At 46.1% G+C, this 230,686-nt stretch carries 217 protein-coding genes, 18 tRNA genes, 1 rRNA gene, 4 riboswitches and 1 other annotated feature (2 of these 241 running past the window's edge); of the genes, 173 read left to right on the top strand and 63 right to left on the bottom strand.

Features of this window, described 5'->3' with window-relative positions:
* Both BN1080_RS13010 and BN1080_RS13005 read left to right on the top strand, forming a co-directional pair.
* Positions 1 to 599, top strand: partial view of an ABC transporter ATP-binding protein gene (locus tag BN1080_RS13010; RefSeq protein WP_052652605.1) — the 3' portion only. The gene continues 130 nt to the left of window position 1, outside the view; only the last 599 of its 729 coding nucleotides appear in the window; the start codon falls outside the window, past its left edge; it ends in the stop codon at positions 597 to 599.
* Positions 596 to 1,327, top strand: a complete 732-nt coding sequence (locus tag BN1080_RS13005; protein ID WP_052652603.1) for an ABC transporter permease — start codon at positions 596 to 598, stop codon at positions 1,325 to 1,327. The genes BN1080_RS13010 and BN1080_RS13005 overlap by 4 nt, the downstream gene beginning before the upstream one ends.
* 45 nt (positions 1,328 to 1,372) lie before the next feature.
* Here the strand turns inward: BN1080_RS13005 and BN1080_RS13000 are convergent, their stop codons facing one another.
* The gene (locus BN1080_RS13000; RefSeq protein ID WP_052652601.1) at positions 1,373 to 2,761 is read right to left on the bottom strand and encodes a bifunctional metallophosphatase/5'-nucleotidase; all 1,389 of its coding nucleotides are present in this window, start codon (positions 2,759 to 2,761) and stop codon (positions 1,373 to 1,375) included.
* A 142-nt stretch (positions 2,762 to 2,903) separates the two neighbouring features.
* Between BN1080_RS13000 and BN1080_RS12995 the strand changes: the two genes are divergently transcribed.
* Complete coding sequence (locus BN1080_RS12995; protein WP_199876622.1) at positions 2,904 to 4,091, top strand: aminotransferase-like domain-containing protein; 1,188 nt, start codon at positions 2,904 to 2,906, stop codon at positions 4,089 to 4,091.
* A 51-nt stretch (positions 4,092 to 4,142) separates the two neighbouring features.
* Here the strand turns inward: BN1080_RS12995 and BN1080_RS12990 are convergent, their stop codons facing one another.
* Positions 4,143 to 5,033, bottom strand: a complete 891-nt coding sequence (locus tag BN1080_RS12990) for a fructose bisphosphate aldolase (RefSeq protein ID WP_052652597.1) — start codon at positions 5,031 to 5,033, stop codon at positions 4,143 to 4,145.
* A gap of 316 nt (positions 5,034 to 5,349) precedes the next feature.
* Between BN1080_RS12990 and xylE the strand changes: the two genes are divergently transcribed.
* Both xylE and BN1080_RS12980 read left to right on the top strand, forming a co-directional pair.
* Positions 5,350 to 6,786, top strand: a complete 1,437-nt coding sequence (gene xylE, locus BN1080_RS12985) for a D-xylose transporter XylE (RefSeq protein WP_052652595.1) — start codon at positions 5,350 to 5,352, stop codon at positions 6,784 to 6,786.
* A gap of 172 nt (positions 6,787 to 6,958) precedes the next feature.
* On the top strand, positions 6,959 to 7,462 hold the full coding sequence (locus BN1080_RS12980; protein WP_052652593.1) for a VOC family protein: 504 nt from the start codon (positions 6,959 to 6,961) through the stop codon (positions 7,460 to 7,462).
* Between the two features lie 249 nt (positions 7,463 to 7,711).
* Here BN1080_RS12980 and BN1080_RS12975 read toward each other — a convergent pair whose 3' ends face one another.
* Both BN1080_RS12975 and BN1080_RS12970 read right to left on the bottom strand, forming a co-directional pair.
* Positions 7,712 to 8,875 (bottom strand): hypothetical protein, encoded by a 1,164-nt coding sequence (locus BN1080_RS12975; RefSeq protein WP_052652591.1) that lies wholly within the window; start codon positions 8,873 to 8,875, stop codon positions 7,712 to 7,714.
* 146 nt (positions 8,876 to 9,021) lie between these two features.
* Complete coding sequence (locus BN1080_RS12970) at positions 9,022 to 9,927, bottom strand: oxidoreductase (RefSeq protein WP_052652589.1); 906 nt, start codon at positions 9,925 to 9,927, stop codon at positions 9,022 to 9,024.
* Positions 9,928 to 10,126: 199 nt separating this feature from the next.
* Between BN1080_RS12970 and BN1080_RS12965 the strand changes: the two genes are divergently transcribed.
* The 8 genes from BN1080_RS12965 to BN1080_RS12930 all read left to right on the top strand — a co-directional run bounded on the left by BN1080_RS12965 (position 10,127) and on the right by BN1080_RS12930 (position 18,109).
* Positions 10,127 to 11,026: a 3-hydroxyacyl-CoA dehydrogenase gene (locus BN1080_RS12965; protein ID WP_052652587.1), complete on the top strand. Its 900-nt coding sequence runs from the start codon at positions 10,127 to 10,129 to the stop codon at positions 11,024 to 11,026.
* 148 nt (positions 11,027 to 11,174) lie between these two features.
* A complete protein-coding gene (locus BN1080_RS12960) occupies positions 11,175 to 11,945 on the top strand; it encodes an alpha/beta fold hydrolase (RefSeq protein ID WP_052652585.1) in 771 nt (256 codons plus the stop codon).
* An 18-nt stretch (positions 11,946 to 11,963) separates the two neighbouring features.
* Entirely contained in the window at positions 11,964 to 12,599 is a 636-nt protein-coding gene (locus tag BN1080_RS12955; protein WP_052652583.1) for a CPBP family intramembrane glutamic endopeptidase, read from the top strand.
* A gap of 159 nt (positions 12,600 to 12,758) precedes the next feature.
* On the top strand, positions 12,759 to 13,319 hold the full coding sequence (locus tag BN1080_RS12950; RefSeq protein WP_052652581.1) for an MEDS domain-containing protein: 561 nt from the start codon (positions 12,759 to 12,761) through the stop codon (positions 13,317 to 13,319).
* A 109-nt stretch (positions 13,320 to 13,428) separates the two neighbouring features.
* The gene (locus tag BN1080_RS12945; protein WP_052652580.1) at positions 13,429 to 14,118 is read left to right on the top strand and encodes a response regulator transcription factor; all 690 of its coding nucleotides are present in this window, start codon (positions 13,429 to 13,431) and stop codon (positions 14,116 to 14,118) included.
* Positions 14,111 to 15,127 (top strand): sensor histidine kinase, encoded by a 1,017-nt coding sequence (locus BN1080_RS12940; protein WP_052652578.1) that lies wholly within the window; start codon positions 14,111 to 14,113, stop codon positions 15,125 to 15,127. The genes BN1080_RS12945 and BN1080_RS12940 overlap by 8 nt, the downstream gene beginning before the upstream one ends.
* Positions 15,128 to 15,372: 245 nt before the next feature.
* Positions 15,373 to 16,140: an ABC transporter ATP-binding protein gene (locus BN1080_RS12935; RefSeq protein ID WP_052652576.1), complete on the top strand. Its 768-nt coding sequence runs from the start codon at positions 15,373 to 15,375 to the stop codon at positions 16,138 to 16,140.
* Positions 16,133 to 18,109, top strand: a complete 1,977-nt coding sequence (locus BN1080_RS12930; protein WP_052652574.1) for an FtsX-like permease family protein — start codon at positions 16,133 to 16,135, stop codon at positions 18,107 to 18,109. Before BN1080_RS12935 ends, BN1080_RS12930 begins: the two co-directional genes overlap by 8 nt.
* Positions 18,110 to 18,161: 52 nt before the next feature.
* On the opposite strand, the gene msrB is transcribed toward BN1080_RS12930, so the two are convergent.
* Positions 18,162 to 19,280 (bottom strand): peptide-methionine (R)-S-oxide reductase MsrB, encoded by a 1,119-nt coding sequence (gene msrB / locus BN1080_RS12925; RefSeq protein WP_052652572.1) that lies wholly within the window; start codon positions 19,278 to 19,280, stop codon positions 18,162 to 18,164.
* A gap of 17 nt (positions 19,281 to 19,297) precedes the next feature.
* On the bottom strand, positions 19,298 to 19,822 hold the full coding sequence (locus tag BN1080_RS12920; RefSeq protein ID WP_052652570.1) for a TlpA family protein disulfide reductase: 525 nt from the start codon (positions 19,820 to 19,822) through the stop codon (positions 19,298 to 19,300).
* Between the two features lie 379 nt (positions 19,823 to 20,201).
* Between BN1080_RS12920 and BN1080_RS12915 the strand changes: the two genes are divergently transcribed.
* Positions 20,202 to 21,323 carry an NADH-dependent flavin oxidoreductase gene (locus BN1080_RS12915; protein ID WP_052652568.1) on the top strand — a complete coding sequence of 374 codons (1,122 nt, stop codon included), beginning with the start codon at positions 20,202 to 20,204 and terminating at the stop codon, positions 21,321 to 21,323.
* A 78-nt stretch (positions 21,324 to 21,401) separates the two neighbouring features.
* Here BN1080_RS12915 and BN1080_RS12910 read toward each other — a convergent pair whose 3' ends face one another.
* The 5 genes from BN1080_RS12910 to BN1080_RS12890 all read right to left on the bottom strand — a co-directional run bounded on the left by BN1080_RS12910 (position 21,402) and on the right by BN1080_RS12890 (position 25,625).
* Positions 21,402 to 21,647, bottom strand: a complete 246-nt coding sequence (locus tag BN1080_RS12910) for a hypothetical protein (RefSeq protein ID WP_052652566.1) — start codon at positions 21,645 to 21,647, stop codon at positions 21,402 to 21,404.
* The gene (locus tag BN1080_RS12905; protein ID WP_052654622.1) at positions 21,625 to 22,143 is read right to left on the bottom strand and encodes an RNA polymerase sigma factor; all 519 of its coding nucleotides are present in this window, start codon (positions 22,141 to 22,143) and stop codon (positions 21,625 to 21,627) included. The genes BN1080_RS12910 and BN1080_RS12905 overlap by 23 nt, the downstream gene beginning before the upstream one ends.
* Positions 22,144 to 22,153: 10 nt before the next feature.
* The gene (locus BN1080_RS12900; protein WP_052652564.1) at positions 22,154 to 22,531 is read right to left on the bottom strand and encodes a hypothetical protein; all 378 of its coding nucleotides are present in this window, start codon (positions 22,529 to 22,531) and stop codon (positions 22,154 to 22,156) included.
* A 231-nt stretch (positions 22,532 to 22,762) separates the two neighbouring features.
* Positions 22,763 to 23,683: a DMT family transporter gene (locus BN1080_RS12895; RefSeq protein ID WP_052652562.1), complete on the bottom strand. Its 921-nt coding sequence runs from the start codon at positions 23,681 to 23,683 to the stop codon at positions 22,763 to 22,765.
* A 211-nt stretch (positions 23,684 to 23,894) separates the two neighbouring features.
* On the bottom strand, positions 23,895 to 25,625 hold the full coding sequence (locus tag BN1080_RS12890) for an LTA synthase family protein (protein ID WP_234398966.1): 1,731 nt from the start codon (positions 25,623 to 25,625) through the stop codon (positions 23,895 to 23,897).
* A 343-nt stretch (positions 25,626 to 25,968) separates the two neighbouring features.
* On the opposite strand from BN1080_RS12890, the gene BN1080_RS12885 reads away from it, so the two are divergent.
* The 8 genes from BN1080_RS12885 to xylF all read left to right on the top strand — a co-directional run bounded on the left by BN1080_RS12885 (position 25,969) and on the right by xylF (position 36,045).
* Complete coding sequence (locus BN1080_RS12885) at positions 25,969 to 26,415, top strand: putative immunity protein (RefSeq protein WP_052652560.1); 447 nt, start codon at positions 25,969 to 25,971, stop codon at positions 26,413 to 26,415.
* A gap of 474 nt (positions 26,416 to 26,889) precedes the next feature.
* Positions 26,890 to 28,026 carry a sugar ABC transporter substrate-binding protein gene (locus BN1080_RS12880; protein WP_052652558.1) on the top strand — a complete coding sequence of 379 codons (1,137 nt, stop codon included), beginning with the start codon at positions 26,890 to 26,892 and terminating at the stop codon, positions 28,024 to 28,026.
* An 88-nt stretch (positions 28,027 to 28,114) separates the two neighbouring features.
* The gene (locus BN1080_RS12875) at positions 28,115 to 29,635 is read left to right on the top strand and encodes an ATP-binding cassette domain-containing protein (protein WP_052652556.1); all 1,521 of its coding nucleotides are present in this window, start codon (positions 28,115 to 28,117) and stop codon (positions 29,633 to 29,635) included.
* A 69-nt stretch (positions 29,636 to 29,704) separates the two neighbouring features.
* Entirely contained in the window at positions 29,705 to 30,823 is a 1,119-nt protein-coding gene (locus BN1080_RS12870; protein ID WP_407674806.1) for a sugar ABC transporter permease, read from the top strand.
* Positions 30,824 to 30,960: 137 nt separating this feature from the next.
* On the top strand, positions 30,961 to 31,938 hold the full coding sequence (locus tag BN1080_RS12865) for a sugar ABC transporter substrate-binding protein (protein WP_052652552.1): 978 nt from the start codon (positions 30,961 to 30,963) through the stop codon (positions 31,936 to 31,938).
* Positions 31,935 to 33,383 (top strand): sensor histidine kinase, encoded by a 1,449-nt coding sequence (locus BN1080_RS12860; RefSeq protein WP_052652550.1) that lies wholly within the window; start codon positions 31,935 to 31,937, stop codon positions 33,381 to 33,383. The genes BN1080_RS12865 and BN1080_RS12860 overlap by 4 nt, the downstream gene beginning before the upstream one ends.
* Positions 33,376 to 34,935 (top strand): response regulator, encoded by a 1,560-nt coding sequence (locus BN1080_RS12855; protein ID WP_052652548.1) that lies wholly within the window; start codon positions 33,376 to 33,378, stop codon positions 34,933 to 34,935. Before BN1080_RS12860 ends, BN1080_RS12855 begins: the two co-directional genes overlap by 8 nt.
* A gap of 18 nt (positions 34,936 to 34,953) precedes the next feature.
* Positions 34,954 to 36,045, top strand: a complete 1,092-nt coding sequence (gene xylF / locus BN1080_RS12850; RefSeq protein WP_052652546.1) for a D-xylose ABC transporter substrate-binding protein — start codon at positions 34,954 to 34,956, stop codon at positions 36,043 to 36,045.
* A 55-nt stretch (positions 36,046 to 36,100) separates the two neighbouring features.
* Here xylF and ald read toward each other — a convergent pair whose 3' ends face one another.
* Together ald and BN1080_RS12840 are read right to left on the bottom strand one after the other, a co-directional pair.
* A complete protein-coding gene (gene ald, locus BN1080_RS12845) occupies positions 36,101 to 37,231 on the bottom strand; it encodes an alanine dehydrogenase (protein WP_052652544.1) in 1,131 nt (376 codons plus the stop codon).
* 111 nt (positions 37,232 to 37,342) lie between these two features.
* Complete coding sequence (locus tag BN1080_RS12840) at positions 37,343 to 38,593, bottom strand: PucR family transcriptional regulator (RefSeq protein WP_052652542.1); 1,251 nt, start codon at positions 38,591 to 38,593, stop codon at positions 37,343 to 37,345.
* A 181-nt stretch (positions 38,594 to 38,774) separates the two neighbouring features.
* Here BN1080_RS12840 and BN1080_RS12835 point away from each other — a divergent pair, with 181 nt between their 5' ends.
* Positions 38,775 to 39,641 carry a PPK2 family polyphosphate kinase gene (locus tag BN1080_RS12835; protein ID WP_052652540.1) on the top strand — a complete coding sequence of 289 codons (867 nt, stop codon included), beginning with the start codon at positions 38,775 to 38,777 and terminating at the stop codon, positions 39,639 to 39,641.
* Between the two features lie 277 nt (positions 39,642 to 39,918).
* Positions 39,919 to 40,719, top strand: coding sequence for an SDR family NAD(P)-dependent oxidoreductase (locus tag BN1080_RS12830; RefSeq protein WP_052652538.1), 801 nt, complete (start codon positions 39,919 to 39,921; stop codon positions 40,717 to 40,719).
* 77 nt (positions 40,720 to 40,796) lie between these two features.
* Here the strand turns inward: BN1080_RS12830 and BN1080_RS12825 are convergent, their stop codons facing one another.
* The 4 genes from BN1080_RS12825 to BN1080_RS12810 all read right to left on the bottom strand — a co-directional run bounded on the left by BN1080_RS12825 (position 40,797) and on the right by BN1080_RS12810 (position 44,552).
* On the bottom strand, positions 40,797 to 41,765 hold the full coding sequence (locus BN1080_RS12825; protein WP_052652536.1) for a sugar phosphate isomerase/epimerase family protein: 969 nt from the start codon (positions 41,763 to 41,765) through the stop codon (positions 40,797 to 40,799).
* A gap of 356 nt (positions 41,766 to 42,121) precedes the next feature.
* Complete coding sequence (locus tag BN1080_RS12820; RefSeq protein WP_052652534.1) at positions 42,122 to 42,994, bottom strand: GNAT family N-acetyltransferase; 873 nt, start codon at positions 42,992 to 42,994, stop codon at positions 42,122 to 42,124.
* 91 nt (positions 42,995 to 43,085) lie between these two features.
* Positions 43,086 to 43,430 carry a hypothetical protein gene (locus tag BN1080_RS12815; RefSeq protein WP_052652532.1) on the bottom strand — a complete coding sequence of 115 codons (345 nt, stop codon included), beginning with the start codon at positions 43,428 to 43,430 and terminating at the stop codon, positions 43,086 to 43,088.
* Positions 43,431 to 43,727: 297 nt separating this feature from the next.
* Positions 43,728 to 44,552, bottom strand: a complete 825-nt coding sequence (locus tag BN1080_RS12810) for an STAS domain-containing protein (RefSeq protein WP_052652531.1) — start codon at positions 44,550 to 44,552, stop codon at positions 43,728 to 43,730.
* Between the two features lie 419 nt (positions 44,553 to 44,971).
* Here BN1080_RS12810 and BN1080_RS12805 point away from each other — a divergent pair, with 419 nt between their 5' ends.
* From BN1080_RS12805 to BN1080_RS12740, 14 genes are all read left to right on the top strand, one after another.
* The gene (locus BN1080_RS12805) at positions 44,972 to 45,151 is read left to right on the top strand and encodes a glycine zipper domain-containing protein (RefSeq protein WP_052652529.1); all 180 of its coding nucleotides are present in this window, start codon (positions 44,972 to 44,974) and stop codon (positions 45,149 to 45,151) included.
* 255 nt (positions 45,152 to 45,406) lie between these two features.
* Positions 45,407 to 47,785 (top strand): glycoside hydrolase family 65 protein, encoded by a 2,379-nt coding sequence (locus BN1080_RS12800; protein ID WP_052652527.1) that lies wholly within the window; start codon positions 45,407 to 45,409, stop codon positions 47,783 to 47,785.
* 64 nt (positions 47,786 to 47,849) lie between these two features.
* Positions 47,850 to 49,103 (top strand): sugar ABC transporter substrate-binding protein, encoded by a 1,254-nt coding sequence (locus BN1080_RS12795; RefSeq protein ID WP_234398965.1) that lies wholly within the window; start codon positions 47,850 to 47,852, stop codon positions 49,101 to 49,103.
* Positions 49,104 to 49,212: 109 nt separating this feature from the next.
* Positions 49,213 to 50,088: a carbohydrate ABC transporter permease gene (locus BN1080_RS12790; protein WP_052652525.1), complete on the top strand. Its 876-nt coding sequence runs from the start codon at positions 49,213 to 49,215 to the stop codon at positions 50,086 to 50,088.
* A complete protein-coding gene (locus tag BN1080_RS12785; protein ID WP_052652524.1) occupies positions 50,088 to 50,924 on the top strand; it encodes a carbohydrate ABC transporter permease in 837 nt (278 codons plus the stop codon). Before BN1080_RS12790 ends, BN1080_RS12785 begins: the two co-directional genes overlap by 1 nt.
* Positions 50,925 to 50,947: 23 nt before the next feature.
* Positions 50,948 to 51,664, top strand: coding sequence for a YesL family protein (locus BN1080_RS12780; RefSeq protein WP_052652522.1), 717 nt, complete (start codon positions 50,948 to 50,950; stop codon positions 51,662 to 51,664).
* Positions 51,665 to 51,718: 54 nt separating this feature from the next.
* Positions 51,719 to 52,735: a LacI family DNA-binding transcriptional regulator gene (locus BN1080_RS12775; RefSeq protein WP_052652520.1), complete on the top strand. Its 1,017-nt coding sequence runs from the start codon at positions 51,719 to 51,721 to the stop codon at positions 52,733 to 52,735.
* Between the two features lie 43 nt (positions 52,736 to 52,778).
* Entirely contained in the window at positions 52,779 to 53,462 is a 684-nt protein-coding gene (gene pgmB / locus BN1080_RS12770) for a beta-phosphoglucomutase (RefSeq protein ID WP_052652518.1), read from the top strand.
* Between the two features lie 60 nt (positions 53,463 to 53,522).
* Positions 53,523 to 55,799, top strand: a complete 2,277-nt coding sequence (locus BN1080_RS12765; protein WP_052652516.1) for a glycoside hydrolase family 65 protein — start codon at positions 53,523 to 53,525, stop codon at positions 55,797 to 55,799.
* Between the two features lie 379 nt (positions 55,800 to 56,178).
* Positions 56,179 to 56,886, top strand: a complete 708-nt coding sequence (locus BN1080_RS17060; protein WP_110925639.1) for a helix-turn-helix domain-containing protein — start codon at positions 56,179 to 56,181, stop codon at positions 56,884 to 56,886.
* Between the two features lie 99 nt (positions 56,887 to 56,985).
* The gene (locus BN1080_RS12755) at positions 56,986 to 57,321 is read left to right on the top strand and encodes a hypothetical protein (RefSeq protein WP_052652514.1); all 336 of its coding nucleotides are present in this window, start codon (positions 56,986 to 56,988) and stop codon (positions 57,319 to 57,321) included.
* Between the two features lie 115 nt (positions 57,322 to 57,436).
* Positions 57,437 to 58,369, top strand: coding sequence for an ROK family protein (locus BN1080_RS12750; protein ID WP_052652512.1), 933 nt, complete (start codon positions 57,437 to 57,439; stop codon positions 58,367 to 58,369).
* An 86-nt stretch (positions 58,370 to 58,455) separates the two neighbouring features.
* Positions 58,456 to 59,118: a reverse transcriptase-like protein gene (locus tag BN1080_RS12745; protein ID WP_052652511.1), complete on the top strand. Its 663-nt coding sequence runs from the start codon at positions 58,456 to 58,458 to the stop codon at positions 59,116 to 59,118.
* Between the two features lie 24 nt (positions 59,119 to 59,142).
* Positions 59,143 to 60,075 (top strand): aldo/keto reductase, encoded by a 933-nt coding sequence (locus BN1080_RS12740; RefSeq protein WP_052652509.1) that lies wholly within the window; start codon positions 59,143 to 59,145, stop codon positions 60,073 to 60,075.
* A gap of 47 nt (positions 60,076 to 60,122) precedes the next feature.
* On the opposite strand, the gene BN1080_RS12735 is transcribed toward BN1080_RS12740, so the two are convergent.
* Together BN1080_RS12735 and BN1080_RS12730 are read right to left on the bottom strand one after the other, a co-directional pair.
* Positions 60,123 to 60,386 (bottom strand): spore coat protein, encoded by a 264-nt coding sequence (locus BN1080_RS12735; RefSeq protein WP_407674805.1) that lies wholly within the window; start codon positions 60,384 to 60,386, stop codon positions 60,123 to 60,125.
* Positions 60,387 to 60,575: 189 nt separating this feature from the next.
* On the bottom strand, positions 60,576 to 60,776 hold the full coding sequence (locus BN1080_RS12730; protein WP_052652507.1) for a hypothetical protein: 201 nt from the start codon (positions 60,774 to 60,776) through the stop codon (positions 60,576 to 60,578).
* 212 nt (positions 60,777 to 60,988) lie between these two features.
* On the opposite strand from BN1080_RS12730, the gene BN1080_RS12725 reads away from it, so the two are divergent.
* The 3 genes from BN1080_RS12725 to BN1080_RS12715 all read left to right on the top strand — a co-directional run bounded on the left by BN1080_RS12725 (position 60,989) and on the right by BN1080_RS12715 (position 63,138).
* Positions 60,989 to 62,221 carry a cysteine desulfurase-like protein gene (locus BN1080_RS12725; RefSeq protein ID WP_052652505.1) on the top strand — a complete coding sequence of 411 codons (1,233 nt, stop codon included), beginning with the start codon at positions 60,989 to 60,991 and terminating at the stop codon, positions 62,219 to 62,221.
* Between the two features lie 107 nt (positions 62,222 to 62,328).
* Entirely contained in the window at positions 62,329 to 62,562 is a 234-nt protein-coding gene (locus BN1080_RS12720; protein WP_199876621.1) for a hypothetical protein, read from the top strand.
* Between the two features lie 120 nt (positions 62,563 to 62,682).
* Positions 62,683 to 63,138 carry a HEAT repeat domain-containing protein gene (locus BN1080_RS12715; RefSeq protein WP_052652502.1) on the top strand — a complete coding sequence of 152 codons (456 nt, stop codon included), beginning with the start codon at positions 62,683 to 62,685 and terminating at the stop codon, positions 63,136 to 63,138.
* Between the two features lie 42 nt (positions 63,139 to 63,180).
* Here the strand turns inward: BN1080_RS12715 and BN1080_RS12710 are convergent, their stop codons facing one another.
* The gene (locus tag BN1080_RS12710; protein WP_052652500.1) at positions 63,181 to 64,110 is read right to left on the bottom strand and encodes a PhzF family phenazine biosynthesis protein; all 930 of its coding nucleotides are present in this window, start codon (positions 64,108 to 64,110) and stop codon (positions 63,181 to 63,183) included.
* A 179-nt stretch (positions 64,111 to 64,289) separates the two neighbouring features.
* Here BN1080_RS12710 and BN1080_RS12705 point away from each other — a divergent pair, with 179 nt between their 5' ends.
* The 41 genes from BN1080_RS12705 to BN1080_RS12500 all read left to right on the top strand — a co-directional run bounded on the left by BN1080_RS12705 (position 64,290) and on the right by BN1080_RS12500 (position 116,686).
* Entirely contained in the window at positions 64,290 to 65,252 is a 963-nt protein-coding gene (locus BN1080_RS12705) for an aldo/keto reductase (RefSeq protein WP_052652498.1), read from the top strand.
* Between the two features lie 28 nt (positions 65,253 to 65,280).
* Entirely contained in the window at positions 65,281 to 66,909 is a 1,629-nt protein-coding gene (locus tag BN1080_RS12700) for an alpha-glucosidase (RefSeq protein WP_052652496.1), read from the top strand.
* A gap of 250 nt (positions 66,910 to 67,159) precedes the next feature.
* Positions 67,160 to 68,422, top strand: coding sequence for a S8 family peptidase (locus BN1080_RS12695; RefSeq protein WP_052652494.1), 1,263 nt, complete (start codon positions 67,160 to 67,162; stop codon positions 68,420 to 68,422).
* A 91-nt stretch (positions 68,423 to 68,513) separates the two neighbouring features.
* Positions 68,514 to 69,749: a helix-turn-helix domain-containing protein gene (locus BN1080_RS12690; RefSeq protein ID WP_052652492.1), complete on the top strand. Its 1,236-nt coding sequence runs from the start codon at positions 68,514 to 68,516 to the stop codon at positions 69,747 to 69,749.
* Positions 69,749 to 69,907: a hypothetical protein gene (locus tag BN1080_RS17255; RefSeq protein WP_199876620.1), complete on the top strand. Its 159-nt coding sequence runs from the start codon at positions 69,749 to 69,751 to the stop codon at positions 69,905 to 69,907. Before BN1080_RS12690 ends, BN1080_RS17255 begins: the two co-directional genes overlap by 1 nt.
* Positions 69,908 to 70,065: 158 nt before the next feature.
* A complete protein-coding gene (locus BN1080_RS12685; protein WP_052652490.1) occupies positions 70,066 to 73,212 on the top strand; it encodes an EAL domain-containing protein in 3,147 nt (1,048 codons plus the stop codon).
* Between the two features lie 162 nt (positions 73,213 to 73,374).
* Complete coding sequence (gene ilvD / locus BN1080_RS12680) at positions 73,375 to 75,102, top strand: dihydroxy-acid dehydratase (RefSeq protein WP_052652488.1); 1,728 nt, start codon at positions 73,375 to 73,377, stop codon at positions 75,100 to 75,102.
* A 441-nt stretch (positions 75,103 to 75,543) separates the two neighbouring features.
* On the top strand, positions 75,544 to 77,013 hold the full coding sequence (locus BN1080_RS12675) for a nicotinate phosphoribosyltransferase (protein WP_052652486.1): 1,470 nt from the start codon (positions 75,544 to 75,546) through the stop codon (positions 77,011 to 77,013).
* 12 nt (positions 77,014 to 77,025) lie between these two features.
* Positions 77,026 to 77,853 carry an ammonia-dependent NAD(+) synthetase gene (gene nadE / locus BN1080_RS12670; protein ID WP_052652485.1) on the top strand — a complete coding sequence of 276 codons (828 nt, stop codon included), beginning with the start codon at positions 77,026 to 77,028 and terminating at the stop codon, positions 77,851 to 77,853.
* A gap of 159 nt (positions 77,854 to 78,012) precedes the next feature.
* The gene (locus BN1080_RS12665; protein WP_052652484.1) at positions 78,013 to 78,963 is read left to right on the top strand and encodes an AAA family ATPase; all 951 of its coding nucleotides are present in this window, start codon (positions 78,013 to 78,015) and stop codon (positions 78,961 to 78,963) included.
* Positions 78,960 to 80,174, top strand: a complete 1,215-nt coding sequence (locus tag BN1080_RS12660; RefSeq protein WP_052652483.1) for a DUF58 domain-containing protein — start codon at positions 78,960 to 78,962, stop codon at positions 80,172 to 80,174. The genes BN1080_RS12665 and BN1080_RS12660 overlap by 4 nt, the downstream gene beginning before the upstream one ends.
* A complete protein-coding gene (locus BN1080_RS12655) occupies positions 80,171 to 82,363 on the top strand; it encodes a DUF4129 domain-containing transglutaminase family protein (RefSeq protein ID WP_052652482.1) in 2,193 nt (730 codons plus the stop codon). Before BN1080_RS12660 ends, BN1080_RS12655 begins: the two co-directional genes overlap by 4 nt.
* A 32-nt stretch (positions 82,364 to 82,395) precedes the next feature.
* A riboswitch (purine riboswitch) is annotated at positions 82,396 to 82,497 on the top strand.
* A gap of 126 nt (positions 82,498 to 82,623) precedes the next feature.
* Positions 82,624 to 84,162 carry a glutamine-hydrolyzing GMP synthase gene (gene guaA / locus BN1080_RS12650; RefSeq protein WP_052654614.1) on the top strand — a complete coding sequence of 513 codons (1,539 nt, stop codon included), beginning with the start codon at positions 82,624 to 82,626 and terminating at the stop codon, positions 84,160 to 84,162.
* Between the two features lie 124 nt (positions 84,163 to 84,286).
* A riboswitch (purine riboswitch) is annotated at positions 84,287 to 84,388 on the top strand.
* Positions 84,389 to 84,497: 109 nt separating this feature from the next.
* The gene (locus BN1080_RS12645; protein ID WP_110925638.1) at positions 84,498 to 85,832 is read left to right on the top strand and encodes an NCS2 family permease; all 1,335 of its coding nucleotides are present in this window, start codon (positions 84,498 to 84,500) and stop codon (positions 85,830 to 85,832) included.
* Between the two features lie 715 nt (positions 85,833 to 86,547).
* Positions 86,548 to 86,858, top strand: a sequence feature (most likely nonfunctional fraction of RNA operon).
* A 310-nt stretch (positions 86,859 to 87,168) separates the two neighbouring features.
* The gene (locus BN1080_RS12630; protein ID WP_407674804.1) at positions 87,169 to 87,690 is read left to right on the top strand and encodes a DUF2179 domain-containing protein; all 522 of its coding nucleotides are present in this window, start codon (positions 87,169 to 87,171) and stop codon (positions 87,688 to 87,690) included.
* A complete protein-coding gene (locus tag BN1080_RS12625; protein WP_052652478.1) occupies positions 87,687 to 87,875 on the top strand; it encodes an NETI motif-containing protein in 189 nt (62 codons plus the stop codon). Before BN1080_RS12630 ends, BN1080_RS12625 begins: the two co-directional genes overlap by 4 nt.
* 85 nt (positions 87,876 to 87,960) lie before the next feature.
* Positions 87,961 to 88,060, top strand: a riboswitch (purine riboswitch).
* A 136-nt stretch (positions 88,061 to 88,196) separates the two neighbouring features.
* Positions 88,197 to 88,685, top strand: coding sequence for a 5-(carboxyamino)imidazole ribonucleotide mutase (gene purE, locus BN1080_RS12620; RefSeq protein WP_052652477.1), 489 nt, complete (start codon positions 88,197 to 88,199; stop codon positions 88,683 to 88,685).
* The gene (gene purK, locus BN1080_RS12615) at positions 88,682 to 89,806 is read left to right on the top strand and encodes a 5-(carboxyamino)imidazole ribonucleotide synthase (RefSeq protein ID WP_052652476.1); all 1,125 of its coding nucleotides are present in this window, start codon (positions 88,682 to 88,684) and stop codon (positions 89,804 to 89,806) included. Before purE ends, purK begins: the two co-directional genes overlap by 4 nt.
* Before the next feature lie 17 nt (positions 89,807 to 89,823).
* Positions 89,824 to 91,119 (top strand): adenylosuccinate lyase, encoded by a 1,296-nt coding sequence (gene purB, locus BN1080_RS12610; protein ID WP_052652475.1) that lies wholly within the window; start codon positions 89,824 to 89,826, stop codon positions 91,117 to 91,119.
* Between the two features lie 15 nt (positions 91,120 to 91,134).
* The gene (gene purC / locus BN1080_RS12605) at positions 91,135 to 91,851 is read left to right on the top strand and encodes a phosphoribosylaminoimidazolesuccinocarboxamide synthase (RefSeq protein WP_052652474.1); all 717 of its coding nucleotides are present in this window, start codon (positions 91,135 to 91,137) and stop codon (positions 91,849 to 91,851) included.
* Complete coding sequence (gene purS, locus BN1080_RS12600; RefSeq protein WP_052652473.1) at positions 91,848 to 92,102, top strand: phosphoribosylformylglycinamidine synthase subunit PurS; 255 nt, start codon at positions 91,848 to 91,850, stop codon at positions 92,100 to 92,102. The genes purC and purS overlap by 4 nt, the downstream gene beginning before the upstream one ends.
* Complete coding sequence (gene purQ, locus BN1080_RS12595) at positions 92,099 to 92,782, top strand: phosphoribosylformylglycinamidine synthase subunit PurQ (protein WP_052652472.1); 684 nt, start codon at positions 92,099 to 92,101, stop codon at positions 92,780 to 92,782. The genes purS and purQ overlap by 4 nt, the downstream gene beginning before the upstream one ends.
* Positions 92,766 to 94,994 carry a phosphoribosylformylglycinamidine synthase subunit PurL gene (purL, locus tag BN1080_RS12590; protein WP_052652471.1) on the top strand — a complete coding sequence of 743 codons (2,229 nt, stop codon included), beginning with the start codon at positions 92,766 to 92,768 and terminating at the stop codon, positions 94,992 to 94,994. Before purQ ends, purL begins: the two co-directional genes overlap by 17 nt.
* Positions 94,970 to 96,391 (top strand): amidophosphoribosyltransferase, encoded by a 1,422-nt coding sequence (gene purF / locus BN1080_RS12585; protein WP_052652470.1) that lies wholly within the window; start codon positions 94,970 to 94,972, stop codon positions 96,389 to 96,391. The genes purL and purF overlap by 25 nt, the downstream gene beginning before the upstream one ends.
* A gap of 12 nt (positions 96,392 to 96,403) precedes the next feature.
* A complete protein-coding gene (gene purM, locus BN1080_RS12580; RefSeq protein WP_052652469.1) occupies positions 96,404 to 97,465 on the top strand; it encodes a phosphoribosylformylglycinamidine cyclo-ligase in 1,062 nt (353 codons plus the stop codon).
* The gene (purN, locus tag BN1080_RS12575; RefSeq protein ID WP_052652468.1) at positions 97,455 to 98,027 is read left to right on the top strand and encodes a phosphoribosylglycinamide formyltransferase; all 573 of its coding nucleotides are present in this window, start codon (positions 97,455 to 97,457) and stop codon (positions 98,025 to 98,027) included. Before purM ends, purN begins: the two co-directional genes overlap by 11 nt.
* 30 nt (positions 98,028 to 98,057) lie before the next feature.
* Positions 98,058 to 99,593, top strand: coding sequence for a bifunctional phosphoribosylaminoimidazolecarboxamide formyltransferase/IMP cyclohydrolase (gene purH, locus BN1080_RS12570; RefSeq protein WP_052652467.1), 1,536 nt, complete (start codon positions 98,058 to 98,060; stop codon positions 99,591 to 99,593).
* 17 nt (positions 99,594 to 99,610) lie between these two features.
* Positions 99,611 to 100,867 (top strand): phosphoribosylamine--glycine ligase, encoded by a 1,257-nt coding sequence (gene purD / locus BN1080_RS12565; protein ID WP_052652466.1) that lies wholly within the window; start codon positions 99,611 to 99,613, stop codon positions 100,865 to 100,867.
* Positions 100,868 to 101,071: 204 nt separating this feature from the next.
* Complete coding sequence (locus tag BN1080_RS12560; RefSeq protein WP_052652465.1) at positions 101,072 to 101,662, top strand: N-acetyltransferase; 591 nt, start codon at positions 101,072 to 101,074, stop codon at positions 101,660 to 101,662.
* A gap of 140 nt (positions 101,663 to 101,802) precedes the next feature.
* Complete coding sequence (locus BN1080_RS12555; RefSeq protein WP_052652464.1) at positions 101,803 to 103,533, top strand: adenine deaminase C-terminal domain-containing protein; 1,731 nt, start codon at positions 101,803 to 101,805, stop codon at positions 103,531 to 103,533.
* Positions 103,534 to 103,539: 6 nt separating this feature from the next.
* Positions 103,540 to 104,592: a DUF3048 domain-containing protein gene (locus BN1080_RS12550; protein ID WP_052654612.1), complete on the top strand. Its 1,053-nt coding sequence runs from the start codon at positions 103,540 to 103,542 to the stop codon at positions 104,590 to 104,592.
* Positions 104,593 to 104,622: 30 nt separating this feature from the next.
* Complete coding sequence (locus BN1080_RS12545; protein ID WP_052652463.1) at positions 104,623 to 104,943, top strand: YerC/YecD family TrpR-related protein; 321 nt, start codon at positions 104,623 to 104,625, stop codon at positions 104,941 to 104,943.
* A 165-nt stretch (positions 104,944 to 105,108) separates the two neighbouring features.
* Positions 105,109 to 105,810, top strand: coding sequence for a heptaprenylglyceryl phosphate synthase (gene pcrB / locus BN1080_RS12540; protein ID WP_052652462.1), 702 nt, complete (start codon positions 105,109 to 105,111; stop codon positions 105,808 to 105,810).
* Between the two features lie 31 nt (positions 105,811 to 105,841).
* Positions 105,842 to 108,055: a DNA helicase PcrA gene (pcrA, locus tag BN1080_RS12535; protein ID WP_052652461.1), complete on the top strand. Its 2,214-nt coding sequence runs from the start codon at positions 105,842 to 105,844 to the stop codon at positions 108,053 to 108,055.
* A gap of 15 nt (positions 108,056 to 108,070) precedes the next feature.
* Positions 108,071 to 110,077 carry an NAD-dependent DNA ligase LigA gene (ligA, locus tag BN1080_RS12530; RefSeq protein ID WP_052652460.1) on the top strand — a complete coding sequence of 669 codons (2,007 nt, stop codon included), beginning with the start codon at positions 108,071 to 108,073 and terminating at the stop codon, positions 110,075 to 110,077.
* An 11-nt stretch (positions 110,078 to 110,088) separates the two neighbouring features.
* Positions 110,089 to 111,216: a CamS family sex pheromone protein gene (locus BN1080_RS12525; protein WP_052652459.1), complete on the top strand. Its 1,128-nt coding sequence runs from the start codon at positions 110,089 to 110,091 to the stop codon at positions 111,214 to 111,216.
* Positions 111,217 to 111,659: 443 nt separating this feature from the next.
* Positions 111,660 to 111,950 (top strand): Asp-tRNA(Asn)/Glu-tRNA(Gln) amidotransferase subunit GatC, encoded by a 291-nt coding sequence (gatC, locus tag BN1080_RS12520; protein ID WP_052652458.1) that lies wholly within the window; start codon positions 111,660 to 111,662, stop codon positions 111,948 to 111,950.
* A gap of 18 nt (positions 111,951 to 111,968) precedes the next feature.
* Positions 111,969 to 113,438 (top strand): Asp-tRNA(Asn)/Glu-tRNA(Gln) amidotransferase subunit GatA, encoded by a 1,470-nt coding sequence (gene gatA / locus BN1080_RS12515; protein WP_052652457.1) that lies wholly within the window; start codon positions 111,969 to 111,971, stop codon positions 113,436 to 113,438.
* Positions 113,435 to 114,865 (top strand): Asp-tRNA(Asn)/Glu-tRNA(Gln) amidotransferase subunit GatB, encoded by a 1,431-nt coding sequence (gene gatB / locus BN1080_RS12510; RefSeq protein ID WP_052652456.1) that lies wholly within the window; start codon positions 113,435 to 113,437, stop codon positions 114,863 to 114,865. Before gatA ends, gatB begins: the two co-directional genes overlap by 4 nt.
* A gap of 212 nt (positions 114,866 to 115,077) precedes the next feature.
* Complete coding sequence (locus BN1080_RS12505) at positions 115,078 to 115,638, top strand: thioredoxin family protein (protein ID WP_052652454.1); 561 nt, start codon at positions 115,078 to 115,080, stop codon at positions 115,636 to 115,638.
* A 136-nt stretch (positions 115,639 to 115,774) separates the two neighbouring features.
* Complete coding sequence (locus tag BN1080_RS12500) at positions 115,775 to 116,686, top strand: diacylglycerol kinase (RefSeq protein WP_052652452.1); 912 nt, start codon at positions 115,775 to 115,777, stop codon at positions 116,684 to 116,686.
* Positions 116,687 to 116,909: 223 nt separating this feature from the next.
* Here BN1080_RS12500 and BN1080_RS12495 read toward each other — a convergent pair whose 3' ends face one another.
* Complete coding sequence (locus BN1080_RS12495) at positions 116,910 to 117,338, bottom strand: NUDIX hydrolase (RefSeq protein WP_052652450.1); 429 nt, start codon at positions 117,336 to 117,338, stop codon at positions 116,910 to 116,912.
* Positions 117,339 to 117,554: 216 nt separating this feature from the next.
* Here BN1080_RS12495 and BN1080_RS12490 point away from each other — a divergent pair, with 216 nt between their 5' ends.
* The 7 genes from BN1080_RS12490 (at position 117,555) to BN1080_RS12470 (ending at position 124,490) form a co-directional block, all read left to right on the top strand.
* Positions 117,555 to 118,901, top strand: a complete 1,347-nt coding sequence (locus tag BN1080_RS12490) for a cytochrome ubiquinol oxidase subunit I (protein ID WP_052652448.1) — start codon at positions 117,555 to 117,557, stop codon at positions 118,899 to 118,901.
* On the top strand, positions 118,898 to 119,932 hold the full coding sequence (locus tag BN1080_RS12485) for a cytochrome d ubiquinol oxidase subunit II (RefSeq protein WP_052652446.1): 1,035 nt from the start codon (positions 118,898 to 118,900) through the stop codon (positions 119,930 to 119,932). The genes BN1080_RS12490 and BN1080_RS12485 overlap by 4 nt, the downstream gene beginning before the upstream one ends.
* Positions 119,933 to 119,946: 14 nt before the next feature.
* Positions 119,947 to 120,060 carry a cytochrome bd oxidase small subunit CydS family protein gene (gene cydS / locus BN1080_RS17575; protein ID WP_407674784.1) on the top strand — a complete coding sequence of 38 codons (114 nt, stop codon included), beginning with the start codon at positions 119,947 to 119,949 and terminating at the stop codon, positions 120,058 to 120,060.
* A gap of 119 nt (positions 120,061 to 120,179) precedes the next feature.
* The gene (rlmD, locus tag BN1080_RS12480) at positions 120,180 to 121,544 is read left to right on the top strand and encodes a 23S rRNA (uracil(1939)-C(5))-methyltransferase RlmD (protein ID WP_052652444.1); all 1,365 of its coding nucleotides are present in this window, start codon (positions 120,180 to 120,182) and stop codon (positions 121,542 to 121,544) included.
* Between the two features lie 102 nt (positions 121,545 to 121,646).
* Positions 121,647 to 122,615 carry a tRNA dihydrouridine synthase gene (locus tag BN1080_RS12475; protein WP_052654610.1) on the top strand — a complete coding sequence of 323 codons (969 nt, stop codon included), beginning with the start codon at positions 121,647 to 121,649 and terminating at the stop codon, positions 122,613 to 122,615.
* 203 nt (positions 122,616 to 122,818) lie between these two features.
* A complete protein-coding gene (locus BN1080_RS17055) occupies positions 122,819 to 122,977 on the top strand; it encodes a Fur-regulated basic protein FbpA (protein WP_234398963.1) in 159 nt (52 codons plus the stop codon).
* Positions 122,978 to 123,038: 61 nt separating this feature from the next.
* A complete protein-coding gene (locus tag BN1080_RS12470; RefSeq protein ID WP_052652442.1) occupies positions 123,039 to 124,490 on the top strand; it encodes an amidase family protein in 1,452 nt (483 codons plus the stop codon).
* Between the two features lie 15 nt (positions 124,491 to 124,505).
* Here BN1080_RS12470 and BN1080_RS12465 read toward each other — a convergent pair whose 3' ends face one another.
* A complete protein-coding gene (locus BN1080_RS12465; RefSeq protein ID WP_052652440.1) occupies positions 124,506 to 125,378 on the bottom strand; it encodes a TetR/AcrR family transcriptional regulator in 873 nt (290 codons plus the stop codon).
* Positions 125,379 to 125,553: 175 nt separating this feature from the next.
* Between BN1080_RS12465 and BN1080_RS12460 the strand changes: the two genes are divergently transcribed.
* The 4 genes from BN1080_RS12460 (at position 125,554) to BN1080_RS12445 (ending at position 130,466) form a co-directional block, all read left to right on the top strand.
* Positions 125,554 to 127,023: an MDR family MFS transporter gene (locus tag BN1080_RS12460; protein WP_052652438.1), complete on the top strand. Its 1,470-nt coding sequence runs from the start codon at positions 125,554 to 125,556 to the stop codon at positions 127,021 to 127,023.
* 129 nt (positions 127,024 to 127,152) lie between these two features.
* Positions 127,153 to 128,310 carry a DEAD/DEAH box helicase gene (locus tag BN1080_RS12455; RefSeq protein WP_052652436.1) on the top strand — a complete coding sequence of 386 codons (1,158 nt, stop codon included), beginning with the start codon at positions 127,153 to 127,155 and terminating at the stop codon, positions 128,308 to 128,310.
* Positions 128,310 to 129,539 (top strand): aminopeptidase, encoded by a 1,230-nt coding sequence (locus BN1080_RS12450; protein ID WP_052652434.1) that lies wholly within the window; start codon positions 128,310 to 128,312, stop codon positions 129,537 to 129,539. Before BN1080_RS12455 ends, BN1080_RS12450 begins: the two co-directional genes overlap by 1 nt.
* Positions 129,540 to 129,551: 12 nt before the next feature.
* Entirely contained in the window at positions 129,552 to 130,466 is a 915-nt protein-coding gene (locus tag BN1080_RS12445; RefSeq protein WP_052652432.1) for an SGNH/GDSL hydrolase family protein, read from the top strand.
* Positions 130,467 to 130,509: 43 nt separating this feature from the next.
* Here the strand turns inward: BN1080_RS12445 and BN1080_RS17465 are convergent, their stop codons facing one another.
* Both BN1080_RS17465 and BN1080_RS12440 read right to left on the bottom strand, forming a co-directional pair.
* Positions 130,510 to 130,641 (bottom strand): hypothetical protein, encoded by a 132-nt coding sequence (locus BN1080_RS17465; RefSeq protein ID WP_267882916.1) that lies wholly within the window; start codon positions 130,639 to 130,641, stop codon positions 130,510 to 130,512.
* Between the two features lie 67 nt (positions 130,642 to 130,708).
* On the bottom strand, positions 130,709 to 131,782 hold the full coding sequence (locus BN1080_RS12440; RefSeq protein ID WP_052654608.1) for a M20 family metallopeptidase: 1,074 nt from the start codon (positions 131,780 to 131,782) through the stop codon (positions 130,709 to 130,711).
* Between the two features lie 146 nt (positions 131,783 to 131,928).
* Positions 131,929 to 132,028: riboswitch (TPP riboswitch) on the top strand.
* Positions 132,029 to 132,121: 93 nt separating this feature from the next.
* On the opposite strand from BN1080_RS12440, the gene thiT reads away from it, so the two are divergent.
* Together thiT and map are read left to right on the top strand one after the other, a co-directional pair.
* Complete coding sequence (gene thiT / locus BN1080_RS12435; protein ID WP_052652430.1) at positions 132,122 to 132,700, top strand: energy-coupled thiamine transporter ThiT; 579 nt, start codon at positions 132,122 to 132,124, stop codon at positions 132,698 to 132,700.
* A gap of 138 nt (positions 132,701 to 132,838) precedes the next feature.
* A complete protein-coding gene (gene map, locus BN1080_RS12430; protein ID WP_052652428.1) occupies positions 132,839 to 133,588 on the top strand; it encodes a type I methionyl aminopeptidase in 750 nt (249 codons plus the stop codon).
* Between the two features lie 21 nt (positions 133,589 to 133,609).
* On the opposite strand, the gene BN1080_RS12425 is transcribed toward map, so the two are convergent.
* On the bottom strand, positions 133,610 to 134,329 hold the full coding sequence (locus BN1080_RS12425) for a tryptophan-rich sensory protein (RefSeq protein WP_052652426.1): 720 nt from the start codon (positions 134,327 to 134,329) through the stop codon (positions 133,610 to 133,612).
* Positions 134,330 to 134,540: 211 nt separating this feature from the next.
* On the opposite strand from BN1080_RS12425, the gene BN1080_RS12420 reads away from it, so the two are divergent.
* From BN1080_RS12420 to BN1080_RS12410, 3 genes are all read left to right on the top strand, one after another.
* On the top strand, positions 134,541 to 136,340 hold the full coding sequence (locus BN1080_RS12420; RefSeq protein ID WP_052652424.1) for a M3 family oligoendopeptidase: 1,800 nt from the start codon (positions 134,541 to 134,543) through the stop codon (positions 136,338 to 136,340).
* A gap of 1 nt (position 136,341) precedes the next feature.
* Positions 136,342 to 136,890, top strand: a complete 549-nt coding sequence (locus BN1080_RS12415; RefSeq protein ID WP_052652422.1) for a GNAT family N-acetyltransferase — start codon at positions 136,342 to 136,344, stop codon at positions 136,888 to 136,890.
* An 86-nt stretch (positions 136,891 to 136,976) separates the two neighbouring features.
* A complete protein-coding gene (locus BN1080_RS12410) occupies positions 136,977 to 137,465 on the top strand; it encodes a DinB family protein (protein ID WP_052652420.1) in 489 nt (162 codons plus the stop codon).
* A 7-nt stretch (positions 137,466 to 137,472) separates the two neighbouring features.
* Here BN1080_RS12410 and BN1080_RS12405 read toward each other — a convergent pair whose 3' ends face one another.
* The 4 genes from BN1080_RS12405 to BN1080_RS12395 form a co-directional block, all read right to left on the bottom strand.
* Positions 137,473 to 138,042 (bottom strand): beta-class carbonic anhydrase, encoded by a 570-nt coding sequence (locus BN1080_RS12405; protein WP_052652418.1) that lies wholly within the window; start codon positions 138,040 to 138,042, stop codon positions 137,473 to 137,475.
* 124 nt (positions 138,043 to 138,166) lie between these two features.
* Complete coding sequence (gene mreBH / locus BN1080_RS12400) at positions 138,167 to 139,174, bottom strand: rod-share determining protein MreBH (RefSeq protein ID WP_052652416.1); 1,008 nt, start codon at positions 139,172 to 139,174, stop codon at positions 138,167 to 138,169.
* 241 nt (positions 139,175 to 139,415) lie between these two features.
* Positions 139,416 to 139,556 (bottom strand): hypothetical protein, encoded by a 141-nt coding sequence (locus BN1080_RS17250; RefSeq protein WP_199876619.1) that lies wholly within the window; start codon positions 139,554 to 139,556, stop codon positions 139,416 to 139,418.
* 86 nt (positions 139,557 to 139,642) lie between these two features.
* Positions 139,643 to 140,875 carry an aminopeptidase gene (locus BN1080_RS12395; RefSeq protein ID WP_052652414.1) on the bottom strand — a complete coding sequence of 411 codons (1,233 nt, stop codon included), beginning with the start codon at positions 140,873 to 140,875 and terminating at the stop codon, positions 139,643 to 139,645.
* Positions 140,876 to 141,017: 142 nt separating this feature from the next.
* Between BN1080_RS12395 and BN1080_RS12390 the strand changes: the two genes are divergently transcribed.
* The 4 genes from BN1080_RS12390 (at position 141,018) to BN1080_RS12375 (ending at position 145,428) form a co-directional block, all read left to right on the top strand.
* Complete coding sequence (locus BN1080_RS12390) at positions 141,018 to 142,112, top strand: carbohydrate kinase (RefSeq protein WP_052652412.1); 1,095 nt, start codon at positions 141,018 to 141,020, stop codon at positions 142,110 to 142,112.
* Positions 142,109 to 143,020, top strand: a complete 912-nt coding sequence (locus BN1080_RS12385) for a pseudouridine-5'-phosphate glycosidase (RefSeq protein WP_052652410.1) — start codon at positions 142,109 to 142,111, stop codon at positions 143,018 to 143,020. The genes BN1080_RS12390 and BN1080_RS12385 overlap by 4 nt, the downstream gene beginning before the upstream one ends.
* Before the next feature lie 117 nt (positions 143,021 to 143,137).
* Positions 143,138 to 144,445 (top strand): FAD-dependent oxidoreductase, encoded by a 1,308-nt coding sequence (locus tag BN1080_RS12380; protein WP_052652409.1) that lies wholly within the window; start codon positions 143,138 to 143,140, stop codon positions 144,443 to 144,445.
* Positions 144,442 to 145,428: a class I SAM-dependent methyltransferase gene (locus BN1080_RS12375; protein ID WP_052652408.1), complete on the top strand. Its 987-nt coding sequence runs from the start codon at positions 144,442 to 144,444 to the stop codon at positions 145,426 to 145,428. Before BN1080_RS12380 ends, BN1080_RS12375 begins: the two co-directional genes overlap by 4 nt.
* Positions 145,429 to 145,499: 71 nt before the next feature.
* Here the strand turns inward: BN1080_RS12375 and BN1080_RS12370 are convergent, their stop codons facing one another.
* Together BN1080_RS12370 and BN1080_RS12365 are read right to left on the bottom strand one after the other, a co-directional pair.
* Positions 145,500 to 145,721 carry a DUF1128 domain-containing protein gene (locus BN1080_RS12370; protein ID WP_052652407.1) on the bottom strand — a complete coding sequence of 74 codons (222 nt, stop codon included), beginning with the start codon at positions 145,719 to 145,721 and terminating at the stop codon, positions 145,500 to 145,502.
* Positions 145,722 to 145,778: 57 nt separating this feature from the next.
* Entirely contained in the window at positions 145,779 to 147,140 is a 1,362-nt protein-coding gene (locus BN1080_RS12365; RefSeq protein WP_052654606.1) for an alanine/glycine:cation symporter family protein, read from the bottom strand.
* Positions 147,141 to 147,337: 197 nt separating this feature from the next.
* On the opposite strand from BN1080_RS12365, the gene BN1080_RS12360 reads away from it, so the two are divergent.
* Positions 147,338 to 147,787 (top strand): YtxH domain-containing protein, encoded by a 450-nt coding sequence (locus BN1080_RS12360; RefSeq protein WP_052652406.1) that lies wholly within the window; start codon positions 147,338 to 147,340, stop codon positions 147,785 to 147,787.
* 17 nt (positions 147,788 to 147,804) lie between these two features.
* The gene (locus BN1080_RS12355; protein ID WP_234398962.1) at positions 147,805 to 148,707 is read left to right on the top strand and encodes a YihY/virulence factor BrkB family protein; all 903 of its coding nucleotides are present in this window, start codon (positions 147,805 to 147,807) and stop codon (positions 148,705 to 148,707) included.
* A gap of 71 nt (positions 148,708 to 148,778) precedes the next feature.
* On the opposite strand, the gene BN1080_RS12350 is transcribed toward BN1080_RS12355, so the two are convergent.
* A complete protein-coding gene (locus BN1080_RS12350) occupies positions 148,779 to 148,973 on the bottom strand; it encodes an SE1561 family protein (RefSeq protein ID WP_052652402.1) in 195 nt (64 codons plus the stop codon).
* Positions 148,974 to 149,319: 346 nt separating this feature from the next.
* Positions 149,320 to 149,703: an OsmC family protein gene (locus BN1080_RS12345; protein ID WP_052652400.1), complete on the bottom strand. Its 384-nt coding sequence runs from the start codon at positions 149,701 to 149,703 to the stop codon at positions 149,320 to 149,322.
* 81 nt (positions 149,704 to 149,784) lie between these two features.
* Here BN1080_RS12345 and BN1080_RS12340 point away from each other — a divergent pair, with 81 nt between their 5' ends.
* Positions 149,785 to 150,972, top strand: coding sequence for an MFS transporter (locus tag BN1080_RS12340; RefSeq protein WP_052652398.1), 1,188 nt, complete (start codon positions 149,785 to 149,787; stop codon positions 150,970 to 150,972).
* A 435-nt stretch (positions 150,973 to 151,407) separates the two neighbouring features.
* On the opposite strand, the gene rlmD (BN1080_RS12335) is transcribed toward BN1080_RS12340, so the two are convergent.
* Complete coding sequence (gene rlmD, locus BN1080_RS12335; protein WP_052652396.1) at positions 151,408 to 152,772, bottom strand: 23S rRNA (uracil(1939)-C(5))-methyltransferase RlmD; 1,365 nt, start codon at positions 152,770 to 152,772, stop codon at positions 151,408 to 151,410.
* 40 nt (positions 152,773 to 152,812) lie between these two features.
* Positions 152,813 to 153,712, bottom strand: coding sequence for a TIGR01777 family oxidoreductase (locus BN1080_RS12330; protein WP_052652394.1), 900 nt, complete (start codon positions 153,710 to 153,712; stop codon positions 152,813 to 152,815).
* Positions 153,713 to 153,804: 92 nt separating this feature from the next.
* Between BN1080_RS12330 and recX the strand changes: the two genes are divergently transcribed.
* Genes recX through BN1080_RS12315 form a run of 3 tightly spaced genes read left to right on the top strand, consistent with a single transcriptional unit; the run spans position 153,805 to position 155,192 of the window.
* Positions 153,805 to 154,614 carry a recombination regulator RecX gene (gene recX, locus BN1080_RS12325; protein WP_052652392.1) on the top strand — a complete coding sequence of 270 codons (810 nt, stop codon included), beginning with the start codon at positions 153,805 to 153,807 and terminating at the stop codon, positions 154,612 to 154,614.
* Entirely contained in the window at positions 154,604 to 154,936 is a 333-nt protein-coding gene (locus BN1080_RS12320) for a YfhH family protein (protein ID WP_052652390.1), read from the top strand. The genes recX and BN1080_RS12320 overlap by 11 nt, the downstream gene beginning before the upstream one ends.
* Before the next feature lie 4 nt (positions 154,937 to 154,940).
* Complete coding sequence (locus BN1080_RS12315) at positions 154,941 to 155,192, top strand: YfhJ family protein (RefSeq protein WP_052652388.1); 252 nt, start codon at positions 154,941 to 154,943, stop codon at positions 155,190 to 155,192.
* A 41-nt stretch (positions 155,193 to 155,233) separates the two neighbouring features.
* Here the strand turns inward: BN1080_RS12315 and BN1080_RS12310 are convergent, their stop codons facing one another.
* Positions 155,234 to 156,214, bottom strand: coding sequence for a metal-dependent hydrolase (locus BN1080_RS12310; RefSeq protein WP_052652384.1), 981 nt, complete (start codon positions 156,212 to 156,214; stop codon positions 155,234 to 155,236).
* A 102-nt stretch (positions 156,215 to 156,316) separates the two neighbouring features.
* Here BN1080_RS12310 and mutY point away from each other — a divergent pair, with 102 nt between their 5' ends.
* The 9 genes from mutY to nikC all read left to right on the top strand — a co-directional run bounded on the left by mutY (position 156,317) and on the right by nikC (position 166,398).
* The gene (gene mutY / locus BN1080_RS12305) at positions 156,317 to 157,396 is read left to right on the top strand and encodes an A/G-specific adenine glycosylase (protein ID WP_110925636.1); all 1,080 of its coding nucleotides are present in this window, start codon (positions 156,317 to 156,319) and stop codon (positions 157,394 to 157,396) included.
* A 2-nt stretch (positions 157,397 to 157,398) separates the two neighbouring features.
* The gene (gene fabL, locus BN1080_RS12300) at positions 157,399 to 158,145 is read left to right on the top strand and encodes an enoyl-[acyl-carrier-protein] reductase FabL (protein ID WP_052654602.1); all 747 of its coding nucleotides are present in this window, start codon (positions 157,399 to 157,401) and stop codon (positions 158,143 to 158,145) included.
* Between the two features lie 106 nt (positions 158,146 to 158,251).
* On the top strand, positions 158,252 to 158,797 hold the full coding sequence (gene ntdP, locus BN1080_RS12295) for a nucleoside tri-diphosphate phosphatase (protein ID WP_052652382.1): 546 nt from the start codon (positions 158,252 to 158,254) through the stop codon (positions 158,795 to 158,797).
* Positions 158,798 to 158,856: 59 nt separating this feature from the next.
* The gene (locus tag BN1080_RS12290) at positions 158,857 to 160,602 is read left to right on the top strand and encodes an ABC transporter ATP-binding protein (RefSeq protein ID WP_052652380.1); all 1,746 of its coding nucleotides are present in this window, start codon (positions 158,857 to 158,859) and stop codon (positions 160,600 to 160,602) included.
* A 162-nt stretch (positions 160,603 to 160,764) separates the two neighbouring features.
* On the top strand, positions 160,765 to 161,784 hold the full coding sequence (locus BN1080_RS12285; RefSeq protein WP_052652378.1) for an ABC transporter ATP-binding protein: 1,020 nt from the start codon (positions 160,765 to 160,767) through the stop codon (positions 161,782 to 161,784).
* Positions 161,759 to 162,742: an ABC transporter ATP-binding protein gene (locus tag BN1080_RS12280; protein WP_052652376.1), complete on the top strand. Its 984-nt coding sequence runs from the start codon at positions 161,759 to 161,761 to the stop codon at positions 162,740 to 162,742. The genes BN1080_RS12285 and BN1080_RS12280 overlap by 26 nt, the downstream gene beginning before the upstream one ends.
* Before the next feature lie 29 nt (positions 162,743 to 162,771).
* Positions 162,772 to 164,403 (top strand): ABC transporter substrate-binding protein, encoded by a 1,632-nt coding sequence (locus tag BN1080_RS12275; protein ID WP_052652375.1) that lies wholly within the window; start codon positions 162,772 to 162,774, stop codon positions 164,401 to 164,403.
* A gap of 85 nt (positions 164,404 to 164,488) precedes the next feature.
* On the top strand, positions 164,489 to 165,493 hold the full coding sequence (locus BN1080_RS12270; protein ID WP_052654600.1) for an ABC transporter permease: 1,005 nt from the start codon (positions 164,489 to 164,491) through the stop codon (positions 165,491 to 165,493).
* A gap of 17 nt (positions 165,494 to 165,510) precedes the next feature.
* Positions 165,511 to 166,398, top strand: a complete 888-nt coding sequence (gene nikC / locus BN1080_RS12265; protein ID WP_052652374.1) for a nickel transporter permease — start codon at positions 165,511 to 165,513, stop codon at positions 166,396 to 166,398.
* A 52-nt stretch (positions 166,399 to 166,450) separates the two neighbouring features.
* Here nikC and BN1080_RS12260 read toward each other — a convergent pair whose 3' ends face one another.
* Together BN1080_RS12260 and BN1080_RS12255 are read right to left on the bottom strand one after the other, a co-directional pair.
* The gene (locus BN1080_RS12260; RefSeq protein ID WP_052652373.1) at positions 166,451 to 167,536 is read right to left on the bottom strand and encodes an FUSC family protein; all 1,086 of its coding nucleotides are present in this window, start codon (positions 167,534 to 167,536) and stop codon (positions 166,451 to 166,453) included.
* Positions 167,537 to 167,575: 39 nt separating this feature from the next.
* Complete coding sequence (locus BN1080_RS12255) at positions 167,576 to 168,862, bottom strand: glutamate-1-semialdehyde 2,1-aminomutase (protein ID WP_052652372.1); 1,287 nt, start codon at positions 168,860 to 168,862, stop codon at positions 167,576 to 167,578.
* Between the two features lie 120 nt (positions 168,863 to 168,982).
* Between BN1080_RS12255 and bcp the strand changes: the two genes are divergently transcribed.
* The 4 genes from bcp to perR all read left to right on the top strand — a co-directional run bounded on the left by bcp (position 168,983) and on the right by perR (position 171,534).
* Positions 168,983 to 169,459: a thioredoxin-dependent thiol peroxidase gene (bcp, locus tag BN1080_RS12250; RefSeq protein ID WP_052652370.1), complete on the top strand. Its 477-nt coding sequence runs from the start codon at positions 168,983 to 168,985 to the stop codon at positions 169,457 to 169,459.
* Between the two features lie 13 nt (positions 169,460 to 169,472).
* On the top strand, positions 169,473 to 170,414 hold the full coding sequence (locus tag BN1080_RS12245; RefSeq protein ID WP_052652368.1) for a D-2-hydroxyacid dehydrogenase: 942 nt from the start codon (positions 169,473 to 169,475) through the stop codon (positions 170,412 to 170,414).
* Positions 170,415 to 170,416: 2 nt separating this feature from the next.
* Positions 170,417 to 170,968: a cob(I)yrinic acid a,c-diamide adenosyltransferase gene (locus BN1080_RS12240; protein ID WP_052652366.1), complete on the top strand. Its 552-nt coding sequence runs from the start codon at positions 170,417 to 170,419 to the stop codon at positions 170,966 to 170,968.
* A gap of 122 nt (positions 170,969 to 171,090) precedes the next feature.
* Positions 171,091 to 171,534, top strand: coding sequence for a peroxide-responsive transcriptional repressor PerR (perR, locus tag BN1080_RS12235; RefSeq protein ID WP_052652364.1), 444 nt, complete (start codon positions 171,091 to 171,093; stop codon positions 171,532 to 171,534).
* Positions 171,535 to 171,626: 92 nt separating this feature from the next.
* On the opposite strand, the gene BN1080_RS12230 is transcribed toward perR, so the two are convergent.
* Positions 171,627 to 171,980 carry a YgzB family protein gene (locus tag BN1080_RS12230; RefSeq protein WP_052652362.1) on the bottom strand — a complete coding sequence of 118 codons (354 nt, stop codon included), beginning with the start codon at positions 171,978 to 171,980 and terminating at the stop codon, positions 171,627 to 171,629.
* 182 nt (positions 171,981 to 172,162) lie between these two features.
* On the opposite strand from BN1080_RS12230, the gene BN1080_RS12225 reads away from it, so the two are divergent.
* The 23 genes from BN1080_RS12225 (at position 172,163) to BN1080_RS12115 (ending at position 179,251) form a co-directional block, all read left to right on the top strand.
* The gene (locus BN1080_RS12225; RefSeq protein WP_052652360.1) at positions 172,163 to 173,029 is read left to right on the top strand and encodes a nucleotidyltransferase-like protein; all 867 of its coding nucleotides are present in this window, start codon (positions 172,163 to 172,165) and stop codon (positions 173,027 to 173,029) included.
* Between the two features lie 805 nt (positions 173,030 to 173,834).
* Positions 173,835 to 173,950: ribosomal RNA gene (gene rrf, locus BN1080_RS12220) — 5S ribosomal RNA — on the top strand.
* A 13-nt stretch (positions 173,951 to 173,963) separates the two neighbouring features.
* A tRNA-Asn gene (locus tag BN1080_RS12215) sits at positions 173,964 to 174,038 on the top strand.
* A gap of 7 nt (positions 174,039 to 174,045) precedes the next feature.
* A tRNA-Ser gene (locus tag BN1080_RS12210) sits at positions 174,046 to 174,135 on the top strand.
* 33 nt (positions 174,136 to 174,168) lie between these two features.
* A tRNA-Glu gene (locus tag BN1080_RS12205) sits at positions 174,169 to 174,243 on the top strand.
* A 10-nt stretch (positions 174,244 to 174,253) separates the two neighbouring features.
* Positions 174,254 to 174,329, top strand: a tRNA-Val gene (locus BN1080_RS12200).
* Between the two features lie 74 nt (positions 174,330 to 174,403).
* A tRNA-Met gene (locus tag BN1080_RS12195) sits at positions 174,404 to 174,480 on the top strand.
* A 40-nt stretch (positions 174,481 to 174,520) separates the two neighbouring features.
* Positions 174,521 to 174,597: transfer RNA gene (locus BN1080_RS12190), tRNA-Met, on the top strand.
* 3 nt (positions 174,598 to 174,600) lie between these two features.
* Positions 174,601 to 174,676 (top strand) — tRNA-Asp (locus BN1080_RS12185).
* Between the two features lie 18 nt (positions 174,677 to 174,694).
* Positions 174,695 to 174,770: transfer RNA gene (locus tag BN1080_RS12180), tRNA-Phe, on the top strand.
* 22 nt (positions 174,771 to 174,792) lie between these two features.
* Positions 174,793 to 174,868: transfer RNA gene (locus BN1080_RS12175), tRNA-Thr, on the top strand.
* 4 nt (positions 174,869 to 174,872) lie between these two features.
* Positions 174,873 to 174,956, top strand: a tRNA-Tyr gene (locus BN1080_RS12170).
* Between the two features lie 6 nt (positions 174,957 to 174,962).
* Positions 174,963 to 175,036 (top strand) — tRNA-Trp (locus BN1080_RS12165).
* 20 nt (positions 175,037 to 175,056) lie between these two features.
* Positions 175,057 to 175,132, top strand: a tRNA-His gene (locus BN1080_RS12160).
* A 43-nt stretch (positions 175,133 to 175,175) separates the two neighbouring features.
* Positions 175,176 to 175,251 (top strand) — tRNA-His (locus tag BN1080_RS12155).
* A gap of 9 nt (positions 175,252 to 175,260) precedes the next feature.
* Positions 175,261 to 175,332, top strand: a tRNA-Gln gene (locus BN1080_RS12150).
* Between the two features lie 5 nt (positions 175,333 to 175,337).
* Positions 175,338 to 175,412, top strand: a tRNA-Gly gene (locus BN1080_RS12145).
* Between the two features lie 8 nt (positions 175,413 to 175,420).
* Positions 175,421 to 175,494: transfer RNA gene (locus BN1080_RS12140), tRNA-Cys, on the top strand.
* A gap of 9 nt (positions 175,495 to 175,503) precedes the next feature.
* A tRNA-Leu gene (locus tag BN1080_RS12135) sits at positions 175,504 to 175,587 on the top strand.
* A gap of 450 nt (positions 175,588 to 176,037) precedes the next feature.
* Complete coding sequence (locus BN1080_RS12130) at positions 176,038 to 176,655, top strand: DUF47 domain-containing protein (protein WP_052652358.1); 618 nt, start codon at positions 176,038 to 176,040, stop codon at positions 176,653 to 176,655.
* Positions 176,656 to 176,670: 15 nt separating this feature from the next.
* Positions 176,671 to 177,669, top strand: coding sequence for an inorganic phosphate transporter (locus BN1080_RS12125; protein WP_052652356.1), 999 nt, complete (start codon positions 176,671 to 176,673; stop codon positions 177,667 to 177,669).
* A gap of 128 nt (positions 177,670 to 177,797) precedes the next feature.
* A tRNA-Leu gene (locus BN1080_RS12120) sits at positions 177,798 to 177,881 on the top strand.
* 317 nt (positions 177,882 to 178,198) lie between these two features.
* Positions 178,199 to 179,251, top strand: coding sequence for a C45 family autoproteolytic acyltransferase/hydrolase (locus BN1080_RS12115; protein ID WP_052652354.1), 1,053 nt, complete (start codon positions 178,199 to 178,201; stop codon positions 179,249 to 179,251).
* 31 nt (positions 179,252 to 179,282) lie between these two features.
* Here BN1080_RS12115 and BN1080_RS12110 read toward each other — a convergent pair whose 3' ends face one another.
* Together BN1080_RS12110 and BN1080_RS12105 are read right to left on the bottom strand one after the other, a co-directional pair.
* Entirely contained in the window at positions 179,283 to 180,329 is a 1,047-nt protein-coding gene (locus BN1080_RS12110) for a C45 family autoproteolytic acyltransferase/hydrolase (RefSeq protein WP_052652352.1), read from the bottom strand.
* A 147-nt stretch (positions 180,330 to 180,476) separates the two neighbouring features.
* Positions 180,477 to 181,139: a B3/B4 domain-containing protein gene (locus BN1080_RS12105; protein ID WP_052652351.1), complete on the bottom strand. Its 663-nt coding sequence runs from the start codon at positions 181,137 to 181,139 to the stop codon at positions 180,477 to 180,479.
* A gap of 70 nt (positions 181,140 to 181,209) precedes the next feature.
* Between BN1080_RS12105 and queG the strand changes: the two genes are divergently transcribed.
* From queG to BN1080_RS12090, 3 genes are all read left to right on the top strand, one after another.
* Positions 181,210 to 182,355, top strand: a complete 1,146-nt coding sequence (queG, locus tag BN1080_RS12100; protein ID WP_052652349.1) for a tRNA epoxyqueuosine(34) reductase QueG — start codon at positions 181,210 to 181,212, stop codon at positions 182,353 to 182,355.
* Between the two features lie 10 nt (positions 182,356 to 182,365).
* Positions 182,366 to 182,839 carry a tRNA (uridine(34)/cytosine(34)/5-carboxymethylaminomethyluridine(34)-2'-O)-methyltransferase TrmL gene (trmL, locus tag BN1080_RS12095; protein ID WP_052652346.1) on the top strand — a complete coding sequence of 158 codons (474 nt, stop codon included), beginning with the start codon at positions 182,366 to 182,368 and terminating at the stop codon, positions 182,837 to 182,839.
* Positions 182,840 to 183,170: 331 nt separating this feature from the next.
* Positions 183,171 to 183,479, top strand: coding sequence for a hypothetical protein (locus BN1080_RS12090; RefSeq protein WP_110925634.1), 309 nt, complete (start codon positions 183,171 to 183,173; stop codon positions 183,477 to 183,479).
* Positions 183,480 to 183,780: 301 nt separating this feature from the next.
* Here the strand turns inward: BN1080_RS12090 and BN1080_RS12085 are convergent, their stop codons facing one another.
* Positions 183,781 to 185,082 (bottom strand): NCS2 family permease, encoded by a 1,302-nt coding sequence (locus BN1080_RS12085; RefSeq protein WP_052652344.1) that lies wholly within the window; start codon positions 185,080 to 185,082, stop codon positions 183,781 to 183,783.
* 149 nt (positions 185,083 to 185,231) lie between these two features.
* Here BN1080_RS12085 and BN1080_RS12080 point away from each other — a divergent pair, with 149 nt between their 5' ends.
* Positions 185,232 to 186,062 carry an aldo/keto reductase gene (locus tag BN1080_RS12080; RefSeq protein ID WP_052654590.1) on the top strand — a complete coding sequence of 277 codons (831 nt, stop codon included), beginning with the start codon at positions 185,232 to 185,234 and terminating at the stop codon, positions 186,060 to 186,062.
* A 25-nt stretch (positions 186,063 to 186,087) separates the two neighbouring features.
* Here BN1080_RS12080 and BN1080_RS12075 read toward each other — a convergent pair whose 3' ends face one another.
* The 3 genes from BN1080_RS12075 to BN1080_RS12065 are packed head-to-tail and all read right to left on the bottom strand — an operon-like array spanning position 186,088 to position 187,913.
* Positions 186,088 to 186,933: an RluA family pseudouridine synthase gene (locus BN1080_RS12075; RefSeq protein WP_052652342.1), complete on the bottom strand. Its 846-nt coding sequence runs from the start codon at positions 186,931 to 186,933 to the stop codon at positions 186,088 to 186,090.
* Positions 186,934 to 186,988: 55 nt separating this feature from the next.
* The gene (locus BN1080_RS12070) at positions 186,989 to 187,486 is read right to left on the bottom strand and encodes a thioredoxin family protein (RefSeq protein WP_052652340.1); all 498 of its coding nucleotides are present in this window, start codon (positions 187,484 to 187,486) and stop codon (positions 186,989 to 186,991) included.
* 1 nt (position 187,487) lies between these two features.
* Positions 187,488 to 187,913 (bottom strand): disulfide formation protein C, encoded by a 426-nt coding sequence (locus BN1080_RS12065; protein ID WP_052652338.1) that lies wholly within the window; start codon positions 187,911 to 187,913, stop codon positions 187,488 to 187,490.
* 130 nt (positions 187,914 to 188,043) lie between these two features.
* On the opposite strand from BN1080_RS12065, the gene BN1080_RS12060 reads away from it, so the two are divergent.
* The 4 genes from BN1080_RS12060 (at position 188,044) to BN1080_RS12045 (ending at position 193,256) form a co-directional block, all read left to right on the top strand.
* Entirely contained in the window at positions 188,044 to 189,588 is a 1,545-nt protein-coding gene (locus BN1080_RS12060) for a carbon-nitrogen hydrolase family protein (protein WP_052652336.1), read from the top strand.
* Between the two features lie 89 nt (positions 189,589 to 189,677).
* Positions 189,678 to 191,378 carry a phospho-sugar mutase gene (locus tag BN1080_RS12055; protein WP_052652334.1) on the top strand — a complete coding sequence of 567 codons (1,701 nt, stop codon included), beginning with the start codon at positions 189,678 to 189,680 and terminating at the stop codon, positions 191,376 to 191,378.
* A gap of 103 nt (positions 191,379 to 191,481) precedes the next feature.
* Entirely contained in the window at positions 191,482 to 192,597 is a 1,116-nt protein-coding gene (locus tag BN1080_RS12050) for a GAF domain-containing sensor histidine kinase (RefSeq protein ID WP_052652332.1), read from the top strand.
* A gap of 23 nt (positions 192,598 to 192,620) precedes the next feature.
* Positions 192,621 to 193,256 (top strand): response regulator, encoded by a 636-nt coding sequence (locus tag BN1080_RS12045; protein WP_052652330.1) that lies wholly within the window; start codon positions 192,621 to 192,623, stop codon positions 193,254 to 193,256.
* Positions 193,257 to 193,306: 50 nt separating this feature from the next.
* Here BN1080_RS12045 and rsgA read toward each other — a convergent pair whose 3' ends face one another.
* Positions 193,307 to 194,362, bottom strand: coding sequence for a ribosome small subunit-dependent GTPase A (rsgA, locus tag BN1080_RS12040; protein ID WP_052652328.1), 1,056 nt, complete (start codon positions 194,360 to 194,362; stop codon positions 193,307 to 193,309).
* 328 nt (positions 194,363 to 194,690) lie between these two features.
* Here rsgA and BN1080_RS12035 point away from each other — a divergent pair, with 328 nt between their 5' ends.
* From BN1080_RS12035 to BN1080_RS12020, 4 genes are all read left to right on the top strand, one after another.
* The gene (locus BN1080_RS12035) at positions 194,691 to 194,912 is read left to right on the top strand and encodes a hypothetical protein (RefSeq protein WP_052652326.1); all 222 of its coding nucleotides are present in this window, start codon (positions 194,691 to 194,693) and stop codon (positions 194,910 to 194,912) included.
* 110 nt (positions 194,913 to 195,022) lie between these two features.
* Positions 195,023 to 196,219 carry a cytochrome P450 family protein gene (locus BN1080_RS12030; protein ID WP_052652325.1) on the top strand — a complete coding sequence of 399 codons (1,197 nt, stop codon included), beginning with the start codon at positions 195,023 to 195,025 and terminating at the stop codon, positions 196,217 to 196,219.
* A 91-nt stretch (positions 196,220 to 196,310) separates the two neighbouring features.
* Positions 196,311 to 197,597, top strand: a complete 1,287-nt coding sequence (locus BN1080_RS12025; RefSeq protein ID WP_052652323.1) for a DUF2254 domain-containing protein — start codon at positions 196,311 to 196,313, stop codon at positions 197,595 to 197,597.
* 87 nt (positions 197,598 to 197,684) lie between these two features.
* The gene (locus tag BN1080_RS12020; RefSeq protein ID WP_052652321.1) at positions 197,685 to 198,089 is read left to right on the top strand and encodes a YndM family protein; all 405 of its coding nucleotides are present in this window, start codon (positions 197,685 to 197,687) and stop codon (positions 198,087 to 198,089) included.
* Between the two features lie 39 nt (positions 198,090 to 198,128).
* Here BN1080_RS12020 and BN1080_RS12015 read toward each other — a convergent pair whose 3' ends face one another.
* The 3 genes from BN1080_RS12015 to BN1080_RS12005 form a co-directional block, all read right to left on the bottom strand.
* Complete coding sequence (locus tag BN1080_RS12015) at positions 198,129 to 198,698, bottom strand: hypothetical protein (protein WP_052652320.1); 570 nt, start codon at positions 198,696 to 198,698, stop codon at positions 198,129 to 198,131.
* 13 nt (positions 198,699 to 198,711) lie between these two features.
* On the bottom strand, positions 198,712 to 199,599 hold the full coding sequence (locus BN1080_RS12010; RefSeq protein ID WP_052652319.1) for a cation diffusion facilitator family transporter: 888 nt from the start codon (positions 199,597 to 199,599) through the stop codon (positions 198,712 to 198,714).
* A gap of 76 nt (positions 199,600 to 199,675) precedes the next feature.
* Positions 199,676 to 200,980, bottom strand: coding sequence for a hemolysin family protein (locus BN1080_RS12005; RefSeq protein WP_234398961.1), 1,305 nt, complete (start codon positions 200,978 to 200,980; stop codon positions 199,676 to 199,678).
* 195 nt (positions 200,981 to 201,175) lie between these two features.
* Between BN1080_RS12005 and chrA the strand changes: the two genes are divergently transcribed.
* From chrA to BN1080_RS11990, 3 genes are read left to right on the top strand one after another with little or no spacing between them, the layout of a single operon-like run.
* Entirely contained in the window at positions 201,176 to 202,345 is a 1,170-nt protein-coding gene (gene chrA / locus BN1080_RS12000) for a chromate efflux transporter (protein ID WP_052652316.1), read from the top strand.
* A 15-nt stretch (positions 202,346 to 202,360) separates the two neighbouring features.
* Positions 202,361 to 203,608: a kynureninase gene (gene kynU, locus BN1080_RS11995; protein WP_052652313.1), complete on the top strand. Its 1,248-nt coding sequence runs from the start codon at positions 202,361 to 202,363 to the stop codon at positions 203,606 to 203,608.
* Positions 203,609 to 204,232, top strand: coding sequence for a cyclase family protein (locus BN1080_RS11990; RefSeq protein WP_324607159.1), 624 nt, complete (start codon positions 203,609 to 203,611; stop codon positions 204,230 to 204,232).
* A 54-nt stretch (positions 204,233 to 204,286) separates the two neighbouring features.
* Here BN1080_RS11990 and BN1080_RS11985 read toward each other — a convergent pair whose 3' ends face one another.
* Both BN1080_RS11985 and BN1080_RS11980 read right to left on the bottom strand, forming a co-directional pair.
* On the bottom strand, positions 204,287 to 204,721 hold the full coding sequence (locus BN1080_RS11985) for a low molecular weight phosphatase family protein (protein WP_052652311.1): 435 nt from the start codon (positions 204,719 to 204,721) through the stop codon (positions 204,287 to 204,289).
* Positions 204,722 to 204,891: 170 nt separating this feature from the next.
* Positions 204,892 to 205,410, bottom strand: coding sequence for a universal stress protein (locus BN1080_RS11980; RefSeq protein WP_052652309.1), 519 nt, complete (start codon positions 205,408 to 205,410; stop codon positions 204,892 to 204,894).
* Between the two features lie 475 nt (positions 205,411 to 205,885).
* Between BN1080_RS11980 and BN1080_RS11975 the strand changes: the two genes are divergently transcribed.
* Both BN1080_RS11975 and BN1080_RS11970 read left to right on the top strand, forming a co-directional pair.
* On the top strand, positions 205,886 to 207,622 hold the full coding sequence (locus BN1080_RS11975; protein ID WP_052652307.1) for an ABC transporter ATP-binding protein: 1,737 nt from the start codon (positions 205,886 to 205,888) through the stop codon (positions 207,620 to 207,622).
* Between the two features lie 2 nt (positions 207,623 to 207,624).
* Positions 207,625 to 209,379 (top strand): ABC transporter ATP-binding protein, encoded by a 1,755-nt coding sequence (locus tag BN1080_RS11970; RefSeq protein ID WP_052652305.1) that lies wholly within the window; start codon positions 207,625 to 207,627, stop codon positions 209,377 to 209,379.
* A 108-nt stretch (positions 209,380 to 209,487) separates the two neighbouring features.
* Here BN1080_RS11970 and BN1080_RS11965 read toward each other — a convergent pair whose 3' ends face one another.
* Positions 209,488 to 209,691 carry a YheE family protein gene (locus tag BN1080_RS11965; RefSeq protein ID WP_052652303.1) on the bottom strand — a complete coding sequence of 68 codons (204 nt, stop codon included), beginning with the start codon at positions 209,689 to 209,691 and terminating at the stop codon, positions 209,488 to 209,490.
* Positions 209,692 to 209,763: 72 nt separating this feature from the next.
* Here BN1080_RS11965 and BN1080_RS11960 point away from each other — a divergent pair, with 72 nt between their 5' ends.
* The 3 genes from BN1080_RS11960 (at position 209,764) to BN1080_RS11950 (ending at position 212,147) form a co-directional block, all read left to right on the top strand.
* Positions 209,764 to 210,921, top strand: coding sequence for a DUF445 domain-containing protein (locus BN1080_RS11960; RefSeq protein ID WP_324607158.1), 1,158 nt, complete (start codon positions 209,764 to 209,766; stop codon positions 210,919 to 210,921).
* A gap of 12 nt (positions 210,922 to 210,933) precedes the next feature.
* Positions 210,934 to 211,281 carry a YlbF family regulator gene (locus BN1080_RS11955; RefSeq protein ID WP_052652301.1) on the top strand — a complete coding sequence of 116 codons (348 nt, stop codon included), beginning with the start codon at positions 210,934 to 210,936 and terminating at the stop codon, positions 211,279 to 211,281.
* An 86-nt stretch (positions 211,282 to 211,367) separates the two neighbouring features.
* Complete coding sequence (locus BN1080_RS11950) at positions 211,368 to 212,147, top strand: enoyl-CoA hydratase (RefSeq protein ID WP_052652299.1); 780 nt, start codon at positions 211,368 to 211,370, stop codon at positions 212,145 to 212,147.
* A 204-nt stretch (positions 212,148 to 212,351) separates the two neighbouring features.
* Here BN1080_RS11950 and BN1080_RS11945 read toward each other — a convergent pair whose 3' ends face one another.
* Positions 212,352 to 212,537 (bottom strand): YhzD family protein, encoded by a 186-nt coding sequence (locus tag BN1080_RS11945; RefSeq protein ID WP_052652298.1) that lies wholly within the window; start codon positions 212,535 to 212,537, stop codon positions 212,352 to 212,354.
* A gap of 120 nt (positions 212,538 to 212,657) precedes the next feature.
* Here BN1080_RS11945 and BN1080_RS11940 point away from each other — a divergent pair, with 120 nt between their 5' ends.
* The 5 genes from BN1080_RS11940 (at position 212,658) to yhaM (ending at position 219,892) form a co-directional block, all read left to right on the top strand.
* The gene (locus BN1080_RS11940) at positions 212,658 to 213,557 is read left to right on the top strand and encodes an ABC transporter ATP-binding protein (RefSeq protein WP_052652297.1); all 900 of its coding nucleotides are present in this window, start codon (positions 212,658 to 212,660) and stop codon (positions 213,555 to 213,557) included.
* Entirely contained in the window at positions 213,550 to 214,800 is a 1,251-nt protein-coding gene (locus BN1080_RS11935) for an ABC transporter permease (protein ID WP_052652295.1), read from the top strand. The genes BN1080_RS11940 and BN1080_RS11935 overlap by 8 nt, the downstream gene beginning before the upstream one ends.
* Before the next feature lie 101 nt (positions 214,801 to 214,901).
* A complete protein-coding gene (locus BN1080_RS11930) occupies positions 214,902 to 216,119 on the top strand; it encodes a metallophosphoesterase family protein (RefSeq protein WP_052652293.1) in 1,218 nt (405 codons plus the stop codon).
* A 3-nt stretch (positions 216,120 to 216,122) separates the two neighbouring features.
* The gene (locus tag BN1080_RS11925; RefSeq protein ID WP_052652291.1) at positions 216,123 to 218,954 is read left to right on the top strand and encodes an ATP-binding protein; all 2,832 of its coding nucleotides are present in this window, start codon (positions 216,123 to 216,125) and stop codon (positions 218,952 to 218,954) included.
* Positions 218,951 to 219,892, top strand: a complete 942-nt coding sequence (gene yhaM / locus BN1080_RS11920; protein WP_052652289.1) for a 3'-5' exoribonuclease YhaM — start codon at positions 218,951 to 218,953, stop codon at positions 219,890 to 219,892. Before BN1080_RS11925 ends, yhaM begins: the two co-directional genes overlap by 4 nt.
* Before the next feature lie 98 nt (positions 219,893 to 219,990).
* On the opposite strand, the gene BN1080_RS11915 is transcribed toward yhaM, so the two are convergent.
* The 7 genes from BN1080_RS11915 to BN1080_RS11885 form a co-directional block, all read right to left on the bottom strand.
* Complete coding sequence (locus BN1080_RS11915; protein ID WP_052652288.1) at positions 219,991 to 220,890, bottom strand: peptidylprolyl isomerase; 900 nt, start codon at positions 220,888 to 220,890, stop codon at positions 219,991 to 219,993.
* 117 nt (positions 220,891 to 221,007) lie between these two features.
* Positions 221,008 to 221,193 (bottom strand): hypothetical protein, encoded by a 186-nt coding sequence (locus BN1080_RS11910; RefSeq protein ID WP_052652286.1) that lies wholly within the window; start codon positions 221,191 to 221,193, stop codon positions 221,008 to 221,010.
* A 60-nt stretch (positions 221,194 to 221,253) separates the two neighbouring features.
* Complete coding sequence (locus BN1080_RS11905; RefSeq protein ID WP_052652284.1) at positions 221,254 to 221,799, bottom strand: DUF3267 domain-containing protein; 546 nt, start codon at positions 221,797 to 221,799, stop codon at positions 221,254 to 221,256.
* 106 nt (positions 221,800 to 221,905) lie between these two features.
* Positions 221,906 to 222,466 (bottom strand): HTH-type transcriptional regulator Hpr, encoded by a 561-nt coding sequence (locus tag BN1080_RS11900; protein WP_052652283.1) that lies wholly within the window; start codon positions 222,464 to 222,466, stop codon positions 221,906 to 221,908.
* Positions 222,467 to 222,751: 285 nt separating this feature from the next.
* On the bottom strand, positions 222,752 to 223,150 hold the full coding sequence (locus BN1080_RS11895) for a YtxH domain-containing protein (RefSeq protein ID WP_052652282.1): 399 nt from the start codon (positions 223,148 to 223,150) through the stop codon (positions 222,752 to 222,754).
* Positions 223,151 to 223,273: 123 nt separating this feature from the next.
* Entirely contained in the window at positions 223,274 to 223,804 is a 531-nt protein-coding gene (locus BN1080_RS11890; protein WP_052652281.1) for a tryptophan transporter, read from the bottom strand.
* Positions 223,805 to 223,917: 113 nt separating this feature from the next.
* Positions 223,918 to 224,340 carry an HIT family protein gene (locus tag BN1080_RS11885; protein ID WP_052652280.1) on the bottom strand — a complete coding sequence of 141 codons (423 nt, stop codon included), beginning with the start codon at positions 224,338 to 224,340 and terminating at the stop codon, positions 223,918 to 223,920.
* Between the two features lie 104 nt (positions 224,341 to 224,444).
* Here BN1080_RS11885 and BN1080_RS11880 point away from each other — a divergent pair, with 104 nt between their 5' ends.
* Both BN1080_RS11880 and BN1080_RS11875 read left to right on the top strand, forming a co-directional pair.
* Positions 224,445 to 225,194 carry an ABC transporter ATP-binding protein gene (locus BN1080_RS11880; RefSeq protein ID WP_052652279.1) on the top strand — a complete coding sequence of 250 codons (750 nt, stop codon included), beginning with the start codon at positions 224,445 to 224,447 and terminating at the stop codon, positions 225,192 to 225,194.
* Positions 225,178 to 226,377: an ABC transporter permease gene (locus BN1080_RS11875; protein ID WP_052652278.1), complete on the top strand. Its 1,200-nt coding sequence runs from the start codon at positions 225,178 to 225,180 to the stop codon at positions 226,375 to 226,377. Before BN1080_RS11880 ends, BN1080_RS11875 begins: the two co-directional genes overlap by 17 nt.
* Before the next feature lie 42 nt (positions 226,378 to 226,419).
* Here BN1080_RS11875 and BN1080_RS11870 read toward each other — a convergent pair whose 3' ends face one another.
* The 3 genes from BN1080_RS11870 to BN1080_RS11860 form a co-directional block, all read right to left on the bottom strand.
* On the bottom strand, positions 226,420 to 227,589 hold the full coding sequence (locus BN1080_RS11870; protein ID WP_052652277.1) for an amidohydrolase: 1,170 nt from the start codon (positions 227,587 to 227,589) through the stop codon (positions 226,420 to 226,422).
* A 129-nt stretch (positions 227,590 to 227,718) separates the two neighbouring features.
* On the bottom strand, positions 227,719 to 228,714 hold the full coding sequence (locus BN1080_RS11865; protein WP_052652276.1) for a sodium:calcium antiporter: 996 nt from the start codon (positions 228,712 to 228,714) through the stop codon (positions 227,719 to 227,721).
* A gap of 57 nt (positions 228,715 to 228,771) precedes the next feature.
* The gene (locus BN1080_RS11860; RefSeq protein ID WP_052652275.1) at positions 228,772 to 229,281 is read right to left on the bottom strand and encodes an antibiotic biosynthesis monooxygenase family protein; all 510 of its coding nucleotides are present in this window, start codon (positions 229,279 to 229,281) and stop codon (positions 228,772 to 228,774) included.
* Positions 229,282 to 229,503: 222 nt separating this feature from the next.
* Here BN1080_RS11860 and hemE point away from each other — a divergent pair, with 222 nt between their 5' ends.
* Together hemE and hemH are read left to right on the top strand one after the other, a co-directional pair.
* Positions 229,504 to 230,550, top strand: coding sequence for a uroporphyrinogen decarboxylase (gene hemE / locus BN1080_RS11855; protein WP_052654582.1), 1,047 nt, complete (start codon positions 229,504 to 229,506; stop codon positions 230,548 to 230,550).
* A 26-nt stretch (positions 230,551 to 230,576) separates the two neighbouring features.
* Positions 230,577 to 230,686: the start of a ferrochelatase gene (gene hemH / locus BN1080_RS11850; protein WP_052652274.1), read on the top strand. Its footprint extends 823 nt past the window's final position; only the first 110 of its 933 coding nucleotides appear in the window; it begins with the start codon at positions 230,577 to 230,579; its stop codon lies beyond the right edge, outside the window.

Below are 230,686 nucleotides of genomic sequence, written 5' to 3'. Positions count from 1 at the left end.
CGATTAAAATGCTGAGCTGTTTGCTGGCGCCTACGAGTGGAGACGCCTTGATGCTTGGCGACAGCATAGTGGAAAACCCGCTGGCGGTGAAGAAGAAAATGAACCTCTCTCCGCAGGAAACGGCAATTGCGCGCAATCTTTCCGTGAAAGAGAATTTGGAATTCATCGCGAAAATTTATGGCAGCAGCAAGCAGGAAACGAAACAGAAAACGGAAGAACTGATAAGGAAATTCGGTCTGGAAGACTACGCGGGAAAAAAAGCGAAAAACTTGTCGGGAGGCTGGCAGCGCCGGCTTAGCATCGCCATGGCGATGATTTCAGAACCGGAAATCATCTTTTTGGATGAACCGACTGTTGGCCTTGATGTACGGGCACGAATCGATTTATGGAAAATTTTGCTGCAATTGAAAGGAGATATCACGATTATTTTAACGACGCATTATTTAGAAGAAGTGGAAGCGCTCGCCGACCGGATCGGCATTATGCAGGCGGGCCGTCTGCGGGCTCTTGGGACGCTCGAAGACCTGCAAGAGAGCACGGGCCTCGAGAAGCTCCAGGATATTTTCATCCAATTGACTGAAGAGGGGGACGGCGCATGAAAGCTTTGGCATTTGCGGGACGAAACCGGAAAGAAATTCTGCGGGATCCGTTGACGCTTCTTCTCGGTGTAGTGATGCCTGTTGCGATGCTTTGGCTTTTTTCGTCCTTGGAAGGGATTATGCCGCTCGACCTTTTCACCATTGAAAAATTAACGCCCGGCATGATTGTATTCAGCTTCTCCTTTATCACCCTGTTTTCCGGCATGCTGCTTGGACGAGACAAAACGACATCGTTTCTTATGCGCATATTCGCTTCGCCGATGAAAGCAAGCGAGTATTTAATCGGCTATGCCATTCCGCTCCTGCCGGTAGCCCTTTTTCAGATTTTGGTCTGTTACGGAGCCGGTGTACTATTAGGGTTTCCTGTAGATATTCATGTCTTGACAGGATTTGGTGTTCTGCTCATCATTTCACTTCTTTATATTGGCTCAGGCCTTGCGCTTGGTACATATTTTACAGACCGGCAAGTGGGCGGCATATTCGCGATATTTGTCAACATCACCACTTGGCTCAGCGGCATCTGGTTTTCGCCTTCCATGATTGGGGGCGCCTTTGAACAGATGGCGAAACTCTTGCCTTTTGTCCATGCAGTAGATGCAGCGCGAGCAGCCTTTACAGGTGGCTTCACGCAATTGCTGGAACCGCTTCTGTGGGTTATCGGCTATACCATCGTCATTTTTGGGTTGGCGATTGTCGGATTTAGAAAGAAAATGAAAGGCAGCAAATAAATAAAGGCAGGCTTCCGGTTGAAACCGCAGCCTGCCTTTATTCGTTTAAACGATTGTTTTCGAACCGATTTTCCAGCGCTTTTCTTGAGCCTGCTCGGTGAATGGCTTTTGATGCCCGTAAAGCTGAATCACGTCTTTGATTTCTTCCGCTCGGTATTTCACATTTCGGTTGTGGGCAAGAGAAGGGTAGCCGGAGCCGCGCTGCAAATAATCGGAGCTTGCAACCGAATACCAACGATTCGGGTCCAGTGCTTCGCCCTGAATCCAAACTTTTTCGATGCTGCTGCCGTCATGAACGATTTCGGCGCCTGAAACATGGAGGCTGCCGACAAACTTCCCTCTGAACCCCGGACCTCTTCCATCGGCCAGGCAGCTTTGGACATCCAGCGATTGTTCGAATGCAGCCAGCAGGTCGCTGCCTTTGATTTCGAACGAAGTCGGATTTAATGGAGAAGGGCAGATCTCGATCAGCTTTTTTCTGGAAAGATGGCCAAACGCTCCTGCATTTACAATGCCGCTATTGATTAATCCGAGTTCAGCGCCCATCATGTCGCGCAAGCCATCGGCAATCAGATTGCTGATTGGGTTCTCTTCGATCACATCGTGCCACAAAGGATGTTCAAGTCCGTAAAGAGGTTCACTCAATACGGCAATCGCTTTCGCTTTATTGGCTTTCAGCAAATCCACGATTTCGGGATCCGCTTCAACGCCAGTTGTCGATAAGGTTTCGGAATGCAGCAAATGGATGCGGCCATCGATCACTTCTATTTCGACGATACCAACATGCTCGCCGTAATTGCCGGCGCTGTTGATAATTGTCCCTTCGATGATTTTCGCTTCTTTGAATAGTTTGTGGTCGTGTGCAGAGACAATCAAATCGATTTCTGGCATTTTAGCAGCAAGCGGCTCATCGGCAAATGTACCGACATGGCTCAAAAGCAGGCAGAGGTCATATTGGCCGCTGTGCCGTTTGATTTCTTCCCGGATGCTCTCCTCATAGGAAGAAGCTTTTACGCCCAGTCCGTCATTAAATTCGCCAAGGTCAGGAGAAGAGCCGGTAATGAGAATGCGCAATCCGTTCTTTTCTACAATAATGCTTTTCTGGACACCTTGGATTTCCGTTCCTTCTTTTTTCATCAAATTATTGCTGATAAAAGGGAAGGGGCTAGATGAAGCCATATACTCCAGTGTTTCAATCCCATTAAACATTTCGTTGTTGCCAATCGTCAGTGCGTCATATCCGACATTTTGCAGGAGTTCGATCGCTGCGAGGCCGCGTGTCCCTTGAAGCTCGATGCTTTTGAAATCAGCAAAATCGCCGCCATCCAAAATAAGCGAATTCTCATCTTTAAGTTGTTTGATGACCGTTGCCGCTTTCGCGAAATTTTCATAATGGCTATGGACGTCGTTCGTGTGGATAATCTTCAATCGCATGTTAATTTCCCCCAATGATTCCTTTGTTTGTTTCTACCTTATTTTACCGGATAAATTTACAGAATGCTTAATAAATTGCAATGCGGTAGAATGAAATAAAACAAGTGAGAACGCCAGGTTCCTTGCAGAAAGGATGAAAGCATTGAAATCAAAATTCCCTTATTCAAAAGAAGTTCAGCTTGCATTTAAACATGAGCCGCCGGGAAGGTGGATGGCGAAATTTCCACAGGGCGCCATCCGGTTAAATTCAGGCTACCCCGATCCCCGTCTTGTGCCTTCCGAGGAAATCAAAGGAGCGATGGCACGTTTGCTGGAAGAGGAAAAAGACTTGCCGCTCCATTACATCGGCAGCCCGCGGATTCCGCAGCTCGAAAAATTCATCTGCCAGCGCATGGCTGAAAGAGGAGCACCGACGGCAAACGAAGAGCTGTTGGTCACTTCAGGTGCCTGTCAGGCGATTGATTTGGTCGCCCGTGTCCTGCTGGATGAGGAAGCGGTTGTTGCGATCGAGTCGCCGACTTATATGGAAGCATTGGAAATCTTCCAAAACTATACCGACAAATACATAAGCATTCCAATCGATGAAAACGGAATGAAAACAGAAAAACTGGAAGAAATCTTGGCTGAGCGGAAACGGAAGGGAGAGGCGCTTCCGCGCATCCTCTACACCATTCCGACTTTTCAAAACCCGACCGGAACCACTTTATCGCTTGAACGGCGAAAGCATCTCCTGAAGCTTGCCGAACAATTCGATTTTCTTATCATGGAAGATGATGCATACGGTGAACTTGGCTTTGCAGAAAAGCCGCAATTATTGAAGGCGTTGGATGCCGGGGAACGGGTCATTTATATCGGATCGTTTTCGAAAGTGGTAGCGCCCGGCATGAGAATCGGCTGGGCCGCAGGACCGAAAGAGTTGATCGAAGTACTCGGCTGGTTTAAAAAAGATTTAGGCCATCCATTTGCCCAGTCGACTTTGTCTGCTTATTTGGAAACGATCGACTTTGACAGCCATCTCAAAAAGCTGGTGTCTGTCTATGAAGCGAAAGCGCGGGTGATGGTAGAGGCGCTCGAAGAATTCATGCCGGAATCGGCTGCCTGGTTCATGCCAAGTGGAGGATACTTTCTCTGGCTTCAGATTCCGGGAGTGGATACTGCTGAGCTTTTGTCCAAAGCGCATGAAGCAGGATTTGTTTATGTACCAGGCCGTTTCTTCTTCCTGGACCAACAGGAAGGCCTCGAATTTCTCCGCCTGTCCTTTAGCTACACCAGCGAAGAAAACATTCGCGAAGGTATCCGGCTGCTTGGCCAAATTTTAGATGCAAATTAAAAAGGAGTTCCCGCCAACATTGTTGATTGGCGGGAACTCCTTTTAATTTATTCAAGTAATGGATGCTTCATAAATGGTTTTAATGGAATCAGCAATCGCTTCGTTGAACTCATCATCTGTCTGGCTCGCACTGACTCCTTCAGACAAGCCTCTTGAAAAGCTTGCGATCAATCCGTTGTTCGCAGCCAATTTTTCATTGGCTTCATTGCGCGTATATCCTCCGGAAAGCGCCACGACGCGCAATACTTTCGGATGATCGATCAATTCTTTATAAAAATTATTAACCGTTGGAATGGTCAATTTCAGCATTACCGGTTCGTTTTCCGGCAACGTTTCCAACTGCTTTAAGATTTCTTCTTTTAAAATGCGCTCGATTTCTTCTTTGTCGCTGCTGTGGATATCGACTTCCGGTTCAATGATCGGCATTAAGCCGGCACCGATAATCTGTTTGCCGACTTCGAATTGCTGTTTGACCACTTTTCGGATGCCTTCCGGATTGGCTTCTTTGATGACGGAACGCATTTTCGTGCCGAAAATGTTCCGTTCAGTCGCCCGCTGCAGCAGCGCATCGAGTTCCGGCATCGGTTTCATCAGCTGAACGCCATCTTCTAAATCAGCTAACCCTTTGTCCACTTTCAGGAAAGGGACCACGCCTTTTTGTTCCCATAGATAGTCAGGGGTATACTGGCCTTCAACTTCACGGTCCATCGTCTGTTCAAACAGAATAGCACCGAGAATCGAATCCGAATTGAATGCAGGAGCCGTCATGACACGCGTCCGCATTTTATGGATCAGGTCATACATTTCATCTTCGCCCGAATACGAATCTTCCGGCACTCCGTATAAAGCCAGTGCTTTTGGCGTACTGCCGCCGCTTTGGTCAAGCGCTGCAATAAACCCTTTTCCATTCTTCACGAGTTCGAATTGTTGTTGTTTAGACATTGCTCCAGCTCCTTAGATAAATTTTTTGTAAATGGTGCAATAAAAAATTTAAGCTAAAAGTAACCCTTACACAGAATAGTTTAACAATAAAAGAATTAAACTACAAAAGAATTATTGGGGCGGATTAGCTTTTCTTCTTAACCATTCCCTCTTTTGAACTATATTAATCTTCTAAAATAATAGTTCCAATAGATGAAAAGGCAAAAAAGTTTGTTTATTCAATGTACAAAGATTAAAAATACTGATAATATGTATGATAACGTTTACAAAATGAAAGGAGGATAGAGTAGAGAAGTTATTCTACTCTAATATTCAAATGAATAATAACAAAATCCTGTATATAACAGCCATCACCTTAGTGGCTACTCTTGGCGGTCTTTTATTCGGTTATGACACCGCTGTCATTTCCGGTGCAGAAGGATCTTTGCAGACTTATTTCACAGATAGTCTTGGGTTAAGTTCGTTCGTCCACGGTTTAACGGTATCCAGTGCGTTGATCGGCTGTATCATCGGGGGCTTGTTGTCTGGAATCATTTCTTCCAGAATCGGCAGAAAATATTCACTGATTGCTGCTGCTTTTCTATTCATTTTTTCAGCACTCGGTTCTGCCTATCCGGAAATGTTCTTCTTCACGGTCGGTGAACCGACCATGTCACTGCTCGTAACTTTCAATATTTACCGCATCATTGGCGGAATTGGAGTTGGCCTGGCTTCAGCTGTCGCTCCGATGTATATCGGTGAAATCGCACCTCCTCATTTGCGCGGACGCCTTGTATCGCTTAACCAGTTCGCCATCATTTTCGGAATGCTCGTCGTTTATTTCGTCAACTGGGGAATTGCCAGAGGCGAAACTATGGAATGGATCAACGATATCGGCTGGAGATATATGTTCGCTTCGGAATTGGTGCCCGCTGTTCTATTCTTAATCCTGCTTTTCTTTGTCCCTGAAACGCCTCGCTATCTGATTTCCAAAAATCAGGAAGCGAAAGCGATGGCAGTTTTACAAAAAACATACGATACGACGATGGCGAAAGCCACTTTGTATGAGATCAAACAATCATTCGACCATCGCAAGGAAAAATTATTCACTTATGGAAAAACGATTGTCGTCGTTGGAATCGTGCTCTCGATCTTCCAGCAATTTGTCGGCATCAATGTTGCGCTTTACTATGCACCGCGAATTTTTGAAAGCATGGGCGCAGCACGCGATGCCTCATTCCTTCAAACGATTATCATGGGCTTAGTAAATGTGATCTTCACCATTATTGCCATTGTCACGGTTGATAAATTTGGGCGGAAGCCATTGCTGATCATCGGCTCGATCGGGATGACAGTCGGAATGTTCGGAGTGGCGGGTCTTGCTTATTTCGAACAAATCGGCATCGCTACGCTAGTGTTCATCATTATTTATACCGCTTCATTCATGATGTCCTGGGGTCCGGTCGTTTGGGTGCTGCTTTCTGAAATCTTCCCGAATAAAATCCGCGGCCAGGCATTGGCGATTGCAGTTGCCGCGCAGTGGGCTGCCAACTATTTCATCTCTTCGACTTATCCGATGATGATGGAAGTGAGCGGTGCCATGACTTATTCGTTCTACGGCATCATGAGTTTGTTGTCGGCGCTGTTTGTCTGGAAATTCATTCCCGAAACAAAAGGAAAGTCACTGGAAGAGCTTGAGATCCTATTGAAAAAATCGCAAGCAACGAAAAAAGCAGAAATTCTTGAAAATCATTCTGCAGCTAATAAAGCTTGATCAAGTAAGCCTGGGAAAAAATCTCCTAGGCTTTTTTATTTGAAATGAGTTGAAAGAATAGTTGAGTAATTAGAACATAAGTTCTATAATGGTGTTAAAAGTCGAATACATAGATGCCCTTGTCTGAGGTTTCTCAAGCCATGGCCAACCTTTTTCAGAAAGGAAGACAACCATGAATACGAAAATCCAGAAAATCACCCCGAATTTTTGGTTTAACCAGAATGCGGAAGAGGCAGTGAATTACTATGTTTCCATTTTCAATGATTCAAAGATCGGACGCGTAACCCATTACACTTCAATTGGAAAAGAAGAGCATGGCATGGAAGAAGGGCAGGTTATGACCATTGAGTTTCAATTGAAAGGCCAGCAATTTCTTGCATTGAATGGCGGTCCCCATTTCAAATTTACTGAAGCTATTTCATTTATCATCAATTGCGAATCCCAAGAAGAAATCGATTATTATTGGGGCAAGTTGACGGACGGCGGCGATGAAAAAGCGCAAATCTGCGGATGGCTTAAAGACAAATTCGGTGTTTCCTGGCAAGTCTCTCCTGGGGAATTGGATGACATGCTGGCCACTGGAAGCAAAGACCAGGTTGAACGCGTCATGCAAGAACTCTTCAAAATGAAGAAGTTGGATTTAGAAGTGTTCCGAAAAGCTTTTAACGAAGTATAAAAGAAGGGCAAGCTAATGGGAAAATAGAAAAGGCGCAATCAGACATCCACTCGGATACTGATTGCGCCTTTAAGTATAGTTTGGAATGCATGCCTGACGGGGCTAAACGGACGCTTCCGCTTTTCTTTGTCCAGACTCCAGCAGCCAGATTCTCGGGACATAAGCCAGCCCAGCTGTGCGGCAAAGAACGCCGCTTCGCTGTTCCGTCTTATGCTTGTCGAATCTAGATGGCTGCTTCCGCTTTTCTTGCTACCACGCGGCGTCTTTTGGCTTGCTGTCTGGAGCAGGCTGCGGCATTTTTTTGATGGCTACGTACGGAATCCAGATGAACGCCGGGAAGAGCAGCGAAGCCGATCCAATTCCTAAGGCTAGTGCACCTTCTGTCTCCGCTGCGATAAAGCTGATGAATCCAAGAAACAGGACCATTGCATAATAGGTGAGCATGTAATGCCAGCGGAGATGATTTTTTAACAGAAAAAAGAAAAGAAATCCGCCTAACAGAAAAATAGCAATTCCGGGCAATACATTGGCTGATTGAACATTATAGGATTGGCCAAGCTGTGTAACCCTGAACATTAAAATCCCCATTAGCTGCAGAGGGAGCACGATGGAAATGATCCATTTCCGGAACGAATGTTTTTGGCGGGCTTCTTTTAAAACGGGGTCTTTTGCTTCTGCTCTTTCCTGTTTCTGAGTTTCGATTTTTTGCCATGCTGCTAATGCGGAAGGTTCATCTTTCAACCAAGAAGTTTGAAATGGAAACGCTACATTTTCATCAGTTGACAGCAAATATTCTAGACGCTTTTCATCGCTTAAGATGGGCGTATCGGTCCTGAACATCTGCCGCGCATTATATAGGAGGGGAATTTTGTTTTCTATGAAATGCCTGAACCATAGATTGATTCCTTCGTCGCCATGATTTGGAAATAGCACATTTTGTATTTGCTTGCCTTCTTCAGTCGTATAAATGATGTAAAACATCGGAGCATTTTCAATGCTGCCGTCGTTTATCAGTCCTTGGGGAAGAAATTCCCTTACAATGTAATAAGAGGCAACCACCGAAACGATGTTGTCGAAATGAATCGTTCGCTCCTTTGGCACGGATTTGTAAAGGGCTGGCCACTCCAAGGTTTCAATTCGATTTTCGTATAGGCCATAACGTGCACGGTGCCGTTGTTTCCATAGGGTGGTTTTCCATAAACGCAAAAGGCTCACATTCAAGAAAATTCCTGCAATGAAAAAAGGAATTGTAAATAGCAACCACCATGTCTGGTACTCTAGCAGAATAAGAAACGGGACCACGACCATTGAAAGACTGAGCAGAAGCATGAACCCTGTGATGAACCAAAACACGATCCGCCAGAATCCTTTCGTTTCCGGTTCGGTATATGTATGGATTAATTTACTAGTCATATGGCCTCCTCGACGGCGTACAATAATAGAAGAAACGCAGTCTCACCTATTATTGTACGATAGGAAATTGAAATTGTTTCAAAAGATTTATCATAAGCTGCTTATGCACATAAAAAAACGCCTCCCAATAAGGAAGGCGTTAAAGATTATTCAGAAGTTGAAAATGAAAACGTAACGCCGGTGAGTTGTTCCGAGACATCCCAAAGTTTGGCTGAAACGGCTTCATTGTTTGCAGAAGCATGGGGCGTATCAATCGCTGGGTAGCCTTTTCTCTGCCCTTTGCCTTCTGGACCGATATATTCTCCGCCTTTTAGATCCGGATTGACCGCTGCATAGACGGTTGGAAGTGCGCCCATTGCAGGTGGCTGCAAGAAACGGTGCATCAAGGTTTTCATCCAGCCCGGCGCATCCGATTTGCCGAATTTAAAAAGGTTTGTGGCAGATATCCCGGGATGGCAAGCAAGGCTGATAGTGGGCAAGCCATGCTGTTTCAGGCGCTTATCCAATTCTTGTGCGAATAAAAGATTAGCGAGCTTGCTTTGGCCGTAAAACTTCATGGCTTTATAGCCTTTCGAGCCGTCTAAATTGTCGAAGTCAATCGCTGCTCCTTTATGCGCCAAGCTGCTCAAACTCACCACACGAGAGCCTTCTGTCTGAAGTAGTAAGGGCAAAAGAAGTCCGGTCAACGCAAAATGGCCGAGATGATTGCCGCCAAATTGCATTTCAAATCCATCTTTCGTTTTTGAATAAGGAGGTGTCATCACTCCGGCATTATTAATAAGAAGATCTAATATTGGAAGCTTAGCTTTCACCTCTTCAGCAAATGTCCGGACGCTTGATAAGTCAGCCAAGTCTAAATGCATAATATCGATTTTCGCTTCCGGATGCCCAGCTAAGATTGTGTTTTTTTCTGCTTGGGCTTTTTCTTCGTTTCGGACAGCCATGATTACTGCTGCACCTTCATTTATAAAAACTTTCATCGCTTCTAATCCAATGCCGCTATTGGCACCGGTGATGATGGCCGTTTTTCCTTTCAAATGCTTTAAAGCCATTTTCTCCAACTCCCTTTTAGAAATATCTTTTCTGTCCTCATTTTCTATTCCCAAAATAACATAACTCAACCTTAGTACCAACTATTCAGATTGGCATAAGACTTTGTGAGCAGATAAATAGCATTCTATAAAAAATCGGCATAAACTATAAAAATGTAGGGAAGTTATTTATTAATACGAGGAATAGAGGAGAATGGATATGAATTACAAAAACGTAACAGTAGCAGGAAGCGGTGTACTTGGAAGCCAGATCGCTTATCAAACGGCTTTTAAAGGGTTTGATGTGACTGTCTATGATATTAATGATGCCGCAATCGAAGCTTCGAAAGAAAGAATTGCTAAGCTTCAGGAAAATTATAAAAAAGATTTGAGTGCAAGCGACGAAGAAGTGAAAGCCGCTTTTGAGCGCATGGCTTTCCATACTGATTTGGCAACAGCCGTGGCGGATGCAGATCTTGTCATCGAAGCAATTCCGGAAGTGGTTGCCATCAAAACCGAATTCTATACAAATTTAGGCAAAGTGGCACCGGAAAAAACGATTTTCGCCACAAACTCATCAACGTTATTGCCTAGCCAGTTTGCGGATGCAACTGGACGCCCTGAAAAATTCTTGGCGCTTCATTTTGCCAATACCATCTGGTTGAACAATACAGCTGAAATCATGAAGCATGCGGGAACCGACATGCAAGTGTTTGATGATGTGGTTGAATTTGCGAAAGCGATCGGCATGGTGGCTTTGCCATTGCATAAAGAACAGCCAGGCTATATTTTGAATTCTTTGTTGGTGCCGCTGCTTGACGCAGCTGAATTGCTCTTAGTGAATGAAGTGTCAGATGCTGAAACGATCGATAAAACGTGGATGATTGCAACTAAAGCACCGATGGGTCCTTTTGCGATTTTAGACGTAGTCGGCATCAATACGGCTTACAATATTGTATCAGCGAAAGCTGAGGCAACTGGCCGTGAAGATTACAAGAAGCTCGCTGCAATGCTGAAAACCGATTATATCGACCAAGGGAAATTAGGGAAAGCAACAGGGGAAGGGTTCTATAAATATCCGAACCCGAATTATTTGAATCCTGATTTTTTGAATAATTAAGAGTGATACCTTAAAGCCATCCGCAGCAACTGCTGCGGATGGCTTTTTCAATAGCGTTTTGTTCAAGGGCGGATTAGGGTATTCTCTACTACTGGCAATATGCCGGGAGTATTCAATGGACACCATCTCTGAAGGAGTGAACAAATAGATGCCATATGCCAAAATCGATGAATCTTTATCGCTTTATTATTATACGAAAGGACAAGGGCTTCCGATTGTCTTTATCCATCCCTTTGTTATGGGGCATAATGTTTTTATGCACCAGGAAAGCCTTGCTGAAAATTATCGGCTGATTTTCTATGATTTGGCCGGCCATGGACAAAGCACAAATGGCGATACTTCTCTGACTATCGAACTTCTCGCGAATCATTTGAAAATATTATTGGATCATCTCGAGGTGGAGAAAGCAGTAATCTGCGGCTATTCCCATGGGGGCTTGATTGCCCAGGAATTCGCGTTGCAGTATCCTGAAAGGACGTCTGCTTTGATTTTAGCTGGAGGCTATTCGGAATTGAATAATTTCACACCAAAATTTTTTATCAAATCCGTCATGTATATGGCGAAATTCCGCCAAATTCCTTTAGCTGCCAAACTGCAGGCAAAACTGAATAAATATTTTCCAGAAGATGAACAAAAGATATATGAGTATGCCAAGCATACGGATGCGGAACGGGCTTATGAATTCTGCAAGACGGGCCTTCGCTACAAATCGACGTATTCCCTTTATCGCTTAAAGATGCCGATCCTGCTTGTCTATGGGGATTTGGAAAAGCCGATGCACCATTACCGCCTCCCGTTTGAAAAGGCAGCTCCCCAAACGCAAGTGGTGTTTGTCGAAAAAGGAACCCATCAAGTACCGCCTCAATTTTTCATGGAATTCAATGCAGCGGTTAATGGATTTTTAAAACCATATAACTGATGGAAGGAGGGACACACGATGAAAAATGCCATCCGCTTGATTGGACCGACGATCATGATCTTTATCGGGCTGTGGTTTTTTGAAAACGTCGTTATCACATTTCTTCTTTTCTATAGCTGGCTCCTGTTTGTACCGATGATTGACAAAGCGTTTCCAAAAGAGCAGTTAAAGTTAACGAAGAAATCAGCTATGTTAGGAATCATCAGCGGCCTGATTTTCTTCCTTTTCATTTATGGAGGCTTGAAATGGCTTCATGTGTATTTACTGGATATTGACAGTTTGAGGGTTCTATTATTGGAGTGGGGATTTTCTGGAGCTGGTGAAATCGGGCTCGTTTTAGTTCTGCTGCTCGCCAACCCAATCTTAGAAGAAGTTTATTGGCGGGGCTATATGTTCAATCGGCTCCGGCAGAAAGGGACAGCATTTTCAGCCATCGCGCTGACCGCTCTTTTTTATACCTTATATCACCTCCTGTCGATCATTCCTATATTTGCAGCAGGATACAGCTTTGCCGCTGTCATTCCTGTCTTGATTGCCGGTTTATTCTGGGGCTTTATCCGTGAAAGTACCGGTTCTATTTCAGCAACAATGATTGGCCATGTTCTGGCAGATTTGGGGATTATGTGTGTCTATTGGTTTATCATTAGAGGATGAACTGATCCGTACAAAAAACGGGGGATTTCAACCGTTTTTTTTTTTTGATGATGTATATCGTTCGGCCTATATTATTCTTTGGAAATTAAAGGGTATATTAGAGAGAGAAAATACAAGAAATCATCGCGCAGGAAAATGCGAATAGGGGGTAGGCCGTTTATGAGAGAAGCAAGTGTCGAATTGGCAAAGCAAATTGGCCAAACTAAAGGTGCCCATGTTTTTTATAGTTACAACCAATTGGAATCGTATATTGAAAATGCGGTATCGTTTATTGTCCAAGGGCTGGCACAAGGAGAGCGTGTGCTGTTTGTCGAAAATAGACGCATTTCTCCAATGGTCTTTAAAGAGCTGCAAAATTCATTATCTGAAAAAGAGATGGAAGGCATCCATTTTATCAATAACTTTGATTTCTATTGGCGCAATGGGAATTTCCATCCTCCGACTATTTTGGCCCATTTTAAAAAAGCGACCGATATTTTTGTTGAGAATGACTTGGCCTTCCGGACATGGGGGCATATTGAGTGGGGACGCGAGCAAGACATTCTCAATGAAATTGAACTTTATGAAAAAAATGTAGCCAGCGAAGTGGAAGAGCGAAACGCGATTTCTGTGTGTGCTTACGATGCTTCCCATGTCTCTGATGATTTAAGGCGGCGGCTGATTGCTTGCCACGGCTATTTAATGACAGACGACTCGATTACTTCTTTGACTGCGAAATAATAAAGGCGTTTCAGGAAATTCATTTCCTGGAACGCTTTTTGCTGTCTGCAAGAACTTCGGCTAAACTAGAAGGAGCATTTGGAATCTACTAAATGATTGGACTGAGAGCATGTTTAAAATCATGATTGTTGAAGATGATTTAACGATTGCAGGCGTTTTGAATGAAGAATTGAAGAAATGGAATTATGAAGCTTTCATTGTGGAGGATTTCGGCAAAGTGATGGAGGAATTTGCAGAAAAGAACCCTCAGCTTGTGCTGATGGATATCCAATTGCCGAGTTTCAATGGCTATTATTGGTGCCAGGAAATCCGCAAAGTTTCCCAAGTCCCGATCATTTTCATTTCTTCGCGCAATGAAAACATGGATATTGTCATGGCGATCCAGATGGGGGCAGATGATTTTATCAGTAAGCCTTTTGATCTGACGGTCGCGATTGCCAAAACCCAAGCGCTTCTCAGAAGGACTTATGATTTCAATGAAAGTGATAATTTCCTGAACTTCAATCGCGCGGTGTTAAAACCTTCGGAATCGAAATTGTATTATGCCGAACAAGAAGTGGATTTGACCCGGACTGAACTCAGAATTTTGGAATTGCTGTTTTTACATAAAGGCGATTACGTCGCAAGAGAAGAAATCATGGTTAAATTATGGGAAGATGAGTCGTTTATCGATGACAATACTTTGGCTGTGAATGTGGCCAGACTGCGGAAAAAATTGACGCAAGTCGGACTGTCGGATTTAATTGTCACGAAAAAAGGAGTGGGCTATGCGCTCAATAAAGAGGCCGCCCATGCGTAGTTCTTTTAATCGGACCATCGCACGGAATTTTCTCTCGGCGATACGCGGACAACTTCTGGTCTTTTTTGGCATGCTATTCATTTTCGGGCTCGTTTATGTTTTAGGGAAATTGCCAATCGGCCTTTTTCTTTATAGCGTGGAACTCTCGGCTTTTCTTTTTGGCATTTATTTAATCATTCGTTATATCCAGTATGCTGAGCGATACAAAACGATTGAAGCTTTTCATACAGCTGACCTCTCAAGAGTGGTTGAGCTTTCAGAAGCGGTGCATTCCACGGATCGATTGTATCTGCAGAAAATCGCTTTTTTGCTGGAAGAACTGAAAGAGAAAGAACAGACCCATCTCGTGCGGCAAGCCGATCAGCTCGATTATTTCACCCTTTGGCTCCACCAGATTAAAACGCCGATTTCAGCGATCAGTTTGTTGACGCAAAGTTCAATGGCGAAAGAAGCCAAGCAAATTTCTCAGGAATTGCTGCGGCTTGAAGACTATACCCATATGGCGCTGAACTATGTGAAGTTGGAAGAAACCGGTTCAGAGATGGATTTGGCTTCCATCGACTTGGATGAAGTCATCAAAAGCGCCATTAAGAAATATTCCATTCTCTTTATCTATAATGGCATCAAACTCCATTACGGGCCGCTGCAGCTGAAAGTGCTGTCCGATGGGAAATGGCTGCAGAATTTAATCGAGCAGCTCTTGTCGAACAGCTTAAAGTATACGGCGAGCGGCTCCATTGCCATTTACGCCGATCCGTCCCAGCCGCAAACGCTGGTCATCGAGGATACGGGGATCGGCATCCGGCCGGAGGATTTGCCGAAAGTTTTCAATAAAGGCTATTCGGGTTTGAACGGCCGGCTGCATGAGAAGTCAACGGGGCTCGGGCTCTTTCTCGCCCAGAAAATAGCGCAGCGTCTCGGGCACACGCTTTCCATCCAGTCGGAGCTCGGCAAAGGAACGCGTGTATCCATCCGGATGGCGAGGGAAGATTATACGGATTTTGATTGAACGGCTGTTTCCGCTATTCGTATTGTCCAGCCTCCAGCGCCCAGCCTCTCGGGGTCTTAAGTCAGCCCACTGCGGAAATCAGGATTTCCTTCGTGTTCTGCCTTAAGCCCATCGAGGCTAGATGGGCGCTTCCGCTTTTCTCGAGCCACCTTACGAAACCGTAAGAAACAAAATCTGTTTGTAAGAATAGGTACAGGCACCCCGCCTGCGATTGGCCTATGATTAAATGCAAGGAGGGGTTCGCAATGGCCTTATTGGAAATCAAAAATCTAAAAAAAGTATATACAGCCCGTTTCTCAGCTCAGCAGACAGAAGCGTTATCAACCGTTAATTTTTCAGTGGAAGAAGGGGAATTCGTTTCGATTATGGGGGAATCGGGTTCCGGAAAAACCACGTTATTGAATATCATCTCGACTTTGGACGATGCCACATCTGGGGAGGTTTACCTGGACGGCAATCCGTTATCCAAAATTAAAGACAAAGAGGTTTCGGCATTCCGCCGCAGCACGCTGGGATTTGTGTTCCAGGATTTCAATCTGCTGGATAACTTTTCGATCAAGGACAATATTTTATTGCCTTTGGTATTGTCGAAAACACCGATCGAGGAAATGGAAGCCCGGCTGGCGCCGATTGTCCGGAATCTCGGAATCGAAGCGCACATCCATAAATATCCGTATGAAGTCTCAGGCGGCCAAAAGCAGCGGGTAGCGGTAGCGCGCGCTTTGATTACGCGCCCGAAAATCATTCTTGCCGATGAACCGACAGGCGCGCTCGATTCGAAAGCTTCCCAAAATTTGATGGAAATTCTAAAAGGCATCAATGAGGAAGGGCAGACCATTTTGATGGTGACCCACAGTACGCGTGCGGCGAGCTTTTCAAAACGGGTGCTGTTTATCCGGGACGGATCGGTTTACCACGAAATTTACCGGGGTGGCCAAACGGCTGATGAATTCATGGACCGCATTTCGCAATCCTTGACGGTGCTGTCAAGCCGGGGTGAAGGGCATGAATAACCGTTTCTTTTCTGCGCTGGCGCTGCGGAACATCAAGTCGAATAAAACCTTGTACATTCCGTATTTGCTGTCATCCATCGCTATCATCATGATGTTTTATTTGATGGCATCGCTGATGGCCAATCAATTTGTGCAGGAGCGTTCTTCTGCTTTGCCGACGCTGTTTTCGCTAGGCGTCATTATCATCGCTATTTTTTCGGTCATTTTCATCCTTTACACGAACAGCTTCGTCATCAAGAAAAGAAAAAAAGAAATCGGGCTTTACGGAATCTTGGGTCTCGAGAAAAGGCATGTCGCGAAAATCTTATTGTTTGAAACGATGTTTACAAGCGTGGCGAGCATTTTGACGGGGCTGTCGGCAGGGCTTGTTTTTGGCCGGCTTTTCTTCATGCTGCTGAATTATCTATTGAAATTGCCGACGGATATTGGCTACGTGATAGCACTCGATCCGATTCTTTGGACCGTCCTTCTGTTTTTGGCAATCTTTGCGATTACGTATATTTACAACGTGAGCCAATTCACTTTTGCAAATCCGATTAAGTTATTGAAAGGCAAGACGGAAGGGGAAAAGGAACCGAAAGGATCGATCATCCTCTTTATCTTGGCGCTTGTTTTCCTTGGATGGGGCTACGGGATTTCGTTGACGATTCCGGATCCGATCAGCGCCATTTCGAAATTCTTCCTGGCCGTATTTCTTGTGATCATCGGCACTTATCTATTGTTCATTTCGGGATCGATTTTCATTTTAAAAGCGCTGAAGAAAAACAAGCGGATTTATTACCGTCCGGGTGCATTCATCTCCATTTCGGGGATGCTGTACCGAATGAAACAAAATGCAGTCGGCTTGGCGAATATCTGCATCTTGGCTTCCATGGTCATCATTGCATTGTCGACGACTTTGATGATCTACGTCGGCAGCGAAGAAACGTTGGAAAACCGTTATCCATTTGAAAACAATATGAGCTTATTCGGCGATCCGGAACAGCCGGAACTCATCGAGCAGCAATTTGCCGATTTGCAGGCGCATTATGAACAGGAAACGGAAAAGTTGGGGCTTGAAGTGACCGAGATGGAGGCGCTTCGTTTCCAGTCCATCTACGGCTCGCTAGACAATAATCGCTTTAATTTTACAGAGGCCTTTGATGGCTTAGAGCTCAATGTGTTTGGGCAAGTCATTCCGTTGGAAGATTATAATGGAATGACCGGCAAAAACATTGAACTGGCAGAGGATGAAGCTTTGTTTTACCATTCCAATGGAAAGTATACGAAGGAAGAACTGATTATCGGCGACCGTCTTTACCAGTTGACGCCGATTGAAAATGACTTTAGCGCTGAAACGGGATTGACGGAAACCATTGTATTGGTTGTTCCTGATATGTCCCATATTGAAAGCCTGATGGCTAGCTACAAGGAACAATTCCCGGATGCGCCTATTGTCGGGCTTTCAGCAGACATCAGCTGGAATACGACAGGCACGGACGAAGAAAAGAAAGCATACGCCGACCGCATCCGGATGCAATCCTATTCAGTCGAAAGCGCACGCTATGAATCGCGGGATCTTCAGCGTGAAGATTGGTACAGCACAAACGGCGGATTCCTGTTTCTTGGCATTTTCCTCGGGCTGCTGTTTACCATCGGCACGGTATTGATCACGTACTTCAAACAGGTTTCGGAAGGATTCGATGACCGGGAGAAATTCCAGATCATGCAGAAAGTCGGACTGGATAAAGAAATGATCCACGATTCGACGAAATCGCAGATTATTTGGATGTTCCTTTTGCCGATTGTGGTTGCTACGATCCATGTCATCTTCGCTTATCCCATCGTCAGCAAATTATTGACGCTGTTCGGCATCACGAATGAAAAAACGTGGCTGCTATCTTTTATCGGCGTCGTTATCGCATTCGCTGCCATCTATTGGGTCATTTACCGCATCACTTCAAAGGTCTATTACAGCATTGTGAAATAAAAAAACAGCCGCTCCACTGGGATTTCTCCTCAGTGAGCGGCTGTTTTTGCACTTACAATTTCCCTTCCAGGTAGCCGTAGCCTTTTTCAGCCATTTCTTCCTGAGGGATAAAAAAGATGGAAGCGCTATTGATGCAGTAGCGGAGTCCGCCTTTGTCTTTTGGCCCGTCATTGAAGACGTGGCCGAGATGGCTGTCGCCAGAGCGGCTGCGGACTTCGATGCGGACCATATTATAGCTCGTGTCTTCGTGCTCCGTTACAACTTCCGGTTCGATCGGCTTGGTAAAGCTTGGCCAGCCGCATTTGGAATCGTATTTATCCGCGGATGAGAAAAGCGGTTCGCCAGTCGCCACATCCACGTAGATGCCGGGTTCATAGTTGTCCCAGTATTCATTGGAATAAGCCGTTTCAGTATCGTTTTCCTGCGTCACTTTATACTGGGCTTCAGTCAATTTCGCTTTCAACTCTTCGTCGCTTGGCTTCGGATAAAGGGAAGCGTCAATGAGCGACGGCACTTCCTGGTCTTCAAGCGAATCGAATTCCACGTGGCAATAGCCATTCGGATTTTTCTCGAGGTAGTCTTGGTGATATTCTTCTGCCAAATAATAATGTTCGAGCGGTTCAACTTCCGTCACAACCGGATCGTCGTATTTGGATTGTTCCGCTGCCATCACTTCTTCAATTACCGCACGGTCCGCTTCATTTTCATAAAAGATGCCGGTGCGGTATTGCTCCCCGCGGTCGTTGCCTTGCTGGTTCAACAGGGTAGGATCAATGATCATGAAATAATGGCCGAGCAGTTTTTTGAGGTCGACCCGTTCCGGATCGTAGCGAACATGGACCGTTTCAGCATGTCCGGTATTTTCTTTTGTCACTTCTTCATAAGTCGGGTTTTCCGTATTGCCGTTTGCATAGCCGGAAGTCACATCATAGACGCCGTAGACGCGCGCCATATAGGCTTCAACTCCCCAGAAACAGCCGCCCGCAAGCCAAATGTCTGCCAATTGCTCTTCATCAAATTGCAGGCCATCGTTCGGGTTGTCCGGGAATTTGGATTCCGCCTCAGCTGAATTGGAACCCGAAGCATTCAAATTCAATGGGGAACATCCCGCGGCAAGGAGCAGCAGCAATAGGCCAAGCAGCAGAATACCGGCTCGTTTTTTAGTCATCATGGTCAGCCGCCTTTCGTTTATTGGATCGATTCGAATGTTTCTTTAATTTCTGCGTTGCTGAAATGTCCGGGAGAGCTTTTTACGAGCGTTCCGTCAGAGCCGATATAAGCGGACGTCGGATAAGCAAGGACGCCGTATTCATCGAAGAACGTGCCGCCTTCGTCCAATAAAACCTGGATGTTTTCTGTGTTTTCGACGCCTTCAAACCATTTCTTGAATGAGGCGCTGTCTTTTTCTGCATTGGAACTTGGCGAAACGATGGACAAGACGACAAAATCATTGTCTTCCCCGGCAAGTGTGTTCAACTCTTCCATGCCAGCCAGGCAAATGGAGCACCAGGAAGCCCAAAATTTCACGTATACTTTTTGGCCCGCGTATTCGGACAAGTTGTGGAGATTCCCCTCCAGGTCGGTGAGTTCAAAAGCTGGGGCCGGTTTGCCCGGATTGGATTGCCCGGCATTTGCGAGCGGCTGTCCATTGGAGCATGCACTTAAGATAAGCAGGAGCGACATCAGAAAAACTAACGGGGCAATCGCTTTCATTTGGATCATCCTTTGCTGTGGAATGGCCTTATTGTTTGGATTAATCTTTCTCTTTCCATCATATAGCGGATTAAATAGAAAAGATAACGAAGGGACTTGCCGGAAAACAATAAAATAATAAATGAATCAATAAAATAACAAATCGGTTTATTTCGTATAACGTGCCTCTAACTTTTGACACGGAAACTGGAAAAAAGTATAGGCATCCAGCTAAGAGGCTCTATTTCAGCCAAAAGACTGAATTATTCAGAGAAGGAAGCATTTATCTACAATTTCAATTTTCTATCCTTTAAGATTGAAAAGGAGAACACCGTTTTAGAATATCCGGGAAGGGTATTTACCATACAACAAGCAATCATCGACTTGAGGAGGAACTGGAATGGCCATAAAGATCGACAGCATATTTGAGCCTTATACATTTACAGCAGGATTAAAAGTGGAAAATCGCGTCATGATGGCACCGATGACGACTTCTTCATCGGATGCGAATGGAGACGTGACAGACGACGAATTGAAATACTATCATCGCCGCGCCAAAAGCGGTGTAGGAGCGGTCATTACGGCATGTGCACATGTGGAGCCGCTCGGGATCGGTTTTCCGAATGCGTTCGGGGCAGATTCTGACGAACGGATTGAAAGCCTTGCGCGGCTGGCAGATGCCATTCATGAAGGCGGTGCAAAAGCGATTTTGCAGATCTATCATGCAGGGCGCATGTCAAACTCAAAATTATTGAATGGTGAGCAGCCGATATCAGCGAGCGACATCCCATCCGTCCGCCCAAATGCAGAAACTCCGCGTGAAATGTCAGCAGCGGAAATCGAAGAATCCATTAGAGCTTTTGGAGAAGCGACGCGGCGTGCGATCAAAGCAGGCTTTGACGGAGTGGAAATCCATGGCGCCAATACGTATTTAATCCAGCAATTTTTCTCTCCGCATTCCAATCGCCGGACGGACAAGTGGGGCGGGGATGTGATGGAGCGCATGGCCTTTCCGCTGGCAGTCGTCGAATCGATCCAAGAAGCGGTCGCGAAATACGCTGAAAAGCCGTTTGTCGTCGGTTACCGGCTGAGCCCGGAAGAACGTGAAGAGCCGGGAATCACGATGGAAGATACGTTGAAATTCGCGGCGGCGTTAGCCGATAAAGGAATCGATTATTTGCATGCTTCCGTCGGCAAATTCTTCGGAGGCTCCATTCGTGAAGAAGACAGCCGTTCTCGTGTCGTCATGCTCCAGGAGCATGTCGGCGACCGGATTCCGGTCATCGGAGTCGGCGGTTTGCAGACGGTCGATCAAGTCAAAGAAGCATTGGACGTTACGCCATTCGTTTCGCTTGGGCACGCATTGATCATGGACCCGGATTGGCTCTTAAAAGTGAAAAAAAGCCAGGAGCAAGAAATCTACCAAGCCCTTTATTTGAGCAAAAAAGACGAATTGGACATTCCAGACGACCTTTGGGACACCATCGTCAACATCCCGGGCTGGTTCAAGATCGAAGATTGAGAAATTAGAAAGAGGCATCCTTTAGGGGATGCCTCTCTATTTTTGGGGAAAAGTATATTTATTTACGATCAGGGAGATTTAGAGGAAAAATAAAAACTGTGCAGCGACCAGGGCTGCGCCTCCGGCAGCGGGGAGCACTTTCAGCGAAATGATGCCTGATTTCGTCGCAACAAGCGGCTCGAACGGATCTTGTGCAGGAGAACCTAAATAGTGAAGCAATCGGTTCCACCGGCTTGCTTTCATTGGAAAATCGGGAACTTCTACCAAGTCTTCCTGCAGCTTTGCCTGCAAAAGCGGATCTTTATCGAATGGCTCTTGATTCATCGTAAAATCCCTCCAAATCGTTTTTCAGTAATTTCGTCGCCCGGTGCAGCCGCGACTTCACGGTGCCTTTTGGAATGCCGAGGATCTGCGCCATTTCTTCTTGGGACAAATCATGGAAATAAAATAAGAGAATGACTGCGCGTTCCGTTTCAGGAAGATTAGCAACAGCATCCCTCACGGTCATCTGTTCCGGCCGGGACAATTCTTCTTTCTGGCGCGGCACCAGAAAGGGCAGAAGAGACGACAGTTTCTTGCGCCGGTTTAATTTATTGACCATCAACCGGTACGCAATTTGAAAAAGAAAACTTTTGAGCGTGCCTTTCTGCGGATCGAAGGTTTGCTTATGGTCCTGCAGCTTCATGAACGTATCCTGCACGATATCAATGCTCAGCTGTTCCTCTCGAGTGTAACGGAAAATGAACGAATACAGCGGTTTCTGCATCAAGCGATAAATGCTGTCTAAAGCATTCGCATCGCCTTGTTGGTAAGCTGTCATCAACTGTTCTTCAGATTTCTCCACTTCCGTCTCCCCACCGTTCTTTAATCGTCTTCAATGTAATGGAAACACGGCTGATCAAATAGATGATGGTGACGAGTGACCAGACCTGGGATTGATTCGTAAAAAATTGCACGTAAGGGTTCTCGACGGATTGCCCAGTGGAAACCAACAAATTCAATATCTGTATACAAACGATCGTATAAATGGCCAAGGCCAAAGTCAAGGTGTCAAAAACATTCCAGCGCAAATAAATCATTGTTTTTTTGTAATTGATCTTTCGGTTTTCCCTTACAATATATTTCTTATCCATTGGAATAGCGATGCCTAAAATGACTGCCATCATAAAAGCGATCACGATTAATGAAACGACCCATCCTGTTCCCATTATTTCCACTTCCTTTTTGTATGATTACTTACTATACAAATGAAAGCGGGAAAAGGTTCACGCAGATTGCTTTTTTTATGGATGCGCGCGTTCATCCGAGAATGCGCGCGTTCAAATCGATTTGTGCGCGCTCATAAGAAAATGCGCGCGTTCAGAGAAATTTATGCGCGTTCAGCCAATTCATTCCATAAAAAAGCTATTTGCAAATTACAAATGGCTTTTTCTTCCAGATCAAACCGACGATTCAGCAGCTTGATCCGAAATGCGGCGCTGCTTTTCTCGCCGCTTCCCAAGGAAATTGACAATAAGGACGCCGCTGATGGCGATGACGCCGCCCACGAGCGAAAGCCCAGAGGGAAGTTCATGGAGCCACATCCAGGCGACGACAATCGCAACTGCAGGCTCCAGGTAAATCAAGCTCGAGACGGAGCTCGCATTCGCTAGCGACAAAGCAGTGGCCCATGTCACGTAGGCAATCGCGGCCGGGAAGATGCCGACATAAAGCGTGGCGAAATGAGCTTCAACGGTGGCATTTTGCAGCGCTGAGAAAATGCCGGGTGAAAAGATCAAAAATGGCAAAGTGCCAGCCCACGTAAAGTAACCGGTCAGCTCAATGGCCGAATAACGCGTCAGCAATGGTTTTTGGAAAACAAAAAACACGGCGGAAGCGCAAGCTGCGATCAAGACGAAGACAGCGCCGTTCGTCAGCGTCAAAGAAGCATCGGCTGAACCGAATGCGATGAACAGAATCCCGATAAATCCGATGCCGAGGCCGACCCAGCCGATTCCAGTCAATCGCTCTTTCAAGAAAAAGAAAGCGATGAGGGCAGTGAATATCGGCCCGGAACCGACGAGCATGCCGGCCGTTCCGGCAGAGATGGATTCCATGCCGAATGTAACGAAAATATGGTAGAGGCTGATGCCGATCCAGCCAAGCAGCAAGATTCTTAAAATATCGCTTTTATGCGGCAGGCGGAATTTCGTTCCTGGCCATAAAGCATAAATCAGAAAAAGAATGGAAGCGACTATGAAGCGGACCAAGACATTTTGGCCAGCATCATAGCCGCCTTGCAAACTGACCCGGATGGCGGCAAATGAAGAACCCCAGATCAAAACAGAAAATAAGGCTAAAGAAAAAGCTTTCGAATTCAAAAAATCTCCTCCGGTATCGATCGGTTACTTTATTTTCCTTCTCATAAAAAAAGAGGAACGTTTTTACAGACAGCTTCTATTATATTCGCTAATCGCTGAAATGTCTTTGGTTTTACTTTCCGGGCTTCAGCAGCAAAAGAAGGGGAGATCCGATAGGGACACAAACACCGAAAAAAGCTTCCGGAAAATTTCTTTCCGGAAGCTTTTAGTTTCAAGGGCGGCTAGAGTGCCGCAATTCATCCAAGGCGTTTTCCTGGATGATGGTGTCTGAAACTTGCAGCTGTTTCGCCGCTTTGCCGATGTGAGGTGCGCATCGGTCAAACGGAATTTCCTCTTCCGTGTCAATGGAATAGCAAGTGCCTGATCCAATCGGCTCCGTAAGATCCGGCAAATAATACACGTCTTCAAAGCGGAACGAACCGTCGCGGAACACCGTTAAATTTGCTTCCTCATCCATTAAAGACTGGCCGAGCACATAAGGCTGGCTGATGCCAAGAATCGCTAAGATAGTTGGCGTGATATCAATTTGGCCGCCGCTTTTATCGACGGTCTCACCTTGAGCAAGGTTTGGCGGCTTGATGAATAAGGGCACTCGCCGGCTGAGTTCAAACTGGTCGACTGCTGATTCGACTTCTAATTCCTTGGCCATTTCACTGCCGTCCTTTTGAAGGCCGCTGTCATGGTCGCCATAGAAGACAACGAGCGCATCGTCCCAGATGCCTTTGTCTTTCAATTCTTGGACCATCACTCCGACAGATCCGTCGACGTAATGGATGGTCTGGTAATAGCCTTTTAAAAGCGGATCCTCATAGCCCGTCAAATCAAGCGCACGGTCTTCTTCCGGAATTTCATACGGGATATGGCTCGTCAATGCGACAAGAAAAGCAAAAAACGGCTCTTCCAATTCTTCCATATGCTCGATCGAAGTCGTAAAGAATTCTGTATCGTTCACTGCCATCCCGATTTTCTTTTCTTCCGGGTAATCCTCTTTGCTGAAAAACTGATCAAAACCGATATTTTGATAGAAGCTGTCCCGGTTCCAGAAATCTTTTTCATACGCATGCATGGCGGCAGTGGTGTAGCCGTTTTCCTTTAAAGCTGCCGGCAGTGAATCGAATTCATTTTTTTCGTACTGCGTATAGACTGAGCCCGAACGCAAGGGCTGAAGCGAAGTATTCGTGATAAATTCGGCATCAGAGGTTCTTCCTTCGTGCGTCTGGTGGTAAAAAGATGGGAAGTAAAGCATTTCTTCAGTAAGCTTATTTAAATTTGGCGTCAATTCCTGGCCGTCCACTTCGTGGTGGATGACACTGCTTTGGAAAGACTCAAGTTGAACGAGGATAACATTCGGCTGCTCTTCGGCAGCTTCTGCATTTTCTCCGCCTTTATTGGCTCCTCGAATGAGTGATTCTTCTTCCGCTGTTACGCGATTTTCTTTGCTGAGGAGATCGATTCCGCCTTTGGCGAGATCAAGCCCATGATAGCCCCAAAACCCAAACTGATAATAATCCTGCATATCGGCAACGGTTGGATCAAAGGGCGAAGCGCCTTTAGCAAAATAATCCGTTAGCATCGGGAGCGCGTATAATCCGATTCCGGCAGCTAACACAATGCCGGCGTACTTCTTCCGATTCGAATGTTGAGCTTGTGCCTGGCGTTTTCGCATAGACCAAATGGCAGCACCGAATAGCAGCAAATCAGCAAAAAAGAAAAAGTCCGTGGCTTGGATCAGCGTTAAAAATCCGCCGCCGACATCATTGATTTGAGTAATATCCGACAGCAATGAGATGGAGAGGAAATCTTGGAAATAGCGGTAATACCATAAGTCGGAAATCAATAAGGTGCTGTGGAGAAAGAGCAGAAACAGAAGAACCCATTGCCTTGTTTTTGCTTTCAGCAGCAAGGTCCAGCAGGAGAGAATCAAAACAGTGGCGAGATTCAAAAGGAAAAATCCGAATTCGAATTCAGTTCTGCTTAAGGAGCTGAACAGATAAATTTTTGAAATGGACAGTATGACATAAATGATGTAATCAAAAAAAAAACATGAGAATCCCTCCGCAGCATTCACTTTCAAATCGTATGTTGTCTTTCTCCTTACCTCTTTTAAAGGAGACAAAAACCTTTTCGGCAAAGAGATTTTGTTTTAGAGCCTAAAGGATAAGGTATAAAGAAGGAAAGAACTCCTGAAGTAGCGGAGTAGCCATGGAAGAAAGAATTTCGCATTGAAATTTTCTATTGGAAAATAAGCTTTAAACGATAAACTCAGAAAGGCGGTGAAATGAAAAATGTCATCGCAAAACTTTGTTGATTCCGACATCAAGGAAAAAATTGAAGAGCAGTTGGAGAAAATCGACCACTCTACAGCCGTGCGCTGGGCAGCTGATTGCGCAGAGCATGTGCTTTCTTATTATGAGCAGTTGTTTCCGGCGGACCAGCGTTTGAAAAGCGCCATTGAAGCGGCGCATTTATGGACGCAAGGAGAAATGAAAGTAAGGGATGCGCACAAAGCGGCATTTGATGCACATGCTGCTGCAAGAGAAACGGAAGATGAGGCGGCCGCCTCAGCAGCAAGAGCGGCTGGGCAAGCTGTTTCAACTGCCCATATGGCCGAACATGCAATCCATGCTTCAACGTATGCCGTGAAATCCGTCGCTTATGCAAAAGGCTTCAGTGAAGACGCTGTAGCAGAAAAACGGAAATGGCAATACGAAAGGCTCCTGGAACTGGCATGAGAAGCGGCTATTTTTTAAAAACCGAGAGAGAACTCTTGGTTTTTTAGTTTGTTGAAAAATAGAAATGAAAATCTCGTTTAGAACCCCGATATTCCGCAAAACGGGGTGAAGCGATTGATCGTGGCTTTCGAGGACAAACGCTTTGCGGCGAGCTTGCGCAGGATCACGTGTCTTGAAATGATGCATTTATAAAAACCTTGTCTCCGCTGTGTGCTTCATATCTTTGGAAAGTGCCCCAGCACCGCAGTGCGGAATTCAGAAGCAGACGCGCCAATCCAGCTAGTTGCTCAATAATTTGAAAACCGAGAGGGAACTCTCGGTTTTTTATTTTCTCTAAAATTATCTAAAGGTATTTTTTGAACATTAAAAAAGTATAGATGATATTGAAAGAGTGCTAGTGATAGCGCTTTCACACGCTATTTTCCTAGCTATACTGAAAAAGAAGGCGAACAAAAGAGCGAAAGGGGAATGGCAATGAAAACGAAGGGGAAAAAGTTTACGTTATTTCTTGTCTTGATGATTTTTGCATTGATTACTGCAGCATGCAGTGATGGAGGCGGAGACTCAGAAGGCGGAGGCAGCAGCAGCAACGGCCAAGTGGACGTCGGAATTGTGTTGCCGACAAAAGATGAACCGCGTTGGGTGCAGGATGAGCAGCGCTTTAAAGATGCATTGGCAGAAACAGATTATTCAACTGAAATTCTATTCAGCCAAGGATCTTCTGCAAAAGAAAAAGAAAACGTGGATATTTTATTGAATAAAGGGATCAAAGTACTGATCATCAGCCCGCACGACGGGGCAGCAGCGGCAGCGGCAGTTGAATCTGCGAAAAAAGATGATGTGACAGTTATCGCTTATGACCGATTGATCACAGATACAGATGCAGTAGATTATTATGTAACATTCGACAGCCTGGCAGTTGGAGCGGCTCAAGGGCAATACTTGATCGACAAGGCTGAAGGAACGGGCGTCCCGCTTTACCTGTACGCAGGGGCTTCTTCTGACAACAATGCTTTCCTATTCTTCCAAGGCGCTTGGAGCGTATTGCAGCCGAAAATTGCAGATGGCACATTTAAAATTGCCAACTCCAGCGAAGCGGAAGCATTAAAAGACACAGCCGAATTATCGCGTGACCAACTGAGCAAAATTCTAGGGCAAGTCACGACGAACTGGGATCCAAACGAAGCGAAGAACAAAGCACAAACGCACTTAACGGGTGTAGCGGCTGACATGAAAGGCGATGTATCGATCTTAGCGCCGAACGATGGAACAGCACGTGCGATTGCGGATGTATTTTCTTCTGACGGAGACATCACAAATTACACGATCACGGGACAAGATGCAGAAAAAGCTTCGATCCAATACGTAATTGATGAAAAGCAATCAATGACTGTCTTCAAAGATGTCCGCACACTTGTAAAAGATGCAATCGACATGGCAGTTACGGTTCTTGACGACGGAACACCGGAAACAACGGGTTCTTACAATAATGGAACAGCTGACATTAAAGCGAAGCAAACAGATGTAATCGTTGTCGACAAAGAAAACGTTAAACAAGAATTGATCGATTCCGAGTACTATGAAGCAAGCGAATTTACAGGACTGGAATAGAATTGAAAAGGCAACAGCGAAATAGTGATAGAGCTATCTATCACTATTTCGCCTTTCCGCTAATTGTTTGCTTAAAGGAGGATTATCAATGAGCGAATACATTTTGGAGATGAAAGGGATTTCCAAAGAATTTACTGGAGTTAAAGCGCTCAGCGACGTAAATTTCAAAGTGAAAAAAGGAGAAATCCATTACTTGATCGGCGAAAATGGAGCCGGCAAATCAACGCTGATGAAAGTGCTAAGCGGCGTCTATCCTCATGGAACATATGACGGCGATATTATCTATGAAGGAGAAGTCCAGAAGTTCAGCAATATCAGCGACAGCGTGAAAGCGGGCATCTCGATCATCCACCAGGAACTGGCTTTGTTTCCGGATCTGACAGTCTATGAAAATATTTTTGCGGGCAATGAGGTAAAACGCGGGATATTCGTGGATTGGAACGAAACGGTGGTCGAAGCCCAAAAAATGCTGAAAAAAGTAAATTTAAAAGTGAACCCTGAAACGTTGGTGAAAGATTTAAGCGTCGGCAGACAGCAATTGGTTGAAATCGCCAAGGCATTGAGCAAAGAAGTAAAACTTTTGATCTTGGATGAACCAACGGCCGCGTTAAATGAAGACGACAGTGAGAATTTATTGGAGTTATTGAAAGGCCTGAAACAGGAAGGCATCACGTGCATCATGATTTCGCATAAATTGAAAGAAGTCATCTCCATTGCAGATAAAGCGACCGTCCTCCGGGATGGGCAAACGATTTGCACGCTGGATGCAGCAGATGGACCGATTTCCGAGAGCATCATCATTCAAAACATGGTCGGCCGCGAAATTAAAGATATTTATCCAAAGCGGCCGAATAAAAAGATCGGCGAAAAGATTTTGGAGTTGAGGAATTGGAGCGCCTATGATGTGGAGTTGGGCCGCGAAGTGGTAAAAGATGTGGATTTCCATATTAAAAAAGGGGAAATTGTCGGCATTGCGGGCTTGATGGGCGCAGGGCGGACTGAACTAGCTTTGAGCATTTTCGGCAATCCGAAGTCGTACAAAGTCCAAGGAGATCTTTTGCTAAATGGGAACAAGCGGAAGTTCACCCACACAAGAGATGCGATTAAGGCTGGAATTGCCTATGTCACGGAAGACCGGAAAGGCAATGGGCTTTTCCTGCTGCAGGATATTAAGAGCAATGTGTCAGCCGCGAATTTGAAAGGCATTTCTTCAAACGGCATTTTAAACGGCAACGAAGAAATCAAAGTAGCCACGGAATACAAAAAATCCATCAACATCAAAGCTTCCTCTGTTGAACAGAATGTCGGCAATTTAAGCGGCGGAAACCAGCAGAAAGTATCGCTCGGCAAATGGCTGTTTGTCGGCCCGAAATTATTGATCTTGGATGAACCGACGCGCGGAATCGATGTCGGCGCGAAGTTTGAAATATACACAATCATGAACCAGATGATCAATGAAGGCTTGAGCATCATCATGATTTCATCGGAGCTTGGCGAAGTGCTTGGGATGAGCGACCGGGTTTACGTAATGGGCGAAGGGCGGATCAAAGGCGAGATGGCCATTGAAGAAGCGAGCCAAGAAAAAATAATGGAACTTGCAACGCATTAGGAGGTTGAGCCAGTGGGTTTTCTTACAGAAGTCAAAACATTAATTAAAGATAATATCCGTGATTATGGAATGTATATTGCGCTTGTGGTCATTTTGCTGACCTTTACTATTATGACGGATGGTCTCTTCATGTCATCGCGGAACATCAGCAACTTATTGGATTCCGCAGGATACATTGCGGTATTGGCCGTCGGGATGACATTGGTCATCGTTATTCGCCATATCGATTTATCTGTCGGTTTCGCTGCAGGATTTCTCGGCGCAATTGCTGCGATTTTCCTGACACAGATGGGCGTATCCGTTTATATCACGGTGCCGGCCATTCTGATTTTCGGGATTGTTGCCGGATTGTTCAATGGATTTTTGATCGCTCAGCTCGGCATTCCGGCTTTTGTTGCGACTTTGGCAGCGATGCTCATTTTCCGCGGCGCTTTGCTGCGGGTTACAGAGCAGACGGGAACGATCATTGTTAACGATGATAAATTCAATGCGCTGGGGAATGGCTTTATCCCATCGCTTATGGAAGTGAATGGGCTGCACCTTCTTTCGCTGATCGTCGGATTAATCGGGATCTTATTGTATGTGTACAGTGAATTCTCTAATCGGCGAAATAAAGTGAAATACAAATTCGATGTGCCTTCAAAAGGCATTTTCGCTTTAAAACTTATCTTAGTTTCAGCAGTCATCGCGTATATTACCTGGATTTTAGCCGGATACAACGGGTTCTCCTGGACAGTCGTAATCATGCTGGCCGTTGTCATCATCTACCATTTCATGACGACAAAGACGGTGCTCGGCCGCCATATTTATGCAGTCGGAAGCAATCCGGAAGCGGCCCATCTGAGCGGTATCAATGTAAAGAAAATCACGTATATCGTCTTCGGTTCAATGGGGATGCTTGCGGCATTGTCTGGAATCCTCTTTACTTCAAGGCTGCAATCAGCCACCACGACAGCCGGTACACTATTTGAACTTGATGCCATTGCTGCCGCTTATGTCGGCGGCGTTTCTTCAGCCGGCGGTGTCGGTAAAGTGACCGGCGCCATTATTGGCGCCATCGTAATGGCTTCTTTGACGAACGGCATGAACTTGCTCGGCGTCGGCATTTCGTATCAATACATCATCCGCGGCGGCGTTTTGGCAGCAGCCGTAATCTTTGATGTCATGACGCGCAGAAAACGCGGATAACTTCTGAAGAGAGGCTTTCAAAGCCTCTCTTTTTGCCATCTTTCGGCCAATCCATACCATAAAAACCAAGTATTGTGCATCATTTCTTATGTGGTATGATAAAAAATATTGACTATTCAAAAAAGGGGATATTTCCCGTGCGAAAATTCGGCTTGGCTCTAATCGGTCTCTTATGCATCGTCTTATGTTATTTCACCTTATTGTCAGCGGAAAAAGCTTTTCGCACAAACGGGCAATTGCCTGCGGCGGCTGGATCGGCGGAAGGCAAGCTGCGCCTTGTACTCATCACAAAAAATTTAGATACTCCATTCTGGGATCAAATTGCAAAAGGGGCTCTTGAGCAAGCGGAAAAAGAAGGGGCTGACCTCGAAGTATGGGGGAGCTACGGCAATAATGAGGAAGATTTCTTAGAGAAAATCGAAGTGGCCCTTTATTCAAAAGTGGATGGCATTATTGTCCAAGGCTTGGATTCTGAAGAATTCAATGATTTGACGAAAATCAAAGCTTCTTTTCATGGAATCCCCGTTATTACAGTGGCCAATGATGTGCCGAAGGAAAAAAGCCTGCGAAAAACGTATGTGGGATCCGATCAATTCCTGGCAGGAAAAATGATTGCCGAACAATTGATGTCGGATATGGGCACTGCCGGCAAAGTGGTGGTGATGGCCAACGTGCGCCATGAGTATTATCAAGACCAGCGGCTTGAAGGCATCCATTCTGTGCTTGACGGCTATCCGAATATTGACTTGATCCTTTCTGAAACCGTGGAATTGCGGAAAAATATCCTTGCAGAGACCCAGGAAATATTAAACGAATATCCGGGTTTAAATGGCTTCATCGCTCTGAATGCCGATTTTGCGTCGCCGATGATCCAGGAAATCAGCAAGCGCTCGCAAGTGGAGCCTTATTATATTTATTCCTTTGATGACGGGCTGGAGTCCTTTAAGCTCTTTGAACAAGGAAAATTGGACGGCATCATTAAGCAGGCACCGGAGGAAATGGGAAGCGCCAGTGTCGATTTAATCACGAATTGGCTAAACGACGAGGCTTTGCCGCTTGATATGGACGGCTACCTGACCGATATCCGCATGTTGAAAGTGAAGGAACAGCGATGAATAAAATACAGAAAAAAGTATGGATGCTGGCACTCGTCGTTTTGTTTATCATGTCTGCCATCTGGGTCACTTTAACTTATTACAATCAAAAGACGCAAAGCCAATACAATGATGTGCTCCAACGGTATTTAAGTTTGAATGAAGTGACGGTCGCAAGCCAGCAGCTGGTGACCGATTTAAATAATTATTTAATCAAGCCGACGTCGGACAATCTGGAAAAGCTGGATGCCAGCAAAGCACAGATCCGGAAAGCAAAAGATGAAATTTACGATTTACGCAATGAAGAAAATGAATTTGTACTGACAAATTATACAAATCTCCTAGACAGTTTGGTTGAAACGGCAGACCGTTCTTTTATGCTGCAATCCCAACAGGAGGCGGAAGGGTCAAACGAGGAATTTTCTGAAGCCACCCGCATTGCCACTTATATTTCCGAGATGACGTTGACGATTATCGATACGGAGCTAAAAACGTATGACCGATTCTACCGCGGCATTATTGAACAATCCGAAGAGCTGAAGCAATTGGGCATTTGGCTGCTTTTGCTGATCACGTTTGTGCTGCTGCTTTTGACTTATTGGTTTTCCATCAGCATCACGAAACCTGTACAGATGCTCACCCAATCGGCGAATGAATTATCGAAGGGCCGGTTTGACTTGGAGATCAAAGTGGATTCCAATGATGAAATTTCATTCTTGGCGCAAACTTTTGACCGGATGCGCATCAACATCAATAATTTAATTATGGAAATTCAGGAAAAAGCGCAATTGGAACGGGAATTGCAGCAAAATAAACTCCTGTTGCAGGAAAGCCAGCTGCTAGGGCTGCAAAGCCAGATCAATCCCCATTTCCTATTTAATACGTTGAATATTTTATCAAAAAAAGCCTATTTGGAAGGGGCCGAAGAAACGAGCGACTTGCTTGTAAGCGTAGCAGGGCTGCTCCGCTATAATTTGAAGCGTTTAGACCGGCCGGTAACGCTTTATGAAGAGCTGATCGTTTTGAAGCAATACATTGAAATCCAGCAAGCCCGTTTTACCGATCGGCTGAATGTGCACATGGATGTGGACGAATCTTGTTTGAATGTGAAGATTCCGGGGTTGACATTGCAGCCGATTATTGAAAACGCTGTCATTCATGCGATAGAGCCTGAAGAAGATGGTGGACATATTTGGTTCAGGGTCAGCGATAGAGGCGATGCTGTCGCCATTGAAATCGAAGATGATGGAAAAGGCATGCCTCAAGAAAAAATCGCCCATTTATTAGATACGGAAAAAGTGCCGGCTGAAGGGCACTCGACAGGAATCGGCTTTCAGAATGTCGTTCAGCGCCTGCGGATTTTTTACCGGACAGAAAATGTTCTCAAGATTGAAAGCGAAGAAGGCAAAGGCACAAAAGTGACCATGGTTTTGCCGAAAACGAGGGAGGAGAAACAGGATGGCTAAGCTCTTGATTGTCGACGATGAGCAGATTGAAAGAGAAGGACTTGAAGCGATTTTGTCCAGAGCTTATCCGGAATTGATGATTGAACAGGCGAGAAACGGCAATGAAGCGGTTCGCCTCGCAGCCGAATTTCAGCCGAATTTGATTTTGATGGACATCAAGATGCCGGGGATGAGCGGATTGGAAGCGATTGAACAGATCAGCCAAAAGCATCCATCCATGAAATTTGTGATGGTCACAGCATTTGACACTTTCGACTATGCAAGACAGGCCATTAAACTTGGCGTCAAAGATTATCTGCTGAAACCGAGCAAAGCCAGTGAGATTGTGGCAACCGTCGGAAAGGTTCTTGCCGAGACGGAAGAAGAGCGAAAAGTCATGGCCAGAAGCGAGTTTCAGCAAAATGCCATGCAGCAGGCGTTGACGCTCGTTGAAACCGATGTTGTCACGCAATTATTATTTGATCATGTTCATGAAGTACACTTGGACATGCTGGTTGAGATGCTGGATATACGGTCGACCAATGAAAAATTTGTCATGAGCGTCCTGCTGCCTGCCGGTTCGGGAAGCCAATATTCCGCAATTAAAGAAAAAGTGAGAATGACGAAAAGCGGATGGGTGGGGGCTCTATATGGCAGACAGCTGCCGATCATCGTTTTTAGGGAGCCGGAGAAATCGTACCGTTCCCAAGCGATCTCGCTCGCCCAGGAAATTCTGTCTTTGCGGCAAACAGAATCGGAGGCCGGATGGTTTATCGGAATTGGCCAAGTCTGCGGTTCGCTGGACCAAATCCGCCAATCCTACCAGGAGGCGCTGATTGCGACCATGGATTCGACATTGCCTGTAAAGTACCGGTTTTATTCGGATGTGCCGATTCTAAAAGATGGGTTCAATCCGCAATTGGCGAAACAGGGAGAGAAGAAGCTGTTTGACCACATCCGGTTGGGGCAGTGGGAAGATGTCCGCTATTATGCACTTGACCTCATTCAAGTATACGAAAACGGGGGAGCGGACCTCCTTCAAATTCAACAGCGGGTACTGGAATTGATGTGGGTCATTTCACGGGTGATGAGCGAAGTGGGAGTAGAGACAGACACGCCGCTTTATTCCTTCCAGGCGCAGGATTGCCGGCAGCTTCGGTCGGAAACCAGCCATTTGCTGGACCGGATGAAAGCCTCTTATGCGGAGCATTATGGGGAATTGGAAGCCGATGCCATGCAGCAGATCAAGGTCTATATCAGTGAGCATTCAAATGAAGACATCTCTTTGGACGCCTTAGGGCAAAAAGTCGGTTTAAGCCCCATCTACATCAGCAAAATGTTCAAAGAAAAATTAGGCATCAATTATATCGACTTTTTGACGGAATGCCGGATTGACAAGGCGAAAAAACTATTGGCGGATCCCGAGAAAAGCATCAAAGAAATCACTTTTGAAGTGGGGTACCACGAACCGAATTATTTCAGCAAGGTGTTTAAGAAAAACACGGCCTTATCGCCGAAAGACTACCGTAAATCATTGTTTGGGAAAAAAGGATTAGCAGCCACAAAAAGCTGATCGTAAGGAGAGAAATCGATGAAGCAGTCCATTTATCAAATGCTGGTCCTTTTTCTCTTGCTGATTTTATGTATGGTTGGCGCTTCTGCCTGTGTGAAAGACGCGCCGAAGGAGGAGTTTCTGGCAGAACGGGAACCGCCGATTGATGAGAAGGGGCAGGAAAAGCCGGCCGGACAACCGATTAAAATTGGGTTTTCAATGGATACATTACTGGAAGAACGCTGGTTGAAGGACCGGGATCTGTTTAAAGAATCTATAGAGGCGCTTGGCGCGGAAGTGGAAATCTTGGCAGCGAACGGCAATGATGCCCTCCAGATTTTGCAGGCTGAAAAGCTGATCAGCGAAGGGGTCGACTTGCTGGTCATTGTTCCCCATAATGCGGAAGCTACGGCCGCCGTGGTCCATAAAGCGCATCAAGCCGGCATCAAAGTCGTTGCCTATGACCGGCTTGTTAAAAATGCAGATATTGATTTGTATATTTCATTCGATAACGAAAAAGTGGGGGAGCTCCAGGCGCAAGCCATGCTGGAGGAGGCGCCGAAAGGAAATTATGTCTATCTGGGCGGAGCTGAAACGGATAATAACGCCCACATGATGAAAAAAGGCGTTTACAATGTGCTGCAGCCATTAATCGATAAGGGCGATATCAAAATTGTCTACGATCAATGGACACAGGACTGGGCACCGGAGAATGCGAAGGAAAATATGGCTGCGGCTTTATCTGCGAATGGCGGAAAGGTAGATGCCGTTATCGCGGCAAATGATGCAACGGCAGGCGGCGCCCTCGAAGCGCTGAAAGGCTATGGCCTCGCTGAAAAAATCCCTGTTGCGGGCCAGGACGCAGAGCTTGCAGGGATTCAGCGGATCGTTCAAGGGACTCAAACAATGACCGTCTACAAACCGATCAAGACGTTGGCGAAAGAAACGGCTGAACTGGCCGTAGCACTCGCAAAAGGAGAGAAAGTGGCGGTCAATCGCAAAGTCCATAACGGGAAAGCGGAAGTGCCGGCCGTATTTTTGTCCCCGGTAAGAGTGGATGGAACCAATTTGGAAGACACCGTGATTGCTGACGGCTTTCATTCAGAAACAGCTATTTACGGACCGCAATGACAAACTAAAAACCCTTGCTTTATCCAATATTCCAGGATAAAGCAAGGGTTTTTTCTTAGTTCAACGCAGCGGTTTTCTCGAGCGCTTCTTCTGCTGGTGTGTATTCGTAGCCCAAATCTTTTGCAACTGCTTCGTACGTGATGCTGCCATTTGCTGTGTTAAGGCCAAGTTTCAAAGCAGGATTTGAAAGGATGGCATTTTTAACGCCTTTATTGGCAATCTGCAAAGCGTACGTCATGGTCACGTTTGTCAACGCGATTGTCGATGTTCTTGGAACAGCACCCGGCATGTTCGCTACCGCGTAATGCACCACTCCGTGTTTCACGTAAGTCGGGTCATCATGTGTCGTAATGCGGTCGGAAGTTTCAAAAATTCCGCCTTGGTCAATGGCGATATCCACTACGACAGCGCCAGCCTTCATCGATTTGACCATTTCTTCTGTCACCAATTTAGGCGCTTTTGCACCTGGAATCAAGACAGCGCCGATGACCAAATCAGCTTCGCGTACAGATTCGGCAATATTAAACGGATTCGAAATCAACGTAGTCACATCGTTTCCGAAGATGTCATCCAATTGGCGAAGGCGTTCCGGATTCAAGTCAAGCACCGTCACTTGCGCCCCGAGGCCGACAGCCATTTTCGCTGCGTTTGTACCAGCCACGCCACCGCCGACGATAGTTACTTTTCCGCGCTGCACACCTGGAACTCCAGATAAGAGGATGCCTTGTCCGCCGTAGATTTTCTCAAGGAATTGAGCGCCGACTTGAGCAGCCATGCGTCCCGCCACTTCGCTCATCGGTGTCAATAATGGAAGAGTCCGGTTGACTGAAACGGTTTCGTAGGCAATCGCAATCACTTGCTTCTCTGCCAATTCCTTCGCCAATTCCGGCTCAGCTGCCAAGTGAAGATAAGTGAACAAGATCAATCCTTCACGGAAATAATGGAATTCAGAAGCGATCGGTTCTTTCACTTTCATGACCATTTCGGCTGCCCAGGCCTCTTCCGCTGTAGCCACAATGTTCGCGCCGGCATCGATATAATCTTGATCCGTAAACGAACTGCCCATCCCTGCTTGCGTTTCAACCAGCACCGTATGGCCGTCTCTGAGGAAAGCGTCGACTCCTGCAGGTGTAATCGCTACACGGTTTTCGTTGTTTTTAATTTCCTTTGGAATTCCAATAATCATTTCTAGTTCCCCCTTGAAATAATGGTATGCGTGTAGAATCCATTATAGGTTGTAGAAAAGACTTTTACTTTGTGCGAAATGAAAAACCAAAAAGCTCTAATTTGTGAAAATTCACAAACGTTTCTGCTTTTCCCATTGCCGAATTTTCAAATCCAGGTAAACAGCCATTTTTTCATGGATGTTCTTGAGGTTCAACTGGCTGATTTCCGTGATTCTTTTTAGGCGATAGCTCATTGTATTTGTATGGATGAACATTTTTTTTGCGGCTTCATGGACGTTGCTGTCCTGCTGAATGAAAATTTCCAGGGAAGCCAGCAAATTTGTTTTGTTGTGCTGATCGTATTCTTCGAGCGCCGCAATCGCAGGGTGTTCATAATGGCTGGATCTTTTTTCTTCGATAATGGCATCAAAATATTTGAACACGCCGAGTTGATGATAATGGGTGGCTTCTGCCAAATCGTCAGGAAAGTGGTCCTTGAGCTGAAGAACGCGAAGAGCTTCCTGGTAGCTTGTCTCCGCTTTCTCAAAATCTTTATAGACTGTTCCTGAACTGCCCTGGATGCCGTCGACCGTGAAACGGTTATGCATCTCCGAGATGAAAAAAGAGATGAAATCGTTGAAGGCTTTTTCGTCCGGCTGCGTGGGGTGGGGCGAAGCGATTAAAATCAATTCATTGCGCATCACCACCATAAAATGGTTCGTGATCTTTTGGCTTGTCGTAATCAAATACGAAATGTTTTCTTCGATTTTGCGGCTGATTTCTTCTTCGAATTGAAAGACAAGAACGGCGTATCGAGCCGGCATCTTCAAATGCAGTTGGGAGAATTTTTTTTGGATATCCTCGCTTGATTTGAATTGGCCGGTCAGCAATTGCCAGAAAAAATCCTGGTAGTTTTCTTCTTTTTCTTTTCGCTGGCGATGAAGCTTTAACAGAAGCGGCAAAGCGGCAGCTGCTGCATCTTTTAAAAGCACTAATTCGCTATCGGATAACCGCTCGTTTTTATCGAGTACCCATATGTAGCCAAGCACTTCTGTGTTTCTTCGGATCGCAATTGCGACTCGGTCACGAAGTCCAATTTCAGCAATTTCAGGAATCCGCAAAGCAGCATCTGTATTCATCAGCTTCGGGATGATCCGTTCCTTCCATAAGCGGTTAATGACTTTTTCCGGGACACGCTGGCTCATGATGGTGCCGATTCTGGCAGAATCCGTGCTGTCTTCATGAGAACTATAAGCCAGCAAACGATGATTGGCGTCTTCAATTGTCGCGGGGCAATCCAAAATCTCTTTTACGCTGTCCGCTAACTCTTGAAGCGTGCTGAATGGTTTTTTAAACGGGTTGTCCACGTGGGTTTCTTTCATACTACAGCTCCTTGCATCGGGTGCGATTCTATAAAATAAGTATAGCGAAAGTAGGTAAGCTGTGCCAGACAAGCATTGGACACAAATTAGGCAGTACGCCTCGTTTGCTGGAGATAGCTGCTGGGTACTGTAGGAGGAACGGTCGCACAAAACTTTGCACATACAAAGAGGGAGGGCCAGTATGGATACAAGTAAATATTTAGTAAAGAAAGAGGAACAAGTAAAACTGGAAAATTACTCAACCACTGAGAAAGATAGAACGTATAACAATGCAGCGATAAATGAAAAAATGGCGGAACGGATCGAGCGGCTAAAAGAATTGCACACGAAGCTTTTGGCGGAAGAAGAAAAAGGGATTGTGGTGGTGCTACAAGCAATGGATGCTGCTGGAAAAGACGAAGCCATCACCTATCTTTTTTCGAATTTGACCGCTCAAGGACTCAAAACAACATCATTTAAAAAACCGAGTGAAGCGGAATTGAAAATGGATTATTTGCGCAGATTTCAAAAAGGGCTTCCGGAAAGAGGCCAAATCGGCATTTTCAACCGTTCGTATTACGAAGAGGTCATCGCGCCGCGAGTGCACGATTTACTAAAAGAAACACCGTTGCCGGATGAATTGATTGATGAACAGATTTGGGATGTACGCTATCGCCAAATAACAGAATTTGAACGCTATTTGACAGAGAATGGCTTCCCGGTTGTCAAATTCTATTTCAATGTTTCCAAAGATGAACAAAAGAATAGATTATTAAAGCGCATGAAAGACCCGGAGAAAAACTGGGAATTTTCGTTCAATGACGTGAAAGAGCGGCAGCATTGGGATGGCTATCAGGAGATATTCGAAGATTTGATCACGAAGACATCGACCGAATTTGCCCCGTGGTACATTCTGCCAGCGGATAACGAAGAATTTTCAAGATATATCATCACGGAAGTCATGATTGAACTTCTGGAGGAAATCGACCCGCAATTCCCCGAAATTTCAGGAGAAGAAAAAGAGGAGTTGGAAAAAGCGGTTGAAATGCTGGAAAATGAATCATACTAAGCGGAAAAATAGCTTCTTCGGGCCGGGACCCTCTAGAAGCTATTTTTTATAGGAAAATTAAGTTGATCAACACCGTCAAAATGATGGATAGGATAATCGAAACGAGGAGGCTTCCCATACAAGACATGCGTATATTCATGTTCATCCCACCTTTATCAATCTTAATCTTTCTTTACCTATATAAAAGAGTTTCAAACCTGTCTGGCTGAACGGCAGCGTTTGAGCATGGCCAAAAAAGGAAAGAGAGGAGCAACAGCAAATTGAAGGAGGCAGCAATATGAATATTTTTTCTAAGGAAGCTTTAGCGCACAAACATATTCTCATCACTGGAGCAACAGGCGGCATTGGATATGAAACGGCAAAAACCGCTGCAGCGATGGGAGCAAAAATTACGGCAACGGGAAGAAATGAAGAAAAGCTGGATAAGCTGAAGGAAGAGCTGCTGCAGCTGACAGCAGAAGAAAATCTTTTTTTGATGCCTGCCGATCTGGCAGATCCGAAAAGCCGTGAAGAATTGGTGGCCGCAGCAGAAGAAAAGCTCGGGTTTATTAATGGGCTGGTAAATTCCGCGGGAGTCGGGGGCGGCAATATAGTAGAAGCGCTCGATGAGGAAACCCTGGAGCAAGTGATGAATTTGAATTTCAACTCGACCTTGTTCCTAACGCAATTGGTGTATCAGCGCATGCTTGAACGAAAAGAAGGAGATATCGTTAATCTTGCTTCCCTATCCGGCTTGCGGGGAACCCACGGCAATTCCGCTTACGCCGCCAGTAAATTTGCGGTCGTCGGATGGACGCAATCCATGGCGGTAGAAGCGATTGAGCACAATATCCGCGTCAATGCCGTATGTCCGGGGTATGTCGATACCGAAATGGCTTGGAACAGCATCCGGAAGAAAGCGGAGAAGAAAGGGATTTCTTTTGAAGAAGGAATGGAAGAAGCGAAAAAAAGCATTCCTTCCGGACAGCTTTCGACGCCGCAGGAAGTCGCGAATGTCATCGTCTTTCTGTTAACAGATGCCGCGCCGAATATAGTCGGCGAATCGCTCAAGATTTCCGGAGGCAGCGTTATGAGGTAAAAGAAGCTTCAGATCACTTTAAATAGCCTGTAGAGAAAGACTCATTCCTTCTCTACAGGCTATTTGTTTTTGGCAGTTTAGGCCCACCACATTTGCCCGACGGACTCTTTGACCAACACCGGCTTTAAATTCTCAACCGCTTTTGTGAACCCTTCATCGATAGACATCAGGCCGTCTTCGTGTTCAATGCTGACGACATAGTCGTAGCCGTATAAACGCAGTGCACTGATGATATCTGCCCACGTTTTTTGATCATGGCCAAATCCCACGGTTCTGAAATACCAGGAGCGGTCTTGCATATTGGCATAATCGGTCATATCTGTCACACCGTTCCGATTCGTATTCGGCTGGTCGATCATAGTGTCTTTCGCATGGAAGTGATGAATGGCATTTTCTTTCCCTAAAATTTTGATGGCCTCAACAGGATCGATTCCTTGCCACCATAAATGGCTTGGATCCAAGTTTGCACCGATTGCTGAGCCGCAAGCTTCCCTTAAGCGAAGCAATGTAGCAGGGGTATGGACTGAAAATCCGCCATGGAGCTCCAAGCCGATTTTTACCCGGAGCGATTCGGCCAGATCATTTTTTTCTTTCCAATAAGGAATCAGTTTTTCTTCCCACTGCCATTTTAAAACCTCTTGGAAATCATGCGGCCAAGCGGCTACAGGCCAGTTCGGATAAAGTGCGCCTTCATGGTCTCCTGGGCAGCCTGAGAATGTATTGACGACCGGAACGCCCAATTTGGAAGCGAGCTTCAATGTTTTTGTGATTGTCTCATCTGCCTCGGCAGCAATCGGTTTTTGAGGATGAAGTGGGTTGGAGTGGCAGCTTAATGCACTGATCATTAAACCATGCTCAGCGATTGCCTGTTTAAAATCTTGGAGCTTGCTTTCATCTCCGAGCAGTTCATCCGCTTTGCAATGTACATCCCCAGGGTATCCGCCTGTTCCCAATTCGATTGCCTTGATGCCTTTTGAAGCGATATAGCTGAGCATTTCCTCAAAGTTTTTATCCGCAAATAATACTGTGAAAACTCCTAATTCCATTCTTAAAACCTCCTTTTAAAAAATTAGAAAATACAGAAATGTAATCCGTTACATTCAAAATATAGTGATAATCCTATAGAAAATCAAGGAAGTTGAAGAAATAAAAGGATTATTAACAGATTCAAAAATTTCAAGGTAGAAACCCAATCGATTCCATGGATAGGGATGGAAAGGGAGGTAGGAACGCCTATAGCGAATTTTCAGCGAGCAGCAAAACAAGCAGGGGTTTCAGCAGGTGCTGTTTCAAGAGCATCGAAGAGGGAAAAGTAAAAATGCGCATGAAAGTAAATGGAGCTATTGCTGAAGCGGCAGAAACACAAAAAGTGGTAACCATTGAAAAAGAGTCTCTCCAGTTTTTATAGGAGAGACTCTTTTTTTGCAGGTGTTCCGTAAAGTATCCATGGAGAAGGAAGCGTAAAAGGATGGTTTTCTGGGAGGGAAGCTGCCGCTTGTTTTGTCAGATCCATCCAGACAAAGCATGCTTCTTCAGCGTTATCCGCCATTTTCCGGTAATCCGCTGAAATGGTTTCCCATAAACCGGGCTGTTCCAAGAGATCGTCCCATGGGTAAATAGCCTGCAGGAAATTGTACTTCTTAAAATCTTTTTTCGTTATGAGGAGGCGTGTAGCATCTTCATTTTCATAAAATCCCCATTCGATCAAATTTTCATCTGTGAACAGATCCGGCATGGCTGGGAAAGGATAGTAGCATTCATATGGAAACACCGCGCCGGTTTTGAGATAAAGGCGCTCCATCCAGGCTTTTTTTTGGGATAAATCTTTTATTTTCAACCAGGGCGGACTGCCATTTTCTAGAGTGGAAAGGTCTTGGGCAGTGGCGCCATAGTCTGTTGAGTAAACATTCAAACCGAGTTTTTCAAGAACACGGCGTGCCGGAAGATTATTCTCCTGGGTGTTTGCTCCGACCCAGCGGACGGCAGGGTCGTTTTTTGCTTCGTTGAGTACATAATGGGTTAACTGGGTCGCCAAGTTTTTTCCGCGGGAACGGACATCGCTGCGGATCCGTCCTATCATGGCATGGCTATTTCCGAAAAGGGTGTAGCCGCAAACGCTGGCAAGGCGGCCTTCAAGAAATAAGCCATAAAGGCGGTTTTGCCCAGTCACGAGCCGCTCAAAAATCCGAACGACATAGTCATCTTCAATTCCGGTTTCCATCGCTTTTAAGTAAGGATAATCTTCGCGGTTTAACTGCCGAATTACTTGTTCCATTCCATCTCCACTCCTTGTTTTATTCATGCTTTTATTATAAACAAGTGAGCGTGGACTTTCCCGTACAATCCATTGCATGGAATGAGAGCGCTTATAATTTCTGTATAAAATAAGGAGTAATATAATATAGTTCTTTAGGTCTGCTGAGGGAAATTTTGTACAATTCCTTGAAAACAGCTTCAGAAATGGCAAACCGAGATATTTGATTCGGCAGTTCTTTCACTTTTTCCGGAGCTTCGTCATACTTCATTTCATCGATATCGACCCAGAATGTATCTGTTTTGCTATAAGTATGCAAGATTTCAGTGTAGGTCGTTTCACGGGATAAGCGGCAAAAAAGAGTAATAGTAGGAGGGTCATCTTCATGATTAAAATCTTTGGATTTTAAAAAGTAATAGTTGACAGCTTCTTGGACATTTACTTGTTTTTGAGGCATATTCTTGAACTCCTTTGTAGTTGAATTCGATGAAGATCCCGTGGACGGACATAACTTTTAAGAGACATTAAGTAAGTAAAATATACTATTTATTAATTTTTTTATAGTTTATATGGTCTAACAGTTGATGGTCAAGTGCAAATACTCATAAAATTCAAAAAAATAAAAATAATAGAAAGTCCTATAAAATTTTGTCTTTATAAATTTACTAAAAAACATGCGTTCCCTTTGCCTAGGGGGCGCATGTTGAAGAAGTACACAATTCATTTAACTGCGGCAACAAAAAACTGACTGGATTTATGAAACCAAATATTCCTTCAATGCTTGCTGAAGCGTTCCGAGTGTTTTTGTTTTTTGATCGAACTTCAAATCGAGATTAATCATTTTCCGGACTACTTCAGCCCGAAGGCCTGTTATCACAGATTTGCAGCCCATCATAGCGGTCCCGTCAATAATTTTCATCAAATGATGGATCACCTCAATTTCCATATCGGCAATTCCCGACATATCAATGATTAATGTCTGGATGCGGGAACGTCCGATTTCGGTAAGCACTTTCTCTTCTAAAATATTGGTGCGGAAAAAATCAATCGTGCCGATAAGCGGCAAGATGCAAACGGAAGAGTTGATCGGGATGATCGGTACTGAGAGATTTTCAACTAATTGCCGATGGGCAAGAAGCAGCGAATCTTTGTATGTAGAATAATTGATGAAAAATGTATTCAAAAATGAATCTAATCCCGTATTGACGGCCTGTTCCAACTGGAAGAAATCCGGAGCAAGTTCTTTCTTCATTTCTTCGCTGAATTTCTCGATAAACGTCCAAAGGGTTCTGCGGATCGCCTGAATCCATTCTAGTTTAAAGGAAAGGTCGATAGAGTGAGTTGCCCAGGCGATGCCTTCTTGCTTTGCAAAAATGCGCAGTTCCTCTTCCTGTCCATCGATGATATAGCCAACTAATTTGTGTGCATTCGTGATTAAATCGATATTTCCTACAGTTAGTATTTCATCTATTTTATCTTTCACATTAACTGCTTCGGAAAGAAGCTTATTTTGGAATTTGGTTCGATAATTCTGGAAAAATTCTTTTAGTTCAACTGAATTTTGCAACGCATCTGCCATTTAAATTTCTCCTTTGATTTTGATATATAACATGTAGCTATACCTCGAGTTATAAGACTTTAAACCTAAAAAGTTAAAAAATAATATACAGTAAATACGAAAATCGAAAAAACCTGGTACTTTGTATAACCTAACTATTCTTGAATAATTATATTAGCATGTTATGAAAAAGAATGGATAGGTATTTTGACTAAATATACAGGCGGAGCTTATCAGATGTACCACACTCAAATCTTCATTGCAAATTAGTAGAGCAACGGAAAGAAGTTGTCCAGAATAATGGAGGCAACTTTTTTTGCGCTAATATTCCACCAATTCATTTGGATTTAATCAGGAGATGGCTTATTATAAGGGAGAGTAGCAAGATCATCGAATCTGGCCAATGAAAATTCTTGATTGTGAGAAGAGGAGTGGTCAAAATGGCTGATAGAAATGACAAGGAAGGGAAAAAGCCGTTCATCGGGGTGGGCATCGCGATAGGAGTGGCAATCGGGGCAGCTCTTGGACAACTGTTCGGGAATTTGGCTGTTGGAATTGGCATGGGCATTGCGATCGGCGTTGCTATTGGGGCAGCCGTCGAGCAGAAACGCATTCAATAGCTGAGCAGTTTTGGGAAAGAGAAAGTGAGGCTAGCGGGCTAGTGAATGGGTAAATTTGCGTCCTTTCCCTTTAAAATTGATTGACTATTTAGTTTTTAAGATTTATAATGCGGGTAGAAAGCAATAAACCGGTCAAGTAACAACGCGTTTTATCGAACAGTCCTGTAGGGTCTCGGAATAAAACGTATATATTTTTTTATTTAGCAAAAACGTTTTCGTAAAATGATACCGCTTACATCAAAAGGGGGTTTCATGATGCTGGATTATGCAAAAGGAGAAGGTGAACTGGAAAATTGGCTGATTTCTGAAACTGCGTTTTCTGCAGCCGGATTAGGGAAGTGCGAAGCGATCCTTTGTTTAGGCAACGGCTATATGGGCCTTCGTTCTTCAACAGAAGAATCGTATTTCCAGGAAAAAAGAAATTTTTTTATAAATGGAACTTTTAACCGTTCTCAAAAAAATGAAGTGACCGAATTGCCAAATCTTGCGGATTCTATCCAGATGGACATCCGGGTGGACGGCGAACGATTTAGCTTGGAGGTTGGGGAGACGAACGATTACCTCAGGCAATTGAATTTAAAGACGGCGGAGTTGAGCCGCTCCTTCATCTGGACTTCGCCAAAAGGCAAAATTTTATCCTTTAAATTTAGGCGCTTTGTGTCTTTGGAGCATCTCCACCTCCTTGGATTCAAAGTGGAAGTGAAAAGTTTATCCGGAAAGGTCCAATTCGCTTTCGATTCGGGCATCAACGCTCAAATGACGAATTCAGGATCCCAGCACTTTCTGGAAGGAGAACGCCGTATCTTCGATCACCGTTTTCTTCAGCTGACCCAAACAACTAATGAATCGGGGATTGATATAGTCCATCAAATGGTTCACCAGGTAAGCCGGAACGGAAAAGAAATCGATTTTGAGCCGGAAATGGACATGGAACGCAGAAAAGTCTGGCTAAATTATAGTGTCGATTTGCAGGAGCAGGACGTCTTAACAATTGAAAAACTGGTGACCGTACATACAAGCCGCGATAAAGAAAATGCAGTCGGCGGCTATGAACTAACAAAAATGCAGCAAGCTGCACTGGAAGAATTGAAACGGTTTGCTTTAACTGGATATGAAAAACTGTTTGAGATGCATCGGCAGGCTTGGCAAGAAAAAGTCTGGGATTTATATAGCTTTAACGTGGAAAGTGAAAAAGGCATTGATGAATTAGCTATCCGCTTTGCGATCTATCACCTGACTATTATGGCCCCGGCACATGATGAACGGATGGGGATTGGAGCCAAAGCGCTGAGTGGAGAAGGATACAAGGGGCATGCTTTTTGGGACACTGAAATTTTCATCTTGCCGTTTTTCATTTTTTCCAACCCGAAAGTCGCCAAATCGCTTTTAATCTACCGATTCCTTGGACTGGAAGGCGCCCACAAAAAAGCAGCTGCCCAAGGCTATAAAGGAGCGATGTACCCTTGGGAAATGGCGTGGCCGAAAGACGGGGAAACGACTCCGGAATGGGGAGATATCGATATCGTTACCGGCAAGCAATCGAAAATCTGGTCCGGTTTGATTGAACATCATATATCTGCCGATATCGCTTTTGCAGTTTACCAATACGAACAAGCGACCGGAGACCAGGAATTTATGGATGCATACGGCTATGAAATGATTTTCGACACCGCTGCCTTCTGGACTAGCCGCCTGGAATGGAACAGCCAAAAAGAGCGCTACGAAATAAATGATGTAATTGGGCCGGATGAATACAAGGAACATGTCGATAATAATGCGTTCACCAACTACATGGCGCATGCCAATCTGAAAATGGCGATTTACTACTGTAGAGAGTTAAAGGAAATCAATCCGGAAGTATTCAAAAAGCTTTCGAAAAAAATGGATTTGGAAAGCCTGATTCCTGAATGGCGCGAAAAAGCGGCAAACGTCTATTTGCCGGAGCCGCGTGAAGAAGATTTCATTATTCCGCAGGATGATGCGTATCTCGGACTCAAACAAATCGATTTATCAAAGTACAAAAATCAGGCGAAAGTAAGGGCTATTTACCGCGATTACAATTCAGAGCAAATCAATAAGCTGCAAGTAACCAAACAAGCAGATGTACTCGTTTTGCTGTATTTGCTGGAGCAGCTGTCGATCGATGGCGTCCGGAAATTCCCTAAAGAGGTTAAGCAAGCGAATTTTGATTTTTATGAGCCAAGGACGCTGCATGATTCCTCTCTCAGCACGGCAACCCATGCCATTTTAGCCAGCGATTTAGGCTATCAGGAACTTGCATATTCCTTGTTCCAAAAAAGCATTGAAATCGATCTTGGCGAACAAATGGATACCTCCGACGATGGCGTCCATGCTGCTGCAATCGGCGGCCTCTGGAAAACAGCCGTGTTTGGCTTTGCAGGAATTCGCATGAAGCAAGGCAGGCTGACCATCCATCCAAGGCTTCCGGCCAATTGGCGCTCTATGGAATTCAACATACAGTGGCAAGGTCATAAGCTGCATCTGGCCATCCGCAAAGATCATTTTATCGTCACCGTAGAAGGGATGGGGAAAGTCGCTTTTGAATCATTCGGACAAATGTTCGAATGCGAAAATAGCATCCAAGTTCCACTGGGAGCTAACTTACATCGGTAGTTATAAAATGATCCATCATTTTATTTACTATAGCAATCCATACTTTTAGAAGGGGGAGTTTGCATTGACAAACCAGAAGAAAGTTTTGCGTACACTTTTTTTAGGTCTAGTAATGCTGCTGTTGGCAGCATGTAGCGGAGGAGGGGACGATGAAGGCGGAAGCTCGGGAGATTCAGGCGGCGATTCGTCAGGGAAAAAAATCACGATTTTCCAAAGTAAAGTTGAAATTTCGGATCAGCTGGAAGCCTTGGCCCAGGAATACACGGATGAAACCGGCGTAGAGGTAGAGGTATTAGGAACAACTGGAGACGATTATTTCCAACAGCTTCAAATCCGGATGAACAGCAATCAAGGACCTTCTATTTTCAGTATCCAAAACATTACGGAAGCTGAACGGTTGGAATCTTATCTTTACGATTTAAGTTCAGAAGACTTTGTAGCGGATATTGCACCGGATATGGAGTTGAAAGTCAATGACAAAGTCGTGGGCATTCCATATGGAGTCGAAGGATTTGGGTTAATTTACAACAAAGATTTAGTGAAACCGGAAGATGTAAAAGATTATGAGTCATTTGCCAGCACACTTGAGAAATTCAAAGGAGAAGATATTACAGGTCTCGGTTTGGCGCAAGACGCTTACTTCCTAATTGGCCACATGAGCAACTATCCATTCTCTTTGCAGGAAGATCCATATGCATTCATTGAGCAATTGAATGCTGGGGAAGTAACAATGGCCGAAACACCGGAATTCCAGGAGTTCGGCAAATTTATGGAAACAATTAAAGAAAATACGCCAACGCCTCTAAGCGTTACGTATGACCAGCAAATCGGAGACTTCGCTTCAGGCAAATCAGCGATGATCCACCAAGGAAACTGGGCATGGGGAATGCTGTCCGAATTTGATATGGACTTTGAAGTCGGCATGCTGCCGTTCCCGCTTGATGGCAACGACAAATTGGCAGTCGGAGTCGGCAGCAACTGGGCTGTCAACGGTGAAAAAGATGAAGCTGAAATTCAGGCTGCCAACGATTTCTTGAACTGGATGTTTACGAGCGAGACGGGCCAGCGCTACATTGTTGAAGAATTTGGCTTTGTCCCAGCGATGACGAACATTGAAGCAGGAGATCTTGATCCACTATCGCAAGCAGTCTTGGAAGCAAGCAACAGCGGGGAAACAATTCCTTGGTCGCAAGGTGCTTACCCTGCAAACATCGTACCGAATGACTTGACGCCGGTTGCTCAACAGTTCTTTACGGATGATATGTCCGGCGAAGAATTCATTGAAGCTCTGGATGCCGCATGGCAAGGCGCACAGTAAATAAGTGTTGAATAGCTGGACACGCCTCTTCGGCGTGTCCACTATTCCTTATAAAATCGTATCCGATTTTTCCTCTTTACATTTCAGTGAGTAGAAAGAAGGGAAAGACGTGGCAAATAAAAACAAAAGAAAATGGTTCGTCTTGTTCGTCGTGCCGTTGCTATTTATTTTTACGACCGTAGTCATCATACCTTTTCTGATCGGCATCTATTATGCCTTCTTTGAGTGGGATGGAATTTCAGCCAATCCGATGGAGTTTGTCGGACTGGACAACTTTGGCAAATTGTTTGACGATGACCAATTCTTGCGGTCAGCTTGGCTGACTACTCTTTTTACCGTTTTATCGGTCATCACCATCAATGTGGTTGGCCTTGCGTTTGCGCTGCTTGTCACATCGAAGATTCGAACTGCGAATGCGGCGAGAACCTTATTATTTATGCCTTACTTGATCGGCGGATTGATCCTCGGGTACATCTGGCAATTTGTATTCCTGGACGTTTTTGAGTTTTTAGGGGAATTGACCGGATTGACGGATGTTTTCTTCAACTGGTTGATCGATCCCGAGTTCGCGCTCTATGCGCTTGTGTTTGTATTTACGTGGCAAATGGCCGGCTATGTCATGATCGTTTATATTGCGGGAATCCAGGCCATTCCGAATGACGTTGTGGAAGCGGCCAAAATCGACGGGGCCACGCCTTGGCAGCGGTTTATGAGAATCACATTGCCGCTCTTGATGCCTGCACTTACTATCAGCCTGTTCTTGACACTGTCATCCGCTTTTAAAATCTACGATGTCAACCTTTCACTGACTGGCGGCGGGCCGGCAAATGCGACTGAATTGTTCGCAATGAATATTTACAATGAAATTTTCGGCAGCGGCAATTATGGCTTCGGGCAAGCAAAAGCCATTGTTTTCTTTGTGATTGTAGCAGCGATTACGTTAACCCAAGTTTATTTGACGAAGAAACGTGAGGTGGAGATGTAATGAAAAAAGCTTCCGGGTGGATTAAATCGATTTTGTTGATCTTATTGGCGCTCTTTTTCCTTTCTCCGATTTACATCATCTTCGTCAACTCGTTTAAAGACCGGCAGGAGCTGTACGAAAATGCCTTGTCTTTGCCTGAGAGTTTCAGTTTTCAATACTATATAGAAGCAATGGAAAAGATGAATTTTGTAAGCGCGCTGTTGAATTCGCTTTACGTCACCATTGTTTCGGTCATCTTTATCGTTGTTTTGTCTTCAATGACGGCTTGGATGCTTGTGCGGACGAATAATAAATTAAGCACGTTTATCTTCATGACTTTTATTGCAACGATGCTCATTCCATTCCAGACATTAATGATGCCGCTGATGCAATTTATCAGCACCATCACACAGGATTTAGGCATTCCGATGTACAACACCCATGAAGGGCTGATCTATATGAACATCGGTTTCCACTCAGCCTTATCGGTATTTCTTTATCATGGCTTCATCAAATCCATCCCCATTACACTGGAGGAAGCTGCGACAATTGACGGGGCTTCGAAATTCGGTGTGTTTTGGCGCATCATTTTCCCGATGTTAAAACCGATTACGGCGACGGTCATGATTTTAAATGTCATCAGCATCTGGAATGACTTCCTCTTGCCGTCCCTGACTTTGATCGACAAAGGTCTGCGGACGATTCCTTTATCGACGTTCTATTTCTTCGGCGAATTCACGATTCAATGGAATTTAGCCATGGCAGGGCTGACCTTGACGATCATTCCGGTCATCATTTTCTATGCCTTGGCACAAAAACACATCATCAAAGGGATTGGCGAAGGGGCCGTAAAATAATACGCTGAAAAGGAGGGCAAAGCATGCGTGATTTCACAGGGTTCACTGGAATTTTATATGCAGCAGCTGAATGGATCATGCGGTTTTCAGTGGTGAATATTTTATGGTTTCTGCTCAATCTGCCTGTGCTGCTGATCGTATCGAGCTTGTATTTGAACGGCTTTGAGGCAGGCTTTGTCTGGTATTTGATGCCGGTGCTCATTTTCATTCCACTGCTTTCAGTACCAAGTACCATCGCTGTTTTCTCGATGGTGCGCGGCTGGATTATGCAGGCGCACCAGCAATCGCTGATTAAATCCTACTTCTCTTATTTTAAAAAAGGCTATCGAAAAAATCTTTTAGCCGGGGTGATTCTGCAAAGTTTCTGGGCAGTGTGGCTGATTGATTATTATTTCTTTCAAGCACAAAATGCGCTTTTGGAAATCGTGTTTATTGTGATTGGAATCGGGTTGTTTGTATACACAATCAATTTCTTTTCATTGACTTCACATTATCGGATGAGCATCCGGGGCAGGCTGAAAAACGCTTTTTTCCTAACAGTCGGGAATCCTTTGATGAGCGGCTTTATTTTAATTTGCAACCTGTCGCTCTTTTATGTGGGCATGACAGAATTGCTGTTCTTGTTTCCATTTTTTATCTGCAGCTTAAGCGCTTATCTCTCATTTCTCGCTTTTTACCGGTTTAGCCTTAAAGTCCAAACAAAAGCGCAGCTCGATAAAACGGGGAATCTTCTGCAATAGGGGGAACCCTATCGGGAAGACGATAATTTAAAACGGTGGGATGTGAGAATATCATTGGCGACCATCAAAGATGTGGCAAAAAAAGCGGGCGTCTCGATCAGCGTAGTCTCCAAAACTTTTAATAATTACTCGGACGTCAGCGAAGAAACTCGGCAGCGCATATTGGAAATAGCGAAAGATCTGGATTATTCGCCTAATATTGTAGCGAAGAATTTATCATCGAAAAAACAGCTCACTTTCGGCCTTATTTCTTCAGGTGTATTGAATAATAATGAAAAAGACAATAATGCCTTTGATATTTTCAAAGGTGTATATAAAGCTGTTTCTGAAAGCCCTTATGAATTATCGATTTACTTGATTGACTCGCTTAGCCAGAAACAGCAAAGCTATCTTCAGTATTGCCGGGAACGGAATATTGGAGGAGCCATTTTGCAAGGGATACGGACAGACGATCCCTATTATAAAGAGCTGATCGATACCAATGTCCCCTGTGTTGTTTTAGATATCATGACCGAAACCGAAAATGGGTTGATTGGAAGTGTATCGATTGATAACGCTCGAGCCGGCAGGGATATAGCAGGCTTTTTGTTAAAAAATGGCCATCGGGATATCGTCGTCGTCGCGGGAACTCGCGAAACCTACGTCAACAGCGAAAGGCTGAAAGGGGTACAGCAGGCTTATCGGGAAGCTGGTTTAGAGCTGGAAGAAAACCACATCGTCTATGCGGATTTTTCTGAACAGCTAGCTTTTGCTGCGGCAAAAAAACGTTTGAAATTCCATAAGCCTACTGCTTTTCTCTGCTTCAGCGATTTGATGGCATTTGGCGTGATGAAAGCCATTGCCGAAGCCGGATTTTCAGTGCCGGAAGATATTTCAGTGACAGGTTTTGATGATTTAGTGTTCAGCAGCTATACACAGCCGGCACTGACTACCATTCAGCAAGACTTTGTTGAAATTGGCAGGAAGTCAGCGAAATTGCTGCAGGAATTGAAGGAAGGCAAGCAGGGACAGCAGCATCTCTATGTGGAGCATCAATTAATTGAACGGCAAAGCGTAAGAAAGCTGAAATGATTTACAAGTTTCTAGCGAATTATAGATAGAGAGGACAGATGGCATGACATTTTATCCAAAAGCGTTTATCTATGATCTGGACGGTATCATTACAGATACGGCAGAATATCATTTTCTCGCTTGGCAAAAGATGGCAGAGGAATTGGGCATTCATATCGACCGGACATTCAATGAACGGCTGAAAGGGATTGGCCGAATGGAATCGCTCCAATTAATTCTTTCGCTTGACCCTTCCGCTTCAAATCTATCTGTTGATGAAAAAGAACAACTGGCGCTAAAAAAAAATGAATATTATTTAGAGATGATTGAGCGGATGGGGCCAAAAGACATTTTGCCTGGCATCGAAGAGCTGCTGCATGCCAACAAACAGCATGGCATTCGAATCGCCCTTGGATCGGCGAGCAAAAACGCCAAACATGTTCTGGATCTGCTCGGCTTGACAGCTGAATTCGATTATATTGTGGATGCTTCAACAGTGAAAAAAGGAAAGCCGGATCCTGAAACGTTTACGGCTGCAGCAGATGCCTTAAACGTGCCTTACAGCGAATGCATCGGTATTGAAGACTCGGCAGCAGGACTCGAAGCGATCAATAGCGCCAATATGTTTTCAGTGGCGGTAGGAGATAAAGCGCATCTTCCGAATGCTGACTATTTAGTCGCTGCCACAAATGAATTGAAGTTTGAGGAAATCATTAACCAATACAATCAAAAAAAGGCAGCGAATTAATTTATTCACTGCTTTTTTAATGAACTGCTGCAGATGGAAGCAATTGAGGAGTGAAACACGATGGTATGGAAACTGACAAAAAATGAAGTAGATAATCATAATCTTCTGCTGGACGAAAGCATCTTGTCTCTAGGAAATGGCTATTTGGGGGTGAGGGGGAATTTCGAGGAAGGATATCCCGAAACCTTCAGCTCAATTCGCGGAACTTACATCAATGCATTTCATGATGAAACGGAAATTACGTATGGTGAAAAGTTATATGGCTATCCGGTCATGCAGCAAAAAATCTTGAATGTCATTGACTCGCAAGGCATTGAGATTTATTTTGATGATGAAAAATTCTCTGTTTTTGAAGGGGAATTGTTTCATTTTGAGCGGAATCTGCACATGGATCAAGGGTTCGCTGAACGGATTGTCCATTGGAAATCACCAAAAGGGAGAGAAGCGAAGCTTCATTTTAAACGGATTGTTTCTTTTATTACCCGTGAATTATTTGCTCAAGAAGTGACCATCGAAGCGATCCAAGGCATTCAGGAAGTGAAAATCGTCTCCAGTTTGGAAGGGGAAGTAACGAATTTCGTTGATCTTAATGATCCGAGAGTTGCATCGGGACATGCAAAGCGGCTCGATGTCATCGAGGTGCGGAGTGAAGATGCGTATAATCTAATTAAGGATTTAACATATGTTACGGAACTGGAAGTGGCATGCATCAGTTCTTCGCATATTGAAGCTGTTGATCCTCATTACAGCAAAACGGTCGGGAAATCGAGAATTGAAGAAGTGTACGTTTGCGCTTCTTCTGGAGAACCTATTCGATTTACGAAATACAATATTTATACGGACTCACTGCGGCACGGGGATGAGTTGGTTGAAGTTGCCCTGCCTTTGCACGAAAAAGTGAAGCTTCAAGCATTCGATGACCTGGTGGCGGAGCAAGGAATGTACATGGCCCGTTTCTGGAAAAATTCAGATGTGGTCATTGAAGGAGATGAAAAGCTCCAAGAAGGCATCCGCTTTAACCTGTATCAGCTCCTCCAGTCGGTCGGGAAAGATCCATACAGCAATATCGCGGCAAAAGGGCTTTCAGGAGAAGGCTATGAAGGGCATTATTTTTGGGATACGGAAATCTTTATGTTCCCGGTCTTTTTAATGACCAATCCGGAAATTGCAAAAAACTTGCTGCTGCACCGCTATTCGATTTTAGACAGTGCACGGGCGCGGGCGAAAGTCATGGGCCATGAAAAAGGCGCGCTGTTTCCTTGGCGAACGATCAACGGCCCTGAAAGTTCGGCATTTTTCCCAGCCGGTACGGCTCAATATCATATAAGTGCAGATATTGCTTACAGTTATATTCAATATTATCTCGTAACGAAAGATGAAGAATTTTTGCAGGACTATATGGCTGAAATGTTATTTGAAACAGCCCGATTATGGGTGGATACCGGACATTTCCACAACAATCAATTTAAAATCGATAGTGTGACAGGGCCGGATGAATACACATGCGTCGTCAACAATAACTATTACACTAATAAGATGGCACAGCATAATCTCTTATGGGCTGAAAAAGTCTATCGGCTTTTGGAAGAAAAAGCGCCTTCGCGTTTGGAAGAAGTGGCGGAAAAGCTCGAGCTAACGGAGGAGGAAGCCGAAAAATGGAAGGAAGCAGGGGGCAAAATGTACCTTCCGTATCATGAAGAACTGAAAATCCATGCGCAGGACGATAGCTTTTTGCAGAAATCGAGATGGGATCTGGAGAAGACGCCGGCCGATAAGTTTCCGTTGCTGCTCCACTATCATCCTTTGACGCTTTACCGCTATCAAGTGTGCAAACAGGCAGATACGGTACTTGCCCATTTCTTATTGGAAGACGACGTCGACGAAGAAACACTTAAGAATTCGTACGATTATTATGAAGAAATCACCACGCATGATTCTTCTCTTTCTTATAGTGTTTTCAGCATCATGGCCTCAAAACTCGGCTATCAGAAAAGAGCGTACGACTACTTCCGCGAAACTGCCCGGTTGGATTTGGATAATACCCATGGCAATACAAAAGACGGATTGCACATGGCGAATATGGGAGGAACTTGGTTGGCCATTGTTTACGGATTTGCCGGGCTCCGTGTAAAAGAAACCGGGCTCTATTTGAACCCGATGCTTCCCGAACAATGGCAGTCGTTCCATTTCCATTTTCAATACTTAGGGCGGCTGATCAATATCCATATTGAAAAAGACGCTGTTTCCTATGAATTGCTCGAAGGGGATGAGTTGACTATATGGCATCGAGGGGAGGCGGTAGCGTTAAAACAAAACCGCCGGCTTCAAGTCCGCTGAATAGCCCGAAGAAGGCTGTCATTCGAAAAAATGAATAGATGAAAAAGAAAAACCGGAAACTTTTGTTTCCGGTTTTTTGGTTTTCATGAAAAATTTTCTAAAAAGATAACTTATTTTAAAATGGGTATTATAAGCCGTAGCATATCAAAAGAATAACTCCCTATAATCATGATAAGAATCTGAGTAACCTGAGGGAGGAGGGACCAAACGCACATCCCGTTTAATCAAAATCTCCTGCATTTTTAACTCGTTAAAGAGATACAAAGTGAATTTAAAGTAAAAAATATCAAAATGGCATAAAAATATGATTTTTTTATAGAAATTAAAAGATATCAAATATATAATAAATACATAAGTAACTTAGGGCAGGGGAGCTAATGTGGACGTACTGAAAGATTTTGGCAAACGAATTAAAGAGCTTCGCATCAATTCCGGAATGACGCAAGAAGCATTAGCCACTCGTGCGGACTTGGATCGATCGTATGTGGGGGCAATCGAACGAGGGGAAAAGAATTTATCATTGGTCAATATTGAAAAATTGGCGAATGCGATGGGCATTGATTTGTATTATCTTTTTGAAGATGAGCGCTTTGCTGCTCGGCTGGCATCGGTGAAGAAAGAGTTGAAAAAGCCGCTGGAGTCCAGATTCGTTTGTCTGGTCAATCTGGAAGCACAACTTCTCTGGCTGAAAATTACTGGCCCTCTAACTGAGAGTGATGTCGCGCATATTTCGAAATATGTGAAAAGCCAAATTTTGTTAATGGAAAAAGGCGAGATTAAGATGCTGATCGATAACCGGCTGATGGTAAAAGAAGGGCAGGCGTTCGTTTTCAATCCAGATGCTTATGATGCTTGGGAGGAGTTTCAAATTTGGCTGATTCCTCACCTGAAGCGAGTTGCGGTATTATGCAATTCCAAATTCATGCAGAACCAACTCGAACGCATGGCGAACAGAAGTGGGATAGTCTCAATTTCAAGACGGATCTTCAACGAAAATTTTGAGGCGGGAAATAAGGAAGCATATGCATTCCTCGGCATTACAGAAGACCAATTGCCGCAAGAAAACGCTCGGCAAGCGAAAATATAAAAAATTTTATTCTACTCATTAAGGGGGAACCCTTGCTTCGATAAATGTCTTGGAAAATAGACAATCTCAGTTTTAGAGCGGAAAAGGAGCTGTGGGAATATGACTTGCCATCAACCAATAAGTGCAGAAACGGTAAGATTTCAATTCATGCGTGTCAAAGATACGCATGTGGAAGACAATATTAAATACATTACCTTATTTGCCCGGCTCACGTTGAGAAATGCTTACAGAGCAAAAAGTGTATGGGTGGAAATAGATGAAGTGAAATGGGATCAAGCACCTCGAAAACTGAAGGAAATGCCGGATGCCATGCACTTTTATACAATAGACGAATCCATCTTTAAAGAGTTGTATCAGATTTCGAAAGACCGTTATGAAGAGCTTTATTTTGTAACGCCTTTCTATAAAGCAAGCGAAACGAAAAGACTCGGCTGATTTATTTGGCCAAGCCCTGCCTGCCATTTTTTGGCGGGCAGGGCTTTTAATTTGGTTATCCGCTGGAATTTCCCTTACGATATGGGAGTGAAGGGTTTACAAAGGAGGCCGGATAATGGAATACGCAATTGGCGTGGATATTGGCGGAACGAAAATAGCGGTGGCAGTGGTTGAACAGTCTGGAAAAATCACTAGCAAAACAGCATTTCCAATGGATTTGTCGAAATCGCCTGATGAGGTGATGGACGAAATTATTCAAGTTATTCAGAAAGCTATCCAGGGCCAAGCGGGGAAAGAAACAGATCTTTTAGGCATTGGCGTAGGCGTGCCAGGACCTCTTGATACGCGGACAGGAGTGGTCCATAGCCCTCCTAATTTGCCGTCTTGGATTGATGTCCCAGTTAAAGAGATGTTAGCAGCAGCTTTTGCTGTTCCTGTTTTGATCGAGAACGATGCCAATGCTGCTGCTCTTGCAGAAAAATGGGTTGGTGCCGGAAAAGACAGCTTGAATTTCACTTATTTAACGATAAGTACAGGGATCGGAGCTGGCATTGTTGCCAATGGACGATTGCTCAGCGGAAGCCGAGGCAATGCCGGAGAGATTGGCCATACCGTGATGGATCCCAGTTACGGCCTCTGTTCTTGCGGTCAAATTGGCTGTTTGGATTTGATTGCTTCCGGCCGGGCGATTGCAAAAAACGGTTCGGAAATCATCGGGCAGAAGCTGACGACTAAAGCCGTGTTTGAGTTATATGGCTACGGCCATGAAGAATTGGATCGATACATAGACCATGTTTTTTGGGCATTAGGAGCTGCCAGTGTTTCTTTAGTGAATATGCTGGATCCGGAGAAAATCATTGTTGGAGGCGGCGTTTCCCAAATGGGGAATCTCTTGTATCAGCATATGGAATGCTATATCCAAACGTATGCACTGAATCCTGCCGGAAGAAGGACGAAAGTAGTGCCTGCAGAGTTGAGTGAACATGCAGGAGTCATCGGGGCGGCAGCACTTTGTTTTTCTACTTTTGCATTGGAAACGAATGTGTAAGCTGGATTTCCCGGTTTTGTTTTAGAAGAAAAGGAATAGGCAATAGAAAAATAGAAGCTTTTGTTAATGGAAAGGAGGCCTGCGCCATGAAGGTCCGCGTCGAATGGAGCTATCAATCGCCAAAAGGCACGAAAGCTTTTTTTCAGTCTGAAGAACTTCCTGCTGCCCATGCGCTTTTAATTGTAGAAGATATTCAAAAGACCGGCCGGGCAAAAAGCCTGGAATTTATAGACCGTTTTGACTCCAGCTGGACGGTAAAAGAATTAAAAGCCTATTTAAAAGGAATCGAAACAGAACCTCACAATATTACGGTCTATTTTGACGGCGGATTTGATAAGGATATGGGACGAGCCGGGCTTGGCTGTGTGATCTATTATGAACAAAGCGGCAAAGCTTACCGTCTCCGCCAGAATGTCGAAGCGGCAGAGCTTTCTTCCAATAATGAAGCGGAATATGCGGCTCTCCATATGAGCGTCCTGGAACTTGAACGATTGAATGTCCATCAACTGCCGGTGGTTTTCCGAGGCGATTCCAATGTCGTCACAAATCAGATGAGCGGAGAATGGCCCGTTTATGAAAATGATTTATCCCGTTGGGCCGACCGGATTGACCGAAGCCTGGAAAAGTTGGGCATTCAAGCACAATACGAACTGATTCCCAGAAAAGCGAATGCCGAAGCCGACCGGTTAGCGGCACAAGCCTTAAGAGGCGTTGACATCAGTGGAACGATGGAATTGGAAAAAACATAAACTGAACCGTAGAGGAGCGATTGGATGAAGTTTTCAACGTTGCAAAAAACAGATATACAGATTTCTGCGCTTGGATTAGGGACAAATGCGGTAGGAGGACACAATCTTTACAGCGACTTGAATGAGGAGATAGGCAAGGATTTTGTCCGTGCTGCATTGGACAATGGCATCACTTTCATTGATACAGCTGATATTTACGGCAAGGGGCGTTCTGAAGAATTGGTAGGGGAAGTGTTGAAAGAATATGACCGCAGCCAATTTGTCATTGCGACCAAAGGCGGCAGCGACTGGCGAAGCGGAACAAAAAACAATTCACCCGCTTATTTGCGCAGTGCCTTGGAAGAAAGTCTGGAGCGGCTCCAGCTCGATTATGTGGATCTCTACTATATCCACTGGCCGGACGGAAAAACGCCGATCAGTGAAGCCGTCGCTGAACTGTCCCGAATGAAAAAAGAAGGCAAAATCAGAGCGATAGGAGTATCGAATGTTTCCTTGGAGCAATTGAAGGAAGCCAATTCAACGGGAGAGATTTCAGCAGTCCAGTTGGCTTATCATATGCTCAACCGCGAAATCGAACAAGAAATTCTCCCTTATTGCGTGGAAAACAAGATTTCGGTTGTGGCTTACGGTCCGCTTGCTTTTGGCATTTTAGGCGGTACATATACCGAAGACTTTGTGCTGGAAGACGGCGATTGGCGCAAAAGCGTACCGCTTTTCCAGGAAGGGAATTTCGAAAAGAACATCCGGATTGTGGAACAGCTGAAAGAAGTGGCAGAGAAAAAAGGCACGGATGTATCGAACCTTGCATTAGCGTGGCTGCTTGAACAGCCGGGGGTGGATGCCGTGATTCCAGGAGGCAAAAAGCCGGAACAAGTCCTTTCCAATATCGCCGCTTCGGACATCCGTCTGGAAGCGGAAATCTTGGATGAAATCGATCAAATTCTTAAAGAGCAATAAAAATAGAAAAACCGGTCCAGTGTGCCACCACACTGGACCGGTTTTTCTTATTTCTTCGCTAATTCAAGGGCGATGTCTGCTTTTTTCAGATCGTGATTGACTTGTTCTTCAATATCGTAGGCATGGTACATTTCTTTTTTAATCATGTATTGGGCGATTTTATCATGCGTATCGATGGCGTTGTCCAACTCGCGCCGCAAAAGCTTTTTCACTTCCGGCGTGGCTGTTTCAGTAATCGCGACAGCCAGATTCCGGACAGCGGCTTTAGCTGTGACAAGAAAATCGGTGGCGATAGCCAAGTCGTCAAGCATGGAAGCCGGGAGTGCCAAGGCATCTTTATTGATCGCTTCACTTTCCTGCGTTTGCGTCATAGCTTCTGGTTCCGCCTTCACATTTTTCTTTTTATCTTCTTTCTTAGCTGTCTTTTTCACATCTTTTTTTGTGCTGTTTTTTTCATCTTTTTTTGCCATAGCCAAATTCCTCCTTCATCCGTCTGCGAATTATTTGCTTGCATCTGCTAATACTTTGCGTAAATCTTTAACCGCTTTCGTGGATAATTTAATGTCTTCCTCCAGTAGCTGCCGCAATTCATCGTCTTCCACAAGACCGCTGAATACTTTGCTTTTAGCGATACAGCTTGTTTTGAAGATTAATACTTCATGGACTTCCAATTTTTCGTGCATTGCCAATTCTTTTGCCATCCCAAATCCCTCCAATAAAATAAATGATGATTTTTAACGTTAGTTAAGGTTTACCCCGAGCAATGCTTTTTAATCCTGAATCTGATGATTCATTCGAACGAAGCGGATGCGGGAAATTAAAGAATTTTCAAATTTTCAATGGCCGGCATTAGACTTCTCGGGAAAAAGTATGTTTTATTGAAAGAGACATTGATGAAAAAGGGGATGCATTCATGAAAATTACTGAAACGGCTTTTCCGATAACAGAAGTGCGCGGACAATTTCCAGCGCTGAACAGGACTTATAAAGATCGGCAGGTGGCATACTTTGATGGCCCAGGCGGATCGCAAGTAGTAAAAACAGCGATTCAGGCAATTGCGGGATACATGGAAAAAGGGGGAGCCAATCTTCACGGGACATTTCCTTCCAGCTGGGAAACAGAAGAGGTGATTTCAGAAGCAAGAAGTGCCGTAGCCGATTTTTTAAATGTACAAGCAAATGAAGTGGCGTTTGGCGCCAATATGACGACGTTGACGTTTGCGATTGCAGCTGCACTTGGCAAACAGTTCAATGCTGGCGATGAGATTGTCGTAACCGAAATGGACCACCGCGCAAATGTCGATCCTTGGCTCATGATGGCGGAAGACCACGGGCTCAAAGTAAAGTGGATTCCTGTCGACACGAAAACGATGGAACTTGATGTAAGCAAGTTAACGGAAATCATCAACGAAAAGACGAAACTCGTAGCGGTTGGCCTTGCCTCTAATGCGATTGGCACCATTGTCGATATTGCACCGATTGTGGAACGGACAAAAGAAGTAGGCGCACTGTTTGCAGCGGATGCGGTTCATGCAGCTCCGCATATCGTCATCGACCGTGACCGCTACGGCATCGATATCCTTTTGTGCTCAGCCTATAAATTTTTTGGACCGCATATCGGCATCGCTGCCATTAAAGAATCCGTTTTTGAAAGCCTTGAGCTGTATAAATTGACCACGTCCCCAAGCTATTATCCGGATAAATTGGAGACTGGTACGCAAAACCATGAAGGGATTGCTGGAATCAAGCCTGCTATCGAATTTTTTGAGCAGTTTGGTGAAGGGGAATCTAGACGGGAACGGCTCGTTTCAGGAATGGAAAAACTTGAGCACTACGAAAATTACCTTGCGGGACGATTGCGCCAAGGGCTGGCAAAAATAGAAAAAGTCCGCCTATGGCAAGCGGCGGAAGATGTACCGAAAACTCCGACAATCGCTTTCCAGGTGGAGGGCATTGAACCGTTGGAAGTCTGTAGATTATTAGCCGAGCAATACAGCATCTTTACAGCATCCGGACATTTTTATGCCTCAACACTAGGCGACCGATTGGATGTCAACGGAAGCGGCGGCTGGATTCGTGCTGGCCTTGCTCCATACAATACAGAAGAGGAAGTGGACAGGCTGATTGAGGCGGTTGCTTCCCTCTAAGAAATTTGCTAAAAAAAGGGAAATGTGTTATGGTTAGCATCACTTCAATTTATGGATTCTATCAGACTTTATTTAGTCAATTTCCATCAGGAAATGGGGAATTCTTAATGACGTACGATGCGATTCAAGAATTATTGAAAACGGTCAGCTATTATAATACGGTCAATATCACCCAAACTTTTTCAAAAGCGGGAGAGCCTTATGTGACTGTGAAAGCCGGCAAAGATAAGGATCTTCTCGTGCTCACTTATGTGGAAAGCGGAGAAATTATCCAATACCAGGATATCGCCTATGCGGCGAAAGCCATCAAAGAAATGATCACTACCGATACTGCCTTTTAAGCTTCCCGAATGGGGAGCTTTTTCTTTTTGGGACAGATGGTGGTACAATACAGAAACAAGCCTATCAACAGACCAGTAGGCATACTTTCATTTTCCGTAGAGGGGAATGATCAAAGGAGAATGAATTTTTTGAGTCAAGATAAAAATACGAAGAACTTGCCGCCAAATTACGATGAATTGAAGAAAGCTGCGAACCGGACAGCCAATTGGAAAGAACGCTTAGCTGCGGTTGAAGAACTGGGCAAATGGAAAAACAGCCAGACGATTGATATTCTAACTCACCGGATGAACCATGATCCGGTTTATAAAGTGCAGCAGGCTGCATATAACCAGCTTGTGGATTTGGGCGAAGATGTAGAAATGCCAGAGCAGAAGCAAGGCGACTTGATCAAAGACGCCAGCAAAGTTTTGGTTCGCATCAAGAAAAGTTTGCCGAAAGACCATAGCTATGAAGATTTTAAAGTGAAGCTGCAAAAAATGCGTGTCGATATCTATGATACGTATAAAGGTGAAAAAGGCGAAGCGTTTGACCAATGGCTGGAAGACCAATGGAAAGCAATGCCGACTAAAAGATAGTACCAAAAGCGAGGCCTGCAGATGATTGCAGGCCTCGCTTTTTTAGAATGCATCAGGCAATTGCAATTGCCCCGTCCCTACATTTACAGCATTGCCGCCAATTTTAATGGAAGAAATGGCTCCCTTGGTTTTGCCGACTGTGATCTCGATAAAGCTTGGCCGATCCATTTCGAAGCCTTGTTCACTGCGTATATGGTAGAACTGGTTTTTAGACGGCGCGACCACACCATTTTCAACAAGATAAGCGCCAAGCGGTCCGGAAGCGGCGCCTGTCGCCGGATCTTCCGGAATTCCCATAGCGGGTGCAAACATTCGGCTATGGACGGTGGAAGATTTTTGTACGGTTTCAGTAGTGAAAACAAAAATGTTTTGAGTAGAGGAATTGTTGCTGAAATGTTTTTCCCAGATATCGATCCGAAACTTGATTTGCTTCATCGCAGACAACGAGCGGACCGGGACGTATAGAAACGGGACACCCGATGAAACGGATTGAAGCGGCAAGTTTTTATCAAAATCCCGAACAGATAAAGACAGTAAATCGGCCACAAGGCCAGGCTTTTCATAAATGCTGCCAAAAGCCGGCAAAGGCTGGGTCATTTCGACTTTCTCGATTTGTCCGTTTTTTTCATACACGCTGACAGGAATTTCGCCGACAGGCTCTTCGAACATCCAATCATTTTTTCCGGCCGCTAAAGGAATTTTGTTTGCAGCGGCCAGGACATAGGCAGCGCCGATTGTCGGATGCCCGGCCATCGGCAATTCCACTTTTGGCGTGAAAATGCGCAAGCTTTTTTGGTTATTGGAATCGGCAGGGGGTTGAATGAAGACGGTTTCCGAAAGATTGAGTTCACGCGCAATTTTTTGCATCGTAGCTGAAGGCAGGGGCGATTCGTCGTGAAAAACGGCGAGCTGGTTGCCTCCAAAAGCTGTAGAAGTAAATACATCGACTAAGGAATAATTTAAAGTGGCCATAGCTACCCTCCATTTTTTATCTTTTGTCATTCGATTGATGTATTCAGTATATATAATTTATCCGCAAATTGTTATTTAATTGTTCGAGTTTTCTGGAAATAAAGGGATTTAGAGGGAACGGGGCGAATTAGGCTGAAAAGAAGGTCTTGTTATGATAAAAAAGTTCGGAGGAGGCGCATATGAAATATCGGAATCTCGGGAAAACTGGTTTGCGTGTATCCAATATATGCCTGGGTACGATGGCTTTTGGAAGATGGATTGATGAACAGGCTTCTGCGGAAATTTTGGCGCAGTCTTTTGATGCAGGGATCAATCTGATCGATACGGCTAATTTTTATGGAAAAGGACAAGACGAATCTTTTAAATACGGAACGGGGGAAGCGGAAGAAATCATCGGCAAGCATTTAAAAGGCAAGCGGGATAAAGTGGTGCTGGCAACGAAAGTCGGGCTTCCGATGGGGCAGTATGTCAATGATGCGGGGTTATCGAAATTCCATATGATGCGGGAAGTGGAAAATTCGTTAAAGCGGCTTCAAACGGATTACATCGATTTGTATCAAGTGCACCGCTTTGATAAACGCACTCCTTTGGAAGAAACGTTGTCGGCCTTGACGGATTTGGTGAGGCAAGGGAAAGTCCGGTATATCGGCTGTTCAAATTTTGCGGCGTGGCAGATGGCAAAAGCGGAAGGCATTAGCGCGCTGAACCATTTAGAGCGTTTTGTCAGTTCGCAATCACAGTACAATCTTTTGTCCCGGGAACTTGAAAATGAAATTATCCCTTTTTGTGAATCTGAAAAGATGGGGTTGCTTGTCTATAGCCCAATGGCGCGCGGAATGTTGTCCGGCAAATATAAATCGAAAGATGATTTGCCGGAAGGCAGCCGGGCAGCCAAGGGAGAGGAATTGATCCAGCCTTATTTTACAGAAGAGAATTTTAACCGGGTCGAGCGCTTCAAGGAAATTGCGAAAGAGCAGGACGTGAGTTTATCCCAGCTCTCGCTCGCTTGGCTATTAAATCAGCCGGCTGTCACTTCGGCCATTTTGGGCGCAAGCAAAACGGAACACGTATTAGAAGCTGCCCGCATCAGCGATTGGAAATGGGCAGAAGAGTTAAAAGAGCAAATGTCGCTTGTCCCGTGACGACTCCTGAGCATTGGAGGCCAAACTGATGAAGCAAAAATGGTGGAAAGAAGCAGTCGTTTATCAGGTTTATACAAGAAGCTTCAAAGATTCAAATGGAGACGGCATCGGGGATTTGAACGGCCTGAGAGAAAAGCTGGATTATTTGCAGGATCTTGGAATTGACGTCATCTGGCTTTGTCCGATGTATAAATCGCCGAATATCGACAATGGCTATGATATCAGTGATTATCAGAAAATCATGGAAGAAATGGGTACGATGCAAGACTTTGACCGGTTGCTTGAAGATATGCACAGCCGTGGGATGAAGATGGTGCTGGATTTGGTCCTTAACCATACAAGCGACGAGCACCCCTGGTTCATTGAGTCGCGTTCTTCGAGAGACAATCCCAAGCGGAACTGGTATGTCTGGCGGGATGAACCAACCAACTGGGAAAGCATCTTCAGCGGTCCGGCCTGGACATTTGACGAAAAGACCCGGCAATATTATCTTCATCTCTACGCAGAAAAACAGCCGGACCTGGAATGGGAGAACCCGGAAGTTCGGAAAGAACTGTACCGGATGGTTAATTGGTGGCTCCAAAAAGGGATTGACGGTTTTCGCTTAGATGCCATCAGCCACATTAAGAAAGACTATTCCGATATGCCGAACCCAACGAATGCTCCGTATGTTCCGGCTTGGGAGAAGATGACTGACGTTGAAGGCATCCAAGATTTGCTGGCCGAATTATACAATGAAACCTTTTCGAACTACGACATTATGACGGTCGGTGAAGCCAACGGTGTGACCGTCGAAGAAATCGATGAATGGATCAGCGAAGAAAACGGGAAAATGGATATGGTCTTTCAGTTTGAAACATGGTATTTAAGGAAGCCGAATGAAGATTGCGGCGTAAATTTAGCAGCGCTCAAAAAGATTTTAACGAATTGGCAAAAAGAAGCGGAAGGAATCGGATGGAACGCCTTATATGTGGAAAATCACGATCGGTCGCGCATCGTTTCGACTTGGGGAGACGATCAGAATTATTGGCGGGAGAGTGCCACTTCCATTGCCTGCATGTATTTCCTGATGCAAGGCACCCCTTTTATTTATCAGGGACAGGAACTGGGCATGACCAATGCGCCATTTGATGGAATTGATCTTTATGACGATATCAAAACCTTGAATTTTTATCGCTACAAACGGGCAGAAGGCATGCCGCTTGAAGAAATCATGAAAACCATTCAAATGAGCAGCCGGGACCATGCCCGTACGCCGATGCAATGGAACAGCGGGCGCTACAGCGGATTTTCAGAAACGGAGCCATGGATTCAAGTTAATCCGAATTACGTCTGGCTGAATGCAGAAGCGCAGCAGCAAGACCCGCTTTCGGTATTCCATTTTTATAAAAAGATGATTTCACTTAGAAAAGGTTCCACCGTTTTGATTTATGGAATCTATAACCTCTATGAAACGGGAAATCCGTGCATCTACGCATATACACGTGAAAACGAAGAGGAAAAGCTATTGATCTTAGCCAACATGAAAGGCGAGTTCTGCCGATGGAAAGTACCGGAAGGAGCGGAGCTGCTTCTTGGGAATTACAGCGCAGAAGACCGTGAAAAAGTCCATCCCTTTGAAGCGAGAGTTTATCGATTGGCAAAAAACCATGCATGATGCATGGTTTTTTTGCCGCAAATGATTATTTCAATAAAAGGAATATGTAAAGGTATAAATTTCCATTGGTTCGATATACCTGCGACTAATTACCTTTATACCTAGTTTTATCCAAATACACCTGATTTTTTTCCCAATTACGCTTTCCTAAATCTTCTGTTAACTTTAAGTTGTGGCAGGCAATTAGCCCAAGCGGGACGCCGCATAAGCTTACATGCCCGGCAAATAGAATGGTAAAGGGGATTGGACGATGAAGAAATCAGGTAAATTATTGACGAGTATCATGTTATCAGCGACATTGCTTGTACCGGCAATGGGCGTAAGTGCGAACGGAGATTCCGTGGATCAAAAAGGCAATGAAACATTCCGTGTCTTAATTGATTCGCAAAATCAGAAAGAACTTCAAAATGCAAAATCGAAATATGGTGTCCAATGGGATTTTGCAGGTGAAGGGTTCACCGTTGACATGAATGAAAAACAATACGAAGCACTGCAAAAGAACAAAAATATAAAAGTCGAAAAGGTGCCGGAATTTACGATTGAGAAAAGTTCGTCAAAGCCAGAAGCAGTGTATCAAGCAATGGCTGCTTCACAATCAACGCCGTGGGGCATCAAAGCGATTTATAATGACAGTTCACTGACCCGCACTTCGGGCGGTTCGGGCATTAATGTAGCGGTCTTGGATACGGGAGTCAATGTCAGCCATCCGGATTTGAAAAATAACATTGAACAGTGCAAAGACTTTACAACAAGCACAAGCTTTGTAAATGGTTCGTGTACGGACCGCCAAGGGCATGGCACGCACGTAGCCGGCTCTGCGCTTGCTGACGGCGGTACGGGCTCTGGTGTTTACGGCGTTGCACCGGATGCGGATCTTTGGGCGTATAAAGTATTAGGCGATAACGGTTCCGGCTCAGCGGATGATATCGCAGCAGCCATCCGCCACGCAGCTGACCAGGCAACTTCATTAAAAACGAAAGTGGTCATCAACATGTCTCTTGGTTCTTCAGGAGAAAGCAGCCTAATTACCAATGCAGTCAACTACGCTTACAGCAAAGGTGTATTGATTATCGCAGCAGCTGGCAACGAAGGCCCGTACCAAGGATCAATTGGTTACCCAGGCGCCTTGCCGAATGCAGTAGCGGTAGCGGCATTGGAAAACGTCATCCAAAATGGCACGTACCGTGTAGCGGATTTCTCTTCTAGAGGGGACAGCTCGACAGACGGCGATTACGTCATTCAAAAAGGCGACGTGGAAGTATCCGCACCAGGAGCTTCGATTTATTCGACTTGGTATAACGGCGGCTACTCAACGATTTCTGGAACATCGATGGCTTCACCGCATGTAGCAGGATTGGCTGCAAAAATCTGGGCGGCAAATCCTTCTGCCAGCAATGCTACAATCCGTAAAGATCTTCAGAATCGCGCAAGAAATTATGATATCCTTTCAGGTTCAGGAGCAGGCGTCGGCGATGACTATGCTTCAGGCTTCGGATTTGCTCGTGTACGTTAATCGGTTGGGATAATGAAAAGGGGGTTCCAGTTTATACTGGAGTCCCCTTTTGTGTTACTATTTTATTATTCTGACAAAAAAGGGTGGAATTATGAACATTGGATCTGTCATCAAATATTACCGTACAAAATACCAGCTTACGCAAGCCCAATTGGCAGATGGCATTTGCTCGATTTCCCATTTAAGCAAAATAGAATCGAATACATACGTCCCGCATGAGTCAACGATTGAAGCGCTCCTCGCTAAGATGGGCGTCCAGTGGGAAAAGGAAATGCATCGGCATAAGCGGCTGACGCGCCAAATGGGGGAATTCATCGATTGTTCCTTGTTTTACGATTTGGATCACATGCGCAAACAATACGAGCAATTGGAAGAAGAAAATGATTATCTTCAATCTTCTGATCTCGTAAATCAATACGAACTGTACAAATTTCGCTTTTATATTTACGAGAATGACCAGGAACGCGCTGAACGGCAGAAAGATCTGATTGAACGCATAAAAGGATCGTTTACTGCGCCGGAAAAATGGCTGCACCAATTCTTTCTTTCCATTTACTACACCATGCTCAATAAGACAGAAAAGGCGTTGGGGTTTCTCGATCAGCTGGACCAGGGGATTCAAAGCATCCCTCAAAAGTTCGAGGGGGAGTATTATTACCAAAAAGCCCGTCTGCTGATTTTGCTCGACCGATTTGAATTGTCGGCCTATTACGCAGAAATGGCTGTCCAGTATTTTCAACTGCACCATAATTACATTCGGCTGCTGCATGCCCAGCTCCTATTGGCAATCAATTATACGCGGAGGAATTTGCTGGTCCAGGCAGGCGGTCTATACGAAGTATTAAAACGCAATGCCCATTTGACAGGACAAAAAGACCTCTACAATCAAACGATTTATAATTTGGCTGAACTGTTCAAGCAAAAGAAGGAGTTTGATGAAGCAATCGAATTGCTGGAAGAACTCAAAGTGCGTGTCTCAAAAGATTCCTATATCTATAAAGCGGTCTTGATTAGCCTGCTCGAAACGACCATTGAAATGCAGCGGGAAGACCGCCAATTATTAGAAGAGCTTCGGCTTTTAACAGAAGAAACCGACGATGAATATTTCCGTATTTATCAAAACTATTTCGAGAAACGAATGTTTTCCCAACCAGACCTAATTACCTATTGTGAAGAAATAATGTTCCCATTTTTCAGAAAAAATGGTTATATTAAAGAAGGTAAAAAAGTAGCAATTGAATTAAAGAATTTCTATGAGCGAAAGAAAGAATGGGAGAAGGCCAATTTCTACCGCTCATATGAACAACGAAAGGCTGGTGAACCTTGATGAAGTCTTCAAAGAAATTCTGGACGGCTATCGCAGTAGCCGGATTGATTAGCGTGTTGGCAGTAGCGCCTGTTTTCGGCGAAACGCTGCCGGTGAACGTGAACCTCGACGCAGAGATCAGCCCGTTGTCCGCACCGCATATCTTGCCTCCTTTATAAACAAATAAGGCTTCCGCTTATTCTGGCGGAAGCCTTATTTGTTTATAAAGATAAAAATGGCTAATTACCTATTTTAATGGATAAAAACAGAATGAGTACAAAATTTAAGGTATAATTATCAAGAATGTTAAGTGACATGTAGGAGATGGAAAAATTTAATGGCATCGTTTAGCCCGTTTTTGATCATATTATCCGTGCTTATAGCAATTTTTTCTTCTTATATTTCTCTCGTTTTAATTGGGAAATTGGCAGATGCAGCTGTAGAAAAACGTCAAATCTTTGTTTCAGCTGCCAGTGTATTTATGGGCCTTGGCATCTTTACCATGCATCTAATCGGAATGTCTGCTTTCCACACCTATGGGCAAGCGGATATCTCCTACCACGTGCTTTTGTTATTGGCGTCTTTAGCCATTTCCATTTTGGCATCATTCATCGCTTTTCAAGTGCTGTATAACGGAAAAGCGACCAAAGTTAATCTGATTTTCAGCAGCGCGATGCTGGGCCTCGGCATTATTTCTGGGCATTACATTGCAATGGCTTCCGTTCAGGGAGATGAAACCAGCCGGTTGAATTGGGGGTTCTTCATCTTATCGATTGCCGTTGCCCTTCTATTTTCAACAGGGGCAATTCAAATTTTCATGAATTTCAAGCGGCTGAACAAATTGCTAAGCCGGAAAGCGATAAGTGCGGTTTTATTGGGCATGGCAATTTCCTTGATGCATTATACGGCGATGAACGCAAATATCGTGGATCTGAATTTTTCTGCGGCGGGTCCCTTCTGGATTTCAGAAATGTATATTTTGAACTTGATCTTTGCCCTGTCAGCAGCGGTTATCGTGCTGGCAATGTTATTTGCCTATGCCGATTACCGGACCATCGCCGTCGAAAGCCGGCTGATTGAGGAAATGAAGGAAAGTGAAAACCGGTTTCGGAAACTGGTGGAGTTGTCGCCGGAGCCGATTGTTGTCCATAGCGGCGGGAAATTGATTTTTGTAAATGAAGCTTGTTTGAAAATGGTCGGCGTTGAAGACAAGAAACTTGTTTTGGGCAAGTCGATTCTCGATTTTGTGCCGCCGTCTTTTCAGCCGATTGTCAAAAAGCGGATTCACCATATGATGCAAGGCGGCAATGCGGCTCCGATCGAACAGCAATTCATCAAGCCGGACGGCACGTTAATTGATGTCGAAGTGACAGGAGCCCAAATGAAGTTTGAGGGCAAACCGGCTATTCAGCTGATTCTTCGCGATATCACGCTGGAAAAGAAAATCCGGATAGAGCTTGAAACGAGCGAGCAGCGGTATCAGTCGTTGTTCGCTTATAATCCGGACGGCGTGTTTTCGATGGATCACGAAGGCCGGCTGTTGAATGTTAATGAGGCCATCCTGGATCTTATTGGGTACACAAAAGAAGAGCTGATCGGCACTTCTTTCCAACCGCTCGTAGCTCCGCCGTATTTAACGGACGCAATTGAGCATTTTAATCAAGCCTTATTAGGATTTACACAGAACTATGAATTGCAATGCATCCGAAAAGACGGGGAATGGATCGACCTCCACATCACCAATCTGCCAATCAAAACGGATGGCGAAATCAATGGGGTATACGGTATTGCCAAAAACATCAAAAAAGAAAAAGAAGCTTTGCAGTTGATGGAAGAGAACGAAGAGAAATACCGTTCATTATTCGAAAACAATTTAGATGCGGTTTTTGAAATTGCGCTGGACGGATCGTTTAAAAACGTTAATAAACGCGGCGAAGAGTTAACGGGTTATACCGAAAACGAGCTTAGAAAAATTCCCTTCACCGAATTGATCGCCGAAAATATTTCACGTGTAATCGATGTGTTCGAATTAGCGAAGCAAGGCAATCCGCTGCAAGCTGAACAGAAGCTTCTGGACAAGGGACACAATGAATTCCTCATGGATTTAAATGTGGTGCCAATCCGCAAACAAGGAGAAGTGAATGGGGTATTCGCAATTACCCGGGATGTTTCGGAAAAAAAGCAACTGGAAAAAAGAATGAACGAATTGGCCTTTACCGATCAATTGACCGGCCTGCCGAATCGCCATTGGTTCTATGAAAATCTGGCCAAGGCTGCTGAGAAAGCAAAACGATATGACCGGACGCTTGCCGTGATGCTGATTGATTTCGATGATTTTAAAGGAGTGAATGACCTTTTAGGGCATCAAGGGGGCGACCTTTTCCTAAAAAAAGTATCCGAGCGCATCAAATCTTGTCTGCGTCCGTCTGACCGGTTGTCTCGGCATGGCGGCGATGAATTCATTGTGGCGTTCGAAAATGTGACTGAGGCTTATATGGACCGCCTGGCCCAGAAAATTTTTGAAGCCATGAAACAGCCTGTTGAATTATTTGAACATGAAATGATTGTTACGATCAGTATCGGCATCAGCATCCAAAGGGACCGGATGAGCAATGAAGAAACCTTGATCAGGGAAGCGGATTTTGCTTTATATTCAGCGAAAGAAAAGGGCAAAAATAATTATCAGTTTTTCACCCAGGACTTAAACCAGAAAGTTGTCCGCAAATACCAAGTGGAAAGCGCATTGCGAAAAGCTATCGCGAAAGATGAATTCAAATTCCATTACCAGCCGCAAGTAGATCTGCAAACGGAAAAATTAGTCGGACTCGAAGCGCTGCTGCGTTGGAATCCATCATTCGGTCCGGTTTCTCCCGTTGAATTCATTCCGATAGCGGAAGAGACAGGATTGATCTTGCCGATAGGCGAATGGGTACTGGAAGAAGCTTGCCGCCAGATCCAGGAATGGAAAGAATGCGGCAAACTGGGAGTCCGGGTATCGGTAAACGTTTCGGCCCGGCAATTCCGGGATTCTCAATTTAATCGGAAAGTCGAAGCGCTTTTGAAAAAATACCGAATTGACGCATCCCAACTGGAAATTGAAATTACGGAAAGCGTCATGATGAATATTGAAGAATCGTCCAAAGTGATCCGGCAGTTGAGGGAACTCGGCTTGAAAATCGCCATTGATGATTTTGGAGCCGGCTATTCATCGTTGACAGTCATCAAAAACATCGAAATCGATACATTGAAGATTGATAAATCGCTGATTGATGACATGCTTAACAATTCACGGAATCTCTCCATCTTGAAAGCCATTATTTCAGTAGGCAAAGGGCTGGACACATTAGTAGTGGTAGAGGGAATCGAAAAGGAAGAACAAGTGGAACTGCTCAAAGGCTTCGGCGTAATTGGCCAAGGCTATTTTTACAGCCGTCCGATGCCGCCGGCGAAACTTGAAAGCGACTGGATAGAAGCGGGCCGCTAAAAAATGAACAAGAAAGCTCCAGCAGATGCTGGAGCTTTTTATATAGAAGAAAAAGTTTGAATATTCTATGACAAAATATTCATTTGAGTGAATAAAAATTTTAATTCATTGAATTGTTTAAAAATTGCTCTATAATGAGTAAAAAGAAAGGATAGATGTCTAATGAAAAAGGATTTGCGCATCAAGAGTAAAGTATTCAGCGAAGGGGCCATGAAAGCGCCGAACCGGGCTATGCTCCGTTCCGTTGGAGTGACCGATGAAGATTTTCAAAAACCGATGATTGGGATAGCCAGTACATGGAGTGAAGTGACTCCGTGCAATATACATATTCATGATTTAGCAGTAAGCGCGAAAAAAGGAGCGAGAGAAGCAGGCGGTGTTCCGTTTATCTTCAACACCATTACCGTTTCAGATGGGATTTCCATGGGAACGGACGGCATGCGCTATTCCTTGCCTAGCCGCGATGTGATCGCCGATTCGATTGAAACGGTTGTTGGAGCGGAAAATTTGGATGGCTTAGTAGCCATCGGGGGCTGCGATAAAAACATCCCCGGCTGTTTGATCGCGATTGCCAACTCGGAAGTGCCGGCTGTTTTTGTCTACGGCGGCACCATTGCACCGGGCAAGCATAACGGCGGCGACATTGATATCGTCTCTGTTTTTGAAGGTGTCGGCCAGCATAATAATGGGGACATTTCGGATGATACTTTGCGTGGAATTGAATGTGCAGCATGCCCTGGAGCCGGTTCATGCGGTGGGATGTATACGGCGAACACCATGGCTTCGGCCGCAGAAGCCATGGGGATGAGTTTGCCGGGAAGTTCTTCAAACCCGGCGGAAAACAATTTGAAAGCAGCGGACTGCGAAGCAGCAGGAAGAGCCGTATACAACTTGCTGGAACTGGACATTTATCCGAAAGACATTATGACTAAAGAAGCGTTTGAAAATGCGATTACGGTCGTGATGGCGCTTGGCGGATCCACAAACGCGATTCTCCATTTATTGGCGATTGCCCATGCAATCGAAGTGGATTTGACTATCGACGACTTCAACCGTTTGCAAAAACAGGTGCCGCATATTGCAGACCTGAAACCAAGCGGACGATTCGTCATGGAAGATTTACATAGAGTGGGCGGGGTTCAAGCTGTAATGAAACTATTGCTTGAAAAAGGCTACTTGCACGGAGATTGCATGACGGTTACCGGCAAGACATTGGCCCAAAACTTGGCTGAAGCTCCTGGACTAGCTGAAGGGCAGGAAGTCATCGTGCCGTTTGAAAAGCCGAAACGTGCTGATGGCCCGCTCGTCGTATTAAAAGGAAATCTTTCGCCAAGAGGCGCGGTTGCGAAACTGTCGGGTGTCAAAGTGAAAGTCCATACTGGCCCAGCCCGCGTTTTTGATACAGAGAAAGAAGCGACGGCTGCCGTGATGGCGAACGAGATCAACGATGGCGACGTTCTGGTCATCCGCTACGTTGGGCCAAAAGGCGGTCCGGGAATGCCGGAGATGCTATCGATATCTGCGATTCTTGTCGGAAAAGGCATGGGCGAATCGGTTGCTTTATTGACGGATGGACGCTTTTCCGGAGGAACGCATGGCTTGGTGGTCGGGCATATTGCACCGGAAGCCCAAGTGGGTGGCCCGATTGCGTTGTTGAAAGAAGGCGATACCGTAACAATCGATTCCATCAAGCAGGAAATTACGATGGCTGTATCGGATGAAGAACTGGAAGCCCGCCGCAAAGCATGGACAGCGCCGCCTCTTTATAGAAAAGGGGTTCTTGGAAAATACGCGCATAACGTCTCTTGTTCTTCAAGAGGAGCTGTGACGGACTACTTAAATCGCCAGGAAGATGCATATGTACTGGAGTCAGCCGGAAAAACGAATTGAATGAAGCATTGGAAAAGGGATGCCCCCGTTTGGGGGCATCCCTTTGATTTTTTAAGGTAACATTAACTAATAGTTGATTTCAATTTTTCAACCCGTTCTAACGGGGAATCATTTCCATTGAAAGGATTAACTTTCTGTGCCGCGGTCATTGTTCCACTGGTGGCTTTCTAACTTAAGCAACGTAAACCCTACCTTCTTTTACGTCCTTGCGATCCTTAAATCGCGCCAGTGTGAATAAGTATGTTCAAAAACATTCCTGTAGAATGCCAGATTATCAATATTTTTCAGTTACCTCGTTGTTAACTGGTTAAGCATCTCATGTTTTTAAGTCTATGTCAATTAAATCGATTATTTGCGTTTTCTTTATTTGAAATGGGTCGATTAGGGTATAATTATAGAAATTAACTTGAAATTAACGACTTGTGGAAGAAGGAGATTCGAATGGAAAGAAAATATTCAGATGACAGTTTAACGCTACATACCGATTTGTACCAAATTAATATGTCCGAATCCTATTGGGCGGATGGCATGCATGAACGAAAAGCGGTATTTGAATTATTTTTCCGGAAGCTGCCTTTCGGCAATGGCTATGCCATTTTTGCGGGGCTGGAGCGCATTCTTGATTACTTGAAAGAATTCCGTTTTACAGACAGCGACTTGGCTTATTTAAAAGAAGAAGTCGGCTACGGAGACGATTTTCTGGCTTATTTGAAAACGGTCCGTTTTACAGGAGACATTTACTCCGTCGTAGAAGGGGAATTGGTTTTCCAGAATGAACCGCTTCTACGCATCGAAGCGCCTTTAGTTGAAGCTCAATTGATCGAAACGGCGCTCTTGAATATCGTCAATTACCAAACTTTGATTGCGACAAAAGCAAGCCGCATCAAACAGATTGTCAAAGGCGAACGGGTGATGGAATTTGGGACGCGGCGCGCACAGGAAATGGATGCGGCTGTTTGGGGAACGCGCGCTGCCTATATCGGCGGCCTTGAAGCGACCAGCAATGTCCGTGCAGGGAAAATGTTCGGCATTCCGGTGGCAGGCACGCATGCCCATTCACTTGTCCAAGCCTATAAAGATGAATACGAAGCTTTCCATTCGTATGCGAAGCGCCATAAAGACTGTGTGTTCCTGGTGGATACATATGATACGTTGAAATCCGGCCTTCCTACTGCAATCCGCGTCGCGAAAGAGTTGGGCGATAAGATTAATTTCCAAGGAATCCGTCTAGACAGCGGAGATATTGCGTTTTTATCAAAAGAAGCCCGGAAGATGCTGGATGAAGCAGGCTTCACGGATGCTCAAATTGTCGTCTCCAATGATCTTGATGAATATACCATCCTCAACTTAAAAGCCCAAGGCGCGCGGGTAGATGCATGGGGAATTGGAACAAAGCTGATTACGGCATATGACCAGCCGGCTCTTGGAGCTGTCTACAAATTGGTGGCAATCGAAAACGACCATGGCGAAATGGAAGATACGATTAAAATTTCCGGAAACGCTGAAAAAGTGACAACACCTGGACTTAAAAACGTTTATCGCATCATTGATAGGGAAAATGGTAAATCTGAAGGGGATTACATCACCATGCAAGATGAAAATCCGGCTGCTGAAGACCATTTGAAGATGTTCCATCCGGTCCATACGTACGTGTCCAAGTTTGTCAGCAATTTTGACGCCGTCAATATCCATCAGCAAGTCATTAAAAACGGGGAACTGATTTACGAAAACCCTCCATTGGAAAAAATCCAGGCGTATGCAAACAGCAATATGGATTTGTTATGGGACGAATACAAGCGTTCATTGAATCCGGAAGAATATCCGGTCGATCTCAGCCAGAAATGTTGGGACAATAAAATACGCAATATCCAGGAAGTGAAAGACTCCATTCAGCAAATGACCAGCAAATAAGGGGGAATTCAAATGTCGACATTACAGCAAACGATTATTGAAGAACTTAAAGTTCAGCCAACCATTGATCCTAAAGAGGAGATCAGCCGGACTGTATCCTTTCTGAAAGAATACTTAGTGAAGCACCCGTTTTTGAAGGGATATGTGCTCGGCATTTCAGGCGGACAAGATTCCACTTTGGCTGGCAAGCTTGCCCAAATGGCAGTGGATGAGTTGAACGCTGAAAGCGGAGAAGGCAAATACGGGTTTTATGCGGTGCGCCTGCCGTACGGCGAGCAGTTTGATGAACATGATGCCCAGGACGCCATCAATTTCATCAAGCCGACGAAAGTATACACTGTCAATATTAAAGGGGCAGTAGATGCCAGCAAAAAAGCGTTGGATGAAGCAGGCATTACCCTTACGGATTTCGCAAAAGGCAATGAAAAAGCCCGCGAGCGCATGAAAGTGCAGTTTTCGCTTGCGGCTATGCAAAATGCGGTGGTTCTCGGAACGGACCATGCGGCTGAAGCCATCACCGGATTTTACACGAAATTCGGCGACGGGGCAGCGGATGTCACGCCATTGTTCCGATTGAACAAGCGCCAAGGCCGGGCGTTGTTGAAAGAGCTGGATGCGCCTGAGCATTTATACACGAAAATTCCGACGGCCGATTTGGAAGAAGACAAACCGGCTATTCCGGATGAAGTGGCTTTAGGACTGACATATGAAATGATTGATGATTATCTGGAAGGGAAAAAAATCCCGGAAGATGCCCGCGAAAAATTGGAAGGCTATTATCTGCGTACGCAGCATAAGCGCCATTTGCCGATTACGGTATTCGATGATTTCTGGAAATGAACCAAAATGGACAGAGCCTTTTAAAGGCTCTGTTTTTAATTGTGGAAAAAGACCTGTATGAAAGGAAGAGGAGTTGAGAAATTCCTATAAATTCGTTATGCTTATGATAAGTTTTAGACAATTTTAAATTTTATTTATTATTCATTGGGGGCAGTGAGCATGGATGCTAAAGATCGGTTAAATGCAGTAATTGATAATATAGAAAAAGTAATAATCGGGAAACGAAATATTGCCGAACTCAGTATCGTCGCCATGCTTTCACATGGGCATGTGCTTTTGGAGGACGTTCCCGGGGTCGGGAAAACCATGTTGGTAAGGGCCCTTGCTAAATCAGTCGGCGCCGATTTTAAGCGCATTCAATTTACACCGGACCTTTTGCCTTCAGACGTCATCGGTGTTTCCATCTACAATCCGAAAGATATGGAATTCCATTTCCGCCCTGGACCGATCATGGGCAATATTGTTTTAGCGGATGAAATCAACCGAACTTCCCCGAAGACACAATCCTCTTTGCTAGAAGCGATGGAAGAAGCTTCTGTCACAATTGATGGTGTCACGATGACGATTCCCAAACCCTTTTTTGTTATGGCAACTCAAAATCCCATTGAATATGAGGGGACGTATCCGCTCCCGGAAGCGCAGCTCGACCGTTTCTTGTTGAAAGTGAAAATGGGCTATCCGAGTTCGAAAGAGGAAGTGGAAGTGTTGAGCCGCTCGCAGCTATCGGTGCCGATAGACGAACTGGAAGCCGTTATTTCATTGGATGAATTATTGCATCTCCAAGAAGAGGCGAAAAAGATCAAAGTGGAAGATTCGATTAAAAGCTACATCGTCGATTTGGCGCGCCAAACGCGAATTGACCCTTATGTCTATTTAGGGGTGAGCCCGCGGGGATCGATTGCGTTGATGAAAGCTTCCCAAGCTTATGCCATGTTGAAAGGGAGAAACTATGTAACGCCGGATGATGTGCAATATTTGGCGAAGTTTGTTTTTGGCCATCGCATCATGCTCCGCTCAGAAGCGCGGTATGACGGCATTACGGCAGAAGAAATCACAGAGCGAATCCTGGCGAAAACGAGAGTGCCTGTACAAAGGCTTGTTGGCCAATGAAGCGCTTGCCCAATTTCGTGAATTTGTGGGGAAGGCTGCTTTTCATCATTCTGATCCTGATTTTCACTTTTTCATTTGCGATGTTCCAAGGCGGTTTTGTCAGCTGGTTTATTTTTTATATGACATTGCCGTTCTTACTATATTCTTTATTGATGACTTTTTATCCCATCCAGGACATCCAGCTTTCCCGGGAAATCCATACGGCTCAAATCAGAAAGGGCGGAAATTTTTCAGCAACGATCCATGTCCAACGGAAATTCCGTTTTCCTTTGCTGTATATGGTCATGTCTGAAAAGACCGATTCCCCGTTGCTGAAAAATCGGGCAGATGGAAGCTATCAGAAAATGCTGGTGCCAGGTTTCAGAAAAGCTTATTCCTGGTCTTATGAAATACCGGATATGCCGCGCGGTGAACATGTGCTAGAAGGCATTCAAGTAGAGATTGCCGACTTTTTTGGCTGGGTAAGGAAAACCCGGCTTTTGCCGTTGCAGCAGAAAGTACTGGTGTATCCGAATACAGTGGATATTGCTTACCGGCCCATGGAGGCGAAATATGACCATGGCAGCATGGCGGCTCCTTTTACGCTGGTGAAGGATACAACGATGGCAACCGGCATCAGGGATTATCATCCCGGCGACCGGGTTTCCTGGATTCACTGGAAATCGTTTGCCCGGACGCAGACGATGCGGACGAAAGAATTTGAAGACCGCCAGTCGCAGGATCTGTTTTTGATGGATGACCGTGCGCCTTCGGATAAATTTGAAATCCAAATAGAACTGATAGCTTCGATCATCAAGTCCATTATTGGCGCCAATTCGAGTTTGGCTTATCTGTCGATTGGAGAAACGAAAAACTATTTTCCGGTTATCCAAACCGAGGAGCAGCTGCAGCGCGTGATGTATCACTTGGCGAAAGTCCAGCCGGATCTTGAAATTCCGGTGGAGCAAGCGGTGAACCGGGAGCTTCAGGAAATCCATGCATCCAGTCTGCTCTATGTAACAAGCCATTTAACATTGGAAATGGTGAAGACGATTCAGCGCAATGTCAAACAACTAAATACCTGTATGTTTTTGGTTGTGGCTGCAAAAGGCGAGAAGTTCACATCCACAGATGAAATGACGTATCAATATGCAAGATCCAAAGGGTTCCTTATCAAACGGTTAAGCCCAGAAAACTTTACTTCCGTATTTACAGGAGGGAGCGGAAAATGAGCGCCATTCGTAAAAACACATGGTTTATGGCTTGTTTATATATTCTTGTCTTTTTCCTGCTGGCAGAATGGCTGACTCCGGTTATGACGTTGACATCAACCGGGCATAAAACGCTGTTTCTGGTCTTCATCGTTCTAGGGCTCTTGATGGCATTGTTCAAAGTGCCGTGGATGATATCCGGACCGGTTAAACTGCTCTATATCGTTTGGTTTATTGTCCACGTCTATACGGACGCGTTTTTCTTTTCAAAAGACGCGATTGCTTTTGTATGGTCAGACATGCAAATCAATTCTCAAGCCCTATTCTCGCAGAACTGGGCACAGACTACCGATATCTTCCGGACGGTCCTGTTCTTTGCGCTGCTGTGGATGGCGGTTTACTTGATCCATTATTGGGTCAGCTTCCGCTTAAGCATTTTCCTGTTTTATTTTTTTACGGTCCTGTTCATCGCGGTATTGGATACGTTCAGTCCGTATACAGGAAATACAGCCATTATCCGCATCATGGTCATCGGCTTGCTGCTTGCCGGTTTGCTGCATTTAGCGAGATGGACCGAACGGCATCATATTGAATTGAGTGGAGATAAGATTGCGGCTTCCGTCATTCCGTTATTTTTAGCGATAGCCGGAACAACGGCCGTCGCACTGTATTTGCCGAAAGCCGGACCGGTTTGGCCGGACCCGGTTCCATTTATCACCTCATTTTCAAGCCAAGCCGGCAGCGGGACAGACGGCAATTCAGTGGGCCGGATCGGCTACGGAGTGGATGATTCGCAACTAGGCGGATCGTTTATAGGCGACAGTTCGCCTGTATTTACTGCGGAAGTGGACGATGGACAATATTGGAAAGTCGAATCCAAAGATATCTATACGTCAAAAGGGTGGGAATTGACCCAAAATGTCGGAGATGTCGCAGTTTATGAAAATGGCGATTTTATCAAAACTGATTTCGTACCCGGGGAAGCGGGAGAAGAAGATACCGCAGTCATTACGATGGACCAAAATTTCCCATTCGTGTTGTATCCATACGGAACGGAATCGATCCAAATGGCCGATTCGCCGAATTACCAATACGATGCAGCCGACCAGCGGATTGAAACATTTCAGCAAGGAAATGTTTTTGAACCGCAATCTTATGAGATCAGCTATAGCGAACCTTCGTTCAGTTTAACGGCGCTTCGTGCCACCGCACCGGAGAATTTAGCGGAATTGCCGGCATCGCTTGACCGATTTCTGCAGTTGCCCGATGAATTGCCGCAGCGCGTCCGTGATTTAGCTATTGAAATCACTTCATCCGCAACGACGGTCTACGATAAAACGAGAGCGGTTGAACGGTATTTTTCCAATGGCAGCTTTGAATACAGCCAACTGGATATACCGGTTCCAGAAGAGGGCCAGGATTATGTAGACCAATTTCTTTTTGAAACCCAAAGAGGCTATTGCGATAACTTTTCGACTTCCATGGTGGTGCTTTTGCGCTCGTTGGATATTCCTGCAAGATGGGTGAAAGGATTCAATGAAGGTGAATTGCTGGAAACGGAAGGGACGCGTGATATTTACCAAATCACGAACAACAATGCCCATTCCTGGGTGGAAGCATATATGCCTGGAGTAGGCTGGATGCTTTTTGAGCCGACGATCGGGTTTACAGGTTCCTCGGAAGTTGAGTTTGATGTGGAAGTGGATGCTACGGATCCGGTTGAACGCGAACAGCCTGAACGGCCTAATCCGATTGAAGAAGAGGACGACAGTGCTGCAGCAACAACTGAGGAAGACAATGGCCCGAATTTATGGGACCGAGCCGCAGATATGTGGAATGAAAATAAGGCGAAAATTTTATGGAGTGCTGCTGGACTGTTGGTTTTAGCAGGCGTTCTCTATAAGATTCGCCAGAAATGGCTCCCGAAAGTGTTGATTCCTTACTATCGAAGCCGCGGGGAAAACGCTTCTACATTTGAAAAAGCGTATTTGCGTTTATTGAAACAATTGGAATTATATGGGATTAAGAGGAGGGAAGGGCAGACTTTGAAATCCTATGCTTCCTATATCGATTCGTTTTTCGGCACAAGCGATATGACACGTTTAACGCGTGCTTATGAACAAGCGGTCTACGGCGGAAATCCGGAATCCGTTGACTGGAGCGAGCTACAAGAAAGTTGGGAAAATTTAATCAATCGCACAAGCGGTTGATTTTGAGGGCGCTAGCTTGTACAATTGAGAAAATTATAATTTACAAGTGCCCTCATATATGTCCGGTGATATGGATCGGATGTCTCTACCAAGTCTCCGGAAATGACTTGACTATGAAGGTGGATGACGCATGCTTTCAGACATGTGCATTCGCCTTTTTGATGTAGAGCAGAAGAACGCGAGGAGTCTATTTTCGCGTTCTTTTGTTATTTTGAGGCCTGAAAAGAATAGAAGAGGTGAAGAGTGTGCCAGCAAGTCCGATGTTAAAAGAGCAAAAGAAAATAGTGGTTTTGGATTTTGGAAGCCAGTACAACCAATTGATTACACGGCGTATTCGTGAAATTGGCGTATACAGTGAGTTGCATCCCCATACGATAACAGCTGAAGAAATCAAAGATATGAATGCGACCGGTATCATTTTCTCGGGCGGACCAAATTCTGTCTATGATAAGAACGCTTTTTCAATTGATGAAGCAATTTTTGAAATGGGACTTCCAATTTTAGGGATCTGCTATGGTATGCAATTAATGGCATTAAAGCTAGACGGCAAAGTTGAAAAAGCGCAAAACCGTGAATACGGCAAAGCGGAACTTAAACTGATCAAAGAAAGCGGCGTTTTCGAAGGTTTGCCGGAAGAGCAGATCGTCTGGATGAGCCATGGCGATTTGGTTACTGCTGCACCTCCAGGATTTGAAGTTACCGGTACGAGCGAAAGTTGCCCGATCGCTTCGATGGCAGACGAATCACGCAAATTCTACGGCGTACAGTTCCATCCGGAAGTTCGCCATTCGGTCTACGGCAATGAATTGCTGCGCCAATTCGTCTTTGGTGTTTGCGGCATGACGGATGACTGGTCCATGGAAAACTACATCGAATTGGAAATCGAAAAAATCCGTGAAGAAGTAGGGGACAAAAAAGTCCTTTGCGCACTTAGCGGCGGCGTCGATTCATCGGTAGTAGCGGTTCTGATCCACAAAGCGATTGGCGACCAGTTGACTTGCATGTTTGTTGACCACGGTTTGCTGCGCAAAGGCGAAGCGGAAAGTGTCATGAAAACTTTCGCTGACGGCTTTAACATGAACGTCATTAAAATCGATGCACGCGAACGCTTCCTGAAAAAGCTTGAAGGCGTTACAGATCCAGAGAAAAAACGCAAAATCATCGGCAATGAATTCATTTATGTTTTCGATGACGAAGCTTCGAAACTTGAAGGCATGGATTTCTTGGCTCAAGGCACACTTTATACGGATATCATCGAAAGCGGCACCACAACTGCCCAAACGATAAAATCCCACCACAATGTGGGTGGACTTCCGGAAGATATGCAATTTAAGCTGATCGAACCATTGAATACATTGTTCAAAGATGAGGTCCGCGTTTTAGGAACAGAACTTGGCATGCCTGATGAAATCGTATGGCGCCAACCTTTCCCGGGTCCAGGTCTTGGAATTCGGATCATGGGAGCAGTTACAGAAGAAAAACTGGAAATCGTCCGTGAATCTGATTGGATTCTGCGGGATGAAATCAGCAAAGCTGGACTTGACCGTGACGTTTGGCAATACTTTACGGTGCTTCCGGATATCCGCAGCGTAGGCGTTATGGGAGATGCCCGTACGTATGATTATGCAATCGGCATCCGTGCCGTCACATCCATCGACGGCATGACTTCAGACTGGGCGCGCATCCCTTGGGACGTACTGGAAAAAATCAGTGTCCGTCTTGTCAACGAAGTTTCGCATATTAACCGTGTACTGTATGACATTACTTCTAAGCCGCCTGCAACAATTGAGTGGGAATAATATATATAGAAGAAAGCTGAAATGCCTTTGTGGCATTTCAGTTTTTTTACGAACTTTATATGTGGTTTTTTAATAAATGTTCGTGTTTAGTGTTGTTTTGGATGAATATTCATGATATATTACAAAAGTAATTAAATAACGTTGTCGTATAATGTCGGGGATATGGCCCGAAAGTTTCTACCGAGTTACCGTAAATGACTCGACTACGATTTTGTCCTTTCTGAACAAAGGACCTTTTTAAGGAGTTTTACGCTTAAAAAGATAAATCGAACACATACGGCAAACCGCTGTATGTGTTTTTTGCATTATCGCGACGACAAGCGGAGGAAAAATTGATGAAAAGTTATTTTCAGTTTGATGAACTGGGGACAAATTACCGCAAAGAAATAATTGGCGGATTAACCACTTTCTTAGCGATGGCTTATATTTTAGTGGTCAACCCTCTAACGCTCACCTTGAGTTCAGTACCTGATCTTCCAGAAGAAATGTACATGGATTATGGTTCTGTGTTTATGGCGACGGCACTTGCTGCAGCAGTAGGCTGTTTCATGATGGGGATCATAGCCCGTTATCCGATCGCTTTGGCTCCAGGTATGGGCTTAAATGCATTTTTCGCTTATACAGTTATCTTAACGTATGGAATTCCATGGCAAACAGCGTTAACAGGTGTTTTATTTTCCGGACTTATTTTTATCGTCTTATCTTTATCCGGTTTGCGTGAGCTGATCATCAATGCGATTCCTGCTGAATTGAAATATGCAGTGGGCGCTGGGATTGGACTATACATCACCTTCATCGGTTTTCAAAATGCCGGAATAATTGTCGGCAATCCCGACACTTTGGTCGGTTTAGGTGATTTGACACAGCCTTCGACTTTGTTGGCGATTTTTGGTTTGGTGATCACGGTCATCTTTATGGTGCGCGGCATTAATGGCGGAATATTTTTTGGTATGTTGATTGCGGCAGTAATCGGAATGATATTCAGCATCGTTGAGTTGCCAAGCGCGATTGTTGGAGAAATTCCAAGTATGGCTCCGACGTTTGGCGTGGCATTGGAACCGATTTTCAACGATCCAGGTTCATTGATGACTATTCAGTTCCTTGTAGTTGTTCTTACATTCTTGTTTGTCGACTTTTTTGATACAGCCGGAACTTTGGTGGCAGTTGCCAATCAAGCGGGGTTGATGAAAGACAATAAGCTGCCTCGGGCTGGTAAAGCTTTATTAGCGGATGCGGTAGCTACAGTAAGCGGCGCTATTTTCGGAACTTCCACAACAACTTCTTATATCGAATCGACTTCCGGTGTTGCCGCAGGAGGCCGCTCAGGATTTTCTGCTGTCGTCACAGGCGTGCTATTCTTAGTTTCGATTCTTTTCTATCCGCTCTTAGAAGTAATCACAAGTGCTGTAACGGCTCCAGCTTTAATTATTGTCGGGGTGTTAATGGTTTCAGCATTAGGAAAAATCGATTGGACAAGATTTGAAATTGCGGTGCCGGCATTTCTAACGATGATTTCCATGCCTCTTGGCTATAGCATCGCCACAGGTATTGCAATTGGATTCATCTTCTACCCGATCACGATGATTTTTGCTGGTAAAGCGAAACAAGTTCACCCAATTATGTATGGGTTGTTTGTTATCTTCATTCTCTATTTCATTTTCTTAGTTTAAACGAAGTCCGCCGAATGATTCGGCGGATTTTTGTTTTATATAGAAGAAACTCATTTCAACTTGAAAAAAAAGATCGAACCAATCCTGCTTGTTCATTAATAAATTTTCTAAATGAAGGAAGGAGCCATCAAGAAAATAAAATACAGGAAGATAAGCATAAGAAGCCGTTAAAAGATTCAATGTAAAGAGGATTATTCCATTCATTTTTGTAACACGTTTGTAATTTTATTTATAGAATTTTCTGTTATAATAAGAAATGTGAACGCTCTATTAATTTTATGATTATCATTTAAAATCTGTTGACAAAAATAAAGAGTGTTTGGTATATTAATAAGCGTCCTCAAAACAACTTGATCGAAACGAAATTATAAATTTTATAAAGTAGTTGACATCGAAATTGAATTGAGCTATACTAATAAAGTTGCTGAGAAAAAGTAGCGACAACATGAACCTTGAAAACTGAACAGCAAAACGTCAACAAAAGACGTCACGAGCGCTTCGGCGCGAGAACGGCTTTTGCGAGGGTTGCCGTTAGGCAATCGGAGCAAGGCTGCTTTCACCCAAGTGTTCGTGACTTACCATACTGATCAGGCTCAGCCAGATCGAAGCGAATCGTGCGCCTCTTTGGAGGCGGCGATGCGCCAGCATTGAGCAATCAATACTACTCTATAATGGAGAGTTTGATCCTGGCTCAGGACGAACGCTGGCGGCGTGCCTAATACATGCAAGTCGAGCGGAACTGGGGGAGCTTGCTCCTTCCGGTTTAGCGGCGGACGGGTGAGTAACACGTGGGCAACCTGCCCTGCAGATCGGGATAACTCCGGGAAACCGGTGCTAATACCGAATAGTTTGGCGCCTCTCCTGAGGCGCTACGGAAAGACGGTTTCGGCTGTCACTCTGAAAAAAAGAGTCCAGTGATGATGGCAAAGAGGCCACACCCGTTCCCATCCCGAACACGGAAGTTAAGCTCTTTTGCGCCGATGGTAGTTGGGGGTCTCCCCCTGTGAGAGTAGGACGTCGCTGGGCCCTGAATCAGTCGTTACCGTAGCCGGTAACGGCTTTTTTTGTGGTTTCTTACATATTATTGGTTTAAGTGAATTCGCATTTATTCTTTCCCTCTCGTTCGCCTCTTTTATTAATTTCGCAATTTCTCATTAGCTAGCACAGAATTGCTTTGAAAAAATGCATTTTAAACAGAGAAGTTTATGAGAATTTCCTGTGGAACGTAGTAAATTCTTCTGATGTTCCTTGCAATTGCTTACCAACTCTACTAGTATGAAACATGAATCTTTACAGGGAAGAAAGGGTGCAAAAAGTGGATATTAATCCGTGGTTAATGGTCTTGATTATTTTTTCCATCAATATCGTCTATGTCTCGTTCTTTACCATTCGCATGATCATGACGTTAAAAGGATACCGGTATTTAGCAGCAGCGGTCAGTATGGTGGAGACGGTTATTTATATAGTAGGTTTAGGGTTAGTATTGGATAATTTAGACCAAATTCAAAATTTGATCGCCTATGCCATCGGCTATGGGTCCGGTGTTATTGTCGGATCGAAAATTGAAGAAAAGATGGCGTTGGGCTATATTACGGTAAATGTTATTACCAGTGATGAGGATCCGCTTCTTCCTAAGAAATTGCGGGAAAAAGGCTATGGGGTAACGGATTGGGTAGCAAACGGCATGGAAGGCGGACGCCACTCGATGCAGATACTCACACCGCGGAAAATGGAACTTCAGTTGTACGCTACTATTAAAGAGCTTGACCCGAAAGCGTTTATCATTGCATATGAACCGAAAACGATTCATGGCGGGTTCTGGGTGAAACAAGTAAAGAGAGGGAAATTGTTTAAATGAGTAAGAAGACAGTCTGGTTCGAAGTCGGCGAAAATGAAACGATGGATGCCTGTTTGGAGCGAATGAAACAGGCCGGCTATGCAGCTGTTGGGCGAAAAGAAGAGCCGTTGTTTGAAGAAATTGATGGCAAACCGGTTCCTATACGCCAAATCGTGAAATTCAAAGGCATGAAATTAAGTGAATAAGTAAATATTTGTTATAAAGACGAACGTTTGTCGTTTTATAAGTATAATCGTTCGACTTTATCGTTGACTCCTCAGTTGTCTCTTGTTATGATGATTGTGGATACCCCATATATGCAGAAGAATTGGCTTCTGCGTTTCTACCAAGACACCGGAATGTCTGGACTATGCGGGAAAGCAACTTATGGATACTTGGCGAAAATGTGCCTATTTGTGTTGTTGGCATTTAACTCGTCTTATGGGAAAGTCCTTAAGTAAACTGCTTTTCACGTTATGTGAGCAGTTTATTTAAGGGCTTTTATTTGTTTTAAAGGAGAGATAGTGATGAATCCACAGATTGGCGTCATTATGGGAAGCTCAAGCGATTGGGAAACAATGAAACATACATGTGATATTTTGGATGAACTCAACATCAGCTATGAAAAACAAGTAGTGTCGGCTCATCGAACTCCTGATCTTATGTTTAGCTATGCAGAAGAGGCGAGAGAGAAAGGCTTGCATGTGATTATCGCGGGTGCCGGCGGAGCAGCTCATTTGCCTGGCATGGTCGCAGCCAAAACGACACTGCCCGTTATTGGCGTACCCGTTCAGTCAAAAGCACTAAAGGGATTGGATTCTCTTCTGTCTATCGTCCAAATGCCAGGAGGCGTCCCGGTAGCGACAGTGGCCATCGGAAAAGCAGGAGCTGTAAATGCAGGCTTATTGGCTGCGCAAATCCTCGGAACAACGGATGCTGCAGTAGCGGAAGCGCTGGAAAAAAGAAGAAAGCGGACGCATGATGAAGTCTTGAAAAGCACAGGTGATTTGCAATGACTAAAATTATTTTGCCGGGACAGACGATCGGTATCATCGGCGGCGGCCAGCTTGGCCGGATGATGGCTATGGCTGCCAAAGAAGCCGGATTTAAAATTGCCGTGTTAGATCCAGCTATGGATTCACCGACCGGACAAATTGCGGATATTCAAATCGTAGCTCCTTATAATGATTTGCACGCACTTGAAGAGTTGGCTGAAGCAAGCGACGTTATCACTTACGAATTTGAAAATATCGACGTGGCAGGTTTGGGAAAGCTAAGTGAAATCGCTTATGTGCCGCAAGGGTCGGAATTGATCCGCGTTACCCAGAATCGCATCTACGAAAAACAAGCGATTGCTGACGCAGGAGTACCGATTGCGGACTATATCACGGCTTCCACTTATAGCGAGTTAGAAGAGAAAAGTGATCAGCTCACTTTCCCCTTTGTAGTTAAAACAGCAAGGGGCGGATACGACGGCAAAGGGCAGCAAACGATCCATTCGAAGGCGGAATTGCCATTAGCGGAACCGCTGTTTGAGAACGGGGAATGTGTAGCAGAATCATTTATTGATTTTACAAAAGAGATTTCGGTGATTATTCAACGCAATGTACACGGGGCTATGGAAATTTTGCCAATCGGTGAGAATATCCATAAAGACCATATTCTCCACCAAACGATTGTGCCAGCTTGGGTTTCGGATGCAACGATCGAGCAGGCGAAGGACGCAGCGAATAAAATCGCGAGCCATTTGGAGATGATTGGCACACTCGCAGTTGAAATGTTTGTTTTGGAGAATGGAGACATACTTGTGAATGAGCTTGCACCTCGCCCGCACAACTCCGGACATTATTCCATCGAAGGGACGAATATCTCACAGTTCCACCAGCACATCCGGGCCATTTGTGGCTGGCCGCTCCGAGCACCGAAACTATGGGCAGATACCGTGATGGTGAATATTCTTGGCGAACATGTCGCACCTTTGACTTCTAAGATTTCGCAGTACCCGAACTGGTCAGTCCATCTCTACGGCAAGGATGAGGCGAAGCATAAACGCAAAATGGGCCATGTTACAATATTAACGGAAGACCTGAAAGGGACTTTACTAGAAATCGAAGAATCCGGCATTTGGCCGGAATAATTGGAGGAAACTGAATTATGATCGCACGTTACACAAGACCCGAAATGGGCGCAATTTGGACAGACGAAAACCGCTACAATGCTTGGCTGGAAGTCGAGATTTTAGCGTGTGAAGCCTGGGCAGAAATTGGCGATATTCCAAAAGAAGATGTCGTGAAAATCCGCCAGAACGCTTCATTTTCAGTAGACCGCATTTTGGAGATTGAAGAAGAAACGCGCCACGATGTCGTTGCATTTACGCGTGCCGTGTCTGAAACGCTGGGCGAAGAACGCAAATGGGTGCATTACGGCCTGACGTCTACCGATGTGGTCGATACTGCCCTGTCTTATTTAATCAAACAGGCAAATACAATCATTCGTAAAGATTTGACAAATTTTATTGAAATTCTGGCTAATAAAGCCAAAGAACATAAAATGACCGTCATGATGGGCCGTACACATGGGGTTCATGCTGAGCCGACAACGTTCGGTTTGAAACTGGCCTTGTGGCACGAAGAAATGAAACGCAATTTGGAGCGCTTCGAAGCAGCGGCTAAAACAATCGAAACCGGCAAGATGTCAGGGGCTGTCGGAACATACGCGAATATCGATCCGTTTGTTGAAGAATATGTCTGCAAACAATTAGGGCTTGCAGCTTCTCCGATTTCGACGCAAACTTTGCAGCGCGACCGCCATGCGCAGTACATGAGCACCCTTGCTTTGATTGCGACATCGATTGAGAAGTTTGCGACAGAAATCCGCGGCCTTCAAAAATCGGAAACGCGCGAAGTAGAGGAATTCTTCGCAAAAGGGCAAAAAGGATCTTCAGCGATGCCGCATAAACGCAATCCGATCGGTTCTGAAAACATGACCGGCCTTGCGCGTTTGATCCGCGGCTATATGGTTACCTCTTATGAAAACGTCTCGCTTTGGCACGAACGCGACATTTCGCATTCTTCTGCAGAGCGTGTGATTTTGCCGGATGCCACGATTGCTTTGAACTATATGTTAAACCGTTTCGGCAATATCGTGAAGAATTTGACGGTGTTCCCGGAAAATATGAAGCGCAACATGGATTCGACGCTTGGCCTGATTTATTCGCAGCGCGTGCTGTTGGCGTTGATCGACAAAGGCATGGCACGCGAAGCAGCTTATGATACGGTTCAGCCTTGTGCGATGGAAGCGTGGGAAAATCAGACGCATTTCCGCAAAATCGTGGAAGCGAACGACACGATCACTTCCCAATTGTCGAAAGAGGAATTGGATGATTGCTTTGACTACAACCATCACTTGCAGCAAGTGGACATGATTTTCAACCGGCTTGGATTAAACTAAACGGAGGCTTCTCACATGGAAAAAGGTCAGCTATTGTACGAAGGCAAGGCAAAACGCTTATATGCAACGGACGAACAGGATATTTTATGGGTGGAATACAAAGATTCAGCAACAGCTTTTAACGGAGAAAAGAAAGCGGAAATTGCCGGCAAAGGCATGTTGAACAATAAAATCACATCATTGATTTTCGAAAGATTGCAAGGAGCGGGCATTGCTTCGCATTTTGTTGAACAATTGTCTGGCCATGAGCAGCTCGTGCGGCAAGTGGCGATCATTCCGGTCGAAGTCGTGACGCGTAATATCGTTGCCGGCAGCATGGCGAAGCGCTTCGGCTTAGAAGAAGGAACCGTTTTGAAAAAGCCGGTCGTCGAGTTTTATTACAAGGACGACGAACTCGGCGATCCGATCATGACAGAAGACCATATTGAAATGCTGGAACTCGCAACAACTGAAGAAATTCAGGAACTGCGTGAAAAAGCGCTGAAGGTCAATGACGTCCTGATCGGCTTCTTTAAGGAAGTCGGCGTGGATTTAGTGGACTTTAAAATTGAATTCGGCCGTGATCAAGACGGCCGGATTTTATTGGCAGATGAAATCTCACCCGATACATGCCGTTTGTGGGATGCCGAAACGAAACAGAAACTGGACAAAGATGTATTTCGCCGGGATCTGGGTAATTTAACGGAAGCGTATGAACTCATTTTAGCGAAACTGGGAGGACAACATTCATGAAAAAGGTAAACATCTACGTCACTTTGCGCGAAAGCGTATTGGATCCGCAAGGGTCTGCAGTTATGGGATCTCTTCATAAAATGGGGTACGCGGAAGTGAAAGACGTCCGGATCGGCAAATACTTGGAACTGGTCATTTCGGATGAGGTGCAGGACATTGACGCACATGTAAACGAAATGTGCCAAAAATTATTGACGAACACGGTGATTGAAGATTACCGTTTTGAAATTGAGGAGGCTGTCTCGCAATGAAATTCGCAGTAATCGTATTTCCTGGGTCCAATTGTGATTTGGACATGTACCATGCGGTCAAGGATGAACTGGGGGAAGAAGCAGAGTACGTATGGCATGATTCAACAGATTTAAGCGGTTATGACGGGATTTTATTGCCAGGCGGGTTTTCATATGGCGATTACTTGCGCTGCGGCGCGATTGCACAGTCATCGGCAGTGATGGATGAAGTGAAAAAAGCGGCAGAGGCGGGCAAACCGATTCTCGGCATTTGCAACGGATTCCAAATTTTGACGGAGGCAGGCCTTCTTCCGGGCGTATTGCTCCGCAATAAAAACTTGAAGTTTATGTGCAAGACAGTGGGATTGAAAGTAGAGAACGCCAATACGCTGTTCACGAACGAATATGAAAAGGGACAGGAAATCCAAATTCCAATCGCACACGGCGAAGGGAACTACTATTGCGACGATGCCACTTATGAGCAGTTGAAACAGAACAATCAAATCGTCTTTTCCTATGCAGACGATTTTAACGGCAGCCGCAACAACATCGCAGGAATCGTCAATGAGCGCGGCAATGTGCTCGGCATGATGCCGCATCCGGAGCGTGCCGTATCCGACCTGATCGGCGGCAGCGACGGCTTGGCATTATTCAAATCAATCGTGAAACAGTGGAGGGAAGCAAATGTCAGTCATGCTTGAGCCAAATACTGAGCAGATCAAAGAACAGAAAATCTATCAGCAAATGGGATTATCCGATTCGGAATTCGCCATGGTGGAGAAAATTTTAGGCAGAACGCCGAATTACACAGAAACCGGTTTATTTTCGGTCATGTGGTCGGAACATTGCTCCTATAAAAATTCAAAACCGGTCCTATCCAAATTCCCGACGAAAGCGCCGCGTGTCTTGCAAGGGCCCGGTGAAGGCGCAGGAATTGTAGACATTGGCGACGGCCAGGCCGTGGTCTTTAAAATGGAATCCCATAACCACCCGTCAGCGATTGAGCCTTACCAGGGAGCAGCAACAGGAGTCGGCGGCATTATCCGCGACGTCTTTTCCATGGGCGCACGTCCGATTGCGATGTTGAACTCGCTGCGTTTTGGTGAATTGACGACATCGCGCGTGAAGTATTTGTTTGAAGAAGTGGTAGCTGGCATTGCTGGATATGGCAACTGCATCGGCATTCCGACGGTTGGGGGCGAAGTCCAGTTCGACGACTCCTACGACGGCAACCCACTTGTCAACGCCATGTGCGTCGGCTTGATCGACCATGAAGACATCCAAAAAGGCGTGGCGTCCGGCGTCGGCAACCCGGTCATGTATGTGGGCGCGAAAACAGGGCGCGACGGCATCCACGGTGCAACTTTTGCATCGGAAGAATTGACGGAATCATCGGGCGATAACCGCCCGGCGGTGCAAGTTGGAGATCCGTTCATGGAGAAACTATTGCTTGAAGCGTGTTTGGAACTTGTGAAATCCGATGCACTGGTCGGCATCCAGGACATGGGGGCGGCAGGACTGACTTCCTCTTCGGCAGAAATGGCTTCCAAAGCGGGATCCGGCATCGAAATGAATCTGGATCATGTGCCGCAGCGGGAAACCGGCATGACGGCTTATGAAATGATGCTGTCGGAATCCCAGGAACGCATGCTGATTGTCGTGAAAAAAGGCCGCGAGCCGGAAATCGTTGAATTGTTCGAGAAATACGGATTGGATGCCGTGACAGTCGGCACGGTAACGGACGACTCGACTTTGCGTTTATTGCATAAAGGGGAAGTGGTCGCTGAAGTGCCGGTTGATGCACTTGCTGAAGATGCGCCGGTCTACCATAAACCGTCGAGTGTGCCAGCTTACTTTAACGAGTATCAGCAAATGGACACCGCAGAACCGAACGTGGCGGACTACAGCGAAACCTTGAAGGCGTTATTAGAACAGCCGACGATTGCTTCAAAAGAATGGGTCTATGACCAGTACGACCATCAAGTCCGCACGAGCACAGTCGTCAGCCCGGGATCAGACGCAGCAGTCATCCGCGTGCGCGGCACGAATAAAGGCCTCGCGATGACAACGGACTGCAACTCCCGCTACATCTATTTGGATCCGGAAACAGGCGGCAAGATTGCGGTCGCAGAAGCTGCACGCAATGTCGTCGTATCGGGGGCAAAACCGCTCGCGATCACCGATTGCTTGAACTTCGGAAATCCGGAAAAGCCGGAAATCTTCTGGCAGCTGGAAAAAGCGGCAGACGGCATGTCTGAAGCGTGCACGATCCTCGATGCACCGGTTATCGGCGGGAACGTTTCTTTATACAATGAAACAAACGGCACGGCGATTTACCCGACGCCGACGATCGGTTTGGTCGGGTTAGTGGAAGACCTGTCGCATGTCACGACGCAAGATGCGAAAAAAGCAGGGGACCTTGTGTATTTGATTGGAGAAAGCTTTACTGAATTTGGCGGAAGTGAGCTGCAGAAAATGGTCGAAGGACGCATTTTCGGAAAAGCGCCGGCGATTGACTTGAACGTGGAAGCAAAGCGCCAACAGCAGATTTTAGAAGCGATCCAAAAAGGCTTCGTTGCATCTGCCCATGATGTTGCAGAAGGCGGGGTTGCAGTCGCGCTTGCGGAAAAAACATTCGGCAACGGACTCGGAATCGAAGCAGTACTTTCCGGATCAGCGACCACGGCTCTTTTCAGTGAATCGCAGTCGCGCTTTATCCTGACCGTTTCTCCCGACAAGGCAGAAGCGTTCGAACAAGCGGTTGCAGATGCCAAGCGAATCGGGACAGTCACAGATAGCGGGACATTGACGATCAAAAGCGAAGACGGCTCCGTTTGGATCGATGATTCAGTCGAAGCCCTTCGTACAGCTTGGAAAGGAGCTATCCCATGCTTGCTGAAATCAGAGGGTTAAATGAAGAATGCGGCATTTTCGGAATCTGGGGACATGCCAATGCAGCGCAGCTTTCGTACTACGGGCTGCATGCCTTGCAGCATCGCGGCCAAGAAGGCGCAGGGATTGTTTCGACCGATAAAAATTATTTAAAAGCGCTAAAAGGCGAAGGCATGGTCAGCGAGGTCTTTACACCGGAGAAAATTGAAGCGATCGCAGGCACAGGGGCAATCGCCCATGTCCGCTACGCAACAGCAGGAGGAAGCGGAATTGAAAACGTCCAGCCTTTGCTGTTCAATTCGACCACCGGCAGCCTGGCCATTTCCCATAACGGCAATTTGGTCAATGCGACGGAATTAAAAAGCCATTTGGAACGCCAAGGCAGCATCTTCCAAACCACTTCGGATACGGAAGTGCTCGCGCATTTAATTAAACGCAGCGGCTATGCAACGTTTGAAGAGCAGGCGAAAAATGCACTGTCTTTCCTAAAAGGGGCGTTTGCCTGTGTGATTTTGAAAGAAGAAGCGATGTATGTTGCGCTTGACCCGAACGGCCTGCGCCCGCTTTCCCTTGGGAAACTGGGAGACGCCTGGGTCGTCGCTTCAGAAACCTGCGCTTTTGATATCATCGGGGCGGAATTTGTCCGTTCGGTAGAGCCGGGTGAGTTTTTGGTGATCACGGACGACGGCTTGCGGGCGGAACGTTTTGCGTACCCGCAGGAACGGTCTATCTGTACGATGGAATATGTCTACTTCTCGCGTCCGGATTCGGACATTGACGGCATCAACGTGCACGCAGCACGGAAACGCCTCGGGAAACAATTGGCGAAAGAAATCCACATCGATGCAGATGTGGTGACAGGCGTTCCGGATTCCAGCATTTCGGCAGCGATCGGATTTTCAGAAGAAAGCGGCATCCCTTATGAGCTTGGGTTGATCAAAAACCGCTACGTCGGCCGGACATTTATCCAGCCTTCCCAAGATTTGCGTGAACAAGGCGTGAAAATGAAATTATCTCCGGTGCGCCAAGTCGTAAAAGGCAAACGCGTCATCATGGTGGACGATTCAATTGTGCGTGGAACGACGTCGCGGCGCATTGTGAATTTGCTGAAAGATGCAGGAGCGACGGAAGTGCATGTGGTGATCAGTTCACCGCCAATCAAGAGCCCTTGCTTTTACGGCATCGACATTTCCACTTCGGGCGAACTGATCGCAGCGAACAATTCGGTGGAAGAAATGCGCGAAATCATCGGCGCGGATTCGCTGACGTTTTTGTCAGTGGACGGCATGGTGCAAAATATCGGAAGAACCGATCCAGGTCCAAAATGCGGCCATTGCCTAGCGTGCTTTACAGGCGAGTACCCGACGAATATTTTTCCGGATACGGTGCTGCCGCATGAAAAAGAGAAAGTGAAATAAGGGGGAACCGGCATGTCAAAAGCATACGAACAGGCAGGCGTGAATATTGAAGCAGGCTATGAAGCAGTCAACCGAATGAAATCCCATGTGGAGCGCACGGCGCGAAAAGGAATGCTGGGAGCATTCGGCGGCTTTGGCGGCATGTTCGATTTGTCTGAGCTGAACTTGAAAGAACCGGTTCTTGTTTCTGGAACGGATGGCGTCGGCACCAAATTGAAGCTGGCATTCCTGGCAGACCGCCACGACACAATCGGCATCGATTGCGTGGCAATGTGCGTTAATGACATCGTTGCACAAGGGGCGGCACCGCTATTTTTCCTTGATTATATTGCCGTCGGAAAAGCTGTCCCTGAAAAGATCGAGCAAATTGTCAAAGGGATAGCGGACGGCTGTGTCCAGGCAGGCGCTGCCTTGATTGGCGGCGAAACGGCGGAAATGCCGGGGCTTTATGAAGCCGACGAATACGACATCGCGGGATTTGCAGTAGGGGCGGCAGAAAAATCAGAAATTGTCACGGGCGAAAAAATTCAGCAGGGTGATGTTTTGATCGGGCTCGCTTCAAGCGGCATCCATTCGAACGGCTATTCACTCGTGCGCAACATCGTTTTTGAACAGCACCATTACCAGCTGGACCAAATTATCGAAGGCTTTGAAGATTTAGGGCCGCTTGGCAATGAATTGCTGACGCCGACGAAAATTTATGCGAAAACGATCGCTGCCATCGCCAAAGAAGTTGACATTCATGGGATGGCTCATGTCACTGGCGGAGGATTTATCGAAAACTTGCCGCGCATGATGCCGGATGGCTTAGGTGCAGAAATTGAACTTGGCAGCTGGCCGGTTCTCCGCATTTTCGAAATGCTGCAGGAAAAAGGTTCATTGACCGACCGCGATTTGTTCTCTGTTTTCAATGCAGGCATCGGCTTTGTCGTAGCTGCTGCGCCAGAAGATGCCGAGCGAGTATTGGCATCGGCGATAGCGAGCGGGGAGCAGGCATACATCATTGGCCAGGTTTCCGGTAAGTCCGGTGTGCAATTTACAGGGGAACAGGATGGGACCCTTGATGAACAATAAACCCAAAATGGCCGTTTTCGCTTCTGGAAACGGCTCTAATTTTCAAGCGATCGCCGACTCGATCCAACGGGGGGAACTGCAGGCAGAATTGGCGTTGGTTGTGACCGATCGCCCGGCCGCTTTTGTCGTAGAACGTGCGGAAAAGCTTGGCGTCCCATCTTTTGCTTTTCTTCCGTCTGAATACGATTCAAAGCAGCTATACGAAGAGATGTTAAAGGAAAAGCTCCAGAGTTTAGGTGTAGAATGGATTGTATTGGCGGGGTATATGAGATTGATTGGGCCGGTCTTGCTTCAAGCCTTTGAAAATCGCATCATCAATATCCACCCCTCAGTGCTGCCGGCTTTTCCCGGAAAAGATGCCATCGGCCAGACGCTTGCAGCAGGCGCTGAATTTGCAGGAGTGACGGTCCATTACGTCGACGCTGGAATGGACACTGGCAAAATCATTGCCCAGCAATCCTTTGCTGTTGGCGGACGTACACGTGAAGCGGTCGAAAAAGAAATCCACGAAATTGAACATCAGCTATATCCTGCAACTTTGCAGCAATTATTCAATCAGTAAACCATCTGCAGTATTTTAGGAGGACGTATTGTGAAAAAAAGAGCTTTGCTTAGTGTATCGGATAAATCAGGCATCCTGGAGTTTGCGCAGGAACTGGAAAAAATGGATTATGAAATCTTATCTACAGGCGGAACAAAACGCTTTTTGGAAGAAAACGGCGTGGCGATCACCGCGGTTGATGAAATCACGAAATTCCCCGAAATTCTGGGCGGACGCGTCAAAACCTTGCATCCTTTAATCCACGGCGGTCTTTTGGCTAAACATGACGATGCTGCGCATCAACATGAAATGGCTGAAAACGGCATCTCCCCAATTGAGATTGTATGCGTTAATTTATACCCATTCCGTGAAACGATTTCAAAGCCAGGCGTAACGGTTGACGATGCGATTGAAAATATCGATATCGGCGGCCCGACGATGCTCCGTTCTGCTGCGAAAAACCATGCTTATGTGACGGTCATCGTGGATTCGCAGGACTACGCAGCAGTAGTGAATGAATTGCAGAGCGGACAAGCGACGACTCCGGAAACGCGTCGCCGGCTGGCAGCAAAAGTCTTCCGCCATACAGCTGCTTATGACTCCTATATCTCCAATTACTTAACGGACTTGACGGGTGAAGAATACCCCGATCAATTGACGCTTACCTATGAATTGCAGCAGCCGCTTCGCTACGGGGAAAATCCGCATCAAAAAGCGGCATTTTACCGCAGCCCGCTTGGGTCGGATTTCTCGATTGCCCATGCGGACCAATTGCATGGCAAGGAATTGTCCTACAATAACATCCAGGATGCCAATGCGGCGCTTCAGATCATCAAAGAATTTACAAAACCGGCTGCTGTAGCCGTCAAACACATGAACCCGTGCGGCGTTGGAACCGGCGAAACGATTTCTGCCGCGTTCAATAAAGCCTATGAAGCGGATCCAACTTCCATTTTCGGCGGCATTGTTGCACTCAACCGTGAAGTGGATGCTGAAACGGCACAACAATTATCTGAAATTTTCCTTGAAATTATCATTGCCCCTTCTTTCACGCAAGAAGCAATTGAAATATTGACGCAGAAGAAGAATATTCGTTTATTGACCATTCCATTTAGCCGCACGAAACAAGACAAATGGAATACAGTTGCAGTAGAAGGCGGACTTTTGGTCCAACAACCGGATACGTTCGGCTACGATGAAGCGGAAATATCCGTTGCGACCGACCGGGAACCGACAGCAGAAGAGTTGGAAGCATTGAAACTTGGCTGGAGCGTGGTGAAACACGTGAAATCCAATGCGATCGTTGTCTGCAATTCTGCGATGACGTTAGGCGTCGGCGCAGGGCAAATGAACCGGGTCGGCTCGGCAAAAATTGCCTTGGAGCAAGCAGGAGACCAAGCACAAGGCGCTGTCATGGCATCAGATGCGTTCTTCCCGATGGCAGATACTGTAGAAGCAGCGGCAAAAGCCGGCATTAAGGCGATTATTCAGCCAGGCGGTTCGAAGAAAGATCAGGAGTCCATTGATAAAGCGAATGAATACGGCATTGCGATGATCTTCACAGGCGTTCGCCATTTCAAACACTAAGCTGGAGGTGACCAGAGATGAACGTTTTAGTTATCGGAAGAGGCGGAAGAGAACACGCCATTGTCCGCCAGTTTGCCCGTTCGGCATCTGTTGAGCAAGTCTATGCAGCGCCGGGGAATGATGGAATGCGCAGCGATGCAGAATTGGTGGAGATTGATGAAATGAACTTCACTGAACTTGCAGAATTTGCGGCAGCGAAGAACATCGCTTTCACGTTTGTTGGACCGGAACAGCCGTTAGCAGCTGGGATCGTCGACTTTTTCAAGAGCCGTGGACTGCGTATTTTCGGGCCTTCAAAAGAAGCGGCACAAATCGAAGGCAGTAAAGCATTTGCGAAGGAATTGATGAAGAAATACGGCATTCCGACAGCTGCTTACGAAACGTTTACGGAAGTTGAGCCTGCCATCCAATTTATTCGATCGACGGGCGCTCCGATAGTCATTAAAGCGGATGGGCTTGCAGCTGGCAAAGGCGTTGTTGTGGCCGCTTCTGAAGAAGAAGCGATTGCGGCCGTAAAAGACATGCTTGAAGGGCAGAAGTTCGGAGAGTCGGGTTCCCGGGTAGTCATCGAAGAGTTTCTTGCCGGCGAAGAGTTTTCGTTCATGTCATTTGTGCAGGACGGCGAAATCTATCCCATGCCGATTTCCCAAGACCATAAACGTGCCTTTGACGGCGATAGAGGGCCAAATACAGGCGGCATGGGAGCCTACTCCCCGGTGCCGCAGATTTCTGAAGCCGTCATCGAAGAAACGTTTGGCGCTATTGTCGATCCGGCTATCGGCGCAATGGCGGCAGAAGGAATGCCATTCAATGGGATTTTATATGCCGGAGTCATTCTGACGGCAGAAGGTCCGAAAGTCATCGAATTTAATGCCCGTTTCGGGGATCCTGAAACGCAAGTGGTGTTGCCAAAAATGGCCTCCGATTTCGGTGCCTTTCTGGATGCCATTTTAAATGGCCGGAAATTTGATTTGAAATGGGAAGGCCAGGCTATGCTTGGGGTAGTCATTGCGGCTGACGGATATCCTGGGGAAATCGAAAAGGGCATCTTGTTGCCGAATTTCGAAGAACTCAGGGACGTGGAAGTAGTGCATGCCGGGACACGGGAAACCCCGAATGGGTTCGTCGGCAACGGCGGCCGTGTCCTGCTCGTTTCAGCGAAAGGCGAGTCGCTCTCCGCTGCCCAGGAAAAAGTCTATGAAGAATTGGACAAGCTTGAGTGGCTTGGCTACTTCTACCGGACAGATATCGGATGGCGTGCAATAGAAAATTGAATATGTTAAACTGATAAATGACACAAATTCTTATCGAAGATGTGTCATTTTTTGTTTAATTCCCCGCCCTTGGGGTATTAAAAATTGAGTTGAGGATTTTCAACTGCCCACTTTTACCTCTTAATCACACTCCATAACGAACTAGTTAGCAAGACTCCCGAAACAAAATCAGCAGGGCACCCAAATTTGAAAGGAGCACAAACTATGAATTGGTACGAAAAACTAAATCAGTATTTCCCAGTAGAAGAAATGAAATCAAAAGAGCATATGGACACGTTGCTGAAAGAAAAAGGCAATGTTTATCATAAAGATGAAGGACCTTACCACGTCTTGATGTATGCCGAGTTTCCGACTTTCTCATTTGTCGACTATTTATTCGTCTCGAAAGAATCACGCGGCATGGGCTTAGGGAAGAAAACTTTGCAAATGCTGAAAGACAAGAACAAGCCGATCATCCTGGAAGTGGAACCGGTAAACTATGAAGATACGGATACTGAAAAGCGCTTGCGCTTCTATGCGAGAGAAGGCTTCCAGCATGCCGCTTCCATCGGCTATTGCCGCCGTTCACTAGCGACAGGCGAAGAGAATTCAATGGAAATCCTTTACTGGGCGCCGAACAACGAATCGGAAGAAGAAATTTTCGAAGCGATGAAGAAAATGTATGAAGATATTCATACGTACAAAGACGAGCATTTTTACGGTGAATCATATGAGCCGACTTCTAAAGTGTTGTCATTCAATAAAGAAGAAAAAGAGAATGTCTTGGATCCGTTCAATTCTACAACTGCCAAATGAAGAAAATCCACGCTCCTGGCGTGGATTTTTTGTGTCCGATTATGGCCAGAATGTTCTAGTATTATCCAGGCCTCTCTGTATTTTCATGCATTATTATGCTACGATATTATGCATAGAGACAGAGGAAGAAGGTGCCGGATATGGGAAACCCATTATGGAGAAATACAGAAATCAGACAGCAGCTTGAAATTATCGATAAAAAATTAGCACCGGATCTCTTATTGGTAAATGCGACTTATTTGCATGGCATTTTCAAAAAATGGATGACCGGAAACATTTGGATCAAAGGAGATCGCATCGTTTATGCAGGGCCGGATATGGCGAAAGTCGATGCATCGACAGAAGTGATTGATATGGAAGGGAAATACATTGTACCGGGTTATATCGAACCCCATGTCCACCCTTATCAGCTTTATAATCCTCAAACGTTTGCGAATTATGCTGCCCAAGGCGGAACGACAACGTTCCTTTCCGACAACTTGACCTTGTTTTTATCACTGGAAAACGAGAAAGCGTTTTCATTGCTGGATGAAATGGCAGAGCTGCCGTTTAACTTTTATTGGTGGACCCGGTTCGACTCACAGACAGAACTGAGCGAAGAGGACCGGTTATTCACTTCGAAATCGGTCGGGGAATGGCTGGATCGTACCGATGTTTGGCTAGGCGGAGAATTGACGGGATGGCCGAAGCTTTTAGCCGGCGATGACCAAATGCTTTATTGGATTCAAAAAGCGAAGATGAGCCTGAAAAAAATTGAAGGGCATTTCCCGGGCGCATCTGAAAAAACGTTGGCGCGCATGCGTTTGCTTGGCGCCGATGGAGACCACGAAGCGATGACCGTCGAAGAAGTGGAAATGCGCCTGCTTCACGGCTATGGCGTAACGCTTCGCCATTCTTCGATCCGGCCGGATTTGCCAGGTTTGCTGAAAGGCGTTGTGGAAAAAGAGCTGAATGTTTTTGACAAGTTGATGATGACGACAGACGGCTCCACGCCTGGTTTCCACTTGGACGGCGTGATGGACCTTTGCATCAAAATCGCTTTGGAAGCGGGAGTGCCGGCGATAGATGCCTATATGATGGCGTCTTATAACGTCGCCCGGTATTACAATGTAACGAGCCTTCACGGATTGATAGCGACTGGGCGTTTTGCCAACTTGAATATACTGGACTCGCTGGATAACCCGGTGCCAACCGGCGTAATTTCAAAAGGGGTGTGGCTAAAACGGGACGGCAAGAAAGTTATGGACTTGCCGAAAATCGATTGGTCCGTGATGCCGGACTTGGAGCTCGACTTTGATTTGACAGAAGACGATTTCCAATTTTCGATGCCCTTTGGAATAGAAATGATCAATGATGTCATTACCAAGCCTTATTCGGTAAGTGTCGATACCCATGACGGAACCCTTTCACAAGATCATGAAGAAAGTTTTTTGATGCTGCTGGATAAGCACGGGAAATGGCGCGTAAACACGTTGATTAAAGGTTTTGCTTCCGGTGTCAGCGGCTTTGCGTCTTCGTATTCGAATACCGGCGACATCATTCTAATCGGCAAAAGCCGAAAAGACATGTGGCTCGCTTTCGACGAATTGAAGCGTTTGAAAGGCGGAATAGTCCTTGTGGAAGAAGGCGAAACGGTTTGTTCGCTCCCGCTTCCGATTGGCGGAGTGATGTCTGAGCTGCCGATGGAAGAATTGATTGCCCAGGAAATGGCGTTGAAAAAAGCGCTGAAAGACCGGGGCTATTCAAAAGGGGATGCGATCTATACGCTCTTATTCTTGCAGGCGACCCATTTGCCGTATGTCCGCATCACCCAAAGAGGCATCTACGATGTGATGAATAAAAAAGTCTTATTTCCGGCATTCATGAGGTAAATGGCGATGAAAAAAAAGACATGGATTATAGGGGGAATCGTCCTCTTGGCAGCAGCTGCAGCTGCTGTCTTTTGGATGGTGAATGAGAAAAAAGAAGAGCCGGCTGAGCCGGAAGAAATTGTGGAACCCAACTTGCCTGTTGGAGAAACGGAAAATTTCACGGCTCCTTTTACAGGAGTGGCGTCTCAACAGGAATTGACCCAACGGCCCATAATGGCGGTTATCAACAACCATCCGGCTGCAAGGCCGCAAACAGGTTTAACAGAAGCAGATATGGTGTTTGAATTGTTGGCAGAAGGAAATGTTACCCGATTTTTAGCGCTTTACCAGAGCGAACTGCCGAACCAAGTCGGCCCGATTCGCAGTGCGCGTGATTATTTTGTCAAGTTGGCCGCAAATTATGATGCTTTTTTCGTAGCGCACGGCTATAGCCCGGATGCGAAGAGGCTGCTGGATGCAGGAGCCGTCGACCACATCAACGGCATGGCGTTCGACGGCACGCTGTTCCAGCGTTCCACAGACCGGATTGCGCCGCATAATTCCTATATCACTTTTGATAATATAAAAACAGGAATGGAAATGGTGGGGGCTGCATCTTCTTTTAAAGGAGAGTCAGCATATCATTTTTATGACAACTCTGAAAGTGCTAAACTGATGGAACAGGCTTCTTCGATTGAAGTCGCATACGGTGCAGATCCCATGTTTCGAAATGTCTATACATATGATGAAACGACCCATCGATACAGCCGGTCTTCAGGCGGGGTTTTGACAGGCGATAAAGAGTCGCTCGAAGTCATGGAAGTTGCCAATGTTTTATTTTTTGAAACGGCCCATGACGTCATTGACGACAAGGGAAGATTGGCGATTGATTTGGAAAGCGGCGGAGATGCGCTTGTTTTCCATGGAGGCGGCCGGCTTGAAGCTGAATGGACTGTAGAAAATGGCATGCTGGTTCCGGTTCAGAATGGTGAACCTGTAAAGCTGGCACCGGGCAAAACATGGATCCATCTCATTCCGGAAAATCCGGGATTGGAGGGAATGATCAGCACGACGCCATAATAATTTGAAATGAAAGGACGGTGAAACTGTATGCAGGTAGATAAAATTCGAGGCGCACAGACAGATCAATTGATTGAAGCGATTTTGGCGCTGAAAGACAAAGAGGAAGCCTACCGCTTTTTTGATGATCTGTGCACCATCAGTGAAATCCAATCACTTTCGCAGCGCTTGGAAGTTGCCCATATGCTGCGGATGAAAAAGACGTACGAAAAGATCAAAAATGAAACAGGTGCCAGCACTGCTACGATTTCGCGAGTCCGTCGGTGCTTGAATTATGGCAATGATGGCTATGATGAAATGCTGGGAAGATTGTATCCGGACGAAAAGCCATTCGAGCTTCCGAAAGAGTGATGGAACAAAGGAACGTGGTTCTGCAGAACATCTGTTGAATAATGTTGCATTCGTTATACGAAAATCGAGAGGGTTGTCCAGTGAGTCTGCTATTCGGCTTAATGGACAGCCCTTTTTTTGCTATAATGAAAGAGCGAATAGAGAAGCGAAGTTAGGTGGACGATGATGGACTTTCACACATGGCGGCATGTATTTAAATTAGACCCGGCGAAATCGATTACAGATGGACAGTTGGAACGAATTTGTGAATCTGGGACTGATGCCATCTTGATTGGCGGCAGCGATAATGTCACACTCGACAATGTCCTGGATTTAATGGCGCGAGTCCGCCGGTTTACGGTTCCGGTCGTGCTCGAAGTTTCAACAATCGAATCGGTGACACCGGGATTCGATTATTATTTTATCCCCACGGTGCTGAATAGCGACAATCCGCTTTGGATCAAAGGGCTTCATCACGAAGCGATCCGGGAATACGGGGAAATTATGGACTGGGAAGAATTGATTCCGGAAGCGTATTGCATCTTGAATCCAAATTGCAAAGCTGCGGAATTGACTGGAGCAAAAACGGATTTATCGGCGGAAGATGTACTCGCATATGCGAGGATGGCAGAGCATTTTTTCCGGCTGCCGATTTTTTATATGGAATATAGTGGCGCCTATGGCGATCGTGAATTGGTGGGACAAGTGAAGAACGTCCTTGGCAAGACGCGGTTATTTTATGGAGGCGGCATCGATTCAGTACAAAAAGCGCAGGAAATGGCGCATATTGCGGATACCGTAGTGATCGGAAACGTCCTTTACGATGACTTGGAGCAGGCATTAGCGACTGTCCAGGCAGTTGCGGAACTAGACAAGAACTCGCTATAATAGAAAGAACAGATGTTCGAGGTGGTGCAAAATGGAAATTATTACGAAGAATTTACTTAGAGGGATGAACCCGGAACAAGAACAGGCAGTGAAAACGACAGAAGGGCCGCTCTTGATCATGGCAGGGGCCGGTTCAGGGAAAACCCGCGTGCTGACTCACCGCATCGCTTATTTAGTATTGGAAAAAGAGGTTTACCCATCCAATATTTTAGCGATTACATTTACGAATAAAGCAGCACGGGAAATGCGCAGCCGGATCGATGGCCTCCTTGGCCATGGGACAGGGGAGCGGATGTGGGTTTCCACATTCCACTCGATGTGCGTACGGATTTTGCGCCGGAACATCGATCAGCTTGGATTTTCGAAAAACTTCTCGATTTTGGATACGACAGACCAATTGACGGTGATCAAAAACGTCTTGAAGCAGCAAAACCTGGATCCGAAAAAATACGAGCCGCGGACGATGCTGAATGCCATTTCTTCGGCGAAAAATGAATGCATCGATGCCAGCGAATTTGCAGCAAATATGAACGCGCATAATCCGTATGAAAAGACCGTATCGGAAGTTTATTTGGCCTACGAAAAGCGTTTGAAGAAAAATCAATCATTGGATTTCGATGACTTGATCATGACGACATTGAAATTATTTAATACTGTGCCGGACGTTTTGGAATTCTATCAGAATAAATTCCAGTACATCCATGTGGATGAATACCAGGATACAAATAATGCCCAATATCAATTGGTCCAGAAACTCGCAAGCAAATTCAAGAATATCTGTGTAGTAGGGGATTCCGACCAGTCGATTTACCGTTGGCGCGGAGCGGATATCACGAATATCCTTTCGTTTGAAAAAGATTATCCGAATGCCAAAGTCATCATGCTTGAGCAGAATTACCGTTCGACTAAACGGATTTTACAGGCAGCGAATGATGTCATTAAAAAGAATACAAGCCGCTATCCGAAAGAACTGCGCACAGACAACGATGAAGGCCCTTCAATCATTCTCCATAAAGCGGGAGATGAACGGCAGGAAGCGCAATTCGTTGTCCAGACCATCCAGAAATTGATGGAAGAAGAAGGCTATAAAACATCTGACTTTGCCATTCTTTACCGGACGAATGCCCAGTCGCGTGTCATGGAGGAAATGTTCGTCAAATCGAATATGTCCTATAATATTGTCGGCGGCACCAAGTTCTATGACCGCAAAGAAATCAAGGATTTGCTCGCTTACTTGCGGCTGATTGCGAATAACGACGATGATTTATCGCTTGCGCGGATCATCAATGAGCCGAAGCGCGGAATCGGGGCAACGTCTTTTGAACGCATGGCCCGTTTCGCGATCGACCAAGACCGCACCATCATGGATGCCTTGCAAGAAGCTGATTTTATGGGACTGACAGCAAAAACAGCGCAGACTGTCCTGGAATTCCGTTCCATGATCGATGGCTTCACGCAAATGCAGGAATTCTTGTCGGTGACGGAATTGGTCGAAGAAGTGCTGAAGAAATCAGGCTACCGGCAAATGCTGCAAAACGACAAAACGATTGAAGGCGAAAGCCGCCTGGAAAACTTGGAAGAATTCCTATCGGTGACAAAAGCATTTGAGAAGCAAAGCGATGATAAATCCTTAGTGGCATTTTTGACAGACTTGGCGCTGATTTCCGATATCGATTCGCTGGATGATGAGGAAGATGCGGACGGACCGATCATCTTGATGACGATGCATGCGGCAAAAGGGCTGGAATTCCCGGTTGTCTTCATCATCGGCTTAGAAGAAAACGTCTTTCCGCATTCGCGTTCAAATCTGGATGATGATGAACTGGAAGAAGAACGGCGCTTGGCCTATGTCGGAATTACGCGTGCAGAGCAGCGCCTTTATTTGACGCATGCGACGTCGCGTACGCTCTTCGGCAAGAGCAATTACAATATGCCGTCCCGGTTTATCAGCGAGATTTCAGAAGAGCTGATTGAACAGACGATGGCGAATTACCGGGCAGGTGCGCAGACGAGCTACAGACAGGCGCCAAAACGCGCCGCAGTCACACGCCCGGCCTATCAGCAATCGGGTGGAGATAAACTGGGCTGGCAGCCTGGCAGCCGCGCCAAACATAAAAAATGGGGAACAGGCACAGTTGTCAGTGTGAAAGGCGAAGGGGAGCAGATGGAGCTCGATATCGCTTTCCCAAGCCCAGTAGGCATCAAACGCCTGCTGGCAAAATTCGCACCTATTGAAAAAGTATAGCCGGGAGGAACGTTTATGGACCGTTTAAAAGCAGAGCAGCGTGTAAATGAATTGAACGAACAGCTTCGGGGGTATGGCCACGCTTATTATGTGTTGGATAAGCCGGCCGTTCCGGACTCTGTCTATGATCAATTGCTGCATGAACTCATTGAACTTGAAACTCTTTATCCTGATTTGATCTTCCCGGATTCACCAACGCAGCGCGTCGGCGGGTCGCCGATTTCAGGATTCGAAAAAGTGACGCATGACCAGCCGATGCTTAGCCTGTCAAACGTATTTAACGAGCAGGACATACGGGATTTCGATAAGCGCGTCAGAAATGGCGCAGGGGATAACATTCAGTATGTCTGTGAATTGAAAATTGATGGCTTGGCCGTTTCGCTTATCTATGAAAATGGCCAATTTTCCAGAGGCGCAACCCGAGGTGATGGGCGGATTGGTGAAGACATCACAGCCAATCTCCGGACGGTGCGGACGATTCCGTTGAAAATCAAAAAATCGGTTTCGCTTGAAGTGCGCGGAGAAGTGTTCATGCCGAAGAAATCTTTCCATAATTTAAATGAGGAACGCGGCGAGCGCGGCGAAGAACTGTTCGCCAATCCGCGAAATGCAGCAGCCGGATCGCTTCGCCAACTCGACCCAAAAATTGCGGCAAGCCGGAATCTGGATGTGTTCATTTATGCGCTTGGAGGCGACGGCCAAAACTATGGTTTGAGTGAACACGAAGAAACGCTTCAATACATCGATGCGCTTGGATTTAAAACGAATAATGAACGCCAAGTATGCAATAGTGTAGAAGAAGTGCTCGCTTATATTGAGAAATGGAACGCACAACGTACAAGCTTATCCTATGAAATAGATGGGATTGTTATCAAAGTGAACAGCTATCTACATCAGCAGGAACTCGGATTTACCGCTAAAAGCCCGAAATGGGCAACGGCGTATAAATTCCCTGCAGAAGAAGTGATGACGACTGTCCGTGATATTGAATTAAGTGTCGGGCGCACGGGCGTTGTGACGCCGACGGCCATTTTGGATCCGGTATCTGTGGCAGGCACAACCGTCCAGCGGGCTTCGCTTCACAACGAAGATTTGATTAAAGAAAAAGATATCCGCATCGGCGACCGTGTGATTATCCGAAAAGCCGGCGACATCATTCCGGAAGTGGTGTCTGCGTTAATCGAGCAGCGGACAGGGGATGAAGAGCCTTTCAGCATGCCGGAAAATTGTCCGGCTTGTGATAGCGAGCTGATCCGGATTGAAGGGGAAGTGGCGCTTCGCTGCGTCAATCCGCAATGCCCTGCTCAAATTACAGAAGGCATCATCCATTTCGTTTCGCGCAATGCGATGAATATCGACGGTTTAGGCGAAAAAGTGGTAGAACAGTTGTACCGCGAAGGCCTGATTGCCGATATCTCCGATTTGTACCGATTGACGAAAGAGCAATTGCTGACGCTTGAGCGCATGGGTGAAAAGTCAGCCAGCAATTTGATCGCCGCAATCGATGCATCCCGCAGCAACTCGATGGAAAAATTGCTGTTCGGCCTTGGCATCCGCCATGTCGGCGAAAGAGGGGCGCGCATCTTATCCGAGCATTACGGATCGATGGAAAAACTGATGAACGCTTCTCAAGAAGAGTTAGTCGAAATACACGAAATCGGCGAAAAAATGGCCGATTCGATCGTTTCCTATTTCGAGACGGAAGAAGTTCAGCAATTGATGGAACGTTTAGCGGCAGCTGACGTCAATTTAACATATACCGGAACGCGCATCCGCGTCGAAGCAGGCGCCAATAGCTTCGCCGGCAAGAAAATTGTGTTGACCGGGAAGTTGGAGCAATTGACGCGCGGCGAAGCACAGGCCCGAATCGAAGCGCTGGGCGGAACCGTTTCAGGCTCCGTCAGCAAAAAGACGGATCTGGTCATCGCGGGAGAAGAGGCAGGCTCCAAACTGGCGAAAGCGATGGAGCTGAAAGTCGATGTTTGGGACGAGGAACGTCTTCTGGAAGAATTGAATAAATGAGGAGATTTAACATGAAACGCATTTGGTGGATTCCGGTCAGCCTATTGTTGCTGACGGGATGTGTGCCTTCCGTGTCAGATGATACAGAAGTGCTGAATACAGAGGAAGAAGTGGAAACGGCGATTATTCCGAGCATCCAGCTGGATGCAGCGTATTATCGGACGCTGCTGCCTTATAAAGAAAGTGCCACACGGGGAAAAATCATCAACCGGATTTATTCGCGCTATGATATTAAAGAAGCGGAAAGCGGACTTCTGCGGATATCGCAGCACCAATTTTCTCCGGATGACTACTATTTCCAAGAGGGCCAGAAAATAACGGATGAAGATGCAACGGACTGGCTGGGCCGCAAAACGGAAGAAAATCCGCTCGGGCTGAATCCGGCTGACGGACGGACAGCAGCGCAAAAAGAAGCGGGGGACCATCCTTCTGCGGAAATCTTGGCGCATATCGTCGAACAGAATTATTTAGTTAAAACGGATAATGAAACGATCCGGCTAGGCGGCGTTTCCATTGGTTTGGCATTGAATTCGGTTTACTACAATACTTCTGACGGCGCTACTTACGAAGAGTCAGTGCCGCAAGCTCAATTGGATAAAGAAGGAAAGCGGATGGCGGATGAAATTGTGAAGCGCCTCCGTGAAAAAGAAGGCATGAAAGATGTGCCGATCATGGTTGGCTTGTTTAAACAGAATACGCGAGGCGCGATTGCTCCGGGGACTTATTTTTCCTATGGGGTAGCTCCAGGAGGACAAGGGGCAGTGGCTAATTGGAACGCTGTCAATGAAGAATACGTCATTTTCCCTTCCTCAAATACGGAAGAAAAGTACCGGGCTATTGACACGAAATTCCGCAACTTCAAGCAAGATGTGGAAGAGTATTTTTCAAACTTCACGAGCGTCATCGGCACCGGATTTTATCAGGATGACCAGATCCGCAAAATGCAGATCGACATTCCTATCCAGTTTTACGGATCCGCTGAAGTTATCGGTTTCACTCAATATTTGACCGGCTTAGTATTGGAGCATTTTCCAGAGAACATTCAAGTTGAAATCAGTGTAACTTCAACTAATGGGCCGGAAGCGCTGATTCTACGGAAAATCGATCAGACCGAACCGGTTGTTCATATTTATGACTAATTTGCACAAGACAGAGGCAGCCAGTCGGCTGCCTTTTTACAATGTGTGGAAAAAGTTAGAAATGGTAAAAGTTTCGTTTGGAGACCCGATATTCCACAAAATAACTTCGCTTGCCGGATGCTCCGCTAGTTTATTCTATATCTTAGAAGAGTACTCCAGCACCTAGCTCCTCAGGTCATAAGCCTGCCCAGCTATGCGGCAAAGAACGCCGCTTCGCTGTTCCGTCTTATGCCTTTCGGAGCTGAGCAGGCGCTTCCGCTTTTCTTATTGTCCAGACTCCAGCGCCCAGATTCTCGGGTCATAAGCCACTCCGGCTGTGCGGCTGAAAAGATGCCGCTTCGCCAAAGCGTCTTATGCCCGTCGAATCTAACCGGGCGCTTCCGCTTTTCCTAAAAAAATGATATGATAGAGCGTATGTTTACTGAATCCGGAGGTGTAGAGAAATGGCGAAAATGACAAAAGAAGAAGTAATTGAAGTAGCACATTTGGCGCGCTTGGCCATTACTGATGAAGAAGCAGTACATTTTGCGGATCAATTGGAAGCAATTACGAACGCAATGGAATTGCTGAATGAATTGGATACGGAAAATGTAGAGCCGACCACGCATGTATTGCAAATGGTCAACGTCTTGCGTGAAGATAAATCCGTCCCTGGATTGGACCGGGAACTCGTTTTGAAAAACGTGAAAGAACACGAAGCAGGGCAAGTAAAAGTTCCAACGATCTTAGAATAAGTGTGAGGAGGGAAATCAATGAACTTAGTCGATAAAACGTCATCAGAATTGCAGGACTTGATACATAAAGAAGAAGTCAGCATTGCTGAAATTACGAAACAGGCATTTGAACGCATTGAAAAATTGGATCCGAAAGTGGATGCATTTTTAGCGATGAATAAAGAACAGGCAACGAAACAGGCAGAAGAAATGGATCAAACGCCGCTTGCAGAACGCGGACCCCTATTCGGCCTCCCAATCGGAGTAAAAGACAATATCGTGACGGAAGGCATCGAAACAACCGCCTCAAGCCGGATTTTGGAAGGATTCAATCCGATCTACAATGCAACTGTTGTAGAAAAATTAAAAGCCGCTGGAATGATCACCGTCGGCAAATTGAACATGGATGAGTTTGCCATGGGTTCTTCCAATGAAAACTCTTACTATAAAAATACGAAAAACCCATGGAACCTAGAAACGGTTCCAGGCGGATCTTCAGGTGGATCGGCGGCAGCTGTTGCTGCAGGCGAAGTGCCATTCACATTAGGATCGGACACCGGCGGCTCGATCCGCCAGCCGGCAGCATTCTGCGGCGTGGTCGGAATGAAGCCGACATACGGACGGGTTTCCCGTTTCGGTCTGATTGCTTATGCGTCTTCATTAGACCAAATCGGACCGATTACAAGAACCGTAAAAGACAATGCGTTATTGCTTGAAGCGATTTCCGGGCATGACGAGCGCGATTCTACTTCGGCCAATATCGAAGTGCCGAATTTTGCGGAAGCATTGACTGGCGATATTAAAGGGCTGCGCATTGGCGTTCCGAAAGAATATTTTGCAGAAGGCGTTGGCGAAGCTGCGAAACAAGCGGTTCGCGAAGCCCTTGCCGTTCTTGAAGAAAAAGGCGCAACGTGGGAAGAGGTTTCACTGCCGCATTCCAAATACGCACTTGCCACGTACTACTTGCTTGCTTCTTCAGAAGCTTCCTCCAACTTGTCCCGCTTTGACGGCATCCGCTACGGATACCGTACAGAAAAAGCCGGGAACCTATTGGAATTCTATATGAATACACGTTCTGAAGGCTTCGGCGACGAAGTCAAACGCCGCATCATGCTTGGTACGTACGCATTAAGTTCTGGCTACTACGACGCTTATTACAAAAAAGCGCAAAAAGTCCGTACACTGATCAAAAAAGATTTTGACGATGCTTTCGAAAAATTTGATGTCATCATCGGGCCAACAACTCCGACGCCGGCATTTAAAATTGGCGAGAAGGTTGATGATCCATTGACAATGTATGCCAACGATATTTTGACGATTCCAGTCAACCTGGCAGGAGTTCCGGCAATTTCGATTCCATGTGGATTTGAAAACGGCTTGCCGCTTGGCTTGCAAATCATCGGCAAATACTTTGATGAGGAAACGATTTATCGTGTTGCGGATGTCTTTGAAAAAGCAACCGATTTCCATAAACAAACGCCTCAGATTTGGGAGGGAGCAGCACAATGAACTTTGAAACGATCATTGGACTTGAAGTCCACGTAGAACTGAAAACAGAATCGAAAATGTTCTCTCCTGCACCAAACCATTTTGGTGCGGAACCGAACACGAACACGAACGTGATCGACCTTGGCTATCCGGGAGTATTGCCGGTCGTCAACAAAACGGCAGTGGACTGGGCAATGAAAGCGGCGCTTGCATTAAACTGCGAAATTACCCGCCATACGAAATTCGACCGTAAAAATTATTTCTATCCGGACAATCCGAAAGCCTACCAAATCTCTCAGTTTGACCAGCCAATCGGTGAGCACGGCTGGGTTGAAATTGAAGTCAATGGCGAGAAAAAACGCATCGGCATCACGCGCCTTCATATGGAAGAAGATGCAGGAAAGCTGACGCATACAGGCAACGGCCACTCGCTAGTCGACTTTAACCGCCAAGGCACGCCGCTGATCGAAATCGTTTCTGAGCCGGACATCCGGACAGCAGACGAAGCTTATGCATATCTCGAAAAAATCAAAGCCATCATCCAATACACAGGCGTATCGGATGTGCGGATGGAAGAAGGCTCGCTTCGCTGCGACGCCAATATTTCGCTTCGTCCATATGGCCAAGAGCAATTCGGCACAAAAACCGAATTGAAGAACTTGAACTCATTCAACTATGTCCGCAAAGGGATTGAGCATGAACAAGTTCGCCAGGAACAAGTCCTATTGTCAGGCGGCATCATCGAGCAGGAAACAAGACGCTACGATGAAGCGACAGGCAAAACCCTATTGATGCGCGTGAAAGAAGGATCGGATGATTACCGCTACTTCCCAGAGCCGGACCTTGTGGATATCGTCATTGACGACGCTTGGCTTGAACGCGTCCGTGCGGAAATTCCTGAACTTCCGGATGCCCGCAAAGCGCGCTATGTGGCAGAACTTGGCTTGTCATCATACGACGCCATGGTGCTGACACTGGCGAAGCCGATCTCTGACTTTTTTGAAGCGACGGTTGATGCCGGAGCGGATGCGAAGCTTGCTTCCAACTGGTTGATGGGTGAAGTTTCAGCTTACATGAACGCGGAACAAAAAGAATTAAGTGAAACGGCGCTGACTCCGGAAGGACTTGCCGGCATGATCAAATTGATTTCAGACGGAACGATTTCGTCGAAAATCGCGAAGAAAGTCTTTAAGGAATTGATTGAAAAAGGCGGCGACGCAAACGACATCGTCAAAGCAAAAGGGCTAGTCCAGATCTCGGATGAAAACACTTTGCGTGAATTCGTCACAGCAGCACTCGACAACAACCCGCAGTCGATCGAAGACTTTAAAAACGGCAAAGACCGCGCAATCGGTTTCTTGGTCGGCCAAATCATGAAGCAGACAAAAGGGCAGGCGAACCCGCCATTGCTCAATAAAATCTTGCTTGAAGAAATTGCAAAACGTTAATTGGCGCAGCCAAAACCCGGAACCGGAATCGCATTGAGCGAACCCGGTTCCTTTTTTTGCCTTATTTTGCTAAAGGAACCCGCAAAAAACGGATAAAACATTTGAAGCTTTATCTTTCAACAAGTAAACTAGGGATTAAGAAGAATAGTTAAGTGTGAATGAGAGATCTGCATGATCTGCTGCTGACAAGACAAAGGAGAAGTGATGAACTGATGACGACGGAACAACAATACTTTGAGAATGCCATCACCTTGGAAAAATACATGACATTGATGGAGTCAAACCAGGAGAAATCCTATTCCATTTACGAGAAATTCAATCTTCCAGAAGATCCCGAATTGATGGAGCTGTTGAAAGAAAAACAGCCCCATGTGTTAGTTATCACTGAAGATTGGTGCGGCGATGCCATGATGAACAATGCAATTCTCCGTAAGATTGCAGAAGCATCGGGCATCGAAGTCCACTGTGTCTACCGCGACGAAAATCTGGAATTGATGGACCGCTATTTAACAAACGGCGGACGTTCGATTCCCAAATACATTTTCCTGTCCAAAGAAGGCGAAGTAGTGGGAGATTGGGGCCCTCGTGCACCGAAAGTCCAAGAATTCGTGATGGAGAAAAAATCCCGTCTGCCTGAAAAAGACGATCCGCAATTCGAGCTGCACCAAAAGACGGTGCACGGCGAAATTTCGGACGGCTTTGTATGGAATGAAGAATTTTGGAGCGCGGTCTACCAGGACATCCGCAAAACGTTCTTTGACATTTTGAAGTAATAGTGGAAAGAAGGAGAGGCCGGCGCGATGTCGGTTTTTTTCTTGGAATTTATCTTCTGTTTGAAAGGGAACTTCTTTTGTCCGAAACTGGTCTTATTTTATATTGAACGCAGAACGTCGAGAAAGGCTGAATCGTATGAAACGTGCACGAATTATTTACAATCCAACTTCCGGGAGAGAATTATTCCGAAAACACTTGCCTGAAGTGCTCGAAAAAATGGAGCAGGCAGGCTATGAAACGTCCTGCCATGCTACAACAGGAGAAGGGAATGCCACCAAAGCCGCTTCTCTCGCAGTTGAACGGAATTATGATTTGATTGTCGCAGTAGGCGGGGACGGCACTTTAAACGAAGTGGTTTCCGGTGTCTCGACATTTGAGAACCGTCCGAAAATCGGCTTGATCCCGATGGGGACGACGAATGATTTTGCCCGAGCTGTCCATATTCCGAGAGATATCAATAAAGCAGTCGATATCATTTTGCAGGGAGACTCGATCCCGGTGGATGTCGGGCTGATGGGAGACCGTCATTTTATCAATATTGCCGGAGGCGGAAGGCTGACGGAATTGACCTATGAAGTCCCAAGCAAATTGAAAACGGTGCTCGGCCAGATGGCGTATTATTTAAAAGGGATTGAAATGCTGCCATCCATCCGTTCTTCCCGTGTCCGAATCGAATATGACGGCAACGTTTTTGAAGACCAGGCCATGATGTTCTTGATCGGTTTGACCAACTCAGTCGGCGGTTTTGAAAAATTGGCGCCGGATGCCAGCATCAACGACGGCAAATTCACGTTATTGATTTTGAAAGAAGTGAATATGGCGGAATTTATTCGGTTGGCGACATTGGCGCTGCGCGGCGAGCATTTATCCGATCCGCATGTCATTTATGCAAAAGCGAGCAAGATTGCCGTAACTTCTGATGAACGGGTGCTGTTGAACTTAGACGGGGAATACGGCGGCTTATTGCCGGCTACTTTTGAAAACTTGGCGCAGCATATTGAAGTCATGGTGCCGATTGATTCAATCAGTGAAAAAGACCGAAAATAAGGAAAAGCGGAAGCGCCTATCCAGCTCTGACGGGCATAAGACGGAACAGCGAAGCGGCGTTCTTTGCCGCACAGCTGGTCTGGCTTATGACCCGAAGAGTTAGGCGCCGGAGTCTGGACAATAAGGAAAAGCGGAAAACATGACAATAAAAAAAGCAAAAGCGCATGGATGAAAATCCATGCGCTTTTTAAAATGAAAATCCATAAGAAAATAGCTAATGCGGTTACAGCAATTCGATCGCTTGATCCTGCTCTGCCGCCAGTTTTGGCAGATGGTCAACCGGTTCCCAATGGAACTGGAACGTCCGGCCATTGTCTTGTCCATCGCTGACCACTACATGCTCCCATGAGTCGACCGGTTCTCCGGTATATTCAAAGTGAAAGATGTTGCGCTCATACACTTTATCTTTGTGGTCTGGGTAATAATTGTATTTGTGCACTTTCCCGACAAACTCCAATACGACACGAGGCAAACCGGTTTCTTCAAGCACTTCCCGGTAAAGCGCATCAATCAGCATTTCATCTTCTTCAATGGTGCCTCCTGGAACCTGGAGTCCTGCTTCCGGCTCACCTTTATGTTCAAATACTAATAATTCCCGTTTCTCTTCTGGTCCTCTCGTAATGTAAGCAAATACTTTTCGTCTAGTTTCCATGATGCTTCACCCTTTTTTTTTATTCTAATTAGAATACTAAATATTTAGAAATTTTACAATCTATATATACCCTCTTTTGTCACAAGTTATTCATAGCTGCGGGAAAAAGTCGAGGTTTCAGATGGTTGAAGAAAGAGAAGAGTAGGAGAGTAGGGTACAATAGGGGTATAAAAGGGTAACGGGAGTACAGGGTGATTTTGAAAGGAGAAAACGTAAATGGTATTAGAAGATACTGCTTTACTGAGTCGGATCTTAACGTTATTAACGCTTTCTTTCCATATTATTTATGCGACAATCGGCGTCGGCGTTCCGCTGATGATCATGATTGCGCAGTGGGTCGGTATTAAGAAAAATGACGACCATTATATCCTGTTGGCTCGCCGCTGGGCGCGTGGATTTGTCATCACCGTCGCGGTAGGAGTTGTGACGGGTACGGCCATCGGGCTGCAATTATCGCTCCTTTGGCCGAACTTTATGCAAGTGGCAGGGAATGTCATTGCATTGCCATTATTCATGGAAGTTTTCGCTTTCTTCTTTGAAGCGATTTTCCTTGGAATTTATCTTTACACATGGGACCGCTTCGAAGATCAGCGCAAACATTTGCTGCTGCTGATTCCGGTAGCTCTTGGAGCAGCGGCTTCCTCTGTTTTCATCACCATCGTCAATGCGTTCATGAATTCGCCGCAAGGCTTTGAAGTATTGAATGGCGAATTGGTCAACGTCAGCCCGTTCTTGGCGATTTTCAACCCGGCCATGCCGACGAAAGTGGCGCACGTTGTGGCAACGGCGTTCTTGACGTGTGCGTTCTTGCTGGCATCGATTGCAGCGCTTCGGATCATCCGGGGTTCAACACACATCTATCATAAAAAAGCGTTGCATTTGACGATGAAACTTGGATTGGTTTTTGCAATCGCAACAGCCATCATCGGAGATTTCTCCGGTAAATATTTGGCCGAATACCAGCCGGAAAAATTGGCGGCCGCTGAATGGCATTTTGAAACCGAAGAAGGCGCAGACTTGGTCTTATTCGGGGTATTGGACGGTGAAGAACCGAAGTATGCGATTCGCATTCCTTACGCGCTCAGCATCCTGGCACACAGTCTGCCGAATGCTGAAGTCACCGGATTGAATGAGTTCCCGGAAGATGAAGTGCCTCCGCTTTGGATCCATTATCTGTTTGATATCATGGTGTCCATCGGCATGTGGCTTGCATTTATCGCCTTTGTGTATGTTGCCGCTTCGTGGCGGGGATGGAAATTCATCAAACAGAAATGGTTCCTCTGGCTGACCTTGATCAGCGGGCCGCTTGCATTGGTTGCGATTGAAGCCGGCTGGTGGTTCACCGAAGTCGGACGGCAGCCATGGATTTTGCGGGGCTATATGACCGTTGAAGAAGCAGCGACGACGAGCGGCCAAGTCGATCTGATGATCATCTTGTTTGCCGGCTTGTACTTTATTCTCGGCATCGGCACGATTGTCGTTCTGCTCCGTATGTATAAGCGCAATCCGATTGAAAAAGAATTGGCAGCTCGTGAAGCTCAAAAGGGCGGTGAAAAAGAATGACGTTAACGTTAGAAGTTATCGGGATTTCAGTTCTCTGGCTGTTTCTGTTCTTGTACGTCATTGTGGCGTCGATTGATTTCGGCGCCGGTTTCTTTAACGCTTATAGCGCCTTTACAAACAAGCAGCACATTTTGACGAATATTATCCAGCGTTATTTATCGCCGGTATGGGAAGTGACGAACGTTTTCTTCGTTTTCTTCTTTGTCGGCATCATCGGGTTTTTCCCGCAAACGGCATTTTACTACGGCACCACTTTGCTCGTGCCGGCGAGCATTGCGCTCATCCTGCTCGCGATCCGCGGTTCGTATTATGCCTTTGCGACTTACGGGGCGAAAATCAATCATAGAGGCTATATCTATATGTATGGCCTCTCCGGATTATTGCTGCCGGCTGCGCTTTCACCGGTGCTCGCCATATCGGAAGGCGGATTCATCAACATGGTGGATGGAAACCCGCACCTGGATTATTGGGCGCTATTTACAAGTCCGCTCATGTGGAGCATCGTCGTTCTAAGCATTGCAGCCGTGCTTTATATTTCAGCGGTCTTCCTGACTTGGTACGCCAATAAAGCAGGAGATGTGAAAGCGACGGACCTCATGCGGAAATACGCATTGATCTGGGCAGGGCCTGCGATTATTACAGCAACCGGCATCATTTACGAGCTGCGCGGCCACAGTCCGGAACATTACGAGAACTTGCTCGATCTTTGGTGGGTATTCGCGATTTCGTTCCTTTTGTTCGTCGGAACGGTTTACTTGATCTGGAAGAGAAGAAATTACGGTTTGGCGTTTATTCTTTTGGTCGGACAGTTCTTTACCGCATTTTTCGCTTATGGATTGTCCCATTTCCCGTATTTGCTGTATCCGTACTTGACGATTTATGACAGTTTCACAAACGAAACGATGGCGATTGCCTTGATCGTGGCATTCATTGCAGGGCTTGGGCTCTTGCTGCCTTCCTTGTATCTCTTGTTCCGCCTGTTCCTATTCGACAAAGACTACGTTAAAGGAAAATCGGATTATCATGCATAAAGGAGGAAACTGATATGCAGGATTTCTTAATATTTTATGCACCATTCATTGTACTGATTGCGTCCATTGTCGCCGGTTTCTGGATTTCCCTGAAAGACGGAGCGGTGACGAAAGACGAACAAAAATAAAACTTCGATAGAAGAAGTCGAACGAGCTGCCGATGATTTGGCAGCGAGAAGCGCGCGCAGGTTTTGCCTGCCGCGTTTTTTTATTGTATGATAAAGCAATGTGAAATGGAGTGAACACTTTGAAACCAGTACAAAAAAATGATCGGCTGTCTGTCCATGTCGAAGATTTGACGCATGACGGAGCAGGCGTAGCCAAAGTGGAAGGCTATCCGCTTTTCATCCAAGGCGCGTTGCCCGGAGAAGACGTCCAGGTCCATGTTTTGAAAACCTTAAAATCCTATGGCTTTGCCAAATTGATCCAAATAGAACAGGCATCACCTTTCCGGGTGACGGCACCTTGCCCCGTATTCGATACGTGCGGCGGCTGCCAAATCCAGCATCTTTCCTATGAAGGCCAGATGACATTCAAACAGAAATTGGTGCGCGATGCCATTACCCGCATCGGCAAACTGCCGGACGTGCCGGTGCATCCGGTGAAGGGCATGGAAGATCCGTGGCGCTACCGCAATAAATCACAAATTCCGTTCGGCACCGATAATGGTCGGGTGGTAGCCGGATTTTACCGGACGCGGTCGCATGATATAGCGGATACGGATATTTGCCTCATCCAGACGCCGGAAGCGGATGCGATCATGAACGGATTGAAAAAGAGCTTACATGAAATGGGCATTGAGCCTTACGAAGAAGCCACGCATCGCGGCATGCTACGCCATGTGGTGGTCCGTAAAGCGCGGGCAACCGGCGAAATTATGGTCGTGCTTGTGACGAAGAAAAAGAAATTCAAACAAGCGGATCAGGCGGTTGAACGGATCCGTTCATTGGTGCCGGAAGTGACGTCAATCATCCAGAACGTCAATCCTGAAAAGACGAATGTCATCTTCGGCGATGAGACGCTCACGGTTTGGGGCAAAGATGCGATTGAAGACCGTATCGGCGATGTCCGCTTTGAAATTTCCGCGCGTTCGTTCTATCAGATCAATCCGGAACAAACCGAAGTCCTTTACGGACAAGCACTCCAATACGCGAATTTAACGGGGAATGAAACCGTAATCGATGCGTATTGCGGCATCGGGACAATTTCCTTGTTCCTTGCCAAGCAGGCCAAATTTGTCATGGGCGTTGAAATTGTGCCGCAAGCCATTGAAGACGCCAAACGGAATGCCGAACTGAACGGCTTTTCCAATACCTTATTTGAAGCGGGTCCAGCTGAACAAGTGATTCCCCGCTGGTATAAAGAAGGGCGCACGGCTGATGTCTTGATGGTCGACCCGCCGAGAAAAGGCTGCGACGAGCAATTGCTCCGCACGATTTTGAAGCAGCGGCCGCAGCGTGTCGTCTACGTTTCGTGCAATCCGGCAACACTCGCACGCGACTTGCGCATCTTGGAAGACGGCGGTTACCGCACAAAAGAAGTGCAGCCGGTCGATATGTTCCCGCAATCGACGCATTGCGAAGCTGTAGCCTGGCTTGAACTCGCTGAATGAAAATAAATAAAAAGCAGACGGTTGGACAGGCAAGCCTGCATGTTCCAAGGCCGTCTGCTTTCCTTCTGAATAGATAAGAAAACGAAAGGAATGAACTTCATCATGACCACTAATTTTTGGCGCGACTTGCCGCGTCCATTTTTTGTACTTGCACCCATGGAAGACGTGACGGATGTCGTGTTTCGGCACGTCGTCAGCCACGCCGGCAGACCGGATGTGTTTTTCACGGAATTTACGAATACGGAAAGCTATTGCCATCCGGAAGGCATGAAAAGCGTTCGTGGACGCCTATTGTTTACGGAAGACGAGCAGCCGATGGTCGCCCACATTTGGGGCGACAAGCCGGAATTCTTCCGCCAAATGAGCATTGGCATGGCGGAAATGGGATTCAAAGGCATCGACATCAATATGGGATGCCCAGTGCCGAACGTCGCCACAAGAGGAAAAGGCAGCGGCCTGATCCTTCGCCCGGAAGCGGCGGCGGAAATTATCCAGGCAGCCAAAGCGGGAGGACTGCCAGTCAGCGTAAAAACGCGCCTTGGCTACTCCGAGCTTGAAGAATGGCGCGACTGGCTGACGCATGTATTCAAGCAAGATATTGCGAACCTTTCCATCCACTTGCGCACGCGAAAAGAAATGAGCCAGGCGGATGCGCATTGGGAATTGATCCCGGAAATCAAGAAACTGCGCGATGAAATTGCCCCGGATACGTTGTTGACGATCAACGGAGACATCCTCGACCGCGAAACCGGTTTGAAGCTCGTGGAACAATACGGAGTGGATGGGGTTATGATCGGCCGTGGGATTTTCAAAAATCCGTTTGCTTTTGAAAAAGAGCCGAAAGAGCATGGCAACGAAGAATTGCTTGGCTTATTGAAGCTGCATTTGGACCTTCATGACAAGTATCTGGAAGAGCTGCCGCGATCGATGTCGGGGCTTCACCGCTTTTTCAAGATTTACGTCAAAGGTTTCCGCGGAGCCGGAGAACTGAGAAACCAATTGATGAACACGAAATCGACAGCCGAAGTGCGGGAATTGCTGAAACAGGCAGAGCTCTCGGCGGTGGAATGATTCCAGCTAAATAAACGGAGAGAAGCTATCCCACTGGCTCGCCAGTGGGATAGCTTTTTTTTATTTGAAACTAACGATAAGGCTGAATAAAACATATGGCGGCAATGTCAAAAGTTGTCACAAATTCTCGCACTTATAGGTTTTAATTTTCTTCTGCAAAGGGTAAAGAAAAGAGAAGACAAAACAAGGAGAGAATGGACAGCATGGAACAAATACCTGAATCAAAATTTGAAGATAAACGTTCGAATGTGATTGAAGAGTTGGTGGCTCAAAACGTGTTCAAGATCAACGGCAGGCAGCTTTACGAATTATCTCTTTATGAACTGATGAAAACATATACAGAAAAAGATCAAGTCGGTTAATTCCGGCTTTTTTCATTTGCCAACCGGCTGGACAATGTGGGGAAGGATGGGAGGAAATCAGATGCATGATAAAAAATTGGAAGCCTACCGACACGAGCGCTTGGACGAAATGACGCTCGCTGAAATGCAAAAAGAGCTGGAGGAAGGAAAGGTCACTTCCGAAGAGCTCGTTTTAATGTATAAAGAAAACATTTCAGTCCGCGATTCTCATACAAACGCCATATTGGAAATGAACCCGGATGCGCTTCAGATTGCCCAGGCATTGGATTTTGAAAGGCAGACAACTGGCGCACGCTCGCCATTGCATGGCATCCCGGTTCTTATTAAAGACAACATGGATACGGGCGATAAAATGCATACGAGTGCGGGATCGCTCGCCATGAAAAATCATTACGCCTTAGAAGATGCATTTGTCGTGAAAAAATTGCGGGAAGCAGGAGCAGTCATTTTAGGGAAAACGAATATGACCGAATGGGCCAATTTCATGTCGGATAAAATGACCAACGGCTATAGTTCACGCGGCGGCCAAGTGGAAAATCCGTACGGCCCTTTCGATGTGGGCGGCTCCAGTTCCGGCTCAGCTGCCGCTGTCACGATGAATTTGGCAGCAGCTTCGATTGGAACAGAAACTTCAGGTTCCATCATCAATCCGGCAGTCCAGAACAGCTTAGTCGGCATCAAACCGACCATTGGCCTGATTAGCCGGACCGGAATCATTCCGCTCTCCCATACACAGGATATTCCCGGCACATTCGGCCGGACAGTAGAAGATGCCGTATCGGTATTTGCTGCATTGATCGGGCAAGATCCGGAAGATGCCATTACGGCTCTTGCTGTGAAGTTTGAAGGCTATGACTGGTCGGCCCATTATAAAGAAGATGGATTAAAAGGAGTGAAACTGGCCGTGCCGCGCGCTCTTTTTGAAGAAGCGATTCCGGCTAAACAACTAAAATTGTTTGAACAGGCGATGGACAAGCTGCGGGAATGCGGAGCTGAAATCATCGATCCCATCGATTTAGGATCTGACCAGGACGATCTCGGGTTTGCGGTTCTCCTTCACGAGTTTAAAGCCGATTTAAACGCATATTTAGCGAAATCGAATCCGGAGAATCCGATTCGATCCATGGATGATCTGATTGCTTATCACAATCAGCATGCTGAAACAATGTTGAAGTTCGGGCAGAATCTGCTCGAACAAGCGAATAGCATGAGCGGCCAATTAACGGAGCGCGAATATGTGGAAGCGTTGGAGCGCAACCGTTATCTTGCAGCTGAAAATGGAATCAGCGCAACCTTAAAAGAAGTAGGGGCAGATGCGCTGCTGTTGCCGCAGGATTTTGGCTGCAATGTAGGGGCAGCTGCAGGAGCGCCTTCGATAACTGTTCCATTCAGCTTCACAGATGACAATGAACCTTTCGGCGTTACCTTTACAGGGAATGCATTTTCAGAACCGCTATTGATTGAGTATACCTATGCATTTGAACAAGCGGTCAACGGCCGAAAAAAACCATGAAAAAGAGGCAAGCGTTCAGCGCTTTGCCTCTTTTTTGCGTTCCTGTAAGATGTTCCACACTTTTTCAAGCGCCGCCACCAATTCCAGCTCGTACGTATGGCTGTTGGAAAGCGTAGCGAGTGCGCTTTCCATTAATACATATCGCGGCTCTTTGGCTATAAGTTCGTCCGCGAGGAAAATAACCAATTCCCTGGCGTCCGGTTCGTCTTCTTGGCACACCAAATCCTTTAACTTCCCGCTCAATTCCGGAAGTGTCATTTTCGGAAGCGGGGAAGAAACCGTTAAATTGTTTTTTTGGATAAAACGGTCATTTTGTTTGATTTGATCCGCTATATTCGTTTTTAATCTTCTCAAAACGAAAGAAGAAAGTGCCTTAGTCGGCAACTCCTCAGTCGACGTGACTTTCCATAAATTGATCAGCTGCTGGATAGAGCCGTGCACGGCCGCTGCATTATCTAAAGCGAAAGGCTTAGCCTCGTCGCCAAAGACGTCAGTGATGCGGGTAGCAATCCAGTTCAATTCCGTGATGTATACTTCCCGTGCATATTTCTTCAGTTCTTCGTCCTGGGAATAGAAAATGCTTTCGTACAAAGCGAAAAGATTTTTCTCTCGGTTCATCTGGATGCGGATGTACATTTGCTCGGCGAGAACGTCCAAGTCATCGAGCGGTCTTCCGACTGAGGCCGCAATCCGTTTCTGGCGAATTTCGCTGCCCACCGATTCCATAATGGCAATCAGGCATTCCGTTTTAGAAGAAAAATAATTATAGAACGTGCCTTTCGATACGCCCGCTTCATCAAGGATGTCCTGGATTGAAGAAGAATTATATCCTTGATTGATGAAAAGCTTGTACGCGGCGTTCGTAATTTTTTGTTTTTTTGAATTCATTTCATTCACCTTTATACTCGTAGTCTAGTCTCATCATATCTTGAAAACACTTTCAAATCAATGTTTTTGAACTGTCGGTATATTTCTCTTGATTAAATTGGACGAGCGGTATAGAATAATGCAATGGAGAAATAAAGAACCATAATCACGCAAGAAATTACGGAGGAATAAAAGAATGACAGAACAGAAAAAACCGCCTTATGGCATTATTGCCATACTCTTTACCGGCGCATTTGTGGCCATCTTTAACCAGACTTTATTGAACGTAGCATTGCCGTCGATCATGGGCGATTTTGAAATCGATGCATCGACCGCGCAATGGCTCGTGACCGCTTATATGCTGGTCAACGGGATCTTAATCCCGGCCAGTGCTTATTTGATCCAACGCTACTCAAACCGCTCGATTTTTATCGTAGCAATGTCGTTGTTCGCAACCGGAACGTTGCTTGCGGCAGTAGCACCTGTATTTAGCGTCCTCTTGATCGGGCGCATGATCCAAGCATCTGGTGCGGCGCTAATGATGCCGTTACTAATGAACGTTATGCTCGCAGCGTTTCCTGTGGAAAAACGCGGACAAGCAATGGGCGTCTTTGGACTTGTCATGGTCGTAGCCCCGGCTATCGGGCCAACCCTTTCAGGATTTATCGTTGAACACTACTCATGGCGTGTCCTGTTCTGGATCGTCTTGCCGATAGCCGTAGTGCCGCTTGCACTCGGTATCTTTAAACTGAAGAACTTGACGTTCCAAGACCGCAATATCTCGCTTGATACCGGATCACTGATTCTTTCGACGTTAGGCTTCGGCGGCATCCTCTACGGATTCAGTTCGGCCGGAACAATGGGGTGGACCGATCCTGTCGTGATGACGACAATTGCTGTCGGGATTGTATCGCTAATCATTTTCATTTTCCGCCAATTGAAATTGGATGAGCCTTTATTGCAAATCCGTATCTACAAATATCCGATGTTTGCTTTGTCTTCAGCCATTTCTGTGGTTGTGTCGATGTCGATGTTCTCGGCAATGATTTTGATGCCGATCTATATTCAAAGCATCAAAGGGATTTCACCGATCAACTCCGGTTTGCTGATGCTGCCGGGCGCTTTGGTGATGGGGATCATGTCACCGGTGACGGGCCGCTTGTTTGACCGCTTCGGCGCGAAAGTTCTTGCGGTTCCAGGATTATTGATTGTCGTCTTGACGACTTATATGTTCAGCCAGCTTAGCATCGATTCAAGCTTTGTAAATATCATGCTCATCTACACGCTGCGGATGTTCGGGATTTCAATGGTCATGATGCCGGTTATGACGAACGGCTTGAATACATTGCCGATGAAATCGTATCCGCACGGTACAGCGATTAACAATACGCTGCAGCAAGTCGCTGGAGCCGTCGGTTCTGCATTCTTGATCTCTATTATGAATGCCCGCACAGAATCTGCAGCAAAAGATTTGGCTTTAAGCGGAACTCCGCCGGAACAAATTTTGAATATGGCGATGCTTGAAGGCATTAACTTTTCTTTCTTTGTTTCCACCTTCATTGCACTTGTTGCGCTGCTGTTGGCCTTGTTCATTAAAAAGCCGACACGCCCAGTGACAGAAGCGGAAAAAGAAATTGTCTATAAACAAAAGCAAGTAACCGAATAAGCTTAGCCAGCCTGAATATGGGCTGGCTTTTTTGATGGAAACGGAACGTTTGCCGAGGTGCTTCAAAATGTCCAGCTATGGCGCCAAATATGGTACACTATTAGCATCGAAAAGAAGGTGGAATAAAAGATGAACTTTATAAATGAACTGGATCCAATTTGGCAGGAAAAATGGAAAAATGCAGGATTTGAACAGGCGATGCCGATTCAAGAGCAGATGATTCCTGAAATGCTCGCAGGCAATGACATCGTAGCGGAGTCTCCGACAGGTTCCGGAAAAACTTTGGCTTATGTACTGCCGATTCTGCAGCGCATCAATCCGGAGAAAAAATCCGTCCAAGCCATGATTGTGGCACCGTCCCAGGAGCTGTCGATGCAAATTGTCAACGTGTTGCGCGAATGGACAGAAGGCACGGATGTTACCGTCACACAATTGATCGGCGGCGCAAATATGCAGCGCCAGCTTGAAAAGCTCAAGAAAAAACCGGCGATTGTTGTCGGGACGCCGGGCCGTTTGAGTGAATTAGTAAAGACGAAAAAACTGAAAATGCATGAAATCCGGATGCTGGTGCTGGATGAAGGCGACCAATTGATGGCGCGCGAACACCGCAACCTCATGAAAGACTTGATTGAAAAAACGCAGCACGACCGCCAGTTAGTGCTGGTGTCGGCTACAATTACGGAAGAAGTCGAATTGGTGGCTGACCGTTTGATGAACCATCCGACGCGCCTTCGCGTTACAGCGGAAGACTTGCCGATGCAAGGGAAAGTCACCCATTCTTTCATTAAAGTCGACGAACGCGATAAAACGGATCTGCTCCGCAGAATTTCGCATATCGAAGGAATGAAAGGCTTGGCTTTCGTCAATAACCTGGATCAACTGTTGATGAAAGAAAATAAACTGAAGTTCCGCGATGCCAAAATTGTGACACTGCACTCGGAAATGAACAAAGATCAACGGAAAAAAGCGCTGGATTCGTTCCGGAACGGAGAAGTTTCCATTTTAATCGCAACGGAAGTGGCGGCCAGAGGATTGGATATTGACGCCGTTACCCACGTTATTCACGTGGACGTGCCGCAATCAGTGGAGCAGTATATGCACCGTTCAGGACGCACGGGACGAGCAGGTGCAGACGGCGAAGTCTTGACGCTGCTCGCTTACGCAGATGAACGGCATTACAAGAAATTCACGAAAGAATTGCCGTCAAAACCGGTCCAAAAAATTCTTCATGGCGGCCAATTGGTGGCAGGCAACAGCAAAACAGTTTCTGAAAAGGGGAAAAAATGATGACTTTTCAAGAGAAAATGGAACAATATGCAGAGCTGACAGTCCATGTCGGCTTGAATGTCCAAAAAGGGCAAATCATTTTGATCAATACAACGACGGATACCGTCGAATTCACACGCTTAGTGGTGAAAAAAGCATATGAAGCTGGCGCGAAGCGCGTCCATGTCAATTACGCAGACCCAGTCCATACACGCGATCATTACGAATTGGCGCCGGACGAAGCGTTCAACGAATATCCGGAATGGTCAGTTGTCCAGCGCGATGAAATCATTAAGACGGGCGGTTCCTTCTTGTGGATTGATGCAGAAGATCCGGATTTATTGACCGGAATCCCGACGAAACGTCTGTCGGATTCACAGAAATCAGCAGGCAAGGCATTGGAGAACTACCGCCAAGCAGTGGGCTCGGATAAAATTGCATGGTCGATTATCGCCATCCCTTCCAAGAAATGGGCCGAAAAAGTATTCCCGGATCTTGAAAGCGATCAGCAAATTGAAGCGCTTTGGAATGCCATCTTTAAAACAGTGCGCATTGGCGAAGGCGATGCTGTCCAAAAATGGACAGACCACGTTGAGCATTTGGAAACCCGTGCTGCACAATTGAATGAAAAACGGTTTGCGAAATTGCATTACACTGCACCTGGCACGGATTTGACGATTTCTCTTCCGGAAAAGCATCTATGGCTGACAGGCGCTGCAAAAACGCCGCAAGGCAATTCGTTCATCGCCAATATGCCGACGGAAGAAGTCTATACAGTCCCGGCTAAATATGGTGTCGAAGGGTTTGTCCGCAACACAAAACCGCTTGTCTACCAAGGGAATATCATTGATGATTTCACATTGACTTTTGAAAAAGGAAAAATTGTGAAGGCGGAAGCTGGAGTCGGACAAGAGCTGCTGGATGAAATGATCCAGTCGGATGAAGGGGCAGCGTACCTAGGGGAAGTAGCTTTAGTTCCTCATGAGTCGCCTATTTCGGATGCCAATATTCTTTTCTATAATACGCTTTTCGATGAAAATGCATCAAACCACCTGGCAATCGGCGATTCGTATCCAACGTGCTACGAAGGAGCGCGTGATTTGGAACGTACACAATTGGAGTCAATCGGATTGAACACATCAATCGTTCACGAAGATTTTATGATCGGCAGCGGCGAGATGTCGATTGACGGCATTTACGAAGACGGCTCAAGCGAACCGGTTTTCCGGAACGGAAACTGGGCATTTTAAGAGGTGAGCAAAGTGAAGAAAATAGGAATCGCGTTGGTGCTGGTTTTCACGTTCTTCGGTTCTTCGGTGCAAGCGCAGGCAGCGATTAAAATACCTGCGTTTTATGTAGCGTTGGGCGATTCCTTGGCTGCAGGGCAAACGCCCAATTCCCAAATTGATGCAGGCTACGCTGATATGATTGCCGGAGAGCTCGCACGCCATCAGCCTGTCGCTTTATTCACGAAAGACTTGGCGTTCCCAGGCTTTACGACAGAAGATGTGTTGGAGAGAATCAAGTCTCCGGAAGCAAAAGAAGTGTTGGCTTCAGCGAATATCATCACGCTATCAGCGGGAGCCAATGACTTACTGCGCTTAGTGCAAGTAAATCCAAAAGAAGGCTCGCTGACTTTTCAGCAAATCCAGGCTGACTTTGCGTTGAATGAGGCGCGGCAGAACATGGAAGCCATCCTAGCCGAATTGAAAGCAAGAGCCCCGAAAGCGGACGTCTACGTCATGGGCTATTATTTCGCTTATCCGCATGTACGTGATTCGCAAAAAGAAGGGACAGGCAAGCAGCTGGACCGCTTGAATGCGATTTTAAAACAATCGGCGGCGAAAGCGGGGGCGCAGTTTGTTCCGGTTGATGCCGCTTTTGGTGCATCGCCAACGGATAAAGTGCCGAATCCTGCAGATGTCCATCCGAATTTTACAGGCTATCAAGCGATGGCCAATGCTTTTTTAGAGCAGTACCAGAAAGGCTGGAAAGTTGAGAACACCGAACTCCCTGCACCGAACCCGTTAAGTTTCGAACAGATTCTACAAGCGCAGGAACAAGGTGCAGCCTCAACCGAGAATCCGCCGGCGTTGGAAAATACATCGGCCATGCGCCCATCTGAAAAAGTGGAATTGGACTACTTAGCCTTGCGTGAAGTTCTTCCTTATATTTGAATAAAACAAAGCCGCAGCGATTTCAATCGCTGCGGCTTTGTTTTTATCGTTTGGAGTTTGGCGTCTTATAAGGTGTCGTATTTCCAGCTTTTTTGCTGTCCATCACTTTTTTAATAATTGGGTAGGCAATAGGTGCAATCTTAATTGCCGTCTTCACAATGCGTCCGATTCCCATATTCATCGCTCCCATCATAGATTCGCTAATTAATGATTTCCCTTATTTCATGAAACGCAAACCTTTTTCATTTAAAGAGGGCATGCGCAACAAGGATTTCTTTGTATTCATGGACACTGGAGATCGTGACATATTCCGCATTGCCGTGCCAGTCATCCCCGCTCGGGCCAAATTCAATTGCGCCTTCGCCGCCCGTAACTTCCGCATAGTAGCGTGTATCCGCAGCCCCGTGCTGGCCAAAAAGAATCGCTTCCTGATCCGTTACGTTTTTAATCGCTTTCTGCAGCATTTGGATATACGGATTTTCTTGAGTCGTTGTTAAAGCAGGCGTAGAACCGCTTGCTTTATATTCCATATCCACATTTAACGTATCCGCCAGTTCAGCCATTTGCCGGACGATTTCATCTTTGTCCTGTCCGGGCATAAAGCGGATATCGTAGGACATATGGCAAATTTCCGGCACGACATTATAGCGGTCGCCTGCCTTGATGATCGGCAAGTTAACGGATGGCTGCTCGTAGTATTCCGTCGATTCTTTCCGGAAAGGCAATTCGCTCATGGCCATATGGTATTTCATTGCTGATTCGATGGCATTGACGCCTTCCCAAGGGCGGCTGCCATGCGCCGGTTTTCCTTTAAAAGTCAAATCCATTCGTAATATGCCTTTTGATTGGAGCCCGACTTTTAAGCCTGTCGGTTCTCCGCAGATGACAAAGTCGCCATGGTATCCTTGGTCAACCAACCATTTCGATGTATTGCGGCCGCCGATTTCCTCATCGGTGACAATATGTAGTTGAACCGTTTTCTCCAAAGCCGAGGCATTGAGTTCGATGAACGCCTGCATCATTGCCGCTACGCCCGCTTTCATATCGGCTGCGCCGCGGCCATATAAACGTCCAAGTTCTTCGAATGGAGTGAATTGCTCTTCGTGTCCAGGCACCACGTCCACATGGCCGTTCCAGATGAGCGTCTCTTCTCCGGCGCCTTTGATGGCAGTAAGCATCTTGAAGCCGTTGTTTTCATGGATCGTGACAGTTTCTCCTTTTTCTTTCAGCCAATCGGCACAAAACAGTAATGCTTGATTGGCGCCTTCTTGATCATCGCTTTTGATTTTAATCAAATCTTTTAGTAAGTCAATCATGTCCTTAGCAGCAAATGGATGCTTGCTGCTTTCACCACCTTTCAAAATCGTTCATCATTAAAAGTGTACCCCAAGAAGAGCACTTAAAACGAATTGCTTTCACATTTGACCTTGTGTACAATGAAAGGTGAAAGAGAATTTAATGTATACACCACAAGGGGAGCTTTTGCTGAGAGTGAACAGTTTTGTTCTTACCCTTCGAACCTGTAAGTTAACGCTTGCGCAGGGATGTGGATAGAAACCTGCCTTTTATGCGGCGTCAGGATCTGTCCTGGCGCCGCTTTTTATGGTTTTTTTCTGCGGCCCTTCTGGTGATGTGCACAACACAAGGAGGAAGTCATGAGAAATTTACGTGTTTTGTTAATGGTGGAGATTGCGATTTTTGGAGCGCTCGGGTATGTATTGGATTTTGTGGCGTTTAAAATGCCGCAAGGCGGATCGGTCAGCCTGGTCATGATCCCTATTGTTTTGATGGCTTTTAGAAGAGGCACAGCAGCCGGAATTTTAACCGGGCTGTTAGTCGGGTTGCTGCAAATCGTAACCGGCGTCATTTCCGTTACGCCGTTGTCTTTCGGTTTTGTTGTAATGCAAGTGATTTTGGATTATCTCGTCGCTTACGGAGCCGTCGGTTTTGCTGGCCTGATGCGCAGCCGTTATTTGAAAGCCCATCAGCAAGGGAAAGCAGGCGGCATGATTGCTGCAGCCGTGATCGGCGTATTGATCGCATCTTTCTTGCGCTACCTGATGCATGTCATCACGGGTGTTTTATTCTTCGGGATGTTTGCAGAAGGCAACGTGCTAATTTATTCAGCTGTCTACAACGCCACTTATATGATTCCTGTTTTCTTATTGGCAGCCGCGGTTTGTTCGGCGCTTTTCACCGCTGCCCCTAAATTGGTGGATGCCGAAGTCCAGTAAAAATTTAGAATTGAAAAAAGTGAGAGCCGCCGGAGAGGAAATTTCTCCGGCGGCTCTTTTCATAAATGGCACCAAACGGGCGCTTGCGCTTTTCGTGTGCTATAATTTTCAGTAGACAATTTGAAAGAAGGGTATCAAATGATTGCAACGAATGAGAAAGACATTGAAATGCTGAAGAAAGCAGGGCGCATGGTGGCTGAAATTCGCGAAGCGATGAAAGCAGCGACGAAGCCGGGCGTTACGACAAAAGAATTGGATGAACTGGGCGGCAAAATGTTCAAAGAGCTTGGCGGCGTATCTGGCCCGAAAGCGGAATATGATTTCCCGGGCTATACATGCATCAGCGTGAACGAAGAAGTGGCCCACGGCATGCCGGGCAAGCGCGTCATCAATGACGGCGACATCGTGAACATCGACGTGTCAGGATCTTATGAAGGCTATTTTGCAGATACAGGCATTTCTTTTGTAGTTGGGGATGGCCATCCGGAAAAAGAAAAATTATGCCAAGTGGCTGAATCGGCATTTGACCGGGCGATGAGCAAAGTGAAAGCCGGCGCTAAGCTGAACCAGATCGGAAAAGCGGTAGAGCGTGAAGCGAAGCAGCAAGGTTTGTTCGTCATTAAGAACTTAACGGGACACGGCATTGGAAAATCATTGCATGAAGCTCCGCAGCATGTTTTGAATTATTACGATGCATGGGAAACCACGATCTTAAAAGAAGGCATGGTTCTTGCTGTCGAGCCTTTCATTTCTCAGAAAGCTGAGCATATTGTGGAATCGGGAGACGGCTGGACATTCATCACGCCTGACCAATCGCTGGTGGCCCAGATTGAACATACGGTTCTTGTCACTAAAGGCGAGCCCATTTTACTGACAAAACTCAATTAAACATAAAAAAGATCCTGTTTATCAGGATCTTTTTTTGATGAGCAAAATGCCGGTGATGATGACCCCGCTTAAAAACAGGGAAGCGGTCGTGACCAACAGTTCATTGGTTCCGTGTTTCACGGCAATGCCGATAAAGGCCCAAACGAAAACAAGGGCATAAGGAACGTCAAAATGGTGGAAGCGAATATGGAGTGCGAGAGCAGTTGCTACCGTCAGCATGATAACGGTCCATAATTGATCGCTCAAGCCCCAGCCGCTCCAATTGTAGAACGTCAAAACAAAGCTGGTGTTGGCAATAGCGGCGACACTGAGCCATCCCATATTAACGGAGATTGGAAGGCGTTCTGTGAGTTTGCGCTCGGAATTGCTGTATTGCAGATACAAGGCAATCAAAGAAGCCAAGTAGGCAAAGATGGCTAAAACGGACCAAGCAAAAAACTCATAATGCCATAGGTACAGCCAGGCAATATTAAATACAGCACTCAAGGTAAAGAATAAAGTGATTTTGGCTGACGGGACTTCCCCTTTTTTGTAGCGGATCCAAAACCCGATAATCCAGATAGCCAATAATATGTAAATAACAGACCAAATTGAGAATACATAGCCGGCTGGAGTAAATAGAACCGGAAGGCGGTTGGAAATCTCGCCAGTGGTTTGCCCATTAAGCGGCAAAATATTCGCTAGTGAATTGATTACGATGATGCTGATATATGCGATTGTCATCAGCAGTATTCTAGCCATAAAAGACCCCCCTCCTATTTTAGTATACCTGTCGGGAAGCGGTTCAACAAACTTCACTTCCAAGAATATTCATAAAAAGGAAGGTTTGTGAAGATCGTGTGAGAATTTTCAAAAGCAATCCATTCATAAGTTCGTGTGGTTCCGACATTTTGCAGGAAATGGTATACTTATAAGTGTTTTTAGAAAATTAAGTTTACCAGGGGGTAAAATCATGACGGTTAAATTTCCGGAAGTATGGGATTTGGATGTATTGTTCCAAGGGGGCAGCGATTCAAAAGAATTGCGGGTACATATGGACGAGGCAACGCCCAAATTAGATGAATTTGAAAAAACGGCTCAGCACTTTACAGCGCCGGCTTCAAGCGAAGACGCTGAAAAGGTGGCAAATTTGCTGGAAGAAGTAAATGCGCTGATGCAGCATCTCAGTCAAGCGGGATCTTTTATTGGCTGTTTGATGGCGCAAAATACGGAAGACAAGAAAGCGGCCATTTTGCAAAGCGAATCGTCTTCTCTCCATGCGCGTTTTGATGCATCGCTCCAGAAAATTCAACAGGATTTAACGAAAACGGATGATGCCGTGTGGAAAGAATTGCTTGAGCAGGATGCGTTGAAAGAATTCCATTTCTTCTTAAACGAATGGCGGGAAGAAGCGAAAATGCAGCTTTCCGAAAAAGAGGAAAACCTGATCACGGCACTCAGCATGGATGGCTATCACGGCTGGAGCCAGCTATATGATATGCTAGTGGGCGAAATTAAAATCAAAATGACGATTGATGGCGAAGAAAAGACCATGTCGGTCGGACAAGCCAATAATCTTAGCTCCCATAAAGAAGCTGAAATTCGGAAAGAATCGTATGAGAAATTGGAAGAGGCGTGGACTGAGAAAGAAGACTTTTTCGCGAAGACCTTGAATTCGATTGCCGGATTCCGTTTGGAAGTGTACAAAAAACGCGGTTGGGACCATGTTTTGCAAGAGCCTTTGCATATGAACCGCATGAAGCAGGAAACGCTGGATGCGATGTGGGGGGCCATCAGCAAGAACAAACAGCCTTTTGTCGCTTATTTGAACCGCAAAGCAGAAATTCTCGGGAAAGATGGCCTGGATTGGTTCGATGTAGATGCACCGGTTACGGAAAGCACGCAACAATTTACGTATCAAGAAGGCGCAGAATTTATCTTGGAGCATTTCGGCAAGTTCGGGCCTGAGCTGCGGCAATTTGCCCTGCAAGCTTTTGAAAAAGGCTGGATTGAAGCGGAAGACCGTCCAAACAAGCGGCCAGGCGGTTTCTGTACCGAGTTGCCGATGGCAGAGGAATCCCGCATTTTCATGACGTACAGTGGATCCATGTCGAATGTGGCGACGCTTGCACATGAACTGGGACACGCTTTCCATTCCTACGCGATGCACCCGGTCCATGGGCTGAACCGTTCGTATGCAATGAACGTAGCGGAAACGGCTTCGACTTTCGCTGAAATGATTGTCGCAGATGCAGCCGTTAAAAATGCCCAATCGAAAGAAGAAAAGATTGCATTGCTTGAAGATAAAGTACAGCGCAGTGTGGCGTTTTTCATGAATATCCACTCGCGCTTCCTGTTTGAAACCCGCTTCTATGAAGAACGAAAAAACGGCGTCGTGCCGGCAGCCCGTTTAAATGAGCTGATGGAACAAGCGCAAAACGAAGGCTTTGCAGGCGGTTTGAAGTCAACGCATCCGCATTTCTGGGCTTCTAAGCTGCATTTCTACATTACGTATGTGCCGTTCTATAATTTCCCGTATACATTCGGTTATTTATTCTCGCTGAGCATTTATGCCAAAGCATTGGAAGAAGGCGCCGATTTCGAAGGCAAGTATATGGCTTTGCTAAGAGATACTGCGATTATGACAGCTGAAGAGTTAGCGCTCAAGCATCTTGGAGAAGATATCACCAAAGAAGCCTTCTGGGAAAAAGGCATTGCTCTTTGCGTGAAAGATGCGGAAGAGTTTAATGCGCTAACTTCTTCTTTCGAATGATATGAATCTATTATTCAATGGAAAGACTTGCTACCTTCGGACGCTTACTGTCGATGATGCGGAAGAGATGGTTCAATTGCTGGTAAGAAATCGTGATTACTGGGCGATCTACGAACCGCGCCATCAAGACAGTTACTTTACGGCATTGGTGCAGCGTGAAAAAATACGGGAATCGATATACCAGGCGCGGGAAAATCGGGAATACAGTTTTGGCATTTTTGAACATGAGTCCAATAAAATGATTGGCCACATTTCGATGTACAGCATCAAACGGTTGCCGTTCCTCAGTGCGCTGGTCGGCTATTCGATCGATGAGGGCTATATCGGCAAAGGCATTGCGACAGAAGCGGTGCGGCTGGTCAACACGTTCGGCTTCGAGCAATTGCGGCTGCACCGGATCGAGGCATACGTCTCCCCGAAAAATATGGGGTCGATCCGCGTCCTGCAAAAGACGGGCTTCCTGAATGAAGGCTTGCTGCGCGAATTCTTATACATCAATGGCGTCTGGGAAGACCATTATCAATTTGCTTTGCTTGAAAGTGAATTTTGAAAGGGCAAGGCCGCCTATAAAAGATGGTGGAAAAACATTGTCCGGTGGTTTTCAGAATAACAGCATCAGCGAAAGGAAGGTGCGAGATGGATCGAAACGATTTGTTTTCCTATCACCAATGGGCGACTCAGGCATGTCTTCAGCATGTCCAGTCAATCGGAGAGGACTTTTACACCCGAATTGGAGATAACTCTTTTGAGTCCATCGAAAAAACGGTGGAGCATGTCATTGGCGTAGAAAAACTGTGGCTGCTGCGAATGAATGGTGTGGAAAGTCCGGCATTCGAACGGTACGATGTTTCAACGACAGAAAAAGCGGTTGAAGCATTTATGCTCTTGCATGCGGAAATGGAATTGTACTTTGCTTCTTTGACCGAAGAGCAATGGCAGGAAGGGCTGTTCTTCAAAAGCATGCGCGGCGGCGAATTTCACAATACGCGCGATGAAATGCTGTTTACGGTCATCAACCATGCGTCGTACCATCGCGGACAAATCACTTCTTTTCTGCGCCAGTTTGGCAAAGCCGGCATTCCATTGGATTATCTTCACTATAAAAAACAAGACAAAAACCGCTGAGAAATTCTCAGCGGTTTTCGTTTCTTCCATCCACAACCATATCTAATTTTCCGGTTGTCGGATCAATCACAAGGCCATGAACCGGAACTTTGCTGTCGAGCAGCGGGTGGTTGCGCACCATCTGGACGCTGTGCTTGACGCTTTCTGACACGTCGCTAAAGCCGCGCAGCCATCCTTCCAAATCGACTCCGGAATATTCCATCATTTCTATGGTTTTTCGTTCAATTCCTCTTGCTTCCATCTTGGATAAAATGGATTTTGGATCGATGGCCGACATGCCGCAATCGTGATGGCCGATGATGTAAATTTCGTCTGCTTGCAATTCATAAACAGCTACGATCAAACTGCGCATAATGCCGCCGAAAGGGTGATTGATGACGGCACCGGCGCTTTTAACAATTTTCACGTCTCCGTTTTTCAAGTTCATTGCTTTCGGCAGCATTTCAATAAGCCGGGTATCCATACAAGTTAAAATGACCACTTTCTTGTCGGGAAACTTCGTCGTTATGTATTGCTCGTACTTCTTCTCTTTCACAAATTCTTCGTTATAAGCTAAGATATCTTCCAACATCGACATAGTGAATCCTCCTTAAAGTTACTCCTTTTATTTTAAATCAAATTTTCCGATAACACGACTGTAAACCTCCGGAATTCAAAAACAGTTTGGAAGCACGGCTTCCAAACTGTTGATTGAAACAAAATTAACGAGAGATTTTTTCAAGTTTGTTCAGCATCACCAGCGAACGGCCAGTGCCAATGGCAACCGATTCAAGCGGCTGCGGGGCAGTGTGCACAGGAACGGAAATTTCTTCTGACAACCATTGCTGCATGCCCTTCAACAAAGCGCCGCCTCCGGAAATGACCACGCCTTGGTCGACGATATCGCCCGATAATTCAGCAGGGCAATTTTCAAGAGTCGCCCGAATGCATTCTAAAATAGAAAGCAAAGATTCTTTCAACGTTTCTTGAATTTCAGTCGATGTAAGCGTGACGGTTTTCGGAAGGCCTGTCATCACATCGCGGCCGCGGATTTCAATTGATTCGGATTTGTGCGGAATTAACGCATAGCCGATTTCTTTTTTGATGGTTTCAGCCGTCCGTTCGCCGATTAATACATTATAATGTTTGCGGACGTATTGGATAATGTCTTCATCCATACGGTCTCCCGCAACTTTTACGGTATTCGCGGAAACGACCCCGCCGAATGAAATGATGCCGACTTCCGTAGTGCCTCCGCCGATGTCCACAATAACGCTCGCAATCGGTTCGCTGACAGGCAAGTCAGCACCGATCGCTGCAGCTACGGGTTCTTCGATCAAGTGGACGCTTTTTGCTCCACTTTGTTTGACTGCATCATGAATGGCACGGCGTTCAACAGACGTGGCTCCGCAAGGGGTGCAGACCATGACATTGGGTTTGCGAAGAGATCCGCCCATTTGTTTGGCAGCTTTTTGCATGACCATCTTCAGCAATTCTGTAGTGACTTCAAAGTCGGCGATGACGCCTTCTTTTAAAGGGCGCACGACCCGGATGGATCCAGGCGTCTTCCCAATCATTGCTTTTGCGTCTTCGCCGATTGCGATGACTTTATTCGTCTTCGTGTCTAATGCAACCACTGAAGGTTCATTTAAAATAATGCCTTTTGCTTTTGTGTATACTAAAATATTTGCTGTTCCTAAGTCGATTCCAATATCTGTTGAAGAAAACATGCCTAAACTCCTCCTATTATAAAACAATTACCATTCTGCATTTTACCATGTATTGGAGGGGTTCAAAAGCACGCAAAAACAAAATGATACATAAGAAAGGTCTATTGTTGTGGAAAATTACAAAAAGGCGGGTCTATAGATAGAGGATGTAACGGGTATGTAAAATAAATGATTTGAGAATGTAAAAAGAAAGCCTCATGGGAATGAAAAAAGCCGCTTTCTCCGAGAAAGCGGCTTTTTCTTAAAATCTGTTTTTCGGCATTGGGTCTACTTTTTCTGCATCATGAGAGTGAAGTTCTTTGCCAAGGAAATGCAAAAGAGTGAAGAAAAATAAGAAAATAACAACCATAAAGCCTAATACGATAGTTACACCTTCTAACATAATGATAACTCCTCTCTGAACTTGTAATCATCATTACTCATTATACATGATATAACTGAAAAAATTAAGTGTCCAATTATTGAGGTTTAAAATGCCCAGTTGCCGCTGCGGAAAATCGGCTCGCGCGTGCCATCTTCCAGGATGCCGTCAATATTCATCTCTTCAGAACCCACCATGAAATCAACATGGGTAATGCTCTGGTTCAAACCGTGTGCCAGCAATTCTTCCTGGGACATCGTTTTGCCGCCTTCTAAACAGAATGCATAAGCACTGCCGATTGCAAAGTGGTTTGAAGCATTCTCGTCGAAAAGCGTATTGTAGAACAAAATATTCGAGTTTGAAATTGGCGAGTGATGAGGCACGAGTGCAACTTCTCCCAGGAAATGCGATCCTTCATCTGTCGCGATCAAATTCTTTAAGACATCTTCGCCTTGTGCCGCAGAAGCATCGACAATTTTGCCGTTCTCAAAAGTGATTTTGAAATCATCGATGATGTTGCCGCCGTAGCTCAATGGTTTCGTGCTGGAAACATAGCCGTTGACGCCCGTTTTATCCGGAACGGTAAAGACTTCTTCCGTTGGCATATTGGCCATGAAAGGCTGTCCTTTCTCGTTGATGGATCCGGCGCCGCACCACAAATGGCCTTTTGGAAGGCCGACTTCCAAATCGGTTTTTGGCGAAGTGTAGTGAAGCTTCGCGTATTTTTTGCCGTTCAGATAATCCACTTTTGTATGAAGGGTATCATTATGTTTTGCCCATTCTTCAATCGGTTCAGGCAAATCGGCACGGACTGCTTTGAAAATGGCATCCCATAAAGCATCCACTTGCTGGTCTTCCGGCAAGTCTGCGAATACTTTTGCCGCCCAGGCTTTTGAAGGCGCTGCCAAAACCGTCCAACTGATTTTATCGGACTGAACGTATTGGCGGTATTTCTTCAAGCCGGTGCCGACGGCTTTTTGGTTGGCCGCAATTTTCTTCGGATCGATGCCGTTCAACAGATCCGGACTTTGTGAAACGATGCTGATAAATGCAGCACCTTGGTCTGCAAGCTGTTCGCGCTCTTGGACTTTCCATGCCGGATATTCCGAGAATGAGTCTTCAGGAGCCAGTTCATAACGAAGGCGAGAGATTTCATCGTCGTTCCAATCTACGTGCACTTGTTTAGCGCCAGCCTCATAAGCTTGTTTGGTGATCAGGCGGACGAGCGGTGCTGCATCAAGGGAAGCGGCAATATACAATTGTTGTCCAGATTGAATATTTACCCCCACTTTTACAGCCAGTTCTGCATATTTTACTAATTTTTCATCAAAAGATGTCACGTAAATCTCTCCTTTCATCATTATTATATTAGCAATCTTCAGTCATACCCTGCAAGGTTTATCCTCACTTTCCCGATTTAGGCTTGCAATTTTAAGAACAAAAGTTTATGATATAAACAAATGTTTAAAAGGAGGCGAGGAATTGAATCAAAAAGAAGCGGAACTTTTAGCTTTGATTCGCCGGGATCCTTATTTATCTCAGCAGGAAATGGCAGATGCGATGAAACTTTCCAGGCCGTCCATCGCGAACTTAATATCAGGATTGATCCGTGAAGGAAAAATTCTGGGCAGAGCTTACGTCCTGCCGGAAGAAGGGACGGTCATTTGCATCGGCGGAGCGAATGTCGACCGGAAATTCAAAATGAAGAAAAAGACGATCATGGGCACTTCAAATCCCGCTTCAGCGACAGGAAGCGTCGGCGGCGTGGCCCGCAATATAGCAGAGAACTTGGGCCGGCTCGGCCACGAAGTGAAATTGCTGTCGATTGCCGGGAATGATTCCGAGTGGAAATTGATCGAAGAAGTATCGTCGCCGTTTATGTCGACGGATTTAACCAAGTCCTTTGATGAATATTCGACGGGCACTTACACAGCCGTTTTGGAGCCGGACGGCGAAATGCTGCTGGCTATGGCGAACATGGACATCTATGAACAAATGACGCCTGCATATTTAGCGAGAAACGAAAACGCCCTGCTGGCAGCTTCTTGCATCGTCATCGATTTGAATTGCCCGAAAGAGACGATTGAGTATATTCGAAAACTCGCGAAGTCTCGAGAGATTCCACTGGCGGTCATTCCGGTTTCGGGTCCGAAAATGGACCGCCTGTCTGAAGATCTGACCGGCATCACTTGGCTCGTCCTGAACCGGGATGAAGCAGAGCAGTATTTAGGGAAAACAATAGACACATTCGCAGATTGGGAAGACAGTGCAAAGCGCTTGCATGAAATGGGTGCAGAAAATGTATTGATCACTGGTGGTAAAGACGGCGTAATTGCTGCCAAACATTCGTCAGTCCAACATTATGAAGCCCTTCAGGCCCGTACGTTGGAAGACGTCACCGGTGCTGGCGATGCATTCTCGAGCGGCGTGATCCACAGTTTCCTGCGTGAGCAAGAATTTGATGTGACGATCCGTTCAGGATTGATGAATGCGACGAAAACCTTGCAAAGTGAAACAACCGTCCGAACAGAACTTACAGCCGAGCAGTTAAAAAAAGAATTGGAGGAATTACAATGACAGCAATGATTTCATATTCAAAAGAAGTACAGGAAGCAATGGACCAAAAAAAACCGGTGGTGGCACTTGAGTCGACAATTATCTCGCATGGTATGCCTTATCCGCAAAATGTCGAAACCGCACGCATTGTTGAGCAGATCATCCGCGACAATGGAGCTGTCCCAGCAACAATCGCGATCATGGACGGCCAAATTAAAATCGGTTTATCTGATGAGGAGCTTGAACTTTTAGGAAACAGCCCGGATGTGGCAAAAGTTTCACGCCGCGACCTTGGCCAATTGATTGCGACGAAAAAAATCGGGGCAACAACTGTTGCTGCTACGATGATTTGTGCGGAATTAGCCGGCATCCGCGTTTTCGCTACAGGCGGAATCGGCGGGGTGCACCGCGGTGCTGAAACGACAATGGATATTTCAGCTGACTTGGAAGAATTGGCGACAACTGGCGTAGCTGTCGTTTGTGCCGGAGCGAAATCGATTCTGGATATCGGGCTGACATTGGAATACCTTGAAACAAAAGGCGTTCCGGTCATTGGCTACCAAACAGAAGAAATGCCGGCTTTCTATACACGTTCAAGCGGCTTTGGATTGACGTTCAGCGCAGAAAATCCGGAAGTTCTGGCACAAGTATTAAAAGCGCAATGGGATCTTGGGTTGAAAGGCGGCGCCGTTGTAGCAAATCCGATTCCTGCAGAGCATGCACTTGAAGATGCGTTCATCAACGGCATCATCGACCGGGCCATGGCGGAAGCGGAAGAGAACGGCATCAAAGGAAAAGACACGACGCCATTCTTGCTGGGCAAAGTAAAAGAATTGACAGAAGGAACAAGCCTCGTTGCGAACATCGAGCTCGTCAAACACAATGCAGAAGTCGGCGCTAAACTGGCTGTTGCATACAACCAGCTATAAGAAAAAAATACGGAAGCCCGGAAGGAAAAGCACTGCTTTTCCTTCCGGGCTTTTTTAATTGGAAGATGTTTTCAAGCAACCCGGAAAAGGGTAGGTAACAATAAGGAGCTGAAGAAGATGAAAACGGATGTGTTCATTAGCGGAGGCGGCATCGGCGGATTGACCTTAGCCTTGAAATTGGTGCAGCGCGGAGTCGATGTTGTGCTGGCCGAAAGACTTTCGAAAAAACCTCCTACTTATAAAGGGGAATTGCTGCAGCCTAAAAGCATGCAGATATTCGACAGCATCGGAATTTATGAGGAAATCTGCGAACGATCCAATGAGATAAAAGTGCTCGATATGCTCGAACTTTCCAGCACGTTAAAAGTCCAGGACCAATCGTTCATGGATTACAGCGTGCTGCCCGGAAAATACGATGCCGCCTATATGGTCCACCACGAAGAATTAAAATCCATCATCTTAGAAGCGGCTTTAATGTTTACCAACTTCCATTATTTCAATGGAACGGCCTGCAAAAGCCTATCCGAAAATAAAGCGGTGCTGCAAAAAGGCAAAGAAACATTCGAAGTGGAAGCCCGATTTTTCTTTGGCGCGGAAGGACGGGCTTCTGTCACCCGGAAATCGATGGGCATCGAAGTCAAGCAAACGACGTACAACCATCATTTCCTGACAGTTTCGTTTCCGCGCGCAGAAAATTTCAAAGACGGAAAAATCATTTCTACATATAACCGTTTTCTTGGTTTATTTCCATTGCCGGACAATATGGTGAGAAGTGTCTACTTGATTCCGGAAGGGGATTATAAAGAGCTGAAAGAAAAACCAATCAGCCATTTCCATAAATTATATACCGATTTGGCGCCGGCAGTAGACGGCTATGTCCAGCAGCTGACCGACTGGAAAAAGATCCAGCTGATGATTCCCATTATGTATCATGCGCCTTCTTACGTGAAAACCAACAAAGCCATTATTGGAGATGCTGCCCATGCCGTCCATCCAATGGCGGGCGAAGGAATGAATATGGCCATCCAGGACGCAGATATACTGGGCGAATTAGTGGCGGATATGAAAGAAACCGGCAAGCTGGATCCGTCCAATTTGAAATGGTATGAAAAAGTCCGCTATAAGCGAGCCGACCATGTCATCCAATTGAGCCATTTGGCAGCCCTCGCCTATTCATTTCCGTTTAAGCCAGTCAGTTATTTGCGGAAAAGAACATTTGAACGCATGGAAGAAGATCCCATCCTTCACTTTAAGCAAATGTTGAATGTTTCAGGGCTCGGAATGTGGAAAGAAAATGTCCGCGACCGTTTTATCCAAGGAGGCATCATGCCGATCCGGATAAGGGATCTGCCGCCGAGCACCAAAGAATTAAAGTATTTCACTCGAGAAGATGACTACCCATGGAAAGTGGAGGGACTCCTATGATAGATGTAATGAATATGTTTAAAGCAAGAATGTACATGAAACGGAATGAACCGTTCCTCTATAGCTGGCACGCGTATGTCGGCTATGAACTGGATTTATTTAAAGCTTTCGAACGGCCCATGTCGAAATTTGATGTGGCCGATGCCTACCAATTGGATGAAAATCTATTGGATCAATGGGTCAGCGTTGGCTTATCGATCGGCCATTTGAAAGAGGCGGGGAGAGGGCGCTATAAAATCAGCCATGCGTGGAAGCTGCCGAAGCCGAAAGGAAATTATTCCTCCGGTGTCTTATTGAAAGAAATGATGGAATTGCATATTCCGACGTTGTTAAGCTATCCCGAAATGATGCGGAAGCAAAGCCGCAACCATTTTGATGAAGAAAAGCATGCACCGACCGTGGCCGAAACGAGCCGGCTGCTCGAAGTATTGGCATTGCCTAAAATGTCCAAGAAAATCAGGGAGAATGACTGCAAGACGGTACTGGATATCGGATGCGGCGAAGCCGGCTATATCCAAAAGCTTGCTGAACGCTTTCCGAATACCGAATTCACCGGAATTGAAATTAGTCCGGCCGTAACCGAAAAAGCGCAAGAAAACACACGGGACAATGAAAACATCACCATTGAAAATGCGGATTTATGGAATTACCATCCTGAAAAGCAGCAGGATATGGTCATGATGAACAATGTCATCCATTATATTGACTTGGAAAAACGGCAAGAACTGTTTACAGAGCTCGCCAGTTGGCTGAATGACGGCGGCATCCTGTCCGTCGTCACTCCGATTGCCGGCAGTGTAGAAGATCCGCCGTTTGCCAATGTCTTCAATAGCTTCTTCTCCTCATTCGACAATCTGTACCGATTGCCTACCCGGGATGAACTCGCGGAGTGGGGAGAAGAGGCAGGCCTTGAGATGCTCGGCATTAAAACCGTCATCAAAGAAGGCAGCTGGTACATCGCCCAATACCAAAAGAGGGGCTAAAACTGCTGTTTGGAGTTAATAAGAAAATGAAAACCCCGACCTTGGCGTCTGCCGAAGTCGGGGTTTTTGTGTTATTTGCGCAATGAGCCAAGCTCTTTCGCGATGGCCTGCATTTCGTTTGGTGTAATGTTGTCGCGGCTTTTCACCATTTCATATAAATCCAGCAGGTCTTCGTACTGCGAATTGTTGAAATGCTCGGATTTCATCGCATCCACATTGACCATGCGCAATTTTGCCTTAATTTCTTCGATCATAAACGTAATGTTTTCATTTGATGGTTTTGATAGATCCATGATGGGTTCCTGCCTTTCGAAGGGTATAACCCATCATTTCACTGTTCAAAAAAAAAGTCAATTGCCAGCTTGGGCTTCTGCTTTTTCCTCTTTTACTTTTTTTACAATGCGTCGTGTTTCGAGCGCAATAACACCGGACAAGCCAAGCAAGCCGATTAAGTTCGGAATGGCCATCAAGCCGTTCATGATATCCGAGAACATCCAGATCAAGTCTAGCGAAACCGTAGCGCCGACAAACACCATCACAATGAAGGCAATACGGTAGACGATCAGTAGGGCTGGGTTCTTGAATAAATACTGGAAGCATTTCTCGCCATAATACGACCAGCCGATAATGGTAGAAGAAGCGAAGAAAATTAATCCGATCGCTACAATGATTGGTCCGATTGGTCCCAAGAATTGCTCGAAAGCAGCAGTCGTGAGTGCTGAACCTTCAAGGGATTTATCCGTGTACATGCCTGACATGACGATAGTAATTCCAGTGATTGAACAGATGATCAGCGTATCGATAAATACTTGTGTCATCGAAACGAGCGCCTGGCGTCCAGGCATATCCGTTTTGGCTGCCGCAGCAGCAATCGGAGCTGATCCAAGTCCTGCTTCGTTCGAGAATACGCCTCGGGCAACCCCGTAGCGGATGGCTGCGCCGATCGCGCCGCCGACAGCAGCTTCTCCTGTAAAGGCAGAACTGAAGATTGTTGTAACCGCTGGCCAGATAAGGTCAATATTCGTAAGCATGATAATAGCGCCAGCAATGATATAAAACAAAGCCATGAATGGCACAAAATAAGAAGTCACTTTCCCTATTACTTTGACGCCGCCTAAAATGACAGCTCCGGCAAATAAAGTAAGAATGATTCCGGTAATCCAAGTCGGCACACTGAATGTGTCACGGACGATGCCCGCTACAGAATTTGATTGCGTTCCATTGCCGATGCCAAAAGCTGCAATGGCGCCGAAAATCGCAAATATGACGCCAAGCCATTTTTGCTTTAGACCATGCTCAAGGTAATACATAGGTCCACCGGCCATCTGTCCCTTCGCATCGGTGATCCGGTATTTAACAGCTAAAACCGCTTCGCCATATTTCGTTGCCATCCCAAAAAATGCAGAAATCCACATCCAAAAAACAGCGCCAGGTCCACCAAGCACGACCGCCGTTGCAACTCCGACGATATTACCGGTGCCGACAGTTGCAGCCAAAGCAGTTGAAAGAGCTTCGAAATGGCTGATATCGCCTTTAGAAGTCTTATCCTGATTTTTTGAGAAAACCAGTTTTAATGCATAAGGCAACATTCGGACTTGCAGCAAGCCAAGGCGCACAGTCAAGTAAATGCCGGTGCCGACGATTAAAACAAGTAAAGCAGGACCCCAGATGAAACCACTGATATCGCTTAAAATATTCTCCAATTGCTCCATTTTCTCATCTCCTTCAATCAATTCATCTACTCTTCTTAATATTCCAAAACCTCCTTAAGATTTAATATTCCAAAATATCAAACCGAGAGTCAAGCATTTTTTGAAAAAAATAAAAAGGAAGGAAAGTTTAAAATGTGGGAATAGAGGGAAAATCCAAAAGAGATGTAAGTATCATATTTGATTGGGAGGAATTTAGAATGAGCCAAAACAAATTATTAACAGGATTATTAGTAGGAGCAGCAATGGGGATTATCGTTTCCCTCTTCGACAAAAATACAAGAAATGATGTAATGGACAAATCCAAGAAATTATCCAGCAATGCAAAATACTATGCTTCGAACAGAGACGAGCTTATGTCGGCTGTCCAGCAGCAGACGGAAAGAGTTCAAAACCTCTATGCCCGCATCTCTGATGATGCTTCTTATGTAGGGGAAAAAGTCAACGAATTGAAAGAATTGACTCCGCATGTAAAAGACATGGCATTGGAAACGAAAGAGGCATTTGTAGACACGAAAGACGCTGTGCTTGATTCAAAAGACGATGTCTTAACTGCTTTGAAGGAAGACAATCCTTCGGCCTCTTCATCTTTGACCGATGACAGCAGTTCTTCGACATCATCTAATTCAAGCTCTGCAAAAAACGGGTAATTCCAATCAGGAAAGAATTGCAACGGCCATCAACTGATTCCGAAGAGCGCTTGAATAACTTGCAGGTGAGCCATGACGTCACCACGGCTAAGGGCTTCCTGAAAGAAGTAGGCAAACGGATTAAAGAAATAGATGTGCAAGGACTGGGAGCGCAATTAGCGTTCTTTTTCCTGTTGTCTATCTTTCCTTTGCTTATTTTTCTTGTGACGCTATTGCCCTACTTGAATCTTTCGTCAGACCAAATTTATGGTTTTCTGCAGGAAGTAGCTCCTGCTGAAGTCTATGCCATCATTGAAGAAACATTGAAAGACATCATGACGAACCAGAACGGCCGGCTTTTGTCGTTCGGGATCATTGCGACGATCTGGTCCGCCAGTTTGGGCATGGATGCGCTAATCAAATCGTTGAACTTCTCCTACGGAGTTGAAGAGAACCGGCCGTTTCTTATCGCCCGGGGGATGTCGATCCTTTCGACGATCTTAATGATTTTCATCATGATTGTTGCTTTAGTCTTGCCGATTTTCGGCCAACAGACCGGTATTTTTCTTTCCTCTTTTCTTGGATTGGAAGATAGCTTTCTGGAACTTTGGAATCGGCTGCGTTTTACGATACCGCCTTTAATCATTTTTGCGGTGTGTTCGGTCATCTATTGGGTGGCGCCGAATGTCCGGCTGGATGTGCGAAGCGTCATGGTGGGAGCTGCTTTCACCTCTATCGGATGGATCGCGGTTTCCTACATTTTTTCTTTGTACATCAACCATTTTGCTACGTTCTCTGCTACATACGGCAGCATCGGGGGCATAATCATGCTGATGATTTGGCTTTACTTATCAGCAATGCTGCTGCTCGTCGGCGGCCAGATCAATGCCGTCATGCAGGGCAGACGAAACAGCCTGGATCGTAGGCAACACAATTTATAAAACTGCCATAAAAAAAAGCTTCTCCGCCATCAATTGTGCTGATGGCGGAGAAGCTTTTTTAGCGGCTGGCCTTATTTTTCATCTTCTGGACGTGATTTAAATTGCTGCATTTTCTCATCAAGATCATCGACCATGGCAATTAGCCGATCGATATCTTCGAGCTCGGTATTTTCTGGTTCAATGGCATCAAGGACTTCTAAAAACATATTCAATCGCTGTTTCATGTAAGATACTTGCTGCTCTTTATTCGTAATGGATTTTCCCATTGGATACACCTCATTTCGCTTGTTAATAGTAGCGGAAAAAGCATGGAATTTCAACATTCTATAGGAAAAACTAATTATTTATCAATTTTATGTATTTAGAATATTTACTTAACTTGCGTTTTGTGTTAAAGTGATGTTATTCAAATGAGAGGGGAGGCCGAAGTGAATCGTCGAAACCAATCATTGTAGAGGACAAAGGAGGGGGTTCGAACATTTCACCGGCAGCTTAGCCGAAGAAATTAAACTATGGAAATAACAAAATTGGATATTATGAAAACCTAAAGGTTCAGCCGCATTCTGTCATACAGATACGGACTGAACCTTTTGTGGTTTGAATGGATTCAACTCAACGCGACAATTCGTACGTTTCAATAATTTCGATGGAATCTTTGACACTTTGAACCATCGAACAATTCTTCCGGGTCAGCTCCATGACGCGTTCCATCTTGCTTTCTTCGATCTTTCCTTGTAGGGTAAAGTGAATGTGCACTTTTGAAACCCGGTCAGCTTCATCCTCGACGCGCACGACCTCTTTCACTTCGATTTGGATATCATCCGCCGGCATCCGCATTTTCTCCAATACTTTCCGCATCACTCCGCCGCTGCAGACAGCGAGTGAAGAAACCAGTAATTGATAAGGGCGGAAACCGTATTGCTCATTGCCGGATATCTCAATTTCTCCAAAAGGCAATTTTCCCGTAAAACCATTTTCGTTCATTGAATAATTCATTTAGTTAACGCCTCCTTATGGTAAAATTGTAACTGAATTCTTACTGAAGTTAAATGAACGCGCATTATCAAGGAGGCACCAATGAAAACATTTGTAAAAAGCGACCGCGCCAGGTTCTGGATATTGGTCGCCATCGTATCGATTTCGGGTTTTTCCCAAGGCATGCTGCTGCCGCTGATTGCCGTTATTTTTGAGCAGGACGGCATCTCCTCAACTTTAAACGGCCTCAGCGCTACGGGACTGTACATAGGAACGTTGATTATCGCGCCTTTCATGGAACCGCAATTGCGGCGATTCGGCTATAAGCCGTTGATTCTCCTCGGCGGCGGACTGGTAATTGCCTCGCTTTTCTTATTTCCTTTATGGAAAAGCGTATTGTTCTGGTTTATTTTGCGCGTATTGATTGGCGTCGGGGACCAGGCACTGCATTTCTCCACCCAAACATGGATTACGAGTTTTTCGCCTCAGCACCGTTTAGGCAGGAATATCGCCATCTACGGCATGTCTTTTAGTGTAGGGTTTGGCGCTGGGCCTTTGTTTGTGCCATTGGTCAATATTTTTGAAGCGCTGCCTTTCATCATTTCAGGCGTTCTTTGCCTGATTGCTTGGTCGCTGGTGTTCTTGTTAAGAAATGATTTTCCGGAAGTTTCAAGCGGTAGCATGGCGAGCACGGGAACTCTTGGGCGTTTTAAGGCGGCGATGGTCATCGCTTGGGTCGCATTTTTGCCGCCGCTCGGCTACGGTTTTTTGGAAGCTTCCTTAAATTCCATTTATCCTGTGTACGCGTTAAGGCAATCGATTGATGTCGGAATGGTTTCGATCATGCTTGCTGCGTTTTCTTTAGGCGCCATTGCCACGCAATTGCCGCTCGGAAGTTTAAGCGACCGTTACGGCAGAAGGAATGTGTTGATCGTCGCTTTGTCCGGCGGTGCTCTTGTGTTTGGCATCGGCAGCTTTTTCGAAGCTTATGCCTGGGTTACTGTTGGATTTTTTGCCTTGGCGGGAATGTTTGTCGGATCCACGTTTTCTCTGGGCATTTCATTTATGGCGGATTTGATGCCAAAAGATTTGCTTCCGACCGGCAATTTGCTTTGCGGCATCGCCTTCAGCATCGGGAGTTTGACCGGCCCGTTTTTAGGCGGACTTTTTGTCCAGCATTCGGGGGGACTCAGTTTCCTGTTATTGATCGCCGCCATATTGCTCGTCATTTTCCTGGTTATCCTCCTGTTCGGCGGAAAGAAAAAAGAACCGGAAGCAGAGTTTAGTTAAATGGAAAAAGGCACGGAAGCTTTATAGCTTCCGTGCCTTCAGATTGTAGAGAAATTAATTAGATGAGAGCATCTGCTCCTGGAAGCCGCACTGCGGCGCTATGGACAGCGTTCCCGCAATAAGCCGAGAAACCCACTCGTCTTATTGCTCCACCCTGTCCGGAACCGCGCCGGTGCTGGAACACTCCCTAAAGATATAGAGCTAAACAGGGAGACGATGTTTTTAAAAAGCATCGTTTTAAAACACTTGCTCCTGCGTGAGCTCGTCGCAGGAGCGATCAACTTCGCTATTCCGCAGTCAACCGCTTCGCAGCGGTTGACTGCGGAATAGCGAGTTTTAAATTGATTTTTTTCCATTTCTATCTTTTCCAACATATTAAAGGCACGGAAGCTTTTATGGCTTCCGTGCCTTTTTTGGTGTTCAGCGTCCGTTTTCTTATTTTAGTACCAGCTTTGTCACCGATTCCACCTGGGCGGTTTGCGGGAACATGTCGACCGGCTGAATGTATTCGATCTTGTAGATTTTCGTCAGCTGCTGCAAATCTTTCGCTAACGTAGAAGGGTTGCAAGACGTGTAGACGAAACGCTTCGGCTTCACCTTCAAGATGGTTTGGATCAATGAGTCGCCAAGCCCTGTGCGCGGTGGATCCACTGTCAATACGTCAGGCGTATAGCCGTCCGTACGCCAGGTTTCCAGCCATTTCTCTGCACTGCCGGTCACGTATTTCGCGGTATAGCCTGATTTTTTCGCGTTCGCTTTCGCATCTACCACACTTTCATGAATCAAGTCCATGCCGCGTATTTCCTTGGCGCGGTCAGCGAGCCACATTCCAATCGTTCCGACGCCGCAATACGCGTCAACGACGGATTCGGTGCCTGTCAGATCAGCGGCGCGTTTAATTTCATTATAGAGGTTCACGGTCTGGATCGGATTCAATTGGAAGAAAGCCCGGGCGGAGAGGTCGAAAGACAATTCGCCGAGTTTCTCATGAATCGTGTCTTTGCCGTAAAGGGTGAAAGTCTCTTCGCCAAAAATTAAAGAAGTTTTTTCTTTATTGACATTTTGCACGATGGACACGATTTTTGGATCCAAGTTTTGAAGAAGTTCCACTAAGAATTCTTTTTGTGGAATTTTAGCACGCGTCGTAATCAGGACGATTTGGATTTCGCCGGTTTCCACGCCTGTCCGGACCACGATCGTCCGGATGATGCCTTTCATCGTTTTGCCGTCATAGATTGGAATTTTCAAATCCTCCAATACGCGCTTCACGTCATTCGTGATGCGTGTCGTATTCGGGTGTTGGACGATGCATTGCTCAATGTCCAATAATTGATGGGAGCCTTCTTCAAACAGCCCGGCAATTACGCGGTTTCCTTTCAAGCGTGTTTGGAACTGGCTTTTATTGCGGTAATACCACGGGTCTTCCATGCCAATCGTTTTTTCGACTTGGACAGGGATCCCTTTTAAATAGCGCTCCAATGCTTGAACGACCAAATCTCTTTTCTCAACCAATTGCTGGCCATATGTCATATGCTGCAGTTGGCAGCCGCCGCATGAATCGTAAATCGGACAAGGCGGCGTCTGGCGATGGGGAGAAGGTTTGCGCAATTTTAAAATGCGGGCTTCCGCAAAATTCCGTTTGATGTTCGTGACTTGTGCGGTGATTTCTTCTCCAGGCAATGCGCCTTGGACAAAAATGACATTGCGTTTAAAAAAACCGATGCCTTCACCGTTGATTCCTAGCCGTTTAATCGTCAAAGGGAATTTTTGGCCTTCCTCGATTATGGGTTTATCGTTCATTTTTTCACGTCCTTTTTGTAATCATCCCTTCATTATAGTCTTATTTGTAGATATCAGCCAGTGCCGATTGCAGATCAGGAAAGCTGAATTGGAATCCGTGCCGCTCGAGGACTTTTGGAAGAACGCGCTGGCCTTCAAGAACGAGCCGGCTCTTATCGCCAAGAACTGCCTTCAAGGCAAATCCGGGGACCGGGATCCAATGAGGCCGATTCAAGGTTTTGCTAATGTGCTTGCCGAAATCTTTCATCGTTTTCGGGTTTGGGGCGGTGACGTTGAAAGGCCCTGTAAGTTCAGGAGTGTCGATGGCGAATTGAATGGCTCTTGCCGCATCTTTGACATGGACCCACGACAGCCATTGTTTGCCGCTGCCGACCGTACCGCCGACAAATAGTTTGTATGGCAAAGCCATTAACGGGAGAGCGCCGTCTTTTTCGCCGAGAATGATGCCAAACCGCGCAAATGCCACTCTTACGCCATAAGAAGAAGCGTGGTCTGCGAGCTTTTCCCAATCGATGACCGTTTTTGCCAGGAAGTCATCCCCTCTGTCGCCTGATGCTTCTGTATAAGTGACCGTTGTGGAAGCCGGATAAATTCCGATGGCGCTTGCATTGATCAAGACTTGCGGCTTTTTCTTCAATTGGTCGATAATGCGGATCAGTTCGTGCGTAGATTCGATGCGGCTGCTGTAAATTTCTTTTTTTTGCTGGTCGCTCCACCGTCCGTCATTGATCGAACTGCCGGCAAGGTTAATGATCGCGTCGATTCCTTCAAGTTCACGTTCAGGCGAACTTCCGGATTTAAGCCATTCGATATACTTCGTGTTCGGTGTAGAAGGTTTCGGGTTTCGGGTCAAAATGTAGACGATGTGTCCGCCCGTATGGAAAAGCCTTGTCAACTCTTTGCCGACAAAGCCTGATCCGCCTGTAATTGCTATCTTCATCATCATCCCTCCTGTTTCTCCTATAGTACCCACAATCCATGCATTTAAGCGCTCAAAAGGGTATAATAATGAAGGAAGAGAGGTGCCGGTAAATGCCGATTATTTCGAAAATCACGCAAGGCAAAAAGAATCCCGAAAGGTATAATATTTTCTTTGAGGATAAATTTGCATTCAGTGTCGATGAAGCGGTACTTGTTAGGTATCAGCTCACCAAAGGGAAAGAACTGGACCAATGGACAATTGAAGAAATGGCTTTCGAAGACCAAATTCGCAAAGCCTACAATACAGCCCTTCATTACCTTGGCTTCCGTATGCGAAGCGAAGGAGAAGTGCGGACCAAACTGAAAGAAAAAGAGTATGGGGAAGCAGTCATAGATGAAGCGATCAAAAAGCTCTATGTACATAAGTTCCTCGACGATCGGGCTTTTTCAGAAGCATTGATGCGGACCCAGATGAATTCAGGCAAAAAGGGGCCGCGTGCCATCCAGCAGGATATGCAAAAGAAAGGGATTGATAAACAGATGCAAAAAGAAGTTTTAGATTCCTACACCGAAGAAGAGCAGCTTGAAATTGCGAGAGGGCTCGCCGAAAAAATTGCCGCGAAAGAAAAAATGAAAACCCCGAGCCAAGTAAAGCAGAAAATCAGTGATTTCCTGATGAGAAAAGGGTATTCCTATACGCTAATCAGCCAAGCCATTGAAGAGCTGGAGCTTGAAAAAGATGACGACCAGTGGACTGATATTGTTAATGAACAAGGCGATAAACTATGGCGGAAGCATAGCCATAAATTGACCGGCTACGATTTGAAATCAAAAGTGAAGCAGGGCCTTTACCAGAAAGGCTTTCCAGCAGAAGTGATCAATGACTACTTGGATAAAAAGGAGCAAGAAAATGACGGATGAAAAACGCTATAGCCAAATGGATGAAAATGAATTGCGCAATGAAATTGCCAAACTGAAAGAAAAAGCGAGAAAAGCGGAGCAATTGGGCATCATTAACGAATTTGCCGTGTTGGAGAGAAAAGCGGTAATGGCGGCTGCTTACTTGATGGATCCAAAAGACTTCAAAAAAGGCGAAGTCTACCGCATCGAAGGAGATCCGAACGTCTATTTCCAAATCGACTATTTGAAGGGCCGGTTTGCTTGGGGCTACCGGATGGGTGGAGAAAAGCATACAGAAGCGCTGCCAATTTCTATGCTGCGGCCGTTAAAGGAAGGGAAGTAAGCCAATGAACGAAATCATTGACCAGCTAGTGATAGAATTGCTTGAAAAAAATACGAATCTTTCAGAAGAAAAAGCACGGACTTGGATTGAGCTGCTCGTTTCGGATTTTGAAGCCTCTTATGCAAAAGCAGGCTATGACTACCAAGGGACAGCAGTAGTGGAAAAAGTCATTCGCCAATGGATTTCAAGCTACGGCGATAAAATCCATGAATTCGCCGGGACGAATCCCAAATACGCACATCTTCTAGAAGACTAAAAAAACGCACACAGAGCTGTGTGCGTTTTTTCTATGGAAAGCTAGTTATGGCTAAAGTCGAGTTTTTTCCTTAACTTATCTTCGCTGAAGATCCAGCCCGTATAAGAATTGAGGATTTTGCATTTTTCGTCGAGATGGGCGACTGCCACAAACGGATAATAATCATTGCTCCGGTAGCGAAGGTCAATCAGGCGCACTTCATAAATGGCATCGTATTTTGTAATTTCCCAGCGGTACAGCGGAGAAAAAGAAACGAAAGCCGCCAGATTTTTGTCTTTCATGGCTGCCTGGAATAGGTTGGAGTCCGGCAGCGGCTTTTTCATGAACTTGTCATAGATATTGATTGAACGCCCATAAGCACGGCCGACATAATGGTGGGTAGCCGTATCAGCCGCAATGCGCCATTGAAAAAAGCGCATCGTCGGGGCGACAATGATATGCGTCGTTCCCGGAATGGTATGCTGAACCGCTTTTTTGACGGCATGTTGGACCGCAAATCGGGCTACATAATAGAAAAACAGGACACTGTACAATATCGCCATAGTCCATACAGGATGTGCCCCAAATGCCCAGCACATCAGAGCGAGCAGATGCGCCCCAAAAATGATGGGATCAAACGTATTGATGACGCCGAGTGCAACCCATTTATTGGAAATTGGCCGCAGTGCTTGTGTTCCATAGGAATTGAAGATGTCGACAAATACATGCAAGAATACCGCCAAAAACGTCCAAAGCCATAAGTGGAGAAGATTGGCTTCCGGAAAAATCAGCCATAAAGCGCCCGAAATTAAAATCGGCCAGAGCAAAACGGCCGGTATGGAATGGGTCACTCCCCGGTGGTGGCGGATATAGACCGCGTTGTCTCTAAGTTTAAGAACCGTGTCGATATCCGGCGCCTGTGAACCGATGATGGTTCCGGCAATAACTGCTGTGGTTGTAATGGCGCTGCCGGCGACTGCCGGGTCTGCCATGGCAAGGCCGCCCAGGGCTATTCCCATAACAATATGCGTTCCTGTGTCCATAGGCGCGCCCCCTTTCTGATCAAATAAAAACGTCTAAATGCAGCAAAAGACCGCATATTATATCTATATATACCCGCTATTAAAAGCGAATAATCAAACTGAATGGAGGCAACCGCCATCGAATTCAATAAAAACGAATTTCAACAAGATCTGATCCGATGGTTTGCAGCGGAGAAACGCGATTTGCCGTGGCGCCGGACAGCCGACCCCTACCAAATTTGGATTTCTGAAATCATGCTGCAGCAAACCCGGGTGGATACCGTTATTCCATACTATACCCGCTTTGTCGAAAAATTTCCCACTTTATACGATCTGGCAGAAGCCGATGAAGAAGTTCTCCTAAAGCAATGGGAAGGGCTCGGCTATTATTCACGCGCACGAAATCTTCAGGCCGGAGTCCAAGAAGTGGCCGAAAAATACGGTGGGATAGTTCCGTCAAACCGGAAAGACATTTCATCCTTAAAAGGCGTCGGCCCTTATACGGCCGGTGCCGTTCTCAGCATTGCCTACGGTGTGCCGGAACATGCGGTCGACGGAAACGTGATGCGCGTCTTGTCGAGAATTCTCTTGATCGAAGAAGATATCGCCAAACCGAAAACCCGGAAAATTTTCGAAGAAGCCGTGATGGAAATCATCAGCCATGAAGATCCATCGTCTTTCAATCAAGGGCTGATGGAGCTGGGAGCGCTGATTTGTACGCCGACTTCGCCGAAGTGTTTGCTTTGTCCGGTGCGGGAACATTGCGCTGCTTTCCATGAAGGCAAACAGCACGAATTGCCGATCAAGACAAAAGCGAAAAAGACGAAAGCCACTCAATATGCGATGCTCGCAATCGAAAAAGAGGATAAAGTGCTTCTGGAGAAACGCCCGTCTTCTGGGTTGCTGGCAAATATGTGGCAATTCCCGATGCTTGAAGTGACCGCGGAAACGCTGCCGCTTGAAATCGAAGAGCAGCTTTCCGAAAGTTTTGCAGGGGAAGTGCAGTCGGTCGAAAAATTTACTTCTTTTAAACACGTGTTTTCTCATTTAACATGGAATGTGGATGCTTACACAGCAAAAGCAGGAAATTTAACGTTGCCTGCCCAGATGAGATGGGTGACGGCTGAAGAATTGGAATTGCTTCCGATTGCAGGGCCGGCCCAGAAAATGAAAACAGCTTTATTACAAAAAGGAGATGTTTGATGATGGCAGAACAAAAAGTGGCATTAGTGACAGGAAGCAGCCGGGGATTAGGAAAAGCTTTGGCCATTGCGCTTGCGGAGCAAGGCTATGATATTGTGGTCAATTATGCACGAAGCAAAAGTGCAGCACTTGATACGGTGAAAGAAATCGAGGCGAGAGGGCAAAAAGCATTGTTGGTGCGTGCGAATGTCGGAGACGTTGAAAAATTGCGCGCCATGTTCGAAACGGTCAAGGAAGAGTTCGGGCGTTTGGATGTCTTCGTTTCAAATGCAGCGTCCGGCGTTTTGCGTCCGATTATGGAACTCGAAGAATCCCATTGGGACTGGACGATGAACATTAATGCGAAAGCCATGCTGTTCGGTGCTCAGGAAGCAGCGAAATTGATGGACAAAGGCGGGAAAATCGTCGGCGTCAGTTCGCTGGGATCGATCCGCTATTTGGAAAATTACACGACTATTGGTGTATCAAAAGCAGCAGTGGAATCCATTACCCGCTACTTGGCGGTAGAACTGGCGCCAAAAGGAATTTCGGTTAATACCGTTTCCGGTGGTGCACTGGATACGGAAGCGCTGAAGCATTTTCCAAACCGCGAAGAATTGCTGAATGATGCGCGCGTCAACACGCCGGCCGGCCGGATGGTAGAGATCGATGATATGGTGAAAACCGCGTTATTCTTGATTTCGGACCAGGCGGATATGATCCGCGGGCAAACGATTATTGTCGACGGTGGACGCTCAGTCATGTTGTAAGCCTATTGCCTAGCCGTCTTTTTACTGTATGTTTTCAGAATTGATTGATATAATGATGAAATAGCAGAAAATATATAAACGGCTTAGACGAAAAGGTGTGATAGACATGGCGGTTCCCACGGAGGGAGAAACGATACAGATCCACAGCTACAAACACAACGGCCGAATCCACCGTGTCTGGCAAGAAACAACGGTATTGAAAGGAACAAACAACATCGTAATTGGTGCAAATGAGCGGACGATGGTGACCGAATCCGATGGAAGAACATGGATTACGCGGGAACCTTCCATCTGCTATTTCCATGCGGAGCATTGGTTTAATATCATTTGCATGCTTCGTGACGACGGCGTTTATTATTATTGCAATGTCAGTTCTCCATTTGTTTATAATAATGGATCATTGAAGTATATCGACTATGATTTGGATGTTAAAGTGTTCCCTGATATGTCGTACACCTTGCTGGACGAAGATGAATATGAAGATCATAAACGGCAGATGGGTTATCCGGAAGTGATCGACCAGATCCTCCATCGAAACGTGGAGAAATTGATTGGCTGGATCAAACAGCGGAGAGGGCCCTTTGCCCCTGACTTCATTGAAGTTTGGACGAGCCGCTATGAATTCCATAGGCAGTACCGGCTCACTGAGTAAAATGAAAACCTGTTGCCAGCCAACAGGTTTTTCATTTTGAAAAGATTGGAGTGAACAGATTGAGCCCGACAAAACGCTATATGCAATTTGTAAAACCGTATTACTGGCAAATTGCATTAACCATCATTATTGGGATTTTTAAATTCGCGATTCCTTTATTCATTCCGCTGCTGATCAAAATTGTCATTGACGATATCATCGGAGCAGAAGGATTATCGAGCGATGAAAAACTGAACTACCTGTATCTTTGGCTAGGGGGGACAGCCATCCTGTTCTTTCTGCTGCGCCCGCCGATTGAATACTACCGGCAGTATTTTGCGCAATACGTCAGCAATAAAATCCTGTACGACATCCGGCAGCACCTTTACGGGCATCTGCAGCGCTTAAGTCTGCGCTATTATGCGAATACTCGAGCAGGCGAAATCATCTCACGCGTCATCAATGACGTGGAGCAGACGAAAAACTTCGTCATGATCGGCCTAATGAATTTATGGCTGGATCTGGCGACGATTTTAATCGCGATCGGCATCATGCTGACGATGGATATTCCGTTGACGATCGTAGCGCTCCTGGCATTCCCGTTCTATGCCTTTAGCGTCAAGTACTTCTTCGGAAGATTAAGAGACCTGACCCGGGAACGTTCGCAGGCACTTGCCAATGTGCAAAGCTATTTACATGAACGCGTCCAGGGAATGAGCATCATTAAAAGCTTTGCGCTAGAAAAGCATGAACAAAAGATTTTTGATGAAACGAACGACGGATTTTTAGAAAAAGCGATAGACCATACAAAATGGAATGCCAAAGCATTTGCGGTCGTCAATACAATAACGGATATTGCACCTTTACTGGTCATCGGCTATGCCGGCTACCAAGTCATCCAAGGGAATCTTTCTTTAGGGACAATGGTTGCCTTTATCGCCTATATCGAACGCCTTTACAATCCGCTTCGCCGTCTGGTCAATTCATCGACTACCTTGACGCAATCTTTTGCTTCGATGGACCGCGTCTTTGAACTGGTCGATGAAGAATACGAAGTGACCGATAAAGAAGGCGCGAAAGATTTAGGAGTTGTCGATGGAAAGCTTGAGTTCAGAGGGGTTTCCTTCCATTACAACAACGGGGAAACCGAAGTGCTTTCCAATCTGAATTTTACTGTGAAGCCAGGTGAAACCGTCGCCTTTGTCGGAATGAGTGGCGGCGGGAAGTCGACGATTGTTTCGCTCATCCCGCGTTTTTATGATGTAACGGAAGGCGCCATTTTGTTGGATGATCATGACCTGAAAGATGTGACCATCCATACGCTGCGCGACCAGATCGGTTTGGTTTTGCAAGACTCCATCCTTTTCAGTGATTCAGTGAAATCGAATATCCTGATGGGGAAACCGGGTGCAAGCGATGAAGAAGTCATAGCGGCTGCGAAAGCGGCAAACGCGCATGACTTTATCGAAATGCTGCCGAACGGCTACGATACAAAAGTGGGCGAGCGCGGCGTGAAATTATCAGGCGGCCAAAAGCAGCGCATCGCCATTGCGCGCGTCTTCCTGAAAAATCCGCCAATCTTAATTTTGGACGAAGCGACTTCTGCGCTGGATTTGGAAAGTGAAGCGCTGATCCAAGATTCTTTGGAACGGTTAGCCCATGACCGGACGACCTTGATTGTCGCCCATCGTTTATCAACGATTACCCATGCAGACCAAATTCTCGTAATTGACCACGGGAAATTAGAAGAGAGAGGCACTCACGATGAACTGATGAAAAAACAGGGAGTGTACTATAATTTATTCCAAGTTCAGCATTTTAATTGATAGTTCTTTAGACCCTCAATCATTTTGAGGGTCTTTTTTTGATATGTATCATAAAAAGAGCTTTATATCTTAAAAAGCTATTGCAATAATACTAATATTACGTATAATAAAAACACATAGAATTTTCTGATTTAAATAGAGAATATGAGGGGTGATGACACCATGAGAGAACGAAAAACCATACTGGACGTGAAAGGCCTAAAGACCTCTTTTTTCACAGATGATGGAGAAGTTCCAGCTGTAGACAATATTGATTTTCATATACGAGAAGGCGAAGTGCTCGGCATCGTCGGCGAGTCAGGATGCGGGAAAAGTGTTACATCCCTATCAATTATGGGACTTGTGCCAAGCCCTCCTGGGAAGATCACCGGAGGAGAAATTTTATTTCAAGATAAAGATTTAACAAAATTGAACGAGAAAAAAATGCGTGCAATCCGTGGGAATGATATCGCAATGATTTTCCAGGAGCCCATGACATCGCTCAATCCGCTGTTTACGATCGGCGACCAACTGCGCGAAGCGATCAAAATCCATAAACGCGACTGGTCCAAGAAACAGATTCAAGAACGGGCAGTCGAAATGATGAAATTGGTCGGCCTCCCGCGTGCTGAAGATTTGATGAAAGAATACCCTCACCAGTTATCTGGCGGAATGCGACAGCGTGTCATGATTGCCATGGCCTTGCTGTGCGACCCGAAAGTCTTGATCGCGGATGAACCGACTACTGCATTGGACGTAACCATCCAAGCCCAGATTTTAAAGCTAATTAAAAACTTGAATGAAACGTTAAATACAGCGGTCTTATTGATTACTCACGATTTAGGGGTTGTGGCAGAGACGTGCGAACGGGTCATTGTCATGTATGCAGGAAAAGTAGTTGAGGAAGGGCCAGTACATACCATTTTCAAAGATCCGCAGCATCCGTATACAAGAGGGCTATTAGAGTCCGTTCCGGATATGCGTTTTAAAAAGGAGCGTTTATATTCCATTCCAGGAAATGTGCCGAAGCCGGGATCTATTCGGACCGGCTGCAAATTTGCCGCAAGATGCGAATTTGCTTTTGACCGCTGCTTGAACGAAAATCCTGACCTCTACCAGACGGCGGATGACCACCAAACCCGCTGCTTCTTATTTGATCCGAAGGAGGTTCAGGCTCATGACCGAACCGTTGTTAAAAGTTGAAGGCTTAAAAAAGTATTTTCCGATTAAGTCGGGAGTCTTAGGGCAAGTGAAAAACCACGTCAAAGCGGTTGATGATGTTTCCTTTGTGGTCCATGAAGGCGAAACACTGGGAATCGTTGGAGAATCCGGCTGCGGGAAATCCACTACCGGCCGCATGCTGATGCGGCTGCTCGAGCCGACAGACGGCAAAGTGTTTTTCGATGGCAAAGAGTTAACCGATTTGTCGAATCAGGAAATGCGAAAAATGAGACGGGATATTCAAATGGTGTTCCAAGATCCATACGCTTCATTGAATCCGCGCCATACAATTGAAAAAATCCTGATGGAGCCGTTGAATGTCCATGAAATCGGGGATCCGAAAGAACGCAAAAAGAAAGTCCATGAATTTTTGGAAATCGTCGGATTGAGCAGCTACCACGCCAAACGCTATCCGCACCAATTCAGCGGCGGGCAGCGCCAACGCATCGGAATAGCCCGGGCGTTGATGACGAACCCAAAACTGATCATTGCCGATGAACCGGTATCGGCTCTCGATGTATCCATTCAAGCGCAAGTTCTCAACTTGATGCAGGATTTGCAGAAAGAGCTGAAACTTACTTATATTTTCATTGCCCACGATCTGGGGGTTGTTCGCCATATCAGCGATCGGGTAGGTGTGATGTATTTAGGCCAGATGGCGGAATTGGCCGATAGCGAATCGTTGTATGAGAAGCCGCTTCATCCTTATACACAAGCCCTGTTGTCCGCAGTTCCTGTGCCGGATCCGGATTTTACCCGTGAACAAGTGGTTATAAAAGGAGATGTGCCGAGCCCGGCAAATCCGCCGAGCGGCTGCAGGTTCCATACACGCTGTCCATTTAAAATGGATATTTGTGAGACCACAGTGCCTAAGTTTGCAGAAGTTGAGAAAGGTCATTCTGTAGCCTGCCATCTTTATAAAGAATCCAGGCCGCAATGATAATAAATACCAAAAATGGAGGGGTAGATTTGAGAAAGAAAAAGATCGTATCATTAGCAATCTTGATGCTTCTGTTGATTTCCACGGCATTGTTCGGCTGTAGTTCAGACAATTCTTCTAGCGGCAATAGCGGAGATAGCGGCAGCAGTGGCGACAGCGGAGATTCTGCTGAAGAAAAAGTATTGATTTTTGGCCGAGGCGGAGATTCCGTGTCGCTTGATCCGATTGCAGTAACCGACGGTGAATCTTTTAAAGTCACAAAAAACATTTTTGATACATTAGTAAACTTTGGTGAGCAAGATACAGAAATCCATCCTGCCCTAGCGACAGAATGGGAAGCTGCTGAAGACGGTTTAACTTACACGTTCCAATTGGAAGAAGGCGTTAAATTCCATGATGGCACTGACTTCAATGCAGAAGCTGTTGTGGCGAACTTTGAGCGTTGGGCTGCTGGAGACGCAGACAAATTCCCATACTATGCTTCCATGTTTGGCGGTTTTGGAGATGAAGAAGGCCACGTAATCGATTCAGTTACTGCAACTGGAGACTACGAAGTTGAATTCAAATTAAAACGTCCACAAGCACCATTCTTGAAAAACTTGGCAATGAGTCCTTTCGGAATTGCTTCACCTACAGCTTTTGAAGCTGCAGGCGACAAATTCGGTGATCAGCCAGTAGGTACAGGTCCATTCAAATTCGTTGAATGGAAACGCAATGACTCAGTTACAATCGAAAAATTCGAAGATTACTGGGTAGAAGGCGAACCGAAGCTTGACCAGGTCATCTTCCGTTCAATTCCTGATAACTCAGCTCGTTTGAACGCATTATTGTCAGGCGAAATTGATTTGGCAGACGGCATCACGCCATCTGATTCCGAAACAATCGAAAGTGATGAAAACCTACAATTATTCGAACGTCCGTCAATGAACGTTGGCTACCTTGGTTTGACGGTTACACGTGAACCATTTGATGATCCAAAAGTTCGCCAAGCGATGAACTATGCAATTGATAAGCAAGCGATTGTTGATGCATTCTTCGAAGGCCGTGCAGATGTAGCGGCTAACCCAATGCCATCAGTCATCAGCGGATACAATGACGAAATTGATCCTTACCCGTACGATCCAGAAAAAGCAAAAGAATTATTAGCTGAAGCGGGTCTTGCAGACGGTTTCGAAATGGAACTTTACGCAATGCCGGTTCCACGTCCATATATGCCGGACGGCCAAAAAGTTGCAGAAGCGATCCAAAAGAACTTGGCTGATATTAACGTAAAAGCTGAAATCGTTTCATTCGAGTGGGCAACTTACCTTGAAAAAGCTGCAAATGGAGAAGCAGATGCTTTCCTATTAGGTTGGACTGGGGATAACGGCGATGCCGACAACTTCCTTTATGTATTGCTTGACCAGGATAATATCGGTTCAAACAACTACACTTACTATGAAAACCAGGAGTTGCATGATCTGTTTATCCAAGCACAAACTGAAGTGGATGAAGAAGTGAGAAACGACTTGTACAAACAAGCTCAAGAAATCATCCATGAAGACGCTCCATGGGTTCCGCTTGCACACTCTACACCGCTTCTAGCTGGCGGCAAGAATGTTGTGAACTTCAAAGCGCATCCAACTGGCTCTGACAAATTGGCTTCTGTAGATTTAGAGTAGGCTTTTTAAGAGGAGAAGTCGTCATGATTTCTCCTCTTTTTTCTTAGTTTAGATACATACTGCAAGAGATGGAGAGGTGAAGAAAGTGCTTCACTATATAGGGAGACGCATTTTACAATTAATTCCTGTGCTTTTGGGCATGACTTTTATCGTGTTTTTGATCATCCGGGCAATTCCGGGCGATCCAGCTCAAGTCATCTTGGGGCAACAAGCATCCGAAGAAGCGATTAAGGCTCTAAGAACAACCTTAGGTTTAGATAATCCATGGTATATCCAGTATTTTGATTATTTAAAAGGGTTGGTTACAGGGGATTTAGGAGAATCGCTAAGAACTCGTACTCCAGTAATGGATGAAGTTTGGCCTTATTTAGCTGCTACCATTGAGCTATCGGTTTTCGCGATCATTATCGCAGTCATCATCGGCATCAATGCCGGCATCATTTCTGCTTGGTTCCAGAACTCTTGGTTCGATTATTTGGCTATGATTATTGCACTGGTCGGAGTATCCATGCCGATTTTCTGGCTTGGCCTTATGAATCAATGGATCTTTTCGATTGAATTGGGGATTTTGCCGACCACAGGCCGGGAAAATGTTCGGGATCCAGTAGAAGTCATTACGAATTTCTATATTATTGATACGATACTGACCGGACAGTTCGATCAATTGTCTACAGTATTGAAGCATTTAGTATTGCCGGGAACCGCTTTAGCGACCATACCAATGGCAATTATTGCCAGGATGACCCGTTCAAGCATGCTTGAAGTGATGCGTTCTGATTACGTGCGTACGGCTCGTGCAAAAGGCTTGAAAATGTTCTTCGTCGTTTACAAGCACGCTTTGAAAAATGCGATCATCCCTGTTTTGACGATTATCGGTTTGCAAATGGGCTTGCTGCTTGGCGGCGCCATTTTAACGGAGACAATCTTCGGCTGGCCGGGGATCGGACGCTACATCTATGAAGCAATCGGCTTCCGTGATTATCCGGTAATCCAGTCCGGAATTTTGATCGTCGCATTCATCTTTGTCATGATCAACTTATTTGTGGATCTTCTCTATAGCTTAGTAGATCCGCGCATCAAATATGATTAAGGAAGGAGGAGTTCTTAATGGCTAATGCTGTAGCAAATAAAAACGACGTACAGATCGAAAAAGTGGCGGGCCCCTGGAAAGAGGCTTGGCGCGGATTCAGAAAAAGCAAAGTCGCGGTAATCGGGATGGGCATTGTTATTTTCTTCATTTTGCTGGCGATTTTCGGTCCGCTGTTTACACCGCAAGGCATCAATGAACAAAACTTAGGCAATCGCCTGTTACCTCCTTCCAGCGATCATTGGATGGGGACGGATGATTTTGGCCGGGATATTTTATCGCGAATCGTTTACGGTGCAAGAATCTCCCTATGGGTAGGTTTCCTTGCTGTTATCGGTTCCGTGATTATTGGAAGCATTTTGGGCATCCTAGCAGGCTATTACGGAAAATGGGTAGATACCATCATTTCACGTGTTTTTGATATCATGTTGGCATTTCCAAGCATCCTTCTGGCAATTGCTGTCGTATCGGTGCTAGGGCCGTCACTTCGAAATGCTTTGATTGCCATTGCAATTATCAACGTGCCGAACTTTGGCCGACTGATCCGTTCAAAAGTATTGAGTATTAAAGAAGATGAATACATCATGGCGGCTAAAGCGATCGGCATGAAAGACAATCGGATCCTGTTCTCGCATATCTTGCCGAATTCCATGGCGCCGGTAATCGTTCAAGGAACATTGGCAATTGCAACGGCTATTATTGAAGCGGCTGCTTTAGGGTTCCTTGGATTAGGAGCGCAGGCACCTGATCCGGAATGGGGGAAAATGCTGGCAGATTCCAGATCCTATTTGACCAATGCGCCTTGGACCATGATTTTCCCAGGGGTAGCGATCATGTTGACAGTTCTTGGGTTTAACTTAATGGGAGACGGGCTGCGCGATGCACTCGATCCTCGCATGAAATCCTAATAAAAAAGAGTGGCCAGGGGATATCCCTTGGCCACTCTTTTTTATTGCTGCATTAGATTACATCTTCCAAATCGCTTTCAATCTCGTCTGCATGGAAATTATGGTAGGAAACAATCAGCAAATCCAAATGTTCAAGCTGTTCTTCATAATCCAGGATGGCTGATAGCACATGCATTAAATGATAAATGGAAAATTCACTGTCATTTTCTTCTTGAGCAAGATTGATTTCTTTTACAAATATTCCCATCACTTCATTTCGCTTCATAGCGGCTTCCGGGCCGAGAGCAAGATTATGTTCGGGCTTTAATTTCCCGACATATTTCATATAAAGCTGTTCATGATACCCGGCGAGCCTTTCCAACTGTTCCTGGACCATCATGTGAAAATGCTCCGGAAGCTCGGTCAGCTTGTTTTCAAAGCGGTGAAGCCGTTTTAAGACCTCCAAGCTTTTTTTCGATGTGAGAATCATTTGCCGATACATCACTAATTTGCGCGCTTTCACATACTGCTGCTTTTTGGTATAGCTGCGTTCTTCTTTGTAAAACGTATACCATTGATCGACTTTTGAAAGTTTGTCTTCTAACTTGTCGATGTCGTCTTTAATCGACGTGTAATCTGAAGTATGAAGGATCGAGACCCGAATCCACCGGATCACTTCTTCACTGACATCGTGGATCGAACCGAAAAGGCGATTTTCATATTTGGGCGGCAAGAAAATCAAATTGACGACAAATGCAGCTAATATCCCAAGCAAGATTGTCAGGAAACGAAGTGTCGCCAATTCCAAGAAGTTTTGGTCATGAGCTTCCATGATAATGATCAGCGTGACCAGCGTTAAAGGCACCGGCTTCTCCAGTTTCAGCTTGAGCATGATGACAATCGCCAAAACAGCTGCCAATCCAATGGTTAAATAATTGGTGCCGATTGTCAAAACGAATACAAAGGCAATGACGGCGCCAATTAAATTGCCGTAAATCTGGTCGAGCACGGTCAAAAATGACCGGTAAATGGAAGGCTGTATAGCGAATATAGCGGCAATCCCAGCAAAAAGAGGGGAAGGCAATTGCAAAATATCTGCAAGAAATAAGGCGAATGAAATCGCGATTCCTGTTTTAAAAATACGAGCACCTAATTTCATAAAACCACCCACCCCTTTCTTTGGTCATTTGTTTCTGGCTTAAAGCTGGCGGAACGCTTCGCGTACAGCTTGAATCGACGTTTTCACATCTTCTTCAGTATGTTCGGTCGTTAAAAACCAGGCTTCGTATTTTGAAGGCGCCAAGTTGATGCCTTGATCCAGCATCAATTTGAAGAACCGGCCGAAAATTTCACCATCGCTTGCTTCTGCCTGTTCATAATTTTCGACTTTTTGGTCCGTAAAGTAAATGGTTAAAGCGCCTTTTAAACGGTTAATGGTAATTGTTACGCCAAATTCAGCTGCAGCTGCCAAGATGCCTTCTTCCAATTGGCGGCCGAGTTCGTCCATTTTCTCATAGACGCCTTCTTCGCGAAGGACTTCCAAACATGCGATGCCTGCTTGAATTGACGCCGGATTGCCGGCCATAGTTCCTGCTTGATAGGCAGGCCCAAGTGGAGCGACAGTCTCCATAATTTCTTTTTTGCCGCCGTAAGCCCCGATTGGCAGGCCGCCGCCAATGATTTTCCCGAGAGCAGTCAAATCAGGCGTTAACCCAAGAAGATCCTGGGCACCGCCGTAATGGAAGCGGAAAGCGGTGATGACTTCATCATAGACGATCAAAGCGCCTTTTTCTTTGGCGATGCGGTGCACTTCTTCTAAAAAGCCTTTATTCGGCTCAACGATTCCGAAATTCCCGACAATCGGTTCCACTAAAATACACGCAATTTGGTCTCCCCATTTGTCCATGGCTTCAGCGAAAGCTTCGGGATCATTGAATGGTATTGTAATCACTTCTTCGGCAATCGTCTTTGGAACTCCTGCAGAGTCGGGTGTCCCGAGTGTAGCAGGGCCAGATCCGGCAGCGACAAGCACCAAATCCGAATGGCCGTGGTAGCAGCCGGCAAATTTCATGATTTTTGTGCGGCCCGTATAAGCGCGGGAAACGCGGATGGTCGTCATAACGGCTTCCGTTCCGCTATTCACGAAACGGACTTTGTCCATTTTCGGCATCGCTTCTTTTAGCATTTTCGCGAAAGTGACTTCATGGCGTGTCGGTGTTCCGTATAACAAGCCGGTTTCAGCGGCATGCGTAATGGCTTTTGTAATATGCGGATGTGCGTGGCCGGTAATGATTGGGCCATAAGCTGCCAGGTAGTCGATGTATTTATTGCCATCGACGTCCCAGAAATAAGCGCCTTTTGCGCGTTCCATGGCAACCGGAGATCCTCCGCCTACGGCTTTATAAGAGCGCGACGGGCTATTGACTCCGCCGACGATATGTAATAATGCTTCTTCATGCAATTTTTCAGATGTAGAATGGTTCATTTTGATAGCCTCCTAATTGTGTCTACTCTTCATTGTAGACAATATTAGGGGAGAACGCCAAAGAAATTGAATATGGCGCGGCTGTCCGGTACGATAGATAGTAGAAAAGGAGTGGTAAAGATGACAACATTTGAAGGTTTGCAAGCGCCTGATTTTTCGCTGAAAAATGAAACGGGCAACACCATCGCTTTGACCGATTTTGCAGGAGACAAATATGTGGTCCTTTATTTTTATCCGAAAGACATGACGCCCGGGTGTACGACCCAGGCGTGCGATTTCCGCGACGCGGAGAAAGATTTCTCCGAATTGAATGCCGTGATTCTAGGCGTCAGCGCCGATTCGGAAAAGCAGCACGGAAAATTCATCGAAAAGCACGGCTTGCCGTTCTCTCTATTAGTGGATGAAGACCACGCGCTTTCGGAGAAATACGGTGTCTGGGTACAGAAGAAAATGTACGGCAAAGAATTTATGGGCATCGAACGCTCGACTTTCCTGATCGATCCAACGGGAACGGTTGTCAAAGAATGGCGGAAAGTGAAAGTGGATGGCCATATAGAAGAAGTGCTCAACACCTTGAAATCTTTGACGAATCAATAAAGGGGCGGAAACAATGGAAGTGCTTTTTACTTTTGTGCCAAAAGACCATCAACAGGAAATGCTGGAAAAGGAATTCCCGAACGTGGATTTCCATTTCACGAAACAAGACAAATCTCGGCTTTCGCATGCAGAAATTGTGGTCACATATGGAGAAGATTTAACGGCTGAGGATATCGAAAAAGCGGCAAATTTAAAATGGATCATGGTGGCAAGTGCTGGAGTAGAAAAAATGCCGCATAAAGCGATTCTCGAAAAAGGAATTACCGTGTCCAATGTCCGGGGCATCCACAAAATACCGATGGCTGAATCGGTATTGGCGCATTTGCTGTCGATTAAGCGATCTCTTCCAACCATTTATGAAAAGCAAACGCAGAGAGAATGGCATCGCAAAATCCGTTCCAGTGAATTGTCCGGCTCTACCGCTTTGATTATTGGCCCAGGGGCTATCGGCGGTGAGATCGGCCGTTTGCTTCAGGCTTTCGGCGTATCCACCATCGGCTGCAACCGTTCAGGAAAACAAGCCGACTATATGAATGAAATGGTGTCATTTGAAAACATTCTGGAAGTGTTGCCAAAAGCGGATACTGTGATTTCAGTTGTGCCTAGCACCGAAGAAACAAGAGGAATGCTAGGCAGTGAACATTTCAAGGCGATGAAATCCCAAGCGATTTTTATGAACTTCGGAAGAGGAGACCTTGTGCCGGATGACGTGCTGGTAAAAGCGCTAAACGATGGGGAAATTGGATACGCGGTCTTGGATGTTTTTGAACAAGAGCCGCTTCCATCAGACCACCCTTTGTGGGGCATGGAGAATGTGGTGGTTTCACCTCACGTGTCCAGCCATTCGGGCCGCTACGTGGAACGGGCATTGGAAATTTTCGCGCCTAACCTGAAAAAATGGTTAGAAAATAATTCCGATCTTACCAACCAAGTAAATATGGAAAAGGGGTATTGACTGTGAAAATCTATACAAAAACAGGCGATAAAGGTACCACATCCCTCGTATACGGCACTCGGGTTGCAAAGAATGACGCGCTCGTCGAAGCATATGGCACTTGCGATGAAGCCAACTCCATGATTGGCCTTGCAATAGGCCATATGAGCAATGAGTTCTTTCAGGAAAAAGAACAGTTGGAATCCGCTTTTCATGAAATCCAGACGACATTATTCCATGTTGGAGCTGAATTGGCAACGCCTGCCGGCAAAGAAGTCAAGTGGAAGCTTAAAGAGGAAGACATCACAAAGCTAGAAGGCTGGATCGATCAATACGATGCAGAAGTTCCGGCACTTAAAAACTTCATTTTGCCCGGCGGACATCCTGCAGGAGCTTCGCTTCACGTCGCACGGACAGTGGTCAGAAGAGCGGAAAGGGCAGCCATTTCCATCGGGGACTCCGTATCGCCGAATGTATTGGCTTATCTGAACCGTTTATCTGATTTCCTCTTTGTCGCTGCGCGGTTGATCAATCAGCGCCTGGGGAAAATTGAGAAAGGGCTTCATCAGTCGTAACTAGGTGATAAAGCCTGGAAAGCTTGACAATATAGTGATTTCTTGACATGCACCCTCTTTTTTAAGTACACTAATTATAACGATTATAATATAAGAATATTTATGAAGTGAGGTGCACAGCGATGTCTGACGGACAATTAAAGGACGCGCTTGATGCTTTGAAGTCTACAGGTGTGAGAATCACTCCACAACGCCATGCGATTTTGGAGTATATGATTCATTCTACAATGCACCCAACAGCGGATGACATTTATCGCGCGCTTGAGAAAACTTTTCCAAATATGAGCGTTGCAACAGTTTATAATAATTTACGGGTGTTCAGAAAAGCGGGATTGGTAAAAGAATTGACGTATGGCGATTCTTCCAGCCGCTTCGATTTTGTGACCAACGACCACTATCATATGATCTGCAATGATTGCGGGAAAATCGTAGATTTCCATTACCCAGGACTGGATGAAGTGGAGCATCTTGCTTCGCATGTTACCGGATTCCAAGTGGATTATCACCGTCTTGAAATTTACGGAACATGCCAGGAATGCTCTGAAAAAACTGCAAAAGCCCAATAATTGACGAGCATGTTCTGCATGCTCGTTTTTCTTATGCCGATTTGCAGAAAAAAATCGCTGGAGCATTTAGGAGCTCCAACGATTGGCAATGATTATAATTTAGAATTTTTCTTATTGTAATTGACATCGAACTCTTTTCCTTCAAGAGCAGGATCCATAGTCAAAGGTTCGCGGCAGTGCATGCACATGTCTACACGGCCAAGCATTTTTGTATGTCTTCCGCAATTCGGGCATTCAACGGGAACGGTTTTCATGGAGAGCAATCCGATCCATGCGTAAACAGCTGTACTTCCGACGATGGCAATAAGGCCGAGCAGCATGAAGATCACCATCACAACCGGGTGGCTTCTAAAATAGATGCCGACGTACATAATGACAATGCCGATGAAGATCAGCGACAGGGCAAAAGTCCGAATGCGATTGATTTTATTTTTATAAGGTTTCATTATTTATTTCCTCCTTGCATCCATCATACTATATCATAAATGCATCGAAAAAGTGATAATGATTCATAGAGGCAGGAATCTAAAAGAAATATGTCGAAATAAAGAATACAAGAGCCGGTGTGTGGCGAAATAAGCGGGCTGACATAACTGCATGTCCGATAGAATGCAAGGAGTGGAATTCAATGGAGCAGATTCTTAGACCGATTTACCAAGAGCGTGCCAGCCAGGAAAGTACGTTGGGAGTTATAGTGGTCGAAAAAAGAGAAAAGGTAAGCCCGATTACGGATACATTTGATACGATTCTTTTAATCATTACAAAAGAGAATGAAACTTCGGTCTTCACTAAACATTATACGTATCTTGATAAAAAGGCAGCCATGCACATTATCACGGAAAAACAATTGCATAAATGGCTTTTGCTAGGAACGAACCGAAAAATTGTGGACTGGCTATTTCACGGGAAGATTATTTACGACCGCAACGAATTTATGGAAAAGCTGAAACGGGAGTTGAAAGATTTTCCTTTCTACGGACGAAAGATCAAAATGGGGATGGAGTTTGCCAAGTTAATCCGCCGATACTTGGAAGGGAAAGTATTCTTCGAAGAAAGAAATTATTTGGATGCCTATCACCATATTGTAGAATCGTTGCATCATTTAGCCCGATTAGCTGTACTGGAAAATGGTTTGCCGCCCGAAGTGACCGTTTGGACTCAAGTGAAACAAATGGAGCCGGCCATTTACAAACTTTATGAAGAATTGGTAACGAGCGATGAATCCATTGAGAAAAGATTGGAGCTTTTATTTTTGGCCAGTGAATTTTATATTCATTCTCGTACGAATGACGGAGCTCGTCATATTCAAGAGATCATGGCAGGCAAAGACCAATGGACGATCCAGGAGCTTCATGAACAAGAAGAGCTTCGGAATTATTCTTCAGATTTAGAAGTATTTATCGAATACCTGGTCGACAAAGAATTAATTTTCGTAAAAAGTGTTAATACGAAAAGTGATGGAATCTTCCATAGATATTATTATGTGAAAAGTTAATTAGAGAATAAGTTCACGACGAGCCGATCGTTTCAATAAGTAAAATCGGTTCGTTTTTTTATTGAAATTGAAGCATATATAGAAGGGAAATGATTTAAGAATCCTGCTAAGGCAAGGGAAGATAAGTAATCATATTTTTTTCGCAGAATCTGTTGACAAAGAAGCGTGATCCATATTATGATAATACACGTCGCTAAGAGATAAACGATTTCACGAGAAAATAATTATTGTGATAAAGTGCTTGACTCTTTTGAGAAGCGATGATAAATTAGAGAAGTCGCTTTTACAGGACGGCAAAACATGAACCTTGAAAACTGAACAGCAAAACGTCAATAAATTACTGATCAGGCTCAGCCAGATCGAAGCGAATCGCGCGCCTTTTCGGAGGCGGCGATGCGCCAGCAGTATTGAGCAATCAACACTACTCTATAATGGAGAGTTTGATCCTGGCTCAGGACGAACGCTGGCGGCGTGCCTAATACATGCAAGTCGAGCGGAACTGGGGGAGCTTGCTCCTTCCAGTTTAGCGGCGGACGGGTGAGTAACACGTGGGCAACCTGCCCTGCAGATCCCTCAAAGACGATGAGGTAGATAGGTTCGAGGTGGAAGCGTGGCGACACGTGCAGCTGACGAATACTAATCGATCGAGGACTTAACCAACTTTGTTTACGGAAACCAACGGTTTCACCTGTTTCAATGTCGCCTATCCAGTTTTGAAAGAATAAGGCAAAAGTTTTTTCAAAAAAAGCTTGAAATACCGGTCAGAATTGGTATAATAAAACTTGTCTTTCAAAATAAATATTAGTCTGGTAGTAATGGCAAAGAGGCCACACCCGTTCCCATCCCGAACACGGAAGTTAAGCTCTTTTGCGCCGATGGTAGTTGGGGGGCTCCCCCTGTGAGAGTAGGACGTTGCCAGGCTGATCCATATTATTCCGAAGTAGCTCAGTGGTAGAGCACCGCACTGTTAATGCGATGGTCGTAGGTTCGAATCCTACCTTCGGAGCCATTCTTTTGGAGAGCTGTCCGAGTGGCCGAAGGAGCATGATTGGAAATCATGTAGGCGGGCAACCGTCTCAAGGGTTCGAATCCCTTGCTCTCCGCCAGTAGCATTATCCAAACGAAGACTACAAATCAATGGCCCCTTGGTCAAGCGGTTAAGACACCGCCCTTTCACGGCGGTAACACGGGTTCGAATCCCGTAGGGGTCACCATTATATAACTGGAGGATTAGCTCAGCTGGGAGAGCATCTGCCTTACAAGCAGAGGGTCGGCGGTTCGATCCCGTCATCCTCCACCATTTACAATACATAAGCAAAACTTGTAAATATGAGTTTCTTCTATAATATAGGAAATAAACTCAACTATTATTATCGCGGGGTAGAGCAGTTCGGTAGCTCGTCGGGCTCATAACCCGGAGGTCGCAGGTTCAAATCCTGCCCCCGCAACCAAATGGTCCCGTGGTGTAGCGGTTAACATGCCTGCCTGTCACGCGGGGTAGAGCAGTTCGGTAGCTCGTCGGGCTCATAACCCGGAGGTCGCAGGTTCAAATCCTGCCCCCGCAACCAAATGGTCCCGTGGTGTAGCGGTTAACATGCCTGCCTGTCACGCAGGAGATCGCCGGTTCGATCCCGGTCGGGACCGCCATTTTTATCTTTCAAATGTGGGTCAGTAGCTCAGTTGGTAGAGCATTAGATTGAAGCTCTAAGTGTCGGCGGTTCGATTCCGTCCTGACCCACCATATTTTTATTTTTTATCTCCATGCCGGAGTAGCTCAACTGGTAGAGCAACTGACTTGTAATCAGTAGGTTGAGGGTTCAAGTCCTTTCTCCGGCACCATTTTGGTGGGGTAGCGAAGTGGCTAAACGCGGCGGACTGTAAATCCGCTCCTTCGGGTTCGGCAGTTCGAATCTGCCCCCCACCACCAGTTTTTAGGGGCATAGTTTAACGGTAGAACAGAGGTCTCCAAAACCTCCGATGTGGGTTCGATTCCTACTGCCCCTGCCAATTTTTTAAATTATATGATGGCGGTCGTGGCGAAGTGGTTAACGCACCGGATTGTGATTCCGGCACTCGGGGGTTCAATTCCCCTCGTCCGCCCCATGTTTTAATTTCAATTAAATGCACTTATAAAAATAGTAAAGTGGCGGTCGTGGCGAAGTGGTTAACGCACCGGATTGTGATTCCGGCATTCGGGGGTTCAATTCCCCTCGTCCGCCCCATCTTATTATTGGGGTATAGCCAAGCGGTAAGGCAACGGGTTTTGATCCCGTCATGCCCTGGTTCGAATCCAGGTACCCCAGCTTTTGCGGAAGTAGTTCAGTGGTAGAACGCCACCTTGCCAAGGTGGAGGTCGCGGGTTCGACCCCCGTCTTCCGCTCCAACATTTTTGGCGGCATAGCCAAGTGGTAAGGCATGGGTCTGCAACACCCTTATCACCGGTTCGAGTCCGGTTGCCGCCTCCATTATATTATGCCGGCGTGGCGGAATTGGCAGACGCGCGGGACTCAAAATCCCGTTCCTTCACGGGAGTGTCGGTTCGACCCCGACCGCCGGTATCATGGAAAGGACCTGCCTGTCCTTTCAAAAAGCCTTCAGCATCTTCGGATGGTGAAGGCTTTTTTTGTTTTCAATCTGCCTTCATGGGAAGGAAGAAATGCTTTGCGTAATGTTTGAGCAGAATTCCAACCGGTTAATGTGAAGGCGGGAACCCGAGTATTGAAGATAAAAGTCTTTCTAATTTCTATAGAATGATTTATACTAAACTAGCTAATTTGCGAAATTCTCTTAGATGAAGAGTAAGTTAAATGGCGAGTGGAGATCAGCAGCTGTTACGTTATTACAGAAATGGAGATTAAAGAAAATCGAATAGAATAATCGTTGAATTCATAACTTTTTGTTTTATTAAGGCTTTGTAAATTTGGTTTTAAAGTTGTATTAAAACGGGTTAAAATAAGCTATTATAATCTAGCTTTGATTTTATTTTAGAAATTAGCGGAGGTAAGAAAATGGCTTTCAAGAAAAAAGATAAGTTTGCAGTTCTACTAGGGGATATTGCTTCAAATTTAAAAGAGAGTGCAGCTTATTTTGCTGACTACAAATTAAGAGAAATCAGCGATTTGAAGATTTTCTCCAATACGATGAAAGATTATGAAACAAAAGGCGATAATTATGTGCATACAGTAATCCAGGATCTGAACCAAGCGTTTATAACGCCCATTGAACGCGAGGACATTCTAGCTCTTGCGATGACGATGGATGATGTGCTGGACGGCCTTGACCATACTGCCTCTATGTTTGAAATGTATTCAATCGTAAATGCGGATGAATTTATGCTGGAGTTCGTAGAAGCAATTCGAATGAGCACGATTGAAATTGAAACAGCTGTGGATTTAATGTCTACTAAAAAATTGCCCGCTATGCGAGAGCATGCCATTAAAATCAAAGATTACGAATCTCAATGCGATGTGACGAGACGCCATGCGATCAAACATCTGTTCCAAACGGAAAAAGATCCGATCCGCATCATTCAATATAAAGAGATCTATGAAGAACTTGAAGAAATTGCAGACCACTGCCAAAAGGTTGCGAATACCTTCGAATCTATTATTATGAAAAACGCTTAAGGAGCAAGATGACCGATGGATATGGTTCTGCTATTAACAGTTTTAATTGTTGTATTTGCTGTAATATTCGATTTTATCAACGGCTTTCATGATACGGCCAACTCAATCGCTACAGCGGTTTCCACAAAAGCTTTAAAACCGCGCCACGCAATCATGCTGGCTGCTGCCATGAATTTCGTAGGGGCGCTGGCTTTTACAGGTGTTGCGAAAACCATTACAAAAGACATTGTTGATCCATTCACGTTAACGAATGGAACAGTTGTGATCTTAGCTGCTTTAATCGCGGCGATTGTATGGAACTTGATTACTTGGTACTATGGCATTCCGAGCAGTTCCTCGCATGCACTGATTGGTTCAATTGCTGGGGCTGCGATTGCTGCTGCCGGATTCTCTGCCTTGAATTATGGGGGATTCCTTACCATTATCCAAGCGCTGATTTTATCGCCGATCCTCGCATTTGCTGTGGGGTATTTGGTTTACAGCATTTTCAAAATTGTATTTAAGAATAACAATTTAACTAAAACGAATCGAAATTTTCGTTTGATCCAAATTGCGACAGCTGCTTTACAATCTTTTTCACATGGTACAAACGATGCCCAAAAAGCAATGGGGATCATCACAATGGCGTTGATTGTCAACAATTATCAAACGTCAGATGATGTTCAGTTCTGGGTTCAAGCGACATGTGCAACAGCTATGGCTTTGGGAACGTCTATCGGCGGCTGGAGAATCATTAAAACCGTCGGAGGCAAGATTATGAAAATCCGCCCTGTCAATGGAGTAGCTGCTGACCTGACCGGTGCAGCTGTTATCTTCGGTGCCACGTTCATCCATTTGCCGGTTAGTACGACGCATGTCATTTCTTCATCCATTATGGGGGTAGGGGCATCTCATCGATTAAAAGGCGTCAAGTGGGGGACCGCGAAAACAATGTTGATCACGTGGCTCATTACCATGCCAATCTCAGCGTTGCTGGCAGCCGGCATATACTTGATCCTCAATATCTTCCTGTGAAATAAAAAGAAGGCCTTCCAAATTTGAGGAGGCCTTCTTTTTATTTGGAATCGGAAAAACAAATGCAAAAAAGTACTTGTGCATTCAATAAAAGCTATGTTAAGATAAATCTTGTCCAATTCGATTAAGCCGGCGTGGCGGAATTGGCAGACGCGCGGGACTCAAAATCCCGTTCCTTCACGGGAGTGTCGGTTCGACCCCGACCGCCGGTATATTTTGTTCCGCTCAGCGGATGCGAAACACTTCTTGCTTTAAGCAGGGAGTGTTTTTTTGTGCTTTTTTACGGAAGTAGAAAGAGAGATGGTTGAAACGTGATAGAACTTGCGATGACGTTATTTCGCTTCTGGAGGAAGAATTATTCCGGTAAAGTATTATTAAAGCTTTAAGGTGCTTTAAATGAAGAATTAGAGGCATATCCGCCTTTAAGGTTTCTTTAGTAAGAAGAAAAGAAGGCAATTCCTGTCTTTATCTAATAATTGCTTGATATAATAATGGGAGAAAATGTTTTCAAAAGCAGAAGGAGGAGCCGATGAAACAGATCCATAGCGACATTTTGCAATTTCGAGGCAGCCATTATGAATTTGGAAAGATGCAGGGAGAACGGTTAAAGAATTCCATTACATTGGAGAATCGCAGAAAGCAGTGGAAAGCGAAACGGCCACGCTTTGAAATCGGGGTAAATGAGACAAAAAATGCGTTTCTTCAATTTGCTCCGGGCATTTGGGAAGAACTGCTGGGGCTGCAGGAAAGTTTGGAACTGCCCATCGAAGAAGTATTAAGGGATTTTGGCGGGTACCGGATAGACGCAATGCCATCCGGCTGCTCAATTGTGACCGGGAATGATTTTCTCGTCCGGAATTACGACTTTCATCCGCAGACTTATGAAGGGCGTTTTCTGCTGTTTCAACCGGATGACCAAGGCTATGCGTTTATTGGCCCTTCGTCCCGCATTATCGGGCGCATGGATGGGATGAATGAGAAGGGTTTTGCCATGGGGTATAATTTCACGCACCGGAAACAGCCGGGAGACGGGTTTGTGTGCTACATGATCGGCAGGATCCTGCTGGAGACCTGTTCGACGGTAGAAGAGGCGATAGCGCTTTTAAAAGAAATTCCCCATCGTGGTTCTTTCAGCTATGTAGTACAGGACGTAAGCGGGGAATCATCAATTATTGAAGCGAGCCCAAGAGCTGTCAATGTAAGGAAAGACGGGGCCTGCACCAATCATTTTGAAATCCAGCAGCATGAAAACCGGAACTACTTAAATGATTCGCATGAACGGTTGGCTGCGATCCGGCAAGAACCGGCTGCAACAAAAGACGCCTATTTAGCCTTTCGTCTCTTCAACGATATGGATAAAGGCGTGTTCTCGAAGCTGTATAAAAGTTGGGCAGGAACCATCCACACGTCTGCCTATTTGCCAAAAGAATTGAAGGCATGGTTTGCGCTGGGCGGCAACCGGGAACCTGAAATTTTTGATTTCAAAAAATGGCTGGCGGGAGAAGATCTCGCTGAAACCCAAATGTATGGAGAAATCGATACAGAGATTGGATTTGCCCACCTTGATAAACAATTTGTTTAAAGCAAAAAAGCGTCCCATCCAGGACGCTTTTTTACATTTCCGCCATATGCGGAAACGGCAGTTTTGTATCGATTTTTCCGTTGATGCGTTTCGCGAGCAACCGTTCTCCTTGCAGCCATTTATCAAAATCAAACATGAGCGGCAAGCGATTCGGACCGAGGGCAAAACCGACTTCCAAACTTTCCGGGAAGTAAAAGGCGGTATGCAGCGTTCCGGAAGCGGTGCTGTATTTTTCCGAAAAGACGCCTTGATCCAAGTCGTTGAGTCTTCGAAAAGCACTGTAGGCATCTGTTGTTTCGTTCAAATGGGTACGGATGGTTTCTTCTCGGCGAACCGAATCTTTCATCTGGTAGCGGTTCTCTTCCGTCAGCAATTCAAAATGGTTGGTGGACACGTTTGACGTGCGCGCAACGACTGAGCGGGGAGACGCTTCGACGACGACCGATTTTCCGGTGCGGTCGAGCAGCACATAGCTGAAAGAACGGCGATGCGGAATTTCTTCCAGCAAGTCGATCGCTTCTTCAACGGTTGCACAATTCTCCAACACAAGCCGGCCGATCATATTGCAAATAAAACCATCTTCGGAATTGCGGCGATTGATGAAGTTATAGCCCATCACAAGCCCTTTTTCATTCAAGCCATCGGTCCGGCCGGTGATTTGCATCGTAGGGCCAATTGTTGCATAGCCGCCGTCTGTCGGCTGATAGAGTGCGAACCGCCCCTCGTAGCCTTCCGGAGAGCTATCGTAATTGCGGACCATGTAGGCGCTGCTCGTAAAAATGGAACAGCCGCTTCGCGTATATTCCAAATAATAGCCGCCGAAATCACGGATGGCGTCCTGCATATTCCACTCTAATGCATCAGCCAATCCGTTGATTTCCTCCCAAATTCTCGGAGCAAATGCAAGCAGCGTTTCTTTTGCCTGTGTTTCATCTATGAGGAAATTCTTGTTTTTAGAGCCCCATTGTTTTTTGCGGTTGGGAAGGATAAAGGAATCTCTCAACAACTCGCCTTGTTTATAACCGAAATCATAATGGCTGCCGCGAAATTGAACAATATCACTGTGGACTTTTTTCACTGGCGATCCCTCATTTATTGGAAATTAGTGAATTTCTAAGAAGTTAGCGAAACTCTCGAATTCGAACTACCCCGAGTTTACTGCATTTTTTGAGGAAAGAAAAAGAATCTGCCTAGCACTCGGAAGGGAGGCGCGGCAAATTCCAGATTAGAGAATATAAAATTCAGCATCGCCGCCGTTGATGCCGGTAAACATGTTCGAAGCGGCTGTCAACAGTTCAAGCGCTGTATCCCGGTCCATGGATGGACGCAAATAAAAGATGTGAAGGGCATTTTTCGTTTCTTCCGTGACAGCGGTCCGGAGGGAATCGACGTACGGGCTTCCAAACGCGCCGCTGTTGTCTTTGGCGACGATGATATTCGTTAATGTGTTCAAGCGGTTGTTGATGCCTTCATACTGGTCTTGTTCGGTGCCTAGGGCAATTTCCACATCGCCTTCGATTTTGTCTTCATCGTAAAGGCCAAGCGGAATTTCATACTGCAGGGACAGGAAGTTGTTCATGTCGACGCCCGAATGGACAGGCTTCAAGTAATTTTGCTTTTTAATCCGGCGAAACAGCGCTTCTGCGGAATGGCGGTACCGGTTCGGGTCTGCGCCTAATGCTTTCCAAGCCAATTTCCATTCCATTAATCCCGGAAAATCCGTCAGTTCTTTTTCATCCAAGTCGAAATACAGTTGCTCCTGGAAAAGCTGAAGTCGGCCTTTTAACATTTGAGGTGAATCAGAAACGGTGATATTGTTATAATGAATGATGCCTATTTTAAAATCAGGGAGAATTTCTTTGATATGAGGGTCAATGGAAGCTTTCATGGCAATCTTCCTTTCACATAATAGTCATTCATCATTATAGTATCATAGAATAGAATTGAGGGGTTACAGCATGAATCTCGATCAATTTCAAGAAGAGCTTGTTGCGTATGCCTCGGAGATCGGAATTGATAAAATCGGTTTTGCTTCGGCAGAGCCTTTTTATAATTTGAAGCATCGGCTGATCCGCCAGCAGCAATTGAAGTTTCAATCCGGCTTTGAAGAGCCGGACATTGAAAAGCGGGTTCGCCCGGATTTGCTGTTGGACGAAGCGGTGAGCATCATCGCCATCGCGATTGCGTATCCGTCAAAAATGAAAGATGCCCCTCAAGGCGTCAAAGGCGCCCGCCGCGGGATCTTTTCGCGGTCTTCCTGGGGAAAAGATTACCATGCAGCGTTAAGGGAGCGCCTAGTTTTGCTGGAGGCGTTCATTGCCGCGCATTACCCGGAAGCCCGAATGCGTTCGATGGTGGATACGGGCGAGCTTTCGGACCGGGCCGTGGCAGAGCGTGCCGGCATTGGCTGGAGCGCGAAAAACACGTCGATCATCACGCCGGAATTCGGCTCTTATGTCTATTTAGGGGAAATGATCACGAACATTCCGTTCCGTTTTGACGAGCCGATGGAAGATCAATGCGGCGACTGCCGATTGTGCATCGATGTCTGCCCGACCGGAGCCATTGTTGAAGGCGGGCAGTTGAATGCAACGCGCTGCATTTCGTTTTTAACCCAGACAAAAGGGTTCCTGCCGGATGAGTTCCGGGGCGTGATCGGCAACCGTCTGTACGGCTGTGATACGTGTCAAACCGTCTGCCCGAAGAATAAACGAAAAGCCAATCAGCTCCATGCGGAGTTCGAGCCGGATCCGGAAATCGCCAAGCCGCTGCTGGAGCCTTTATTGACCATTTCCAATAAAGAATTCAAAGCGAAATTCGGCTATGTCTCCGGATCATGGCGCGGCAAAAAGCCGATACAGCGGAATGCGATCCTTGCATTGGCCCATTTTAAAGAAGAATCGGCTGTGCCTGCGTTGATTGAGCTGCTGAAAAGCGATGAACGTCCGGTAATTCGCGGAACGGCTGCATGGGCGATCGGGAAGATCGGCACAGAATCGGGGCTTGAAGCATTGAAACAGGCCCAGCTCGATGAACAGGATTCAGAAGTGGCAGAAGAAATTCAAAAAGGATTGGCGTTCTACGCCGAAGAATTGAAAGGATAAGTGACAGAAATTGGCTATTCACATTGTTTTATATCAACCGCTGATCCCAGCAAACACAGGAAATATCGCACGTTCATGTGCAGGCACCGGAGTGAAATTGCACTTAATACGCCCATTAGGTTTTTCGACAGACGATAAAATGCTGAAACGGGCGGGGCTCGATTACTGGGAGCATGTGGATATCCATTACCACGATTCGCTGCAGGAATTATTCGACCGCTATTCAGAAGGCGAATTTTATTACATTACGAAATTCGGGACGAAGACCTATACGACTTTCGATTTCTCGGATATTGAAAAAGACCATTTCTTCGTCTTCGGACAGGAAACGAAAGGCTTGCCGAGAGAACTGATCGACGCCAACCTTGACCGCTGCCTGCGGATTCCGATGAATGAAAACATCCGGTCGCTGAATCTGTCGAACACAGCAGCGATTTTGATGTACGAAGCATTGCGCCAGCAGAACTACCCAGGATTGAAATAAAAAAAGGAGCTGTTCCGCCTAAGCGAAACAGCTCCTTTTTCATAATTTGTCTTCTGGAGTACCTGGTTTGTCATCGTAGCCTGCAGTGAAAATTGCAGTCAAGAACGTGACACAAATACCTAGAATAAGGATTAAGTTCATAAGTCATGACCTCCTTAAAATTTGCATCTTTGTTTAGTATAGCGTAAAGGCGGGAAAAATGAAATATAACTCTCCAGCCAAATATGGAGAAGTTTTGTCCGGAACTGACTGTTTTGGTTCGTGAATGTGAAACTTATCGCTCTGCCAACCGTATATAAAGAAAGGCAATAATAGAAGGGATGATTTACTAATGAGAATGAAAATATCAGTTGCATTGCTTTGGATTACCGGACTCGCGGAAGCGTTCCTGGCCATTCCGATTATCGGCGGCTCTGTTGTCGTCAGCACAGGATATGGTGTTCTAGGCGTCATGTTCGTCCTGCATGCCATTACGCTATTCTTCTGTTTCCGTGAGTATTCGCCAAAAGCCGGTTCGATTCTCGGCATCATCACAAGTCTCATTTCATGGATTCCCATTCTCGGCTGGGCAATGCACTTGCTTAGCGCCATCGTCTTGCTGATCAGTGCAGCTGTTTCAAACCGCACCGCGAGAATTTAAGCGATGAAAAAACCGCCCTTTTTGGGCGGTTTTTTTTACAGCTTATCGGGAAATTAGTTGGATTCGAGCATTTACTTCTGAATTCCGCACTGCGGCGCTATGGACAGAGTTCCCTCAATAAGCCGAGAAGACCACTCGTCTTATTGCTTCACCCTGTCCGGAACCGCACCGATGCTGGAACACTTACAATCGGTATAGAGTAAAACAGCGAAGACGCCTTGGAGAATATCGGATTTCTGAACGAATCTTTTCCATTTTATCTTTTTCTACACATTAAAAACCGCCCTTTCAGGCGGTTTTTTCAATGGGGTGCAACAAAAAGTTGAATGGCAAACAGGACAGCGAATACATAAAGGATCGGGTGCACCGTTTTCCATTTTCCTCTAAAGATTTTCATCAGCGGATACGAGATAAAGCCGAGCGCAATCCCGGTTGCAATGCTGGAAGTCAAAGGCATCGCCAGGACAATCAGGAAGGCAGGGAAGGCTTCGTCGAATTTTTCCCATTCAATATTTTTTACAGCGCCAATCATCAAACTTCCGACGATAATCAATGCGGGCGCTGTGATGGCAGCAACGTTCGACAAGGCTCCGACAAGCGGGCTGAAGAAGGCGGCTGCGATAAACAAGATGGCTACCGTCAGCGTCGTTAAGCCGGTGCGGCCGCCAGCAGCGACCCCAGATGAAGATTCGACAAAAGCGGTCGTCGGACTGGTTCCGACCATGGCGCCGGCTGTACCGGCGATGGAGTCGGCAAGCAAGGCTTGTCTCATGCGCGGCATGTCGTTGTTCTTCATCAAACCTGCCTGTTTTGCGACACCGACCATGGTGCCGGTCGTATCAAACAACGTAACGAGAAGGAAGGAGAAGACGACGCCGTACAAGCCGAAATCGATAACCATTTGAAAAGCTTCAATTGGATTCCAAATGATGATGCCATCCGGAAGAGAAGGCAGCTGCAAAAGATTGCCTTCAAATTTCAGTTGGCCGGTAAAAAAGGCAATGACTCCAGTAGTGATCATTCCGAAGAAAATGCCGCCATGGATATTCAAAGACATGAAGATCAAGGTGATGAATAATCCCACTAAAGTTAAGATGACAGGGGCGGAAGTCAAATCTCCAAGGCCCACGAGGTTCGCATCATTGGCGACAATGAGTCCGCTCATGCGCATGCCGATAAAAGCGATGAACAATCCGATGCCGGCTGTGATGGCATACTTCAGGTTTTCAGGAATCGCTTGGATCAGCACTTTACGCAAAGGCGTCAATGACAAGATCACAAAAAGCAGGCCGGCTACAAATACCGAGCTGAAAGCGGTGAGGTAATCAATGGCCCCGTCTGAACCCAGAACCATAGAAGTGAAATAGGCATTCAACCCCATGCCGGGAGCGATGGCAATCGGATAGTTGGCCATTAACGCCATCCACAAGGTGCCGATTACAGCCGCAATGATGGTGGCTAAAAATACTTGGTCAAAAGGCACGCCTGCCGCGCTTAAGATGACCGGGTTGACAATGACGATATAGGCCATGGTCAAAAAAGTGGTCATTCCCGCGAGAATTTCTGTTTTGGCAGTCGTCCCATTTTCTTTTAAGTGAAACATTGAAAAACTTCCTTTCAAACACGAACGATTTAAACAACATTCACTATAATATTCGTTATTAATAGGAAAAGCAACCCTTTTAAAGAAATCGTAATAGTCGAAATAAGTGGAAGTTATTTGTACAATGAAAGAGAGAAAGGATGATTAACATGGAATTAACGATTCAATCAACAAAAACCTTACATAATGGCGTTGAAATGCCGCGCTTTGGACTCGGGGTCTACAAAATGAAAGAGCCGGATGAGGCGCTCAAAGCGATGGAAGCTGCGATTAATGCGGAATATCCCGCGATTGATACGGCGACGGTTTATGAAAACGAACGGGAAGTCGGGGAAGCGGTACGGGCTTCCGGTGTAAAACGCGATGAATTGTTCATCACTTCGAAAGTTTGGAACACCGACCAAGGATATGACAATACGCTCCGGGCTTTTGAAGCATCGCTTGAGCGCCTCGGCTTTGATTATTTGGATTTGTATTTGACGCATTGGGCGATTCCGGACACGTTTGTTGAGACTTACCGGGCAATCCAGCGTTTGTACGATGAAAAATTGGTGCGGTCGATCGGAGTATCCAATCACCAGATCCACCACCTGGAGAAGATTTTCGCTACAGCGAATACCAAGCCGATGGTCAACCAGATTGAACTTCATCCGCAGCTTACGCAAGAACCGCTCCGTGAGTTCTGTGCAGCGCACGACGTCGCGGTCACTTCCTGGTCGCCGCTTGCACGAGGTAGACTGCTGGAAGATCCCTTGCTTGCTAAAATTGGGGAAGCCCACGGAAAATCGATTGCCCAAGTGGTGATCCGCTGGCATTTGCAAAGCGATCTCATCGTCATTCCGAAATCGGTAACACCGTCCCGCATTCTTGAAAATGCGGATGTCTATGATTTCTCCTTGTCGGAAGAAGAAATGAAAATGATCGACGGCTTGAACCAGGATTGGCGTTCAGGCACGCATCCGGATAAAATCAGCTTATAAAAAAAACCGCCAATTGGCGGTTTTTTTATCGTGCAGTATCTTCCACGACAATCCTTTCATGGGTGAAAGGATGGATAAATGACATGCGGAAAGCATGGAGGTGATAGGCGCCGTCTTGAGTCGCCGGCCCGTCGTACATTTCATCACCGATGATCGGGTGCCCGATATGCGACAAGTGTGCACGGATCTGATGCGTACGGCCAGTTTCCAAAGTCAGGTGCAGCAGCGATTTCCCTTCCATTTGCTTCAGCAGTTTATAATGCGTCACAGCGCTTTGCCCGGTCGGTGAGACGCGGCGGCGGGTCGGGTGATGGCGGTCTTTGCCAAGCGGGAAATCGATCGTCCCGGATTTGTTGTGGACTTTGCCTTTTACTACTGCTTCGTAATCGCGGACAAGCTGTTTTTGTTCAAGCATGCGGTCGAGCACGTTTTTTGCCACCGGGTGCTTGGCGACCATCAACAGGCCGGAAGTTCCTTGGTCGAGGCGGTGGACATGCTCCCCGTAAGTTCCGCCATTGCGGATAATATGGCCGAGAATGGCATTGATGAACGTATCCGTTTGGCCGACTTCATTTGGATGCGTCGCCATGCCTTTTGGTTTGCGCGCCACGATAAAATGGTCGTCTTCAAAAAGAATTGGCAATTCCACATCATGTTTTGGCTCGTAAGGGGACGCAGCCGGCGGCAATTCAAACTGCAAAACAGTGCCTTTAGCGAGCGGCTCTTTCCAGATCACTTCTTGGAATTTATCGTTCTTCACGCTTTTCGCCATGCGCATTTCGTGGACCACTTTTTTGCCGAGGCCCCATTCTTTTCTCAATAATTCTTCGACGGTCATGCCGTCGTCTTGTATCGTATAGCTCCACGCCATCATGATTCCTCCATATGAAAGGGCCATGCGCACTGCACATGACCCTCCATGCATATTATTTTAAAACGACTTGATTAAAGAATTCTTCGATGTTTTCTTTCGGCTGTTCCCCAACCCAACGCGCCACTTCTTTGCCGTCTTCATAATGGACAAGTGTAGGCGTTGCTTCGATGAAATAATCTTGCCAACCTTGTTCATATTCCAAAATGTTGTATTGCAGAACTTCGACATCCATATCTTCTGCCGTCGGCATCAAGATCGGCGTCGTTACTTGGCAATGCTGGCAGAGCGGGCTAAAGAAATAAACCGTTGTCGGCTCGCCGCTTTTGATTTGCTTATCGACTTCATCCGGCAACGCAATATTTTGATAGTTCTCGTCGTCCAATTGATCGATCGTTGCCTGGTTCAAGTCTTCTTTGTCGTACGGATTGTCAGCTAATTTGCTTTTATTGGACTGGTTGGTCAGGAAAATAATCAGTCCGAAAATGACAACTACGGCTGCAGCAATCCATATTAGTTTTGAAACGCCGCTTTTCTTTGTTTTCGTATTCACTTCATGCTTCCTCCTTCAAGGTTTTCAGTAAGTACATGCTCATTCCGGCAAGTAAGATAAATGCAGTCAATGCTAAAAACGGAATGGTGATAAATCCAAGCCAGTTGATATATTGTCCCGTACATGGAACTTGTCCGCAAGAAGGGGCGGAATCAGATAGAAAATCCAATTTTTGCAGCCCATAGTGGTAAAGCGAGATGCATCCTCCAATAACTGAAAATACCAGTGTGGTGACGGCAATCCGGACATTTTTCTGGACATAGGCAATGCCGATGACGAGGACCAGCGGATACATGAAAATGCGTTGGATCCAGCACAGCGTACATGGCGTATAGCCTCTAATTTCAGAAAAATAAAGGGAGCCGGCAGTAGCGATGAGGGCTACAACCCACATAGAGAGCAAAATGTTATCTTGACGTTTCGTCACGAAAGTCCCTCATTTCTTATAGTAACATCCTTGAAATTATAAATGTTCTGGCGCAGCAAGTAAAATAATATCAACCTGGACGGCGTTCCTATATAATAAAGTTTGAAACTTTTGTGAAGGAGTGGCTGCAGTGCCAGAACAATTCGATTTATCTCATTTTGAAAAAAGCATGATCATCCGGGAAATGGCCTATTCAGATATTAGCGCTATTTTGGAAATGCAGCGCCTCTGTTTTCCTGGAATGGATCCATGGAAAGAAGAGCAACTACGAAGCCATTTAGGGGTTTTCCCACAAGGGCAATTGGTGGCAGAACTCGATGGCAAAGTCATTGGTTCTTGTTCCAGCCTCTTAATAAATTTTGATGAATACGATGACCGCCATACGTGGGACGATGTAACCGACGGCGGCTACATCACGAACCACAATCCGGACGGCTACAATATGTACGGCATTGAAGTGATGGTCCATCCGGATTACCGGCGCATGCAAGTCGGCCAGCGCCTCTATGAAGCAAGAAAAGAATTGGCGCGCGAATTGAACCTGAAGTCGATCATTCTCGGCGGACGGATTCCGAACTACCATAAACATGCGGACGAAATGTCGCCGAGAGAATACGTGGATGCGGTATCGCGCCATAAAATCTACGATCCGGTTCTGACGTTCCAATTGATGAATGGCTTCCAATTAATGCGCATCAACCCAAATTATTTGCAGGATGATGTCGCATCCGGAAAATATGCAACATTGATGGAATGGAATAACGTCGATTACAAGCCGATTTCGAAGCGCCATTTCAAAACAAGTCTGCCGGTGCGCATTTGCGTCGTTCAATATTTGATGCGCGCAATCGAATCCTTCGATGATTTGGCGAGCCAAGTCGAATATTTTGTCGATGTCGCGTCCGATGCCCACTCGGATTTCGTCGTCTTCCCTGAAATTTTCACGACGCAATTGATGTCTTTCCTAAACGAGCCGTCTCCGAGCCAGGCTGTCCGGAAATTGACGGAATATACGCCTCAGTATATTGAATTGTTTACAGACCTTGCAGTGCGCTACAATGTCAACATCATCGGCGGTTCGCATTTTGTGAAAGAAGAAGATGATGAGATTTACAACATTGCGTATTTATTCCGCCGCGATGGCTCAATCGATAAACAATACAAGATCCACATCACACCGAACGAACGCAAATGGTGGGGGATTTCTGCTGGAGATTCCGTGCGCGTTTTTGATACGGATTGCGGGAAGATCGCAATCCAGATCTGCTACGACATCGAATTCCCGGAACTTGCCCGCATTGCAACCGATATGGGGGCAAATATCATCTTTACGCCATTCTGTACAGAAGACCGCCAAGGTTACTTGCGGGTGCGCTACTGTGCACAGGCCCGTGCTGTGGAAAACCAGATCTACACGGTTATTTCAGGAACAGTCGGCAACCTGCCGCAAACGGAAAACATGGACATCCAGTATGCCCAGTCCGGCATTTTCGCACCATCCGATTTCGAATTTGCCCGCGACGGCATCGTCGGCGAAACCAACCCGAACCTGGAAATGGTGCTGATTGGTGACGTAGACCTTGAAATCCTGCGCCGCCAGCGCCAAAACGGCACGGTCAAGCAATTAAAAGACCGCCGCCACGACGTCTACAATGTAGAATACAAAAAAGATTGATCCTGAACCGCTTCTCACAAAGAAGCGGTTTTTTTCTGCATTATTTGGTAAACTGAATGGTAAAGACTCATAGAAATGGTGGGATGGATATGACATGGCAGGAACGGATCAAACGTTGGCTAGAACATGATCGGCTGGATGAAGTGACACGGGAAGCTTTGACGCTCTTGAAAGACGATGAAAAAATGGCGGAAGATGCATTCTATCAGGATTTAACATTCGGCACTGGAGGCATGCGCGGAGAAATCGGGCCGGGCACGAACCGGATGAATGTCTATACCGTCAGAAAAGCATCCCAAGGCATTGCGGATTACATAACCGCGAGTGGCGAAGAAGCAAAAACCCGGGGCATCGTTATCGCGTACGACAGCAGAAGAATGTCGCCGGAATTCGCTGAAGAAGCAGCTCGGACATTTGCTGCAAATGGCATCCACACGTACCTGTACACAGGACCGCGGACGACTCCGCAATTATCCTTCAGCGTCCGGTATTTGAATGCCTTTATGGGCGTTGTGATCACCGCAAGCCATAACCCGCCAGAATACAACGGCTATAAAGTGTACGGCGAAGACGGAGCGCAATTGAACCTGGAAGATGCAGACCGGGTCATCAGTTTTGTCGGCAGCGTAGAAGACGAATTAACGATAGAAAATGAACACTTCGCTCCGGAATTGCTGGTCCGGATCGACGAAAAAATCGACAAGGTCTATATCGACCATGCGCTCACTGTGCAGGAAAACACTGCGGCACCGATCAAAGCGGTCTTTACTCCGCTTCATGGAGCCTCCGGGGCAACCGTTAAACGATTGCTCGATACGGCGGGCTATACCGATATCGTGTATGTGGATGAGCAAATGCAGCCGGACGGGGAATTCCCGACGGTCAAATCGCCGAATCCGGAAGAAGGGTCCGCTTTTGAAATCGCTATGAAATACGGTGAACAGAGCGGTGCGGACGTGCTGATCGCTGTCGATCCGGACGGCGACCGTGTAGGGCTTGCTGTCTGGACGGGTACGCATTATGAATTATTGACGGGCAATCAAACCGGCGCCATTTTGATCGAGTATCTCCTCAGCCAAAAACAGGCAAAAGGCACGATGCCGGAAAAAGGCCGCATCTTTAAAACCATCGTTACGTCTGAATTTGGCCGCGTCATTGCTGAATCTTACGGGGCAGACTGCGAAGATGTATTGACAGGATTTAAATTCATCGGTGAAAAACTGAAGCACAACGACGAAAATCCGGCTTTCGATTTCCTTTTTGGCTACGAAGAAAGCTATGGCTATTTGATCCGTGACTTTGCCCGTGATAAAGACGCGGTGCAATCGGTCCTGCTCGTCATCGAAGCGGCAGCTTACTACAAAACACAGGGCAAGAGCCTTCATGATGTATTGGTTGAATTGTACGGACGGTTTGGCTGGTACCGCGAATCGCTCGTATCGATTACGAAAAAAGGCGTCGATGGTGCACGCGAAATCAGTGCATTGCTTGAAGGGCTGCGCAAAAATCCATTGCAAGCCATCGCAGGCATTCTGGTCGTTTCAATCGAAGACTATGAAACGCAGAACCGGATTTTTGCGGATCTCGGAACCAATGAGAAAATTGAATTGCCCCAGTCGAATGTTTTGAAATATTTCCTGGAAGATGGCTCGTGGGTTTGTGTGCGCCCAAGCGGCACCGAACCGAAAGTGAAATATTATTTCGGTGTGACCGCTGAAACGGAGCAGGAAAGCGACGAAAAAATGGAATTCATCAAAGAATCCTTCGTCAACGAATTGAATAATCGTTAAATTAGAAGCTCCCTTTGCTGAGGGGGCTTTTTCATTCGAAAGTACGAGGTAAACGAACGATAAAAACATGTAAAGTAAAAGTATTGGCAAAGAGGTGAAGAAAATGGTCATGGACGAACATTCCAATGTAACATTGCTAAAAGAGATTGCCGAACTATTGAACGAAGAAACCGATATGAAACGAATGCTGGACGGGGCCGTCTGGAAATTGCTGAACGGCTCGAATTTTGAAAGTGCGTGGATCTTTTTTATCAATGAAAAAGGCAAGCATCAATTAGTGACCCATGCAAACCTTCCTCCAGCCCTTCAACGGAATGACTGCCGGCATTTGCAAAAGGGGGGCTGCTGGTGCGTCAAACGGTATCATGACGGCGACCTGGAAAAAGCGTCGAACATCATCGCTTGCCAGCGCATTGAAAATTCAATTGCCGCTAACGCCCTGGATCATGGTGGGATTACGCATCATGCCACGGTTCCGCTGCAATCAGGAGAAGAGAAATTTGGCTTACTGAATATTGCCGCACCGGATACGGTCCGTTTCTCCAAAGATGAACTGGCTTTATTGGAATCCGTGGCTTTTCAGATCGGTTCGGCGATTAAGCGCATCGGCTTGACGAAGCAGGAACAGGAAATGGCGCTGGTCAAAGAGCGCAACCGGCTGGCCCGCGACCTGCATGACTCGGTCAATCAGCTGCTGTTTTCCGTGACGCTGACCGCACGGGGCGGCATCGAAATGTCCGAAGAAGAAAATGTCCAAGGCACGTTCCGTGATATCCAGCATTTGACGCAGGAAGCCCTCAATGAAATGCGTGCACTCATTTGGCAGCTCCGCCCCAAAGGGCTCGAAAGCGGTTTGCTTGAAGCGATCCAAGCTTACGGGGAAATGCTCGGGCTGACGTTGGAACTGAAAGTGACAGGCGTCATCCAATTGCCTTCCCGGACAGAAGAGACTTTGTTCCGCATCGCCCAGGAAGCGTTGAACAATATCCGCAAGCATTCAGGCGTGAGTGAGGCTCAACTGTTTTTGACGGTGACTTCTTCTGATGTTTTGATGGTCATCAAAGATGAGGGCCGGGGGTTTATCGTCGACGAACGGCTGCAGCTGCCGTCTATCGGCGTCCAGAGCATGTGGGACCGGGCCAAAGCGGAAGGCGGGACCGTGGACTGGTCAAGTGAAATCGGCAGAGGAACCGAGATTCTTGTAAGAATTCCTTATTAGAAGAGAGAAAGGGGGGGAACCCGATGAAAGTATTGATAGCAGACGATCACCATGTCGTACGGCGCGGCTTGTTGTTTTTTCTGAAGACCCAAAAAGATATCGAAGTGGTGGGAGAAGCTGTCAACGGGAAAGAAGCGGTTGAAATGGCCGGACAGCTTCAGCCGGACATCGTCTTGATGGATTTGGTGATGCCGGAAATGGACGGCATCCAGGCAACACGGAAAATAAAAGAGCAGTATCCGGATATGATCGTCTTGATGCTGACGAGTTTTTCCGACCGAGACCACGTCGTGCCTGCGATGGAAGCAGGGGCAGCCGGATATCAATTAAAAGACATCGAGCCGGATGAGCTGGTGGCTTCGCTTCGCAGTTTAATGCGCGGGGAGAACACGCTGCACCCGAAAGCGACGTCGGAGCTTGCTAAAGGGCCCGTTGCGCCAGCTCCCCACACCATCAATTTATTGACGCCGCGTGAGCAGGAAGTGCTGGCGGAACTGACGAAAGGAAAAAGCAATCGGGAAATCGCATCCGCCCTGTTTGTCACTGAAAAGACGGTGAAAACCCATATTTCCAATATCTTTGCGAAACTGGAAGTGCAGGACCGGACGCAAGCGGCCTTGTACGCAGTAAAACATGGATTGACGGAACCAGGCAAATAAAAGAAGCAACTTCTCCATTTTAGGGAAGTTGCTTCTTTTATTTTTTCGGTTCAACGTTTTTGGACAGGGCGTTTCCGGGAGTCTTTCGTGATTTGTTTCCATTTGTTGCGGGCTGCTTTTTGGGCAGCCAAATTGCTTTTCCGCTCCATATGGGCAAGTTCCCGCTTCAGCTTCAGGTAGCTTCGGTAGCGGTCGTATTTCAATTCGCCTGTCGATAGGGCTTCCTGCACGCGGCAGCCCGGCTCATTATTGTGTTCGCAATCGCGGAAACGGCATAATTCCGCCAAGTCTTCGACATCCGAGAATCCGGATTCGATGCCTTCCTCGTAATCGCCGAGCTGGAATTCCCGCATTCCCGGCGTGTCGATCAACAAACCGCCGCTTGGAAGTCGCACAAGTTCCCGGTGGGTCGTCGTGTGGCGGCCTTTGCTGTCATCTTCGCGGATGCCCTGCACTGCCATGATGGCTTGGCCGGATAACGCATTGATCAAACTGGACTTGCCGACGCCGGAAGATCCCAAAAGTGCACCCGTTTTATGGTTTTCGAGCAATTTCCGCAATTGGTCGATTCCCGCGCCGGTCACACTTGAAACGGCATAGACCGGAACACCGAATGCGACGCTTTCCACTTCACTGATGAAAGGGGCAAGATCCTCGCATTCATCGCTTTTCGTCAAGACAACAACCGGATTTGCTCCGGAATCCCAAGCAGCCAGCAGATAGCGTTCCAAACGCCGTACGTTGAAATCATGGTTCAGGGACATGACGAGAAATACATAGTCCACGTTGACCGCGATGATTTGAATGTCCGATGTTTCGCCGGCTGCTTTTCTGGAAAACTGCGAAGAACGCGGAAGGATGCTGTGGATGATGCCTTTTTGTTCTCCCGGCATTTGTTCGACCATTACCCAGTCGCCGACTGCAGGGAATTCCGCATGCAAATGTTCATGCCGGTATTTGCCGGATAGGGTGGATAGCCATTCTCCGTTATCCGTCACCACGCGGTACATATTTTTATGTTCTAATACGACGCGGCCAGGAATTCCGACAGCCCCTATTTTTTCTTGCCATTTATCGTTCCAGCCAAAATTTTCGATTAAATTCAATGTAAATTCCTCCTATTATGCAAAATGAAAAACCATGGATGCGCGCAAATCGCAATCCATGGTTCCCGGGCATAATGGAAGAAGCGTATCGTTAGCGATACACAGAGCGGGACATTATGGATTGGATTTGCGGTATAAAAAACAATGAAATAGCCATAATGCCTCACCTCTTTCTTCAAGTTACTCTAAAGATACTGGATAAGCTGAAAATGGTCAACCCTTTTTCAGAAAAATTATTATTGTCAATTTTTCTTGATGCTGTTAAACCTGTTCCAAAAAGGGGTATGCACTAGAATAAGCAATGAATACGGGAAGAGGAGGGAAACGGATGGCACAGGCAAAATGGCTAAAACTCGGAGCGGCTGCATTTCTTTCGGTCGGCATGCTTGCCGCATGCGGAGACGGTGATGGAGATGGAGACGACGATACGATAGAAGTAGACGATCCTGTCACTGGAGATGAAGATCCTGAAGGCGAAGGCCCCCAAGGTGAAGACCAGACAGATGATGATTTAGAAGAACAAAACCAAGACGGTGACGAAGCAGAATAAACCAGCAAAAGGCCACTCTCGAAGTGGTCTTTTGTATTTCAAAAATAAGGAAATAGGATGAGTCTTTTCTTGGCCTCAATGGGTATAGATAACAAAAAGGAGGGGAATCAATGGATTCATCACATTCAAAAAATGCCGGCTTATTCTCGCACGAGTTTACGCGGAATCCGTACCCGGTTTATTCAAAGCTCCGCAGGATGGATCCCATCCATCAAGTGCGCTTTCCGGATGGGCAGCACGGCTGGCTTGTGACCCGTTACGAAGACGGGGCGGCGTTATTAAAAGACCCGCGTTTTATCAAAGATTTCTCCAAACTGTACGGCAGCAGCATGGACCAAATGTCCGTTTTCACCCAAAATATGCTGTTTTCCGACCCGCCTGACCATAAACGCCTCCGGGGATTGGCACAAAAAGCGTTTACGCCGAAAATGATTGCCGGCATGCGCGGCAGAATCGAAGAAATCACGGAAGAATTATTAGCAGAAATGGCGAACAAAGATCAAGTGGACCTGATCGACGAATTCGCTTTTCCGCTGCCGATCATCGTCATCTGCGAAATTCTCGGCGTGCCGTCGGAAGACCGCGACAAATTCCGCCGCTGGTCGAATTCGTTGATTGAAGGGACGAGCGGCGAAGCCGGCGTCAGCGTTTACGAACATATGACGCAGTTTGTCCAATATTTAGGGCAGTGGTTTGCAACCGTGCGCGAACAGCCTGGCGAAGATTTGATCAGCAAGCTTATCATTGCAGAAGAAGAAGGGGACCGGCTGACCGAAAAAGAATTGTACGGCTTAGTATCGCTGCTGATTATCGCCGGCCATGAAACGACCGTCAATTTGATTGGAAATACGGTCCTGTCTTTATTGGCCAATCCGGAACAGCAGCAGCTCTTGAAGGAAAATCCGGAAATGATCACTCAAGCCCTTGAAGAATCGCTGCGCTTTAACGGGCCTGTGGAGTTCAGCACTTCAAGATGGGCAAATGAAGACATGGAATTCCAAGGGAAGCAATTCCATCGCGGTGATTTGGTAGTCGTATCATTGAACGCAGCCAATCACGATCCCGAACGGTTTTTGGGTCCAGAAGTCTTTGATATCCGCCGTGAAAAGAGTCCGCATCTTGCATTCGGAATGGGCATCCATTTTTGCTTAGGTGCGCCTCTTGCCAGACTGGAAGGCGAGATTGCCATTTCGAAACTGCTCGACAGGTTTCCGGATCTGGAATTGGCAGTAGAAGAAAAGGAATTGGACTGGCGCCCGGGCATGATTGTCCGTGGAGTGAAAGAAATTCCTCTTCGGATACAGTAAAAGGCTGGGACATGCTCCCGGCCTTTTGGTTTGTATTCTTTTTGAAAAGGGAAACTACGGGCTAACTTGGTATAGAAAGCTGGGATGACGGATGAAGCCCGTTTCTTATTTATTCAAAGAAAAAATTTGGATTACGCCCGCCTTATACAGCATTGGGGCAATTCTGCTGTCATTGGGGGCATTTTATCTCGATTTGCTGGTGATCGGCAAAATTGACGACTACATTCCTTCCATCTTTTTGACGAAAGTGGAGGACGGGCAGACCATCTTGGGGATATTGACCGCCGCGATGCTGACGATGACGACATTTACGTTTTCAACTGTGCTGGTCGTGCTGACCATGTATACGTCCCAATTTTCTCCGCGCGCGCCTGAAAATTTCATCAGAAGCGCCACGACCCGCCATGTACTCGGCATCTTCCTGGGAGGCTTCTTGTATAATATGCTGTCACTTCTGTATATGCAGGAAGAGGTGTTTGGCCATGAAGTGCTGTCGACATGGATCGGGATCGTCATCGTTTTCTTTTGCATTGCGACTTTTGCCTATTATATCCACTTTGTCGCGACCAACATCCAGGTCAGCACCTTGATCAATAAATTAATCGGAGATGCTGAGAAAGTCATCGCTTATTACAAAAGTTTATACGATCAAAAGCATGCCACGCTGGAAAATTGGAAGCCGCAAACATTGGAAGGAACGGTGAACGCTGAAAAAGCGGGGTATGTTCAATTCATCGATCTGGCAGAACTTGTAGAGATTGCTGAAAACGGACAGGCAGAGATTGAAGTATTGGTGACAATCGGCGATTACGTCTTTGAAGGAAAGCCGATCATGAAAATCCACTCGAATAGTCCAAACAAAGTGGATGTAAATGAAAAAATATTGATCGGGGACGAACGGACAGCTGAGCAGGATTTGGGGTACGCGGTGCAAAAAATAATCGAAGTGGCTATCCGGGCAATTTCTCCGGGAAGGCAAGATCCGAACACGGCCAATGATATTCTGATACGGCTCGGCCACGTCCTCGGCGAGATGGGCCACTTGATGACAGATGGTTTGGTGTTGGCGGATGAAGCCGGCCATAACCGGCTGCTTTACCGTTTCTCCGCCTATAGCGATGTTCTGTATAAAGCTTTTTATCAAATTGCCTACCACAGTAAAAAAGACGTCTCCGTATTTATTGCCATGGCGGATTCGCTGATTGTCGCGGCATCAATAGCACCTGAGATGCGGCACGAGACAATTTGGAAAACGATGCAATACATTTTGGAGAGTCTCGACGAAGGGGAATTGAAGTCGCTAGACCGGGAGTTCCTCCAGCAGAAAGTTGATGAATTGGCAGCACTGACCGGACATGAAAAAACGAATATTGTATAAGGAATTAGTACGAAATAATTAGAGAAGAGGATTAAGCGGAAGAAAAGCGGGAATAGAAACAATAACAACCAAGAAGGAGGGGAGAGCATGAATCATGTAAAAGCATTGGCCATGAAATTTGTTATGATTGCTGCGGTCTTATTGATTATTTTGACGCTATTCTTTGATGTGCCTTTTGGCGACACTTTGTGGATCAGTTTGGTTCTGACATTAGTTGCTTATGTGATGGGCGATTTGATGATCTTCCGCAAAGCGGGCGATCGCTCTGATCAAAACAAACGCAACGCAATTGCGACGGTTTCGGATATTGTCGTAGCGTTTCTAGTGATTTGGTTAATGGGAGAAGCGCTTGTAAGCAATGATGTGAACATTATTACGCCAGCGCTTATTTCTGCGATTGTGATCGGCGGAGGCGAATGGTTCTTCCACAAATACTTGGATCGAAGCGTCTTCCCGGAAAAACATAACCACACACGTTCAACTGCACATTGATAAAAAAAAAGGCCCTCTCAAAAGGGCCTTTTTGCATGTCTATTCTGAAGCTGCATCAATGCGTTCATAGGAACCGCCTGCCTGCTCGATTTTATAGATCAAGGAACCGCTCATTTCAAAAATTTTGCCTGACGACATTTCGATGGAATCTCCGTTCTTAACGTATAGCGCAATGGATTCAACAGAAGTCGTATGATCTTTTTTCCCGATCCGTTCTTCTATTTTCTCAAAGTCCTCCCAGAGGTAGCTGGCTTCAGAGAAAGACAGCGGTGGGTTGTAGATGAATGCATCTTCGGTCATATAATAATAATCGGCAAGCGACAAAGCAACGCCGACGATTCCAAACGCGAAAAGAAGGCCGCTGACCAAATATCTTTTTAAGCGATTTTCAAAGACGGCCAAGGCAATCAATCCGGATGCGAACAAAGCGATGCCGATGCCGCCTGTGATCAAAGAAAGATACGATGTGCCGACGTAGAGAGCTGCAGGCGTAATAAAAACCGTTTTTATCGGATAAAAAACGGCGGTAGGCGCAATAAGCGAAGAAATAAACAAGATGATCGCAACCGTGATGTAGACGATGCGCCTCTGGTCAACAAACTCATACATGGTACATATCCCCCTAACTGGTCCATTCTGGATGCTGATAGTCCGGTTCTATATGTACGTGTATGACACAGTTCGGTTTCACTTTTTGGATTTTTCTTTCAATTTCTTCAGTAATCCAATGGCTTTCAATGACGTTCAGCTCCGGATTGACAGCGACAGTCAAATCGATGAACATGACATTTCCATGATTGCGGCCTTTAAAGTCACGCAGCACACTGACGCCCGGAACTTTGCGGACAAGCACGGACATCGTTTCCACTTCCTCTTCGTCAAACCCGTCAGTCAAGGTCAACACCGATTCTTTGAAAATGTCCAGCGCCGTTTTAATGATGATTATGCCGACGATGAAAGCGGTGATGACATCCAGAATCGGCGCCCCAAGAACAGCCCCGGCAATCCCGATGCCAGCGCCAATGCTGACTAAGGCATCCGACCGGTTGTCGTAAGCCGCAGCACGCACAGCGGAGCTTTTGATTTCATTGCTGAGTTTCAAGTTATAGCGGTATACGAAATACATGACCACCGCACTGAAAACGGCAATCCCCGCCGTATAGAGGGAAGGGGTTTCCGCTGCAGGTTCGAAAAAGCTGCGGACAGCTCCGCTCAATACTTGAAGCCCAATCACTGCCATGATGAACGAAGCAAGCAGCGACGCAATGGTTTCTGCCCGCAAATGGCCATAATGATGGTTTTCATCCGGCGGTTTTTGAGAAATGCGAAGGCCGATCAGTACGGCCAGTGAAGCAATAATATCCGTCAAGTTGTTGAGTCCGTCCGCCGTCAAAGCTTCCGAGGAGCCGACATACCCGAAGAAGAGCTTGATCGCACTTAGGAAAACGTAGGCCCCGATGCTGATCCATGCGCCTTTTTCCCCTTTGCGCAAATTTGTATAAAGCTCCATAAAGTTTCCTGCCTCCAAGTCTTCTAAACAAAGGGAAACGACTCTCGAATGAGAGCCGTTTCGTTTGAATGTCGAATTATAAGGGTTCTGCTTTTTGCACTTCCAAATAGAGGATATGGTGTCCTTCTACATCTTTAGCTAAAAACTCATAGCCCTGTTCTATAATTTTTTGCCCTCTTATTGTATCAAAACTCTCCGACATAAACCAGCCTCCGATTGTATCAATATCGTCATCATCTATGCGGATGCCTAATAACTCATTGACATGGCCAATCAAGATTTTCGCATCAATAAGGTAATGGCTATCGCCAAGCCGCCTGATTTCCGGAATTTCATCTCCATCAAATTCATCCTGGATCTCACCGACGATTTCTTCCAGAATGTCTTCGATTGTCACCAAACCGGAAGTGCCGCCGTATTCATCTTGGAGAATCGCTAAATGAATGCGTTCTTGCTGGATCTTCAAGAGCAATTCATTAATTTTAATGGTCTCGATTACTTGGATCACAGGCTTCATAAATTGTTCCACCGTCAAATCGCCGACCGTGGGATCATGGATAAAAGCAGCCATTAAGTTTTTCATATTGACGACGCCTAAAACGTGGTCGCGGTCGCCGTCAATGACGGGATAGCGTGTGTATTGCTGGACGCCGACAGTCTTGAAAACTTCACGAAGCGTGGAATCTTTTTCCAAAGTGCACATAGCCGTCCGCGGAACTTTGATTTCTCTCGCAATGCGTTCATCAAATTCAAAAATCTTATGGACATATTCGAATTCCGAAACATTGATTTCTCCGTTTTTCAGACTGTCGCTTAAAATGGTTTTGATGTCTTCTTCTGTATGGGACCATTCTTTTTGGCTCGCCGGAGCGAAACCGAATAAGGACGACAACAGGCGCGCTGCAGCTTTGAAAAGGGCAATGGGAATAAAAAGGATGCGGTATGTCCAGATGAGAAGACCGGCATTTGCCAGTAGGATGCTTTCGGCTTTTTTTGCCGCAAATGTTTTCGGAATCAGTTCACTGACAATGACAAGCGTGAAAACTAGGAGTGCAAAGAGAATGAAAAAGACAATCGTATTTGGGCCGGCATCGGCTATCGTCGAAACCGCCATCATCGCAGGGAAGAAATGGGCGGCAATCGAATAGCTCAGCCATCCGATTCCAAGCGTGCACATGACGATTCCAAGTTGGCAGGCGAACAGGTAATTATCGGCATGGGCGATGATGCTTTTGACGGCTTTGTGTTTCAGCTGCTGATCGGCAAGCAGCTGATCGATTCGGGAGATCCGGACTTTCACGATCGCAAACTCACTGGCAGAGAAAAATGCCAAGGCCGCGATTAAGACAGCAGATGCTGCCAATTGTATGGGGATGTCCAAATAGCACCTCTGCTCCAAATGAAAAAGAAGCAGAGTTTTCACCTCCTGATTTAAAAAGCTTGGCTTTATTTTAATGATAAAATAGTTCGGAATAAAAAACAAACTATTCTGAAAAATATCTTTACAAAGTTGTAATATGCTTTCATATAAGTAATCCGTTATGCTTTTAGAAACAGCTTAGATAAGGAGAGGCTTATGAAAAAATCGACTTATGGAGAAATTTTAAAAGCATCCACAAAACTCGGGCTCACTTCTTTTGGTGGTCCGACAGCTCATCTAGGGTATTTTCGGGAAGAATATGTAGTGAAAAGAAAATGGCTGGATGACAAAGCTTATGCAGATTTAGTAGCTTTGTGCCAATTCCTTCCCGGCCCTGCAAGTTCCCAAGTGGGGATTTCAATCGGAATGCTGCGGGGAGGGATATTCGGAGGGTTTTTATCTTGGTTCGGCTTTACGATGCCGTCAGTCATTCTCCTCATCCTTTTTGCCATGCTCGTGACAAACGGCTCTTTTGACAGCGGCTGGATCCATGGATTGAAGATTGTCGCGGTTGCTGTAGTCGCACATGCGTTGCTTGGCATGGGGAAATCGCTGGCTCCGGATAAACCGAGAATTGCTTTGGCGGTGGCAGCTGCAGCAGCCGTTTTGTTGATGCCGACAGCCTGGGCACAAATTGGCGTTATTTTGCTTGCCGGCGTGGTCGGTTATGTCGTGTACCGGAAGGAAGAGGCACCTGAAGCAGTGAAACTTGTCCTGACGTTCGGCAAAAAGACAGGAATCGCAGCTTGGACAATTTTTGCCGGTTTGCTCGTCGGTTTGCCGCTGCTTCGCCCACTCATTGAATCGAGTTATTATGCGATTTTTGATATTTTCTACCGCGTCGGATCGATTGTCTTTGGCGGGGGGCATGTCGTGCTTCCCATGCTTGAGCGGGAAGTCGTCCCGAATTGGATGACAGCCGACCTGTTCATTTCAGGTTACGGAGCAGCCCAAGCTGTACCGGGCCCGCTATTTACATTAGCCGGCTATTTAGGGCAATTGATGGAAGGGGGACTTGGAGCAGCGCTTGCCGTCATTGCCATGTTCTTGCCTTCGTTTTTGCTGGTGGTCGGAACTTTGCCGTTCTGGAGCATCATCCGCACCAAATCATCTGTCCAAGCCGCTTTAAAAGGGGTCAATGCAGCCGTGGTCGGGATCTTGCTGGCCGCTTTATATGATCCGGTCTTCACTTCAGCAATCCGGGTTCCGGCAGACTTCGCCATTGCCGTATTTGCCTTTGCAATGTTAGTCTATTTTAAACTGGCACCGTGGATTGTCGTTTTGATTACGGCGTTGCTGGGTGCAGGAGCCTATGCAGTTTCATAACGAGGAGGAAGCAAGATGTCTGTGCAGAAAGATCAAATGGATTTATTCGCTCTTTATAAAGAGGAATTTTATCAAAGCAAAAACCAACTATATATGGATGGAAATTCACTCGGATTAATGTCGAAGCGTTCCGAACGGAAGTTGATTGAGCTGGCGGATAGCTGGAAAGTTTACGGCATCGAAGGCTGGACGGAAGGAAATCACCCTTGGTTCACGTTGGCGGAAAACTTGAGCGCGAGAATTGCGCCGCTTGCCGGCGCTCTTCCGCATGAAGTGATGGTCACCGGTTCGATCACAGCGAATATCCACCAAATGCTGTCGACCGTTTTTCAGCCGACGGAAGAACGGTTTGCGATTGTCGTCGATGAATTGAATTTTCCGTCTGATATTTATGCAGTGGAAAGCCATCTGCGCCTTCGCGGCTTAGATCCGGCTACGGCGATGAGGAAAGTAAAAAGCCGGGACGGCTATACACTGCAAATGGAAGACATTGAAGAGCAATTGACCGAAGATGTGGCTGTGCTGTTGTTGCCGTCGGTTCTGTACCGGAGCGGGCAATTATTGCCGATGCAGGATATTGCGAAAGCGGCACACGAAAAAGGGATACTCGCCGGATTTGATTTGGCCCATTCCATTGGCGCTCTTCCGCACGACTTGCACAGCATCGGGGCGGATTTCGCTGTTTGGTGCCATTACAAGTACATGAACTCAGGACCTGGCGGCACAGGTGGACTTTACATCCATGAACGGCACCATCATTTGCTTCCGGGCAATGCCGGCTGGTTCGGATCAGACAAGGCGAAGCAATTCGATATGGACCATGAATTCTCAAAGGCGGAAGGGGCCGGAGCTTATCAGATTGGTACGCCGAATATTTTCAGCATGGCGCCTTTGCTTGGAAGCGTAGAAATTTTCGAAGAACTGGGCATAGATAACATTCGGAAGCGGTCGCTGCAGTTGACGAGCCGCTTGCGTGAATTGATTGCAGAAAAACTGCCGGAATTTCAAAATGTTACTCCAGCAGGGGACAAAGAACGAGGCGGGCATATTGCGCTTGCCCATCCGGAAGCGGCAAGAATCTGCAAAGCGTTGAAGGAAGAAGGGGTTGTTCCGGATTTTCGGGCTCCGGACATTATCCGGTTAGCGCCTGTTGCCTTGTATATTTCTTTCGAAGACGTCGAAGAAATGGTGGCCCGGCTGGAGAAGATCATGAAACAGGAACTTTATAAAAACTATTCCAACGAAAGAAATGTGGTGGCGTAAATGAAAAAGATGGAAATATTGGATATCACAATGAGCTTGAGCAGCCGGACACCCGAGTGGCCGGGAGATGTAGCATTCGACTATAAACTTTCCACCACGAAAGAAGAAAGCGGTTCAGTGAATGTCGGGCAATTCACAACAAGCACCCATATCGGCACACATGTGGATGCACCTTTCCATTACGATGACCGCGGCATTAAAATAGATGAACTGCCTTTGGATGTTTACCGATCAACTGCTCAAGTGGCAGATGTCCGGGGATTGGAAAAAATCACGCCGGAAGATTTGCCGGTGCTCGAAGAAGGTGTCACCACTCTCCTATTAAAATCGGATACATGGAAAGACCGGACGCAATTTCCGGATTTTTGGCCGCTGTTCGATCCGCGTATAGCGGAGTGGATGGCAGAAAAGGGAATCCGGCTTCTTGGCGTAGATGTTCCATCGGTAGATGCTGAAACAAGCAAGGAATTGCCGATGCATATGGCCATGAACCGAAACGGGCGCTTTATTCTCGAAGGCATTGTCTTAGACGATGTGGAAGCGGGTGTCTACGAACTGATTGCGCTTCCGTTAAAGATCAAAGGAGCGGAAGGCAGCCCGGTACGTGCGGTTCTGTACCGTTAAATAAGTATCAAGCATCACAATAAAACCCTCCACTTGGCCATCAAGTAGAGGGTTTTACATATAGTTAGACCGGAAATAAGGTTCCAAGCCTTTTATATTCATGGCAATTTCATCGCAGACTTCCTGGTAAATCGCCCATTGTTCCGACTCGTCCGATGCGCGCAGTTCGGGATTGCGGATATTCCAGCGGACCAACTTTTGTGCAGGCAAGTCGGAAGGAATGTCAGCAGATTCAAAATCACCATCATGCAAGGCGACGATCAAGTCCGCTTCGCTCACTTCTTTTGAATCGTAAAAGCGCGGTTCTACGTCAGGTACGTCCAGAACAATTTCTTTCATGATTTCATATGGGGTCTCTGATTGTAATGGCTGGCTCCATGCAGCGCTCCGAATATCCCAATCGGGGAGATTGAGGCGGTTGGCCCAAATTTCAGCCATGAGCCCGCGATGCTGCTGCGGAGACAGGAAATAGACCGTATGTTTAGTCATAGCTGTGCCCTTCTTCCTTTATTCAATTTTCTTTTTTTCTATTAGTAATGTTTACCCATCTGTAATATTTGTAAACTAATATTTTTATGTGGTTTTATTGAAAGTTTGGGAGCAATAAGGAAGCCTGGCCGCCAAAGCTTATTTCTAAGCTCGTGGACCAGGCTTCCCCTTTACTTGACCACTAGCACGGAACAAGATGCTTCTTTCAATAGTTTCTTGCTGACAGATCCGACGAAGAACTTTTGGAGGCCTGATTTTCCGCTGTTGCCGATAATCAGCAAATCGATTTGCTGTTCTTCGATGAATGCTGGAATCATTTTAGCCGCATTGCCCTCGAGCGCCAGTACATTGCCTTCTATTTGATGGGCATCAAGCTGCTGCTGGATCGAATTATGCATATGCTTTGAAAACCCAATGGAGTCGTCTGCATAATCCTTTGGAACGCGGTATCCCTCCTCGCCGATTTCCGGGGGCATGAACTGGGCATAATTGCTGTCTACATTCGCAGACACCACCGGAGCAGAAGCGCCGCCGGCTTCCATGAATCCGATGCTTTCCCTCACTTCTTCGTTGACATAAATTACGTTCAATTTGCTTTCAGGAAAGGACTTTTTAATATCAAGCGCTTTTTCCAACGCAATTTTACTGCCATCAGATCCGTCATAGGCAACTGCAAGATTCTGATACATATGGAGTTCCTCCTATCCTGCTTCTTTACTCATAAACTACCCTCCAATCAATTGAGAAAAACATCCGCTGTCAGTAAGTTTGAAAAAATATATTCGAAAAATCTTGACAATTCAAAATTGTTGGTGGTAATCTTAAAGTACTAAATCGGAGAAAAGGGAGGTTATGGCAATGAAAAAAGTAGCATTGGTACATTCATCAAACTTAATAGCATTGTCAGATCGGCCCAAATTTTCCCGTTGAATTAATTCGGTAATTGGATATCCAGGGGCAGGTCTGCAAACCTGCCTTTTTTTCATGCGCGTGCGCCTAAAAATAGGTGTGCGCTTTTTTGGGTTTAATCGGCGATTGCTGTTTAAATAAATAAAAGATCGAAGGAGAGAATGAAGATGAAAACACTTCAACAACGGAAAATCATGATCAAGGAATCGCTAGAAGGCGATTAGTTAAAATCGAAGAAGAGAGAAGGAATAAGAAATGTTTAGTGTTTTATGGAAATTAAGATGGTTTTTTAAAGAAAATTGGCTGCGCTACACCATTGCAGTTGGACTTCTATTTATTGCGAATATCCTTGAAATTATCCCGCCTTGGCTGATCGGAGTCGCTATCGATTCCATTGCCCAAGAGCAGTTAACGGTTCTTTTGCTTTGGCAATATGTCGGCGTGTTGGCCATTTCGATGGTCCTCGCGTATCTCATCAATTTTGTCTGGCAATACCAGTTGTTCGGCGGCGCTTATGTCATCGAGCGGCAGCTCCGGTCGAGTTTGATGGGGCATTTCTTGAAGATGACCCCGACGTTCTTTGAAAAGAACCGGACCGGGGATTTGATGGCGCGTGCCACCAATGACTTGCGGGCGATTTCGGAAACAGCGGGATTCGGTATTTTGACGCTTGTCGATTCGACGCTTTATATGGCAACAATCATCGTAGCCATGGGCTACCTGGTGTCATGGGAATTGACTTTCTTTGCGTTGATTCCGTTGCCGATCCTGGCAATCATCGTGCAAATATTGGGCAAGAAAATTCATGTGCGCTATATGGCGGCCCAGGATGCATTCGGTGACATGAATGACAGCGTATTGGAATCGGTAGGCGGCGTCCGGGTCGTCCGGGCTTATGTGCAGGAACGGTCTTCCGAAAAAGATTTCGCCGCGATGACCGAAGATGTCTATGAAAAAAACATGGCCGTTGAACGGATCGACGCTTTATTTGCGCCGGTAACAAAAGTGCTGACGACAATCAGCTATATGATCGGGCTTGGCTACGGGGCTTTCTTAGTCGCCGAAGGCAGCATGACGCTCGGCGATCTGGTCGCATTCAACGTCTACTTAGGAATGATCGTTTGGCCGATGTTCGCCATTGGAGAATTGATCAACACCTTGCAGCGAGGCAATGCGTCTCTCGACCGGGTCAATGAAACCTTGGATTACAAGGAAGATGTAGTTGATCCGGAGCATCCGGTCTTTACGGAAAAACCCGAGCATATCGGTTTCCGGGATTTCAATTTCACGTATCCGCAATCCAGTTCGATCAACCTGCAAGGCATTAATTTGTCGATGAACAGCGGGCAGACGCTCGGGATCGTCGGGAAGACGGGAAGCGGAAAAACGACTTTCGTCAAACAATTGATGCGGGAGTATCCACTCGGCGACGGCTCGATCTCGATGAACGGCATCGATTTGAGCGATCTATCGAAAGACCAGCTTCGCGGCTGGATCGGCTATGTGCCGCAAGACCATGTGCTGTTCTCCCGCACCATCCGCGCCAATATCCTTTTCGGCAAATCGGATGCGACAGCGGAAGATATTGATCAGGCCATTCGCTTGTCTCACTTTGAGAAAGATTTGGCGATGCTGCCGAATGGTTTGGACACCTTGGTCGGAGAAAAGGGTGTCGCTTTATCGGGTGGACAGAAGCAGCGCATTTCGATTGCCCGGGCACTCATTAAGAATCCGGAAATCCTTATTTTGGATGATTCGCTTTCTGCTGTAGATGCGAAAACGGAAGCGAAAATCATCGAGAATATCCAGGCGGAAAGAGCCGGGAAAACGACCATAATTACGACGCATCGTCTATCTGCTGTACACCATGCAGATTGGATCGTCGTACTGGATGACGGAAAAGTCATCGAAGAAGGAACCCATGAAGATTTGCTGAAAGCTAAAGGTTGGTACAATGAGCAATACCTCCGACAGCAGATCGAGGAGGTGTAAAAATGGGGACAGGAAAACGTTTAATTAAATACGCTATGCAATTTAAAAAGATTTTGCTTGGGGGCTTGATGCTCTTAGCGGTAGCAGTGGCAGCCGACTTGGCAGCGCCGCTCATTGCAAAGGAAATCATCGATAACCACATTGCCCCGGCAAACGGAACCGTGAATTTTGAACCGATTGCTTACCTATTGGCCATTTTCTTAGGGCTTGGGGTAGTCGCGTCAATCTTCCGGTATTTGGAATATATCTTCCTGCAAAAAGGGGCGAACAGCATTATCAAAAAGATGCGGAATGATGTCTTCGAGCATGTCCAGACCTTGCCGATCCGCTATTTTGATAGCCTTCCTGCAGGAAAAGTCGTTTCCCGGATCACGAATGATACAGAAGCAATCCGGGAACTGTTTGTGACGGTGTTATCTCAATTTGCCACGAGCTTCATGTATATGGCCGGAATTTACGCCGCCTTGTTCTATTTGGACTGGCAGCTGGCTTCGATGATGCTCGTGTTGATTCCGCTGCTGTATGGCTGGATGCTGGTCTACCGGAAGTTCGCAGCGAAATACAATCATGTCGTCCGCGAAAAATTGAGCGATATGAACGCGATCATCAACGAATCGATTCAAGGCATGACCATCATCCAGGCTTTCCGCCGCGAAAAACTGATGAAAAATGAATTCGAGGAATTGAATGATAAGCATTATAAATTCCAGCAAAAACTCTTGATTTTGGAAGCAACGGCTTCCCATAACATGGTCGGCGTTTTGCGTTCGCTCATCTTTATTCTCTTCATCTGGTATTTCGGCACGGCTTCGATGAGCGTCAATTCGGCTGTCACGGTCGGCGTTTTATACGCGTTTGTCGATTACATTATCCGCTTGTTCAATCCGATCAGCGGAATCGTCAACCAGTTTGCGAAATTGGAGCAGGCGTTGGTTGCGGCAGAACGGGTTTTCCGTTTGCTTGACCGCACCGGCGAACCGGTCAGCGATGAGAAAATTGCCCGCTACCGCGGAAATGTACGGTTTGAAAACGTCTGGTTTGCTTATGAGGAAGATGAATATGTGCTGAAGGATATTTCGTTTGAAGCGAAGCAAGGGGAGACCGTGGCATTAGTAGGGCATACGGGATCCGGAAAAAGTTCCATTATGAACTTATTGTTCCGCTTCTATGATGTCACAGAAGGCGCCATTAAAATTGATGGCATGAACATCAACGATATGACGCGCCAAGCGGTCCGGGAACATATGGGCATTGTTTTGCAAGACCCTTATTTGTTCACCGGAACGATTGAATCCAATATCACACTCGGCGATTCGCGGATTTCGCGGCAACGAGTGGAAGAAGCGCTGGCTGCGGTCGGCGGCGAGCGGGTATTGAAGCATTTGCCGAAAGGCATTGACGAACCGGTTGTCGAAAAAGGAAGCACCTTGTCTTCCGGCCAGCGCCAATTGGTATCATTTGCGCGGGCGCTCGCATTCGATCCGGCGATCCTCATTTTGGATGAAGCCACTTCGAATATCGATACAGAAACGGAAGAAATCATCCAGCATGCGATGGAAGTGCTGAAAAAAGGGCGGACCACCTTTATTATTGCCCACCGTCTGTCAACGATTAAAAATGCGGACCGCATTTTGGTACTGGACCACGGCCGGATTGCCGAAGCAGGTTCACATGATGAACTGATGAAACTCGGCGGCCAATATTATCAGATGTATCAAATTCAATCAGGGATGTCTCCTACCCAAATTGTTGGGTAAGAGGGCTTTCCCTTTTTTTATTGTTCAGGAATTTAAGCCTAATAGCTATTGCTGTTAAATTTTCTTTCGGTTACATATAATAAAAAAGCGCCGGAACTTTCCAGCGCATTAATCGTATACATGGAAGAGCATCAATTCGTGGATCATAGTTTTGACCTGTTCCGCATCTTGAGGTTCTTTGGAGACCCAGACAATCGATCCATCCGGATGGTATTCTCCAGTAATGCGTTCGTTCTTATAGAAGAAAGAAACAATCCAGCCAGGCAGCTGGCGGTTTTCAAACATGGGTTTAAATTTAAAGTGCTGAAGCATGTAAATCCTCCTTTAAGTTCTTCTCTCCATTATAGGGGATGAGAAGCGATTCACAAAGACAAAAAGAAATGAGTGAAGGTCTTGAATATTTTAGTGACGGTTGCGTTGATGGCGATTTTGGGTGCGTTGATCGGTGGGATTACCAACTTTATCGCGATAAAGATGCTTTTCCGGCCGTATAAAGCGGTCTATATCGGAAACTGGCGATTGCCCTTTACACCGGGGCTGATTCCGAAGCGGCGAGACGAATTATCGACGCAGCTGGGCCGCACCATCGTCCAGCATTTGCTGACGCCGGAAACATTTAAAAAACGTTTTTTCAATGAAGAGATGCGCAATAAAGCTGAAAGATGGATTCGGAAGCAATTGGAAATGCACGTTTTTCATTCGCCAAAAACCTTAAATGACTGGTTGGAAGGCGCGGGCCAAGGGGGCTTGGATTTAAAAATTGAAGCGAAGCTTGATGAATTGGTAGACCGCCAGACGGTGTCGATCCGCAATTATGTGGAAGGCAAAACCATTAAAGAATTGATGCCTGAGAATTGGCGCGATGAAACGGAGCAAAAGATGATCCAAGGCGTTAAATATGCCATCGACCAAGGATCGGATTATTTTGCTTCATTGGAAGGGCGCCAGACAATCAAGACATTCATCGACGAATTTTTATCTTCCCGCGGAAGATTCGGCAATATGCTTCATTCCTTGCTTGGCGAGTCGAAGAGCATTGTCGACCGCATCCAGCCGGAAATCATCAAATTCTTGAATTCGCCGCGCACGTTTGAGCTGGTCATCACGCTTGCTTACGGGGAGTGGGAAAAGCTGCAAAACCGCAAAGCGGATGACTTCTTGAAGGAGTTTGACTTTGAACCGGCAATCGGCGCAGTTAAAGAATATGTGAAAGAAACAGCGGACATTAAAGGCCGCCTGGATGCGACACTTGCAGAGACTTGGCCGAACGGGTTAGAATGGACAAGTGCAAACATCATCCCGCTTGTTGTGGACTTCGGTTTCCAGCAAGGGGAAGAGAAATTGGAAGAAGCCTTGCAGAAGATCAACATGGAAGGCATGGTAAAAGAGCAAGTCGATTCTCTGCCGTTAAGCCGCCTCGAAGAACTCGTTCTTGGGATTTCGCAAAGGGAATTGAAAATGATTACAGCGCTTGGGTTTTTGCTTGGGGGAATCATCGGGATCGTCCAAGGATTCTTAAGCATCGCGCTGAATACAATGTAGAGGAGAATCATAATGGCAGTAAACATTTATGACGACATCAACAAATTGGAAAGTACATTCCGCAACACGGAGGAATTCACAAAATTGCAAGCGGCAGTGGAAGCTGTGACAGCAGATGCAGAAGCCAACGATTTATTCAAAGGCTTCCGCGATCTTCAAATGACGCTTCAGCAAAAACAAGCACAAGGCGAAGAAATCACAGAAGAAGAAATGATGAGCGCGCAAGCAACAGCTCAAGCAGCTCAAGGCAACCCGAAAATCTTGGCTATGCTTGAAGCCGAAATGGGACTTAGCCAAATCATTGATGAAGTGAACCGCGTCTTGATCAAACCTGTTCAATCTTTATACGAATCAATGTAATCTCACAAAATTAAAGGGATTTCCTTTAGAGACACCGAATACGTAAGATGAATGATAATTCATTTTACGGAAGGGTGTCTTTTTGTATGTATGAAACAATCGAATTAACCAAGCAAGGGCGCACAGCTTACTTAAAATTAAACCGGCCAAAATCGATGAACGCGATGAACGGCACGATGATGAAAGAGTTGGCTGATTGTTTCGAGTCGCTGTTGAATGAAAAAAGCTTGCAAGTGTTGATTATCCACGGAGAAGGAAGAGCCTTTTCTGCAGGCGGAGACATTAAAGAAATGATGGATCCTGAAAATCCGATGGACATCGACCTGGTCATGAAAGAAGTGACGAAGCTTGCGAAAGCGCTTTATACCTTGCCGCAAATTACGATTGCGGCAATCCATGGCGCATCAGCGGGTCTCGGCTTTAGTATGGCACTCGCTTGCGACCACGTGATCGCAGAAGAAAACAGCAAACTCGCCATGAATTTCATCGGCATCGGCCTCGTACCGGATGGCGGCGGGCATTTCTTCATGAAAGAACGCGTCGGCGTCCCGAAAGCGAAGCAATTGATATGGGCTGGACAGACGCTGAAAGCACATGATGCGCTGGCGAAAGGGCTGATCGAAGAAGTGACGGCAGAGGGGCGGGCAATGGAGCATGCAGAAGCGTATGCTGCGGAAGTATTGAGTTCTCCTGTCCAGGCAAGGCTTGCGTCCAAAGAAATCCTTCACCAATTGAAAGTCCGCGAGCTTGAAGCCGTTTTGGAAATGGAAGCGAAAGCCCAGTCGGCGATGCGCAAAAGTGGAGACCACCTGGAAGGGATTCAAGCTTTTGTTGAGAAGCGCAAACCAGAATTTAAAGGGCTGTAGCATGGAAAGCATGGCAATCTTGCCATGCTTTTTTCTTTATGGGATAGTTGCGCGCGTTCGGCAGGAAATGCGCGCGTTCAAAGAGGAATACGCTCGCTCAGGAGAAAATGCGTGCGTTCAAATAAAAATACGCGCGTTCAGCCAAATCAAAAAAGAAAAAACGATAAAACGCCACCCGCTGCTTAACGGATGGCGTTCAAAATTTTATGAATGGAACAGCAGCAACTTGCCAGCTGGCGAAGCCAAACGATGAGTTTGGTTGGTCAATTCTTTTTCTTCAAGCAATGCCCGCCCTTTATCTTTTGCCTGCTCGTCATTTTCTGCAGTAAACGTTTCTTCCACGATTAATTTGCCGGTTTGCTCATAGGCCGTCAGTTTATAGGTTCTCATGCTAGACAACTCCTTCTGAATGGTTATTCATTTTAAGTATATCGGGTTTTGTGGAAAAAGTCCTCCGCTTTTGAAACATTTCAAAACTTGCGGCGTATTAAAGGAAGAGGAGGAATGAGAATGACATTATCCATCGAGCATGCCACAAAAAAATTCGGTGATTTTACAGCAGTAGATGATTTGTCGTTGACGGTTGAACAAGGGCAGATGCATGGTTTTTTGGGAGCAAATGGGGCTGGAAAAACGACTTCTTTCCGCATGATTCTTGGGTTGTTGAATCCGAATGCGGGTGTGATTACGTGGAAAGGCCAGCCTATTACGTATGCAGCAAGTCCGGAAATCGGCTATTTGCCGGAAGAGCGGGGACTTTATCCGAAAATGAAAGTCTTGGATCAATTGGTGTATCTGGCGCAGCTCCGGAAGATGCCGGCTTCAAAAGCGAAACAGGAAGCGCTTGTCTGGCTTGAACGTTTTCAAGTACCGCATTATGCAGCAAAGAAAGTGGAGGAATTGTCAAAAGGGAATCAGCAGAAAATCCAATTGATTGCGTCGCTGCTCCATAATCCGTCGCTGCTCATATTGGATGAGCCTTTCTCAGGATTGGATCCGGTGAATGTGGAAATGCTGAAAAGCGCGATCTTGGATTTTCAGAAGCAAGGAGCCACAATCGTATTTTCCAGCCACCGCATGGACCATGTGGAAGAACTTTGCGACAATATGACAATTATGGACCAAGGAAAAGTGGTGCTCGGTGGTTCGATCCGGGAAGTCAAACGGTCATTCGGCAAGCAGAATGTCCGAATTAAAATGGATGAGGATCTTACTTCCTTAAAAGATACCGCCGGAGTCGTCCAGTTTACAAAAACCCACGACGGCGCCTTATTTCAGATTACCGATGAAGAGACAGCCGATCGTTTGCTGAACGAGTCGATGAAGCTCGGAAAACTTCGCCACTTTGCGATTGAAGAACCGTCTTTGGAAGAAATCTTCATTTCGAAAGTAGGGAAAGCCTATGCATAGTTTCTGGATTATCTTTAAGCAGTCCTTTTTAACGAAGGCCAAGACCAAATCGTTTATCATCACCACATTGATTGTCGTCGCTGCTTTTTTCCTGCTGGCAAATTTATCAAATATCATTGAAGTTTTTCAAGGGTCGGATGAAGATGGAAATGTGCTTCATGTGGTTGATGAAAGCGGGGAACTCACGCCGATTCTGCAAGCCCAATTGGATCAGCTGGGCAGCGATGTCCAGGCGATGCCGACGGATTTGGCAGAAGCCGAGCTAAGGAAAAGCATCTCAGAAGGGACAGTTGAGGCTTACCTTGTGCTCGAACAGGAAGGTTCGCTGAAAGCACGCTATGTGTCGGAATCCGCCAATGAACTTGGAAGCGGCAATGAAGTGGAACAAGCTGTCCAATCACTTCAGACAGCCGTGGCGGCAGAAAGCCTAGGATTGAGCGAAAGCGAAGTCGGACAGCTTTTTGCACCGGTTGCATTTGAACGGGAAGCGCTGTCGGAATCCTCCAAATCCCAGGAAGAGTTGAGCCAGGCGCGCGGGCTGGTCTACATTTTAATTTTGCTCATTTATATCGCGGTTATATACTATCCGAATATGATCGCCATGGAAGTGGCGAACGAAAAATCTTCCCGTGTCATGGAAATTTTAATTTCCAGTGTTTCACCCGTCAAGCATATGTTTGCAAAGATCGCAGGCATCGGCACACTGGGGATTTTGCAGATGCTGATTTTTGGGCTTTCCGGCTATTTGGCGATGAAAACAGCCGGCACGGTATTGACGGAAGGCGCCTTTAGCGTATTCGGCTTTTCCAATGTCAAAATCAGCACGTTCCTTTTTGCCGTCCTGTTCTTTTTATTGGGTTATTTCCTATATGCGGTGCTCGCCGCTTTGCTCGGTTCACTTGTCAGCCGCACCGAAGACGTCCAGCAATTGATGCTGCCGATGATGATGCTGATCGTCGTCGCTTCATTGATTGCCTTTTCAGGGATTTCCGTTCCGGAAGCCTCTTTTGTTACGGTCACTTCCTTCATCCCGTTTTTTGCTCCGCTCGTCATGTTTTTGCGGGTAGGGATGCTGGACATTCCGTTATGGGAACCGCTCCTGTCGATCGGCATCATGCTCGTGACCATCGGTTTGCTCGGCTGGTTCGGCGCCCGCGTTTACCGCGGCGGCGTATTGATGTACGGCTCTTCCCAATCGTTGAAAGACATTAAAAAAGCGATTCGTTTAGGCAATCAAAAATAAGAGGCCCAGCTGTTTGCCGGAAGTTTCCGGTAAACAGTTTTTTTTCGTTCTGGGTCATGGTAAAATAGGAACAAATATTCGGTTTCCGAAGGAGTAGAATTATGGGCGATATTCGATTTATCCATACGGCTGATTTGCACTTAGGGAGCCCTTTCAGCGGGATGAAAGGCTTGAAAAAAGAACAATGGCAATTCGTGAAAAACAGCACGTATGCCGCGTTTGACCGTTTAATCGACTACGCAATAAAAGAAACACCTGATTTTGTATTGATTGCAGGCGACATTTACGATGGTGAAGACCGGAGCATCCGAGCGCAGCACCGATTCCAGCAAGGGATGGAACGTTTAGCGGATGCCGGAATTCCGGTCGTGCTTGGATACGGCAACCACGATCATTTGAGCGGCCAATGGGTGCGCTTCGAATTGCCGGAAAATGTCCATGTATTTGGTCCTGACGTTTCGCAGATAAGATTGGCGACGCGAAACGGAGAAGCGATCATTTCCGGGTTCAGCTACGGGGAACGCCATGTGAAACGAGCGATGATCCAGGATTTTTTGCCTGCTGAAGAATCAGGAGCTTTTTATATCGGGATGCTTCACGGCAGCATGGACGGGGAAACGGCTCATGCGGTTTATGCCCCGTTTACGAAGCAGCAATTGCTTGAAAAAAACTACGATTATTGGGCGCTTGGCCACATCCATAAGCGGGAAGAACTGCATCACAACCCATCCATTGTCTACCCGGGCAATATTCAAGGACGCCATAAAAACGAATCAGGGACAAAAGGGTTCTACGATGTTTCGCTTTCCAAATCAGGCACAAGCCTTCAGTTTGTGCCGGTTTCAGCGGTTCAATTTGATGGCCTTTCCATCGCATGCGGGGGCATCATGCACATGAACGAACTGATAGATGCCTGCAGAAACAGTGTAGAGCATCATTTGATAGAGCATGGCCCTTCCATCCTCCAGTTGAACTTGGCTGATGTAGATGAAGGAGCCAAAGAACTTTTTGAAGAAGTGACGGAAAAAGAATTAAGGGAGACGCTCCAGGAAGCGTTGGAAGAACTGGAGACGTTTGTCTGGCTTTCTTCCATCGAAATTGAATTGGGGCAAGAAGTTTTTGAAATCTCACCATTGGCCGAGAAAATTATAGCGGCAATGGATTCCTGGCAATTGGCTGATTGGAAAAATGCATTAAAGGATTTGTATCGGCACCCAAAAGGCAGCCGTTTTCTTGAACCGTTAAGCGACCGGGAAACCGTTGATATTCAAGCAGCCGCTATTCAGAAAATCCGCCGAAATGTCCGGATGGGGGAGTAGAAGATGAAAATAGAAAAAGCCATCATTTACGGATTTGGCAAACACCAGGATTTAAGCATTGATTTGAATGGCCGGATGACCTTGTTGTACGGGGCCAATGAAGCCGGAAAAACCACCATCCAGCAATTTATTGTCCAGACTTTATTCGGCTACCCGCTGCGCACACAGAACTTGCAGCGCTATGAGCCGAAAGCGGGAGGAAAGTATGGCGGGCAATTGCATCTCACCGATCCGGTTTACGGCAAAGTCATAGTGGAAAGAGTGAAAGGCAAAGCGGCCGGGGAAGTCACTGTCTATTTTGAAGACGGCACACGCGGATCGGATGCCGAATTGAAAATGCTTTTGCGGGATTACGACCGGGCGGCTTTTGAATCGGTGTTTTCATTTTCCATCCATGAACTGCAGGGCTTGGAAAAAATGACGGAAGAGGAGTTGAGCCGGACTTTACTGGCCTCCGGGACGACCGGCATCGATGCCATTACGAAACTCGAAGACCGAGTGGAAAAAGAAATGGCCGGCATCTTTAAAAAAACAGGGCGCAATCCTGAAATCAATCAGCTGGTTGAAGAGCTCCGGGCGATGGAAGCGGAACTGAAAGGGCTTCGAAGCCGTGCTGAGCTGTACCGCCCTTATATCGGGCGTCTTCAGGAAATCGAGCAGCGCCTCCGTTTGATCGATGAAGAAGAAGATCGAGCAAGCGAAGAAATAAAGAAAATCGAAAAGCAGCAGCAGGCAGCACCATTGATCGAAAAAGAAAAAGGGCTTCAAAACGAACTGGAATCGTTGGCTGTGACGGCGTTTCCTTCGGATGGGCAGCGGCGGATGGACCGGCTTATGGACCGCTTGTCTGAAGCAAAGGCGAGAGCGGCATTTCTTGAAAAAGAAGCTGAAAGCACCATAAGCAAAGAGGTCGGCAGTGATGCTATCGGGCCGTTGAATGCCCTGCTCGCACGTGAATCGGAATGGCATCAAATGCGTTCCGTACTTCGCCGGAAGCAGGAAGAAGCCATTCGTTTGGAAGACGACCGGAGACGATTGCTTTCGTTAATCGGCATGGAAGAGCCGGCAGCACTTCAAGCAGACGTTTCATTAGGCCGGGAGGAAGAACTGATCTCTCTCGTTCAGCAAGCCGAAACGGAAGAAGAAGAAAATCGCTACGCGGACCGGAAGTTGGCAGAAGAAAGAGTGAAGCTTGCGGATGCCGAAAAAGAGCTGAAACTATTCTTGTCGAATGAGCCGAGTGAAAGTGAACGGAGGATGGCTGAAGAGTGGCAAGGGCTTGCCTCTAAAGTGGCTGAAGCCCAAGCAGCAAAGCGTGCCCAAAAAGCGGCAAATAGCCAGACCGTAAACTATGCCATAACGGGAATCGGCTTGCTTACACTCGCCATCAGTTTATGGCAGTCAAACTACCTTTTGGCGTTTATCGGATTTTTAGGGGCAATTGGCGGACTTTGGCTCCTGCTGAAAAAAGGGAAGCCTGAGGGGCTTGGAGCCGAACAGGAAGCTCTGCTAAGCCGCTATGGCGGCAAAGAAACCGAATATGCGGCATTGATTGACAGACTGGACAGCTATGACCGCAAATTGGACGGCTATATTGAACAAATCGAAGCAGCAAAGCGTTCCATCGGCAAGCTTTCCAAAGAAGGACGCAGCGAGCAAGCGCGTTTTGCTTATCAGAATTTCTTGCAGCGTCTCGGTCTCTCGCCGGATGCAAGCCGGTCGACGGTCCTCGGGCTATTTGAGAAATTGCGGGAAATTCATGCGGTTGCTTTAAAAGAACAGCGGATGATAACAGAAATCGCAGAGCTTGAACAGGAGCAGGCAGAGTGGCTCGCCCACGCTGAAAATGTGCTCGATGGGCCCGCACCAGCCGATGAATTGTATGCGGTGCTGCGCGGAGAAATGAATAAGCGGCAGCAGCAGCTGGCGGCCTTGGAAAAGCGGAAAGAACAGGCAGCGGCTATTCGCCAGGAGCTCGAACAACTCCATGCCCTTATGGCGCAAATTCATGAAGAACAACAGGGCTTAATGGCTGAAGCCAATGCCCAGACCGTAGATGAGTTTTATTTATTGGGGGATGAGTGGCAAAAGAAGGTGCAAATTGACAGGGAGTTGGCACCCATCCGGTCCCAATTGCAGGTTCTCGGAAATGTTTCCGAGGCGGCTGGAGAACAGTGGAAAGAATCGGACCTTTCGCAGCTTGAAGCGAAGCTCCAGCAGCTAAAAGAAGAGCGTCGGACCCTGTTGAGCGAGCAAGCTGAAAAACAGCAGTTCACGAATCAGCTGTTGACCGATGAAGCCTACGAGGTCCAATTGCAGCTTTTCAATGAAAAGAAAGAAGAATTGGCGGACATGGCCAAACAATGGTCTGCCAGAAAAGCGATCACGGAAGCGATCAAACAGACGATGGAAGAATTGAAAGAAAAAAGTTTGCCCGCAGTGATTCAAAATGCACAAACTTATTTCGAGAAATTGACTGCCAGTTCCTATAGGGGAATGGAAATGACGCAAGAAGGCTCCTTCGAAGCGGTGCGGAAAGACGGCATGCGATTCCATATTGCCGAACTGAGCCAAGCGACAAAAGAACAGGCTTATTTGTCATTGCGGCTGGCGTTGGCTGTATCGATGGCCGAAAGCCATCCGTTCCCGATCATCATGGATGATCCGTTTGTTCATTTTGATCGCCGGCGGCTCCAGCAAATGATAAACTTAATAACAGAGCTGCAAGAAGACCACCAGTTCGTCTATTTTACGTGTCATGAAATGATGCAGCAGGTTTGGCCTGATGCTTATGTAATAGACGTGGCTACTATCGAAAGGAGTGTATTTTCATGAGCAAAGGAATCACACAGCGAGCGGTTGGCGAAACCATCGATGAATTTTTGCTGATCAAGCAATCGGTTAAAGGCGTAACGACCACGGGAAATCCTTTCATGTCTCTCGTACTGCAGGATAAAAGCGGAGACATTGAAGCAAAATTATGGGATACAAAAGATGAACATGAAAAATTGTTTGCAGCAGAGACAATTGTCCGGGTAGGAGGAGAAATCCACAATTACCGGGGCAAAAATCAACTGCGCATTAAAAGCATCCGTCCGGCAAAACCGGAAGAAAATCAGTCCATCGCGGATTTGATGCCGTCTTCGGAAAAGAGCACAGACGAATTGTTCGAAGAAGTAATGCAGTATTTATTCGAAATGGAAAACCCGCAAATCCAGCGGATCACCCGCCACATTTTGAAGAAATACCAGCAGCCGTTTCTGACATTCCCAGCAGCTACGCGAAATCACCACGATTATGCATCCGGTTTAGCGGACCATGTGGTTTCCATGCTGAAATTGGGGAAAGCGCTTTGCGAAATTTATCCGTCCCTGAACAAGGACCTTTTATATGCGGGCATCATTCTGCATGATGTCGGCAAAGTATTTGAATTGTCCGGCCCGATTGCGACAACTTATACACTGGAAGGCAATTTGCTTGGCCATATTTCGATCATGGTCACAGAGATTTCCAAAACAGCTGACGAGTTGGATATCCACAGTGAAGAAGTGCTGTTGCTTCAGCATATGATTCTTTCCCATCACGGCAAAGAAGAGTGGGGGAGCCCGAAAAAGCCGATGATCAAAGAAGCGGAGATGCTTCATTATATCGACAATATCGATGCGAAAATGATGATGCTCGACCGGGCGCTTGGCAAAACGAAACCAGGTGAATTCACAGAACGCCTCTTCCCGCTGGATAACCGTTCGTTCTACAAACCGACCATTGATTAATAAGAAAAGCCCTTTGCCAATTCGGCAAAGGGCTTTTCTTCATATGGAATAAAAATTTAGTTAAACCCGTAAAGGCTAGACGGGCGCTTTCGCTTTTCTTATTCTGCTGGTGTTTCTTCCGCTGGAGCTTCAGCGTTCATGATATCGTCGAAAGCACCTTTAAGGTCTTCATCTTTGATATCGATGTCAGCATCTTCCATCATTTTCGCGATTTTAGGGATCAACGCTTCTTGGTCTGCTTTTCCAACAGCCAATTCTTTTTTGATTTCGTCTTTTTGATCTTCAAGAGCCGGCTGATCTTCCACTTGGCGTTTTTCCATCACTTGAATAATGTGGAAGCCGTGCTGTGATTGAACAGGTGCACTGATTTCATCCACTTCTAATGCGTAAGCCGCATCTTCAAATTCAGGTACCATAGCGCCAGTTCCAAACCAGTCCAGGTTGCCGCCGTTTGCTGCAGAGCCAGGATCCGTTGAATACTCTTCTGCTAATTTCGCGAAATCGCCGCCTTCATCCAATTCTTTTTTCACTTTGTTTGCTGTTTCTTCATCTTCTACAAGAATATGGCGCGCGTTCAGTTCAGTGCCTTGGCGCTCATATTGTGCTTGGATTTCTTCATCCGTCACTTCAACGCCGTCAGTCAACGCTTTTTCCTGCAAGAGGTTTAAACGGATGACTTTGCGGTAGCTGTCTTCGGTTTGATTGTTTTGCTGAAGAAACTGTTCAAAGCTTTCGCCAAGCTGTTCTTCAGATTTTTTGTATTCTGCATCGACTTCTTTGTCCGTCACTTCGTACTTGTCCGCAAGCACTTTTTCGATCATTAGGACTTGGACGGCTTGATCGCCGACAGAGGTTTTCATTTCATTGTACAAATCATTTTCAGTGATGTCGCCGACTTTAGAAGAGACGACCACTTCTCCCTCAGAACCGTTATCGCTGCATGCGCCTAGTACTAAAACGGATGCGGCTAAAGACAATGTCAATATGGATTTCTTCATAATTATTCGCTCCCAACTTTCTTTCTAGATGCCGTTAGTTACTATAACATAAACGTTTTAAAAATCAAAAAGTTTCTTTTTCAAAAGAAAAAGCCCAAATGCCTGGGGCAAATGAACTTATGGGGTAAATTCTACGCCTACATATAAGGATACCAATAAGATGGTAATTAATATATTGATTGTACGGAAAATTTTCTGATGGTTTTCCTCCGGAATTTCCCTAGATGTAACAAGCGCTAAGGTCATTCGGTTGATCTGGAACAAGTAAAACACGGAAAACATTACAACAACTGCGATTATCATGGGTTTCCTCCCCTCTATACTTAGTTACTAGTATAACAAAGACGAGAGGAAAAAACAGGATTAGACCATTGCTTCCGGAACCAGAATTTCATATCCGGTTTCCGTTTCCTCGATCAAAGCGTCTTTTGGTGAATGAGCCAGATTCCGGAGATAGATCAAGTCCGTTAAGCACAAGCCGCAGTGGTAAGCGAGCAGCATGGCAAAATAATGGCTGTATACAGGAAATGAGATGCTAAGAATAATGATGATTGTATTGATCAATAAGAACGGGCTGAGCAAAGTAAACAAAAAACGTTTCTTGGAAACAGGTTCTTTAATATGCAAGGAAAACATCGGAAAAACCTTAAAGCTTTTTTTCACAACCAATTTGATGCATTTTCGGCAGCCGACCAAAGGCAAAAAGTGAAATGCCTTATGAAGCGGATAAACGGCTAAAATCGCCAAGATGAAAAAGAAGAAATTCTGGTCGGACAAAGGATCGGAATAAAGGATGTTCAGCATGATGTAAAAGCTCATGAAAACACCGAGCCCCATGAGTGCAGAAAGCATATAGACACGATCGAGTCCGTATTGTTTTTTTAAATTGATGGTTTTCCAGCAATGCATTGGTTGCATCTCCTAAAAGTAGATTGCTCTTTTGAGTCGATACATACAATACAATGATTCAGCGATAAAATCAAGACAGATTCATATTAAATTTTAGACAGCGTTTTCACTGCTTTTCAATTGCTTCAATCACATGATTTTCTTCGTTGAATTTGTTCTCGATGTTTTTAAAGGAAGCTTCAAAAATTTCCATAAAATCATCTCCGTAAATATTGCGGATCAAGGCCATAATATCCAAAAACTCCGGAAACTTTCCATAAAGGTTTCGCATCGGCTGAGACCCATCGATAACGGAGTGGGGTGTGTCATGGTAGCGTTCAATCATTTCTTGCATCAGTGCTTCGCCTTTTGGCGTCAATTCAACATATGTATTGCGTTTGTCAGTATCCCGTTTTGAAAAAGCGAGAAGTTCCCGTTCTTCCAATTTTTTTGAAAAGTTGAAAGCAGTGGACACATGCATAACCCCGAATTTAGCAACGTCCGAAATAGAAGCCCCTTTTAAATGATAAGAAATCCATAAAATATGATGCTCATTAATATTCAAATCATAAGGTTTTATCCACAATTGCCAATCTTTTTCGACTGCTTTCCATAACGCCTTCGACAATTGCCCAATGCGCTGGCTAAACAACATCGCTTCCTTCATCGTGTATTCGCGTTCATTCATTTCAGCACCAACTTTCCCCCAGAAAGATTTTTCTTTATTATAGCAATAAAGCAAACCTTATTAAAGTGTGAATAATAAAAAAATTCCCAAATAGAAAAGTGAGAGCGCCCGCTAAGCTCTGAAAGGCATAAGACAGACAGCCAAAGCGGCGTTTTTTGCCGCATAGGCGGGATGGCTTATGACCCGAAGAGCCGGGCGCTTGAACTGGACAATAAAGAAGGGGGAGAAGCCTTTTGAAAACAGCCTAACATTTTAGGCAATCAAAAAAACTGCCCGAGGGCAGTTTTACTTGTCATCCGTATGATCTGAATCGTCATTTTTTTCCTTTTTATCTTTGGTAATCGCATTCTGCAATTCTTCGATTGAATTTTGAATCGCTAAAATTTCAAGCTGCAAATGTTCTTTGGCCGGTGCTGTTCCTTCTTGCCAATTTTCCATTGAAGCCTTCAAGCCTTCTGCAGCTGCTGGAAAGTGCGTTTTTGCTTCCGCCGATAAGGTGGCGATGGATTCCTTCAGTCCGTTTACTTTCTCTTTGACATCTGCAAGCTTCTCTTTCCAATCGGAAGAAGTCGTTTTTACAGAGGTGCGAAGTTCTTTACCGGATTGTGGTGTTGAGAATAATGTGGCTGCAGCTCCAGCTGCTAACCCTGTTGCAAGACCTAAAAAAAATGTCGATGCTTTCATCGGCAAACGCCCCTTTCATCTATACCGTTCTTTTCCTCTATTTTACTTAATTAAAACATAAAGGTGAATGGGGATTCAATGAAAAAAAGCTTTTCAAGGACAATGTCCTTGAAAAGCTTTCGGTTACGCTGATTGAGTAGCGGCCGTTTCGAATTTCGAACGTCTTACCAAAGTAAGGACAATCGGGTAAATAAATGCGAAAGCGACGCCGTTCAGCAGCATAGCAGGCAGCACGACAGTAGTGAAGAGGATCCCAAACGGAATATCCGCACCGATGACGAAGATGGCCGATGACAGGAATACGGTTCCTGACAGTACCGTGCCTCCCACGCAAAGCGCAATGGCTACCGGTAATTTTTGTACGATTTTCTTTAAGATTAGCACAAATGCCAAAAAGACAAATGCGGTAATGAATTTATCAAGGATATTTGGGACAAATCCTCCCGGGAATGTTGAAAACAGTCCGGATATAACACCTGTAGTCACTGCAAGCAAAAATACCGATTTCACATTCGGGAATAACAGGATGCCGATAAACATCATGGTCAACATAAAGTCCGGCTTCATGCCTCCGCTAAATCCGGGGATAATCACATAAAGTGCAGCTCCCACACTGACCAATAAGGCCATCAAAACTAAATTCTTCGTATTCATTTCTCATCTCTCCTCAGCTCGACTCTTTTTGCTCTTTCCCGGACGTGCCCTCGTGGCCGCCGGCGAAAAAACTTATCCTGATTCTATCCTTTATTGCGAACGAAAGCAAGCATTTAAGCCAGTTTTTCCTTTACCTGTTCAGCCAGTTCCTGAATTCGTTCGGTTGTGAATTCTTTTTCTTTCGTCATCCATTTTGCCCCGAATCCATCCGTTTCACCGTAGCGCGGGATGAAATGAAGGTGGAAATGGAAAACGCTTTGGCCTGCCTTAGCGCCGTTATTGTTCAATAAGTTCATGCCTTCCGGTTCGAATGTCTCTTTGATGGCGGAAGCAATTTTCGGTGCAACACTGAAAAGATGGGAAGCTTCTTCCGGCGTCATGTCGTAGACAAACTCGCGATGCGTTTTTGGAATAAGGAGCGTGTGCCCTTTGGATAGCGGCATGATGTCCATGAACGCATAAACATGCTCGTCTTCATAAACTTTCACGCTTGGGATATCGCCGGCAATAATTTTGCAGAAAATACAATTGGTCATTGTCATCATCCTTTCCATTTTTACCAGTTTATCATATTTTGTTTCTCCCAAAAGAAATCATACAGGAGATTTGATACAATAAAGGAAAGAAAGAGGTGTTGAGATTGGCAATTTTGGAAGTCCAGTCGCTGACCGGGGGCTATACGCGCAAACCCGTCTTGCAAGATGTGACATTTTCAATTAACAAAGGCGAATTGGTCGGCTTGATCGGCTTGAATGGAGCCGGGAAAAGTACAACGATCAAGCACATCATCGGATTGATGGAGCCGAAATCAGGAGAAATCCGTTTGAACGGCAAGAAATTTGAAGAAGATATGGATGCTTACCGCTCGTCCTTTTCCTATATTCCGGAAACACCGGTTCTATACGAAGAGTTGACGCTCCGCGAACATTTGGAATTGACAGCGATGGCCTATAATATTGAACCGGCCCGTTTTGAAAAACGTTCGGCTGAATTATTGAAAGAATTTCGCATGGAAAAAAGGCTGAAATGGTTTCCTTCCCATTTCTCTAAAGGGATGCGCCAAAAAGTCATGATTATGAGTGCATTCCTCGTGGATCCGGCTTTGTATATCATCGACGAACCGTTTGTCGGGCTCGATCCGCTTGGCATCAAATCCTTGCTCGACCAAATGGAGAAGCAAAAGAAAAAAGGGGCTTCGGTGCTCATGTCGACCCATATCCTGTCCACGGCCGAGCGCTATTGCGACCGCATCATCCTTTTGCACAATGGGCGCATTCGGGCAGTCGGCACCATGAAGGATCTGCGGAAAGCATTTGATATGCCGGACGCTTCATTAGATGATTTATATATTGCGATGACTGAGGATGCTGTCAATGAAGAACTTGCATGAGGTATGGGATAACCGGCTTCAAAAATATATGCGGGAAGTCCAGAATTATTTAAAATATATAGTTACGGGCCATATTGCAGTTGTGCTGCTTTTTGCCATCGGCGCAGCGGGCTATGCCTACAGCGAATGGGTGCAGAACGTGCCGCCGGATTTTCCCGGCGCATGGCTAATGGCGTTTGTTTTTGCTTTGCTGCTGGCATTTAGCGCACCTTTCACTCTTTTGAAGGAAGCGGACATGGTCTACTTTTTGCCGCTTGAAAGCAAATTGGAGGAATTTCTGAAGCCGGCATTGAAATGGTCGTTTTTCTCACAATTGTATTTGCCGGTGATTGCGTTTATCGTGTCATTGCCGATGGCCAATGCTTTATACGGATTGCCATCGTCTTTATTGATCGGGTTGCCGATCTTGCTGCTATTGATCAAATGGTGGAATATCCAAACCGAATTTTCGTTCCGCAAAGCGAAAGCGGGGAGAGATGCCTGGCTTGACCGGCTGGTCCGTTTTGTTTTGGTGCTGCTCTTCGTCTATTTCTACGTTATCGGCAATCTGCTGATAGCCGTGCTCTTTTTGTTTGCCATGATCGTTTATGGCCGCTGGGTGAAAGGGCAGGCAGCAGGAAAAGCCTTTGCTTATGAACATTTCATCCGGCTCGAAGAAAACCGGATGCTGCGGTTTTATCAATTCGCGAATTACTTTACGGACGTTCCGCACATTAAAGGGAAAGTAAAAGAGCGGGCTTGGCTAAACTGGATTTACAGCCTGGTCAAAGCAGGGCCGCAAAATGCTCACTTCTATCTAATTTTAAGAACCTTTATCCGGTCGGACGAATTGTTCTATCTATGGATTCGTTTGACGGCCATTTCGATGGCAGGCGCATGGCTGATTCCATTTCCAGTGGCCATCGCCATTTTCATCGCTGCCTTGGCATTCGCTTCCAGCATCCAAATTTGGCAGGGCCTGAATCAAAAACAGCATTTCCGTATGGATAATCTATTTCCGCTGACAGCTTTCAGCCGAGAGCAAGCAGTCGGAAAACTGGTGTTGATTCTTCAAAGCATCCAAGCGGTGCTTGTGGCGATCGTTTTGCTCATAGCTGGAGAGCCTGCCATAGCCTTGATTGCATTCGCAGCCGTCCTAGTGGTTTCTTTCATCACATTGGCTTTTGCGAAGAAGAAAAAATGAAAAAAGGAGTTGGCCCCAAAATTACGTGGGCCAACTCCTTTTTTATTCGTGGAAATTTACTGCAGCTGTCCCTAAAGTTTTAGCTGCCAGCAGCATCGCTTCTTCTTTGAAATCGAATTTCGGATGATGGTGCGGGTAGACTGCCCCGTCCGGCATTGCTCCTGTGAAGAAGAACGTTCCTGGGATTTCTTGAAGGTAATAGGCGAAATCTTCGCCGCCCATTTGAGGAGGGCATTCATAGACCTCAGTGACTCCGGGAACGGCTTCAGCAATTTCTTTTAAGTACATTGTCTCGGCTTCATGGTTGACGACCGCCGGATAGCCTCTCATAAAGTTGAAATCGCTATGGCTATCGGTGGCGATATTCGTGCCGTCAACGACGCGCTGCATTTCTTTCTCCATCAATAACCGTGTTTCTTCTGAAAAAGTGCGGACCGTTCCGGAAAGGACGGCGTGGTCCGCAATGATATTAAACGGGTTTTCTGCAACAAATGAAGTGACGGACAATACAGCCGACTCAAGCGGATCCACGCGGCGGGCAACCAATTGTTGGAGATTATTGACAAGCTGTGAGCCGATAACTACAGCATCTTTTGTTTCATGCGGCATGGCCCCATGGCCACCGCGCCCTTGAACGTTTATCGTGAAGCTGTCGGCTGCGGCCATGACCGGACCAACCCGGTAATCGATTCGGCCATACGGAGTAGTAGACCATAAATGAGTCCCGAAAATAACGTCAACGCCGTCTAAAACGCCCGCTTCAATCATCGGCTTTGCGCCTCCGGGAGCAAGTTCTTCGGCATGCTGGTGAATGAGCCGGTAAGTGCCTTTCAATTCGCCGCGCATTTCATGCAGGGTTTTTCCAAGCACCAATAAAGTGGCCGTATGCCCATCGTGTCCGCATGCATGCATCACACCTGGCACTTGCGATTTATAAGGGACGTTTTCTTTTAAATCCTGGATCGGCAGTGCATCGAAATCAGCGCGCAAAGCAACAGTTTTTCCCGGTTTTGCGCCTCGGATCGTAGCTACTACGCCATTCCCGCCAATCCCGTGCTTTGCTTCAATTCCCAATTGTTCATAATAATCGCGGATATAAGCCGCTGTTTTGGATTCATGGAAGGAAGGTTCCGGATTCATATGGAGGTGGCGGCGGATCTCCACCATTTCTGGATAGCGTTCTTCGAGTCGGTTATATAATTTTTCAAGCATCTTTTGGATCTCCCTTCAATAGTCGAAATAGTTCCACTACAATCATAGCACATCAGCTTGAAGAGAATAGAAGGGAAATATAAAGAAGAGACGGACTTGCAAAATAAAAAAGAGGGCGCAGAGCCCTCTTTAATAATTAAAGTTTAAGAAGGTGGCCACAAAGTAGATGATCACCATTAAGATAGAAGGAACTGCATAAATCGCATTGGACAATGTTTTTTTCTGCGTCAAAGCATAAATGGTCAAAAGGGACATGGCGAGTACACCGACTGCGATGATCATATGCGCTCCGGAAACCGCTGATAGGATAGGCCCTGCTGTATAAACGGGGTCAGAAATGGCCAAGATGATCATATTAAAGATATTGCTTCCCAAAATGGCGCCGACTGCCATATTGACGTTATTCAACCGCAACGCAACGAATACAGAAATGGCTTCCGGCAGTGATGTAGTGGCAGCAATCAGGAAGCTGCCGATAAAGCTGGAACCGATTCCGGTAATGACGGCTATTTCGTCTCCTGTGACCGAAAGAGCAGTACCGGTTCCAAGAACGACCAAAGCCGCAATGATAAATCGGACGATGGCGGCTTTAGGCGATAAATCTCCGCTTGGGTTATCCGGCTCCTGTTCTGAAATTGACGATTCTTCTATAGAAGGATCCTGCGATTGGAGCTTATTGATGAATACCATACCGGCAATATAGGCGACCGCGATGATTAACGCATCCAGCCCAATTCCCAGGAAGGAAATATCGATTCGCAGCCACAAAGAAAGGATGACAAGGACAGTCAGCAATAAGCCGAGAAATGCCGTGTACAGGTGATCTTTGCTGGCACGTTCCAAAATCCGTCTGCGGCGCAGCAGAAAATCAAAAGTTGCCAGGATAAATAAATTAAACAAATTGGAGCCGATCATATTGCCGACTGCAATATCGGCATTGCCGATGGCTGCTGCAGAAAAGCTTGTCGAAACTTCCGGAAGGGAAGTTGCTCCAGCAAGAAGCAAGGTGCCGACCATCATCCCGCCCATCGCAGTTTTCTCGCTGATGACATCAGCATATTGCGATAATTTGATGGACGCAATTACGGTTACGATGGCAGCTAGGATAAAGTAAATAAAAACCATTTATTTTCCTCCAGTCGTCTATGTATTAAAGAAGCCTCATTAGATGAGGCTCGCTTATTATTTTTCTTCCGGCTTTGCTTTGTACATGGTGATATAAGAAGAACCGGAGAAAATATGCTGCCGTTTTTCGGCTGGTGCATCCGCTTGTGTTTCATGCGCTTTTGAAAAAGCCTGAGATTCTTTCCATTTTTCATAGAAAGCTGGAGATTCCCATTCGGTCAGCACGACATACGTATCTGAATCTACAGGGCGCAGGACACGGAAGGCCACATATCCGGGTTCATTTTCAACGGCTCCTGCCCGGTTTTTAAACCGGTGCTCAAAAATCGGCCGGCCTTCATCCGTCACCGGAATATGGTTCATGACAAAAAAGCCTTTTTCCTTAAACGTGCCGGTGCCATCGACAACTTCATAACGCCGCGGCGTCTGGAAAATCGTTTTGCCTTCCGTTTCATGGAGCAGCAAGGTCGTATTTTCCCCTTGCATCAGCACCATCGTTTCCTGCGGGTGCTTTTCTCTCATTTTCTTCATAAATTCGTAAGTTCCAGTGGTCATAAATAAATTCATCCAAAAAACCTCCTCATCAATCTTCTAAATCAATCTTCTAATCTTATTCTTCCCTTATCTGCCAACATAAAACGCTTTATGAACAAGCTGTGAAGCGAGAAGAGTCTAATTTATGACATTTACCTAAGGATTCTATACAATAGGAAGCGGAGCGTCTATAGTAAATTACGGATAACGAAATAGAACGCAGTGGAAGATAAGATTGAAGGGATGAAAAAAAACATGACAGCATTTAACGACATGTACTTAAGAGCTGCCCGCGGAGAAAAAACGGAACATACGCCAGTATGGTATATGCGCCAAGCTGGCCGTTCACAGCCGGAATACCGCAAAATAAAAGAGAAATACTCGCTGGAGCAAATTACTCACCAGCCGGAGCTTTGCGCTTATGTGACAAAGCTTCCTGTCGATCAGTACAATGTGGACGCAGCGATTCTTTATAAAGACATCGTGACGCCGCTGCCGGCAATCGGCGTAGACGTTGAAATCAAAGCTGGAGTTGGTCCGGTTATCGATAACCCGATCCGTACAATGGCAGATATTCAGCGCCTCGGCGAAATCAACCCGGAGCAGGACGTCGATTTCGTTCTTGAAACCATCCGAATTTTGACGCAAGAACAATTGAATGTGCCGCTGATCGGGTTCTCAGGTGCGCCTTTCACACTTGCCAGTTATATGATTGAAGGCGGGCCATCGAAAAGCTATAACAAAACAAAAGCGATGATGGCATCTGAGCCGGAAATGTGGTTTGCCTTGATGGATAAATTGGCAGATACCATCATCCCTTATGTAAAAGCGCAAGTAAAAGCGGGAGCAAAAGCTGTCCAAATTTTCGACTCGTGGGTTGGAGCTTTGAATGTGGAGGATTACCGCATCTTCATTAAGCCTGTCATGGATCGGATTTTTGCAGAACTTCGGACTGAAGGCGTGCCTTTGACGATTTTCGGTGTCGGTGCAAGCCATTTAGCTAAAGAATGGCATGACTTGCCAGTTGATGTAGTCGGCCTGGATTGGCGCTTGCCGATTTCTGAAGCGCGGAATATGGGAATGACGAAGACTTTGCAAGGAAACTTCGATCCATCCTTCTTGCTGGCAGATTGGCCGGTCATTGAAGAGCGTGCGAAAAAGATTTTGGATATGGGCCTGCAGCAAGACGGCCACATCTTCAATTTAGGGCACGGCGTCTTCCCGGAAGTACAGCCGGATACATTAAAGCGGTTAACGGCATTTGTGCATGAGTATAGTGCTGCCTATAAAGCAAACAATTAATTGAAGCAAAAATTTCTTATGAGGTGATGGAATTGAAAAAGACAATGGGATTATTGGTAATGGCTTATGGTACACCATACGAGGAAGCGGATATCGAACGTTATTACACGCATATTCGCCATGGCCGCAAGCCGAG

Source organism: Planococcus massiliensis, from assembly GCF_000821325.1.
In the GTDB taxonomy this organism is placed as follows: domain Bacteria; phylum Bacillota; class Bacilli; order Bacillales_A; family Planococcaceae; genus Planococcus; species Planococcus ruber.
The sequence above is the reverse complement of the archived record's forward strand: the minus strand, read 5'-3'. Positions and strand labels throughout refer to the sequence as shown.

Excerpts from the sequence above, each read along its gene's own strand:
- BN1080_RS12525 (WP_052652459.1), top strand. The coding sequence starts at position 110,089 with ATGAAACGCATTTGGTGGATTCCGGTCAGCCTATTGTTGCTGACGGGA.
- BN1080_RS12805 (WP_052652529.1), top strand. The coding sequence starts at position 44,972 with ATGGCTGATAGAAATGACAAGGAAGGGAAAAAGCCGTTCATCGGGGTG.
- BN1080_RS12350 (WP_052652402.1), bottom strand. The coding sequence starts at position 148,973 with ATGGGAAAATCCATTACGAATAAAGAGCAGCAAGTATCTTACATGAAA.
- purS (WP_052652473.1), top strand. The coding sequence starts at position 91,848 with ATGAAAAAGGTAAACATCTACGTCACTTTGCGCGAAAGCGTATTGGAT.
- BN1080_RS12960 (WP_052652585.1), top strand. The coding sequence starts at position 11,175 with ATGCCATATGCCAAAATCGATGAATCTTTATCGCTTTATTATTATACG.
- BN1080_RS12280 (WP_052652376.1), top strand. The coding sequence starts at position 161,759 with ATGACCGAACCGTTGTTAAAAGTTGAAGGCTTAAAAAAGTATTTTCCG.
- BN1080_RS12830 (WP_052652538.1), top strand. The coding sequence starts at position 39,919 with ATGAATATTTTTTCTAAGGAAGCTTTAGCGCACAAACATATTCTCATC.
- BN1080_RS12715 (WP_052652502.1), top strand. The coding sequence starts at position 62,683 with ATGAATTTTTTGAGTCAAGATAAAAATACGAAGAACTTGCCGCCAAAT.
- BN1080_RS12825 (WP_052652536.1), bottom strand. The coding sequence starts at position 41,765 with ATGGAATTAGGAGTTTTCACAGTATTATTTGCGGATAAAAACTTTGAG.
- BN1080_RS12875 (WP_052652556.1), top strand. The coding sequence starts at position 28,115 with ATGAGCGAATACATTTTGGAGATGAAAGGGATTTCCAAAGAATTTACT.
- BN1080_RS12055 (WP_052652334.1), top strand. The coding sequence starts at position 189,678 with ATGACATGGCAGGAACGGATCAAACGTTGGCTAGAACATGATCGGCTG.
- BN1080_RS12345 (WP_052652400.1), bottom strand. The coding sequence starts at position 149,703 with ATGAATTATTCAATGAACGAAAATGGTTTTACGGGAAAATTGCCTTTT.
- BN1080_RS11965 (WP_052652303.1), bottom strand. The coding sequence starts at position 209,691 with ATGCTTCAGCACTTTAAATTTAAACCCATGTTTGAAAACCGCCAGCTG.
- BN1080_RS12920 (WP_052652570.1), bottom strand. The coding sequence starts at position 19,822 with ATGAAAGCGATTGCCCCGTTAGTTTTTCTGATGTCGCTCCTGCTTATC.
- yhaM (WP_052652289.1), top strand. The coding sequence starts at position 218,951 with ATGAGCAAAGGAATCACACAGCGAGCGGTTGGCGAAACCATCGATGAA.
- BN1080_RS11865 (WP_052652276.1), bottom strand. The coding sequence starts at position 228,714 with ATGGTTTTTATTTACTTTATCCTAGCTGCCATCGTAACCGTAATTGCG.
- pgmB (WP_052652518.1), top strand. The coding sequence starts at position 52,779 with ATGACATTTTATCCAAAAGCGTTTATCTATGATCTGGACGGTATCATT.
- guaA (WP_052654614.1), top strand. The coding sequence starts at position 82,624 with ATGTTAAAAGAGCAAAAGAAAATAGTGGTTTTGGATTTTGGAAGCCAG.
- BN1080_RS12385 (WP_052652410.1), top strand. The coding sequence starts at position 142,109 with ATGACAGCAATGATTTCATATTCAAAAGAAGTACAGGAAGCAATGGAC.
- hemE (WP_052654582.1), top strand. The coding sequence starts at position 229,504 with ATGACAGCATTTAACGACATGTACTTAAGAGCTGCCCGCGGAGAAAAA.
- gatA (WP_052652457.1), top strand. The coding sequence starts at position 111,969 with ATGAACTTAGTCGATAAAACGTCATCAGAATTGCAGGACTTGATACAT.
- BN1080_RS12035 (WP_052652326.1), top strand. The coding sequence starts at position 194,691 with ATGGCACAGGCAAAATGGCTAAAACTCGGAGCGGCTGCATTTCTTTCG.
- BN1080_RS12310 (WP_052652384.1), bottom strand. The coding sequence starts at position 156,214 with ATGGACACAGGAACGCATATTGTTATGGGAATAGCCCTGGGCGGCCTT.
- BN1080_RS11890 (WP_052652281.1), bottom strand. The coding sequence starts at position 223,804 with ATGAATACGAAGAATTTAGTTTTGATGGCCTTATTGGTCAGTGTGGGA.
- perR (WP_052652364.1), top strand. The coding sequence starts at position 171,091 with ATGTCTGACGGACAATTAAAGGACGCGCTTGATGCTTTGAAGTCTACA.
- BN1080_RS12815 (WP_052652532.1), bottom strand. The coding sequence starts at position 43,430 with ATGCCTCAAAAACAAGTAAATGTCCAAGAAGCTGTCAACTATTACTTT.
- BN1080_RS12970 (WP_052652589.1), bottom strand. The coding sequence starts at position 9,927 with ATGGCTTTAAAGCATTTGAAAGGAAAAACGGCCATCATCACCGGTGCC.
- BN1080_RS12045 (WP_052652330.1), top strand. The coding sequence starts at position 192,621 with ATGAAAGTATTGATAGCAGACGATCACCATGTCGTACGGCGCGGCTTG.
- kynU (WP_052652313.1), top strand. The coding sequence starts at position 202,361 with ATGTCTGTGCAGAAAGATCAAATGGATTTATTCGCTCTTTATAAAGAG.
- BN1080_RS12360 (WP_052652406.1), top strand. The coding sequence starts at position 147,338 with ATGAGCCAAAACAAATTATTAACAGGATTATTAGTAGGAGCAGCAATG.
- ligA (WP_052652460.1), top strand. The coding sequence starts at position 108,071 with ATGGACCGTTTAAAAGCAGAGCAGCGTGTAAATGAATTGAACGAACAG.
- purQ (WP_052652472.1), top strand. The coding sequence starts at position 92,099 with ATGAAATTCGCAGTAATCGTATTTCCTGGGTCCAATTGTGATTTGGAC.
- BN1080_RS11900 (WP_052652283.1), bottom strand. The coding sequence starts at position 222,466 with ATGAATGAACGCGAATACACGATGAAGGAAGCGATGTTGTTTAGCCAG.
- BN1080_RS12490 (WP_052652448.1), top strand. The coding sequence starts at position 117,555 with ATGGTATTAGAAGATACTGCTTTACTGAGTCGGATCTTAACGTTATTA.
- BN1080_RS12440 (WP_052654608.1), bottom strand. The coding sequence starts at position 131,782 with ATGATTGACTTACTAAAAGATTTGATTAAAATCAAAAGCGATGATCAA.
- BN1080_RS12910 (WP_052652566.1), bottom strand. The coding sequence starts at position 21,647 with ATGAATCAAGAGCCATTCGATAAAGATCCGCTTTTGCAGGCAAAGCTG.
- BN1080_RS12900 (WP_052652564.1), bottom strand. The coding sequence starts at position 22,531 with ATGGGAACAGGATGGGTCGTTTCATTAATCGTGATCGCTTTTATGATG.
- BN1080_RS12955 (WP_052652583.1), top strand. The coding sequence starts at position 11,964 with ATGAAAAATGCCATCCGCTTGATTGGACCGACGATCATGATCTTTATC.
- BN1080_RS12460 (WP_052652438.1), top strand. The coding sequence starts at position 125,554 with ATGACAGAACAGAAAAAACCGCCTTATGGCATTATTGCCATACTCTTT.
- BN1080_RS11885 (WP_052652280.1), bottom strand. The coding sequence starts at position 224,340 with ATGACCAATTGTATTTTCTGCAAAATTATTGCCGGCGATATCCCAAGC.
- BN1080_RS11945 (WP_052652298.1), bottom strand. The coding sequence starts at position 212,537 with ATGAGAACCTATAAACTGACGGCCTATGAGCAAACCGGCAAATTAATC.
- BN1080_RS12870 (WP_407674806.1), top strand. The coding sequence starts at position 29,705 with ATGTATATTGCGCTTGTGGTCATTTTGCTGACCTTTACTATTATGACG.
- purN (WP_052652468.1), top strand. The coding sequence starts at position 97,455 with ATGAACAATAAACCCAAAATGGCCGTTTTCGCTTCTGGAAACGGCTCT.
- BN1080_RS12675 (WP_052652486.1), top strand. The coding sequence starts at position 75,544 with ATGGAAAGAAAATATTCAGATGACAGTTTAACGCTACATACCGATTTG.
- BN1080_RS12050 (WP_052652332.1), top strand. The coding sequence starts at position 191,482 with ATGGTCATGGACGAACATTCCAATGTAACATTGCTAAAAGAGATTGCC.
- BN1080_RS12740 (WP_052652509.1), top strand. The coding sequence starts at position 59,143 with ATGAAGTTTTCAACGTTGCAAAAAACAGATATACAGATTTCTGCGCTT.
- BN1080_RS12545 (WP_052652463.1), top strand. The coding sequence starts at position 104,623 with ATGCAGGTAGATAAAATTCGAGGCGCACAGACAGATCAATTGATTGAA.
- BN1080_RS12630 (WP_407674804.1), top strand. The coding sequence starts at position 87,169 with ATGGTCTTGATTATTTTTTCCATCAATATCGTCTATGTCTCGTTCTTT.
- rlmD (WP_052652396.1), bottom strand. The coding sequence starts at position 152,772 with ATGAACGATAAACCCATAATCGAGGAAGGCCAAAAATTCCCTTTGACG.
- thiT (WP_052652430.1), top strand. The coding sequence starts at position 132,122 with ATGAGAAATTTACGTGTTTTGTTAATGGTGGAGATTGCGATTTTTGGA.
- BN1080_RS12625 (WP_052652478.1), top strand. The coding sequence starts at position 87,687 with ATGAGTAAGAAGACAGTCTGGTTCGAAGTCGGCGAAAATGAAACGATG.
- cydS (WP_407674784.1), top strand. The coding sequence starts at position 119,947 with ATGCAGGATTTCTTAATATTTTATGCACCATTCATTGTACTGATTGCG.
- BN1080_RS11870 (WP_052652277.1), bottom strand. The coding sequence starts at position 227,589 with ATGCTTGAAAAATTATATAACCGACTCGAAGAACGCTATCCAGAAATG.
- BN1080_RS12860 (WP_052652550.1), top strand. The coding sequence starts at position 31,935 with ATGAATAAAATACAGAAAAAAGTATGGATGCTGGCACTCGTCGTTTTG.
- BN1080_RS12730 (WP_052652507.1), bottom strand. The coding sequence starts at position 60,776 with ATGGCAAAAGAATTGGCAATGCACGAAAAATTGGAAGTCCATGAAGTA.
- BN1080_RS12550 (WP_052654612.1), top strand. The coding sequence starts at position 103,540 with ATGAAAAAAAAGACATGGATTATAGGGGGAATCGTCCTCTTGGCAGCA.
- BN1080_RS12330 (WP_052652394.1), bottom strand. The coding sequence starts at position 153,712 with ATGAAGATAGCAATTACAGGCGGATCAGGCTTTGTCGGCAAAGAGTTG.
- gatB (WP_052652456.1), top strand. The coding sequence starts at position 113,435 with ATGAACTTTGAAACGATCATTGGACTTGAAGTCCACGTAGAACTGAAA.
- BN1080_RS12105 (WP_052652351.1), bottom strand. The coding sequence starts at position 181,139 with ATGAAAGCTTCCATTGACCCTCATATCAAAGAAATTCTCCCTGATTTT.
- BN1080_RS12245 (WP_052652368.1), top strand. The coding sequence starts at position 169,473 with ATGGAAGTGCTTTTTACTTTTGTGCCAAAAGACCATCAACAGGAAATG.
- BN1080_RS12485 (WP_052652446.1), top strand. The coding sequence starts at position 118,898 with ATGACGTTAACGTTAGAAGTTATCGGGATTTCAGTTCTCTGGCTGTTT.
- BN1080_RS12755 (WP_052652514.1), top strand. The coding sequence starts at position 56,986 with ATGACTTGCCATCAACCAATAAGTGCAGAAACGGTAAGATTTCAATTC.
- ald (WP_052652544.1), bottom strand. The coding sequence starts at position 37,231 with ATGATTATTGGAATTCCAAAGGAAATTAAAAACAACGAAAACCGTGTA.
- BN1080_RS11905 (WP_052652284.1), bottom strand. The coding sequence starts at position 221,799 with ATGCATTGCTGGAAAACCATCAATTTAAAAAAACAATACGGACTCGAT.
- BN1080_RS12340 (WP_052652398.1), top strand. The coding sequence starts at position 149,785 with ATGAAAACATTTGTAAAAAGCGACCGCGCCAGGTTCTGGATATTGGTC.
- BN1080_RS17465 (WP_267882916.1), bottom strand. The coding sequence starts at position 130,641 with ATGGGAATCGGACGCATTGTGAAGACGGCAATTAAGATTGCACCTATT.
- BN1080_RS12975 (WP_052652591.1), bottom strand. The coding sequence starts at position 8,875 with ATGACTAGTAAATTAATCCATACATATACCGAACCGGAAACGAAAGGA.
- BN1080_RS11950 (WP_052652299.1), top strand. The coding sequence starts at position 211,368 with ATGTATGAAACAATCGAATTAACCAAGCAAGGGCGCACAGCTTACTTA.
- BN1080_RS12810 (WP_052652531.1), bottom strand. The coding sequence starts at position 44,552 with ATGGCAGATGCGTTGCAAAATTCAGTTGAACTAAAAGAATTTTTCCAG.
- BN1080_RS12800 (WP_052652527.1), top strand. The coding sequence starts at position 45,407 with ATGCTGGATTATGCAAAAGGAGAAGGTGAACTGGAAAATTGGCTGATT.
- BN1080_RS12655 (WP_052652482.1), top strand. The coding sequence starts at position 80,171 with ATGAGCGCCATTCGTAAAAACACATGGTTTATGGCTTGTTTATATATT.
- BN1080_RS12735 (WP_407674805.1), bottom strand. The coding sequence starts at position 60,386 with ATGCTTGACGACTTGGCTATCGCCACCGATTTTCTTGTCACAGCTAAA.
- map (WP_052652428.1), top strand. The coding sequence starts at position 132,839 with ATGATTGCAACGAATGAGAAAGACATTGAAATGCTGAAGAAAGCAGGG.
- fabL (WP_052654602.1), top strand. The coding sequence starts at position 157,399 with ATGGCAGAACAAAAAGTGGCATTAGTGACAGGAAGCAGCCGGGGATTA.
- BN1080_RS11935 (WP_052652295.1), top strand. The coding sequence starts at position 213,550 with ATGCATAGTTTCTGGATTATCTTTAAGCAGTCCTTTTTAACGAAGGCC.
- BN1080_RS12665 (WP_052652484.1), top strand. The coding sequence starts at position 78,013 with ATGGATGCTAAAGATCGGTTAAATGCAGTAATTGATAATATAGAAAAA.
- BN1080_RS12505 (WP_052652454.1), top strand. The coding sequence starts at position 115,078 with ATGACGACGGAACAACAATACTTTGAGAATGCCATCACCTTGGAAAAA.
- BN1080_RS12765 (WP_052652516.1), top strand. The coding sequence starts at position 53,523 with ATGGTATGGAAACTGACAAAAAATGAAGTAGATAATCATAATCTTCTG.
- BN1080_RS12405 (WP_052652418.1), bottom strand. The coding sequence starts at position 138,042 with ATGTCGATGTTGGAAGATATCTTAGCTTATAACGAAGAATTTGTGAAA.
- BN1080_RS12225 (WP_052652360.1), top strand. The coding sequence starts at position 172,163 with ATGGAGCAGATTCTTAGACCGATTTACCAAGAGCGTGCCAGCCAGGAA.
- BN1080_RS12375 (WP_052652408.1), top strand. The coding sequence starts at position 144,442 with ATGATAGATGTAATGAATATGTTTAAAGCAAGAATGTACATGAAACGG.
- pcrB (WP_052652462.1), top strand. The coding sequence starts at position 105,109 with ATGGACTTTCACACATGGCGGCATGTATTTAAATTAGACCCGGCGAAA.
- BN1080_RS12835 (WP_052652540.1), top strand. The coding sequence starts at position 38,775 with ATGGATACAAGTAAATATTTAGTAAAGAAAGAGGAACAAGTAAAACTG.
- BN1080_RS12745 (WP_052652511.1), top strand. The coding sequence starts at position 58,456 with ATGAAGGTCCGCGTCGAATGGAGCTATCAATCGCCAAAAGGCACGAAA.
- BN1080_RS12705 (WP_052652498.1), top strand. The coding sequence starts at position 64,290 with ATGAAATATCGGAATCTCGGGAAAACTGGTTTGCGTGTATCCAATATA.
- BN1080_RS12020 (WP_052652321.1), top strand. The coding sequence starts at position 197,685 with ATGAATCATGTAAAAGCATTGGCCATGAAATTTGTTATGATTGCTGCG.
- BN1080_RS17255 (WP_199876620.1), top strand. The coding sequence starts at position 69,749 with ATGAAGTCTTCAAAGAAATTCTGGACGGCTATCGCAGTAGCCGGATTG.
- purF (WP_052652470.1), top strand. The coding sequence starts at position 94,970 with ATGCTTGCTGAAATCAGAGGGTTAAATGAAGAATGCGGCATTTTCGGA.
- BN1080_RS12075 (WP_052652342.1), bottom strand. The coding sequence starts at position 186,933 with ATGGCGTGGAGCTATACGATACAAGACGACGGCATGACCGTCGAAGAA.
- BN1080_RS12420 (WP_052652424.1), top strand. The coding sequence starts at position 134,541 with ATGACGGTTAAATTTCCGGAAGTATGGGATTTGGATGTATTGTTCCAA.
- BN1080_RS11925 (WP_052652291.1), top strand. The coding sequence starts at position 216,123 with ATGAAAATAGAAAAAGCCATCATTTACGGATTTGGCAAACACCAGGAT.
- BN1080_RS12965 (WP_052652587.1), top strand. The coding sequence starts at position 10,127 with ATGAATTACAAAAACGTAACAGTAGCAGGAAGCGGTGTACTTGGAAGC.
- BN1080_RS11930 (WP_052652293.1), top strand. The coding sequence starts at position 214,902 with ATGGGCGATATTCGATTTATCCATACGGCTGATTTGCACTTAGGGAGC.
- BN1080_RS11975 (WP_052652307.1), top strand. The coding sequence starts at position 205,886 with ATGTTTAGTGTTTTATGGAAATTAAGATGGTTTTTTAAAGAAAATTGG.
- BN1080_RS12855 (WP_052652548.1), top strand. The coding sequence starts at position 33,376 with ATGGCTAAGCTCTTGATTGTCGACGATGAGCAGATTGAAAGAGAAGGA.
- purD (WP_052652466.1), top strand. The coding sequence starts at position 99,611 with ATGAACGTTTTAGTTATCGGAAGAGGCGGAAGAGAACACGCCATTGTC.
- BN1080_RS12700 (WP_052652496.1), top strand. The coding sequence starts at position 65,281 with ATGAAGCAAAAATGGTGGAAAGAAGCAGTCGTTTATCAGGTTTATACA.
- purK (WP_052652476.1), top strand. The coding sequence starts at position 88,682 with ATGACTAAAATTATTTTGCCGGGACAGACGATCGGTATCATCGGCGGC.
- BN1080_RS11860 (WP_052652275.1), bottom strand. The coding sequence starts at position 229,281 with ATGAATTTATTTATGACCACTGGAACTTACGAATTTATGAAGAAAATG.
- queG (WP_052652349.1), top strand. The coding sequence starts at position 181,210 with ATGAATCTCGATCAATTTCAAGAAGAGCTTGTTGCGTATGCCTCGGAG.
- BN1080_RS12645 (WP_110925638.1), top strand. The coding sequence starts at position 84,498 with ATGAAAAGTTATTTTCAGTTTGATGAACTGGGGACAAATTACCGCAAA.
- BN1080_RS12880 (WP_052652558.1), top strand. The coding sequence starts at position 26,890 with ATGAAAACGAAGGGGAAAAAGTTTACGTTATTTCTTGTCTTGATGATT.
- BN1080_RS12080 (WP_052654590.1), top strand. The coding sequence starts at position 185,232 with ATGGAATTAACGATTCAATCAACAAAAACCTTACATAATGGCGTTGAA.
- BN1080_RS12980 (WP_052652593.1), top strand. The coding sequence starts at position 6,959 with ATGAATACGAAAATCCAGAAAATCACCCCGAATTTTTGGTTTAACCAG.
- purC (WP_052652474.1), top strand. The coding sequence starts at position 91,135 with ATGGAAAAAGGTCAGCTATTGTACGAAGGCAAGGCAAAACGCTTATAT.
- BN1080_RS12500 (WP_052652452.1), top strand. The coding sequence starts at position 115,775 with ATGAAACGTGCACGAATTATTTACAATCCAACTTCCGGGAGAGAATTA.
- purM (WP_052652469.1), top strand. The coding sequence starts at position 96,404 with ATGTCAAAAGCATACGAACAGGCAGGCGTGAATATTGAAGCAGGCTAT.
- BN1080_RS12285 (WP_052652378.1), top strand. The coding sequence starts at position 160,765 with ATGAGAGAACGAAAAACCATACTGGACGTGAAAGGCCTAAAGACCTCT.
- BN1080_RS12725 (WP_052652505.1), top strand. The coding sequence starts at position 60,989 with ATGAAAATTACTGAAACGGCTTTTCCGATAACAGAAGTGCGCGGACAA.
- BN1080_RS12720 (WP_199876621.1), top strand. The coding sequence starts at position 62,329 with ATGACGTACGATGCGATTCAAGAATTATTGAAAACGGTCAGCTATTAT.
- BN1080_RS12840 (WP_052652542.1), bottom strand. The coding sequence starts at position 38,593 with ATGAAAGAAACCCACGTGGACAACCCGTTTAAAAAACCATTCAGCACG.
- BN1080_RS17055 (WP_234398963.1), top strand. The coding sequence starts at position 122,819 with ATGGAACAAATACCTGAATCAAAATTTGAAGATAAACGTTCGAATGTG.
- BN1080_RS17250 (WP_199876619.1), bottom strand. The coding sequence starts at position 139,556 with ATGTTAGAAGGTGTAACTATCGTATTAGGCTTTATGGTTGTTATTTTC.
- BN1080_RS12415 (WP_052652422.1), top strand. The coding sequence starts at position 136,342 with ATGAATCTATTATTCAATGGAAAGACTTGCTACCTTCGGACGCTTACT.
- BN1080_RS12905 (WP_052654622.1), bottom strand. The coding sequence starts at position 22,143 with ATGACAGCTTACCAACAAGGCGATGCGAATGCTTTAGACAGCATTTAT.
- BN1080_RS11990 (WP_324607159.1), top strand. The coding sequence starts at position 203,609 with ATGAAAAAGATGGAAATATTGGATATCACAATGAGCTTGAGCAGCCGG.
- mutY (WP_110925636.1), top strand. The coding sequence starts at position 156,317 with ATGGAGGCAACCGCCATCGAATTCAATAAAAACGAATTTCAACAAGAT.
- xylE (WP_052652595.1), top strand. The coding sequence starts at position 5,350 with ATGAATAATAACAAAATCCTGTATATAACAGCCATCACCTTAGTGGCT.
- BN1080_RS12030 (WP_052652325.1), top strand. The coding sequence starts at position 195,023 with ATGGATTCATCACATTCAAAAAATGCCGGCTTATTCTCGCACGAGTTT.
- recX (WP_052652392.1), top strand. The coding sequence starts at position 153,805 with ATGCCGATTATTTCGAAAATCACGCAAGGCAAAAAGAATCCCGAAAGG.
- BN1080_RS12130 (WP_052652358.1), top strand. The coding sequence starts at position 176,038 with ATGGCTTTCAAGAAAAAAGATAAGTTTGCAGTTCTACTAGGGGATATT.
- chrA (WP_052652316.1), top strand. The coding sequence starts at position 201,176 with ATGAAAAAATCGACTTATGGAGAAATTTTAAAAGCATCCACAAAACTC.
- purB (WP_052652475.1), top strand. The coding sequence starts at position 89,824 with ATGATCGCACGTTACACAAGACCCGAAATGGGCGCAATTTGGACAGAC.
- BN1080_RS12940 (WP_052652578.1), top strand. The coding sequence starts at position 14,111 with ATGCGTAGTTCTTTTAATCGGACCATCGCACGGAATTTTCTCTCGGCG.
- nikC (WP_052652374.1), top strand. The coding sequence starts at position 165,511 with ATGGCTAATGCTGTAGCAAATAAAAACGACGTACAGATCGAAAAAGTG.
- BN1080_RS12380 (WP_052652409.1), top strand. The coding sequence starts at position 143,138 with ATGAAAACGGATGTGTTCATTAGCGGAGGCGGCATCGGCGGATTGACC.
- pcrA (WP_052652461.1), top strand. The coding sequence starts at position 105,842 with ATGGAAATTATTACGAAGAATTTACTTAGAGGGATGAACCCGGAACAA.
- BN1080_RS11940 (WP_052652297.1), top strand. The coding sequence starts at position 212,658 with ATGACATTATCCATCGAGCATGCCACAAAAAAATTCGGTGATTTTACA.
- BN1080_RS12885 (WP_052652560.1), top strand. The coding sequence starts at position 25,969 with ATGTCATCGCAAAACTTTGTTGATTCCGACATCAAGGAAAAAATTGAA.
- BN1080_RS12820 (WP_052652534.1), bottom strand. The coding sequence starts at position 42,994 with ATGGAACAAGTAATTCGGCAGTTAAACCGCGAAGATTATCCTTACTTA.
- mreBH (WP_052652416.1), bottom strand. The coding sequence starts at position 139,174 with ATGTTTTCTTCAACAGATATTGGAATCGACTTAGGAACAGCAAATATT.
- BN1080_RS12465 (WP_052652440.1), bottom strand. The coding sequence starts at position 125,378 with ATGAATTCAAAAAAACAAAAAATTACGAACGCCGCGTACAAGCTTTTC.
- BN1080_RS11980 (WP_052652309.1), bottom strand. The coding sequence starts at position 205,410 with ATGTATCAGAATCTTGCAGTTGCCTATGACGGATCTGATGGCAGTAAA.
- BN1080_RS12475 (WP_052654610.1), top strand. The coding sequence starts at position 121,647 with ATGACCACTAATTTTTGGCGCGACTTGCCGCGTCCATTTTTTGTACTT.
- BN1080_RS12695 (WP_052652494.1), top strand. The coding sequence starts at position 67,160 with ATGAAGAAATCAGGTAAATTATTGACGAGTATCATGTTATCAGCGACA.
- purE (WP_052652477.1), top strand. The coding sequence starts at position 88,197 with ATGAATCCACAGATTGGCGTCATTATGGGAAGCTCAAGCGATTGGGAA.
- BN1080_RS12230 (WP_052652362.1), bottom strand. The coding sequence starts at position 171,980 with ATGAAACCTTATAAAAATAAAATCAATCGCATTCGGACTTTTGCCCTG.
- BN1080_RS12425 (WP_052652426.1), bottom strand. The coding sequence starts at position 134,329 with ATGGCTAGAATACTGCTGATGACAATCGCATATATCAGCATCATCGTA.
- BN1080_RS12410 (WP_052652420.1), top strand. The coding sequence starts at position 136,977 with ATGGATCGAAACGATTTGTTTTCCTATCACCAATGGGCGACTCAGGCA.
- msrB (WP_052652572.1), bottom strand. The coding sequence starts at position 19,280 with ATGATGACTAAAAAACGAGCCGGTATTCTGCTGCTTGGCCTATTGCTG.
- xylF (WP_052652546.1), top strand. The coding sequence starts at position 34,954 with ATGAAGCAGTCCATTTATCAAATGCTGGTCCTTTTTCTCTTGCTGATT.
- BN1080_RS12015 (WP_052652320.1), bottom strand. The coding sequence starts at position 198,698 with ATGTATGAGTTTGTTGACCAGAGGCGCATCGTCTACATCACGGTTGCG.
- BN1080_RS11985 (WP_052652311.1), bottom strand. The coding sequence starts at position 204,721 with ATGACTAAACATACGGTCTATTTCCTGTCTCCGCAGCAGCATCGCGGG.
- BN1080_RS12010 (WP_052652319.1), bottom strand. The coding sequence starts at position 199,599 with ATGGAGCTTTATACAAATTTGCGCAAAGGGGAAAAAGGCGCATGGATC.
- BN1080_RS12025 (WP_052652323.1), top strand. The coding sequence starts at position 196,311 with ATGAAGCCCGTTTCTTATTTATTCAAAGAAAAAATTTGGATTACGCCC.
- BN1080_RS12780 (WP_052652522.1), top strand. The coding sequence starts at position 50,948 with ATGCGTGATTTCACAGGGTTCACTGGAATTTTATATGCAGCAGCTGAA.
- BN1080_RS12685 (WP_052652490.1), top strand. The coding sequence starts at position 70,066 with ATGGCATCGTTTAGCCCGTTTTTGATCATATTATCCGTGCTTATAGCA.
- BN1080_RS12260 (WP_052652373.1), bottom strand. The coding sequence starts at position 167,536 with ATGAAATTAGGTGCTCGTATTTTTAAAACAGGAATCGCGATTTCATTC.
- BN1080_RS11955 (WP_052652301.1), top strand. The coding sequence starts at position 210,934 with ATGGCAGTAAACATTTATGACGACATCAACAAATTGGAAAGTACATTC.
- BN1080_RS12450 (WP_052652434.1), top strand. The coding sequence starts at position 128,310 with ATGACTTTTCAAGAGAAAATGGAACAATATGCAGAGCTGACAGTCCAT.
- ilvD (WP_052652488.1), top strand. The coding sequence starts at position 73,375 with ATGAAAAAGGATTTGCGCATCAAGAGTAAAGTATTCAGCGAAGGGGCC.
- BN1080_RS12320 (WP_052652390.1), top strand. The coding sequence starts at position 154,604 with ATGACGGATGAAAAACGCTATAGCCAAATGGATGAAAATGAATTGCGC.
- bcp (WP_052652370.1), top strand. The coding sequence starts at position 168,983 with ATGACAACATTTGAAGGTTTGCAAGCGCCTGATTTTTCGCTGAAAAAT.
- BN1080_RS12990 (WP_052652597.1), bottom strand. The coding sequence starts at position 5,033 with ATGTCTAAACAACAACAATTCGAACTCGTGAAGAATGGAAAAGGGTTT.
- BN1080_RS12690 (WP_052652492.1), top strand. The coding sequence starts at position 68,514 with ATGAACATTGGATCTGTCATCAAATATTACCGTACAAAATACCAGCTT.
- BN1080_RS13005 (WP_052652603.1), top strand. The coding sequence starts at position 596 with ATGAAAGCTTTGGCATTTGCGGGACGAAACCGGAAAGAAATTCTGCGG.
- BN1080_RS12785 (WP_052652524.1), top strand. The coding sequence starts at position 50,088 with ATGAAAAAAGCTTCCGGGTGGATTAAATCGATTTTGTTGATCTTATTG.
- BN1080_RS13000 (WP_052652601.1), bottom strand. The coding sequence starts at position 2,761 with ATGCGATTGAAGATTATCCACACGAACGACGTCCATAGCCATTATGAA.
- BN1080_RS12090 (WP_110925634.1), top strand. The coding sequence starts at position 183,171 with ATGAGAATGAAAATATCAGTTGCATTGCTTTGGATTACCGGACTCGCG.
- BN1080_RS12710 (WP_052652500.1), bottom strand. The coding sequence starts at position 64,110 with ATGGCCACTTTAAATTATTCCTTAGTCGATGTATTTACTTCTACAGCT.
- BN1080_RS12125 (WP_052652356.1), top strand. The coding sequence starts at position 176,671 with ATGGATATGGTTCTGCTATTAACAGTTTTAATTGTTGTATTTGCTGTA.
- BN1080_RS12255 (WP_052652372.1), bottom strand. The coding sequence starts at position 168,862 with ATGAACCATTCTACATCTGAAAAATTGCATGAAGAAGCATTATTACAT.
- BN1080_RS12660 (WP_052652483.1), top strand. The coding sequence starts at position 78,960 with ATGAAGCGCTTGCCCAATTTCGTGAATTTGTGGGGAAGGCTGCTTTTC.
- BN1080_RS11895 (WP_052652282.1), bottom strand. The coding sequence starts at position 223,150 with ATGAAAGCATCGACATTTTTTTTAGGTCTTGCAACAGGGTTAGCAGCT.
- BN1080_RS12455 (WP_052652436.1), top strand. The coding sequence starts at position 127,153 with ATGAACTTTATAAATGAACTGGATCCAATTTGGCAGGAAAAATGGAAA.
- BN1080_RS12085 (WP_052652344.1), bottom strand. The coding sequence starts at position 185,082 with ATGTTTCACTTAAAAGAAAATGGGACGACTGCCAAAACAGAAATTCTC.
- BN1080_RS11970 (WP_052652305.1), top strand. The coding sequence starts at position 207,625 with ATGGGGACAGGAAAACGTTTAATTAAATACGCTATGCAATTTAAAAAG.
- gatC (WP_052652458.1), top strand. The coding sequence starts at position 111,660 with ATGGCGAAAATGACAAAAGAAGAAGTAATTGAAGTAGCACATTTGGCG.
- BN1080_RS12750 (WP_052652512.1), top strand. The coding sequence starts at position 57,437 with ATGGAATACGCAATTGGCGTGGATATTGGCGGAACGAAAATAGCGGTG.
- BN1080_RS12915 (WP_052652568.1), top strand. The coding sequence starts at position 20,202 with ATGGCCATAAAGATCGACAGCATATTTGAGCCTTATACATTTACAGCA.
- BN1080_RS12930 (WP_052652574.1), top strand. The coding sequence starts at position 16,133 with ATGAATAACCGTTTCTTTTCTGCGCTGGCGCTGCGGAACATCAAGTCG.
- BN1080_RS12495 (WP_052652450.1), bottom strand. The coding sequence starts at position 117,338 with ATGGAAACTAGACGAAAAGTATTTGCTTACATTACGAGAGGACCAGAA.
- BN1080_RS12370 (WP_052652407.1), bottom strand. The coding sequence starts at position 145,721 with ATGGATCTATCAAAACCATCAAATGAAAACATTACGTTTATGATCGAA.
- BN1080_RS11875 (WP_052652278.1), top strand. The coding sequence starts at position 225,178 with ATGAAGAACTTGCATGAGGTATGGGATAACCGGCTTCAAAAATATATG.
- BN1080_RS11915 (WP_052652288.1), bottom strand. The coding sequence starts at position 220,890 with ATGAAGAAATCCATATTGACATTGTCTTTAGCCGCATCCGTTTTAGTA.
- BN1080_RS12315 (WP_052652388.1), top strand. The coding sequence starts at position 154,941 with ATGAACGAAATCATTGACCAGCTAGTGATAGAATTGCTTGAAAAAAAT.
- BN1080_RS12555 (WP_052652464.1), top strand. The coding sequence starts at position 101,803 with ATGGGAAACCCATTATGGAGAAATACAGAAATCAGACAGCAGCTTGAA.
- purL (WP_052652471.1), top strand. The coding sequence starts at position 92,766 with ATGTCAGTCATGCTTGAGCCAAATACTGAGCAGATCAAAGAACAGAAA.
- BN1080_RS12115 (WP_052652354.1), top strand. The coding sequence starts at position 178,199 with ATGAAACAGATCCATAGCGACATTTTGCAATTTCGAGGCAGCCATTAT.
- BN1080_RS12365 (WP_052654606.1), bottom strand. The coding sequence starts at position 147,140 with ATGGAGCAATTGGAGAATATTTTAAGCGATATCAGTGGTTTCATCTGG.
- nadE (WP_052652485.1), top strand. The coding sequence starts at position 77,026 with ATGTCGACATTACAGCAAACGATTATTGAAGAACTTAAAGTTCAGCCA.
- BN1080_RS12470 (WP_052652442.1), top strand. The coding sequence starts at position 123,039 with ATGCATGATAAAAAATTGGAAGCCTACCGACACGAGCGCTTGGACGAA.
- BN1080_RS11910 (WP_052652286.1), bottom strand. The coding sequence starts at position 221,193 with ATGATAATCGCAGTTGTTGTAATGTTTTCCGTGTTTTACTTGTTCCAG.
- ntdP (WP_052652382.1), top strand. The coding sequence starts at position 158,252 with ATGGCGGTTCCCACGGAGGGAGAAACGATACAGATCCACAGCTACAAA.
- BN1080_RS12950 (WP_052652581.1), top strand. The coding sequence starts at position 12,759 with ATGAGAGAAGCAAGTGTCGAATTGGCAAAGCAAATTGGCCAAACTAAA.
- BN1080_RS12945 (WP_052652580.1), top strand. The coding sequence starts at position 13,429 with ATGTTTAAAATCATGATTGTTGAAGATGATTTAACGATTGCAGGCGTT.
- BN1080_RS12935 (WP_052652576.1), top strand. The coding sequence starts at position 15,373 with ATGGCCTTATTGGAAATCAAAAATCTAAAAAAAGTATATACAGCCCGT.
- BN1080_RS12560 (WP_052652465.1), top strand. The coding sequence starts at position 101,072 with ATGAATTGGTACGAAAAACTAAATCAGTATTTCCCAGTAGAAGAAATG.